Source organism: Clostridium felsineum DSM 794 (assembly GCF_002006355.2).
Taxonomy (GTDB): domain Bacteria; phylum Bacillota; class Clostridia; order Clostridiales; family Clostridiaceae; genus Clostridium_S; species Clostridium_S felsineum.
The window spans coordinates 3,460,289-3,690,974 of record NZ_CP096980.1; the positions used below are offsets into that span (position 1 = coordinate 3,460,289).

At 30.0% G+C, this 230,686-nt stretch carries 187 protein-coding genes, 2 pseudogenes and 1 riboswitch (2 of these 190 cut by a window edge); of the genes and pseudogenes, 47 read left to right on the forward strand and 142 right to left on the reverse strand.

The annotated features are described in order from the left end of the window. The 6 genes and pseudogenes from CLFE_RS16400 to CLFE_RS16425 all read right to left on the reverse strand — a co-directional run. Positions 1-1,615 carry the 5' portion of a non-ribosomal peptide synthetase gene (locus CLFE_RS16400; RefSeq protein ID WP_077895218.1) on the reverse strand. It extends 2,600 nt beyond the left edge of the window, so the window shows 1,615 of its 4,215 coding nt (coding positions 1-1,615); the start codon lies at positions 1,613-1,615; the stop codon falls past the left edge of the window. Positions 1,616-2,120: 505 nt separating this feature from the next. Next, a pseudogene (locus tag CLFE_RS16405) lies at positions 2,121-3,530 on the reverse strand (IS1182 family transposase). A gap of 172 nt (positions 3,531-3,702) precedes the next feature. Then, the gene (locus tag CLFE_RS16410; RefSeq protein WP_077895576.1) at positions 3,703-4,059 is read right to left on the reverse strand and encodes a phage holin, LLH family; all 357 of its coding nucleotides are present in this window, start codon (positions 4,057-4,059) and stop codon (positions 3,703-3,705) included. A gap of 25 nt (positions 4,060-4,084) precedes the next feature. Further along, positions 4,085-5,080 carry a GH25 family lysozyme gene (locus CLFE_RS16415; RefSeq protein ID WP_077895577.1) on the reverse strand — a complete coding sequence of 332 codons (996 nt, stop codon included), beginning with the start codon at positions 5,078-5,080 and terminating at the stop codon, positions 4,085-4,087. Between the two features lie 293 nt (positions 5,081-5,373). Further along, on the reverse strand, positions 5,374-6,984 hold the full coding sequence (locus tag CLFE_RS16420; RefSeq protein ID WP_250944600.1) for an IS1182 family transposase: 1,611 nt from the start codon (positions 6,982-6,984) through the stop codon (positions 5,374-5,376). Between the two features lie 185 nt (positions 6,985-7,169). Further along, positions 7,170-7,649 (reverse strand): hypothetical protein, encoded by a 480-nt coding sequence (locus tag CLFE_RS16425; protein ID WP_077895231.1) that lies wholly within the window; start codon positions 7,647-7,649, stop codon positions 7,170-7,172. Between the two features lie 173 nt (positions 7,650-7,822). Between CLFE_RS16425 and CLFE_RS16430 the strand changes: the two genes are divergently transcribed. Then, positions 7,823-8,053 carry a DUF3892 domain-containing protein gene (locus tag CLFE_RS16430; protein WP_077835631.1) on the forward strand — a complete coding sequence of 77 codons (231 nt, stop codon included), beginning with the start codon at positions 7,823-7,825 and terminating at the stop codon, positions 8,051-8,053. A 57-nt stretch (positions 8,054-8,110) separates the two neighbouring features. On the opposite strand, the gene CLFE_RS16435 is transcribed toward CLFE_RS16430, so the two are convergent. Beyond that, on the reverse strand, positions 8,111-8,914 hold the full coding sequence (locus CLFE_RS16435; protein WP_077895232.1) for a C1 family peptidase: 804 nt from the start codon (positions 8,912-8,914) through the stop codon (positions 8,111-8,113). Between the two features lie 273 nt (positions 8,915-9,187). Here CLFE_RS16435 and speD point away from each other — a divergent pair, with 273 nt between their 5' ends. Both speD and speE read left to right on the forward strand, forming a co-directional pair. Continuing rightward, positions 9,188-10,012, forward strand: coding sequence for an adenosylmethionine decarboxylase (gene speD / locus CLFE_RS16440; RefSeq protein ID WP_077835633.1), 825 nt, complete (start codon positions 9,188-9,190; stop codon positions 10,010-10,012). An 18-nt stretch (positions 10,013-10,030) separates the two neighbouring features. Beyond that, positions 10,031-10,891, forward strand: a complete 861-nt coding sequence (gene speE / locus CLFE_RS16445) for a polyamine aminopropyltransferase (RefSeq protein WP_077895233.1) — start codon at positions 10,031-10,033, stop codon at positions 10,889-10,891. A gap of 44 nt (positions 10,892-10,935) precedes the next feature. Here the strand turns inward: speE and CLFE_RS16450 are convergent, their stop codons facing one another. The 5 genes from CLFE_RS16450 to CLFE_RS16470 all read right to left on the reverse strand — a co-directional run bounded on the left by CLFE_RS16450 (position 10,936) and on the right by CLFE_RS16470 (position 15,547). Next, positions 10,936-11,433 (reverse strand): putative ABC transporter permease, encoded by a 498-nt coding sequence (locus tag CLFE_RS16450; RefSeq protein WP_242950912.1) that lies wholly within the window; start codon positions 11,431-11,433, stop codon positions 10,936-10,938. Between the two features lie 171 nt (positions 11,434-11,604). Continuing rightward, a complete protein-coding gene (locus tag CLFE_RS16455; RefSeq protein WP_077895234.1) occupies positions 11,605-12,957 on the reverse strand; it encodes a lysozyme in 1,353 nt (450 codons plus the stop codon). A gap of 256 nt (positions 12,958-13,213) precedes the next feature. After that, positions 13,214-13,819, reverse strand: coding sequence for a VanZ family protein (locus tag CLFE_RS16460; RefSeq protein WP_242951719.1), 606 nt, complete (start codon positions 13,817-13,819; stop codon positions 13,214-13,216). A gap of 251 nt (positions 13,820-14,070) precedes the next feature. After that, the gene (locus CLFE_RS16465; protein WP_077835637.1) at positions 14,071-14,712 is read right to left on the reverse strand and encodes an RpiB/LacA/LacB family sugar-phosphate isomerase; all 642 of its coding nucleotides are present in this window, start codon (positions 14,710-14,712) and stop codon (positions 14,071-14,073) included. A gap of 31 nt (positions 14,713-14,743) precedes the next feature. Continuing rightward, the gene (locus tag CLFE_RS16470; RefSeq protein WP_077835638.1) at positions 14,744-15,547 is read right to left on the reverse strand and encodes a gluconate 5-dehydrogenase; all 804 of its coding nucleotides are present in this window, start codon (positions 15,545-15,547) and stop codon (positions 14,744-14,746) included. Positions 15,548-15,686: 139 nt separating this feature from the next. On the opposite strand from CLFE_RS16470, the gene CLFE_RS16475 reads away from it, so the two are divergent. Then, on the forward strand, positions 15,687-16,541 hold the full coding sequence (locus tag CLFE_RS16475) for an AraC family transcriptional regulator (protein ID WP_077895235.1): 855 nt from the start codon (positions 15,687-15,689) through the stop codon (positions 16,539-16,541). A gap of 85 nt (positions 16,542-16,626) precedes the next feature. Here CLFE_RS16475 and CLFE_RS16480 read toward each other — a convergent pair whose 3' ends face one another. The 7 genes from CLFE_RS16480 to CLFE_RS16510 form a co-directional block, all read right to left on the reverse strand. After that, positions 16,627-17,115, reverse strand: a complete 489-nt coding sequence (locus CLFE_RS16480; RefSeq protein ID WP_077895236.1) for a GNAT family N-acetyltransferase — start codon at positions 17,113-17,115, stop codon at positions 16,627-16,629. A 168-nt stretch (positions 17,116-17,283) separates the two neighbouring features. Beyond that, entirely contained in the window at positions 17,284-18,756 is a 1,473-nt protein-coding gene (locus CLFE_RS16485; RefSeq protein WP_077852186.1) for an L-fucose/L-arabinose isomerase family protein, read from the reverse strand. A gap of 27 nt (positions 18,757-18,783) precedes the next feature. Beyond that, positions 18,784-19,407: a DUF4867 family protein gene (locus CLFE_RS16490; RefSeq protein ID WP_077895237.1), complete on the reverse strand. Its 624-nt coding sequence runs from the start codon at positions 19,405-19,407 to the stop codon at positions 18,784-18,786. Between the two features lie 31 nt (positions 19,408-19,438). Then, on the reverse strand, positions 19,439-20,086 hold the full coding sequence (gene fsa, locus CLFE_RS16495) for a fructose-6-phosphate aldolase (protein ID WP_077895238.1): 648 nt from the start codon (positions 20,084-20,086) through the stop codon (positions 19,439-19,441). 273 nt (positions 20,087-20,359) lie between these two features. Next, on the reverse strand, positions 20,360-21,196 hold the full coding sequence (locus CLFE_RS16500) for an MBL fold metallo-hydrolase (protein ID WP_077895239.1): 837 nt from the start codon (positions 21,194-21,196) through the stop codon (positions 20,360-20,362). A gap of 13 nt (positions 21,197-21,209) precedes the next feature. Continuing rightward, complete coding sequence (locus CLFE_RS16505) at positions 21,210-24,095, reverse strand: alpha-L-rhamnosidase (protein ID WP_077895240.1); 2,886 nt, start codon at positions 24,093-24,095, stop codon at positions 21,210-21,212. A gap of 217 nt (positions 24,096-24,312) precedes the next feature. After that, on the reverse strand, positions 24,313-25,677 hold the full coding sequence (locus CLFE_RS16510) for an MFS transporter (protein WP_077895241.1): 1,365 nt from the start codon (positions 25,675-25,677) through the stop codon (positions 24,313-24,315). Positions 25,678-25,929: 252 nt separating this feature from the next. On the opposite strand from CLFE_RS16510, the gene CLFE_RS16515 reads away from it, so the two are divergent. Further along, a complete protein-coding gene (locus CLFE_RS16515) occupies positions 25,930-26,997 on the forward strand; it encodes an AraC family transcriptional regulator (protein ID WP_077895242.1) in 1,068 nt (355 codons plus the stop codon). 62 nt (positions 26,998-27,059) lie between these two features. Here CLFE_RS16515 and CLFE_RS16520 read toward each other — a convergent pair whose 3' ends face one another. From CLFE_RS16520 to CLFE_RS16545, 5 genes are all read right to left on the reverse strand, one after another. Beyond that, complete coding sequence (locus CLFE_RS16520) at positions 27,060-28,001, reverse strand: ROK family glucokinase (protein WP_077835523.1); 942 nt, start codon at positions 27,999-28,001, stop codon at positions 27,060-27,062. A gap of 357 nt (positions 28,002-28,358) precedes the next feature. Beyond that, the gene (locus CLFE_RS16525) at positions 28,359-28,865 is read right to left on the reverse strand and encodes a DUF1097 domain-containing protein (protein ID WP_077835522.1); all 507 of its coding nucleotides are present in this window, start codon (positions 28,863-28,865) and stop codon (positions 28,359-28,361) included. Further along, the gene (locus CLFE_RS16530) at positions 28,865-29,650 is read right to left on the reverse strand and encodes a DAPG hydrolase family protein (protein WP_077895243.1); all 786 of its coding nucleotides are present in this window, start codon (positions 29,648-29,650) and stop codon (positions 28,865-28,867) included. Before CLFE_RS16530 ends, CLFE_RS16525 begins: the two co-directional genes overlap by 1 nt. A 2-nt stretch (positions 29,651-29,652) precedes the next feature. Then, complete coding sequence (locus tag CLFE_RS24395; RefSeq protein ID WP_349497221.1) at positions 29,653-32,433, reverse strand: FAD-dependent oxidoreductase; 2,781 nt, start codon at positions 32,431-32,433, stop codon at positions 29,653-29,655. Continuing rightward, entirely contained in the window at positions 32,423-34,555 is a 2,133-nt protein-coding gene (locus CLFE_RS16545) for an FAD-dependent oxidoreductase (RefSeq protein ID WP_077895244.1), read from the reverse strand. The genes CLFE_RS24395 and CLFE_RS16545 overlap by 11 nt, the downstream gene beginning before the upstream one ends. A gap of 462 nt (positions 34,556-35,017) precedes the next feature. Here CLFE_RS16545 and CLFE_RS16550 point away from each other — a divergent pair, with 462 nt between their 5' ends. The 3 genes from CLFE_RS16550 to CLFE_RS16560 all read left to right on the forward strand — a co-directional run bounded on the left by CLFE_RS16550 (position 35,018) and on the right by CLFE_RS16560 (position 37,869). Continuing rightward, positions 35,018-35,278: a hypothetical protein gene (locus tag CLFE_RS16550; RefSeq protein ID WP_077895245.1), complete on the forward strand. Its 261-nt coding sequence runs from the start codon at positions 35,018-35,020 to the stop codon at positions 35,276-35,278. A 336-nt stretch (positions 35,279-35,614) separates the two neighbouring features. Beyond that, positions 35,615-36,493 carry a carbon-nitrogen hydrolase family protein gene (locus CLFE_RS16555; protein WP_077895246.1) on the forward strand — a complete coding sequence of 293 codons (879 nt, stop codon included), beginning with the start codon at positions 35,615-35,617 and terminating at the stop codon, positions 36,491-36,493. Positions 36,494-36,618: 125 nt separating this feature from the next. Beyond that, the gene (locus tag CLFE_RS16560) at positions 36,619-37,869 is read left to right on the forward strand and encodes a PucR family transcriptional regulator (RefSeq protein WP_077895247.1); all 1,251 of its coding nucleotides are present in this window, start codon (positions 36,619-36,621) and stop codon (positions 37,867-37,869) included. A 52-nt stretch (positions 37,870-37,921) separates the two neighbouring features. Here CLFE_RS16560 and CLFE_RS16565 read toward each other — a convergent pair whose 3' ends face one another. Both CLFE_RS16565 and CLFE_RS16570 read right to left on the reverse strand, forming a co-directional pair. After that, entirely contained in the window at positions 37,922-38,086 is a 165-nt protein-coding gene (locus CLFE_RS16565; protein ID WP_169851024.1) for a hypothetical protein, read from the reverse strand. A gap of 304 nt (positions 38,087-38,390) precedes the next feature. Beyond that, entirely contained in the window at positions 38,391-39,437 is a 1,047-nt protein-coding gene (locus CLFE_RS16570; RefSeq protein ID WP_077895248.1) for a YncE family protein, read from the reverse strand. Positions 39,438-39,767: 330 nt separating this feature from the next. On the opposite strand from CLFE_RS16570, the gene CLFE_RS16575 reads away from it, so the two are divergent. After that, positions 39,768-40,862, forward strand: a complete 1,095-nt coding sequence (locus CLFE_RS16575) for an AraC family transcriptional regulator (protein WP_077895249.1) — start codon at positions 39,768-39,770, stop codon at positions 40,860-40,862. Between the two features lie 27 nt (positions 40,863-40,889). Here the strand turns inward: CLFE_RS16575 and CLFE_RS16580 are convergent, their stop codons facing one another. From CLFE_RS16580 to CLFE_RS16630, 11 genes are all read right to left on the reverse strand, one after another. Then, complete coding sequence (locus tag CLFE_RS16580) at positions 40,890-43,712, reverse strand: alpha-L-rhamnosidase (RefSeq protein ID WP_077895250.1); 2,823 nt, start codon at positions 43,710-43,712, stop codon at positions 40,890-40,892. A gap of 66 nt (positions 43,713-43,778) precedes the next feature. Further along, the gene (locus tag CLFE_RS16585; RefSeq protein ID WP_250944647.1) at positions 43,779-45,038 is read right to left on the reverse strand and encodes an MFS transporter; all 1,260 of its coding nucleotides are present in this window, start codon (positions 45,036-45,038) and stop codon (positions 43,779-43,781) included. A gap of 112 nt (positions 45,039-45,150) precedes the next feature. Then, a complete protein-coding gene (locus CLFE_RS16590; protein ID WP_077895513.1) occupies positions 45,151-46,443 on the reverse strand; it encodes a family 1 glycosylhydrolase in 1,293 nt (430 codons plus the stop codon). Positions 46,444-46,614: 171 nt separating this feature from the next. Beyond that, complete coding sequence (locus tag CLFE_RS16595; protein ID WP_077895512.1) at positions 46,615-48,264, reverse strand: glycoside hydrolase family 43 protein; 1,650 nt, start codon at positions 48,262-48,264, stop codon at positions 46,615-46,617. Between the two features lie 179 nt (positions 48,265-48,443). Then, on the reverse strand, positions 48,444-51,257 hold the full coding sequence (locus CLFE_RS16600; RefSeq protein ID WP_077895511.1) for an alpha-L-rhamnosidase: 2,814 nt from the start codon (positions 51,255-51,257) through the stop codon (positions 48,444-48,446). Positions 51,258-51,274: 17 nt separating this feature from the next. Next, positions 51,275-52,174 carry an alpha/beta hydrolase gene (locus CLFE_RS16605; protein WP_077895510.1) on the reverse strand — a complete coding sequence of 300 codons (900 nt, stop codon included), beginning with the start codon at positions 52,172-52,174 and terminating at the stop codon, positions 51,275-51,277. Between the two features lie 144 nt (positions 52,175-52,318). Continuing rightward, positions 52,319-53,791, reverse strand: coding sequence for a glycoside hydrolase family 140 protein (locus CLFE_RS16610; protein ID WP_077895509.1), 1,473 nt, complete (start codon positions 53,789-53,791; stop codon positions 52,319-52,321). A 42-nt stretch (positions 53,792-53,833) separates the two neighbouring features. Beyond that, complete coding sequence (pgmB, locus tag CLFE_RS16615; RefSeq protein ID WP_077895508.1) at positions 53,834-54,475, reverse strand: beta-phosphoglucomutase; 642 nt, start codon at positions 54,473-54,475, stop codon at positions 53,834-53,836. Further along, positions 54,476-55,747, reverse strand: a complete 1,272-nt coding sequence (locus tag CLFE_RS16620) for a glycoside hydrolase family 1 protein (protein WP_077895507.1) — start codon at positions 55,745-55,747, stop codon at positions 54,476-54,478. A 12-nt stretch (positions 55,748-55,759) separates the two neighbouring features. Beyond that, positions 55,760-57,469 carry a glycoside hydrolase family 3 protein gene (locus tag CLFE_RS16625; protein ID WP_077895506.1) on the reverse strand — a complete coding sequence of 570 codons (1,710 nt, stop codon included), beginning with the start codon at positions 57,467-57,469 and terminating at the stop codon, positions 55,760-55,762. A 94-nt stretch (positions 57,470-57,563) separates the two neighbouring features. Next, positions 57,564-58,823 carry an MFS transporter gene (locus tag CLFE_RS16630; protein ID WP_250944648.1) on the reverse strand — a complete coding sequence of 420 codons (1,260 nt, stop codon included), beginning with the start codon at positions 58,821-58,823 and terminating at the stop codon, positions 57,564-57,566. 235 nt (positions 58,824-59,058) lie between these two features. Between CLFE_RS16630 and CLFE_RS16635 the strand changes: the two genes are divergently transcribed. From CLFE_RS16635 to CLFE_RS16655, 5 genes and pseudogenes are all read left to right on the forward strand, one after another. Further along, entirely contained in the window at positions 59,059-61,524 is a 2,466-nt protein-coding gene (locus tag CLFE_RS16635; RefSeq protein WP_077894856.1) for a GH39 family glycosyl hydrolase, read from the forward strand. 51 nt (positions 61,525-61,575) lie between these two features. Then, a complete protein-coding gene (locus CLFE_RS16640; protein WP_077833225.1) occupies positions 61,576-62,049 on the forward strand; it encodes a spore coat protein in 474 nt (157 codons plus the stop codon). 119 nt (positions 62,050-62,168) lie between these two features. After that, on the forward strand, positions 62,169-62,642 hold the full coding sequence (locus tag CLFE_RS16645; RefSeq protein ID WP_077894855.1) for a metal-dependent transcriptional regulator: 474 nt from the start codon (positions 62,169-62,171) through the stop codon (positions 62,640-62,642). 43 nt (positions 62,643-62,685) lie between these two features. Beyond that, positions 62,686-62,877 (forward strand): annotated as a pseudogene (locus tag CLFE_RS16650) (IS1595 family transposase); the annotation flags it as partial. 73 nt (positions 62,878-62,950) lie between these two features. Continuing rightward, positions 62,951-63,679 carry a flavodoxin family protein gene (locus tag CLFE_RS16655; RefSeq protein ID WP_169851008.1) on the forward strand — a complete coding sequence of 243 codons (729 nt, stop codon included), beginning with the start codon at positions 62,951-62,953 and terminating at the stop codon, positions 63,677-63,679. A 128-nt stretch (positions 63,680-63,807) separates the two neighbouring features. On the opposite strand, the gene CLFE_RS16660 is transcribed toward CLFE_RS16655, so the two are convergent. Then, positions 63,808-64,629, reverse strand: a complete 822-nt coding sequence (locus tag CLFE_RS16660; RefSeq protein WP_077833221.1) for an SGNH/GDSL hydrolase family protein — start codon at positions 64,627-64,629, stop codon at positions 63,808-63,810. A gap of 292 nt (positions 64,630-64,921) precedes the next feature. On the opposite strand from CLFE_RS16660, the gene CLFE_RS16665 reads away from it, so the two are divergent. Further along, positions 64,922-65,956, forward strand: coding sequence for an HD-GYP domain-containing protein (locus CLFE_RS16665; protein ID WP_077894854.1), 1,035 nt, complete (start codon positions 64,922-64,924; stop codon positions 65,954-65,956). Between the two features lie 58 nt (positions 65,957-66,014). On the opposite strand, the gene CLFE_RS16670 is transcribed toward CLFE_RS16665, so the two are convergent. The 13 genes from CLFE_RS16670 to CLFE_RS16730 form a co-directional block, all read right to left on the reverse strand. Next, complete coding sequence (locus CLFE_RS16670) at positions 66,015-67,004, reverse strand: GH25 family lysozyme (protein WP_077894853.1); 990 nt, start codon at positions 67,002-67,004, stop codon at positions 66,015-66,017. Between the two features lie 167 nt (positions 67,005-67,171). Then, positions 67,172-68,083, reverse strand: a complete 912-nt coding sequence (locus CLFE_RS16675; RefSeq protein ID WP_077833218.1) for a ComEC/Rec2 family competence protein — start codon at positions 68,081-68,083, stop codon at positions 67,172-67,174. 313 nt (positions 68,084-68,396) lie between these two features. Then, on the reverse strand, positions 68,397-73,748 hold the full coding sequence (locus tag CLFE_RS16680; RefSeq protein WP_077894852.1) for a diguanylate cyclase: 5,352 nt from the start codon (positions 73,746-73,748) through the stop codon (positions 68,397-68,399). A 305-nt stretch (positions 73,749-74,053) separates the two neighbouring features. Continuing rightward, positions 74,054-75,070, reverse strand: coding sequence for a diaminopimelate epimerase (gene dapF, locus CLFE_RS16685; RefSeq protein ID WP_077894851.1), 1,017 nt, complete (start codon positions 75,068-75,070; stop codon positions 74,054-74,056). 41 nt (positions 75,071-75,111) lie between these two features. Further along, the gene (locus CLFE_RS16690) at positions 75,112-75,918 is read right to left on the reverse strand and encodes a ComEC/Rec2 family competence protein (protein WP_077851847.1); all 807 of its coding nucleotides are present in this window, start codon (positions 75,916-75,918) and stop codon (positions 75,112-75,114) included. A gap of 62 nt (positions 75,919-75,980) precedes the next feature. Continuing rightward, the gene (gene ymfI, locus CLFE_RS16695; protein WP_077894850.1) at positions 75,981-76,727 is read right to left on the reverse strand and encodes an elongation factor P 5-aminopentanone reductase; all 747 of its coding nucleotides are present in this window, start codon (positions 76,725-76,727) and stop codon (positions 75,981-75,983) included. Positions 76,728-76,737: 10 nt separating this feature from the next. Further along, positions 76,738-77,373: a tRNA (guanosine(46)-N7)-methyltransferase TrmB gene (trmB, locus tag CLFE_RS16700; RefSeq protein WP_077894849.1), complete on the reverse strand. Its 636-nt coding sequence runs from the start codon at positions 77,371-77,373 to the stop codon at positions 76,738-76,740. Between the two features lie 27 nt (positions 77,374-77,400). Then, entirely contained in the window at positions 77,401-78,051 is a 651-nt protein-coding gene (locus CLFE_RS16705; protein ID WP_077833212.1) for a site-2 protease family protein, read from the reverse strand. A 108-nt stretch (positions 78,052-78,159) separates the two neighbouring features. Then, positions 78,160-79,245: a hypothetical protein gene (locus CLFE_RS16710; protein WP_077894848.1), complete on the reverse strand. Its 1,086-nt coding sequence runs from the start codon at positions 79,243-79,245 to the stop codon at positions 78,160-78,162. A 16-nt stretch (positions 79,246-79,261) separates the two neighbouring features. Next, positions 79,262-80,311, reverse strand: a complete 1,050-nt coding sequence (locus tag CLFE_RS16715; protein ID WP_077833210.1) for a phosphodiester glycosidase family protein — start codon at positions 80,309-80,311, stop codon at positions 79,262-79,264. 23 nt (positions 80,312-80,334) lie between these two features. Next, positions 80,335-81,018 carry a L,D-transpeptidase gene (locus CLFE_RS16720; RefSeq protein WP_077894847.1) on the reverse strand — a complete coding sequence of 228 codons (684 nt, stop codon included), beginning with the start codon at positions 81,016-81,018 and terminating at the stop codon, positions 80,335-80,337. Between the two features lie 156 nt (positions 81,019-81,174). Beyond that, positions 81,175-82,206: a hypothetical protein gene (locus CLFE_RS16725; protein WP_077894846.1), complete on the reverse strand. Its 1,032-nt coding sequence runs from the start codon at positions 82,204-82,206 to the stop codon at positions 81,175-81,177. Positions 82,207-82,216: 10 nt separating this feature from the next. Next, a complete protein-coding gene (locus CLFE_RS16730; RefSeq protein WP_077833207.1) occupies positions 82,217-83,284 on the reverse strand; it encodes a phosphodiester glycosidase family protein in 1,068 nt (355 codons plus the stop codon). Between the two features lie 234 nt (positions 83,285-83,518). Here CLFE_RS16730 and perR point away from each other — a divergent pair, with 234 nt between their 5' ends. Further along, the gene (gene perR, locus CLFE_RS16735; protein WP_077833206.1) at positions 83,519-83,935 is read left to right on the forward strand and encodes a transcriptional regulator PerR; all 417 of its coding nucleotides are present in this window, start codon (positions 83,519-83,521) and stop codon (positions 83,933-83,935) included. 57 nt (positions 83,936-83,992) lie between these two features. After that, complete coding sequence (locus CLFE_RS16740; RefSeq protein ID WP_077894845.1) at positions 83,993-84,940, forward strand: hypothetical protein; 948 nt, start codon at positions 83,993-83,995, stop codon at positions 84,938-84,940. Positions 84,941-85,143: 203 nt separating this feature from the next. On the opposite strand, the gene yihA is transcribed toward CLFE_RS16740, so the two are convergent. The 22 genes from yihA to pyrB all read right to left on the reverse strand — a co-directional run bounded on the left by yihA (position 85,144) and on the right by pyrB (position 110,954). Continuing rightward, positions 85,144-85,734, reverse strand: coding sequence for a ribosome biogenesis GTP-binding protein YihA/YsxC (gene yihA, locus CLFE_RS16745; protein WP_077833204.1), 591 nt, complete (start codon positions 85,732-85,734; stop codon positions 85,144-85,146). Next, positions 85,724-88,060 carry an endopeptidase La gene (gene lon, locus CLFE_RS16750; protein WP_077894844.1) on the reverse strand — a complete coding sequence of 779 codons (2,337 nt, stop codon included), beginning with the start codon at positions 88,058-88,060 and terminating at the stop codon, positions 85,724-85,726. Before lon ends, yihA begins: the two co-directional genes overlap by 11 nt. Positions 88,061-88,148: 88 nt before the next feature. Continuing rightward, entirely contained in the window at positions 88,149-89,834 is a 1,686-nt protein-coding gene (lonB, locus tag CLFE_RS16755) for an ATP-dependent protease LonB (protein ID WP_077894843.1), read from the reverse strand. Positions 89,835-89,951: 117 nt separating this feature from the next. Then, positions 89,952-91,250: an ATP-dependent Clp protease ATP-binding subunit ClpX gene (gene clpX / locus CLFE_RS16760; protein ID WP_077833201.1), complete on the reverse strand. Its 1,299-nt coding sequence runs from the start codon at positions 91,248-91,250 to the stop codon at positions 89,952-89,954. A gap of 539 nt (positions 91,251-91,789) precedes the next feature. Continuing rightward, a complete protein-coding gene (gene clpP / locus CLFE_RS16765) occupies positions 91,790-92,371 on the reverse strand; it encodes an ATP-dependent Clp endopeptidase proteolytic subunit ClpP (protein ID WP_077833200.1) in 582 nt (193 codons plus the stop codon). Positions 92,372-92,589: 218 nt separating this feature from the next. After that, positions 92,590-93,885, reverse strand: coding sequence for a trigger factor (gene tig, locus CLFE_RS16770; RefSeq protein ID WP_077833199.1), 1,296 nt, complete (start codon positions 93,883-93,885; stop codon positions 92,590-92,592). 116 nt (positions 93,886-94,001) lie between these two features. Then, positions 94,002-94,784, reverse strand: a complete 783-nt coding sequence (locus CLFE_RS16775; protein WP_077894842.1) for a sugar phosphate isomerase/epimerase family protein — start codon at positions 94,782-94,784, stop codon at positions 94,002-94,004. 25 nt (positions 94,785-94,809) lie between these two features. Continuing rightward, a complete protein-coding gene (locus CLFE_RS16780; RefSeq protein WP_077833197.1) occupies positions 94,810-95,607 on the reverse strand; it encodes a hypothetical protein in 798 nt (265 codons plus the stop codon). 138 nt (positions 95,608-95,745) lie between these two features. Next, complete coding sequence (gene carB, locus CLFE_RS16785; RefSeq protein ID WP_077894841.1) at positions 95,746-98,943, reverse strand: carbamoyl-phosphate synthase (glutamine-hydrolyzing) large subunit; 3,198 nt, start codon at positions 98,941-98,943, stop codon at positions 95,746-95,748. Between the two features lie 63 nt (positions 98,944-99,006). After that, the gene (gene carA, locus CLFE_RS16790; protein ID WP_077894840.1) at positions 99,007-100,119 is read right to left on the reverse strand and encodes a glutamine-hydrolyzing carbamoyl-phosphate synthase small subunit; all 1,113 of its coding nucleotides are present in this window, start codon (positions 100,117-100,119) and stop codon (positions 99,007-99,009) included. Positions 100,120-100,755: 636 nt separating this feature from the next. Beyond that, complete coding sequence (locus CLFE_RS16795) at positions 100,756-101,538, reverse strand: GNAT family N-acetyltransferase (protein WP_077894839.1); 783 nt, start codon at positions 101,536-101,538, stop codon at positions 100,756-100,758. Between the two features lie 150 nt (positions 101,539-101,688). Beyond that, positions 101,689-102,243: a signal peptidase I gene (gene lepB / locus CLFE_RS16800; protein WP_077833193.1), complete on the reverse strand. Its 555-nt coding sequence runs from the start codon at positions 102,241-102,243 to the stop codon at positions 101,689-101,691. Positions 102,244-102,322: 79 nt separating this feature from the next. Beyond that, positions 102,323-103,027, reverse strand: coding sequence for an arginase (locus CLFE_RS16805; protein ID WP_077894838.1), 705 nt, complete (start codon positions 103,025-103,027; stop codon positions 102,323-102,325). A gap of 111 nt (positions 103,028-103,138) precedes the next feature. Then, positions 103,139-103,948 carry a DUF975 family protein gene (locus CLFE_RS16810; protein WP_077894837.1) on the reverse strand — a complete coding sequence of 270 codons (810 nt, stop codon included), beginning with the start codon at positions 103,946-103,948 and terminating at the stop codon, positions 103,139-103,141. Positions 103,949-104,031: 83 nt separating this feature from the next. Then, a complete protein-coding gene (locus CLFE_RS16815; protein WP_077894836.1) occupies positions 104,032-104,862 on the reverse strand; it encodes a DUF975 family protein in 831 nt (276 codons plus the stop codon). A gap of 40 nt (positions 104,863-104,902) precedes the next feature. Beyond that, entirely contained in the window at positions 104,903-105,718 is an 816-nt protein-coding gene (locus CLFE_RS16820; RefSeq protein WP_077894835.1) for a DUF975 family protein, read from the reverse strand. A 97-nt stretch (positions 105,719-105,815) separates the two neighbouring features. Continuing rightward, positions 105,816-106,622: a DUF975 family protein gene (locus CLFE_RS16825; protein WP_077833188.1), complete on the reverse strand. Its 807-nt coding sequence runs from the start codon at positions 106,620-106,622 to the stop codon at positions 105,816-105,818. A gap of 434 nt (positions 106,623-107,056) precedes the next feature. After that, the gene (locus CLFE_RS16830) at positions 107,057-107,959 is read right to left on the reverse strand and encodes a dihydroorotate dehydrogenase (protein WP_077894834.1); all 903 of its coding nucleotides are present in this window, start codon (positions 107,957-107,959) and stop codon (positions 107,057-107,059) included. Then, positions 107,952-108,692, reverse strand: a complete 741-nt coding sequence (locus CLFE_RS16835) for a dihydroorotate dehydrogenase electron transfer subunit (protein WP_077894833.1) — start codon at positions 108,690-108,692, stop codon at positions 107,952-107,954. Before CLFE_RS16835 ends, CLFE_RS16830 begins: the two co-directional genes overlap by 8 nt. Before the next feature lie 12 nt (positions 108,693-108,704). Continuing rightward, positions 108,705-109,571 (reverse strand): orotidine-5'-phosphate decarboxylase, encoded by an 867-nt coding sequence (gene pyrF / locus CLFE_RS16840; RefSeq protein ID WP_077894832.1) that lies wholly within the window; start codon positions 109,569-109,571, stop codon positions 108,705-108,707. A gap of 19 nt (positions 109,572-109,590) precedes the next feature. Further along, positions 109,591-110,031, reverse strand: coding sequence for an aspartate carbamoyltransferase regulatory subunit (locus CLFE_RS16845; protein WP_077833184.1), 441 nt, complete (start codon positions 110,029-110,031; stop codon positions 109,591-109,593). Beyond that, on the reverse strand, positions 110,031-110,954 hold the full coding sequence (gene pyrB / locus CLFE_RS16850; RefSeq protein ID WP_077894831.1) for an aspartate carbamoyltransferase: 924 nt from the start codon (positions 110,952-110,954) through the stop codon (positions 110,031-110,033). The genes CLFE_RS16845 and pyrB overlap by 1 nt, the downstream gene beginning before the upstream one ends. A 302-nt stretch (positions 110,955-111,256) precedes the next feature. Here pyrB and CLFE_RS16855 point away from each other — a divergent pair, with 302 nt between their 5' ends. Beyond that, the gene (locus CLFE_RS16855; protein ID WP_077833182.1) at positions 111,257-111,886 is read left to right on the forward strand and encodes a DedA family protein; all 630 of its coding nucleotides are present in this window, start codon (positions 111,257-111,259) and stop codon (positions 111,884-111,886) included. Between the two features lie 33 nt (positions 111,887-111,919). On the opposite strand, the gene CLFE_RS16860 is transcribed toward CLFE_RS16855, so the two are convergent. The 7 genes from CLFE_RS16860 to CLFE_RS16890 form a co-directional block, all read right to left on the reverse strand. Beyond that, entirely contained in the window at positions 111,920-112,669 is a 750-nt protein-coding gene (locus CLFE_RS16860; RefSeq protein ID WP_077894830.1) for an EFR1 family ferrodoxin, read from the reverse strand. Between the two features lie 129 nt (positions 112,670-112,798). Further along, positions 112,799-114,889, reverse strand: a complete 2,091-nt coding sequence (locus CLFE_RS16865; protein WP_077894829.1) for a glutamine synthetase III family protein — start codon at positions 114,887-114,889, stop codon at positions 112,799-112,801. Positions 114,890-115,395: 506 nt separating this feature from the next. Further along, positions 115,396-115,581 carry a PspC domain-containing protein gene (locus tag CLFE_RS16870; RefSeq protein ID WP_077894828.1) on the reverse strand — a complete coding sequence of 62 codons (186 nt, stop codon included), beginning with the start codon at positions 115,579-115,581 and terminating at the stop codon, positions 115,396-115,398. A 127-nt stretch (positions 115,582-115,708) separates the two neighbouring features. Continuing rightward, on the reverse strand, positions 115,709-119,143 hold the full coding sequence (locus CLFE_RS16875) for a pyruvate carboxylase (protein ID WP_077833178.1): 3,435 nt from the start codon (positions 119,141-119,143) through the stop codon (positions 115,709-115,711). Positions 119,144-119,347: 204 nt separating this feature from the next. Continuing rightward, positions 119,348-120,175, reverse strand: a complete 828-nt coding sequence (locus CLFE_RS24305) for a methyl-accepting chemotaxis protein (protein WP_284738943.1) — start codon at positions 120,173-120,175, stop codon at positions 119,348-119,350. Positions 120,176-120,361: 186 nt separating this feature from the next. Further along, positions 120,362-121,771, reverse strand: coding sequence for a cellulase family glycosylhydrolase (locus CLFE_RS16885; protein ID WP_077894827.1), 1,410 nt, complete (start codon positions 121,769-121,771; stop codon positions 120,362-120,364). Positions 121,772-122,409: 638 nt separating this feature from the next. Continuing rightward, a complete protein-coding gene (locus CLFE_RS16890; protein ID WP_077894826.1) occupies positions 122,410-122,865 on the reverse strand; it encodes a hypothetical protein in 456 nt (151 codons plus the stop codon). A gap of 204 nt (positions 122,866-123,069) precedes the next feature. On the opposite strand from CLFE_RS16890, the gene CLFE_RS16895 reads away from it, so the two are divergent. Next, positions 123,070-123,612 (forward strand): YcxB family protein, encoded by a 543-nt coding sequence (locus tag CLFE_RS16895; RefSeq protein ID WP_169851007.1) that lies wholly within the window; start codon positions 123,070-123,072, stop codon positions 123,610-123,612. A 35-nt stretch (positions 123,613-123,647) separates the two neighbouring features. Here the strand turns inward: CLFE_RS16895 and CLFE_RS16900 are convergent, their stop codons facing one another. The 4 genes from CLFE_RS16900 to CLFE_RS16915 all read right to left on the reverse strand — a co-directional run bounded on the left by CLFE_RS16900 (position 123,648) and on the right by CLFE_RS16915 (position 127,461). Then, complete coding sequence (locus CLFE_RS16900; RefSeq protein WP_077894824.1) at positions 123,648-125,792, reverse strand: glycoside hydrolase domain-containing protein; 2,145 nt, start codon at positions 125,790-125,792, stop codon at positions 123,648-123,650. 73 nt (positions 125,793-125,865) lie between these two features. Then, a complete protein-coding gene (locus tag CLFE_RS16905; RefSeq protein ID WP_077851863.1) occupies positions 125,866-126,096 on the reverse strand; it encodes a BhlA/UviB family holin-like peptide in 231 nt (76 codons plus the stop codon). Continuing rightward, positions 126,086-126,649 (reverse strand): sigma-70 family RNA polymerase sigma factor, encoded by a 564-nt coding sequence (locus CLFE_RS16910; RefSeq protein ID WP_077894823.1) that lies wholly within the window; start codon positions 126,647-126,649, stop codon positions 126,086-126,088. The genes CLFE_RS16905 and CLFE_RS16910 overlap by 11 nt, the downstream gene beginning before the upstream one ends. Positions 126,650-126,939: 290 nt before the next feature. Next, entirely contained in the window at positions 126,940-127,461 is a 522-nt protein-coding gene (locus CLFE_RS16915) for a hypothetical protein (protein WP_077894822.1), read from the reverse strand. Positions 127,462-127,754: 293 nt separating this feature from the next. Between CLFE_RS16915 and CLFE_RS16920 the strand changes: the two genes are divergently transcribed. Both CLFE_RS16920 and CLFE_RS16925 read left to right on the forward strand, forming a co-directional pair. Beyond that, positions 127,755-128,318, forward strand: coding sequence for a DUF3862 domain-containing protein (locus tag CLFE_RS16920; protein ID WP_077894821.1), 564 nt, complete (start codon positions 127,755-127,757; stop codon positions 128,316-128,318). Between the two features lie 106 nt (positions 128,319-128,424). After that, the gene (locus CLFE_RS16925; protein WP_077894820.1) at positions 128,425-128,667 is read left to right on the forward strand and encodes a helix-turn-helix domain-containing protein; all 243 of its coding nucleotides are present in this window, start codon (positions 128,425-128,427) and stop codon (positions 128,665-128,667) included. A 163-nt stretch (positions 128,668-128,830) separates the two neighbouring features. Here the strand turns inward: CLFE_RS16925 and CLFE_RS16930 are convergent, their stop codons facing one another. Beyond that, a complete protein-coding gene (locus CLFE_RS16930; RefSeq protein ID WP_169851002.1) occupies positions 128,831-130,036 on the reverse strand; it encodes an IS256 family transposase in 1,206 nt (401 codons plus the stop codon). Positions 130,037-130,144: 108 nt separating this feature from the next. Here CLFE_RS16930 and CLFE_RS16935 point away from each other — a divergent pair, with 108 nt between their 5' ends. Continuing rightward, complete coding sequence (locus CLFE_RS16935; RefSeq protein WP_250944649.1) at positions 130,145-130,549, forward strand: molybdopterin dinucleotide binding domain-containing protein; 405 nt, start codon at positions 130,145-130,147, stop codon at positions 130,547-130,549. Between the two features lie 55 nt (positions 130,550-130,604). Here CLFE_RS16935 and CLFE_RS16940 read toward each other — a convergent pair whose 3' ends face one another. The 3 genes from CLFE_RS16940 to tsaD form a co-directional block, all read right to left on the reverse strand. Then, the gene (locus tag CLFE_RS16940) at positions 130,605-132,653 is read right to left on the reverse strand and encodes an MASE3 domain-containing sensor histidine kinase (protein WP_077895432.1); all 2,049 of its coding nucleotides are present in this window, start codon (positions 132,651-132,653) and stop codon (positions 130,605-130,607) included. Positions 132,654-132,680: 27 nt separating this feature from the next. After that, on the reverse strand, positions 132,681-133,382 hold the full coding sequence (locus CLFE_RS16945; protein WP_250944651.1) for a hypothetical protein: 702 nt from the start codon (positions 133,380-133,382) through the stop codon (positions 132,681-132,683). Between the two features lie 90 nt (positions 133,383-133,472). Continuing rightward, positions 133,473-134,495, reverse strand: a complete 1,023-nt coding sequence (tsaD, locus tag CLFE_RS16950) for a tRNA (adenosine(37)-N6)-threonylcarbamoyltransferase complex transferase subunit TsaD (RefSeq protein WP_077895430.1) — start codon at positions 134,493-134,495, stop codon at positions 133,473-133,475. Between the two features lie 321 nt (positions 134,496-134,816). Between tsaD and CLFE_RS16955 the strand changes: the two genes are divergently transcribed. Then, positions 134,817-135,449, forward strand: a complete 633-nt coding sequence (locus tag CLFE_RS16955; protein ID WP_077895429.1) for a RusA family crossover junction endodeoxyribonuclease — start codon at positions 134,817-134,819, stop codon at positions 135,447-135,449. A gap of 125 nt (positions 135,450-135,574) precedes the next feature. Here CLFE_RS16955 and CLFE_RS16960 read toward each other — a convergent pair whose 3' ends face one another. Genes CLFE_RS16960 through aroF form a run of 7 tightly spaced genes read right to left on the reverse strand, consistent with a single transcriptional unit; the run spans position 135,575 to position 142,488 of the window. Next, a complete protein-coding gene (locus CLFE_RS16960; RefSeq protein WP_077832434.1) occupies positions 135,575-136,066 on the reverse strand; it encodes a shikimate kinase in 492 nt (163 codons plus the stop codon). Next, positions 136,063-137,163 carry a shikimate dehydrogenase gene (aroE, locus tag CLFE_RS16965; protein ID WP_077895428.1) on the reverse strand — a complete coding sequence of 367 codons (1,101 nt, stop codon included), beginning with the start codon at positions 137,161-137,163 and terminating at the stop codon, positions 136,063-136,065. Before aroE ends, CLFE_RS16960 begins: the two co-directional genes overlap by 4 nt. A 12-nt stretch (positions 137,164-137,175) precedes the next feature. After that, complete coding sequence (gene aroC, locus CLFE_RS16975) at positions 137,176-138,246, reverse strand: chorismate synthase (RefSeq protein ID WP_077895427.1); 1,071 nt, start codon at positions 138,244-138,246, stop codon at positions 137,176-137,178. Then, on the reverse strand, positions 138,224-139,504 hold the full coding sequence (gene aroA / locus CLFE_RS16980) for a 3-phosphoshikimate 1-carboxyvinyltransferase (protein ID WP_077895426.1): 1,281 nt from the start codon (positions 139,502-139,504) through the stop codon (positions 138,224-138,226). The genes aroC and aroA overlap by 23 nt, the downstream gene beginning before the upstream one ends. 14 nt (positions 139,505-139,518) lie before the next feature. After that, positions 139,519-140,589, reverse strand: a complete 1,071-nt coding sequence (aroB, locus tag CLFE_RS16985) for a 3-dehydroquinate synthase (RefSeq protein WP_077895425.1) — start codon at positions 140,587-140,589, stop codon at positions 139,519-139,521. Next, a complete protein-coding gene (locus CLFE_RS16990) occupies positions 140,586-141,446 on the reverse strand; it encodes a prephenate dehydrogenase (protein ID WP_077895424.1) in 861 nt (286 codons plus the stop codon). Before CLFE_RS16990 ends, aroB begins: the two co-directional genes overlap by 4 nt. Positions 141,447-141,474: 28 nt before the next feature. Beyond that, positions 141,475-142,488 carry a 3-deoxy-7-phosphoheptulonate synthase gene (aroF, locus tag CLFE_RS16995; protein ID WP_077832440.1) on the reverse strand — a complete coding sequence of 338 codons (1,014 nt, stop codon included), beginning with the start codon at positions 142,486-142,488 and terminating at the stop codon, positions 141,475-141,477. A gap of 408 nt (positions 142,489-142,896) precedes the next feature. Here aroF and CLFE_RS17000 point away from each other — a divergent pair, with 408 nt between their 5' ends. Beyond that, a complete protein-coding gene (locus CLFE_RS17000; RefSeq protein ID WP_077895423.1) occupies positions 142,897-144,045 on the forward strand; it encodes a YibE/F family protein in 1,149 nt (382 codons plus the stop codon). Further along, positions 144,042-144,803, forward strand: a complete 762-nt coding sequence (locus CLFE_RS17005; RefSeq protein ID WP_077895422.1) for a YibE/F family protein — start codon at positions 144,042-144,044, stop codon at positions 144,801-144,803. Before CLFE_RS17000 ends, CLFE_RS17005 begins: the two co-directional genes overlap by 4 nt. Before the next feature lie 42 nt (positions 144,804-144,845). Here the strand turns inward: CLFE_RS17005 and CLFE_RS17010 are convergent, their stop codons facing one another. The 3 genes from CLFE_RS17010 to CLFE_RS17020 form a co-directional block, all read right to left on the reverse strand. Further along, a complete protein-coding gene (locus tag CLFE_RS17010) occupies positions 144,846-146,663 on the reverse strand; it encodes an LTA synthase family protein (RefSeq protein ID WP_077895421.1) in 1,818 nt (605 codons plus the stop codon). Between the two features lie 137 nt (positions 146,664-146,800). Beyond that, entirely contained in the window at positions 146,801-148,519 is a 1,719-nt protein-coding gene (gene ade / locus CLFE_RS17015; RefSeq protein WP_077895420.1) for an adenine deaminase, read from the reverse strand. A 137-nt stretch (positions 148,520-148,656) separates the two neighbouring features. Next, a complete protein-coding gene (locus CLFE_RS17020) occupies positions 148,657-149,367 on the reverse strand; it encodes an ATP-binding protein (protein ID WP_077895419.1) in 711 nt (236 codons plus the stop codon). A gap of 127 nt (positions 149,368-149,494) precedes the next feature. Here CLFE_RS17020 and CLFE_RS17025 point away from each other — a divergent pair, with 127 nt between their 5' ends. Then, positions 149,495-150,184: a Crp/Fnr family transcriptional regulator gene (locus CLFE_RS17025; protein WP_077895418.1), complete on the forward strand. Its 690-nt coding sequence runs from the start codon at positions 149,495-149,497 to the stop codon at positions 150,182-150,184. Positions 150,185-150,238: 54 nt separating this feature from the next. Here CLFE_RS17025 and trhA read toward each other — a convergent pair whose 3' ends face one another. Then, positions 150,239-150,883 carry a PAQR family membrane homeostasis protein TrhA gene (trhA, locus tag CLFE_RS17030; RefSeq protein ID WP_077852078.1) on the reverse strand — a complete coding sequence of 215 codons (645 nt, stop codon included), beginning with the start codon at positions 150,881-150,883 and terminating at the stop codon, positions 150,239-150,241. Between the two features lie 195 nt (positions 150,884-151,078). Between trhA and CLFE_RS17035 the strand changes: the two genes are divergently transcribed. Then, positions 151,079-151,648 (forward strand): DUF1836 domain-containing protein, encoded by a 570-nt coding sequence (locus tag CLFE_RS17035; protein WP_077895417.1) that lies wholly within the window; start codon positions 151,079-151,081, stop codon positions 151,646-151,648. Positions 151,649-151,679: 31 nt separating this feature from the next. On the opposite strand, the gene CLFE_RS17040 is transcribed toward CLFE_RS17035, so the two are convergent. The 9 genes from CLFE_RS17040 to CLFE_RS17080 all read right to left on the reverse strand — a co-directional run bounded on the left by CLFE_RS17040 (position 151,680) and on the right by CLFE_RS17080 (position 160,277). Next, complete coding sequence (locus tag CLFE_RS17040; RefSeq protein ID WP_077832449.1) at positions 151,680-152,501, reverse strand: transporter substrate-binding domain-containing protein; 822 nt, start codon at positions 152,499-152,501, stop codon at positions 151,680-151,682. Between the two features lie 13 nt (positions 152,502-152,514). Next, positions 152,515-153,246: an amino acid ABC transporter ATP-binding protein gene (locus tag CLFE_RS17045; protein WP_077832450.1), complete on the reverse strand. Its 732-nt coding sequence runs from the start codon at positions 153,244-153,246 to the stop codon at positions 152,515-152,517. Between the two features lie 10 nt (positions 153,247-153,256). Next, positions 153,257-153,922, reverse strand: a complete 666-nt coding sequence (locus tag CLFE_RS17050) for an amino acid ABC transporter permease (protein ID WP_077832451.1) — start codon at positions 153,920-153,922, stop codon at positions 153,257-153,259. Between the two features lie 1,031 nt (positions 153,923-154,953). Then, positions 154,954-156,129 (reverse strand): SAM-dependent methyltransferase, encoded by a 1,176-nt coding sequence (locus CLFE_RS17055; protein WP_077894105.1) that lies wholly within the window; start codon positions 156,127-156,129, stop codon positions 154,954-154,956. A 16-nt stretch (positions 156,130-156,145) separates the two neighbouring features. Beyond that, positions 156,146-156,607, reverse strand: a complete 462-nt coding sequence (locus CLFE_RS17060; RefSeq protein WP_077852081.1) for a MarR family winged helix-turn-helix transcriptional regulator — start codon at positions 156,605-156,607, stop codon at positions 156,146-156,148. A gap of 185 nt (positions 156,608-156,792) precedes the next feature. Next, positions 156,793-157,707, reverse strand: coding sequence for a DMT family transporter (locus tag CLFE_RS17065; RefSeq protein ID WP_077894106.1), 915 nt, complete (start codon positions 157,705-157,707; stop codon positions 156,793-156,795). A gap of 146 nt (positions 157,708-157,853) precedes the next feature. Then, positions 157,854-158,303: a hypothetical protein gene (locus tag CLFE_RS17070; RefSeq protein WP_077894107.1), complete on the reverse strand. Its 450-nt coding sequence runs from the start codon at positions 158,301-158,303 to the stop codon at positions 157,854-157,856. Positions 158,304-158,384: 81 nt separating this feature from the next. Continuing rightward, complete coding sequence (locus CLFE_RS17075; protein WP_077894108.1) at positions 158,385-158,957, reverse strand: xanthine phosphoribosyltransferase; 573 nt, start codon at positions 158,955-158,957, stop codon at positions 158,385-158,387. A 15-nt stretch (positions 158,958-158,972) separates the two neighbouring features. Beyond that, positions 158,973-160,277 carry a uracil-xanthine permease family protein gene (locus CLFE_RS17080; RefSeq protein ID WP_077894109.1) on the reverse strand — a complete coding sequence of 435 codons (1,305 nt, stop codon included), beginning with the start codon at positions 160,275-160,277 and terminating at the stop codon, positions 158,973-158,975. A gap of 87 nt (positions 160,278-160,364) precedes the next feature. Then, positions 160,365-160,463: riboswitch (purine riboswitch) on the reverse strand. 166 nt (positions 160,464-160,629) lie between these two features. Between CLFE_RS17080 and CLFE_RS17085 the strand changes: the two genes are divergently transcribed. Beyond that, a complete protein-coding gene (locus CLFE_RS17085) occupies positions 160,630-161,697 on the forward strand; it encodes a glucosaminidase domain-containing protein (RefSeq protein WP_077894110.1) in 1,068 nt (355 codons plus the stop codon). Positions 161,698-161,707: 10 nt separating this feature from the next. Here CLFE_RS17085 and CLFE_RS17090 read toward each other — a convergent pair whose 3' ends face one another. Beyond that, positions 161,708-162,655, reverse strand: coding sequence for a DUF6263 family protein (locus tag CLFE_RS17090; RefSeq protein WP_077832464.1), 948 nt, complete (start codon positions 162,653-162,655; stop codon positions 161,708-161,710). 271 nt (positions 162,656-162,926) lie between these two features. Between CLFE_RS17090 and CLFE_RS17095 the strand changes: the two genes are divergently transcribed. Next, positions 162,927-163,853: an NAD(P)/FAD-dependent oxidoreductase gene (locus tag CLFE_RS17095; protein WP_077894111.1), complete on the forward strand. Its 927-nt coding sequence runs from the start codon at positions 162,927-162,929 to the stop codon at positions 163,851-163,853. 43 nt (positions 163,854-163,896) lie between these two features. Here CLFE_RS17095 and CLFE_RS17100 read toward each other — a convergent pair whose 3' ends face one another. From CLFE_RS17100 to CLFE_RS17150, 11 genes are all read right to left on the reverse strand, one after another. Further along, positions 163,897-164,934 carry an ABC transporter permease gene (locus CLFE_RS17100; RefSeq protein ID WP_242951657.1) on the reverse strand — a complete coding sequence of 346 codons (1,038 nt, stop codon included), beginning with the start codon at positions 164,932-164,934 and terminating at the stop codon, positions 163,897-163,899. Between the two features lie 3 nt (positions 164,935-164,937). Continuing rightward, on the reverse strand, positions 164,938-165,987 hold the full coding sequence (locus CLFE_RS17105) for an ABC transporter permease (RefSeq protein ID WP_077852089.1): 1,050 nt from the start codon (positions 165,985-165,987) through the stop codon (positions 164,938-164,940). Between the two features lie 8 nt (positions 165,988-165,995). Then, entirely contained in the window at positions 165,996-166,937 is a 942-nt protein-coding gene (locus tag CLFE_RS17110) for an ABC transporter ATP-binding protein (RefSeq protein ID WP_077894112.1), read from the reverse strand. Between the two features lie 161 nt (positions 166,938-167,098). Next, entirely contained in the window at positions 167,099-167,755 is a 657-nt protein-coding gene (locus tag CLFE_RS17115; RefSeq protein WP_077832468.1) for a response regulator transcription factor, read from the reverse strand. Further along, positions 167,748-168,926 carry a sensor histidine kinase gene (locus CLFE_RS17120; RefSeq protein ID WP_077832510.1) on the reverse strand — a complete coding sequence of 393 codons (1,179 nt, stop codon included), beginning with the start codon at positions 168,924-168,926 and terminating at the stop codon, positions 167,748-167,750. The genes CLFE_RS17115 and CLFE_RS17120 overlap by 8 nt, the downstream gene beginning before the upstream one ends. A gap of 88 nt (positions 168,927-169,014) precedes the next feature. Next, positions 169,015-169,917: a sensor histidine kinase gene (locus CLFE_RS17125; protein WP_077894113.1), complete on the reverse strand. Its 903-nt coding sequence runs from the start codon at positions 169,915-169,917 to the stop codon at positions 169,015-169,017. Positions 169,918-169,934: 17 nt separating this feature from the next. Then, a complete protein-coding gene (locus CLFE_RS17130; RefSeq protein WP_077894114.1) occupies positions 169,935-170,672 on the reverse strand; it encodes an ABC transporter permease in 738 nt (245 codons plus the stop codon). Then, complete coding sequence (locus CLFE_RS17135) at positions 170,665-171,588, reverse strand: ABC transporter ATP-binding protein (protein ID WP_077894115.1); 924 nt, start codon at positions 171,586-171,588, stop codon at positions 170,665-170,667. The genes CLFE_RS17130 and CLFE_RS17135 overlap by 8 nt, the downstream gene beginning before the upstream one ends. 70 nt (positions 171,589-171,658) lie before the next feature. Continuing rightward, positions 171,659-172,354, reverse strand: a complete 696-nt coding sequence (locus CLFE_RS17140) for a response regulator transcription factor (RefSeq protein WP_077894116.1) — start codon at positions 172,352-172,354, stop codon at positions 171,659-171,661. A 102-nt stretch (positions 172,355-172,456) separates the two neighbouring features. Beyond that, entirely contained in the window at positions 172,457-173,107 is a 651-nt protein-coding gene (locus tag CLFE_RS17145) for a DUF3298 and DUF4163 domain-containing protein (protein WP_077894117.1), read from the reverse strand. Positions 173,108-173,176: 69 nt separating this feature from the next. Then, entirely contained in the window at positions 173,177-173,767 is a 591-nt protein-coding gene (locus CLFE_RS17150) for a GNAT family N-acetyltransferase (RefSeq protein WP_077894118.1), read from the reverse strand. 126 nt (positions 173,768-173,893) lie between these two features. On the opposite strand from CLFE_RS17150, the gene glgP reads away from it, so the two are divergent. Then, entirely contained in the window at positions 173,894-175,516 is a 1,623-nt protein-coding gene (gene glgP / locus CLFE_RS17155; RefSeq protein ID WP_077894119.1) for an alpha-glucan family phosphorylase, read from the forward strand. 14 nt (positions 175,517-175,530) lie between these two features. Here glgP and CLFE_RS17160 read toward each other — a convergent pair whose 3' ends face one another. Then, positions 175,531-176,550, reverse strand: coding sequence for a LacI family DNA-binding transcriptional regulator (locus CLFE_RS17160; RefSeq protein ID WP_077832476.1), 1,020 nt, complete (start codon positions 176,548-176,550; stop codon positions 175,531-175,533). Between the two features lie 327 nt (positions 176,551-176,877). Between CLFE_RS17160 and CLFE_RS17165 the strand changes: the two genes are divergently transcribed. Beyond that, on the forward strand, positions 176,878-177,384 hold the full coding sequence (locus tag CLFE_RS17165) for a C40 family peptidase (RefSeq protein WP_077894120.1): 507 nt from the start codon (positions 176,878-176,880) through the stop codon (positions 177,382-177,384). 127 nt (positions 177,385-177,511) lie between these two features. Here CLFE_RS17165 and CLFE_RS17170 read toward each other — a convergent pair whose 3' ends face one another. Further along, the gene (locus CLFE_RS17170) at positions 177,512-179,443 is read right to left on the reverse strand and encodes an elongation factor G (protein ID WP_077894121.1); all 1,932 of its coding nucleotides are present in this window, start codon (positions 179,441-179,443) and stop codon (positions 177,512-177,514) included. Positions 179,444-179,603: 160 nt separating this feature from the next. Here CLFE_RS17170 and CLFE_RS17175 point away from each other — a divergent pair, with 160 nt between their 5' ends. After that, positions 179,604-181,286, forward strand: coding sequence for an HD-GYP domain-containing protein (locus CLFE_RS17175; RefSeq protein WP_077894122.1), 1,683 nt, complete (start codon positions 179,604-179,606; stop codon positions 181,284-181,286). 273 nt (positions 181,287-181,559) lie between these two features. Beyond that, on the forward strand, positions 181,560-182,939 hold the full coding sequence (locus CLFE_RS17180) for an APC family permease (RefSeq protein ID WP_077832480.1): 1,380 nt from the start codon (positions 181,560-181,562) through the stop codon (positions 182,937-182,939). Between the two features lie 76 nt (positions 182,940-183,015). On the opposite strand, the gene CLFE_RS17185 is transcribed toward CLFE_RS17180, so the two are convergent. Together CLFE_RS17185 and CLFE_RS17190 are read right to left on the reverse strand one after the other, a co-directional pair. Beyond that, entirely contained in the window at positions 183,016-183,783 is a 768-nt protein-coding gene (locus CLFE_RS17185; RefSeq protein ID WP_077894123.1) for a DODA-type extradiol aromatic ring-opening family dioxygenase, read from the reverse strand. Between the two features lie 33 nt (positions 183,784-183,816). Then, positions 183,817-184,443 (reverse strand): nitroreductase family protein, encoded by a 627-nt coding sequence (locus CLFE_RS17190; RefSeq protein WP_077894124.1) that lies wholly within the window; start codon positions 184,441-184,443, stop codon positions 183,817-183,819. 127 nt (positions 184,444-184,570) lie between these two features. On the opposite strand from CLFE_RS17190, the gene CLFE_RS17195 reads away from it, so the two are divergent. The 4 genes from CLFE_RS17195 to CLFE_RS17210 all read left to right on the forward strand — a co-directional run bounded on the left by CLFE_RS17195 (position 184,571) and on the right by CLFE_RS17210 (position 187,858). Beyond that, the gene (locus CLFE_RS17195) at positions 184,571-184,909 is read left to right on the forward strand and encodes a winged helix-turn-helix transcriptional regulator (RefSeq protein ID WP_349497222.1); all 339 of its coding nucleotides are present in this window, start codon (positions 184,571-184,573) and stop codon (positions 184,907-184,909) included. Positions 184,910-185,099: 190 nt separating this feature from the next. Further along, positions 185,100-185,975, forward strand: coding sequence for a YitT family protein (locus CLFE_RS17200; protein ID WP_077894126.1), 876 nt, complete (start codon positions 185,100-185,102; stop codon positions 185,973-185,975). Positions 185,976-186,007: 32 nt separating this feature from the next. Then, positions 186,008-187,378 carry an MATE family efflux transporter gene (locus CLFE_RS17205; protein ID WP_077894127.1) on the forward strand — a complete coding sequence of 457 codons (1,371 nt, stop codon included), beginning with the start codon at positions 186,008-186,010 and terminating at the stop codon, positions 187,376-187,378. Between the two features lie 321 nt (positions 187,379-187,699). Continuing rightward, positions 187,700-187,858 carry an endoglucanase gene (locus tag CLFE_RS17210; protein ID WP_077832485.1) on the forward strand — a complete coding sequence of 53 codons (159 nt, stop codon included), beginning with the start codon at positions 187,700-187,702 and terminating at the stop codon, positions 187,856-187,858. Between the two features lie 17 nt (positions 187,859-187,875). Here the strand turns inward: CLFE_RS17210 and CLFE_RS17215 are convergent, their stop codons facing one another. From CLFE_RS17215 to CLFE_RS17245, 7 genes are all read right to left on the reverse strand, one after another. Beyond that, the gene (locus CLFE_RS17215) at positions 187,876-189,654 is read right to left on the reverse strand and encodes an ABC transporter ATP-binding protein (RefSeq protein ID WP_077894128.1); all 1,779 of its coding nucleotides are present in this window, start codon (positions 189,652-189,654) and stop codon (positions 187,876-187,878) included. 93 nt (positions 189,655-189,747) lie between these two features. After that, complete coding sequence (locus CLFE_RS17220; protein WP_077832486.1) at positions 189,748-190,005, reverse strand: hypothetical protein; 258 nt, start codon at positions 190,003-190,005, stop codon at positions 189,748-189,750. A gap of 266 nt (positions 190,006-190,271) precedes the next feature. Then, positions 190,272-190,574, reverse strand: a complete 303-nt coding sequence (locus tag CLFE_RS17225; protein ID WP_077894129.1) for a hypothetical protein — start codon at positions 190,572-190,574, stop codon at positions 190,272-190,274. Between the two features lie 98 nt (positions 190,575-190,672). After that, positions 190,673-191,284, reverse strand: a complete 612-nt coding sequence (locus tag CLFE_RS17230; protein ID WP_077832488.1) for a DedA family protein — start codon at positions 191,282-191,284, stop codon at positions 190,673-190,675. After that, positions 191,281-191,643, reverse strand: a complete 363-nt coding sequence (locus tag CLFE_RS17235; RefSeq protein ID WP_077832489.1) for a hypothetical protein — start codon at positions 191,641-191,643, stop codon at positions 191,281-191,283. Before CLFE_RS17235 ends, CLFE_RS17230 begins: the two co-directional genes overlap by 4 nt. Before the next feature lie 168 nt (positions 191,644-191,811). Beyond that, on the reverse strand, positions 191,812-192,087 hold the full coding sequence (locus tag CLFE_RS17240) for a barstar family protein (RefSeq protein WP_077894130.1): 276 nt from the start codon (positions 192,085-192,087) through the stop codon (positions 191,812-191,814). Positions 192,088-192,104: 17 nt separating this feature from the next. Continuing rightward, on the reverse strand, positions 192,105-192,581 hold the full coding sequence (locus tag CLFE_RS17245) for a ribonuclease (RefSeq protein ID WP_077832491.1): 477 nt from the start codon (positions 192,579-192,581) through the stop codon (positions 192,105-192,107). Between the two features lie 394 nt (positions 192,582-192,975). Here CLFE_RS17245 and CLFE_RS17250 point away from each other — a divergent pair, with 394 nt between their 5' ends. The 5 genes from CLFE_RS17250 to CLFE_RS17270 are packed head-to-tail and all read left to right on the forward strand — an operon-like array spanning position 192,976 to position 197,264. Next, positions 192,976-193,515 carry a helix-turn-helix domain-containing protein gene (locus CLFE_RS17250; RefSeq protein ID WP_077832492.1) on the forward strand — a complete coding sequence of 180 codons (540 nt, stop codon included), beginning with the start codon at positions 192,976-192,978 and terminating at the stop codon, positions 193,513-193,515. Positions 193,516-193,545: 30 nt separating this feature from the next. Further along, positions 193,546-194,604, forward strand: a complete 1,059-nt coding sequence (potA, locus tag CLFE_RS17255) for a spermidine/putrescine ABC transporter ATP-binding protein (RefSeq protein ID WP_077894131.1) — start codon at positions 193,546-193,548, stop codon at positions 194,602-194,604. Then, entirely contained in the window at positions 194,591-195,424 is an 834-nt protein-coding gene (locus tag CLFE_RS17260) for an ABC transporter permease (protein WP_077832494.1), read from the forward strand. Before potA ends, CLFE_RS17260 begins: the two co-directional genes overlap by 14 nt. After that, a complete protein-coding gene (locus CLFE_RS17265) occupies positions 195,418-196,200 on the forward strand; it encodes an ABC transporter permease (RefSeq protein WP_077894132.1) in 783 nt (260 codons plus the stop codon). The genes CLFE_RS17260 and CLFE_RS17265 overlap by 7 nt, the downstream gene beginning before the upstream one ends. Then, the gene (locus CLFE_RS17270; RefSeq protein ID WP_077894133.1) at positions 196,197-197,264 is read left to right on the forward strand and encodes an ABC transporter substrate-binding protein; all 1,068 of its coding nucleotides are present in this window, start codon (positions 196,197-196,199) and stop codon (positions 197,262-197,264) included. Before CLFE_RS17265 ends, CLFE_RS17270 begins: the two co-directional genes overlap by 4 nt. 52 nt (positions 197,265-197,316) lie before the next feature. Here CLFE_RS17270 and CLFE_RS17275 read toward each other — a convergent pair whose 3' ends face one another. From CLFE_RS17275 to CLFE_RS17295, 5 genes are all read right to left on the reverse strand, one after another. Then, the gene (locus tag CLFE_RS17275; RefSeq protein WP_077832497.1) at positions 197,317-197,775 is read right to left on the reverse strand and encodes a NanQ anomerase/TabA/YiaL family protein; all 459 of its coding nucleotides are present in this window, start codon (positions 197,773-197,775) and stop codon (positions 197,317-197,319) included. Between the two features lie 208 nt (positions 197,776-197,983). After that, on the reverse strand, positions 197,984-199,012 hold the full coding sequence (locus tag CLFE_RS17280; protein ID WP_077894134.1) for an ABC transporter permease: 1,029 nt from the start codon (positions 199,010-199,012) through the stop codon (positions 197,984-197,986). Then, the gene (locus tag CLFE_RS17285; protein WP_077894135.1) at positions 199,012-199,758 is read right to left on the reverse strand and encodes an ABC transporter permease; all 747 of its coding nucleotides are present in this window, start codon (positions 199,756-199,758) and stop codon (positions 199,012-199,014) included. The genes CLFE_RS17280 and CLFE_RS17285 overlap by 1 nt, the downstream gene beginning before the upstream one ends. Positions 199,759-199,770: 12 nt before the next feature. After that, positions 199,771-200,508 carry an ABC transporter ATP-binding protein gene (locus tag CLFE_RS17290; RefSeq protein ID WP_077894136.1) on the reverse strand — a complete coding sequence of 246 codons (738 nt, stop codon included), beginning with the start codon at positions 200,506-200,508 and terminating at the stop codon, positions 199,771-199,773. 104 nt (positions 200,509-200,612) lie between these two features. Next, the gene (locus tag CLFE_RS17295; RefSeq protein ID WP_077894164.1) at positions 200,613-201,326 is read right to left on the reverse strand and encodes a PadR family transcriptional regulator; all 714 of its coding nucleotides are present in this window, start codon (positions 201,324-201,326) and stop codon (positions 200,613-200,615) included. A 324-nt stretch (positions 201,327-201,650) separates the two neighbouring features. On the opposite strand from CLFE_RS17295, the gene CLFE_RS17300 reads away from it, so the two are divergent. The 5 genes from CLFE_RS17300 to CLFE_RS17320 all read left to right on the forward strand — a co-directional run bounded on the left by CLFE_RS17300 (position 201,651) and on the right by CLFE_RS17320 (position 207,301). Beyond that, positions 201,651-201,992 (forward strand): hypothetical protein, encoded by a 342-nt coding sequence (locus tag CLFE_RS17300; protein WP_077851744.1) that lies wholly within the window; start codon positions 201,651-201,653, stop codon positions 201,990-201,992. A gap of 278 nt (positions 201,993-202,270) precedes the next feature. Continuing rightward, positions 202,271-203,215 carry a hypothetical protein gene (locus CLFE_RS17305; RefSeq protein WP_077894137.1) on the forward strand — a complete coding sequence of 315 codons (945 nt, stop codon included), beginning with the start codon at positions 202,271-202,273 and terminating at the stop codon, positions 203,213-203,215. Between the two features lie 306 nt (positions 203,216-203,521). Then, the gene (gene fba, locus CLFE_RS17310; protein ID WP_077894138.1) at positions 203,522-204,385 is read left to right on the forward strand and encodes a class II fructose-1,6-bisphosphate aldolase; all 864 of its coding nucleotides are present in this window, start codon (positions 203,522-203,524) and stop codon (positions 204,383-204,385) included. Between the two features lie 280 nt (positions 204,386-204,665). After that, positions 204,666-205,793, forward strand: a complete 1,128-nt coding sequence (locus CLFE_RS17315; RefSeq protein WP_077832504.1) for a glycoside hydrolase family 5 protein — start codon at positions 204,666-204,668, stop codon at positions 205,791-205,793. Positions 205,794-206,164: 371 nt separating this feature from the next. Next, a complete protein-coding gene (locus CLFE_RS17320; RefSeq protein ID WP_077851742.1) occupies positions 206,165-207,301 on the forward strand; it encodes a glycoside hydrolase family 5 protein in 1,137 nt (378 codons plus the stop codon). 29 nt (positions 207,302-207,330) lie between these two features. Here CLFE_RS17320 and CLFE_RS17325 read toward each other — a convergent pair whose 3' ends face one another. The 6 genes from CLFE_RS17325 to CLFE_RS17350 all read right to left on the reverse strand — a co-directional run. Then, positions 207,331-207,651: a thioredoxin family protein gene (locus CLFE_RS17325; RefSeq protein WP_077894139.1), complete on the reverse strand. Its 321-nt coding sequence runs from the start codon at positions 207,649-207,651 to the stop codon at positions 207,331-207,333. A 68-nt stretch (positions 207,652-207,719) separates the two neighbouring features. Then, positions 207,720-208,322, reverse strand: coding sequence for a TetR/AcrR family transcriptional regulator (locus tag CLFE_RS17330; protein ID WP_077894140.1), 603 nt, complete (start codon positions 208,320-208,322; stop codon positions 207,720-207,722). Between the two features lie 125 nt (positions 208,323-208,447). Continuing rightward, positions 208,448-209,197, reverse strand: coding sequence for a YwqG family protein (locus CLFE_RS17335; RefSeq protein ID WP_077894141.1), 750 nt, complete (start codon positions 209,195-209,197; stop codon positions 208,448-208,450). A 148-nt stretch (positions 209,198-209,345) separates the two neighbouring features. Further along, positions 209,346-210,461: a ribose-phosphate pyrophosphokinase gene (locus CLFE_RS17340; protein WP_077836214.1), complete on the reverse strand. Its 1,116-nt coding sequence runs from the start codon at positions 210,459-210,461 to the stop codon at positions 209,346-209,348. 303 nt (positions 210,462-210,764) lie between these two features. Beyond that, positions 210,765-219,380: a fibronectin type III domain-containing protein gene (locus tag CLFE_RS17345; protein WP_077894142.1), complete on the reverse strand. Its 8,616-nt coding sequence runs from the start codon at positions 219,378-219,380 to the stop codon at positions 210,765-210,767. A gap of 294 nt (positions 219,381-219,674) precedes the next feature. Continuing rightward, a protein-coding gene (locus CLFE_RS17350; protein ID WP_077894143.1) for a fibronectin type III domain-containing protein crosses the window boundary here: on the reverse strand, positions 219,675-230,686 show its 3' portion. 2,059 nt of this gene lie beyond the right edge of the window; 11,012 of the gene's 13,071 nt are visible here — the last part of the coding sequence; the start codon falls outside the window, past its right edge — the gene reads right to left on this strand; the stop codon is at positions 219,675-219,677.

Consider the following 230,686-nt stretch of genomic DNA (forward strand, 5'->3'; position numbering starts at 1 on the left):
TTATTGTTCTACTCTGAGAGTAATTTGACACAGTATTATTAAATTGGTATAACAATTTATTTTTTTCTTCTTTTGTAATTATTTCTATTTCACCTAATTTTACTTCCTGATTGTTTACTATAGAATTAAATATAGCTTTTAAATGTTCTGCCATCATCTGTATTGTAGCTTTTTTAAATAATTTACTACTATATTCAATATTAATTTCAAATTGGCCACTTTTTTTAATAACTGAGAATATTAAATCAAACTTGACTACATTACACTTATAATCATATTTTTTGATTATGAAATTACCTACATCAATGTTTTCTTCACTATCATTTATCATTGTAAACATAACATCAAATAGTGGATTTCTTCCACTATCTCTTGGTATATTTAATTTATTTACTAACTCCTCAAATTGGTAATCTTGATTTTCATATGCATTTATAGAATTCTCCCTTACTTCTGTTAAAAATTCCACATAACTTTTATCCATTGTAGGATAGTTTCTCATTGCCAAAGTATTTACAAACATGCCTATAACATTCTTAATCTGATCAATTCTTCTTCCTGCTATAGGCGTTCCTATTATTATATCTTCCTGACCAGTATATTTTGAAAGAAGTATATTAACAACCGATAAAAATACCATATACATTGTACTTCCCGTTATATAAGCTATTTTCTTTAACTTTTCTGATAATTCATTCCCTATTTCAAAACTTATAGTATTTCCTTCGAAAGTTTTAATAGAAGGTCTTTTATAATCTGTTAATAAATTAAGAACTGGTATTTCTTTTTTAAATACCTTTAGCCAATATCGTTCCTGCATTTTAATATTATCTGATTTCATTTCCTTATTCTGCCAAATACAATAATCCTTATATTGTATTGTCATTTTAGGTAGTTCCCTCTTGTTGTATAAATAACTAAATTCTTTTAATAAAATACCTACAGATATCCCATCCATTATTATATGATGAGTATTAATTAGCAACACATATTCTTTTTCTAAGATTTCTATTAGTACTACCCTTATTAATGGTGCCTTACTTAAATCAAACGGTCTTATAAATTCTTTTATTGTATCATTAACTTGATTTTTCTGTGCTTTAATATATGTAATTTCAGGAATTATATTTTTATCATTTACTATTTGCACTACCTCTCCATCAATATTCTCAAATGAAGTTCTTAAGCTTTCGTGCCTTTTTACCAATTCAATTATACTTTTATTAAAGCGTACTTTATCAATTTTTCCCTCTATTTTAACTATTATTGGTACATTATAATTAATACTGCTTCTATTCATTTGATTTAGTATAAACATTCTTTTTTCTGCTGAAGATAGTGGATAATATTCTCTTTTTTCAGTAGGCATTATAATTACACTTTCTTTTTTCTCTGCATTTCTAATATAACTTGCTATTTCCTTAATAGTAACTACTTTAAATATTTTTCTTATCGATATTTCTACATTAAATTCCTTCTTAATCATGCATTCTAGTTCTATCGCCTTTAAAGAATGTCCTCCCAAATAAAGAAAACTATCATTTATGTTTATATTTGTAACATTTAGTATTTTCTTACATATATTGATTAGTCTATTTTCAATATTATCCTCCATAAACTACCTCCTAATCAGTGTAGTGCACACTATTTAAAACCTATTTTTTCATCTATTTTAATTTAACTAGCATTATTTACAAATAAAGAGTTCTAATATTTTAGTCATTATATTATTTAAACAACAGCCAATCAAATACGGAAGGAAATTTCCAAAATTTAATAAAAGCTCCTTGAATCTTTATACTTTATTATGTAAATAATAAAACTAAATGTAATTAAATGATTTTTATTACATCTTTATTTTATATTATCATATTTCTCATTTTTTTACAATAGTTATAATACTTCTTCTTACATATAATGCCATATGCTTGTATATTTCTTACAATTGCAACTTAGTACCTGCGCTATTTTATACTTAAAATAAGAATTAATCACTAATTTCAAAAAATTCTTATTTTAAGTATAACAAAATTTTAACATTTCAATAAAACCTATATAAACTATCATATTTTTAAAATATTATTTTTAATATTTCTATAAGTAAAAAATATAACTGAAAGTTATATTTCAGGCTGTAAACAAATATGTGTTTTAAAGTATTTTTTATATATCACAAGCAAATATCTTCTTCTTCTCCAAAGCCTATTTGCTAATTTCTTTAAATTCATGCATGCAAAAGTAAGCGTGACTGCCATTTTAATTTTAGCCAAGCTTCTTAAATGAGTGAATCTCATACCATGTTTTTGTTTTGCATCTGCAAAAATACGTTCAATAGTTTCTTTTCTTCTTTTGTATACACTATTAACATACCTTTCATGTCTGAGATGTTCAGCTTCTTCCAAATAATTCTCCCATATATGTCTAGTAATAAGCTTTTGCTTATTTTTACTATTAGTACATTTCTTTATGAAAGCACAGCTTTCACAATCGTGATTATTAGATTTATATTCTTTATATCCATCTCTGTTGGTCGTTGAATATTTTAATATTTTGTTATTGGGACATATGTAACAATCATAAAATTCATCATATGCATATTCATACTTTTTAAAGAAACCTTCTTTGGTCATAGGGCGTTTATACGGCATAGATGGTAAAATACCTGAATCTAGTATTGTTTTAGCAATGCATGGATTTTTATATCCAACATCTACTGCAACAGCAACTAGTTTATCTCCAAACTTTCAATATACTTTATTATAAACATCATAAAAGCCAATACTATCATGAACATTTCCAGCAGTAACTTCAAAGCCTAGAACAAAATTGGCATCATCACATGCAGTATGAGCTAAATAAGCAAAACATTTTTCCTTTTCATTCTTATAAAACATTCCACTTTCCTTGTCGGTAGTACTTTGTACAACTTCCTTAGTCTCTATTTTTTTAGTTTTTTTTAAAGGCTTTTTACCATGTTCTTGCCTGTCCAAATCAATTTCTTTATCAAGTTTGTCTTTATATTTTTTTGCCTCAATTTCAACATTAACTCTTTTAAATTTCTTCTTATTGGCACTAGCTTTTATATGTGTTGAATCAATATAAACTTGTTCTAGTGCTAAAAAGCCCTCTTTTTCAGCAATTTCAAGAATTTTCACAAATATATTTGTGAACACATCAGTATCATTGAATCTTCTTTCATAATTTTTATTAAAGGTAGAGAAATGAGGTATTTTTTCACTCATTGAATAACCAAGAAACCATCTATAAGCTATATTAACTTGAATCTCTCTTATAGTTTGTCTCATTGAAGGTATTCCAAATAAATATTGAACAAGTACTATTTTTATAAGTACTACTGGATCAATGCTACGTCTACCAAAGTCAGAATATAATTCTGATACTTCATCATATATAAAATTAAAATCTATGGATTTATCTATTTTTCTTAATAAATGATCTTTTGGAACTAGATCCTCTAAGCTATTTAATTCAATTTGACTTCTTAATTCTTTTCCTTTTTTTGTTAACATTTTACTCATCACCATTTACTATTTTAGAATAAAAAGAAATGAGTGTCGATTTTGTCGACACTCTGAAATATAACTGAAAATTGTATTTTCAGTTATATTAGTGCCCAAATATTTAATTTACAGAAACATTTTTATATTATAAAAGTATACGAGCTTTGTTTTCACATTATTTTTACCTTAATGAATTAATTTTTAGCACAGCTGCTTTAATTACATTGTATATCTCTTCATCCGTAAGTCCTGTCTTCCCTTCTATAAGTGCTAGCACCTTAGAATTTTTCATTTCACCAGTCCAATTAAATTCCTTTCCCATTTGCTCGACTGCTTCAACTGCTTGCTTTATTATAACTATATCTTGATTATATTTATCTATTCCTATTTTTTGTTTTAATTGATTTTCTCCTAACTCTATAATATTTTTATTTTTATTATAAAATTGTTTAACATAATAAGCTATTATGGCTACAATTATATTAAATATTACTCCTAAAATTGGTATTACTATTTGATTTATTATTTGTTCTCTCATTTTTATCCCTCCAAACTTTATTTAACTAACAATTTTCATCCAATAGCTTTGACCATGTGGCTGTCCCTACTATTCCATCTGGATTAATTCCATGCTTAGCCTGCCAATTTTGAACCATTACTTTAGTTCCATTACCAAAAACTCCATCTATATTTCCTCCAACTCTGTATTGAATGTATCTTGTAGCATATTCATAATGTGCATATTGAACACCATCTGTTGGTCTATTAAATATTTCTGTAACCGCACTAACAGTTTTCTGTCCCCAAATTCCATCTACTACTAGCCCCATTGCTCTTTGAAATTCTTTTATTGCTTCCATTGTTGCCGTTCCCTCTATGCCGTCTACTGTAACTCCCTTCTTTAAAAGCGTATTAAGCTGCTGTTGAATAATTTTAACAGTGTCATCCTGTTTTTGTACCTTTACTACCTCATTTAAAATTAATCTTTTGGAATTTCCTAATAAAATACCCTCACTAAAGTTATTAACATCACATTTCCCATTTACTCCTGGTACATTTCCATCTTCTGCATATTGCCACCCTATATATTGAGTAACACTCGGTTTTTCAACTCCATATTCAGCTATCCATAAAGGTAAGCTCTTAACTCTATCATCAAATAATTCCTCATAAAAAGAACTATAAGTATAAACAGCACATTCATATCCTTTGCTCTGCATAAAATCATAAAATTGACGAACCCTTGTGCTTGTATCATTTTGTCCAGCATCACTAAATTCCTGTGCTTCAACATCAATCATATATTTCATATCAGCTTTAAAGCTACTTATCATATTAATAAAATGTTGTGCCTCCATATATGGATTATTTCTGTGTAAAAAGTGATAAAATCCTACCTTTAAACCAACTTTTTTAGCTTCATTATAAAACTCTTTCATTTTTGAATCGTTAAAAGTCAATCCCTCTGTGGCTTTTAAATACACATATTCTACTCCACTTTTCTTAACCTCTTCCCAATTTGTTATATTTGAGCCATTATAAATGTCTATACCATTCATAAGACTACCTCCTTTTATGTTTGTATGTGTAGTAATTTAAAAAGCGCTTCTTTACTACATTTTTCATAAAAACATATACCTTGATGAATTATATAAACGTAACAAATGAAATTATAATCTTTTAATAAGGTATAAAAAAGGGAGTGTCGCAAAATGATTAAAATTAATCATGAGCGATGCTCTTTTTTTGTTTAAGCTATAAAATTGCCTAATATTTTAAATACTATATTAATTATTTGAATTTCCATGAGATTTTGACGCACTAAAATAAACCTAACTATATTATTCCATAATTAGGAAATAGTTTTTAATTCGTGAAGATACTTTTGAGTTCTTTCATTTTGGATTTTTAAATGTAATTTGTTAATGTTATATCCAAAACAAAGCAAAATAAATTCAGTTTTTACACTATTTTTTCCACGTGTTAAAAATCTTTTGAATTCATAGTCGCTTTTTAAAATTCCAAACGCACCTTCAACTTGAATAGATCTGTTCATTCTCAATTTAGTTCCCAATTCAGTTTTGATATTGTTGTATGAAATTTGACGCTTTTTAATAAAAGTCTTTGAAACCTGCATTTTTCGGTTATTCTTTGCTTTTGTGCACTTTGATTTCAAAGTGCAGTTATCGCAATTTTCACATTCATAAACAGTAACCTCAGACGTATACCCACTTGCAGATTTTTTATGAATAATATATGATGGGAATAATTTTCTATTATTATGACAAATATATGTATCTGTTTTAACATCATATTTCATATTTTCACGCTTACTGATGTCGTTTTTAAAACTTCTTTTTTTCCATTTCTCATAAGTTTGAGGTTTTATATATGGTATTTGATTATTAGACTCTAAAAACAAATAGTTTTCTTCACTTTCGTAACCAGAATCTGCAATCACATTAGTATATTTATGACCAATTTTTTCTTGCATATTAGTAATCATTGGTATTAATGTTGCTATATCATTTCTATCATCAAATACTCCAACACCAGTTACATATTCACTATCAACTGCTATTTGTACATTATAGGCAGGTTTTAATTGACCATTTCTCATATGATCATCTTTCATATGCATGAAAGTTGCATCAGTATCAGTTTTAGAATAGCTATTTCTTTTTGAAAATATTTTCTTACTTAAATTATATTTTTCTTGTCTTTCTTTATATTGTGATAGTTGTTCTATCCACTTTTGAATTGCAGTTTTTCTTTTACCGATTCCATGAACAAACTCTATATTTCTTTTTTCTTTTTCAAATAAAAGCCATTGAAGAATTTTGTTTATATCATCAATCAAAGTTTCTCTCTCAATAGTGAATTTCATTAATCTTTCAAGATTAATGGTTTTAACAAGAGCAATAATTTTATCAAACATCTTACCTTCATTTTTATAAATAGCTTTCTTCCAAACAAAAGTATATCGGTTGGCATTTGCCTCAATTTTAGTACCATCGATAAATACATTTTCAAATAATAATTCTTTTTCTTTAGCTAAATAGTTAACTTGTTGATAAAATAAATCTTCAATCACTTCATTTGAAAGATATTTTTTTCGAAATCTACTTATAGTAGCGTGATCAGGTGCTTTAAAGCCTTGAAGTAGCCATTTGAAATTTATATCTCTTTTGCATGCTTTTTCTATCTTTCTACTTGAATAAATATTTTGAGAATAAGCATAAGATATTATTTTGAACATGATTTTGGGTTCAACTGCTGATTTTCTTCCTACGGAAGAATACGCCTTGTACAATTTTTTATAATTTAATCCCTCCAACAAATAGCTTAGCAAACGAACCGAATCATCTTCTGGTATTAAGTTTTCTAAATTTAATGGTAATATAAGTTGCAAATTATCATTAAATTGATTATAATTTTTTGTGTATAATTTAGTTACATTCATAATTTAATTATACAATCAATGTGAGTTCTTCGGAACTCACATTTTTTATATACAACAAAGGAGCTATTGCAAAACTATTTTTTAGTTTTGCAACAGCCCCTTTAGATTTGCTCTATTTAAATTTTTTTCTGTGCCTTCACTTAAGCACCACCTCACATAGAAACGATATATTCACCATATCTCAATTATGGGATAATTAAATCTATATCTTGCCTCATGGTATTATGGTACTTATCACTTAATGACATAGTTATTGTGTGTTTTCCTGAGGTTAAGTTATTAAATATAATTTCATAAGAAGTTGTATCTGTATCCTCCTCAGTATCATATCCCCATGTATATATATCTTTGGGATCAGTGTTCACATTTAAATCGTAATCACACAAATATTTTCCATCAACAGATATATGTACAGGACCTAATCCAGTAGTTTTTCTAATTAAAATACATGGATATTTAGTATCTAAAATTATAGGATCATAATTATTAGATTGATAATTAGCTACTCTAGTATAATCCCCATCCACACTCGATTTATACGCAGAGTTAACTCCCTGTATTTGCATAATCAAACCTACATCTGCATGAGTGGTCTTTAATGGGACAGCCGCCCCCAAAGCTATAACTAATATAAAAATTGCAAACATCATAAATTTTCTTTTCATAACAAAATTCCTCCTTTTATAATTTATAATAATATACTACCACAAAATACATTATTATGAAAAAATCTATATATTTGTTTATATTGATATATTTATTCCTACTTCATAAAATGTGAATATTACATAACTTTACTACAAATAATACTTATAAAATAATTAAAAGAGGTGTTAATATGAGTAGTAAATCCAAGATTACAAAAGTACAAAAAAATTCTCATGGAGATATAACTGCTGTAGCACTTGATAACGGAAATATATGTTCAATTGATGAAGCAATATCAATGGCAAAAAACGATTTAATAGACGGTGTAAATGTAGGCAAAGCCAAGAATGGTAGAGAATATTTAAGAAGCAATCCTAATGGCGATGAAAGTGATAATTTAGATAATAAACCAACTTTTTAAATAAATATAAAAAAATAAACTCTCTATGATAAAAATATCACCGAGAGTTTATTACTTTTATTTCAAATCAATATGCCACCAATCATGACTATATTTTTGCAAAAACTTAGCCGGTATATAAATATATCCCTTGTCTCCAAAATCCTCTCCCCAACTATTACGGGCAATAAAATATAAATTTTCGTAATTTGAAGCTTCAAAATATTTTTGTACATTTTCCTTAATTTCTTCTATAATTCCATTTTTCTTATAAAAATAGCCACATATATTTATTGCATGTCCTCCAAGTAGTTCTTCTCCTTGCTTTGGCAGTTGTACATAGCCATCATGTCCAATATCTTCAAAACTATCATATACGTCCACACCTATTAATACAGGTTTTTTAAGCACACCTACGCAATAAAGTAAATCTTTTATACTTGTTATTTTATATTTTTTTATAGCTTTATGCTTTTTAGCATCCAAGTCCATAGCTGCAGTTGGCACATCTTTAAACTTATCAATATCATATGGACACAAACTCTCTAAACAAGTTCCTACTGTTGTAGCAATCTCAGCACTTCTAGCTATTGTACTTCCATTATCATCCTGAACATCTCCATCAAGTTTTCTTTCCTCATAATAAAAATAAAGCTCTGAAAGCTTGTCTTTTATTCCCAAAAGATATTCAAGTACACTGCAAGCTGAAAATGCTGTACATGCTCCTAGCTTTCCTTGATCTTGTATGGGGGCATATTGTTTTCTTAGATCCGCGCTTGATGGAATATCTTCCTCTCTAAAAATACATTCATAAAACAGTTTTTCATTTCCTGTTACTTTAGATTTTTTTAAGTTATACTTATAAGGTAATTTCTTTCCCATAACAAAGGCATCTCCTTTTAAATTGTTTGATTATTAAGACAATTTAATTTCTAGTTATGCATTTATTTTGAAATAAGTCTATTCTTTATCATGATTTTACACCTTTTTTATCTACTTATTACCACTATGGCATTCTATATTTCACTTAACATTATATGCTTCAATTAAGCTATTATTCCTCACTATATTTTATTTATAAAAATTATACTAATATTCATCCTATAAGGATATACTAATACCGATTTATTTATTAGGAGGTATTTTTTTAATATAATGGGTGTAAATATTAACAACAAAATTAAACTTCATGGTTTTAATAATTTAACTAAAGCATTATCTTTTAATATGTACGATATATGCTATACAAGATCTGCTGAAGATAGAGAAGCATATATTTCTTACATAGATGAGCAATACAGTGCAGATAGACTTACAAAAATCCTCTCAACTGTTACTGAAATTATAGGTGCTAACATTTTGAACACCGCAAAGCAGGACTACGACCCTCAAGGTGCAAGTGTTACACTTTTGGTATGTGAGAATCCTATATTAGAAGATCACAAAGAAGCCCTAGTAAAAGAAACTCCTGGACCGCTTCCAGAAATCATACTTAATCATTTAGATAAAAGTCATATTACCGTGCATACCTATCCTGAGTATCACCCCGATGAAGGTATTTGCACCTTTAGAGCTGATATAGACGTATCTACCTGTGGAATGATATCACCTTTAAGAGCACTAAATTATTTAGTACATTCCTTTGAAGCAGATATTATGACTATGGACTATAGAGTTCGTGGTTTTACTAGAGATATTACTGGACGTAAGCTATTTATTGATCACAAAATTAATTCCATTCAGAACTATATACCAAACAACATAAAAAACAAATATAACATGATTGATGTAAATGTTTATCAAGAAAACTTATTTCATACAAAATGTAGATTAAAACAATTCGATTTGGATGACTATCTATTTGGATACACAAAAAAAGATTTATATCCAAAAGAAAAAAGAATAATAACTCATAAACTAAAAAAAGAGATGGACGAAATATTTTATGGTAAAAATTTTGATGATGTATATTACAAATAAAATAATGGAGGTAAACTTATGTTAGATCTTTGGTTTTCAGAAAGTCATGCAGACGACACAAAATTTTCAATAAGAGTAAACGAGCATTTATACACAGAAAAAACTCCTTTTCAGCAAATAGATTTTTTTAAGAGTGAAACCTTTGGAACTTTTTTTACACTTGATGGTTACATAATGATGACTGAAAAAGACGAATTTATATATCATGAGATGATTACCCATGTTCCAATGGCCGTCAATCCTAATATAAAAAGAGTTCTTATTATAGGTGGTGGTGATGGTGGAACCTCAAGAGAAATTTTAAGATACAATACTATAGAACAAGTGGATATGGTTGAAATTGACGAAAGGGTTGTACGCCTGTGTCAAAAATACCTAACTCAAACCTCACTAAAACTTGACAATGATGATAGACTTTCTATACATTTTGAAGATGGTAAAGAATTCGTTAAGAAAACAAAAAATAAAACCTATGATCTTATTCTTGTAGATTCAACTGATCCTATTGGCCCTGGAGAAGGTTTATTTACTAATGAATTTTATAAAGACTGCGAAAGAATTTTAAGTGATGACGGAATTCTAATTAATCAACATGAAAGTCCTTATTACAAGGAATACTGCCATGAAATGAAAAGAGCTCATAATAAAATAAAAGATAAATTTCCTATTGCAATGGTTTATCAATTTCACATGCCAACTTATGCTTCTGGCCACTGGCTTTTTGGCTTTGCATCAAAAAAATATCATCCTCTAAAGAATTTGCATGAAGACAGCTGGAATGCTCTTAATTTAAAAACAAAATATTATAACACAAATCTCCATAAAGGTGCTTTTGCACTTCCTAATTATGTTATTGAAGAGCTGGAAAAAGATGATTAAAAAGCTCCATCCATTTTAAACTGTGGATGGAGTTTTTTTATGTTCTATTTAAGTGTTATCAACCTTATAACATAGGAAAATAGACTTGGGGGTCTATCTTCTCCATAAAAGTAACAAGATAAAACATCATCTAGCCATATTATCAGTATAGGAAGTACATACCACCAAATACAATTTTTCAATTCAATTTGTCCCATAAAATTAAATTTATCCTTACTATAATCCCAAATATGCAAACCTAAATATAAATTAAAAAATATACCTGAAAATAACTCCATTAAAGTTATAGTTGTTCCACCAATTAAAACCTGTTTCCACATTTTTAAATTATAATACTTAGGTCTATCATTTAGCCCTCCTATAATAACTCCACAAAGTCCCCCAACTAAAAACATCCATAAGCTTGTAAAGCCCATAAGTGACATTGACTTTATTCCCTCATAGCCTACCAATTGTTGTCCATACGCTCTTGCCAGCACTTCTACATCCATGTAAATACCACCAAACACTAAAAAGTGAATTATTTTATTTTTTAAGTACACTGTTTACACCTCCTTTAATTTACTAAATATAATATGCCTACAAATACCGCACTATTACCATACCAAGTAACCTTATGTATAATTTTCTACAAAAAACTTTATTTTCCTTTAATGTATTTTTTAATAAGAAAGACTCCTTAATTAAAGAAGTCCTTCTTGAAAATAAATATTTTATATATCCTCAACATCATCCATATCAATCCATTGAAGGTGTGCATTTGCTCCATTAACTAATCCCCAATTTCCTATAACCTTATATAGAGATATTACTTTACCTGCTGGTACAATACCATTAGTTGGTATAGCAGAACATGGATTTTCTCTACAGTAAGTTCCTTCATATGCCACTGCTCTTATTTGCTTTATAACACTTAAAGGTTTTGTAGCAACCAAACTACTAATTGGAACAAACTTCTTTTCTGTATTACTTATTAAATAGTATGCATCTTCTTTAGCATATACCTGAACCAAATCACCTTTTGTAAGAGTTCCAACTGTATTTCCTGCTTCATGTGGAAATTCCTTTATATTAACACTATCTACATCCACCGCAAAATCCTGTAATAAGGGTTCAGATTTTTCATTTAGTTTATTTGTAAATGCATTTGGGTATATATCTTGCAATTGTTTATTGTTGTTCATCCATTGTAAACCATCATTTCTTCCATTTACAAGATAGTATCCATTTACATCACAATAAACAGGGCATGTACCAGTATATGGAACAGTTCCATTGCTTGGATCACAATCATCTGGATTTTCATAGCATTTTGCACCATCATAATCCATAACTCTTATTACTTTTTGAACGGATAATGGATTCTGTGCCTTTACATTTGATATTTTTACATATTGTGGATTGTTGTTATTTACAAGATACCACTCATTGCATTTGCCGTATACTTGAAGAGTATATCCTGACTCTCTTACTCCATTAGTTTCAGAATTATCATCTGGTAAGCTTTTAAATTCAGTATGTCCTGTTGTAATCATATTTGCTATTATAGCAGGTTTTCCTTTTTGGTTAATGCAAAATTGATTAGGTTGTTTTAAATCTGTAGTTGTATTACCACTGCCAAAGAACATTGCTGCTTCTGCTGCTCTTCTGTTCTTAAGACCATCTAAAGCTTTACCTCCAGCCATAACCCACATTTCAAAATCAGCTGTTATAGTATTTACGTCTCTTACTCCTGCACATATATTTCTATATAAAGTTGATTGATTTAATAATGCACTAACTCCTTCGTTGTAAGCAAAAGATACCAATGCATCAAATTGATTCTGATTTAAGTTAACTCCCTTAGAAGTTAAATCATTTTTTATTGGTTGCGCATATTTGTTATTCAATAAGTCCTCCAACATTTGACTAGCCTGAGCCTGTGTTACATATGTTAAACCTGCAATTTCATCACCAGTCATACCATATCCTATTGTTTTTACACCTACACTATCATAATAAGGTGTTGCTGAAAATCCTTCCCATTGTTCTACGAAATTTACACATTGTTTTGAAACTAAAGCCATATTAATTACTTCCTTTCATTTTTGAATTTTTTATTTATTTGCTGCAATTACTACTGTTTCTGTCCCCCTTTTGTGTAATAAAAAAGAGCTTATTTAGTAAAAGCTCTTTTTAAATTTTTAGAAACAAAAATAACCCCGAGAAAAATCTCAAGGTTGTTTTTTAATTTCTAAACTTTTGACAATACCTATTATAGCACCTTTAAATAATATAGATGTAATTAATATCTTAGCTACTTATTATATTTAACTTATAAAACTATTGAAGGAATAAAAATATGACTGGAATAACTAGATATAAATAGGGCTCTAGCCTACTAAGTAACATATCCTTAGAAGAACTTTCTACAGCTGACTTATCAATAAATTTATGAAATATTTTTTTCATTATATTAAAAATAATAAAGCCTAAAACGTTGCCTATAGTATTCATTATTATATCATCTATATCTGTGGTTCTTGCAGTAGTAAACAATTGACTAAACTCAATAAAAAAAGTAAAAAATAATCCATATAAAAATATATTTTTAAACTTTTGATATTTTGTCCACATTATTGGAATCAGAAATCCAAAGGGCATAAATAATATAATATTAAGTATGTTTGATATATCTAGTCCATCTTTTAAAGGTATTAAATTTAAATGTGGATTAAATATTCTCTCATGCTCAATTAAATGAACCTTCCATTCATATACAGAGGGTATTCCCACTAGAATTAAACAAGCTACAATATAAATCAAGAAAAAATATCCTACAAAATAATGCTGCCAGCCTCTCTTATTATTCTTCTTTAAAACAATATTTAATGCTGTTATTAAAATGAATATTAATACTGTCATAATCAGACTTATTTTAAAGTCCATGTTTTCACCTTCTTTTTACTCATTATACAATTTTATCATATTTTTATATGTATGAAAATATTTCTAATTTGTATATTGAAGAAGGTTGCAAATTCAAACTTATAAGGGTAAATGCGCGCCATTTTGATATTAATTGAAAATATAATTAATATTGTACATAACAAAAAACCTATGCTAACAAGCGTTAAAGCATAGGTTTTTTATTAAGAATCTATAGCATAAATTCTCTATAGTATTCTATTATTTATATATTATTTGCCTACTACACTTTCAACAAATTCTTTCATCTTATCGCATTTGCAATTAGCATAGAATAATTCCTTGAATTTTTCTCCGCTTATAGCACCTTTTAATAAATCTTGATCTATTGATTTTAAAACTGTTATGATATCTTTGAATGCTACTTTTCTAACTTCATCTAATATCTTCTTATTTCTTTGTTCTGGAACAACTCTTTCCTTAGGATATCCTTGTCCGCTTTCTCCCTCAAACAATTTCTCAAAGATATACTCTAAGTTTAATTCTCCACCCCAGCCAAATCCTTTAGCAAAAGGTAGTGCAATTGCATTTCCATCATTGATTTGTGCAAACATAAATGCATCAGAAGGATCTTCTACATGTCCACAAATAACTCCTGGAAAAGAATTTAAAGCAAGCATAGCGCCTTCCCCTGTGCCACAACCTGTTATTACATAATCAGCTGCTCCTGAATTTAAAAGGATAGCTGCTAAAATACCATTTTGAACGTAAGTTAATTGAGCTTTGTCGTCTCCAGTATACATTCCGTAGTTAACTACTTCATGTCCTTTTGGTTCTACTACTTTCTTTAAAGTTTCAAATATAAGCTCATTTTTTGCTGCTTGACTGTTTTCATTTATTAAAGCTATTTTCATCTTAAATTTCCCCCTACAAATAAATTATCTATTATTGTGGTTGCTTTCCAATATAAGCTAATATTCCACCATCAACATATACAACATGACCATTTACAAAGTTTGAAGCATCAGAAGCTAAGAATACAGCTGGTCCCATTAAATCTTCTGGTGTTCCCCAACGAGCTGCTGGTGTCTTCGCAACTATAAATTGATCAAATGGATGTCTTGAACCATCTGCTTGTTTTTCTCTAAGTGGTGCTGTTTGTGGAGTAGCTATATATCCAGGTCCTATACCGTTACATTGGATATTGTGCTCACCATACTCAGAACATATATTTCTTGTTAACATCTTAAGTCCACCTTTTGCAGCGGCATAAGCTGAAACTGTTTCTCTTCCAAGTTCACTCATCATAGAGCATATGTTAATTATTTTTCCGTGACCCTTTTTAATCATTCCAGGTATTACAGCTTTAGATACTATAAATGGAGCATTTAAGTCAACATCTATAACCTTTCTAAAGTCTTCTGCTTTCATTTCAAGCATTGGAATACGTTTAATTATTCCTGCATTGTTTACAAGAATATCTATTACTCCAACTTCTTCTTCTACTTTTTTAACAAAGGCATTTACTTGTTCTTCATCTGTAACATCGCATACATAACCATGTGCCTTTATTCCTTCTGCTTCATAAGCTTTTAGTCCTTTATTAACTAAATCTTGATTAATATCATTAAATACTATTGTAGCTCCTGCTGATGCATAAGACTTTGCAATAGCAAATCCAATACCATATGATGCACCTGTTACTAATGCAATTTTACCTTCCAATGAAAAATCCTTGAGTATATCCATGAAATTCTTCCTCCTTGAATGATAATAATTTTTTACAATATTAATTATACTATTATACTTTCACTATTTCTTGTTATATTTTTTTTAAAATGTTGCAAATTTTGAAGTAAAGCTTATAATAAAAATTGGAGGTGACTTAATGAAACAATTTGAATCTTGCAAAGAATCCGTTAAGGATTGTATAAAAAATAAATACTTTTCAATAGCACATCTGCATAGTGAAGAAGAAACTATGGCAATACACATACATGATTGTTATGAAATTTACTACTCTATTTCTGGTGCAAATCAATTTTTAATAGACAATAAGCTTTATGACGTTGATCCTGGAGATTTATTCGTTATAAATGAATTTGAAAGTCACTATGTTTCTCAAATAAATAATGCTACTCATGAAAGAATAGTACTTTCTATTCATCCTGACTTCTTAAAAACTTTGTCTTCTGAAAAAACAGATTTAAATTACTGTTTTAGACACCGAAGTCATGATTTTAGTCATAAAACTTCTCTTAATAAAGAACAACAAAATAGATTTATATACTTTATAAATAAAATTATAGGTACTAGTGGTTTTGGTGCTGATATGATTGAATACTCAAGCTTTGTAGAGCTTATGGTATTTTTGACTAGCCTTTTTATAAATAAAGGTGATTCTACATCAATAGTTTATAAATACAATAATCAAATTCAAGAAATCATAAAATACATAAATGATAATGTTACAAAGGATATTACTGTAAAACACCTAGCGGAGCACTTTTTTTTAAGTGAATCTTATATATGTAGAATTTTTAAATTATCCACTGGGACAACCATAAATAAATATATTATTGCCAGAAGAATATCTATGGCAAAGGCCCTTTTGTCTAATGGCTCTAGTATTAATGATGTCTATATAAATTGCGGTTTTAATGACTACAGTAACTTTTTAAAATCCTTTAAGAAGGCTGTTGGAGTATCTCCGAAAAAATATTCCACCTTTAGTACTTCATAAATTTATTTTTTCAATGTTAATTTTAAATACACATAGGGCTGTTAAAATTAACCGCCCTTAATTCTTCAATAATTAATTATCTATATCAAAACTCTAAAATCATATTATACCATTTAGCTCCACCATGTACAGATTGTGATATGCCTACATTTATGTACCCAAACTTTTCATAATAGTGAATTAGTTTTTCTTTACAGTCTAAAATTACGCCTTTGCGTCCTTCTAGCTTTGATACTTCTATCATATGCTGCATTAACTTACTAGCAATTCCTTTATTACGATACTCTGGTAATACATCTAGACCAAAAATAGTCTGATACTTTCCATCTGGCACATGTAGTGAAGCATTTTCATATAGCTTATCATATATAGCTGTTTCATTTATTATGCACCCATTAACAAATCCAACTATTTTACCCTCATTTTCTGCTACAAAGAACTTTTTTGAAAATGTATTAATTCTTTGTTCAAAAGATTTTTTTGTAGCAGCTTCTGACTTTGGAAAACATCTCAATTCAACTTCTGTTACAGCTTCTAGGTCTTCTATAGATACTTCCCTAATTTTAATATCCATTACTATAATCCCCTTTCAATAAACTATTAATGATTTTGTTATGCTTAATTTTATACTATTGAAATAATATTTTTCAAATGAAATTTTCACTTATTTAGAATTAAAAAATAGTAAAAGCTAGGCACCAAATAAAGTACCTAGCTTACCTACTAATTTATTTTAACAGTATCATTCAAAAGGATTTTCTGTTTTATAAAGCATTCCCTTAGGTCTATTAAAGCCAACTTCTTTAACTCCCAAATATCTAAACAAGTTGTACATAGCTTTTCCAAAGTGTCCAAATGCAACTGCTCCATGGTGTGGAAATCTATTTTCAACTAATACATGACGATAAAATCTTCCCATTTCAGGAATTGCAAACACTCCAATTGACCCAAAGGAGCGTGTTGCAACTGGTAAAACTTCTCCTTCTGCTACATATGCTGTTAATTCTGAATTTGCATTGCTTTGTAATCTAAAGAAGGTAATATCACCTGGAACTATGTCCCCTTCAATTGTTCCCCTTGTTATATTTGGTTCTTGATTTGGCTCTAATGCCCTTGCCATAATCTTTTGATTTCTCATAGTAGGTTTTTGTAGTTTACATGCTGCTGTATTACCACAATGGAAGCCCATGAAAGTATCTTTTAAAGTATACTTAAACTTATCTTTAATATCTTTTTCATACATATCCTTTGGTACTGTGTTATTTATATCAAGTAATGTTACAACATCTTCACTTACACAAGTTCCAATGTACTCACTTAAAGCTCCATATATATCAACCTCACAAGATACTGGAATACCTCTAGCAGTTAATCTACTGTTTACATAACAAGGAACACATCCAAATTGTGTTTGGAAGGCTGGCCAACATTTATTAGCAAATACTACATATTCTCTTGAACCTTTATGTGCTTCTGCCCAATCCAATAATGTAAGTTCATATTGTGCAAGCTTTGGCAAAATTCCTGGCATTTTGTTGCCTTCACCTAGTTCTTTCTCCATGTCTTTTACTACTTCTGGTATTCTTGCATCATTTTCATGCTCATTAAAAGAAGCAAACAAATCAAGCTCTGAGTTTTCTTCTATTTCAACACCTAAGTTATATAATTGCTTTATTGGTGCATTACAAGCTAAGAAGTCTTGGGGCCTTGGACCAAATGAAATAATTTTTAGGTTTTTAAGTCCAAGTAAAGCTTTAGCTACTGGAACGAAGTCAGAAATCATATCTGAAACTTCTTTAGCATCTCCTACTGGATACTCTGGAATGTAAGCTTTTATATTACGAAGTGCTAAATTGTAACTTGCATTTAACATTCCACAATATGCATCTCCACGTCCATCAGATAAGTTATCTCCACTTTCTTCTGATGCGGCTGCAAACATTACTGGTCCATCAAATTCCTTAGCAATTAACGTTTCTGAACTTTCAGGTCCAAAATTTCCAAGATATACAACAAGTGCATTTACTCCAGCTTCTTTAACCTCAGCTACAGCTTTTTTCATATCTATTTCATTTTCTACAGTTGTTAAACATTCGAAAATTTCTCCTTCATATGCTTCAACTACTGCTTTTCTTCTATTAGCTGATAACTCCATTGGAAAACAGTCTCTGCTTACTGCAATGATTCCTAATTTTATTTTTGGTATATTATTCATTTTTAATTCCCCCATATAATTATAATTTTATTTTACTGAAATATTTTCTCCTACTAAGCCTATAAATGCTCCATCTTTGTCTAGTCCAGAATCTTTATGTGCAATTAACCATTTATTTTTAGCAAAGAGAAGTGCATCTTCTTCTACCTTTTCAAATTTATTTTCTAAAGATAGATTTGTATCCTTTGGTAAAACTACAACACATCTAAATCCATCTTCTTTACAATTACAAGGCGCATAGTGAAGTGTTGTTGCATAAACTTCAATTATAGTGCCAGCTGGAACCTTAAAGGCTTCAATTTTAGAGGTATCATAAGAATAATCATCCTCTATATCCTTCTCTAGACCTAAAAGAAGTATAAGATCTGTCACTGCTATATTTATTTCAGAAGAGCGGTGGTACTCAACTGCATTTAACAAATAGTTGTTACCATTACAATATCCTATTTGTATTGGAAGTTCACCATACTCTCTGTCTCTTAAATCCTTTGCAATTTTTAAGTCTTCGAGCTCTTTAATTGATGGTTCATATATTACATCACCCGGTAGAGGTGTATTTTTCATTTTCTCTATTATTTCAGAGCAATCGTAATTTTTTAGAATCCTACCATATTTTTTAAATTCCTTATCCATAACAGTTCTAATTGTCATATCCTTCACTCCCCACTTAAATTTAATTAACCTATTTTCCAAATGCTTCTTGCCAATCTTTTTTGAATTTTTGTAGTCCTTCTTTTGTTAATGGATGATTTAGCATTTGCATAACTATTTTATAAGGCACTGTTGCTATATTAGCTCCTGCCTTTGCTGCTTCAATTACATGAATTGGAGTTCTTATGCTTGCTGCTATTATTTCTGTCTCTATTCCATGTATTTCAAAGATTTCAGCAATATCACGAACTAAATCCATGCCAACCATTGATATGTCATCTATTCTCCCTAAAAATGGACTTACATAAGTTGCACCTGCATTTGCAGCAAGTAAAGCTTGTGCTGCTGAAAATATTAAAGTTACATTTGTTCTAATTCCTTCTTTTTTAAGAACCTTAACAGCCTTAAGACCTTCCTTTGTCATTGGAATTTTTACAATCATATTTTTATGAATTGCTGCTATTTCGCGTCCTTCCTTTATCATGCCTTCGGAATCTTCACTAACAACTTCACCGCTTATAGGTCCATCAACTATTTCTGTAATTTCTTTTATAACCTCTTTAAAATCTCTTCCTTCTTTAGCTATCAAGGATGGATTTGTTGTAACTCCACATATTACCCCCATTTCATTTGCTTCTCTAATATGATCTACGTTTGCTGTGTCTAAAAAAAATTTCATTCTTACCATCTCCCTTAACCTTTCACAAATATGTTTATAAAACAGCTTTAATAAGCTTGTAAATCACTGGGCATTTCCTTGTAAAAACTTATTTAAGTATCCAATATACTTTTTAAACTACTTTTTAAATGTCCTTTAATAAGTCTATTTTACTGCCCTTTCCATATATAGTCAATAGGCTTGTGTAAACTTTTTCAAAAAATTTATTTTTATAATAGAACATAACGGTAATGTGTATAAATTTCTTTATAAAAACATTACCGTTATTAATTATTAAATATCTACTTTTTCTTTTGAATAAATAATATTGCCAACACCTTTATCCACACGTTTAAACTTAGAATCTATTTCTTTTGCAATATACGCTCTTTGTCCCATGAAATCAAAGGGTATATCTTCACTTTTTCCTGCTTTAATATCTTCACATAACTTAATAATGTTTTCTAATAATTCTTTAGGTGCATCTCCAGTTCCATGTGAAAGAAATATTTTATCAAACTTACCTTTTGTTTTTTCTAACAAAGCATTCATTGATTTTTCATAACTAGTTAAACCTAGTGAATTTTCATCAAATATAAAGGTGGCTTGATTCGCCGCATCTCCTGTCATTAAAATCCTTTCTTCTTTAAAAAGAATTGCTATCTGACCAGGAGTATGTCCAGCTGCCCCATAAATTTCAAGAGTTACTCCCCCAAGTTCAAATAATACGTCTTCTTTTAAATCCTTATAATTTATTGGTGACTTTGTTTTTACATAATCGCTTTCTTTTATAGCTTCAAAAGCTTCATATTGGCTTTGAATATAACCTTTACGTACCTCTAAATTATTATGTTCAATGTAAATCTGATCATCAGCATGATTCATATACACCTCATAAAAATTTGGTGCACCAGAAGCATGATCTACATGTCCATGCGTTAAAATCACTATAATCGGTTTTTTAGTAAGATTTCTTACATATTCTTTTAAATCCCCAACTCCAATTCCAGTATCTATAAGTGCTGCCCTTTCACTTCCTTCAACTAGATACATAATTTCACCTGTTAAGCCAAAAATTCTTGTAATGTTTTTTGTAATCCTTTGAGATTTAAAATAATTAACTTCTTCCATACTATTCCTCCATTTAAACTTTCGCCTTACACTTACTTAATTCTTTTGCTAACGCATCAATTTCTTTACCACTTAAAAGAGATAATGGTCCCAAAATAGGATTAGCTGTAAGTGGCCTATTCCAAGATAAATCAAGTAACTCAGGAATTTGTTTGATATTATCAAGCTGTGAACCTATATATTTACGAAGAACTGCTATCCCCTCTTCAGTTTGAAGTACATCTTTAAGTGAACTATTTATATTTAATCGAGGACAATAATCTTTTGTAGGTTTATAAATAACCTCTATTTTACCCGCCTCTACTTTTAATACTACCTTGCCATCTTTCTCTTCAATATTTAAAGGTTTTTCACCTATAATTTTAATATCTTGAAGTTTAGCATCAGGAAGAACTATCTCTGCCTCACAATTAAATGGTATTTGAAACTTGTACTTTATTTTGTAGTTTTCAACAAACTGCCAACCACTTACATATAAGCCCGATGCCGAATTATAGCTTATAAATGCATTTTTTAAATAGCCAAATGGTTGAGGTTTTATAAGTGCTTTTTTAAATCCAGGCTTATTGAAAACCGGATTTAGTCCACACACATCTCTAGCAATCCATTCTACTACTGAACCGTAGGCATAATGATTCATACTATTCATACCAGTGCTGCTAACAGAACCATATTCATTTACTGAGTTCCAACGTTCCCATATTGTAGTGGCTCCCATATCAACGCTGTAAAGCCAACTTGGAAAATCATCATTAATTAGTAATTTATAAGCTAAATTATTTGCCCCCACACTTGAGAGAGCTCTACATATATAAGGTGTTCCTACAAAGCCTGTATCTAAGTGAGTTCCCTTATTTATAATTTTAGTTTTTAATGCCTCCCCTACTCTCGTTCTCATTTCTTCAGGGACTAAATCCATAAATAAAGCTAATACATGTGCTGTTTGAGTATCAACAGAAATTTTTCCGTTTGGAGTAACATACTCCTTGCAAAAGGCTTCTTTAATCTCTCCTTGAAGTTTTCTGTAATATGCTGCATCTTCTTTTTTATCTAATGCTTCTGCAGCATCTGCCGTTAATTTTACAGAATAATAGTAATATGCACTTGCCACATAATACTGATCTGTTCCCCCATTAAACATATCTGTTGTATCAGGATTATCCAATGCAAGCCAATCTGCTATATGTGAACCTGTTTGCCATAGTCGTTTTCCTCCATCAGCATCATCCTGCCTCTTAACATAATTTACCCAATCTTTCATAGCTGCATAGTGCTTCTCTAGCATAGCTCTATCTCCAAAATATAAATAGGTTGTCCATGGAAGAATAGTTGCCACATCACTCCAAGCACAAGAACCATGACCAGTTCCTACTTCCCTTTGATTTCTTACCCTAGGAACAATTACAGGGACTGAGCCATCTATAAGCTTTTGTTCTTCCCTAAGATCTTTCATGTATTTATTATAAAACGCTGCTGTATTTGTAAAAAAGCTTGCAGTTCCAGAAAACACCTCTGTGTCACCAGTCCAGCCTAAACGCTCATCTCTTTGAGGACAATCTGTTGGAATATCAACAAAGTTACTTTTCTGTCCCCACTTTGCATTAAGAATAAGCTTATTTACCCTTTTATCAGAGGTTTTAATTTCTCCTATTTCATCCATATGTGAATAAATAGCATAAGCAGTAAAATCATCTGGATTAACTTCAATTCCTTGTACCTTTACATACCTAAAACCATAATAGGTAAAATGCGGTCTTACATGTGCCCTTTTTCCATTAGATATATATTCATATTCTGCTTTTGCACTCCTTAAATTTTCCCTATAAAAACAACCTTCTTGAAGTAATTCTCCATATTGTAATAAAACCTTAGTACCCTTAGGCGCATCTATATAAAACTCTACCCACCCCGCCATGTTTTGTCCAAAATCAATAACGGTTTCTCCCTTTGAAGTGTGAATAACTTCTTTAGGTTTAAATACTTCATGCTTTATAATTGGAGGATTTAAACGCTCTGTCATGTCTCCAAGCTTTAGTTCTACAGGTTTTACAGGAACCCAGTTAGTATCTATAAAATTTCCCTGTGACCAATTTTTTATTTCTTTGTTTGCATCGTAGTGCTCTCCGTCATAAATACTACTTTCGGAAACTGGACCTGCATGAGCCTTCCAGCTTTCATCTGTTGCTATAATTATTTTACTTCCATCCTCCTTAGTTATAACAAGTTCACACAAAAGAGCCATTCTATCTCCATAGGTATTTTCTTGTCCACCAAGTCCAAAACGACCTGAAAACCATCCTTTTCCAAGCATTGCTCCAATAGCATTATTCCCAGCCTTTATATATTTCGTTACATCGAAGGTTTGATACTGCATCCAACAATCGTAAACAAAATAACCTGGAAGAAGATATTCTTCTGAAACCTTTTCACCATTTATCTCCATCTCATAAATTCCTGCTGCTGATGCATAAACTCTAGCTGATTTTATATTGCCATCTATTACAAAATCCTTTCTAATATATGGATGAATATCTTTATCTAAATCAGGTGTTATCCAAATACCTGTCCAAGACTTATTAAGCCTTCCTGTTTCAAAAAAAGCAATTTCACTTTCTGCCTTTTCTCTATTATCACCAATAACCTTTACCTTCCAGTAATAGCGAGTACACGCCTCTAGTTTAATATCAGGTCTAAAACATAAGTTATCTATATGTTTACATTTTCCACTATTATATATTATTGATTCTGAAGAAAAACTATGGTTAGTACTAATAATAACTTCTGCATTTTCTTGCTTTTTTGCTTTCGTGTCACAAACAATCCACGAAAGGCTTAATTCACTTATATCCCATCCAATAGGATTTTTAAAATGATTAGTTCTTAATTTAACTATTTTCATAATTAACCTTCCATTTCTATTATTTAAACTTAATATGGTTTTTTAGCTCCTATATACTTTAAATTATCCTTTTATGTAAACATTTTAGCATTTTAAATATTTACACTTAATAACTGATTCAAATACATTAATTAACTTAAATAAAGATAAATATAACCAAGTACCTTTTTATTTTTAATTTTTATAATAAAAGCACTTGGTCGTATAAACTTTAACTTTATCTCTTGTGTAAATCTTCTATAATTTCATCAAATTTCTTTGCATCTAAGTTATAAAATAACATAAACACTACTGCAACTATAGAAAGTATTGAACCTGCTACATTATATAAGAAGGATATGCCTTTAACCGCCGAAGCTGATTGTGCTATATTAGGAACATATCCAATAGCCACTAAAGCAACTCCTGCTATATATCCAGCTATACCTGAAGAAGCTTTTTGGCAGAATATAAATGTTGAACTTATTATACCCTCTGTACGAATACCAAACTTCCATTGTGCATAATCAACTGTATCAGGAAGCATTCCCCATATAGATGGTAGGAATAACCCTGAACCAATTGCTGAAATAAATGTAACAATATATATCATTGTTATATTACTAAACCCAACAAAGTATTGACATGTATTCGTAACTGCTACAATAATCATTCCTAAAATTAATGTGTTTTTCTTACCTAATTTGCCTATTACAGCTGGGACTATAAGGATTGTTAACACAAGTGGAAGCATTGAGAGAAGTCCTATAGTTGGTATTAAATCCGGTCTTTTAACATCATATATTAAATAGTACATTTGAACATTATTTCTAATTGTAAAGCCTGACATAAAGAATACAAATGTACCTACTAATAACAATAAATATTTATTTCTTATCAAGCTTGGAATTGCTTCTTTTAGTTTTAATTCTTCTTGCTTTTCTACAACTATTCTTTCTCTTACCTTTAAAATCCAGAATAAAAATAATACTGCCGCAATTATACCGAATATAATCATTGTAAAGAAAAATCCTTTAGCTTGATTTTTTCCACCGAGCTTTGACACTATTGGCATCATTCCAACTGCAACTATCATCATTCCCGCCATCCCTAGAAACTGAGAATAGTTGTTAATTTTAACTCTTTCCATTGGTTCTTGAGTCATCGCTGGTTGTATTGCAGTAGAAGGTAGCGTTGTTAATGTTGTAGTTATCATAAAAAGTATATAAGTCACATAAGCATATACTACTTTAGCTGTTCCAGTAAAACCAGGTACCGTAAAACACAAAACTCCAAGTACACAAAATGGTATAAAGCCAAGCATTACCCAAGGTCTAAATTTTCCCCATTTGGTTTTTGTGCGATCGATTACATATCCCATAGTAAAGTCAACTACAGCATCCACTATTCTTGCAACCAAAAACAAAGTTCCTGCAGCTATTGCACTTATTTTAAATATATCTGTATAAAAAAACATTAAGTACATGCCCACTGCCTGCAGCACCAAATTAGCTGCAAAGGCTCCTCCGCCTACTGCTAATTTTTCACTGAATGGTATTTTTACTTTTCCATCAAATGCTTTATCTACTGCTACTGTTTTCATAAAATTTTCTTCCTTTCATCCTCTTTATTTTAACCTACAAGAAATTATAATATCGTTTTCAAACAACTGTGCTCAAGAACCTTCGAAAAGCTTTTCATGTAAACATTTTAACATGTCCTATTCTTGTATATAATAACTAATTCAAATGCATTAATTAACTAAAACAAATGTTATACAAAAAAATTTGATTTTGTTTTTTGCTTATGATAAATTAACTATTATACTTAAATTTTTATGATAAAGAGGGATATTATGAATTCTTCTAAATTAGATAACTTTTTACGTGAACATACCTTTTATGAAAAGTTTTTATTAAGCAAAGTAAATTTTAATGATACAAATTCCTTGCGTGGTTTCATAAAAAACACTAGCTTTGATGAAAATATTATGAGAAAATTTCTTATTTTTGATGCAGAATCTGTTGAGACATTTTTGTCTAATCCCACAAGACCACTTAATAATAAAACCATACTTAATATGACAGATGATATTACCTTTGTATGTCATCCTCGTTTTGTTAAAACACCAGAACATCATCACAATTATGTTGAAATGATTTATGTTTATTCAGGTGAGCTTCATCAAATAGTAAATGGTGAAAAGATTTGTATGAAAAGAGGTGAAATTTGTATATTAGATACAAATGTATTACATTCAATTGATAAGACTTCTGAAAACGATATTATTATAAATTGTATTATGAGTAAAAAATATTTAGATGATATTTTAATCAGCCGCTTGTCTCAAAATGATTTACTTTCAAGCTTCTTTATTCATGCGATCTACCAAAGTGAAGATTATAATGATTATATCCTTTTTAAATCTAGTGAATCTAAAGAAGTGCCTAAGCTAATGCAAACAATTCTTTGTGAATATTTTGATAAGCGCCTTTGTTCAAATGAAATTATAAATAGCTACATGATAATAATTCTTTGTGAGCTTCTTCGAATAATTGAAAAGCAAACAAACTCTGAAAATTATACATTACTAAAAAACACAAAAATAACAGATATAATTATCTATATACAAAATAACTGTGAAACTGCAACCTTAGCTTCTGTTGCTGAACGTTTTCATTTTCATCCTAACTATTTAAATTCAGTAATAAAAAAGTTCAAGGGAAATAACTTTACTTTTATACTACAAGAAGCCAAATTAAAAAAAGCCTGTTTTCTTTTAAAAAATTCAGACCTTCCAGTAATAGAAATCGCTAAAAATATAGGCTATGAAAATATAAGCTTTTTCTATAAAATATTCAAAAAAGTTTATGGATGTACCCCAGCTGAATATAAAAAAATAAATTTGCCTTATAAAAAATAGTCTATATCAAAAAAGATGATTTTCACTTAACGCAAAAATCATCTTCTTATCATTATAAAAATTTATATATTTAATGCCAATTTTACTCCACCATAAATTCCTGCATCATTTCCAAGCTTTGCAAGTTCGAATTTTGTGTTTTCACATGCATGAAATGCTTTTTCAATGAAGTTCTTTCTTATTACATCTATTAAAATATCTCCTGCTTTAGATACTCCACCACCTATAACAAAAACCTCTGGATCACTTACACAAGCAACGGTTGCTAGTGCATGACCTAATTTTTTTCCTAAGGCTTCAACAAGTTCACAGGCCAACTTATCTCCTTTTTTAGCAGCATCGAATATATCCTTAGACGTAACTTCACTAAGGTCTCTTAATGAAGAAGGAGTATCAACACTTTGTAAAAGTTTTTTTCCTTCCCTTACAATTCCGTTAGCCGATGCATACTGCTCAAGGCATCCAGTTTTTCCACATCCACAAACTGCTGTTTCGTTTTCCTCTACTTTGATATGTCCTATTTCTCCACCTGCACCATTTGTTCCTGCAATTATATTTCCATTTATTATGATTCCACCACCTACTCCTGTTCCAAGTGTAACCATTACAACATTTTTATATCCTTTTCCTCCGCCTTGCCACATTTCACCTAAAGCTGCTATGTTAGCATCATTACCTGCTTTTACTGGAAGGTCAATTAATTTACTTAAGGTTTCTTCTACGTTAAATACTCCCCAACCCAAATTAACACACTTTAAAACGGTTCCATCACCGGAAACAGGACCTGGTACTCCTACTCCTACCCCTATTACATCATTTCTATGAATCGTCTTTTCCTTCATTTTACCTTTTATTGCCTCTGCTATATCCTTTAAAATATGTTTACCGTTTTCATCCTTTCTAGTAGGTATTTCCCACTTATCAAGCAAGGTTCCATCAACCTTGAATAAACCCATCTTTACTGTAGTTCCTCCAATGTCTATTCCAAATCCATATGTTCTCATTTAATATTTTTCCTCCCACCTATATAATTTTAATTAGCAAATTGCTATTTGATTTTTTAAAATCTCCATGTTTATAGGAACTTTACGAAAACCAAATAGTAGATTCAATTTGAAATTTGTATATTTTCCTTCAAAGCAAACTAATTTATAATTTCATATCATATATTTCATTAATTACGTTAGCTTTTGTTTAGAAATTCAAAAAGTATGATAAACTTCTAACAATAGTATACATATCATAGAAGTCTTTATCAACTTAATTTGTAATTTTACCTATTTTTATTTTATATTAGCCTAATCTAAAAGACAGTTCTAAAATAAATCTATGTTTAGAACTGTACTCTTAATTTAAAAAATTTAATTTTTCTTTTCAAACATCTCTTCTATTAAACCTTGAACCTTATTAACCATAACACCCACATACAAAACTCCTACAAACATGGCTATACCTATTTGAATGGGAAGTGTTCCTAATTTTCCGTATCCTACAGGCGCTAGTATTGTAAGTCCTATTGCCCAACCACACAAAAGTGATGGGCAAAAAATCCACTTTGACAATGCTGATGCTATAACTACTCCAACACCACCTAAAACAAAAAGTACTATGAATAAATTCACATCACCATTAAATGGTAAACACCTCATAATAAGAAGTGCTATTACCGCCCAAAAATCTCCCATTAAAAATCCTAATGAAATTTTAACCGCATCTTGAGTTTTATTGCCATTAGTTACATATAGACCTGCACAAATCAGTGCAACTGCTCCTGTTGTAACCCCTATATGTGGTGCTATAACTGCCCAAATTGGTGGAAACACTGCTATACAAAAAGCTAAGATTAGTATTTCTTTTTTTATTTTCACTAAAAGTTATCCTTTTCCTCTTCATATAATTTAGGAAGTATCGCTGCCAAATTTGCAAACTCTTTAATGTTATGTCCAAATAATGATTTAGGGAATATTTCAGGAATTTTTTCTCCATCAGGAATTAGCTTTATAATCTTTCCAGCTTTAAGTCCATATCCCATCCAAAATCTTGACTCAAACATAATACCACCATCTACTTTTCTACATTTGTGAGTCATAACAGCTGGCGCCTTACCTTCACCTACTGCACATACCATAGTAGAGCAACCTTTTGTACCAATTTTACTCATATCGTATCCCAAATCACTAGGTTTTTTAAAACAAAGCTTTAAAGGATCTGGTCCCATACCTATATCCTCTAGTATACTGTGATTTACTCCCCAGGTTTTCTCCCTGCAAGGCACCCTTGGATCCATTACATATTCAGGCTTATCTGCTCTAGCATAGTAATGATCCTCTTTATCCCAAATTTTATAACGTAAATCACTGCCAACTGAGTGCCAACCAAACCACCAATCAAGCATATCTGGTGTAACATCCTTCATATAAGTTGAATTGGCAACATAGCCTGCACCATTTTCTAAAACACAATACCCAACTTGAAACCCAGGTACCTCTTCCTCTAAAAACAAGTTGCGATTTTCTATTTGTAAAGCTTCCTTAGAGTCTTGTATTCCACCATTCCATATATCTAATTTTTCCTTAGGAATTTCGGCTAAATCCATATAAAAATACTTTGCATAAGGTAATTTTTTCTCTTCCTCTGTAATTTTACTTCCCATAATTATCTCTCCTCTTCTTTTATAAATTCTACTGCACTTTCACTAGCCATACGTCCTGAATTAATAGCAAATCCCATACTGTTACCTGGTAAGGTGAAATTATAGCTGTCTCCATAAATTGTATTAGCATCAGTACCAGCACTGTAAAGTCCTTCTATTGGATTAAATGCCTCGTCTAATACTTCGCAATATTTATTAATACGTACTCCTCCTATTGTTCCATAAGCACCAAGATAAAACTTTCCAACTAAGTATTTTCCTTTTCCTGTTATAAGATGTAAGTATTCTTGCTTTTTATGGAACTTAGTATCTACTCCTGTTTCACACATCTCGTTATATTCTTCAATAGTCTCTTCAAGCTTTTCTGCAGCTATCCCAAGCTTTTCTGCCAGTTCTTCTATTGTTTCTGCTTCAAAATAGGCTTCATATCCCTGTTCTACTGCTTTAGCTGCTTGTTCACTAAATGAAAGAAATGCATCGGCTGGATGAACAATATCAAATATATCTGGTCCATTTTTTTTATAATGCTTCAAAACTCCTTCATCCATAATACAATAAGCATAATTTCCTGGTTGAAGTGCAAGAGCATTTCCCGTAAATGTTGTATTTCCCATTTCTCCTTCATTCATAAATCTATCTCCAAGCTGATTTATTAAAAGATTAGGTTGACGAAGTACTGCATCTAATAAAAACCAACTCAAATTATCTGGCAGCTGATAAATTGCTTCAATATTAGCCCCATATTTTACAGCTCCTGCTTCCCACATCATTCTTAAACCATCTCCTGTGATTCCTGGAACCATGAATGGAAAAAAGTCTTGTCCCATAGTTAAACCAAATTCTTTTTTTACCATTTCTTTGTTATTTCCGAAGCCTCCAGTTGCTACAATAACGGCTTTTGCTCTGGCCTCTATAAGGGTTCCGTCACTATCTTCCGCTGTAACACCACATATCCTTCCATCTTCCTTTATTAAAGATACAACTGGTGTACCTAACAATATTTCTGCTCCAAGTTCTTTTGCTCTTTCTGTCATTATTTTAGCCATTGCACTTGCAGCACGAGGTCCAATAACACCATTTTCAGGCTTAACTATATGCCAAGTTGCTTCTGATTCCTTAAAATAACGATATGCTCCAGCAAATTCAACTCCCATATCTTCTAACCACTCAATGGTATCAGCACTTTTATTAAAATATGTTTGAACTAAATCTCCATCTACACGATAATGAGTATATTTCATATGCATATCAAGAGCTTCTTTTACGCTAATATTATTAAAATTATTTCTTTGTACTTTACTATCTATTCCAAGTGGTCCCATTCCCATATTAGCGGCTCCACCTGTTGTAGTTGATTTTTCAAAAATAATAGATTTTAAATTGTTTTCTCCTGCTGTTATAGCTGCTGCAAGTCCTGCTGGTCCTCCTGCTACAATTATTATATCTGTGTCCATTTTTTTCATAATAGTTCCCTCCTTAGGTTTCTTAACCTCTGATATTACTTTACTAGCTTCATCACTATTTTTTGCAAGTGGAATATTTATCTTAACTCTATGCCTTTTTTTATTTTTTTCCTTCTTATTTACGATTTCTTCTACCTTTTTGATTCCTTTTACTTTTATTAGCTTTGTAGGTAATTTAGGTAATTTCCCGCTCACTTTAACTATAGCTTCATTTGGACATTCACTTATACATTTACCACATTTTATGCAATCAAATTCATCAATAATAGAAATATATCCTTTTTTACCTTCAATGCAAGCTTTAGGGCATATTCCCAAACATCTTCCACAACCTTTACATTTTGCAGGATCTACATACATATTAGTAAATGCTAAACACTTGCTAGTAGGACAGTTTTTTTTCTTTATGTGCGCTTCCACTTCTGTTTTAAAAACGGATAAAGCGCTTTCTGCAGGACTTCCCGCCATTATCCCTAGACTGCAATTTCCTGAAAGCTTCATTGCCGAAACTAATTCTTCTATCATTGCAATGTCTTCTTTTTTTGACCTACTCTCTACTATGTCATCAAATATAGTATTTAATTGATATAGTCCTTCACGGCAGAAAGTGCATTTTCCACAGCTTTTCTTTCTTAATGCTTTAATATACTCCATTGTTTTTTGAACAATACATTCATCCTGAAAAATAACATGAATAACACCACTTCCATAGGAAATTTCTTTTGTAATATTGTTATTTAATACATCAATTCCATAAAAATGATGATTAATCATGACTGCTTTAACCTTTGTTTTATCTACTAAATCTATTAATTTTGTACCAAATTTAACTTCCTTAGGAACATCATTATTCACAGCTAAAATTATTTGTGGCTCTATACCTGTTATTTTGTCGGAGATGGCAGCTAAAGTTTCTAAATGAAAAATAGGCTCATCTTTGTATTCTCTCACATTCACTAACTCATTTACTTGTACTTTAAGCTTAATTCCTACAGTTTTAGCATTTGCCATAAGTTCTTCTTCATTATCATTATTTTTTAATACAAGTACTGCTTCATCTACCCCAGCTATTGTAGCCAGAATAGAAAGACCTGCTATAATGCCAGCTGGATTAGTTTTGGCTAAAATACTTAGCATTCCATCAGTATCTGCATTATTAAGTGCTCCAACTACAGCTTTACAATTAGGCTTTTCTTTTATAATATCTAAAACCTTTAAGGACTTAATTCCATAATCATAAATTTCTTGAATTAAAGACATAACTTCTGCCTTTTCAAGCTTTTCTGCCTCTACAAGTGCTTTGCTATTATTAGTTATCACTTTCTTCCACCTCCATTTCTTTATTTATTGAATAATCGCTCCAAAGTCTTGGCCCTGATATATCAAATCTAAGATCGCACTGAAGACATCTTGCTGCTTCAGAACATATGTCTCCTTTAGAAATTCCTTTATCTAAACTATTAAAATTATCTTTTCTAATTTTTGCAGGTATAATAACGCTTTTAGCACGTTTTAAATGTCCAAATCCTTCTATTCTTCCTATATTTACAGTTTCTTCAGTTGTAGATGCTAAAATTTCTGAAATATCTCCATCTCCACCAAGATATATGTCAATCTCACTAGCAGCAGCTCTTCCTGATGCAATTGCCTGAATTACAGTTTTAGTTCCATACACAGCATCTCCGCAGGCATATATTCCTTCAACATTTGTCTTGGCACTTTTCCCTATTTCAACCTTAATAGAGTTTCCACGACCTAACTCCAAGCCCGCCTCTTCACTAATTAAAGTTCTTTGGCCTACTGCAAATATAACATTATCTGCATAAATAGTGTGTTCTGATCCTTCTTCTTTTTCGATCACAGCCCTACGGTTTTCATCAAAAGAAAATTTCTTAACATTACAAAAAGTAACTCCTTCTACCTTATATTTACCAACAATTTTTTCGAAAGTTTGCCCTGAATGAACAAAAATACCTTCTTCTTCTGCCTGTGTAATCTCTTCTTCATCTGCCAGCATTACCTCTTTCTTTTCTAAACAAGCTAAATGAACTTCTTCTACTCCAAGACGTTTAGCCGTTCTTGCACAATCAAATGCAACATTTCCTCCACCTAAAACAATAACGCTTCTGCCTATACCAGTGTCTTTATTCATAGATGCTTTCCTTAAAAATTCTGTATTGACTATGACTCCTTGAAGCTCGTTTCCTTCCATAGGAAGACGAACTCCATTATGTGTTCCTATAGCCATTAATACTGCATCAAAATTCTTTAATAATTCTTTAGGCATATTTACTCTAGTATTTACTTCAACCTTAACTCCAAATTCTTTAACATAAGCTACTTCTTTATCCACAACTTCACGAGGTAAACGGTAAGCTGGAATGCCATACTGCATTTGTCCTCCAATCTTCTCGTATGCTTCTTTTAAAACCACTTCATGACCTTGTTTTGCTAAATAAAAAGCTGCTGCAAGTCCAGATGGTCCTCCTCCAACTACACAAACCTTCTTTCCTGTTTTAGAAAGCTTTTTGCTGTTTTTCTTCCATAATTCATTATTAGAATGTTCTGCTGCATATCTTTTAATATCTCGAATAGCTACAGCTTCATTTACGTCATAACGTCTACATTTGCCTTCACAAGGATGCGCACACACACGACCTAAGCATTCTGGAAAAGGAAGCTTTTCATGTATTACTGCTGTAGCTTCATCAAATTTCCCTTTCTTTGCTAAACGTAAATATCTAGGAATGTCTGTATGAACTGGACAGGTTGCTTTACATGGAATCAAGCTGTCACGTTTTTCACTTGGAGAATAATTTAACATATCTCGAATAGTTCCTGTTGGACAAACTTCTGCACAGGCTCCACAAAAACGACAATCCGAATCCTTCAATAACTTGTCATGAATAGTTCCCACATAGGTTTCCATATCTTTTTTATTGTACTGAAGAACCTTCACACCTCTTAAATCCTTACAAGCACGTACACATCTTCCACATAATACACAGCGATTCATGTCATGAATTAAAAGTGGGTTTTCTTCATTTTTCTTAAAGCCTTTAACTCTTGTTCTCATTCTTGCTGCTGATACTTCCATGTACTGTATTAATGTCTGAAGCTCACATCTACCATATTTAGGACAAGTAGAGCAATCTTCTGGATGAGCTGCAAGTATTAATTCCATTGCAAGCTTTCTTAAATGATTAATCTTTTCACTTTTAGTTCGTATGTTCAAACCTTCCTCTGTTTTAAGCTTGCAGGATGTAAAAATCCCTTCTTTGCCTTCTACTTCAACTACGCATAATCTACAAGCTCCAATATCAGGTAAGTCTTTATGATGACACAAATGTGGAATGTAAATTCCATTTTGAAGCGCCGTTTCCAAAACGTTTACACCAGCTTTAACTCTGATTTTTTTTCCATCTATTATAATGTTAACCACCTTATTTATCACTTCCTCTTTTAAATATAAAAGAATATTGTTATTCCTTTAACAATATTATATATTTTTCTTCTTACAAATACTTCCTTCTAATATTGAAAAATCATGTAAAAAAAAGCCTTTATTTTGGACATTTGTCTGAATGCAAGTATATAGAAACTATTCGTAAAAACTCCTAAGTATATTCTAATAAAAAATAATAAGCTCAAATTGAGAAATAGTTTTGTATAATACAATATCACTAACTTTAAGTTCTTTTCCTCTCCTGCCTAATTTTTTATTATTTTCTTTTTGCTCCGCTTAAAATTGTTTTTCTGCATTTTCACTTTCAAAAGAATATAATTATAGGTATAGCCCTAACGTTTCTAGAAATTGCGATAAGATATAAACGGATAAAATTTAGAATTTTTAAAGTGCCACATAACATAAATTATGTGGCACTTTAGACTGCGAGGTAATAAAATGGATTTTCAAAGAATAAAAGTTAATAATTCTAAGCTATTTTGTCTTGGAAAAGATTTGATTAGAGATGAATTTATAATGTCTATTACGATATGTGAAATAGCATGGTATGAGCAATATTTTAGTATTTCAAAAGATGAATTTATGAGTATTTATGAGGAATGTATATATTTAAGTACTGCAAATCAAAGATTCTTATGTAGTGATATGATAGAAGAAAACAACTGTAAACAGCTAGAAAGATTGAAAGAAGGAAAGTAAGTATTTCGTATTATTCTTAAATTGTTCATAGATTAAAAAGGCAGTATTGCCTTTTTTATACTTATTATGTTAACTACTTTGCAGTACACGGTAACTCCTCATAAAAGACTAAATAAACTTAGCAAACAATTCAAAGTAAATGTATTGACTATATATTATGTTGGATATAGCTAAGCCAACTTTATATAATGTAATGGAAAAGGTTGGTAAAGTCCAAACATTATAAGCAACTTTGGTGATATAATAAAATAGATAAATAGTAATTTGTAGGGAAGATGTGCGTATAAATACAAGAACTATCATGATTTTTCCTGAGTTTGAAAGGTGGGTTTTACTATGAAAAATCTTAAAGTAGCCTTATTGCAGCTTATGCCTGAAGATACTTTAGACGGCAATCTACAAAAGGGATTGAAATATTGCAGAAAATGTAATGAAATGGGTGTAGATATTGCATTGTTTCCTGAAATGTGGAGCGTTGGCTATAACATTCCAGAAGATATTGATGAATTGAAAGCAAACTCTGTATTTGCTGATAGTGCATTTGTCAATTCATTTAGCAATCTTGCGAAAGATCTCAATATGGCTATCGGAATAACCTTCCTTGAAAATTATAATCCATTACCAAGAAACACCTTGTGCTTGTTTGATCGTTTTGGTAACAATGTATTTACATATGCAAAGATACACACTTGTGATTTTGGCGATGAGTGTAGAATTACTGCAGGCAATGATTTTTATGTTGCTAGGTTAGACACTGAGCAAGGCAATGTAAAAATAGGTGCAATGATTTGCTATGACAGGGAATTTCCAGAAAGTGCTAGAATCCTTATGTTAAAAGGTGCTGAGATTATTTTAGTACCAAACGCTTGCCCTATGGAGATAAACCGCATATCACAGTTGCGGGCAAGAGCCTATGAAAATATGGTTGGCATTGCAACTGTCAATTATCCAAAAGGTAACCTTGACTGCAATGGCCATTCTTCAGCGTTTGATGGAATTGCATACAAACCTTCTGGCCTTGGTTCAAGGGATATGCTTATGATAGAAGCTGGTGAACAAGAGGGAATTTATATAGCCGACTTTCCTATCGATGAAATCAGAGATTATAGAAGTCGTGAAGTACATGGCAACGCATACCGACATCCACAAAAATACAAATTACTTCTTTCTGAATGTATTGAAGAGCCATTTATTAGAAAGGATTATAGAAAATAATATAAAGAAAACAAATAATCAAAATGTAATCTCAATTACAGATGCTTATCTTTACAAATTCCAATTTAACGTAATACACTTGTTATGCTTAATTCCAATTTTCAACTATAAAAGGATGTGAACGCATGGAAATAAATGCTTATGATAAAAGACTCAATGAAATAAAAGACATTCTTTATAACTCCCTTTTAAGAAATGATGGCATAGATGCGATATTAAAATTAACTTATAAATATTTAAATAATTCTATTACTATTTGTAACTCTAGTTATTCTGTAATAGCAACCTATCCTAAACATAGCTCAACAGAGTTAATAACTAATAAAGATGGAACACTTTATTTACCCTTAGATAACTTAAAGACCATGCAGGAAGAAAAGCTTACGGATAAAATTTTTCATGCAAAAAATTCATTTTTCTTCAAATCTAAATACCTTGATTACCATATGGTATTTTGTCCAATAAGAATTAACAACTCTGTAGTTGGTTATATTTGCGTTCGTAATACGGTTAGAAATCTTTTTGATTTAGATCTTAAAATTGTAGATGTTTTATCAGGAATTTTGTCCTTAGAAATGCAAAAATGCAACTTTTATTATGGCACTTGCGAAGCTCAATTTGAATACCTTTTAATTGATCTAATAGAAAAGCCTATTGATAATGCTGAATATTCTAAAGAACTCTTTAATCAATTAGGACGTCCTCTTTACTCTAACCTTTGGTTCTTAATAATTTCAAGTACTAATAAAGATGTTCTTAATTCTTCTAAAATAAATTATTTAAAAAATCAACTTCAAATTATTTTTCCAACAGATTTAATAGCCTACTACAATCAGCATTTAACTATACTTATTAGCAAAAATTCAAATAATCCTTTTAGTGAATTAGAAGAGTATAAGTTTAAAAATTTTTTGAAGTTTAATTGTTTTACAGTATCTTTAAGTTACTGCTTTACTAATATTTCACAGCTACGTGAATATTATCTTCAAGCATATAAATTATTGAGTTCTTCAAGTATAATTAAAGCTGCTAAAAAAGAAGACAGAACTATAATTTATTATGAAAATAAAGTAACAGATGCTTTACTATCCTACTGCACAGATAAAAAATTTTTATTTGCTTCAATTCATCCAGATATTCTTTTTTTAATAGAGCACGATAAAAAATCCAAAAGTGAATTATTCCTAACCTTAAGTACATATTTAAAGCAAAACCGTAATGCAATGAAAGCCTCAAAAGAACTTCATATACACAAAAGTACATTTTTTTACCGTTTAAATAAAATTGAAGAGCTGCTTAATTTGTCCTTAGACAATTATGAACGATTATATAACTATGAACTTTCCCTTCACATTATTGATTACTTAAATATGTAAGAAGCATATAAATGAAAATAAAAAAAAGGCTCATAAGTTTTATTTTTAAAACCTATGAAGCCTTTTTTAATTCTACTTTATCAGAATCCATCTCTCTAAGCATGTTATTAAAATACATGTAATCATTTTTTGATAAATTAGGACTACTAAATATTGAGTATATCATCATTTTCTTAAAGTACTCTGAATTAAATATCTTTTTAATTGTTTCTTTCATATTCTAAATCACTCCTTAATTTCTTTTCAATATTATAATAAAATATTTCAAGCAGAAACTCAAAGCAATTTTTTACCAGATAACGTTTCATTTTATGAATTTTTTGTTAATAAAAATATTTTTCTATTGAAATCATTTTCTTAAAGATATATAATTATTTGTTTGTAAAGGAATTCATTTTCAACATGTACTATTTCATTACTGTAAGAGGTAAATCGAATTTTTTCATATATTTTAAACAAAATAATAGCTATAGTTAATGATTTATTATCACTTAAATACAGCCATTATTTTTTATCTCATTTTATTTCTTAAAGCTTATGCCATTCGGCTCTTTATCAACTGGTATTGTTGTAATTACTTTATTTTTAGAATTATCTATTATACTAACTGTCGCTTCGTACATATTGGTTACATATGAATATTTGTTATCCGGACTTAGTACTATTCCATGGGCTCCCTTCCCTGTTTGTATAGTTGCTGTAACCTTCTTACTCTCTAAATCAACCTTTGTAACAGTATTTGATGGTTTATCTTCATTACCTTGGTTAGCTACATAAACATATTTATCATTAGAATCTAAATACAGTTGAACTGGCCCAACTCCTACGGCAATCTTTTCAATTTTATCTGTAGCTAAATCTACTATTGCTACAGCGTTTTCGCTGTTAATTGTTGCAACTAAGGTTTTTCCATCCTTTGTTATTCCTGTTGTAACAGGAGTGTTACCTACCTTGATTTTTCTAATCTCCTTTTGTTCCTTTATATTCACCACGCTAACTGTATCCTCACCCATATTGGCTATATAAGCAAATTTATTGTCACTTGAAATCCTAAATCCATGAGGTCCTTTACCTACAGCTACATTAGCACGTAATTTATAAGTATTTGTATCAATTATAGACACATTATTATCCTCATTATTAGTTACTAAAACATACTTTCCATCCTGAGTAAACACTATATGTGCAGGATGTACACCTACCTCAACCTTTTTTATAAGTTTTCCTGACTCGGCATCATAAAATACTGCTGATCCATTCATACCCATGCTTCCGTGTTCTGTTTGTCCCTTTTCCATTTTAACAGGTGAGGTATAAGCCACTACCTTTCTATTTGGAGAAACTTGAACATTATGTGGAGTACCTTTGTCTTTAATTGTTTCCACCACTTTATTTGTAGATAAATCTATTTTTGATACACTCCCACTTTCATTTGCAGTATATAAATATGAAACAACATTTTTCATATTTGTGTTTTTTTTATCGGTAGTCACATTACTACAAGCTGCAAAAGTTAAAATCAAAGCTAATAAGCTTACTGCAACTCTAATGTATTTTGATTTAAACATATGCTTTCCTCCCATAAAATAAAAATTTTATTACAAGTCTATTATCTCCAACAAATTAAGAATATTGCATTAACTTAGGATTGTTATGATATTCAGTTTTCAAATTTAAATCCATCCCTAAGAAAAACTTCTTATTTGTTTACTCACCTGAAAAAAATCTATATAATTAGAGGTGAATAGAGAAACGTTTTAATTATGGATACTTGAACGTTTCTAAGTTAACTTGCTATAGAATATAAGTTGGAAACGTTTAAAATACTTCAAACACCAATGCTGTATTAAAAATTTTCATATATAATTCAAGTTTATTTTCCTTAAGGAGTGAAAAAAATGCCTGACATGTACATTACCTCTGGAATGGTTCAAGCTATTTTAACAAACTCTTATCTTGGCTCTGGAAAGAAAAGAGGCTTTAAAGAAGTTGTTATGGAAGCTTATGAAAAAAAAGACTATGTAACAACTAAACCTAATTTAGATAAATCAATGCTGTGGAGCCGTTTACCTGATAATGAATTCTATAAATTACTATATGAATTACCCATTTACATGAATCCAGTTATAACTGTTAATTCTGATACAGAAATAGAAGAATCTAATATACTTCCTAATGATAGTGATATTTTTGTTTTTAAACATTTCAACTATTTAAATGATGAAATGCATTTTCATAATTACTTTGAAATCTCTTATGTATTTAGAGGCAGCTGTGAATTTCTATTTGAAAAAGAGAAAAAAACACTTGCGGAGGGGGAATTGTGTATAATCGCACCAATGTCTTTTCACAATATTGTTGTTGAAAATACAAGTTCCATTATAATTAGCATTGCTATAAAAAAGAGTACCTTTGACAGCGCATTTTTTACACTTCTTTCTCAAGAGGATTTACTTTCACACTTTTTTAGAACCATACTTTATGAAAAAACAGAACCCAATTATATTTTATTTCATACCAATAATTCTGAAGACATTAAAATAATAATAAAGGATCTAATTATGGAAAATTATAGAGGAGATATATATTACAACAATTGCAGTATTAGCTGGGCAAATATACTTTTTTCCAATATTCTCAGAAATCATAGTGAAACAATTCAATTTTACAATTATGACATGAACACCGATTTTTCCATTATACTCCAATACATAAAGCACAATTATAGAAAGCTTTCCTTAAAATCTCTTGCTGAGCATTTTCATTACAGTGAGGCTCATCTAAGTACTATAATCAAAAAAAACTTAGGTTTAAATTTCGTAGCTTTAATAACAGAATTAAAAATGTCTGATGCAAAAAATTATCTTTCAAATACAAACTTATCCATAGAAAAAATCTCAGAATACGTTGGTTATAATTCTGTTGATCATTTTTCAAGAACCTTTAAAAAACATTATAAAAAATCACCTCAGCAGTATAGAAAATCAAAATAGTGGAGGCTTTGATTCCTCCACTATTTTTTATTCAAAAACTACTTTTATTTTTTCTAATTTTTCATCTAATTTTTCCAATAATTCACTTGATACAGGGAAAAACGGCATATTTGAGAGTTCTCTTATAGACTTATCCCCAACCTTTTCTATCATTCCCTGTGGAAGCATTATAGGCAGTGTTTCTTCTAATATTTTTTTAGTTTCTTCATTCTTTATAAGTTCCTCTAAGCTAAAATCAATATTGTAATACTTTATATAACTTATAGTCGGTTCATAACAAAATTCATAAGTGCCACTATTAAGCTCAACTACAATATTATCTCCTTTTTGAGCTCCATTTATTAATTTTTGTCCATTAACCATAACTTTATCAAACCTTGCATCTGGTAATATAACTTTAGCTTCTGCATTAAATGGAATATTAAAATAAAATTTTAATTTTCCCTCATTATCTATTTCCCATTTACTTTCATATATACCAACCGGAGACTTATAACTCATATTTACATACTTAAAGCTGCAATGTGGCTTAGGTTCTAATTTAACATATCTAAATCCAGGCTTATCTTCTATAGGATTTATTCCTGCCATATATCTATACATCCATTCCACAACAGAACCATAAGCATAGTGGTTTAAGGAATTCATATGTGTACCGCTTATTTTTCCGTCAGGAAGTACTGAATTCCAACGTTCCCACACAGTTGTAGCTCCCATTGTAACTGCATATAACCAGCTAGGGTAATCCTTATTAAGTAAAATTTTATATGCAAGATCATTACATCCACTTTTTGATAATGCTCTGCAAATATACGGTGTTCCAATAAACCCTGTTTTTAAATAATTTTTATCTAGTTTGAATCTTTCACGTAAATCTTTTACTACTCTATCCTTTTTGCCCTCTGGTACTAAATCCATATAAATAGCTAGTATATATGCGGTTTGATTTTTAAGCGCCAATCGTCCTGTGCCTGTAAAATATTCTTCTTTTATAGCCCCTTTTATTTCATCTGCTAATGCTTTATATTCTTTAAATATATCTTCTTTTTTCAATACCTTTGCGGCCTTCGCAACAATATTTGCTGAATAGTAATAATATGCTGAAGCTATAAAGCTTTCTTCCGTTCCCCCTGCAAAGCTTTCAGGGTTTTCTCCATCTAAGGCAAGCCAATCTCCTAATTGAAAACCAGTTGTCCAAAGCCTTGTGCTAAAAGAGTTATCATCTTCTCTTTTAATATAGTCTACCCAAGCCTTCATACTTTCAAATTGCTGCTCTAAAATCTTTTTATCACCATACTGAACATAAATTGTCCAAGGTATTATTGTAGCTACATCTGACCATCCACTTGAACAACTAACATTTGTTCCTGCTACTGGTACAATATTAGGCACTAATCCATTTCTATTTTCCTGCTCACGCGCTATATCATAAACATATTTATTAAAGAAAGCAAAAGTATCCATATTAAAGCTGGCAGTCCCTGAGAAAACCTGTGCATCTCCAGTCCAGCCTAAACGTTCATCCCTTTGAGGACAATCTGTTGGAACATCTAAGAAATTTCCTTTTTGTCCCCATAGAACATTTAAAAAGAATCTATTAATTAATTCATTACTAGTTTCTATATGTCCTGTTGTCTCCATGTCAGAATATATTACGCATCCTGTAAAATCATCCTTATTTATTTCTTCCTCAAATCCACTTACTTTTACATACCTAAATCCATAATATGTAAAATGTGGCCTGACAAGCTTTTCTGTACCATCAGAAATGTATTTAAACTCTGCTTTAGCACTTTGAAGATTGTCTCTATAGAAATTGCCTTCTTGAAGAATTTCACCGTACTGAAGATTTATTTCTGTACCCTTCTCAGCTCTTACTTTGAACTCAAGCCACCCAACCATATTTTGGCCTAAATCAAGAACTGTTTCACCCTTTGGAGTTTTTATTATTTCTACCGGCTTTAATTTTTCTTTTATTTTTACTGGAAGACTTAATCTTGCTTTTAATCTATCAAAGCCTAAAGCTATTTTGTTAACACCATAATCTGTTGAATCAATAAAAGTATCATCATAAACCTCTCCATCATAAATGCCACTAGCTAAAATTTTGCTCTTTCTAACTTTCCAGCTTTCATCTGATTTTATTATAAGACTTTCACCGTCTTCAAAATTGATTACTATTTCACATAAAAGTGCAAATTTATCTCCATATATGTTTTCTTTTCTGTCAAGACCAAAACGTCCCTTATACATTCCAGCTCCAAGTAAAATTTCCACTTCATTCTTCCCTAAATTTAATTCATTTGTAATATCATAGGTTTGATACTGAAGCCATTTATCATAAGCATTTAAATTTGGTGAAAGATATTCATCTCCACATTTTTTATCGTTAATGTTAATTTCATAAAAACCTAAACCACAAACATAGAAACGTGCAGATTTTATAGTCTTTTCAATATTAAATTTCTTTATTAACACTGGATGTATATCACTATCTAAGTTGGGTGTTATCCAGCTTCCTTTCCATGACTCATCTATTTTTGCTGTTTCGAAATAGGCAACTTCACTAGTTGAAATTTCTCCACTGTCAGCCCATACTGTTACTCTCCAATAATATCTAGTTCTTGGTTCTAAATCTATTGAAGGCTGAAAAGCCAGACTGTCTATTTCTTTACTTTTTCCAGAATCAAAAATCACACTATTAAACTCATCATCTTTCGATACTTCTATTCTGGCTGCAATCTGTTTTTTTGCAGTTGTTTCCGTCACTATAAAAGAAAAGCTAGGCTTTCCTAAATCAAAACCTATTGGATTTTCTATATGATTTGTTTTTAAATTAGTTATTTTCATTTTGACACCTCATTATAGTATTATTGGGATAAGCCGCACTTAAAAGTGCAGTTTATCCCACAAATTTTATTTATTATCTTTTGCTACTTCAGGAATAGGCATTACAACTAATGCTGATAATACTGAAAATACTGCAAGTACTAAGAAAAATAATGTATATCCGTCTCCACCTAGAGTTTTTACCCCTAATGTTATTAACATTGGTGCTAAAAAAGTAACAAAGGCTGAGGATAAATTTACTGTTGTATTCATTATGGCTATATGCTTTCCTGCATCCTCTTTTGATGGTAATATTCTGTTTACCATTGCATTATCTACTGCTGTATACATTCCAAAGCCAAAGTTAAAGGCAAAGTTCCCCATTATTACCCAACTTACGCTTCCTGAGAATGCAAAGGCAATCATACATATTCCTGTTATTAAGGCTGCTAACATTACAAAGGGTTTTTGTTTCTTTATTTTATCTGATATAAATCCTCCAAATATTCCTGACACAACCATTAACATTATTGATGGTGATTGATATGCCATAACCTTAAATATATCTGCTTCTCCTAAATGAAATCTTGTTATGTAGAAAAGTGTTAACATGCTTAATCCTGCATTTGTAACATTTATAAATAACTTTGTTAACAGTGCCCATGTAAATTCAGGATATTTTTTTATACTTGGATAGAAATTATCAAATAATCTTCCTTTATTTTTTTCTTCCCTATTTCCCGTATACTGTTTATCTTTTATTAAAAGTGCTGCTGATATTCCCCCAACTACTTGTATTATTAAAATAGCTAAAAGCTTTTGCTGAACAGGTACTGCGGCAAATACCCCAAGTACAGCCTGACCTATCATTACACAAGCTGGCGCTGCTGCTCCAAATAAGCCTGATACTCTTCCAAATTTTTCTGGATCTACTTGCTCTGGAACTACTGCATAACAGGATAGTGTTACTAAACCGTAAAAGAAGTTAGCTAAAATGTAACCTACAACAAGTACTGGTACATTTGGTGCATAGGTAAATGTAAGCATGGATGAGGCTCCACCTATGCTTCCTGCCACCATCCAAAATCTTCTTCTTCCAAACCTAACTTTTGTTTTATCTGCAATAACTCCACCTAAGGGACTCATTATTACTATTGCTACTCCGCTAATTCCACCTACCATACCGTATACCGCTGTAGCACTAGCATTTCCCACAAGTCTTATAATATTAAACTGTGCAAGCCCGAAGCCTAGTAATACTAATGGTGCTATTGACGTTCCTAGTCCTAAAACCGCTCCCAATAACAATCTTCCAAATTGCGTTTTTTCAAATACTCTACTTTCCATTTTTTCATCCCCCACGTATTCAAATTTTTACATATATAAATTCCACCGTGCCCTATTTAATTGTATTCGTTTTCACATTATCTAAAATTTTATATAATGCAGCAATACTACATTATATATTTTTAAAATTTATAATTGAAGGTAATTCTTTTAGGTATTTTCTTAATATTTCTTGATTATATCCATTATTTTTAGCTATTTCACCATAAAACTTACCACTATTTTTAAGTGTTCTTTCAAATGTTCTTCTATCTACCGTAGCTAAACCAAAGTTTGGATTGTAACTTCCCCATTCCCAGTTATCTAATAAGGACCAATGTGAGTAACCTATTACATCTGCTCCCATTCTTATAGCTTCATTAAGTGCTTGAAGCATCGCAGATATATACACAACCCTATATCTATCATCATTTGCTGCAATTCCATTTTCAGTAATTAATACTGGCTTATCTTTCATTCTCATCAGCATTTGTATCATAATATCTGGACAAATCTCTTCTGTATAGAACGGAGTTTCAATAGCCTTAAAATGTGTCGCTGTATAACTATCACTTCTAAAGTTTTCTCGTCTTCCGTCCATCATCTGTCTGATATATGTATTAAGTGCCCAATAATCACAAGTTCCTTTTACCTCTGGTACATATTTTGCATCCACAAAAGGTGCCGTTATTTCTCCTGTGCGTATGGCATGGAAAAAGAATTCGTTTTCAGTATAATCAATATAATCTGCCATAAGCTTATCTAATTTATCGTTATATCCACGTTTAGGCTGCTTTTCAGAGTAAGAATGTGCTGAGCTAACAGGTTTAGAAGAATATTTTTTAATAATATGATATCCTCTTCCATGATATTGCACCATATTAAGTCTTTCGGTAAGTGAATATTCAAAAGGAAGGTTTAATTCATTTAAAACAATCCAAAAATCCACATATTCTGCTACCTTTGGTACTACATACTCTAAGTATTCTTCCCAATCCTTCATATTATCTAAGGTACCAAAAGCGCCCTTTTTATGAAACCATACTGGATGAGATACATGGTGAAGTGTTAAGCATACTTTAATGCCCTCTTCCTTAAGCCTCTCTAATATAGTTAAATAGTGTTTTAACTCTTTCTCATTAAAAGTTCCTTTTTCGGGTTCTATTCTGCACCATTCTATAGACATACGATATAAATTTAGATTCATACTCTTTAATAACTTGATGTCTTCTTCATAAAGTTCATAGCTATTGCAGGCTTTCTTAGGAAACTCATAGGGCATACCTCCAAAGGCAAATTTAGGTGCTAATTCTTCACTATCATGATATGAAGAGTTATTTCCTTCTATTTGAACTCCAGCGGTTGTGGCTCCCCATAAGAATTCTTTTGGGAATTTTATCTCTGGATATTGAAATATATCTAACAATTACTCCACTCCTCTCCTCTTTATGTAAACATTTTAACACAGAAAAAAACATGAATACATGTATTAATTTTACTAAAATCCGACTTTTTTTTAGATAAGTATGTTTAATAAAAAAAGAATTGCCATAAGAACTATATGATTCTCATGGCAATTCTTTAATAATTACATATTTTATTTTCCTTCATAATCAAACCAATCGAAATCAGCATGATTACAACTAGCTTCTCCATTGCTACTTGCAAATAAACCTATACAGGTTCCTATAAAACCACCTGCTAATTCCCAGCTCAATATTCTCCCATCTACATTTTCAGCTAAAAGCTTCATTTCATCTAATGAAGAACCATAATAAAAATTATATTCCTGACCAATAGCTGTTACCTTTAAATACAGTACATCTGCTTCAAAAACTTTACTATTAATTGTGCATTCAATATTCTTCCCCTCATAATCTATTACATAATTTTCCTTGCATTCTCTCTTGCAGCTAACTAAACGTACAACCTTATGTCCATTTTCCATTGAATATTCAAGCCTAAATTGATGATTATTATTTTGAATTAATGCAATTCCTGCTGTCTCCTTATCATTTTCAGGGGTAAATTCCATTTTAGTTAGAACTTCAAAATTAATATGCTGCTGACGCCTTGCTAAGAAACTAGGACTTTCTTCAGCATACTTTTTATAATTATTATCACCTTTAGTTTCCACTACATCAAGTATTCTCATGGGTTTAAGCTTTAACCTAAGAAAACCTGGCCTCTCTTTCAAACTCCAAAATTTTTCTTTAGGTGTACGGAGACTATTCCATTTATAATCTAAAACCTCTTTATCGAAATCATCACGAATTTCCTCTTGCCCTTTATCTGATCTTGGTAAGTTTGGAAATGGATATTCAAATTCCACTTTTCCTGTTCCAGGGCTCACTATAGGCCATCCATCCTCCCAAACCACTGGTACTAAAAAGGTTTCACGACCAAGATTCTTATAGTATCCACCATAAGGTCTAGATCCTAAAAGAACCATGTACCAATCACCATTTTGAGTTTTAACCAAATCAGCATGTCCTGTATTTGAAATAGGATAGTCTTTTCCAAGATGTCGGTGGGTTAAGATTGGATTACCTGGATTTCCTTCATAAGGTCCAGATATATTTTTACTTCTAGCAACAGTAATTGCGTGGTACTGCTCTGTTCCACCTTCTGAAATAACTAAATAGTACATTCCATTAATTTTATATATATGAGGTCCTTCTGGACATTTTACATCCTTTAAAGCTCCTCTCCAGATAGTGCTGCTTTCCCCTTTAAGCTGCATTTTATCTAAATCAATTTCTTGAAGCCAAATTTCTGAATCTCCAAAAAATCTTGGGTTTTCAGTTTCTCTACATCCTGTATAATAGACTTTTCCATCCTCATCAAAGAATAATGATGGATCAATACCAGGTGCATTTTCAATAAAGTATGGCTCTGACCATGGACCTTTAGGATCATTTGCAGTTACAATAAAATTTCCTCTATTATCAACATTAGTAGTTATAACATAAAATACACCCTCATGATACCTTATAGTAGGAGCAAATATTCCACCAGAATAGTATGCGCCATCTAATTTAAGCTGAGATTCCCTGTCTAATACATGTCCAATTTGTTCCCAATTAACAAGATCTGCGCTTTGAAATATAGGTATTCCAGGGAAAAAAGCAAAACTAGAATTAACCATATAATAAATTTCCCCTACCCTGCATATTGATGGATCAGGATAAAACCCTGGTAGAATAGGATTTTTAAAATTCTTATTATCCAATACGTCTGTAAACATTTACAATACACCCCCAAATATTTTTCCAATTAATTATGATTATAGCATTTTCTTTATACTACAACTACACATTTTTACTTTTTTATAAATTTACACTAATTTTATGTATTACATATGTACAATATTACAAAAGAGTTGCTTACAGAATCTTTTTTCTATAAACAACTCTATAAAAACTACTATTGTTCTATGTCTATTTTAATATTACTTATTCTTTTGTCTACTCTATTCATTTCCTCGTCAGTTACATTAAAAAACGGTAAATGAGCTAATTCTGGCATAGCTTTATCACCAAGATTATTTACCATATCCTCTGATATAGGCATTTTCACTTCCTCAGAAATTATCCTTCTAACTTCCTGATTTACACATAATTCCTTTAAATTCATATTTATATTGTAATACCTTATATATGATTTTATTGGCATATATTTAACTTCATACGTTCCACTTACTAATTTTTGTATATTTATTTTAGTTTCCTTTAATAGCTTACCGTTAACATATACCTTATCTAAATCTGCGTCTGGTAGTATTAGTTCTGCCTCACAATTAAATGGTATTACAAACTTAAATTCTAAACTTCCATCCTCTTTAATCTCCCAACTGCTTTTATACAAACCAGAAGGAGAATTAAAGCTTGCCTTTGCGTACTTAAAACGATAATCTGGCATTGGAGCTAATTTAATATTTTTAAAACCAGGCTTTTTTACAGTTGGATTTATACCACACATATTTCTATACATCCATTCTGCTATAGAACCGTATGCATAATGATTTAAGGAATTCATTCCCGTTCCACTTATCTTGCCATCTGGAAGTACCGAGTCCCAACGCTCCCATATAGTTGTAGCCCCCATGGTAACTGGATATAACCAACTAGGATATTTCTTATTTAATAAAAGCTTATATGCCATTTCATTGTAACCATTTTCTGATAGAACTCTGCATATATATGGACTTCCTACGAAGCCAGTTTTTAGATATCCCTTATCCTGCGATATTCTATCATTTAAATCTTTAGCAACTCTTTTTCTATGGTTTTCTAGCACTAAATCCATAAATAGTGCAACTATATACGCTGTTTGATTTTTTAAAGCCAAACGTCCATTTTTACTGAAATACTCATCTACAATTGCTTCTCGTATTTCATTTGATAATGTCTCATATTCTTTAGCTAATTCCTCTTTACCTATTACCCTAGCTGCTTTTGATACTATACTTGAAGAATAACAGTAATAAGCTGAAGCTATAAAGCTTTCTTCTGTTCCTCCTGTTGGCATACTAGGATCTTCACCATCTAGAGCAAGCCAATCTCCAAAATGAAAGCCCGTAGTCCAAAGTCTTTTTGATCCCGAAGCCTCATCCTCCCTTTTAATATAATCTACCCAAGCTTTCATACTAGGAAATTGCTGCTCTAGTATAGCTTTATCTCCGTAATAGAGATATACATTCCAAGGTATAATGGTAGCGGCATCAGCCCAAGCACTAGAGCCTCCACCTTCCATACCTACTGCTGGAACAACCATTGGCACCATTCCATTTCTATCTTCTTGCTCACGTAAAAGATCATAAGAGTATTTATTGAAAAATGCATAGGAATCCATATTAAACAAAGCAGTGCCTGAAAATACCTGTGCATCCCCAGTCCACCCCATTCTTTCATCTCTTTGAGGACAATCTGTTGGAGTATCTACAAAGTTTCCCTTCTGACCCCACATAGCATTTAGAAATAATTTGTTTACCAAAGCATTACTAGTTTCAATATGCCCTGTAACCTCCATATCTGAATACAACACGCAGCCTGTAAAATCCTCTAAGTTAATTTCTTCACCAAATCCAGAAAGCTTAACATATCTAAAACCATAAAAAGTAAAGTGCGGCCTTATAATTTTTTCGTCCCCATTTGATATGTATATATGTTCTGCCCTTGCCTCACGCAAATTATCACGATAAAAATCACCCTCTTGAAGTATTTCTCCAAATTGTAATTTTACTTTTTCTCCACTTTTAACATTTACCTTAAATCTTATAAAACCAACCATGTTCTGTCCCATGTCTAGAACAGTTTCACCTTTTGGTGTTTTTATAATTTCAATTGGTTTTATCTCTTCCTTTATAACAACCGGCAAACTAAGTCTTTCTTTAAGTCGCTCTAGTCCTAAATTAATTTTCTTTACTTTATAGTACTTTTCATCCTCTAAGGTTTCGTCATAAATTTCGCCATCATAAATACTGCTAAAAACTATCTTGCTTTTTTTCGCTTTAAAGCTTTCATCTGAAATTATTGTATCCGAAGTTCCATCTTCATATTGCACTACAATTTCTGCAATAAGTGAAAGTTTATCTCCATATATTTCTGACTTTCCACCTTCAAAGCCAAAACGCCCTTTATACCATCCATCTCCAAGTATCGTTTCTATTCTATTATCACCAAGCCTAATTAAATGTGTAATATCATAGGTTTGATATTGAAGCCACTTATTATAAGCATTATAGTTAGGTGTTAAGTATTCATCATTTGCTTTTTCTCCATTTATACTTAACTCGTATAAGCCTAAACCACATACATATGCTCTTGCACTTATAACCTTCTTTTTAACTGAAAAGTCTTTAATTAAAATCGGATTTATTTTATTATCTAAATCTGCTGTTATCCACTTTGCAAGCCATGCTTCCTTTAGCTTTGCAGTTTCAAAAAAAGCTGTGTTTTCAGCAGTCTCTCCATTGTCTGCCCACACTTTAACCTTCCAAAAATACCTAGTACGCGGCTTAAGTTCAAAATTAAGCTCATATCCAAGACTATCTATGTTTTCACACTTGCCACTATCAAAAACCATTTCATTAAAATTTTCATCTAATGCTACCTTTATTTGTGCTGCTTCCTGTTTTATAGCATTCGTATCTGTAACCACAAAAGAAACCTTAGGCTTGCCTAAATAAAAACCTATTGGATTTTCTATATGATTTGTTTTCATTCTTGTTATCTTCATTCGTGACACCTCTTGCCTTAATGTTTTTTTATAAATTCCACTGCCATATGAAACCAAGCACTACAGTGAGGATTAATATGTGTCTTTTCACCAGCAGTGGTTTCATCACATAAGGATAACCCGTGTGGACCATCTTCAAAAATATGCAGCTCATATGGGATTTTATTTTTAGTTAATTTTGTTGCTAATCTCAAAGAATTTTCTACGTATACCAATCCATCATTTGCTGTATGCCATATGAATATTGGTGGTGTGTTTTTAGATACATAGTTTACAGGACTAAGTTTCTTTAATTCTTCATCTGTTGGCTCTACTTTACCAAATACAGCCTTATTTGAAATTTCAAAAAGACCTCTAAGCATTTTATCAGAACTTTCTTCTAACTTTTCCTTCATAACTTCATAGTCTAATAGTGGATATCCTAAGATAATTGAATTACATTTAAACATTTCACTTTCAACTTGAAACTTATCTCTTAGTAAATCATCCTTCCAATGAACCCCCATACTTGCAGCTAAATGAGCTCCTGCTGAAAAACCACATAAGTATATTTTTTCAGTATCAACAAACCAACTTTCTGCATTTTCTTTAATTGTAATCATAGCCTTAGCCAAATCAAATAGAGGTGCTGGATATGTTGATTTTTCATTGGGCTTTGGTAGATTATTAAAGTCACTTATCCATTCAGTAAAATATGTGTTATATCTAAGTACAAATGTATGGTATCCTTCTGCTGCAAATCTCATTGCAACTGGTTCTGCTTCTCTATCTGAAGTTCCAAGATAAGCTCCACCAGGACAAATTATTATAGCTGGTTTCTTTTTATTTGCTTGAAATTCCATAGAATTTTCTAGTATATACCCTTCTACTTTTACGTAATCATTATGTTCCCAAAGTTTAATATTTTTTATTAACATATGAAACATCCCCTAACCTTTTCACTATGTTTACCTTTACATTCTGTTATAACAATAGTATAACTTGATAGTACTATTTATTTTAATATCCTTATTTGTTTATTTTTTATCCTTATATGCAAATTCTTTGAGCCTTAAATTATGTTACCACGCAGGAAATACTTTCCTAACCTCAGGTGGTATAGGCATTTCTCCATAAAATTGTGCTTTACCAGGTATTGTTGAATCATTATCTTTATTTTCTATTATGCATATCCAATCCTGTTTATATCCACAAGTAGGTGTTACTATTTTTCCATTAAAAACCCTAGGCAAGCTTATCGGATTTTCTAAAATTATGTTTTCTTGTGAATAACATTTTCCATCTCGTGGATTAAACCACCACATTTGTAAATTATCCTTTTTGAACTTACTTAAATTTATCGTTTCTTCTCCACCAGACGGAAAATAAATACAAGTAAACCTTCCATTAGTCTCTATGCAGGCTTGAATATGTTCATCTATGATATCCTCAGACTTTTTACTCTGTTCTATCAGTATTTCTTGAGCTGGTATACATTGACTTAAATCTCTAGATTCTAAAAAATCACGTAATATTTTAATTTGCCATGCACCTGGATGATCTAAAGCTTCAAACCAAGAGTACTTTCTTAAACTATCTTTTTCTTTATCCGAAATCATACACCACACAGATGCATGACCATAAGTATGACCAAAAGAACCTGCAAATAAACTCCAGTACGCTCTTTTTCTTATAATACATTCATCATGAAAATCACTGGGCTTTGCTGGCCAAGTTGTTGGCATTTTTTCGTATGCCGGCTCTCCATCAAAAACTGGCATATACTTTTCTCTACAATACTCAGCCTTAACTAACTCATAATTTTTAGGTGTTACTCCATGTCCTGATTGAATAGTTATAAAAGATATCCACGTATCATCATCTGTCCAGTAAGACATGGTAGAACACTTTCCAGTTTCTGCTTCATGACATGGGTGGTATGTAATAAGTAGTTCTTTCCAAGCATCACTGTTTTTATTGTATTTTAAGTTCTTATCAAGAACACCTTTTGCAATACCTTCAGCCATATTTCTCCAAACTTTTTTGTAATCTACTTCAAGATGAATAGGCTGCCTATCACCACCAAGACACCAAATTATGTTTTTTCTATTTTTGTATCTATTACCAATCCACTTTCCATATTCATAAGCATTTTGTTCTGTAATAATTTTTTCTGAAAACTCACCCATCCAATTATGCCCTACAACAAGTTCCCCCCATACTGGAAGTAATAATACGTAAAAACCATACTCTTCTGCTTTATCTAATATCCAGTCTAAATACTGAAAATACTTTTCATTTGGGGTATCTAAACTATTATTTAATAATGCTTTTTCTCCAACCGGATTTCTCATCTCTCTATCTTGTTCCGGATCAAGTGCCACAATCTGAAGTACTGTAAAACCTTGTGATTTTCTTTTTTGCATTAAATATTCTACATCATCCCATTTTAATCTTTGAGCTATTGTCCAGTCTGTATCGGCCAACCAAATAAATGGCTTATTATTTTGATTTACTAAATATCTTTTGTTTTTCGAAATTCTTAATTTATCCATATTCATCATCCTATTCTTATTTATTCATGTAAAAAATTGTAACTATATGATTTCTTTAATATCCACATAGGACAAGTCCTTAAATCTGTAGCTAGCTTTTTTATTATTAGAAGCATACCCAACAGCTAAAACCTTCATTCCACCATTAAGTGCCGCCTCAACTCCCGCATCTGCATCTTCTACAACTAAGCACTCTTCTTTATTTATTCCTAATTTCTTTGCTGCTAGTAAAAACACTTCAGGATCTGGTTTGCTGTTTTTTATCTCATTACCATCAGCAACTGCATCAAAATATTTTTCCATTCCTATCTTCTCTAAAATTGTAGGTGTATTTTTACTGGAAGAACCAATAGCTATTTTTATTCCCTCTTCTTTTAAGATTTCTAGTACTTTATTAACTCCTTTTAATATATCTGTTGGCTTTAATTCATTTAACAATTCTCTATATATAGAATTCTTCTTTTCTGCTAAGTGAATCTTCTCCTCGCTAGTATACTTTTTTTGAGACTTCTCTAAAATTATTTCAAGACTCTCCATTCTACTAACCCCTCGAAGTCTTTCATTTATAGTTCTATCAAAATATATTCCTTCACCATCAGCCATAGCCTTCCATGCTCTATAATGATACTCATCTGTTGAAACTATAACTCCATCCAAATCAAAAATAACCGCTTTAATGCTCATTTAATTCACCTCATCTAATCCATTATTTTTGGAGATTTTACCTAAAACTCTTGCACTTTCTTTTACTATTCTTTCCTGTGTTTTTCTATTTACTCCAATAACACCAAAATTCATGCTGTAACCAAAAGTCCACTCATAATTATCAAAGGTGCTCCAATAAATATATCCTTTAACATTTATGCCTTCTTCTATACAAGCCTCAACTCCTTTTACCGCCCTTTTAATAAACTCTATGCGTCTTTCATCATTATTAGTAGCAATTCCATTTTCTGTGACTATAATTGGTATACTTAAATCCTTGCCTACTTTTCTTATGGCTCCTTTTAAGCCTTCAGGATAAAATTCATAACCTGCTCCTGTTACTTCTATATCCTTACCTAAAGGGATTTGACCATCTTCTCCATATACTTCTCTTGTATAGTTTTGAATACCGAAAAAATCATCTTTCTTAATTGCATCTAAATATTGTTTGAAATACTTTTGCCAAGCTTCTTTTGCTTTTTCTTCTCCACCTTTAACAAACTGAACATCTGGAAGCGCTAGTGATAATCCTACCTTAGTATTGGGATTAATTCTTTTTATTGCTCTCTTTGCCTTTAAATGAGCATCCTTAATAATTTTAATAGAAGCTTCATCAGATGCCATATGAAAGGTAAAATAATTTTCTATATCCGCACCACATGCTTTTGCTGCAGATTCTCTCCACCCTGGTGCTGTCCAGGATTTAGCTTCTACCCCAACTGGTGGTATGAAATTAAAATTAACAAATAGCTCATGAAGCATTATAGGAAGATTAACTTCATTCATAGTTAATGCATAAGGAATTAATTCTCCAAGCTCCTTAAAAACCACCTCACAATATCTAGCAAATTTATCTGCTGTGTTAGGATTAGACCACCCACCTATTCTCATTAACCAACGTGGAGAGGTAAAGTGATGCATAGTTACCATTGGAATTATTCTATTATTTATACAACAATTTAAAACATCTCTATAATGTTCAATTTCTGATTTAGAATAACATCCTTCTTCTGGCTCTATTCTTGCCCATTCAATTGAAAACCTGTATACTTTTAATCCTAAACTCGCCATAAGCTTAATATCTTCTCTATAAAGTCTATAATGAGCTACTGCATCTCCTGATTTTTCTTTATAAGGTGAACCCTCTGAATATTCTTCTGCCCAGACATCAGAATTTATATTATTTCCCTCTACTTGATGAGCTGAGGTTGCTGTGCCCCATAAAAAATCTTTTGCAAATATCTTTTTCATATCTAATTCCCCCTAAAATCTAGTTCCCCATACATTACAAAATGGATCTACTGGACTTATTCCTTTAAATTCTGATTTTCCTGTAATCTTTTCAATTACTGCATCTAATACATATTCACTAGAAGAATAGGCATTTATAAAGGTTTTTATCATTGGAACATCTAATAAATGATATGGGTTTGCCATAGATATAAACATGGTTGGAATATCACGAACAAACCATGGAGCATTTGCTGCCATTAGGTGTATCCAATCTATTCTTACTGTAGTTTGATTACTTGCGGTTTCTATATTAGCCACATAAAGTGCTAGATCATACTTAGCTTTTAATTCTTCAATTCCACCTTCAAAGACTTCTCTAAAATCTAATCTTTTATTATCAAAAATATCTACTTCAAAGCCGGCATTTTCTAACTTTTCTTTCACCTTATAACTTACTTTTTCTCCTTCCTTAAAGCCACCATCATCAGTATCACCTAATACATATAATCTGATTCTTTTGTACTTTTCTTTTGTTATAGGTAACAGCTTTTGTGTATCTTTAACTAGGGTAACTGATTTATCCGCACATTCTTTTGCCCACACTTCATGCTCCTGGCATTTTAAAACCTTTAATTCCTTTTCATCAAAGACTAAAGTATTTTCTTTCTTTTGTTTATGTAACCCTAATGCTGCCTTTGTAGCTAGAATTCTTAACACTGCTTCATCTACTCTTTCCAGTGTTAAAATATTATTTTCTATTCCCTTCAGCATGAATTTAAAATCTTCTTCAACATTTTTATTGAATAAAAACACATCACAACCAGAAGCTATTGCTTTAGGAACTGCCACTTCTCTTTTTTCAGCTACATTAAATCCAATCATTGCTGTTGCATCTGTAGCAATAAGTCCATTAAATCCTAATTTTTCACGAAGCAAATCATTTAACAATTCCTTTGATAATGTAGCTGGCATTATTTCTTCATCCTTTAAGGCAGGATTCAACTTTTTGCTATAGCTTGGCAGCATAATATGTCCAGCCATTACGGTTTGAGCTCCGGCTTCTATCATTTCTTTATACACCATTCCATAAGTTTTATCCCATTCTTCTACAGACAAAGAATTTACAGAACTTAAAATATGTTGGTCTCTTTCATCCACACCATCTCCAGGAAAATGCTTTATAGAAACAGCTACACCAGCTTCGTTCATACCCTTCATACAATTCTTGGCCATTTTAACTACTCTTTTAGGATCACTTCCATAGGTTCTTACGTTAGTAATAGGGTTTCTGAAATTCATGTCTATATCAACTATTGGTGCAAAAGCCCAATTACAGCCTACAGCTCTTCCTTCTCTTCCTGCCACCAAGCCTAATTTATATGCCATTTTTTCATCATCTGTAGCTGCAACCTGCATCTGCTTACCAAAATAAGTCCCATCAACTGCTATCCCATTTCCTCCGGCTTCAAGGTTTGCCGCAAGAAGAAGTGGAATTTTTGAATTATCTTGAAGTACCTTATGAGTTCTTCTTATATCTTCTCCTTTTCCTGGTCTATACATCATTCCACCAGGCTTTATTTTATTGACAAATGCCTTTAACTCTTCCTCATCATCTGTAATTCCAACTGGGCAAAATAATTGTCCAACTTTTTCTTTTAGATTCATTGACTTTAATGTATTATAAATCCAGCTAATATCTTCTTCCTTTAAATAAAATGGGTTAGCTTTTAAATTAATCATTTTTAATCATCCTTCCGTATAGTTAGCTTGTAAATAAGTATTAGGGATAAACCACAATTAAAGTAAATTTACCCCAAAACTGCATCATTAAATTTTATTCATTATCCTTTACTACTTCAGGAATAGGCATTACAACTAATGCTGATAATACTGAAAATACTGCAAGTACTAAGAAAAATAATGTATATCCGTCTCCACCTAGAGTTTTAACTCCTAATGTTATTAACATTGGTGCTAAAAAAGTAACAAAGGCTGAGGATAAATTTACTGTTGTATTCATTATGGCTATATGCTTTCCTGCATCCTCTTTTGATGGTAATATTCTGTTTACCATTGCATTATCTACTGCTGTATACATTCCAAAGCCAAAGTTAAAAGCAAAGTTCCCCATTATTACCCAACTTACGCTTCCTGAGAATGCAAAGGCAATCATACATATTCCTGTTATTAAGGCTGCTAACATTACAAAAGGTTTTTGTTTCTTTATTTTATCCGATATAAATCCTCCAAATATTCCTGACACAACCATTAACATTATTGATGGTGATTGATATGCCATAACCTTAAATATATCTGCTTCTCCTAAATGAAATCTTGTTATGTAGAAAAGTGTTAACATGCTTAATCCTGCATTTGTAACATTTATAAATAACTTTGTTAACAGTGCCCATGTAAATTCAGGATATTTTTTTATACTTGGATAGAAATTATCAAATAATCTTCCTTTATTTTTTTCTTCCTTATTTCCCGTATACTGTTTATCTTTTATTAAAAGTGCTGCTGATATTCCCCCAACTACTTGTATTATTAAAATAGCTAAAAGCTTTTGCTGAACAGGTACTGCGGCAAATACCCCAAGTACAGCCTGACCTATCATTACACAAGCTGGCGCTGCTGCTCCAAATAAGCCTGATACTCTTCCAAATCTTTCTGGATCTACTTGCTCTGGAACTACTGCATAACAGGATAGTGTTACTAAACCGTAAAAGAAGTTAGCTAAAATATAACCTACAACAAGTACTGGTACATTTGGTGCATAGGTAAATGTAAGCATGGATAAGGCTCCACCTATACTTCCTGCCACCATCCAAAATCTTCTTCTTCCAAACCTAACTTTTGTTTTATCTGCAATAACTCCACCTAAGGGACTCATTATTACTATTGCTACTCCGCTAATTCCACCTACCATACCGTATACCGCTGTAGCACTAGTATTTCCCACAAGTCTTATAATATTAAACTGTGCAAGCCCGAAGCCTAGTAATACTAACGGTGCTATTGATGTTCCTAGTCCTAAAACCGCTCCCAATAACAATCTTCCAAATGGCGTTTTTTCAAATACTTTACTTTCCATTTTTTCATCCCCCTAAAATTTATGATAACCTTTACTTATGTGTAAATGTTATCATAAATTTTATTAAACAAAATACCATAATTAAAAAAATTCAGTATCATTTTTTATATTTTTTTGTCATATATTTTTTATTAGTTTAAAAAATAGGACTTTTTTTTATTTTTTAGTGTTATAATGAGACTATGATAACCTTTACTTAAAAATATTCACTTTATTGTCGTGGAGGTATTAAAAAATGAGCTTTGAAATAGTTAACTATAATGAAAATCTTCCGTTTAAAATATGTATAACAAACTCTAAAAACCATGATTATCATTGGCATAAAGAAATAGAATTAATCCTACTACTCAAAGGAAAAATAACCTACGAAATTAAAAATACAAAACACGAAGTTTTAGAGAAAGATATCTTTTTAGCAAACAGTCTTGATGTTCATTCAATTGCTTCTAATTGCGAAAGTATTATTTTGTTATTCCAAATTGACCCAACCTTTTTTGATAAATACTATTCAGGTTTTTCAAAATTATATTTCGAATTTAATGATACTTTAAATAATGTCAATACCGAACTCTACTATAAAGTGCGTTCAAATTTAGCGAAGATTATGTTTTCATTAATAAAACAAGATACCGCCTATAAATTATCTGCTATAAATCTAGCTATAAATACTATTCTTATAATTCTTAAAAGTTTTAGTTCTAAACCTAGAGAAGAAAATAGTTATTCACTTTTAAATGAGAGAGTTTTTGAAATACTAAACTTTATAGATAAAAACTACAATAGCGATATTAGTCTTAATTCTATTTCTAAAAAGATCCTTATAAGTCCTCAGTATATTTCTAAAATATTCAAAAACAGCTTAGGTATAAATTTCATAGATTATATTCATAAGCTTAGAATCAAAAAATCTTTAACTGATCTTTTGAATACAAATAAGAGTATTTTGGATATTTCTTTAGAACATGGATTTAATGATCATAAAGCATATAATAGAGTTTTTAAAAAAGAGTTTAATATGAGTCCTACTGACTATAGGAAAGATTTTTTACTTAATATTTCTGAAAATAATTTGAGTGACAATTATGATGAAACAAACAAAAATTTTAAATATTTATATAAATTTATAGATAAAAATGCTGCGACTTCCTCTACTTTTTACAACTCTCGCAGCCATATTAATATAAATGTAGATTTTACAATAGCAAAAAAAACAAAGTATAAAAAGTATTGGAAAATAACCTCCATTGGTAGAGCTGCCCTTTGCCTGAGGCATGAAATCAGAAAACAAATTACTCTTGCTCAAAGGGATATAGGATACGAATTCATAAGATTTCATGGTATTTTTTCTGATGAAATGCTAGTCTATAAAGAAAATTCTAAAGGAGAACCAATATATAATTGGAATTACATAGATGAGATATTTGATTTCTTTTACGAGGTAAAGCTTAAGCCATTTATAGAAATAGGCTTTATGCCTTTGGCTCTCGCAAGTAAAAAACAGTATGCTGCTTTTTTTTGGCAAGCTAATGTAAGCTATCCTAAATCAATTGATAAGTGGAAAGCTCTTGTTAGTGCGTTTATAAAGCACTGTATTGAAAGGTATAGTATATCAGAGGTTTCAAAATGGTACTTTGATATATGGACCGGACCTGATTTTGAAAACGCTTTTTGGTTTGAGGGAAAAGATAAGTTTTTTAAATTTTACAAAGAAACCTATTTTTCAATAAAAAATGTTTCTCCTAATTTAAAAGTAGGAAGCCCCGGAATTCTTCCTAATAAAAATTCAAATTGGTTTAAGGATTTTTTATTTTATTGTAATGATAATCAAATACTCTTAGATTTTATTTCTTGCCATATTTATGCGACTACAGACCCTAAAAATATAGAAATTCCAAAGCAAGTATTAAATTTAGCAAACACAAGCTACACTCTTTCTGATGAAAATTTTCTTGAAACTGCAGTGGCTTTTATAAAAAATACTATAAAAAATAATACCTCTAATAATCCAAGTTTAATTGTAACCGAATGGAACTTAAGTCCGTACACAAGGGATTACACCAGAGATACATGCTTTTTAAGTTCCTATATAATATTTAACCTTCTAAAGAATTTAGGAAACATAGATGCTATAACCTTTTGGACTTTAAGCGATATAGTTGAGGAAGGAACAACTGATAATAGACTTTTTCATGGTGGTTTAGGTCTTTTCACTTATAATGGATTAAAGAAACCATCCTATAATGCCTTTTTTCTCCTTAATAAATTAGGTGATAATTTGATTCAGTTAGGCGATAACTATATAGTTACTTCAAAAAGTAATGATCTTCAAGTTATTATATATAATTTCACATACTTTGATGAACTATTTAGAACTGGAGACAAATCTTTATTATCTTACCATGAAAGATATAATATATTTAAGGCTTCACAAGAAAAAGAAGTTAACTTGGCATTAAATTTAAACAGTGGAAATTACAGAATAAAGCGCTCTAGCTTAAATATGAATTTTGGTTCAATATTTGATGCATGGATAAAAATGGGTGCTCCTGAAGAAATCCATTCAGATGTTTACAATTTTCTAAAATCAAGAGAGGCGCCAAGTATAAATATATCTACCGAAAACGTAAAAAACACGTTAATACTAAATGATTCTATTCCTATACATGGGATACTTCTAATTGAAATTCATAAATTAGACTAATGGAATAAAAACTAAAACGCTACGCAAACTAGAATTTGGAGGTGTTTTATTTTGAATATAACATTAAGTCAAAAAGAAAGAAGCTTACTAGAAGACGCTAAGAGCCATGAAGAGGCTTGTATTAAAAAATATGATACTTATGCAGGCATGGCTAATGATCCACAGTTAAAACAAATATTTACTGTGCATAGTCAATCTGAAAGAACTCATCTAAACAGTATAAATACGCTTTTGAGTGGCACAATTCCTCAAATGAACGGACAAAATCAAAATTCTAATCAAAACATGAATTTTAACAATACATCCAATACACAAAATATACAATCTAATTTTTCTGATAAAGATTTATGCTCTGACATACTTATGACTGAAAAATATGTTTCAGGAACATATGATACTGCAATTTTTGAATTTAGAGATACTAATGTCCGTGATGTATTGAATCACATACAAAAGGAAGAACAAAAACACGGTGAAGCCATATTTAAATATATGGAAAGTAAAAATTTATACACAGTGCAGTAATACTTAAATAAAGGCATATCACTTTGATATGCTTTTATTTTAATATTTCTTATCTGTTGAATTATTTTCACTATATAATCATATACTTAATTATTAACTAGTCTACAAGGTGGGATACTATGTCTAAAAATGAATTTTTTACATTCACCGAATATATGAAGAAGGATGTAAATCTTTTATCTCCTTCAGCAGAGGACTACATGGAAATGATATATAGACTTTCTATAAAAACAGGCTTTACAAGAGTTAATAATTTAGCTTCAGCATTAAATGTACAACCACCCTCTGTAACAAAAATGTTACACAAACTATCACATTTAAAATTAATAAAATATGAAAAATACGGAGTAATTATGCTTGAGGAAAGCGGCTTGAATTTAGGAAAATCTCTTTTGAATCGACATAATACCGTTGAAAGGTTTCTCAAATTATTAAATATAAGTGATGGTATTCTAGATGAAACCGAAAAAATTGAACATACTATCAATGCAGAAATCTTATGTGGAATGAGTGATTTAGTTGATTTTTTCACAACATATCCTAACTATTTAAAAAAATTCAACAACTTTAGAGAATCCAAATCCTCTATTTAAAAAACATCTATGTTTTAAATCAGTGTTTAAAATAGATATTCTATTAAGGAAGAGTGCTAAAATTGTAGAAATTAATATAGCAACAAGTTTCTTTTTGAGACATAAAATTCTTGATTGTATAAGCACATTTTTAGGCAAGGGATACGTTGATGGTGTTATTGAAGCAGATGAAGTATTCTTTGCTGAAAGTTTTAAAAGTACAAAACCTTCTAATATGTCAGGACGCTCTCATAAAAGATTTAAGCATAAGTAAGACTATAGCATATAAATTATACAAACTTATTTTATGTGTACTGGGGGATATTGATTTGAGAAAAAGAATTCTAATTATTAACAGTAGTTTTAGAAAAAAAAATACATATAATGTTTTACTGCAAATTGGACAAATATTGAAAAGAAATAATTTTGATTTTGAAGTGATTAATCTATTCGATTACAAAATTGAAAATTGTTTAGGATGTAGAAAATGTGTAACAGATGGAGAATGCTATTTAAAAGATGATATGAATTATTTGATGAAAAAGATGATAGATAGTAGTGGTATAATTTTAAGCTCCCCTATATATATGGGTACTATAAGTGGTAAATTAAAAACAATGGTTGATAGAACATGTATGTGGTATCATAGACCAGAACTTGCAGGCAAACCAACTCTCTTTGTAGCAACTACCGATGCAACAGGAATAAAAGAAACAAAAAAATGCTTTAAAAACATCGCAGTTGAATGGGGAACTCAAAGGGCTGGATTTATTGCAAGGTCATCTAGAAATATTACATCTCCTGTGCAAGAAAGAGAATTAAGTCAATTTATTAAATTGCTTAATGATAAAAAAAGTTACTATAAACCATCATTAATAGAAATAAATATATTTCAGGTACAAAAGGTATTGGCACTTAAAACCAATGAACGGAACAAATTATTTTGGCATGATAGGGGATGGCTTGACAAAGTTTATTATTATGATTGCAAAATGAACCTTATGAAGAAAATATTTTCAAAAATAATTTTTAGACTATTATATAAGGTTATGAATTAGTAGTAAATATGTAATAAAATTATGTTTACCTTTTAGTACTAAAAACCTATCCTGCCATCCATCATTTACTATATATTAATTCAATTTGATAAAAATTTCTAAGCTTTTAGAACTTAGAAATTTTTCACCTATTTATTTTTTTCATACAATATTGGTTGAAGTTTTTCATAAACTGCATTAGCAATAGAATTCATTCCCTTATCGTTAGGATTAAAATCATCACTCACACCATAGTAATCCCTATTTCCCTCAGGTCCCATATTAGTTTTATCCGTCCATATTGGTTTTAAATCTAGCACAGGTATTTTTCTATTTTGTCCTACTCTATTAATTACCTCATCATATTTTTCACCATAATTAACATTCCAAGTTGTCATTAAAATTATAGTTGGTGTACGCTTCACCTTAATTGTGAGATCATCTATTAAGGTATTTAACTCATTTTCAAAAATATTTGTAGATATATTGTTGTTAATATTAGAATCATTAGTTCCATATTCTATAGTTACAATATCTGGAGCATAACTATTTATTTCGTTAATATTATTAATTGCATCTGAAATAACTGCACCTCTCTTACCCATATTATTTTGCTGAACTTGAAATCCCATATTCGCTGTAACTCGTGCGCCTATTTTATTTACATAAAAGTTATCTTGAGATGAGGCAGAATATCCTGCAGTAACACTATCTCCTATGGCTATGTACTTGAGAGTCTTCCCCCTTCCAATATTTTTCATATCTTGCTCTTTATTTCGTTTTACTTGAATTTTATTACTTTTTTCTTTTCCTAATTGCTTTTTTTCATAAGCATAAGCAATTTTTTCATTATCCTTTTCTCTTTTGCTATCCTTTATCACACCACTAACTATTACACCTACTGTAATAATTAAAAGCAAAAATGCTATAATAGTTGCTTTTTTATCAGTTTTGTATCCACCATTACTCATTAGCTTCCTCCAGTAATATTAATAATTTCACAAATAAATAATAGCTTATTTCTAGAAACTTTTCAACATAAAATGTATGCTATGTAATTTACAAACATATATACCTTGTTTTTTTGTGGTACTTTTTTACATTATTTTTGAATTAAAAATTAAATAGAAATAAAAAAAATAGCAAACAAAATCTAAATTATATAACTAAAGTATATAGACTTATTTTTTTACAACGATAATATATACATAAGTGTTATATATTACTAGTAACATTTATTATTTCTAAGGGGTGAGAGATTATATGTCAAGAGAAAAGAAACTACTTACAATTGATGAATTAATTCCCGGTATGATATCTGCAAATGACATAATGTTTGAGGGAAAACCATTATTAACAGAAGGTTCAGAAATAACTGAAACATCTATAAAAAAACTAAAAGGAACTTATATAATAGATAAATTAGAAGCCTATGTAGAAAAAGGAGAAAGTTCAAAAAAATCCGAAACTATAAATGAACTTCAAACTTCATTTAATGAGTTTTCATCTAATTTAGAAGATATTTTTGCAAACATTGATAACTTAAAAAATAATGGTATTGACAGTTTAAGAGAGTTTTCTCAAAAGGTTCAAGGTGAGTTTGAGTCCACAGGTCTAGTTATCAAAAATGTTATTTTTTATGGAAGTCAGAATAATATCTATAGACATAGTGTTAATGTAGCTGCTATAAGCTTTATAATTGGAAAATGGCTTGGTATAAGTGAAAATGATATAAACTTATTAACTTATGCTTCACTTCTTCACGACTTTGGAAAAACTAGATTAGACAGCAACATAATGAATAAGGGAGATAACTTAACAACTGAAGAATATGCAATATATAAAACACATCCTGTTATAGCATACCATCTTATAAAAGAAATTCCTAACATTGACAATTCTGTAGGCCTTGGAGTCTTAATGCATCATGAGCAAATTGATGGTTCAGGCTATCCTCTAGGTATTAAAGATGATAAAATTCATAAATTTGCAAAAATTATAGCTATTGCTGATGCTTTTGATAAAGTAAACTCTAATAAAGAAAATGGTCCATTCGATGGTTTAAAGGCTATTAAGGATTTAAGCTTAGGAAAATTAGACTGTCCTTATTGTAATATGTTTTTAAACCATACGCTAAATTATTATATGGGAGAAACAGTACTTTTAAACGATAATAGATCCTGCAAAATTATAAAACTTGATATAGAGGATTTAACAAAACCTCTTCTTCTTGATGACAACGGATTTTTAGATTTAAAATCTGATTCAAGCTTATATGTAAAATCTTTAGTAATCTAAAAATAAGCAGCTCAAACTTTGAGCTGCTTAAAAATATTTTTGGAGTTTATAATACTAACTAAGAATTTTCGTTCAACAATTTATTCCAAGTATCATTTCCTACAATACCATCAGTATTTAATCCGTGATTTGCTTGCCACTTTTTAACATTATCTTCAGTTCCACTTCCAAAAACACCGTCTACACTTCCCCCAACTCTATATTGAATATACCTTGTAGCATATTCATAGTGGGGATATTTAACTCCATCTGTTGGTTTTGAAAAAATTTCTGTAACTGCTGCTACAGTTTTAGGTCCCCAAATTCCATCCTGAGCTAACCCCATGGTTCTTTGAAATTCTTTTATAGCTGCTGTAGTACTGCTTCCATTTATTCCATCTACCACAAGACCCTTTTTCAAAAGTGTATTTAATTGCTGTTGTATTATTTTAACAGTATCTGAAGCTGAAATTGAAGGCGCGACAAAATTCCCACCGCGATTTGATGAATTCATAAAAATTCCATCATTAAATTCATTTAAATCCACACTTCCATTTACTCCATTAACAGAACCATTTTCTGAATACTGAAAACCGACATAAACTGTTGATATATTAGGTCTAATCACTCCATACTCAGCTATCCATAGTGGTATATCCTTAACCGTACTATTTAAATTATTTTTATAGAAGCTAGTGTACGTATAAATACAGGATTCTAAACCTTGTGACTTTAAATAATCCGAAAACTGTTTTACATTGGAACTTATCTGATTAGTTGTTTGCCCTAAAGCAGCTTCTACATCAATTGCTAATTTGCAATCATAACTCAAGCCAGACAGTGCAGATAAGAAATTCTGTGCTTCACGTATAGGGTCATTAGCCCTTAAAAAGTGGTAAAATCCAACTTTAAGTCCTGCATTTTTAGCTCCATTATAGTACTTTCTGACAGTTGAATCAGTATACGTTACCCCTTCTGTAGCCTTTATATATACTATCTCAACTCCACTTGCCTTAACCTTTGAAAAATCAATACTTCCTTGTCCAGAATAAATATCAATGCCCTTCAAAATAATTCCTCCCAACTTAATATAGCCTTAATGAATTAATTAAGGCTATATTAATCATTTATAACTAATATTGAAGATTTAATTTTCTCTATTGATTATAATATGAATATTAACATAATTTGGACACAACTATTATAAGGTTAAGAGCTTAATAAACTAATTAATAATTACCTGACACCTGTTTTATAATCTCCAGGACTACAATTGAATTTCAAATTTTTACCGTCACTAGCACATATAACTGTGCCATTCTCATCTGTTCTATATAAAGGCAAATTTCTTGCTTTAAGCTTTTCAACTGTTTCCTTGTGAGGATGGCCATAATCATTATTTTGGCCGCAGCTTATAACCGCATATTTAGGACTCACATAATCTAAGAATTCATTTGTAGATGAAGTTCTACTACCATGATGTGCTATTTTCAAAACATCACATTTAAGATCATACCCTTTGTTTATCATATCTCTTTCATTTGAACCTTGAGTATCCCCTGTGAATAAAAATTTGTTTTGACCATATGTTACTTTTACAATTATAGAATAAGTATTAAGGTCTCCTCTAGTTGGATTAATTGGGCCATATACATTGCAATCTGCTTTTCCAAGTTTAAAGTTTTCTTCTTCTGGTTCATTTGCTTTTAAGCCTTTATCCTTCATTGCATAAATTAAATCTCTAAATGTTTTTGTATTTGTACTAACATTATTCATATAAATATTGTCAACTATAAAATTCTTTATAACTTTATCTGCTCCCCCTATATGATCCTCATGAGGATGGGTTAATACCATATAGTTTATTTCTTTTATTCTTTGATCTTTTAAATAATTTACAAGCGCGTTCTGTGATTCATTAGTACCGGTATCAATTAACATATTTTTATTTCCATCTTGAATTAGTATACTATCTCCCTGACCAACATCTATATAGTGAACTTTAAACTCATAATTTAATAAAGCTTCACTACTTCCTTTAGTGTGTCTACTAAATGTACTAGTATCTTTAGAACATCCCGTAAAAATTACTAAAACACAAATTAAAATAGCAAGATACTTTTTTAATGTGATTTTTAATAGATTCATTAATTTTCCTCCATAACTAACCAAAAACAAATTTTTTTTAATTTTTTAGTCAAAAAAGTAAAATTCAATATTTACATTTAACAAATAAAGAAGTATAATATAATTGCAGTTAGAAATACATTTTAATAAATTACCTAAAAAGTAACTTTATTCACTTTACATTCTATTATTTTTATAGGTTGATATTGAGAAAATATTTATGAGAGGTATTTTTAATAATTACCTATAATTTTAACTTTATAGTCAATTTCCCCTCGATTTTTATACAAAAGCACTGAAAGGATTTATCCAATCAGTGCTTTTGTATATTACTTTAAAACAAAGCTGCTACAATATTAGAAATAGCACTAGCAAAGTTAAATTCTTCAAAGTTAAATTCTTTTATTTTTGCAGGCACCTTAAAATAAAGTATTCCATTAATTATTCCTTTATTAATTAATGGAATAACCATTATAGAATCCCAATCTGGCATACCTGTAGTTTCATCAAACCCACTAATATTATCCCAATCTATCATATATACTCCTATTTTCTTTTCTAAAACCTCTCTCACAATTTTATCATTAATATAAGTTTTTTTAATAAAATCAGACTTGAATATTTTTCTTGTATACACGTTAGAAACCTTTTTATCCTTTAATAATATAATGGTGCAATAGGTGGCTTCAAAAAATTCAACTAATCTTCCCAATGCATTGAATATTTTCTCTTCAGTACTAATGCTACTTTTTAACATCTCTATAAATTCAACTGTAACCAGTACATTTCTAGAATCCTTAACGGGATTACCAGTAACTATACCTGTTATTTTATTTGTAGCCCTAGCTTTGTAATTAAACCTTTCATTCCAAATAACACATTTATTTCTACCCGTGTTTTTAGCTATATAAAGTGCCTTATCAACTTTTTCAAATATTTCTTCTTTACTTATTGCCATATCTGGATAAGCTACTAAACCTATACTTATAGTAACACTTCTTTTATTTCCAAGTATTTTAGCTTTATCTATCCTTCGTCTTATTTTATCTGCCACTTCATATGCCTTTAAAACATTATGATTAGGCAATATAACTATAAATTCCTCTCCTCCATAACGTGCACAAACAGATTTTTCTTCAATATTGTTCATAACTATTTTACTTACTTCCTTCAAAACTAAGTCACCTGTACCATGTCCAAATTTGTCATTTATAGCTTTGAAGTTATCAAGATCATACATAAGTACAGTAAATTCTTTAATAAAATTTCTATTTTCATCAAGCAGATCATCCATATAAATCTCTAAATGTCTTCTTGTCATAGTTCCAGTAAGCACATCTATTGTAGAACTCATCTTCAATCTATATTTATCTACATTCAAACTTATAAGTCCATTAAACTCTATACACTTATTAATAGCATTAACATTAAAATTGTTTAATATCTTATCAGATTCTATATACAATATACCTGTTATTTCTTTATTATTTCTTTTATTTAAATTTGATAATACAGTATACACCGGAATACAAATTACAGCTTTTATACTCTCTTCTAACTCCATGTTTGGCTTAAGACCAACTCTTTTTATAAATATAGGATTTCTCTTGCTACTTACATTATAAATTATAGTATTTTCTTTAATTATGTTATTATCTACAAAATTTTGATTGTGTGTAAAAACTACTGTATCTTCGGTCTGTGTTGGCATTACAATAAAATAAATTTTTTTCGCAATAAGACTATACTTTAAATATTTAAGTATATTTTGTATATTAATAACTGACGATTCAACTTGATTTCTCATAACATTTATTCTACTATTCACTTTCCTAGGTATGAATGAAAAATAATACTTTTTTAGATCTTTTTTTAACTGCTTTGTATAAAATAATTTTTTCAAATCTGTATTCTCGTAAAATTTTTCAATACCTTCTTTACTAAGTATGCCTTCAACACTTTTCTCATCAACTATTTTTTGTCCCATATAATTGTTTATAATATCTATATATTCTCTCAAATCATTTTTTATTTTATAGCACCTAACAAAATTTTCCTTATACTTATCTGGCACCTTCAAATAATAGTTCCACATAAAATCTATATATTCAAAACAGTAATTAATAGCCCTAATATAGCTTCCACTTTTAAGATAATAATTGCAAATATTAACATATAGGAATTTAGATATTTTTATATCATTTTCGCATTTTCTAAGAGTATTTATTGCATATTTAAGCATTTCCTCATTTGACAAATTTAGTGTTCTTATTATTCCAATACAATCTCTTACTAATTTATTTTTAATATTGCACCTACTTAACATTATATATATATCATTAAACATTTCTAAATCTTTTTTCCAATATACTATTATTGCAATTTGTACTATTATAACAATGCTATTAACATTTTTATTTGTAAAATCCATTCCACTTAAGGCTTTTCGAAATGTAGTTATAGCGGTTTCATTTGAATCAATTAAGTAATCAATATAATATCCTACTACCTCATCAATTTTTTTAATATTTTGCGCTCCACATTTATCTTTAAATTCCTTCATGTATTCTTTAGCTTTTTCAGGCATTCCCATTTTCAAATATATTTCTACCGCAGCTGAGTAATATACTCCCATGAGATCTAAATAATTTTTTAAATCATCTATTCTTGTTGACGCCTTAAGAAAATACTCATATGCTTCTTCTATATCATACATTACCAAGCATACTTTACATAATCTACAATAACAATATAACTCTATATATTTATCATTGATTTTTTCAGAAAGTCCAAGAACATTTTCAAATCCATTATAAGCTTCTTTATAACTTCCTTGTTTAAAATCCAAAGTTGCTATTTGAGATAAGGATAACAATTTAAAATGTGAATAGTTAAAGTGGGTTGCTATTTGAAACACCCTAAAAAGATAATTTTTGCACTGCAAATATTCCTCATAGTAATTTCCGTATATATAAGCTATATTATTTAAAGAATCTAGTACATATGGCAGATTATCCTTAAGATATCTTTTATCAGAACACATCTTAGAATATTTTTCTGCCTGCTTCATATCTCCTTTTTCTATATAAGAATTACTCAATACATAATACGCATAGAACTTAACATCTTCCATATCATGAGTACACTTATCTATTACATTATTGCAAATAGAAATAGCCCTTTCAAATTCCTTAGTGAGATAGAAATTAAAGGCTTCTTCAGTATAAATTAAAAGTTCTAACTCTAAGTTATACCAATTCCTTAAAAGTTCTTCCTGCCTATATATATATATCCTGCTTTCTTTCAATTGAGAATTATTTTGTAACATCCTAACTAAACGCTTTAATACTTGAAATTGAATTTCATATTCTTTTCTTTCATGCAAAAGCTTTTCTGATAATTTATAATATTCTTGTGCCTCCCTATCTTTTTCATCTAAAAATAATAAATCTCCTAAAATAATTAATAGTTTAATTCCACTTAAAGTTGTATTATTTCTAATAGTTTTTACTAACTTTTTTATCTTGCTTACAACTTCTCTTTTGTTTTTAATATAAATAGGATACTGATATTTATTCAAATAATACTCTATAATCTTTTTCACATTAAGTGACTTTTCAAAATGAAAAAGTATTTCTTCTTTATACTTGCTTGGGTTAGATTTCTCTAATACTTCCGCTGCTCTTTCGTTAATACTACTTTTATATTCTTCATCCATTCTATCTGTAAGTGCAGCTTTAATTGTCTTATTAGCAATAGCATAATATGTGTCTGAATCCTCCTCGATTGCCTCTATTATGCCTCTTTTAAGTAATTTTCTTATTATTTCTTCTATGTTTTCTCCATCATATTCTTTAAAAAACATTTTTATAGTTTCTAATTTCAAGCCTATGTTAAAGATACACATAGCATTAACTATTTCTAATTCAAATCCACACATATCATTTATCTGATTTTGTATATTCTTTACAAGGGAACTATGTATGGGAATTTCATTAATTTTATCATATGATGTCACCCACAGACCATTATCCTTACTTACATATATATATTTTCTTACATAAAGTCCTTTTAATACTTCAATTATAAAACCTGGATTTCCTTTAGTTTTTTCAAAAATTTTTTTTGAAAAATCTCTTGGGAGAATACTAGTACCTAATACCTCTTTTATAAGTTCATTGGTACTAACAAAATTTAGTTCATTTAGAATTATATCTGTAAAATTAACCTTAAAAGAACTAATAAACTGCCCTACATCATTATTTGTATATATAATTTCATCTAAATAAGAAAACATAAACACTATATTCTTGGTATTTCTTACTTTTTCATAGAAATATTTTATAAAATCTGTACTAAGCTCATCCACTTTATCAACATTATCTACTATTATAACTAGCCTTTTTTTACTAGCCATAACATTCATAAAATTTATACACTTATCAAATAAATCTATTTTTTCTTCCTCTGTAGTAATATTTTTACTATCCTTAAGTTTAGTAATTATCTTTTTTCCTATCTCTCTCTCATAACTTTTAATTATTCTAGTATCATAACTGGTAAGAATTTGCTTTAATATTTCATCAAAAATATTTCTTGTTATATTGTCTCTGTTCCCAAAGCTACAATACACATTATCCATATTAAATTTAAAAAAGTACCTAATTTCTTTTAAGAATCTTGTTTTCCCAATACCACTTTTGCCATGTACAATAAATAAATTGGACTTATTTACTACGTTCTTAAATATGCTGCATAAATTAAGAACCTTATTTATTGGACCATCTCTCCCAACTATTTTCACATTATAATTTAATTTTTCAAACGCTTTTACATCATAGATGTTATATCTTCTTGAAAACACAATATTTATATCCTCAACAATAGCTTTTATATTGGTATATCTTTCACTCGTATTACAAATCATTTTGTTTATAATTGGTATTATTTTCATTTCAAATTCTTTATGTGGATTTTTGATTGTAACAGCTTTATTTACATTATGTTGTAATTCTAAGGAATTATTTATCTTAGTATTACTTGAAAATTTACTCTTACATAATTCAAATAGCAATATACCCAAATCACGTATTTCATTCGATACAATCTCACTATACTTTTCGCCATAATCTAATTTAAAATCAAATTGAAACCATTCTCTTTTACCTGCGTAATTTTCCTTAATTTTTTCCAGTTCAGATGAAATTAAATCATTAAGCTTTATATTAACTTTACCATTTTGACGTTTAACATATATATTTTTAGAATTTATGTTTCGATATGCATAACCGCTATTATTCAAATACTGAATAGCAATGCATATCTGAACAAATATATCTATAATATCATTTTCTTCTAAATTATCCATTATTTCTACAAGTCTATTACTTTCTTTACATATTTCACATGTATAGTACCATCTCTTATCATCTTCTGTTTTGTTATCTATAGTACTTATAACATTCAGACTATACAACTTATATATGTAATTTTCATTTAAATTTACTAAATTTATAAATTCATTTTTAATATGATTTTTCGTGTTATTTGGAATATTTCTTAATTCAATTATGTTAAGTTTTAAATTAGAATCATTTCTTAAAATATCGGTAACCTCAAAGGACGAGAATATTTGCTTTTTATCTATTGTATTTATTATCCTATATCTATTATTAATAATATTCATAAGCTCACTTCCAATACAATTATAACTATTTTTAAAACTCACTTTATATATTATACTTGTTTGCAAGTTTAAATGATAGTTATTTTTCCTTTTATCCCATTTTCTTCTTGTAATTATTCAAAAATTACAGGTGTAAAATATAAATTTTCTACCTGTAATTAGATTCTATATATATAATAAATAAAATACTAACATTAACTTATAAGATATTCCTAAAAAAGAAGTTTGACCATAGAATTTTTTATAAAAACAATTTAATAGTATTTTATATTATACATACCAAAATATAATTTTTACAATATACCCTATATTATTTTTCTAGTATATTGAAAAAATTCTTCATAAGCATTAGCTTCACTTTCAAATTTACTTTCATCAATTGTAAATTGATCTATCCTACCTCCATCAAGTTCCATAGTACCTTCAAATACAAAAGTTGCATTACCAATAAATTCAACCCAATAATCTTCATCACTATTATGAACAATTGTTTTTATAGCACCACCATCATTGTATACATTTATTATTTTATCAAATTTAACCTTTTCACTTATACAACTCACTATACTTGATGCAGTCATTGCCGTTCCACAAGATTTAGTTAAACCAACTCCCCTTTCATATGTTTTAACATATATATTATTACCCTCAATAACTCTTACAAAACTTACATTAACACCTTGAGGTAGAACCTCTTTTGTAGCATTGGCTTTTTCCCCAAGTTCTACTAACTTATCAGTATCTATTGAAGATACTATAGATACTAAATGTGGATTCGTTATACTAACTGCAGTAAAATCAAATTCATTAGATAATTGTGGTATTTTATCAAACAATAATTTTTCTTTTGTATAATTTAGAGGAAGGGAATTCACATTAAGTGAAACAGATTTTATATCTATTTTAACTGTTTTTACACCTTCATATATATCATCCTGTGCATTTACCCAATACCTAGCCTTCAAAGTTTCAATTTCTACTTTTTCTTTTTTTAACATTTCAATAACGTATCTTCCAACACATCTGAGTCCATTACCACACATTTCAGCCTCAGAACCATCTGCATTAAAAATTCTCATTTTAGCATCACATATATTACTTTTCTGAACAAATAAAATTCCATCTCCACCAATAAACTTTGCTCTATTACAAGCCTGAATAGCTATAGATCTTCTTATTTCATCATTAAAATTATAGTTATTATTATATTCATCAATTAAAATAAAATCATTGCCTGTACCATGACACTTTAATATATTTATTTCCACTATTAATGCATCCTTTCTAAACTTATTTCCAAATAAATTGTATTTACTAACAATTATATCATTAAAATTGTACTATACAATAATTAATCTCATATTTAGTCCTTATCACTAATATCAGAAATTATTTTAAGTGATATATATCCACTAGAATCATAACTTATTTTAATCTTATGATCATATATGTTGTTTCCATGAATATTTTTATCGTATGAATCTAAATTAGCACATCCTTTAACATTTTTAGGAAGCTTAAAGGTTAATGTATTACCTTCTTCTGTCTTTTCATTTTCTACCTCCATATCAAATAAGTTTTGCTTTTCCTCCATGACCTTTGGTAACATACTACTCTTTTTTACATCATTTACTGCTTTAACTCCTTCTAATATTTCTTTGTCCAAATTCGTTTTTTCAATAGATTCATCTGCATATTGAATATTATCTATATTATATCTTCCTACAACATCCAAAATATTATTTGCTGATTTATATGCTGATGAGGTAAGTATAAGCATATCTATTTTTTTTATATCATGAGTTGCAAATACATTAAATATATTATTTTTATCATTACTTTGTGATAAAACCGAAGGTACATCTATTAATATATTTTTATTATTATACTGTATTACTATACTTTGACCATTTTCCAGACTATATAAATTAAGCGTTTTACCTTTATTTACTACTGTTTTCGTACTGACCGTTCTATTCTTGTTATATACAGCTTCTGAGTAATTTTTTACAGGTATTTCAATAAAGCTTACTACTATTGTTACAATAGCAACTATTATCAAAGACCAATTTATATAACCAATTTTTCTTTTTATTATTTTTCTTACTATACATATAATGGTAACTAAAAACAACAACAGCAAACCAAAAAACAAAAAAAATATTGTCAAATTAACACCTTCTTCCAATGTTCATATTGGTATTATTGACAATATTTATATTATGTATTCAATTAAAGCATACCACCATCTACTGTTATAACTTGAGATGTTATATATGAAGCTTGTTCGCTAGCTAAAAACACAACTGCTTTAGCTATCTCTGGCGTTTCTCCAAACCTACACATTGGTATCTCGCTTTCCAAGGAATTTCTTTCTTCTTTTGAAAAGCATTGATTCATTTTTGTATCTATAACTCCTGGTGAAATAGCATTAACCCTAATACCAGATGGTGCCAATTCCTTTCCTAATGCTTTTGTAAAGGAATTAACGGCTCCTTTAGCTGCAGAGTACAACACTTCGCAAGATGCACCAACATTGCCCCATATAGAAGATATGTTTATTATGCCTCCTGTTTTTCTTTCCAGCATATATTTAACTGCTAAACTAGTACAATTAAAAACACCTCTAAAATCACTATCCATGACTTCATTATAATCTTCTTCTCCCATATCCATAAACAGACCTATTTTAGATATACCTGCATTATTAACAAGTAAATCTATTTTTCCAAATTTATCAATTATAAACTGGAACATCTTTTTAACATCATTGTATGAAGTTATATCACATTTATAAACCTCAGCTATTCCACCCGTATCTCTAATAGTCCTCAAAGTATCCATAGCACCGCTTTCATCAGTTTTATAATTTATAATAATTTCAACTCCATTTTTAGCCATTTCCTCGGCAATACTTCTACCTATACCTCTTGATGCTCCTGTTATAAGTGCCACCTTACCTATTAAATCTTTAAACATAAACTCACCTTTACTTTAACTTTGCAATTAAAAATTTTATATTTATGCCTAATTTTAAAAACTTAGATTCATATTCTGTTACTATATTTTTATCGAAACCACTTTTGTGTAAATCGTAAGTCATAAATTCTATTTCAAAACCACATTCCTTAAAATAATCCAAGGATTCAACAAATAATTCATCATCATCTGTTTTAAACCATATTTGGCTATTGGGCTTCAAAAATCCCTTATATTTTGTTAAGAATCTTGTATGTGTTAACCTTCTTTTTTTATGTCTGTCCTTAGGCCATGGGTTACAAAAATTTATATATATTCTTCCTATTTCATCTTTATCAAAAACTTCATTTATAAATGCTATTTGAAGTGGTGATATTCTAATGTTCTCCACTTCACTCTCTGTTATCTTTTTAAGTGCAATGGCAATTACTTCATCTTTCAAATCTATTGCAACATAATTTTTTTCAGGATTTTTCTGTGCTATATTAGTTACAAAATCTCCTCTTCCACATCCTAATTCAAGATAAATTTCATTATTATTATTAAATGCTTCTTTCCATCTACCCTTATATTCTCTAGGTTCCACAATGCACAATGGATTTTCCTCCATATAAGGTCGTGCCCACCACTTTTTTCTAAGTCTCATTTTTTTCCTCCTATGCTTAAGCTGTAATTATATAAATGTTCCTATCTTCATAAACAGACTCATAATCATATCTGAAGGCTTATCTAGAATAAAACCAATTATGGACTGAGTTCCTGCTCCTGTTGGGATAAACGGCATTATAAGTGCAAGAAATATAGGAAGCTGATATCTATACAATGAGTCATTTATTTTTCTAGGAAATAAATCTCTTAAAACATGAAAACCATCAAATCCTGGTATTGGAATTAAATTAAATAATGCAAGTATACAATTTAATGCTACTACTTCTTTAACTATTAGCATTACTATAGCTGCAACTAAATTGTTAGGCAAAGATTTCAAGCATATCCCATATATAATGGCAAAAACAAAAGCTACAATTAAGTTTGCTACTGGTCCTGCTATAGAAACTTTTAGATCATCCTTATAATAGTTTTTATAAGCAGCTGGATTAGTCTGTACTGGTTTTGCATAACCAAGTCCACATATCATTACTGCTAAAAAACCAATTGGATCTATGTGAGAAATTGGATCTAACGTAAGTCTCCCTTGAAATCTAGGTGTCTTATCTCCTAACTTATCTGCTATAAAAGCATGTGCATATTCATGAAAAGTAAAGGCAATGAGTATTGCAGGTAGCATTAATAGTCTATTAATAAGAAAAGACCTAATATCCATAAACATCCCTCCAAAATAAAAATTGAAAGGACTTAACATCCCTTCATTTATTACTAACTATAAAATTTATAAGTTCCCATGTAATTTGAGAACTTATAAATTAAATTTTTATTTTATTGGTGTTTCAATAAGCTTGTTATTATCTAAATCCCTGCTTATTATTCCACCACTTTCTGAATCTCCGTACATAGTTACATACATATTATTAAAAGAAACAACTCTACTATTGTTATTTTTAGCATTTAGAATTTCACCCTTCAGATGATCTACTATATATATATCTCCAAGATCAGAAACATATACATATTTTCTATCAATAGGTTCTTTTAATGATATCTTATTCCAATTAGCTGTAAAAGTAGAATCTTCACTTTTAGACTTACTATTTAAGCTAGCCGTATAAATTTCCGTTATTTTATCATTTACAATATTTCCGATATATACATTTCCCTGAGAATCTACATTAAGAAGTTTAGGATTACTTACTCCTGGAATATCTAAATTTTGAGTACTATCCGAAGTCGCCATTACTATCTTATTACTTTCTAAATCTTCTAATACAACTTTATCCTCTGCTTTAAATACATAATAGTCACCGACTTTTGTAATGCCAATTGGCATTTTAACATTTTCACCTGAAATATCAAGTCTATCAATATATAAATTTCCACTTACTGCTTGCTCTTTTAGGTACATTATAGTATTTAAATCATTAGATTGAAGCCCAATAATACTAGAACTACTTCTAGTAAGTTTGTATGTTATCGCATTATTATTAAAATCTAATGCTTGCTGCGACTCACCTGTGGAAGGATCATACTTATATACCTTTATTCCATTTTCTACTTTTTCAATAAGAACAAGTACATCTTCTGAAACACGCCATTTTGCATAAGCATCTGAAAAATCACAATTAAGCTTTACCGTTTTATCTTCTCCAGTACCCATTTTAACAACATGCAGTGTACTATTTGATGTATATGACACATATTTGCCTGTAGCTGATACCTGAATACCATCAGCATCTTGTGGAACTGAAATGGATAGTGTCTTCTTCTTTTCCTCAGATTTAATTATTTTATAAGATACCTTCGTTATATTTTTAAACATATATTTATTCATATAATAAAGTATGCCACTTTGAACAACCACAGAGATAATTATCCATATAATTACGTTTCTTAACTTTTTCATCCTATTAATCCTCCCACTATTTAGGCTCAACATAAATTATATCAGGTACCGCTCTTTCACCCGTTGCATTGGAAGGATTATTTATTATCTCACCGTTGTAATACATAGCTGTAGAACCTCCACCATCAAGACATGCCGCATTTACTGCTCCTAGCTTATGCATTAAAAGCTGAACATCCGCAACCGTTGCTCCTAACTTAACACCTTGTCGTCCATCTATAACCATAAATATTATACTTTTATCTGATCTTTGCCCTATTGCTGTTCTTGGCTGCGTTCCTGAAACCCCAAACGCTTGCATAGTATTCTTTCCATTCTTAATTATATACGGTTCTGTTATAACAGCTTCTCTAATATTACTTTTAATAAGTTGATTAGGGGAATATGTCCCTCCAACCTGTAGACTTCCACTTTTATCTATAGATAAAACATGATCTTGAGCCTCTGGCGCTACTTGGTCCCAAGTACTATTATCTTTAGGGAATACTATTTGTCCATTAGCCATAACAAAACCTGTTGGAATTGCACCCACACCACCACTTTGCTTATTATTATTAGGTGATGTATCATGAAAATATCCACCATTTATTGCTGCTACAGCTTTATATCTTTTTGCCATTTGTCTAGTTGTTTCACCAACATATCCTATTTGTGATGAATATCCTACTTTAACTCTACTTGGATCTTTAATTATTAATACATTTGCAGTAAACTTTCCATCACCATCAAGTTGCATCCTTGTTATATCACTATCAGTTTTAATGTTTATAACATCATTCTTTGTTTGCTTAGTTGTTGTTTCACTCTTATTTGATTCTTGTAATATTTGTTGTATTTTAGCATCACTAAAAAACCATTTTGCCATATATTTATGCGCACCTGTCCCCATAAGAGTACTTATTATTGTATTTCTTACATTAGTAAAAGGGCCATATAAAGAATATGGAACAACAGTAATACCGGTAAATACAATTTCAAATATTAAAAAAAGAATTATGGTTTTAACTATGCTCTTTTTTTTCTTGTTATTTGCTTTTTTATCGGACTTATGACTTTTTCTGCTCATTGATATCCCTTTCCAACATCAGTTTATTTTATATTCACCAAAGTTCCTTTTGGTATATTATCATATATCCATTTTGCATCAGTTATTGCAAGTCTTACGCAGCCATGTGAAGCTTTATTTCCTAGTTTACTTGCCTCAGCTGGTTCTAAATTTTGATTTTTATCAAAAGGGACACTATGGAAAAGATAATTTCCCATAAACTGAACCCAGTAATACGCACCTTCCTGATACTTTCTACTATAAAAAGAATAACCTCTTTCCTTTATTGTATATTGTCCTTTTGGTGTATCATATCCATCCATACCAGATGAACAAACAAAAGAATTAACCAATCTATTCTTAGCATCTAAAACGTTAACTTTTTGTTTTTCTAAATCCACATCCATTCTAAGCGGTTTCTCAGCCTGATTTAAATCAATAAAAGCTGCACTATTCCCATCCCCTACTTGTTTATTAGGTGGTACTACAGCATTTTTAGTTTCAGCTGATTTCTTCTTTTTAACTTTTTTCACGTTATTTTTAATAACTGTCTTTTTTGATATATCTCCTACTATGTATTTGCTTACACTATAAATCCCCAATACAATTAAAATTACTACTACAAAACTTGATAGTATATAAACAAACCTTCTATTTTTCTTTTTAATCAAATCATCATTTAAAGTTTCATCTTTTTTATCTTCTTCATTATAATTATCATAAATCAAAAGTATCTACGCTCCTCGTGATATATATTACCAATATTACATATATCTTTCAGTGTATGTTTCTTTATTATCCAACATAGTATACAATATATATTATCTTTAAAATTATATTAAGTCAATATGATACCTTTTTATTTACAAATTATACATACAAAACTAATCTATTTTTTGTACTACTAATTTAGAGCCATTTATTGATGCTATTCTATTATTGAATAGACCTATATACTCACCTTTATATTGGTATTTTGTATTACTTTTTAAGTTTATTAACCTAGAAGATGTGGCATCTACTGCATAAACATTTCCATTAGATGAAACAAATACGTTTTTGTAATCATAATTAGAATCTAAGTTGATAGCCTTAAATTTTTCTCCACTTGTTGTAACTTCCCCATAATATATCTTATTTATTTTATCGGTTTTAGAAGAAACGTACACATTATTATTATCATCAACTCCTAAAAAGGTCAATGCTGAATTTCCATCTACCACTATATTACTCTTAATTTTAGTAGATCTTACTCTTCCATTAGACGTATCTTCATATATTAAGTTATCCTCTCTTGACGTTACATTAAATCTTCCTATTTGGCTGCTTACAGTTCTAACTGACGAGAGTTCCTCATTTACATCTAATCTATACATTCTTGATCCAGCTTGTGAAGATACTTTTATATACATTACTCCAGTTAAAATTGACATTCTAATTCCTACGTCTAAATTTCCTCTTGGCGACGATATTACATTAGCTTTACCATTTGTATAGTCTTTTACTTCTTCCTTATACTTTGATTCAGCATTATATGAGAAAAATCTTATCTGCCCAGATACATTTTCTGCTATTATCATTCTGTTTGTATCTGGTACCCATCTATAAGCAAGGCATTTTACACCACCGTTAAAGCTCAAAGAAAGTTGTTTTCCTGTATTAGTATCAAACACCTTAACAATACCATTTTCTGAGTATGCCGTAAAAGTTCCGTCATCAGATAAAGTTACATTCTCAGCTGAAGAAGGAATATTGACATTAGGCTTTATCTCCGGTTCTTTATAAAAATTACTGTCCTGAGTTATCTTAATATTATTTTCCTCTCCAAAATAAAATTTATCAAGATAAATATATAGAGATAGCTGAACAATTAAAGATATAGAAGCCCATACAATAAATTTTTTTGACGCTCTCATTTTTTCACCCCTAGTGTTTTACAATTATTGCTGTTGCTACAGTTCTTTCTCCAAACTTATCACAAGGATTATTTATTACATGTCCATTGTAATACATTGTAGTAGATGCTCCACCATCTAAATTCACAGCATTATATGCCTGTTCTTTAAGCATTATTGTTTGTATGTCTTTTATAGTAGCTCCCATTTGAAGTCCCTGTCTTCCATCTATCGTTAAGAGTATAATTGTTCCGTCTTTTCTTTGTCCTATGGCTGTTCTTGGCTGTGCTCCTTGACTATCTATAGAATTTCCAAATGAATCTCTTGTTTCAGGAACTCCATTAACTATAAGCGTTGGTCCAAAGTTTATAGCCTCAACTACATTATCATTTAAAAGTTCCCTAATGCTGTGGTCTCCAACTACCAAAACACCATTTTTAGTAATAGCTGCCGTTCCCTTCTGAGTAGCAATCATATCAGGATTCTTAGGATATACAACTTTACCATCACTAATTATTATTCCCGTTGGTAGCGCACCTGTACCAGTCCAAACAACCTTTGAACCTGAACTATTTTCTTGAAATCCACCACCATTTACCGCTGCTATTGCATTATTATGTTTAGCTATTTGACTAGTAGTTTCTCCTTCTACTCCAAGCTTTGACGTATATCCTATCTTAACTTTAGTAGGATCATGTATTATAAGCACACGTCCACTAAATTTATTTCCATTAATTGTAGCAGTATCTATTTTCCCATTATGATTAGATGTATTTATGTCATTTAAGTTCTGATTTTGATTTCCGCCTGATGCTGGAGTAGTACCTGCACCTCTAATTTTAGCAATTTGTGCATCTGAAAGAAACAGAGTTGCTAAGTATTGATGTGTAAATGATGACATAGCTGTACCTACTATTATTTTCTTCAAATTATCAAAAGGTCCATAATAGACTATCCATGGTGCTGTTCCCACACTAAATAGAATCTCAAACATTAAAAAATATATAAAAAGTTTGACTTTCGAATTCTTTTTACGTTTTACTTTCCTTCTATTTGTATTTCCTCTGTTATTTTTAGACGTTTTACCATTAGAGTTCATATATTTCTCCCTTCCTCATTTAAATTGAGAAATAAGCATTAGTTGCAAATATACAAATTGCCTAAATCTAAGCATAGCTTATATTATACAACATTTTTTAAAATTTTCACAGTTAATTTTGTAAAGTTTATGAAAACTAGACCTTAAAAAATTTGTTTTTTGACAAAGGATAATTTTTATTATATAATATAAATAATTAATTAATATACGTTTTTTAAAGCAAGGATGGTGAACATGAACGATATATCTTCAATATTTAAAGAGAAAAAATTGAAATTAACTCCACAGAGAATAGCTGTTTACAAATATTTAAAATCAACACACCAACATCCATCTGCTGAAACAATTTATAAAGCACTTCAATCAGATTATCCAACTATGAGTTTAGCAACAGTATATAAAGCACTCAAAACTCTAGCTGAGGTACATTTGATTCAAGAATTGAATGTAGGTGAAGGTAATTTTAGATACGACGCTAATTCCCTATCTCATCCCCACATACAGTGCTTATCTTGTGGTAAAGTAGATGATATTATGGGTATAACTTTTGATAACCTTAATAACGAAGTTGCTTCTCATACAGATTATGATGTTATTTCAAACAAATTATATTTCTATGGAACTTGTAAAGACTGTAAAGATAAACTGTAATAATTGAAAACATTCCGCATATATAATAAACATAACAATATGTGCGGGGTGTGTTTTATGAAATTTAAAATTATCTTTTTCAAATTAAAACATATATATTATATAATTTTAGCGTTTGTTTTTGTAGTTCTTTTTGCAATTTTTTTAATTTCAAAAAAATCAGCCGAGACCTTTAATATTTTTACTAAAAATAAAGTTATCAATAATTACGATGTTACTGGTGATGGATCTAAAGATAACATTTACATAAAAATAAATAATAATAGGTACTCTCTAGAGGTTAAATCGAAAAACAAAACCTACCAACTAACTCCTAGTCCTACTCTTAATAGTTTAGGAAACTATACTAATTATTCACCCCTCAAATTAATTTTAACAGATGTATCTAGAGACAATATAACTGAAATTTTTACTCAAAGCTCAGAAGACAATACTCATTTACAACACTTATTTATTTGGGATAAAAATAAATTCAAGGATATATTTCATACCACTAATAATATAATAGGCTTTATAGATATTCATAACAACAAAACTCCAAAAATAATTTCTACAAATTTCAACAATGATTCACTAGACTTTTCCAACTATATATTAATTAAAGATAAGATAAAACCTTACTATGCAAACTATCCATCAAATTTTATTGGTAAAGACACAATCGCAGCTTTCATAAAATACATACAAACACTTTCATATTATGGTAATTCAAAACCTAATAGTTTATTTCATGAATCAGGAAAGATTGCTTGTTCTTCTGTAATTGATAAATTAGCTAGCGAAAATAGGAAATATGTTTTTCAAGATGGATCTTTTTCTGATAGTGATTACAATAAAAATGGTGAAATATCCGATGTAAAGTGGGTTTTAAATTTTAAATCTACTTCAAATCTAATAAATGAAGACTGCAAAAATACTTCCATAAAATTATTTTTAAAAAGTATAGGCGATTCAAAATCTCAATTTTACTTTAAGATATACTCAATAAATATACTTTCAAATTAGAAATACTATAACTAAAAAATGGGACCGCAGTTTGGCGATCCCAAGGGGGATGGGGGGTTTAGCATAAAACAAAAGCTTAAGCCCTTATCTTATACTAAATGGAGAAATATTTCTCCACTTACATTTTATATACTACCCAATTTTATCTATTATATTCATTTATTACGAATATTTTCAATATATATAATAAAAAACGCTGTCAACTATATACAATTTATTCCAGAACAAATATTATCAATAAGTTCCTCTCTTCCTTGCTTTGTGGCTGATGAAAAGAAATAAAACTCATCGTCGTTATCTAAATTTAAAGTTTCCTTTATTATTTTTTCATTTTTTACCTTTTCACTTCTTTTTATTTTATCACTTTTAGTTGCTATTACTATACATTTATATTTGTAATATTTAATCCAATTATACATTGTAATATCATCTTTAGTAGGTTTATGCCTTGAATCCACAAGAAGTATAACCTTCTTTAATTGATTTCTTCCTACTAAATAATTTTCTATAGTTTCAGACCACTTTTCAAGTTCTTTTTTAGAAACTTTGGCATAACCATAACCTGGCAAATCCACAAAATAGAATGTACCGTTTATCATAAAGAAATTGACAAGCCTTGTTTTACCTGGAGTTCCGCTCACTTTAACTAATTTTCTTCTATTAGTCAGTGCATTTATTAAGGATGATTTTCCAACATTTGATCTACCAACAAAAGCCACTTCATCTTTTCCATCTATAGGAAATTGTTTTTTCCACGCTGCTGAAATTATAAATTCAGCTTGTTTAATTATCATTATTAATACCACCAATCAATGCATTTTCTAGTACAGTGTCTACTTCTTCTGCAAGTATAAATTTTATTTTTCCTCTTATTGCTTTAGGAACTTTATTTATATCCTTCTCATTTTGCTTAGGTAATATAATGGTGTCCACTCCTGCTCTATATGCCGCTAAAGTTTTTTCCTTAAGACCACCTATTGCAAGAACTCTACCCGTAAGTGTTATCTCTCCTGTCATAGCTACATTATGTCTAACTTTTTTATTACTAAGTGAGGAAACCATTGCTGTTATCATAGTTACTCCTGCAGATGGCCCATCTTTTGGTACAGCACCTTCCGGAACATGAACATGAATATCTTTGTCCTTATAAAATTCTTCATTTATTCCATACTTACTAAAATTAGCTCTTATATAACTATATCCTGCCTGAGCTGATTCCTTCATTACGTCTCCTAGCTGTCCTGTAAGTTGAAGTTTTCCGTTACCTGGCATAATAACTGCTTCAACTGGAAGGGTATCGCCACCATAAGCTGTCCATGCCATTCCTGTTACAACTCCAATTTTATCTTCTTTGTCTATTTTATCAGCTAAAAAAACGTCTTCTCCTAAGTATTTTTTAACTGTTCGAGAACTTATAGCTACCGATTTCTTGTCTTTCTCCACCATATCAGTCATAGATTTTCTAATAATAGCCGCTATTTTTCTTTCAAGACTTCTTACTCCTGATTCTCTCGTATAATTTTCAATTATATAATATATGGATGAATCCATAAAGCTAATTTTATTTTCTTCAGGTAAACTGTGCTCTTTTAACTGTTTAGGTATTAAATACTCTTTAGCAATATGAAATTTTTCTTCATACGTATATCCTGAAACCTCTATTATCTCCATTCTATCCATAAGTGGTCTTGGTATTGTTTCAAGTGTATTTGCAGTAGTAACAAACATAACATCTGACAAATCGAAATCCAATTCCAAGTAATTATCTCTAAACTTACTATTTTGAGCAGCATCAAGAACCTCTAATAGAGCATCTGCTGATTCTCCCTTATAACTCGAACTCATTTTATCTATTTCATCTAATAACATAAGGGGATTATTAGATTTTGCCTGTTTCATTCCATAAATTATTCTTCCTGGAATAGCACCTACATAAGTCCTTCTATGTCCTCTTATTTCTGCTTCATCATTTATTCCGCCAAGAGATATTCTTACAAAATTCCTATTAACAGCATTTGCTATAGATTTTGCTATAGAAGATTTTCCTACTCCTGGTGGCCCAACTAAACATAGTATTGGTCCTTTTAAGCTTTTACTCATTTTTTTCACTGCAAGATATTCTATTATTCTATCTTTAACATCTGAAAGTCCATAATGTTCATTATTTAATGTTTCTCTTGCTCTTTTTATATCAAGATTATCCTTGGTTTTTTCTTTCCAAGGAAGTGAAATAATCCAATCCAAATATGTTTTTATACCCGCTCCTTCTGGAGAATATGATCCTGCATTTTCAAGTTTTTTCAATTCATATAATGCTTTTTCTTTTACTTCCTTTGTAAGCTTACTCTTTTTTATTTTTTGTGTGTACTGTTTTATTTCCAGCTTTTCTTCATCATCTTCTCCAAGCTGATCCTGCATAACTTTTATTTGTTCTCTAAGATAGTATTCTCTTTGAGATTTATCTATCTTTTCCTTAACCTTAACCCCTATGTTTCTTTCTAATTCCAATATTTGAAGTTCATCTTTAAGTACTTCTAAAACACTTTGAAGCCTTTCTATTTCATCAATATTATCTAGCACTTCCTGCTTTTGCTCTTGTTTAATAATAAGATAAGAACTAACTATATCTGCAAATTTACCAGGCTCCTTTATGTCTTTCAAAAAATCAACTGCATCTTTTGTAACAGCTCCTGAAAGTTTTACATATTTTGCAAATTCCTTAGTTATAAGCCTCATCAATGCTTTAGCTTCATACTCTTCATAATTAACTTCATCTTTAAACTCTAAAATTTCAACTTCAACAAACGAATCATGTTCTAAATACTTATTTATTTTACCACGATTAATTCCTTCTACTAAAACTCTTACCGCATCACCAGGAAGTCTAAGTATTTGTTTTATACTACAAACTGTTCCTACAGAATTTATATCATCTTCATCTGGCTCTTCTACCTTTGCATCTTTTTGTGCTGATAAAAATATTTGTTGATCATTTACCATAGCCTTCTCTAAAGCTTCAATAGATTTATCTCTACCAACATCAAAATGTACTACCATATACGGAAATACTACAAGTCCTCTTAGAGGAATTAAAGGAAGAACTTTATTCTCCTGTTTCATATTTCTCCCCTACCTTTCAATAATGTATAGCTAGTCTAATATATTATACTATAAAATAACATTTTTTCAACTTTTAAAAGTTTTATTCTTACATATTTATGCCATCCGCAGTTAACACATGCTTTGTATTTTGCTTACTTAATTCTACCTCTTTATCATCAAATTCCTTTTCGACTAGAACACACTTTAGAATTTCATGAATATTTTTAACACCAATTACTTTTATATTTTCATACTTATTAAAGGACTCATTCCAATTCTCATATGGTATTATGACTAATTCTGCTCCAGCTTTAGATGCTGCCATTACCTTAGATGTTACCCCACCAACCGGCTTTACCATTCCGTTTAAGGTTATTTCTCCTGTCATTGCTACTCTACTTTTAATAGCTCTACCCTTTAATGCACTAAAAAGAGCGCATGCAATACTTACACCTGCTGATGGTCCATCTACTGCATATCCGCCTTGAAAATCTATATGAACATCATAATTTCTTATGTTAACTTGAAACACATTTTCAATCATTGAAATTGCATTTTGTGCTGATGACATTATGCTGCTTTTCTTTTTTATTTTTTTATTATAACTATCAATTTCCTCTTCCTCAATTACACCTGTTATCTTCAAGTCACCTTTTAAATTATTTACTTTTACTGCTGTAGCTTCAACATCCATTACTATACCATTATCAATTCCAAATACACCCAATCCATTAACGCATCCAATTCTAGATATATCACTTAATTTCTTATACGACCTTAAAGAATATCTTCCATTTTCCGCAACCCATAGTATATCTTCTGCTTCTATTCTTCCTCTATTTTCATTTATTACAATACCACAAGCTAATTGAATCAAATTAATAGCATCTCTTCCATTTGATGCATACATTCCTATAATATCCAATGCCTTAGGCTCTATATTTACACTTATGTTTTTCGCTGCATTTTTAGCCACAATTTTTATTTCTTCTGAATCTAACGATTTAAAAAATATTTCAATGCATCTAGATCTTATAGCTGGATTAATTTCTTCTGGACTTTTAGTTGTAGCACCTATCAATCTAAAATCAGCCGGAAATCCCTCTTCAAATACTTCTCTTATGTATTCAGGCATATTTTCACTTGATGAATTATAATAAGCGCTATCAAAAAAAACTTTTCTATCTTCCATAACCTTTAAAAGTTTATTCATTTCTATTGGGTTAAGTTCACCTATTTCATCTATAAACAATACTCCACCGTGTGCTTTTGATACTGCCCCCATTTTAGGCTGAGGTATTCCTGCATTTCCAAACTTACCAGCACCTTGATAAATAGGATCATGTACAGAACCTATTAACGGATCAGCAATTCCTCTTTCATCAAATCTCAAAGTAGTTGCATCTATTTCAACAAATTTTGATTTATCATTAAACGGAGAATATGCGCATGTCTTAGCATATTCAAGTGCAAGTCTTGCTGCCGCAGTCTTTCCTACACCTGGAGGTCCGTAAATTATTACATGCTGTGGATTAGGTCCACATATAGATGCTTTTAAAGTTTTTATACCATTTGCCTGCCCAACTATCTCTTCAAAGGTTTTAGGTCTACTTTCTTCACATAATGGTATTGATAGTTTTATTTTTTTCATGTCATTTAATTTTTCTAATTCCTTTTTATTTTCCCTATCAATACTGATTTTATTAAACTGTTGATTTTTTAATGCATAAAAAAAATACACCCCTATGATAATATTAAAAATAATCTCTACTAAAATAATTATATTATACATAAACAACCTCCATTCAAGATATGATAACAGTTATTTTCTATAATAGTATTATGTGATATTTTAATTTTAATATACAAAGAAAAAAATCGAATAGATTAAATCCATTCGATTTTTTTCTTAAGCGCTCTCTATATCTTTTTTGGTTTTTGCTTTTTCCTTTTTTTTAGTAGCTTCTATTGATTTTGTTCCTTCTTCTAAAACTAATTCAGGTTGTTTTGTATTTATAGTATTTTCTGTAACTATAACCTTTTTGATATCCTCTCTAGACGGAATATCAAACATTATATCCTTCATTATGTCTTCAACAATAGCTCTAAGTCCTCTAGCTCCTGTACTTCTTGATATTGCTTCTGCTGCGATTGCTTCAAGCGCACCATCTTTAAATTCAAGATCCACATTATCCATCTGAAGCAACTTTTTATACTGTTTAATAAGAGCATTTTTAGGTTCTGATAACACTTTAACAAGTGCTGGTTTATCAAGTGAATTAAGAGTTACTATTATAGGAAGTCTTCCTATAAATTCAGGTATTAAACCGAATTTCAAAAGATCTCCCGGCATTATTTTTTGAAGAATAGCTCCTATATCTTTTTGTTTCTTTGATTCAATAGACGCACCAAATCCTATTGTGCTTACTCTTGTTCTGTTTTCAATAATCTTATCTATTCCATCAAAAGCTCCACCACAAATAAATAATATATTAGTTGTATTTATTTGTATAAATTCTTGATGTGGATGTTTTCTTCCACCTTGAGGTGGAACGGACGCAACTGTACCCTCAAGTATCTTAAGAAGAGCCTGCTGAACACCTTCTCCTGATACATCTCTTGTTATTGAAGGGTTTTCTGATTTTCTTGCTATTTTATCAATTTCATCGATATATATTATTCCCTTTTCTGCTCTCTCAATGTCATAATCTGCATTTTGTATAAGCTTCAAAAGTATATTTTCAACATCCTCACCAACATATCCTGCTTCAGTTAATGTAGTAGCATCTGCTATAGCAAATGGAACATTCAAAAACTTAGCCAATGTTTGTGCAAGAAATGTTTTTCCACAACCTGTAGGTCCAAGTAAAAGTATATTACTTTTTTGAAGTTCTATATCGTCACTGCTTGATAAATTTGTATTTATTCTCTTATAATGATTATATACAGAAACAGACAATGATTTTTTAGCATCCTCTTGACCTACAACATATTGATCTAAATAATCTTTAATTTCTGTAGGTTTAGGTAAACTACCAACATTTATTTGAGGAGTTTCTTCAAATTCGTCTGCAATAATTTCAGAACATAATTCTATACATTCATCACAAATATACACTCCTGGTCCTGCAATCAATCTCTTTACTTGATCTTGACTCTTCCCACAAAATGAACAACGTAATTGTTTTTTATTATCATATTTTGCCATTTGAACACCTCACTTAAAAGGTTATTTTATACAAATTTTAAAATAAATCTGTTATTTAATTTTCGTAAAACCGCACAAACATAGAAATTTCACGAAATCAAATAACGATTTACTAACTAAAATTATATAATACGCTTATTGCATATAAATTTTGCCTTTGCTGCCTAAATATTTTATAACTTATCTCATAGAGTTATCTATATATTATATCCAATAAATCTCTATGTACTTTTTATAAAATGTAACCAATAAAATTATTACAATAGTGAAATCAATAAATTATACCTTAGTTTATTCCCAAAGTATATTAATTTATTCAACTAAATAAAGAATTCATATCCTATATGACCATTTTTTCTGGTATAAAATCACTATTGTAATCATTGCTTTTTAATAGTAACTCTATAATCAATGAAAGCATGGTGTTCACCTTACAAAACATTGGCTAACAATAAAACCTATGAATTCACTTTTTACAAACTCTATTCTTTGGGACATTTTATATACAATTAAATACTGTATCTTAAAAAGATTTCTTCTTAGTGTTTAGTTATAACTTCGTCTATCAAACCATATTCTTTAGCTTCATTAGCACTAAGGAAATGATCTCTATCAGTATCTTTTTCTATAACTTCGATAGGTTTTCCTGTTCTTTCACTGTATATAGAATTCAACTTTTTCTTAATCTCAAGTATTCTTTGAGCATGTATTCCTATATCAGTTGCCTGACCTTTAAAACCGCCTAGAGGCTGGTGTATCATTATTTCACTATTAGGAAGAGCAAATCTCTTACCAGGAGCTCCTGCTGTAAGTAAAAATGATCCCATTGATGCAGCCATTCCTATACATATTGTTGATACATCTGGTTTTACATACTGCATTGTATCATAAATAGCCATTCCGGATGTTATAGAGCCTCCTGGACTATTTATATAAAGATATATATCTTTATCAGGATCTTCACTCTCTAAAAATAGTAATTGTGCCACAACTAAACTTGCAGTAGTGTCATTTACTTCTTCACCTAAAAATATTACTCTATCCTTTAAAAGTCTAGAATATATATCGTAAGATCTTTCCCCTCTACTAGTCTGTTCAATTACATAAGGAACTAAACTCATTAAAATTCCCTCCTCAATATTTATATTTTTAATATACAATGTTACTTATCAATACTTCACATTTTATAAAATTGCCAAATCTGAGTATTTAGCCAAAATATTTTTTAAATGTATTATTAATATTTTAACATTATATGTTTAAAGTTAATTGCTGAATTTAATTCAACAATTAACTTCTATTATATATTATTATATATTTAACATTTTTTAAACATTTGTTATTCTACAACTTTTGCACTTTGAACTAGTAAATCTATTACTTTACCATTAACTACATCTTGCACTAAAATACTTCTTTGTGCATTTAATATTAAATCTGCCATTTTATCTAAATCTTTACTTGCATACTGTGCAGCCATTTCTTTAGCTTTTTCTTTTAATTCTTCTTCTGTTGCTTCTACTTTTTCAACTTCTGATATTTTTTCCATAACTAGTTTTGTTCTAACTCTTTTATCAGCTGTTTCTTTCATGTAATCTCTTACTTTTTCTTCTGAACTATTTGTGTATTCATAGTAAGATTTAAGATCAAGTCCTTGATATTTTAATCTGTTTTCTAATTCCTTAAGCATTTGATCTGTTTCATCTTTAACCATAACTTCTGGAATATCGATTTTAGCATTTTCTACTGCTGCATCAACAACTTTGTCTTCAAACTCAACTTTAGCTTTTTCTTCATTAGTTTTTTCCATTTTACTTCTTATATCTGCTTTTACTTCATCTAAAGTATCAAATTCTGAAACTTCTTTTGCAAATTCATCATCTAAAGTTGGAAGTTCTTTTATCTTTATGTCTTTTATTGTAACTTCAAACTTAGCTGGTTTTCCATTTAATTCTTCTTTGCCGTATTCTTCTGGGAACTTAACATTTACATCTTTGCTTTCACCCTTTTTTAGACCTACTAATTGATCTTCAAAGTTATCTATGAAAGTTCCACTTCCTATTTCTAATGAATAATCTGTTCCCTCTCCGCCTTCAAAAGCAACATCGTCTACATATCCCTTAAAGTCAATGATAGCGATATCTCCTTTTTCTACTAATTCACCATCTTCTTTTAATTCTATTCTAGCATTTTTTTGTTGCATTGCTTTAAGTTCATTTTCAACATCTTCATCTGTTACAGGATATTCTACTTTACTTACTTCAACACCCTTGTAATTTCCAAGCTCAACTTCAGGTTTTACTGTAACTTCTGCTGTATATACAAAATCTTTTCCTTCTTCTACAGTTACTATATCTATTTTTGGATAAGCAACTGGTTGAATTTCATTTTCCTTAATTACTTCTGGATATGTATCATCTATGCAAAAATTAACAGCATCTTCATAGAAAACTCCTACTCCATAATAACTCTTTATAATATTAAGCGGAGCCTTTCCTTTTCTAAAACCTGGTATATTAAATTTTTGGCGGTTCTTATTGTACGCTTTTATCACAGCTTCATTAAATTTGTTCTCTTCTACAGTTATCTCAAATTTAACTACATTTTTCTCTAATTTTTCCATTTTACTATTCATTATGAATATTCCTCCTACTCAAGTACCTATTAGCCTATATATTATAACATACTTAATTAATTATTTACAATTTAATTTTAACTTATATTTATATATTATAACATAAAGTTGTGGCTTTATAGAAATTTTTCTAATTTTTTTTTGCAGTCGCTTATTTCATTATAGGAAAAAAAATTATTCCTGTAAACTTCTATTATTAAATTTCCTTTATAATTTACACTCTTAAGTTCATCCAGTATCTCATTATAATTAACTTTGCCATTAAAAGGTAGTAAACACACGTGCTCTTCATCTCTATCATTTATATGAAAATTAACAAGTCTTTCTCCCATTATTTTTATATAATCTTTAGGTTCTTTATTTGCCTTATAAGCTTGCTTAATATCAAATGTAAAAAAAAGATTATCTATATCCTTATCCTTTATAAAACTCAAATAATCAAGATCACTAGACATACACCAGGATACATTTTCTTGTGCAAGTTTTATATTATTCTCACCAGCAATATATGCAAGTTTCTCATATACGTCTACAACTAATTTTTTATTTACACTTTTAAAATCTTTATACTTCATACCATGAAAGGTATAGCATTTAGCTCCAAGCTTATTTCCAGTTTTACATATCTTTTCAAAAGAGCCAATCATCTCATCACGTCTTCTTTTATACTGATCAAATAAAAAAGGTTCAAAAAGAGATGATAATGCATGAACTGAATTTATATTTAGTCCCAGTTCGTTTTTACTCTTTAAAAGTTTATCTATAAAATTATCTTCACACTCTAAAAAACTGTTTATAAATATTTCTGAGGTATTAAATCCAAGTCTTTTTATTATTTCTAAAGTATCCTCTGTATTTACTTCTGGATAAAAAACCGCAGAAGATAGACCTATCTCCATTTACAAATCATCCTTTTTATATTGATTAATTTGAAGTCGTGCCATCAGCTTTCATATATGTTGTATTTCCATCTACAACTATTTCTATTCCTTTATCAGTAAGTCCATTTATTTTAATGTCATTTCCAGTAACATTAGTATTTACATAAGACTTATCAATAATATTAAATTTCCATACATACTTATTCTGTCTGTTATCAAACCACGGAAGTTGGCTTATATATACTACAGTATTATCATCCACAAATTTTGGTGATCCTATCCATATATATCCGGGAGTGCTACTTAAAATTGCATCCTTATTAAATGCAGTTCCACCACCTGATGTATATGATTTATAGGTTATATCTTGTACTGAAGCATTTGAGTCAATAAAAAACATATTTTGTGTATCTTTTTCATAAATAACTACATTTTTGTTTGATGGACTTATAGTATATTCCCCATTTAATCCATTCAAATCAACTGATTTTACAACCTTATCATTATTATTTTCTCCATAAACCACTGAAATTTGTTTTCCATCTGGTAAATTAACTTGAAGAGCTTTATCTTGTGTTTTATCCTTATTGTTTTTAGAAGAAGTTTTTTTACTGTCCTTAACTACTGTTCCACCGCTTTTCTTATTAGAAGTTTTATTACTTTCACTACTGGATGTACTTGCCTTAGGAAATTTTATATTCTTCAGATTAGCTTTTGCACCTAACCAAATTATAACAAAAACTACTGCACATATTATGAGAAAGATGCTGATATTTCTTCTTTGTTTCCTTTTTCTTTGTTGTTTTTCATAATCACTACTAAAAATACTTGGCTTAGCCATCTTACAACCTCCTTAAAAACATCTATTTTTAATTATACCTCATAACAGACCATTTTAATAATTTTTTTTTAACTGTAATAAATTAAAAAAGCTTGAACAACATGAAGTTTTCAAGCTTTTTCACACAATGCCTTTAATTTATTTAAAATACTCTTTCATTGCTCTATATTCTACTTTTGATTCTTCTTTTTTAACCTCTATTGCTGTAAGAAAAGCTTTAGCTGTATCTATACAAGTAAAGGCTCCTACTTTATATTCTGCTGCCTTTCTTCTTATACTAAATCCTCTAGTTCCAACTGTATTTCCTTTAGTCGGTGAATTTATTATAAGATTTACTTTACCATCACCTATTGCTTTCATTAATTCATCAGTACGAAGAACTTTACATTCTATACCTTTTTTCTCTAAAAATTTGCCTGTTCCTAAAGATGTATATATATTATATCCAAATTCCATATACTTTTTAATTATAGGTACACTTTCTTCTTTATCAACATCTTTTATAGATACATAAAGATTACCACCCTCTTTAGGAACCTCTATTCCAGCAGCTTTAAAGCCTTTATAAATTGCTATATTAAAGTCTTTATCAATCCCCATTACTTCTCCTGTAGATCTCATTTCAGGTCCGAGATAAATATCTACATTTGCAAGCTTCTCATTAGAGAATACTGGTACCTTAACAGCATATAATTCATTATCCTTCTTCAAATCAGTTCCATATCCAAGGTCTTTTAATTTTTTACCAGTTAAAATTTCAACAGCTAGCTTAACCATTGGAACCCCTGTTACCTTACTTAATATAGGTACTGTTCTAGAGGCTCTAGGATTAACCTCTATTACATATACATTCTTACCATCATAAACATATTGTATATTCATAAGACCTTTTACTTTAAGTGCTTTTGCTAGACTCTTAGTATATTCAACAAGTTTATCAACAACCTTTCCAGGAAGTGTATGGTATGGGTACATTGTTATACTATCCCCTGAATGTACTCCAGTTCTCTCTATATGTTCCATTATTCCAGGGATAAGTATATCCTCTCCATCTGCAATTGTATCAACTTCTATTTCAGTTCCTTTTATATATTTATCAATTAAAACTGGATGCTCAGTTGAGAGTGTTACAGCTTCTGTCATATATTTTTGAAGGGAAGGCTTATCATAAACCACCTGCATAGCTCTTCCTCCTATAACATATGAAGGTCTTACTATTACAGGATATCCTATTTTTTCAACAGCTTCATAAGCTTCCTCCATACTTGTTACTGCCATTCCTTTTGCTTGTGGAATATTAAGCTTCTTTAAAAGTTCACTGAATTTTTCTCTATCCTCTGCTAAATCTATTGATTCAAAGGAGGTTCCAAGTATTTTAACTCCCTTTTTATACAGTTTATCAGCTAAATTTATTGCAGTCTGACCTCCAAATTGAACTATTACACCCTCTGGTTTTTCCTTTTCTATTATATTCATTACATTATCAATATATAATGATTCAAAATAAAGTTTATCTGCCGTATCAAAATCTGTACTTACTGTTTCAGGATTATTGTTAATTATTATAGACTTATATCCAGCTTCTTTTATTGCCCACACACCATGTACACAACAGTAATCGAATTCTATTCCTTGACCTATTCTTATAGGACCAGAACCTATTACAACTATTTTCTTATCATCAGTAATTTCATTCTCATCTTCGGCTTCATAAGAAGAATAATAGTATGGTGTTTCAGCTTCAAACTCTCCACTACAAGTATCAACCATTTTAAATACTGGTTTAACATTATTCTTATTTAATAAATCATCTATATATTTTTCATCTACTTTAGACACTCTTGATATTTCTTTAATTGTAAAACCCATCTTTTTAGCTTCAATTATGGTATTATCTTTATCTTTATTCTCTTTATCTTGGAGAGTTTTCTCCATGTCTATTATTCTATTTATTCCATTTAAATACCAATTATCTATCTGTGTTACTTCATGAATTTTACTTACTTCTACACCGCGTCTAAAAGCCTCAGCTATTGCAAATATTCTTTCATCATCTTGTTTTTTTATCTTTTCGAGCAGTTCTCTAACTGTAGTATATTCAAACTTTTCAAGTCTAAGTCCTGTCATTTTTCCTTCAAGAGAAGTTACTGCTTTTAATATGGCACTTTCAAAGTTTCTATCAATAGCCATTACCTCTCCTGTTGCTTTCATTTGAGTACCAAGGTGTCTTTCAGCTGTGTTGAATTTATCAAATGGCCATTTAGGTATCTTTACAACAACATAATCTAAAGCTGGTTCAAAACATGCACTTGAATTTTTGGTAACATAATTTTTAAGCTCATCTAAACTATATCCAATAGCTATTTTAGCTGCTATTTTAGCTATTGGGTATCCAGCTGCCTTAGATGCAAGTGCACTTGAACGGCTAACTCTTGGATTAACCTCAATAACTATGTATTTATCGCTTTTAGGATCAAGCGCAAATTGTATATTACATCCGCCTTCTATTTTAAGATTTCTTATTATTTTAAGAGCTGAACGTCTTAACATATGATATTCTTTATCTGTAAGGGTTTGTGATGGGGCTGTAACTATACTATCTCCTGTATGAACACCAACAGGGTCTAGATTTTCCATATTACATACTATTATGCAGTTATCTTTAGCATCACGCATAACCTCATATTCAAGTTCCTTCCAACCTGCAACACTCTGTTCTAAAAGTATTTGACCTATAGGACTTAATTTTATACCTCTGTCGCAAATTTCTTTAAGTTCATCCATTGTTGAGGCTATACCACCACCAGTACCTCCTAGTGTAAATGCTGGCCTTATTATTACTGGAAGTCCGAACTTATTCACAAATTCAATACACTCCTCTAAATGAGTTGCTATTATACTCTTAGGAATAGGTTCATCTATTTCTTCCATAAGGTTTTTAAATTCTTCTCTATCCTCAGCTTTTTTTATAGCAGTACTATTTATACCAAGAAGTTTAACTTCATATTTATCAAGAACACCATTTTCTTTCAAATTCATAGTTAAATTAAGCGCTGTTTGGCCTCCAAATCCGGCTAAAATTCCGTCTGGCCTTTCTTTAGCTATTATTTTTTCCACAGTATCCTCTGTTAAAGGCTCTATATAAACCTTATCTGCTATATGTGAATCTGTCATTATTGTTGCAGGATTACTGTTTACAAGTACTGTTTCGATTCCCTCTTCTCTTACCGCCTTACAAGCTTGTGTTCCTGAATAATCAAATTCAGCCGCCTGACCTATTATTATTGGACCTGATCCTATTATCAATACTTTCTTAATTGTCTTATCTAATGGCATAATTATCCTCCCTCAGTCTCTTAAATTAATCGCAATAAATTTATTTTTCATATCACTAATTCTTTAAAACACATTCTCTAAATGTTTTTCACTCTTAACACTAACATTTGCTTCTTCATCCATAAGCTTAATAAATTTATCAAATAAATATGTTGTATCTGTTGGACCTGGTGCGCCTTCTGGATGAAATTGCACTGAGAATAGCGGTAACTTTTTATGTTTCATTCCCTCTACAGTACCATCATTTAAGTTTTTATGTGTTATTAGCATATCTTTTTTAAGTACACTTTCTTCCTCTACTGCATATCCATGATTTTGTGCTGTTATATAAGCTTTATCTCTTTCTATATCATATATTCCGTGATTTCCACCTCTATGACCATATTTTAATTTATAAGTGTTTCCACCCACTGCAAGTGCTATTATTTGATGTCCTAAACATATTCCGAACATAGGACGCTTACCTATAAGGTTTTTAACATTTTCAATAGCTTCTGGTATAGATTTAGGATCTCCTGGGCCGTTGCTTAAAAATATTCCATCTGGATTTATATTTAAAACTTTTTTATAATCAGTATCATATGGGAATATAGTTATATCACAGTTTCTTGCCTTTAAGTTTTCAATAATGTCATTTTTCATCCCAAAATCCATTATCGCTACCTTATGACCACTTCCAGCAATATGAACTATTTCTTTTGTACTAACTGTTTTAACATAATCATCTACTATTAAAGACGCTTCCATCATATTTTTTAATTCTTCAACTTCAAAATTCCCATTTGCTATTATACATTTCATGGTACCATAACTTCTTATCTTTTTTGTTATACTTCTTGTATCTACTCCAAAAACCCCAACTACTCCCATATTTTTCAGCATCTTATCTATATCTATTTTACTTGTATAATTTGATGGATTCTTATCTATATTTTTAACAACAAATCCTTTTGCATACACACATTTTGATTGATTTACAAAATCATTCACTCCATAGTTTCCTATTAAAGGATATGTCATATTTACTATTTGTCCTGCATAAGAAGGATCTGTTAATATTTCTTGATATCCAGTCATTGAAGTGTTAAATACAATTTCTCCAATTTCACTTCCCTCTTTTCCAAATCCTGTTCCATAAAAAACTGTTCCATCTTCTAAATATATTACGCCTTTCATCAAACAATCCACCTCTTCTTTATTTTAAACTTATCGGCACTATTTATTAATATACATATTTTTTTATATTTATACATACATTATCTCATACTTTATCGTACTGTCAATGCCTATTTGTGCTCTTTTTTACTTTACTTCAAGAATTTATTTATGCACTCTTTTCTTATATTTATGCAGGTTCCCTTACAAAAAAAGCCTTCTATCCTTAAGACAGAAGGCTTTTAATAACTAAAACTCCAACTTATAAACTGCATCATAAATATATACTTACCCCTTTTGTGGTTAAATATACATCAAATAAATTTTCTCAGAAAAAATAAAAAGCCTTTTGCCAGACGCAAAAGACTATAATACTCTCTATAAAACAAAATTTTTAATCCTTCTTAGCCTCTCTGGACCAATCATTAAAGGTATATTCAGTTTTTAATTTACTTTAATATATATTATCACTATTCATATATTCTGTCAATAGCATTACTATAACTTTTTCATACTACCAAAATGATACGTTCTAATTATTAACTGACCGTATAATAACTTTATACCTAAATAAATGAATATTTAAAGTTGCTAACTAATGCAGTAACAAATTTTTAAATTTTCAGTGCTTATACTAATCCTATTAACTCTTAATAATTAGAATTCGCAAACTATAATTCTATGATCAGCTATAAATCCTGATTTTTCTAAGGTCTTTTTAGATGCACTATTTTTCACATCACAACAAGCCATTGGAATTAAATTTTTAATATAACAATGCTCTTTTAACTTAACAATAATATAAGTCCCCATTCCCTTTTCACGATATTTTTCAACCACATGCATACCTATATCGCCATATTTTTCTCCATGTGTTTTAATTATTCTAAATTCTCCAATCCCAAGCAAGTTGTCATTATCATACAATACAAATAACTGATTATTATCTATTAAATCATCATAATATCCTTCAAAAGCTGGAGCACATTTACTTTTAATTTCATCTATATCTTGCTTTTGAGCTAGCCTAAAAGATAACTTTGAAAAACTATTTAATTCATATCGTACTTTTTCATTATCTGTAAAAATATACGAATCTACAGCTATATTTTTCTGATAGTCAAGACATAATGCCATAAATTTCGGTTCTTTTGTAGAAACTGCCGCTTTTTCAACTATCTCACTCTTAATAATATATTTAAAAATCTCTTCTCCCCTCACGTAATATTCTTTAGAAACATAAAACTGTACTAACATTTTACGTGAATTTACACAAAAGTGTCCTCCAGCTATACCATCGTACAAAATTTCATAACATTTTGAATTGGCTACTTCGACATTCTGCCAAAAACCATCTATTGGAGTTTCTAAACCCTCAATATATTTATTTTTTAGTTTATTTGCTACTCCCTTATCTTCAACTTCTATAATTTCAATCATCTAATTTATCTCCAATTTTAATAAATTTATTTTTCTAAAATCAAAGCTCCCGAAGTCTTATGAATACTAGGCTTCGGGAGCTTATTTACCTGATTTTACTACAACGCTCAAGATATACGTTATTTCTATCTATACATTTCAATAGTGTTACTAGAACTTTTTCATACTACTAAAAGGATATGCTCTAAATATTACATGACCATATAAGGACTTAAGTGATACTGGCCCTATGTATCTACTATCTTTACTGACCGGCCTATTATCTCCAAGAACAAAAATGTCACCTGCTGGTACTTTATACTTTGTATTTTCAGCTAAAAAATCCCCGCCTTGAGTATAAGTATTAGCTGCAAGGTAGTCTTCCTTTATTGCTGTTCCATTTACATATACTTTTCCATCCTTTATTTCAATTACATCTCCTGCTAAACCTATAACTCTTTTTATATAAATATTATTTTCAGCATCACCAGAATAAAATGTAACTATTTCTCCTCTTTTTATAGAATGAGTATATAAGCTTAATTTTTCTACAAATATAACATCCTTATCCTTAAAAGTAGGCATCATTGAAGGTCCGTCAACATTTGCCCTAGCAAATACAAACGTCCTAAAAATCATAGCAATAGCTAATGCTATAACTAACAGTATTGCATACTCCTTTATATTTTGCCCCAAGGTTTTACTCTCCTGCTTTTCTTTTCCCATCATTTTACCTCCATATTTGTGCAAACACAATTATAATGTTATTTTTCTACAAGGATTATTTTTTCTATGTAATATCCCTCTAAGAATAATATAAATAATCTAACCTGTCAGATAATCTTATATCCTTAGGCGCCCACTGCCTTAAAGAACAATACTTTTTTACTATTTTTCTTCCTGATTTCTTTACAAAATTATAAAAACTATTATCAAGCCAAGGTGGTGTCCACATACCTGATCTGCATACATGTATTGCATAAATATTAACATTATCTTTTATATCAGAAAAACCATGATATCTAAGAGAAAACTTATCATTTATTTCCCTAAATATATCCTTATTTTCATAAGTATACGGACTATATATTATCGATGCTCCTTTAATTAAACCATCACCTAGAAGTTTTCCAAGCCAATTAGAACAATTAACCTCAAATAATAGCGATTGAATCCCCTCGTAGCCAAGATCTGAGTGAGCATCTACATTAATTACATACTTACAGTTATTTTCTTTAGCTATTTTATATGACCATTTATGCGAATCAGTCACATATATTTTTGCATCTTTTTTCACATAAAAAGCTTTATTTATCTTTTCCCAAAAACCATTTATTATTTTACCCACTTTAACTTCATTAACTATATTTCTGCCAACACTATTGTATTTAAAGTATCTCTTATACCATAGAGCTTGTACGTTTTTGCTGTTCTCTAAATACGAACCACACCACTCCCTCTTTATGGGAATAAAATAATCCCAGTCAATACTTAGAAGTATATTATTCATAAGTTGAATCACCTCTATAAATAATTATACTACAAAATACAAGCAATAGTATGAAAAAAAAGTAACAAATTCCATAAATCATATATTAGAAAACACCTTAAGTTATAAAGCTTAATTCTGTATTGATTTTAAAGTGTTATAAAAGCTAGCATTTGCTGCTTCACCATAAACCAAAACCAATATACCAACTGCAATTGTTGCTACAAGCAGTATTACTCCAATCAACATCATTACTGCAAAATTAGATGTGTCTTTAAGCATAGCTATAACTATCCCTCCAATAAGGCTTGGAGTAAAACTCAAAATCCACCATCCGATAAAGGAAATATGAAGACAAAACAACCTCCACTTATTGCCTTCCATCATCCTTTTACTTTCTCTTAATGCTTCATATCCACCAATATTAGGACTGTCAGCTAATATATAATAACTCATAGAATATCTATACATCGCTATCATAGCTGGTATTAAAAGTAGAATAATTGCAATATAGAATACACAAAGAATTATTATTATTTTAAAAGGATCTGTCCCCTTTAAGATTTCTACATTTCCTTCTACTAAATAATATACACCTATAAAAAATGCACTTACAGCGGGTACTATTGCTATAAGCGACCATAAGAATGTAAATATTATTATAAGCACTTGAAGAACTAATGATGGAATAAAATTTTTGAACCCACTAAAAAGATCATTTATTTTTATTTTTTCTTCTCTTGAAACTTTAAGAAAACAAGATTTAAAACCTAGTACTAAAGCTCCACTAATTATTATTTGTATAGGGTAACCAACATAAGGTATTGCATATGAAAGGCATATTAGAGTAAATATAATTATAATTAAGATCATTTTAACCCAATTTCCTTTAAGTTGTTGCCTAGATATCTTTCTAAATTCCTTACTGCTTTTAAATTCCATAAACTCCTCCTAATTATAATAAGGTTTAAATATTAAAGAAAATACTGTGATTAAATTAAACTATCACAGTATTTTTACAATAATTAAATTAAATTTTTTTCTTCTTCTACGCCTGTTAGCTCTAAATAAAAATTAGCTGCTGCTGTCTCCATATATGGTCTAATAAATAAATGGCTTATTCCTAATAGTATATAAGATATTATTATAAATATTATACCTGCTATAATTTGTCCATCTTGTCTTGAAAGAGCAGCTATAACTATCCATGTACAGCTCATAATAACAGGAACTGAACTTAATAAATTCCAGCCTATAAAGCTTAATTGAAGTATAAATAATCTAAGTTTATTTCCCTTCATCATTTTTTTACTCTCTACTATAGCCTCGTAAGATCCCATTTCTGGGTGATCATTTAATATATAATATGCCATGGAATATCTGTATGCTGCTATTATCGCTGGTATTAATAAAACAATTAATAAAAGATAGGCTAGTAACATTTTTCCTACAACACTTGCACCATAATTATAATCATAAACAGTATTATTGCCTATCATAACTATAATAATTATAAATGGTATTATTCCTATAAGCGCCCATAAAAAAGTAAATATTCCAATCAGTAATTGAAGTAATAGTGAAGATCCAAAATTTTTAAATCCACTAAAGAGATCTTCAATTTGAAATTTCTCTCCTCGTGCAACTTTTACAAAACATGACTTAAACCCTAATGTTAATGCTCCACCTATTATAAGACGTATTATTGTAGGTCCAACATAAGGTATCATAAATACACATGATACAATTCCAAATACAAAAATAAGTAGTGCTGCAGCTCCCCAATTACCTTTAAGCTGCTCTCTGGCCATTTTCCTAAATTCGCTGCTGTTTTTAGTGATTCGCTTTTGTTCCATAAATCTCCTCCTAATAATATTAGATTTAAATTATATAATTTTATTCTTGCTTATCATTTTTCAACTCTATATAAAAATTAGCTGTAGCTGTATGCATATATGGTGTAATAAATAAAGAAGCAATCATTATTATTATATATGCTATAACTTTCCACAAAAGTATAACTCCCTCAGAAGTAATACCTGTTACATTGTTTATTCTAGCATAGTACTCAACTGCCATAAGTGGTAAAGCACATAATATATTTAATGCAAGAAAAGTTAACTGCAAGTAAAATAACTTCAATTTATTGCCATCCATCATCTTTTTACTCTCAACTATAGCCTCATAAGCACCAATATTAGGGTGATCACTTAACAAATAGTAAGCCATAGAATATCTATATACTGCTACTATTGTAGGTATTAAAAGAACACCAAGAATAATAAAAAATACTAAAACTTTAATTCCAGTATTTGAATGACTAGAATATAAGCTAAACTCAGAGCCAAACATTACCAAAAACAAAATAATAGCTGGTATTATAGCTATCAAACTCCATAAAGCAGTAAATATCCCCATCAATAAATGAACTAAAAATGAAGAGCCAAAATTTTCAAATCCACTAAATAAATTGTCAATTTTCAATTCTTCTTCTCTGGCGAGCTTTAAAAAATATGCGGTAAGACCAAGTAGCAATGCCCCTCCTATTACAAATCGTCCTATAGCTCCAAAAAACGGTATTAAATTAAATACAAAAAGTATAGCTGAATATATAAATACAACTAATGCCGCTTTTCCCCATTTTCCTTTAAGCTGCTGTCTAGCCATTTGCTTAAACTCTCCGCTGCTTTTAAAATTCTTCCTTTGTTCCATTAAAGTCCTCCTGATTTAAAGTTATTATAATAAAAATACTGTGAAGCTTATTTTGACATCACAGTATTTTCTTAGCCTTTCATTATCTAGCTAATTTCTATTCTTCATGTCCACTTTTTAAATCTATATAAAAATTAGCCATAGCTGTTTGCATATATGAAAGAACAAACATTGAACTAATTATTCTAGTCAATCCTAAAACAAATTTAAAAATAAAATTATTCGAATCATGTATTCCAAAAACTTTGGAACATATTAACAAGACTATTAATACCGGAATATAACTCAATATTCCCCATCCTATAAAACTTATTTGTAAATAAAATAACTTTAATTTATTACCCTTCATTATTTTCTTGCTTTCGACTATAGCTCCGTAGGCTCCTATATCTGGACAATCACTTAACACATAATAAGCCATAGAATATCTATATGCAGCTATTATTGCAGGTATTAGCAAAATAATAAAAACAACAAATAATCCAAAAACTTTAATTATATAATTGTCTTCATAATTATATATACTCTCACCAGTGCCAAACATAAGAAAATATAAAATCAAAGAAGGTATTATAGTTATAAGACTCCATAAGAAAATAAATAGCCCCTCAAGAAAATAAAGTAAAAATGAGGATCCAAGCTTTTTAAAACCACTAAACAAATAATCAATTTCTAATTTTTCTTCTCTAGCAAGCCTTAAAAAGAAAGTGGTAATTCCTAAAAGTAATGCTCCACCAAATACAAATAGCGCTATTGAACCAATAATCGGTATAAAACTCAATATAAAAAATATAAAAAAATATACAAATACCACTAAGTATGCTATTTTAGAATTTGCTTCAAGTTGCTGTCTTGACAGCTTTTTAATCTCTTTTATTGTCATACTTTTTTTCTTTTGTTCCATTAAAATCCTCCTACTAATAATTACTCAATCTCGTGACCGTAGGAAATTTTTATGCTTTTTTTAATATATTTTAAATTCCTATTATATATTATAATATTCTTCGTATATTTTCAATATGTTTTATTACGTCTTTTGCCAAAAATTTTTACATTAATTGCAGCATGCGAAAGCAAATGCTATTTACTACAATTTTTTCCACGCCAGTGCAATGCTATTTTTATCCCCTCTTTAAATGTCGTACTATATTATCGAGCACATGTTTTATATTATTTATATATATTCTTATATCTTTAAAAATACTTGTAATTATCCATCCTCCAATTATTTGAAGGGTATAAAATTAAAATACTGTGCAGCCTATTATAACTTCACAGTATTTTAAACTTTTTATACTATAATCTTTAATTTTTACATTTATTCTTTATATCAAAATACTATAATATTCCACGTATATTTTTAATATGTTCTATTCCTTCTTGCTGCAAAAATTTTTCTATTCCTTCTATTATATCAAGACAAACATCAGGTTTTATAAAGTTTGCTGTACCAACCTGAATGGCTGTTGCTCCTGCCATTATAAATTCTATAGCATCCTCTGCCGTGTATATCCCCCCCATACCAACAACTGGCACAGTAACATTTTTACACACCTCATACACCATTCTTAACGCTATTGGTTTTATAGCTCTTCCTGAGACTCCTGCACTAATATTATTGAACACAGGCTTTTTCTTTTTTATATCTATGGCCATACCTTTAAAAGTATTTACAAGAGATATAGCATCTGCACCTGCTTTTTCACATTTCACAGCCATATCAACAATATCTTCAGCATTAGGTGATAATTTTACCATAAGAGGTTTTGATGTAACACTTCTTACCTCTGAAACAACTTTATATGCAACTTCAGATTTTATACCAAAAGCCATACCTCCATGTTTTACATTAGGACAAGATATGTTAAGCTCTATCATTTCGGCATTTGTATTCTCTAAAAGTTTCATCCCATTTATGTAGTCTTCCTCACAGCTTCCGCCCAAATTAACAATAGCCACTGTATCAAAATTATTCATTTTAGGAAGCTCATTTTTTATAAATTCTTTAACTCCTGGATTTTGAAGTCCAACACTGTTCATCATGCCACCTGTAACTTCAAAAACTCTTTCCCCTGCATTACCTTCTTTAGGATTAAAAGTGAGACCTTTTGAACATATACCGCCAAGCTTTGAAACATCAAAATATTCATTATATTCTTCCCCAAATCCAAAAGTACCAGAAGCAGCAATAACAGGATTTTTAAAATTTATTCCGCACATATTAACATTAATATTACTCATTTAATATCAACTCACTTCCTAAAAATACTGGGCCCTCTTTACAGGTTCTTTTTCTTCCACTTTTAGTTTTACAAGTACAAACAAGACATGCTCCTATTCCACATGCCATCTTTTTTTCCATAGAAATGTACACCGGAACATTTTTTTCTTCACACATTCTAACAACTTTGTACATCATTATTTCAGGTCCGCAGCACAAAACATAGTCGTATTCTTCTGGTTTAAAATTATCTGTTACATATCCTTTATGTCCAATACTTCCATCTTCTGTGGATAACTCTAACTTATTAACATATTTTTCCACATTATCCACAATCGTACTTTTAGTTCTAAAACCAGCATAAAAATCAACTGTAGAATTTTTTAAAGTTTTAGCTAAATATAACATAGGTGCTGTACCTATACCGCCACAAATTATAGCCACTTTTCCGCTTATAATTTCAGTATCAAAACCGTTGCCTAAGGGTCCAGTTATTTTTATTTCATCACCGTTTTTTAATTTAGATAATATTTCAGTTCCGCGTCCTACTACAGAATACAAAAATGATATTTTTTCATCATCTACATCATGTATACTTATCGGTCTAGAAAGTGTTGGTTCTATATCCCATGCTCTTAAAAGGTAAAACTGCCCAGGCTTAACTTCAAATTTTCCCTTTATACTGAGTTTATATATTCCCTCTTCTACTTTTACATTTTCATACACTTTTTCTACAGTATATTTTTCTTTCATGAATTTCCCCCCTTAAGCTTCCAAACTTTTTCTTATAGCATCTCTCATGTCTATTGCAGCTTCTCTAGCACATTGATCAAATATTTTTGCTCCATTCTCTATTTTCTTATATGCAAGTAGTATACCTCTTGAAGAATTTACAACTCCACCATTTCCTTCTCTTAAATAAAGGCTTACTTCTTTTGCTGTACCACCCTGAGCTCCATAACCTGGTATTAAGAAAAACATATTTTTAAATTTATTTCTTATTTCAATTCCTTCTTCAACATGAGTACATCCTACAACTGCTCCTATTGATGAATATCCACTATTTCCTATTACCTTCTTACCTAAATCATATATTTTTTCTCCTACCTCATCATATACAGTACTGCCTCTTTCTGTTTTAATATACTGAATATCATATGCACCTTTATTAGAAGTTCTAAGAAGAATAAAAACGCCCTTCTCCTTTTTTTCAAGGTATGGCATATATGGCTCTATTCCATCTAACCCCATATAAGGATTTAAAGTAACAAAATCTGATTCAAAATCGCCTTCAAAATGTGCTTTTGCATACATTTCTGCCGTTTTTGCTATATCGCCTCTTTTTATATCTGCAATTATAACAGCCTTTTTTTCTCTCAAATATTCGAGAGTTCTTTTGTAGGCTAAAAGTCCCTTTAATCCATAAGCTTCATAATACGCTATTTGCACCTTATAACATGAAACCACATCAAATGTTGAATCTATTATCTTCTTATTAAAACCAAATATAGCATCTTCTATATTCACAAATTTCTTACTAAATTCCTCTGGCAGGTATGTAAAATCTGTATCTAGTCCAAGACAAACATGACCATTCTTGTTTACACTATCAAATAATCTATCTATAATCATATCTTTTCCCCACTTTAAATTAAATTTCTAAATCCTTTATTCCTTTGTATATTTCATCACAATATTCACACTTGTATTCACCTTTTTTTTCATCTACAAGTTTAAACTTATGAGTAACATATCCTTCAACTGAAGTTACACATCTAGGATTACGACATCTTATAATATTCTTAACTTCTTTAGGCAACTTTAGCTGTATCTTTTGCTTTATTTTTTCATCTTCGATTATATTTACAGTTATATTTGGATCTAAAAAACCAAGTACTGCAAGGTCCAAATCCATTAAATTTTCTATTTTTATCATGTCTTTGGCCTTATTTTTTTTACTTACTGCATTCATTATAAGAGCTGTTGGGAATTCTGCTTCACCAAGCTTTAAATAATTGTATATCTTTATTCCATGTCCTGCTTTTATGTGATCTATAACTATACCATTTTTTATACTATTAATTGTAAGCATTATAACACCCCCATTAACTTTGCCATAAGAGCCATTCTAACATACATTCCATTTTTAGCTTGTTTGAAATAATATGCTCTCTTATCATTATCCACTTCGTATGAAATCTCATTAACTCTAGGGAGCGGATGAAGTATTATCATATCATCCTTTGCACTTTTCAATTTATTTTCATTTAGTATATAGCTATCTTTAAGTCTTATATAATCTTCTTCATTGAAAAATCTTTCTTTTTGTACTCTAGTCATATAAAGTACATCTAACTCATCTATTACATCTTCAATTCTTTTAGCTTCTTTATATTCCACATTATTTTTATCAAGTATTTCCTTTTTTATGTATTCAGGAACTTTAAGCTCATCCGGAGAAATCAAAATTATTTTATTGTTATCATATCTAAACATTGCTTTTATAAGAGAATGGACTGTTCTTCCAAATTTCAAATCTCCACACATACCTATTGTTAAATTTGAAAGTCTTTTCTTTGTTCTTCTCATAGTTAAAAGATCTGTTAAGGTTTGAGTTGGATGTTGATGTCCACCATCACCTGCATTTATTACTGGAATTGTTGAATACATTGAAGCAACCTTTGGCGCACCCTCCTTTGGGTGTCTCATTGCTGCAATGTCTGCATAACAAGAAACTATTCTTATTGTATCTGCAATAGTTTCACCTTTTGACACAGAACTCGAATTTGGTTCTGAGAAACCAACAACTTGACCTCCAAGCCTTAACATTGCTGTTTCAAAACTAAACCTTGTTCTTGTACTAGGTTCATAAAATAGAGTGGCAAGTATCTTTCCTTCTGCTGCATGCATATATTCCTTTGGATTTGCTATTATATCATCTGCAAGCTTAAATATTTCTTCCAGTTCCTCCACAGTAAAATCCATTGGATCAATTAAACTTCTACCTTTTAACATAGTTAAACCCCCTTCTTAGTTTCTCCGAACTAAATTTAAAGGTAATTTTTACAAAACAAAAAACCTTCCTCACTTAAAGGAAGGTATAATACACCTATTACTAGTTTCCAGTACCTTCCTGGCCTCACAGGACCATAATTAAAGGTTATTTTATTCTGTGCCTATATTAACACTTTGGTTTTTATTTGTCAATACAGCTTACCTTTAAAAATGTAGTTTACAATAATTTAATTTTAGTATAACCCATTATATGATATAATTTTAATATATTTTAAATAAAAATATCGAAAGTAGTGATAATATTGGTTGAACACATTATCGACATTATAATTATTCTATTAGGAAAATTAGGCTACACCGGAACATTCTTTGGGATGTTATTTGAAAGTGCTTGTATACCAATTCCAAGTGAAGTAGTACTTCCTTTTGGAGGATTTTTAAGTTCAAGCAGTGCACCGGCTGGACAAAAATTAAACTTAATTTTAGTAGTTATATTTGCAACTATAGGCGGAACAGTAGGATCTATTCTAGCTTATGCTATAGGAGCTAAGGGCGGACGAATTCTCGTTTATAAATATGCCTCAAAACTTCACCTATCAAAAGAAAAAATACAAAAAAGTGAAGCTGTTTTTGATAAATATGGAGACAAAATAATCTTTTTATCAAGACTTTTACCTATAATAAGAACTTTCATTTCACTCCCTGCTGGAATTGCAAAGATGAATTTTTTCAAGTTTACCTTTTATACTTTTATAGGTTCTGCTATTTGGAGTACTATTTTAGTTTATGCTGGATTTGTTATGGGCAAAAATTGGGTTACTATTCGCTCTTATTTTCATATAGCAGACTATTTAATAGCTGGGATTATAATTATATTCATATTGTATAGAATTGTAGTATACATAAAGAAGAAGAAGAAAAAAACAATATAAAATAATGGTGCTTAAAAAAAGCACCATTATTTTTTACATTTGATTAAAATGCTTATTATTATACAAAAATGCATTTACAGGACACTTATGTACACATCTTAAACAAGAAATACATTTATCTTTAAATTTTATATTTTCCTGAAAAATTATATTGTTTGTTGGACACTCTTTTTCACATTTTTTACACTTTGTACACCTAGTATAATCAACTGTCAGCTTTTTTCTTGCCCACCTATTAAAATGCCTTAATGCAATGGGATATACGGCTTTAGATATAGTTGTTATTATATATGATTGCTTTTCTATATAACCTTCATCCTTTAAAAATTTATTAACTATATTTCGAACCTCAAGAATTGCCTCTTCTTTCATTTCTTTTTTTCTTTGTTCAGGTGTTTCTTTGAAAAAGCTATTAAAATAATAATTATTCGGCATAGGTATAGATCTTACAACCATTACATCGTACCCTTTACTCGAAAGCATTTTTGTAACCTGTCTTCCGCCATACCCAATATATGCTGCTTGGACTGATAATACAATACACCTTTTATTATCTACTATTGGCGCATTCTTCTTAAGCCAATTAGTAAATATTTCAGGGAAAACATACACATGTATAACTGAAGCAAAAACATAAAAATCATAGTCCTTAGATACTGTGTTATCTTTTGAAATATCTATCTTATCACATTCTATATTTTTCTCCCCAAACTCTTTAACTACTAAATTCACTACATTAAGAGTATTTCCTGTACCTGAAAAATAAATAATTGCACCTTTCATAAAATCCTCCATTATAATATATTTCTTATACTTTTATATATTATCATAATTTTTTCAAATAAAAAGTCACCCTAGAATAATTAAACTATTTTAGGGTGACTATATATGAATTTACAAGTTTAGGATTGTCTACACATTAAATAATAAATCTGAATAAGTTGGGAAAGGCCATGCTTTCTTATCAACTAATACTTCAAGAGCATCTGCTGCTTCTCTTAAATCTGACATTTTTTCGAATACATCAAATTTATAAGCATAAGCTTGATCATAAGCATCAGTAGTAGCTGCTGCCTTTTCAGTTGATGCTTTTAATTCACGAAGAGAAATATTTAGCTTAGCTGTAAGTCCTGAAATTTTAGTTATAAGTTCACTTTCAGTTGTAACATCTGCTGATGGAACTGCTGCCTTTATAGCATTCAATGAATTTGCTAACTCAGCTGTATATTTTATAACTGCTGGTACAATTTTCTTTGAAGCCATGTCTATCATTGTCAATGCTTCTATATTTATAGCTTTTGCATAATTTTCAAGAGCAACTTCATAACGTGATTCCAATTCTTCCTTAGTTAAAATTCCGAATTTCTCAAATACAGAAACATTTTTATCTGCTATTAATGCTTTTGTTGCTTCTACAGTTGTTTTTATATTTGGAAGACCTCTTTTTTCTGCTTCTTCAACCCATGCATCAGCGTATCCATTTCCATTAAATACAACCTTTTTGTGCTCTTTAACTATCTCTGTAAGAATTTTTTCAACTTCTGCATCTACATTACTTGCCTTTTCAAGTCTATCTGCTATTTCAGATAAAACATCTGCTACTATTGCATTTAGAACAGTATTAGGTTCTGCTACAGATTTTGAAGAAGGCGGCATTCTAAATTCAAACTTATTTCCTGTAAATGCAAATGGTGATGTTCTATTTCTATCAGTTGCATCCTTCTCTACAGTTGGAATTGTTGAAATAGCTAAATCTAATTTTGAATTTCCCTTAGTGCTTGTCGCAGATCCTTTTTCTAATTGTTCAAGGATATCTTCAAGTTGATCCCCAACAAATACTGATATTATTGCTGGTGGCGCTTCATTTGCACCTAAACGATGATCATTTCCTGCATTTGAAGCAGAAAATCTAAGTAAATCAGAATATTTATCAACAGCTTTTATAGTTGCTGTGAAGAATAATAGAAATTGTTTATTACTGTGAGGTGTATCAGTTGGATCAAGCAAATTAAGTCCATCATCTGTACCCATTGACCAGTTATTGTGTTTTCCAGAACCATTAATTCCTGCAAATGGTTTTTCATGAAGTAAGCAAACAAGACCATGTCTTAATGCAATTTTCTTTAAAACTTCCATTACAAGTTGGTTATTATCTGTTGCTAAATTTCCACTTGTATATATAGTAGCAATTTCATGTTGAGCTGGAGCAACTTCATTGTGCTTTGTTTTAGCTGTTATTCCAAGTGCCCATAACTCTTTATCAACATCTTTCATGAAAGCTGATACTCTCTCTTTAAGAACACCAAAATAGTGATCATCTAATTCTTGTCCCTTTGGAGATGGTGCTCCAAATAATGTTCTTCCTGTAAATATAAGATCTTCTCTTTCATCATAAGATTTTTTGTCAACTATAAAATACTCCTGCTCAGGTCCAACATTAGGGAAAACTTTTTGGGAAGTAGTATTACCAAGACATCTTAAAACACGTATAGCCTCTTTTGATAAAGCATCAACAGAACGAAGAAGAGGTCCTTTTGTATCTAATACTTCTCCTGTATATGAACAAAATACTGTAGGAATGCAAAGTGTATTATCTTTTACAAACGCTGGTGAAGTACAATCCCATATAGTGTATCCTCTAGCGCTGCAAGTAGCTCTAAGTCCTCCTGAAGGGAAAGAAGATGCATCTGGTTCTCCTTTGATTAATTCTTTACCTGAGAACTTAAGGATTACTTTTCCTGGACCTTCTGGGTCTATGAAAGCATCATGTTTTTCTGCAGTTAAACCTGTCAATGGTTGGAACCAATGAGTGAAGTGTGTAGCTCCTTTTTCTATTGCCCATTCTTTCATTACTTTTGCTATTTCATCAGCAATGGACACATCTAATGGCTCACCTTTATCTATAGTATTCTTTAAAGCTTTATATGTTGGTTTTGTAAGACGTTCCTTCATAACAGCATCATTAAATACATTTTCACCAAACATCTTGTCTATTCTTTCCATTTTTAATCCCCTTTCAAATCTTATGTACTATGTATTTCGTTTTTTCCTAACAATAATATTATAATAATGCAATTATCAAAAATATGCAACATAAAATAGAATTTTTTTAATTTTATTTGCTTATTGTTTACTATTTATTTTATGAAAACGTTTGCTATTTTTTTATATCAATTTTTAAAATGTAATTTGTAATTTTTTTCATATTAATATGATAATTAATAATATTTATTTTTGATAATTTAAAAAATAAGATATCTATTTTTTGATAAATATCAATAGTTTTTTAGGGACTGATTTTTCTCAATATTCAAAATTTTATTTATATATTAATTAAATTCTTAAGACAACAGCGTTTATTACTATTTCAACTAAAAATAAAAAAAGCGTTTTATAAATCTTATATATTTTTTCTAATACCATTCTATTCTATACCCGAATATTTTGATAAAATTATTTATCTATTTAGAAAAATATATAAATTTCAAACGCTTTATCTTCTATAAATTTTAATATAAATCATTTGGCATTACTATTGCACATATTATATATGCTAATATTCCTGTACCAAAAACAAATACAAGTATCAACCACAAAATCCTTACTATGGTAGGATCTATATCAAGATATTCTCCTATTCCTCCACATACACCACAAATTTTCTTGTTCCTAGACAAACATAGCTTTTTATTCATATAAATTAGTCCCCCATAAAATAAATTCTTAAAACTTTTCAATTATAATCTATGATTTAAATCAAGCAATTTTACAATATATACAAAAAGCAATTAGTTACTAATTGCTTTTTGTATATTAATTATTTTAATCCAATCTAACTAACAGCTGTCCAGACTGTACTTGATCTCCTTCTTTAACTAAAACACTACTTATAGTTCCATCCTCACTAGCTGATACGTTGGTTTCCATTTTCATGGCCTCTATTATCATGAAGCTTTCACCTTTTTTTATTTTATCACCAGGTTTAACAAATACCTTAATTACGTTTCCAGGGATACTTGCTCCTACCTCTTTTTTATTGTCAGCGTCTGCCATAACCACTTCTTCAATTGCCTCAGCCTTAACACTGCTTATCTTATCTTTAATCTTAATTTCTCTCCTGTTACCGTTTATTTCAAATACTACTGTTCTATTTCCGTACTTATCAATTTTACCCACATGCAAAAGCTGAACTACTAAAGTCTTTCCTTCTGCTATTTCAAGCTCAGATATTTCTCCCTCGGAAAGACCATGGAAAAATACATCACTACCTATCTTACTTAAGTCACCGTATTCATTCTTGTACTTTAAATAACCCTCAAATACATCAGGATATAAAGCATAACTTATAACGTCTTTATCTGTAGGTTGAATTTTATCTTTTTCCTTAAGATGAATTCTTATTTTCTCAAAATCTTCATCTGGTAAAAGTTCTCCTGGTCTACCTGTAATAGCTTCTTGATCTTTAAGAACAATTCTTTGAAGCTCTTTTGGGAATCCACCCTTAGGCTGACCCATCATTCCCTTAAAATACGAAACTACAGAATCAGGGAATGGCATACTTTTACCTTTTTCAAGAATATTTTTAGGTGTCAATTCATTTTGAACCATAAATATAGCCAAATCTCCTACCATTTTAGAAGAAGGTGTAACCTTTACTATATCTCCTAGCATAATGTTTACTTCTCTATACATTTCTTTAACTTGCTCAAATCTATGTCCTAATCCAAAACTTTCAACTTGAGGTTTTAAATTTGAATACTGTCCACCTGGTATTTCATACTTATATATTTCAGCTGAGACTGCCTTAAGTCCAGATTCAAATTGATTATATACAGGTCTAACTGCACTCCAATAATCAGATATTTTTTGAAGATCACCTATACTCATTTTTGTGTCCCTGTCTGTATTCTTAAGTGCCGCAACCACTGAATTAAGTGCCGGCTGACTTGTTAAACCAGACATACTGTTAAATGCAGTATCAGCTATATCAACACCTGCATGTGCAGCCATTAATACCGTTGCTACACCATTTCCAGTTGTATCATGCGTATGCAAATGAATAGGAATTGATATTTCATTTTTAAGTGCCCTTATAAGTTTAAGAGCCGCATAAGGTTTAAGAAGCGCTGACATATCCTTTATTCCAAGAATGTGTGCTCCTGATTTTTCTATTTCCTTTGCAAGATTCACATAATAATTAAGGGTATATTTATCTCTATTTGTATCAAGTATATCACCTGTATAACACATACAAGCTTCTGCTACCTTACCTTGATTCAACACTTCATATATAGCAACTTCCATTCCTTTTAACCAGTTCAACGAGTCAAATATTCTAAATACATCTATTCCAGAATTACTCGACTGCTTTATAAATTCCTTTATAACATTATCAGGATAATTTTTATATCCTACTGCATTGGCTCCCCTTAAAAGCATTTGAAATAATACATTAGGCACTCTCTTTCTAAGTCTCTCTAATCTCTCCCATGGGGATTCCTTCAAAAATCTATATGCAGTATCAAAAGTTGCTCCTCCCCACATTTCCATTGAAAATAAATCCTTTGCTAGTACTGATTGAGCCCTTGCTATCTTAACCATGTCAACTGTTCTAAGTCTAGTTGCCATTAGCGACTGATGTGCATCTCTCATTGTTGTATCTGTAAGAAGCAATTTATCTTGATCTTTTATCCATTCAACAAGTCCTTTAGGTCCCTTTTCATCAAGTATTTGTTTAGTTCCTCTTAAAGGTTCCTTAACTTCGTACTTAGGTACTGTAGGAACATCAAATTCAATCTTACTAGCATGAGATTCATTTACAATTTTTTCTCCCAAAAATTTAAGAACTCTAAGCTCTGTATCTATCCTAGGTGTTATTTCAAAAAGTTCAGGATTATTTGCTATAAAATTTGTATCACATAATCCTTTTTTAAACGTTTCATGATTTAATACATTTATAAGAAAATCTACATTAGTTTTTACACCCGATATATATGTTTCCTTTATAGCACGTATTGCCTTTCTTATAGCATCCTCAAAGGTTCTAGACCATGAAGTAGATTTAACAAGTAGGCTATCGAAATACGGACTTATTACAGCACCTGTAAATCCATTTCCTCCATCAAGTCTTATTCCAAAACCAGAGCCTGTTCTGTAAACATCAATTCTACCAGTATCCGGTGCAAAGCTATTTGATGGATCCTCTGTTGTTATTCTACATTGTATGGCACATCCGTTTACATGTATATCTTCTTGACTATTGATACCAATCTCTGGCGAATTAAGCTTATATCCCTCTGCTATTAATATTTGACTTTGTACTATATCTATACCTGTAACCATTTCAGTTATAGTATGTTCAACCTGCACTCTAGGGTTCATTTCTATAAAGTAATGATTTCCGTGCTTATCTAGTAAAAATTCCAATGTTCCTGCATTTCTATACCCTATTGATCTTGCAATTTTAAGTGCATCTTCACAAATTTCAAGTCTCTTTTCTTCAGAAATAGCTACAGCTGGTGTTATTTCTATAACTTTTTGATGTCTTCTTTGAACTGAACAATCTCTTTCATATAAATGAACAATATTGCCATATTTATCTCCAAGTATTTGAACTTCAATATGCTTTGGTCCTTCAAGATACTTTTCTATAAATATATCCTCTATTCCAAAAGCTTTTTTAGCTTCACTTTTCGCACTTTTACATGCAGCTATTAAATCTTCCTCTTTTTCAACTATTCTCATGCCTCTTCCGCCGCCACCTGCTGCTGCTTTAACCATAACAGGATATCCGCAGCTCTTAGCGAATTTTATGGCTTCTTCTTCTGTCTCTATTGGTTTTTCAACTCCAGGTATAGTTTTTACACCTGCTTCTTTAGCTGCTAACTTTGAGTTTATTTTATCTCCAAGTTTATCCATCATGTCTCCAGTTGGACCTATAAATTCTATACCTGCTTCAGCACATCTCCTTGAGAACTCTGAGTTTTCAGATAAGAATCCATATCCTGGATGTATAGCGTCTACCCCTTTTTTTAACGCTAAATTAATGATTTCATCAATATTTAAATATGCATCTACCGGACCTTTATTTTGTCCTATAAGATAAGATTCGTCAGCCTTTGTTCTAAATAACGCCAATTTATCTTCTTCTGAATATATAGCAACAGTTCTTATACCAAGTTCGTGGCAAGCTCTAAAAATTCTTATTGCTATTTCTCCTCTATTTGCCACCAATACTCTTTTAAATTTTTTAACCACTGTTTTGCCCCCTTGTTAAAAATAAATTTGTATATGATTAATTATATATAAGCGTCAAAATTATTTCAAATAAATTTTCACTTTAATAACATATTATTTTATTTTTCTATTATATATATCAAAAAACAAAATAAGCTATCTTATATAAAAAATTATCATCTCAGAATAATTTTTTATATAAATAGCTTACCAACTTTATGTATTTTAATCCTCTTTTGAAAGCTTAACTAGATCCGTAGCCCTATTCGCAATAATATCAATAGTTTTAGATATTTCATTTGTAGAGGTATACTGACTATTAGAAATTTGCTTTACCTCTTTAACATCCTTAAGCACTTCACTGACAGTCTTATTAATTTTCATTAGAGCCCTAGATACCTCTTCTGATGTTTCTTTACTCTGAGACGCAAGTTTTCTCATTTCTTCAGCAACAACAGAAAATCCTCTTCCATCATTTCCAGCTCTTGCAGCTTCTATTGCTGCATTTAACCCAAGTAAATTTGATTGAGCAGCAATTCCTTGAATTAATTCAATTGCCTTTTTTCCTTCAAGTACACTTTGTTCCGCTGCTGTGGCACTACTTCCAATAGCAGCTACCATACCATCTAATTCTTTAGCACCTGCTGCAATCTCTTGTATAGATGCATTGGTCTCTTCAATTGATGCTGTAAGTTCCTCTGATGCACCTTCTATTTCACTTAATTTTTCAACACTTTGTACTATACTACAAAATCCTACAACATTACCATTATCACCTATAATAGGGCTAACTACAGATTTAACTGTAATTTTTCCAATTTTTTTAGGAATAACTTTAACCACAGCTGCTCTTTTCCTCAATACTTCATCCAATAATTCCTTATGTCCTAATTCTACCATAGAGTCGCCAATATTATATGGAATTTTAGTCTTATCACCTTGAAGAATTGCAAGATAGTTATTCCTATCCGATATAGCTATTGCTATGTCTTGCCCTAAATAAGCTTTAAATAAAGGCAATATTTTTATTAACTCTTCTAAAGTTTCATCCATTATTAATTTCCCCCTCATATCCACTTTTATTTTACCACCACTTTGTATTATACCATATTATATTATTTTTTTGTACATTTTTACATTTTTTTTAATACAAGTATCCTCTTACATTTTACATCAGTAACAAAAATTCCTAGACAGCTTTTAGCCATTTAGGAATTTCCAAACCACATATTATTATGCTTATTGTAAAGCTACTTTACCCTCTATATATTGTCTCAAAAGCATAAGATCTCTGCCATTTATAGTTCCATCTTTATTTAGGTCTGCTTCCTTTGTATCTATAGTTACATTCTTACCTGCTATATATTGAGTTAATATCATAACATCTCTTCCGTTTACTACACCATCATTATTTACATCCCCTGATAGCACACCGGTACCCATAACACTCATTATGGCATCAACAATCTCTTGTTGGGTTATAGTACATTTAGCTCTATCAAATATTCCACATCCATGAACTCCATTAGCTCCATTATCCCAGTACACAGGTACACAACTATATTTTTTTGCTGCCGTGCATACTGCTTTTGCAAATGCTGCACGGTATACATTATTATTAGGATCTACGTTTGATTTATCTGTTGCAGAATATTCACCAATTACAACAGGATAACCTTGAGCAACAAATTTATCATACATAGCTTTAAATTGTGAATCCAAATAATCTTCTTGTCCCCAAGTTGATTTCTTTGAACTATCAGCAGCATCTTTTCCCCACTGAGTTATTAGACTAGATTCATCTCCGCAGAAATCCCAAGGTGAATAGTAGTGAACTGATATCATAATTCTTTTTTCTGAACTTGGAATATCAGTTGATTTATAGTTATCTGTTGGAAGCTCAAAGCCATAATCTCCAGCTGTATAGTCAATATTAGTATTCCAACCAGGAATCAAAAGCCATCTTGAAGCATTATTCCCACCTGTCTGTCTAACTGTATCAACAAATATTTGATTATAAGCATTTATATTGTTATAGTATGTTCTATTAGGTGATGAATAGTTTCCATCAAATTCTTCATTCATTGACTCAAAAATAACATGTTCATCATAGTTTTCAAAAGTACTTGCAATTTGCTTCCAAACCTTTTGATATTTGTCTCTAATAGTTGTTTGATCACTAGAATCACAAAATAGCCATGCTCCCGGAATTGTATGATAACCATCACTATGCATATTAATTATGGTATACAAACCTTCACTATTGGCATAATCAACTACTTCTTTTATTCTAGCTAACCATGTTGGATCAACAGTATAGTTTGGTGCACTCCCTATCTTGCTTAAATAACCTACAGGAATACGAATAGTTTTAAAACCTGCTTTCTTTACCTCTTGAATAAGAGCTTTTGTTATTACAGGATTTCCCCAATTAGTTTCACCTGGTGTCTGATTAAGGATAGCTTCTAATTGATTTCCTAAGTTCCATCCAGCACCCATTGATGTAACAATTTGATTGTTATTTAATTGATTAAATTTAGCTGATGTAGTAGTATCTGCATGAACTGAACTTTTGAACCCCAAACTTGCTGTCATTAACATTGCAATTGTAGTTGCACAAAAACACTTAAAAAACTTACCCTTTGACATAAAATTATCCCTCCCTGTCATAATTTCAAATGTACCATTTAAAAAAATCTTCCAATTATAATGATATAATAATTTACTTTATTAAGTAAAATTCTCTATTATATGAAAATAGCTTAAATTAAAAATATATTTTTTACATATCACATTTTTTTATTATGATTCCTTGCCTTATAGAGTATTGCTTATAATTATTAGTAAATATATAAATTTATTTATCATCAACTCAACATTCTTTATCTATTATTTGATTTGCACTTACTAAAAAAGGCTGATGCGTTTAAATGCATCAGCCAAAGTTATATCACTCTAAAAAGCTCCTCCAGTAAAATATGTTTTTAAGCCATAGGATTTATCTATATTATATAAATAAAAAAAGGCTGATATAAATATCAACCTTACGTAATGCCTTTATTTAGTTATATTTTGGTGCACCCAGAGGGAATCGAACCCCCGACCTTCAGATTCGATGCAATGACTTTTATAAATTTTCATATCTTTTATAGAATGGCTTTATATAAGGTTTTGTAACATATAAGCTTTTACAGGTTTTTATACTTATTTAAAACTTATGTGGGAAAAGTGTGGGAAAAATATTATAAGCTCCAACTTTCTATTTTTAGTTGGAGCTTATATTTAATCTAAAGTAAACTTTTTATCTCATCAATAAAATTTTCAATATTATTATCAGAATACATTCCATGATTTATATGTTTCAATTCTCTTGTCAACTCACATAGAAAATATACATTCTCATAATGTAATCCCTTTCCTATTTCATATGTAAAATATCTAATATCATTTTCTTTATTAAATCCTATACCTATATATAAAGCTTCTCTCTCTTCTTTTGCTTCTGGTACTTTTATTATAATAAGGGATTTAGTCTTATTTATATTCAAATTATCAATTTCAAGACTTGGAGAATCACTTCTTATAAAACTTTTTTCTAGCTCTATATTTTTCCATGATTCCTTTAAACTTTTAACAAATTCCTTTTTATCTTCTAAAACTCTTTTTATAATTACATCCCCAAACTTAAACAAAGAATTTGGTAAAAACTCATGTGAAAATTTATAATATTCTTCCCTGTACATTATCTTCAGCACCCCTCTTATTTTACCTCAAACATACGTTCTGATTTAATTTTATACTTTAATAAGAGTGGTGTCAATAATAAGCATATCAATGAATTTATTGACACATATGTATTTGGTTGATAGTATAGTATTATATAAACAAATATAAAATTTTATATTCTAAATAACATTTATTATATGTATTTTGAAAGGAGAATTGCTATGGAAATAAATTACCAAATTTCAAAAGAAGAATTGATAAACTTTCATATTTCACATTTTAGAGAAACAAAAATTTACAAAAAAGCAATGACTAAACAATTTATACTAGTAACACTTATTATAATTTTAACAACTATACTTTTCCAAAAGTTATACTTATTTGCACTTTTAATACTCTTATGTGTTGTTTTATCATTATCAAGAAAAAAAAGACTATCTTTTTTACTTAGAAAAAAATTAAATAAAGTTTTTTTATCTACTAAATATACTGATTATTTTAAAAGTACTAAAATAACTTTAACTGAAAATGGCTTACACGTAGAAACTAATCTTTCTGAAAAAGACTACAAATGGCAAACTATAAAAATAATCAGTTTAATAGATAATTATATTTTTATTATAACCGCATCTAACGACGAATTTCTAATTCCAAGTAATTCATTTAAAGACAACAATGATAAAGACAAATTTTTGAACGCATTAACTAAAAATACCAATTTAGCGATAAGTTATAAATATCCTATTGATACTAAATACCAATAGAATATTTAGTATCAATAGAATATACTTAACTACAGTTATTTAGTAGAGTAATAAATGAAAGCTATTGCCCAACTTATTGCTGCACCTACTTCTTCAAATACTGCAAAAGCAGATGTAACAATGGCTGTGACAATACCAGCTACAGCATCAGCCTCTGCTGTAATAATCACTAACGCTACTATACCTATCACAATTAAAGGCAATAATACTGGATGTTCTTCTGAAAATGCCTTAACTTCACTTAAAGCACTTTCAGCTGCTTGAACTATTGAAGCACCTGTATCACTTATATCCCATGACAATTCAATATTCAAATCTTCTGTTATTTTTACTGTCTGTTTAGTGCCTATTTCTGTACTTATTTCTGCTTCTGTTTCTGTTTCAATTGTTATTGTTAGTGAATTTCTTGTACAAGCAGCTTCAATTGATAATTCAGTATTGTTATTTATTTTAGCTAATAACGTTGACAATTCAACTGCACCATTTGATCCTAGCCCTGCTGAAATAGTTTCAAATGCTGTTTGGAATGTAGCCTCTTCAAATTTTCCATTTTTAAACTTTATTTTGTTAGAATCACTTCCCATGGTTTTTCCAAGTGAATACTCTAATTCAGCTTTAACAACAGGTGAATTTATTAATGTTATTGGATCACCTGCTATATCAAATGTTACTCCAAAAAACTTAGCTAACCCAGAATTATTTGCTGCCGCTACTAAATCACTCTGTATATTAGTATTAACTCTACTAACCCCTGTATCTCTTCCAGAATATACATCTGTATCAATTGATATCTGACCTGCACCACTACCAATTGTAATAGTATTTATTTGATCAAATGACCAATCAGATGGAATTTTAAAACCTAAATTTCCGCTAAAACCACTTGACATATCGCACACAAAACTATGAGTAGAAAGTCCAGCGGCAGCTACACGACTACAAACATTTCGAGGTCCATAAATTCCTACTGAATAATTTGTTCCATTGTTGGAAAGTGTATAGTTGATAGCCTGAAAATATGGAATAATAGAATTTGTAATATCTGTATCTAACGCATCATAATCAACAGCAAAATATATTGTAGTACCATCATTAAAGCCAAGTCTTAATGCTGCATCACTAGCTAAACTAGCATCAATTGATCCTTGCATTGATGAGAAGTAAAGAGCATTAGCTCCATATTCAAATATTGGTAGTAGTTTCAAACCACTTGAGAAAATGGTTTGCAATTCTGATGATGTCATTGCATATTTACCAGTAAGATATCTTCCAACTATTTGATATCCATTTGCTTTGAGTGTTGCTGCTTTTTCAGATGTTATTGTTGTTGAGCAATCGCAAACTGAACATTTTCTGTTCTTATCTCCATAACTTACTAAAAGTGATGCCCATGTTTGAGGTCCTGCATAACCATCTGCTGATAAGCCTACAAAAGATTGAAAATTTGCTACCGCATTTTTAACACCATTACCATATAATCCATCAAATCCATTTGGATTATATCCATTACAATATAATGCATACTGCAGCAATAAAACGAATCTTTTTGTAGCTCTACTTCCTGGAATTGTTGGACATGCATTCTTTGTATTATCTCCCCAAAAACCATCAGTTGAGAGACCTTCTTCATGTTGAAGTGCCTTTATTAATGCTACATTAGTAGATCTTGAGTATACTCCATCAGAAGGTATCAAACCAATTATACTACTATAATCACGATTAAGATTTTGTTGTATAGTTCTGATATTTGAGTCTCCTCCAGAAATTAGTACATACGGATCTGTATTTAATATTGCTTTAAAAATCATAGGTGTTGTTATTCCATCTTGATTTGTTAGTCCAGCATCAGATTGGAATTTTTCAATAGCATACATAACAGTACTATCATATACACCACTAAGACTACCTGCATTATACCCCTTACAATATAAAGCACCGTGAAGAATATATACTTCATTTTTAGTACCACTTGTACTTGACAATATTGGACATGCTGACATTGTAGCTGGTCCAAAAACTCCATCTGGCGATGAAATTCCAATTTCAATCTGAAGAGCTTTTATTAATGCTGCTACAGTTGTACCACCTGTTATACCATCCTCTTTTATTGCACTATAATTTGAATTGCCCCCGTAAGTCGTATTTAACCATTTTTGAACTTCTAAAACCGCTTGATCCATAAAATATTACCTCTTTTCTAATTTTTTATTTACATATAATACAGAGAAATTTCTCCTTACAATGTAAACCTCATTATATTATTTTTTTTATATTTTCTTTTAGTTCATTAATATCTTTTTTTATATTTTCTAATGTTTTAAATTCTTTTGTAAGTGTAAAAATGATCTTTTCGTAGTTTTTTTCTCTTAGTTCTTGTCTTATATCCCTTTTTTCTTGTGCTTTTATAATATAAAATATTAAAGCTATAGAAAGACTTGCCCAAATACCTTGTGATGCTGCCAATTTCAACAAACTATTTTCCAATAAAATCAACTCCATCATTTAATAACATTTCCTTTAAACTTTTTAAAGCTCTGAGTTTCGTCCTATTTATAGCTTGTCTAGATACTTTTAAATTTTTCGCTATTTGATCTTCTGATAAATCAAGAAAATATATGCTAATTATAATATATCGTTGATATGCTGAAATTTTATTTAATAGCTCCTTAAGTATGATTCGATTATTTATAAATTCTGATGTATCTACATTATCGTTTTCTAACATTGTATTTAAGTATAATCCAGTTTCATTATCAGATAACTTTATTAATTTTTTCAATAATTTTACATACAAATGCTTCATTGAAATGTTTATATATCCAACTATATATTTCTCCTCATCAAACTTAATACTTTTATCAACAGGCATATCTCCTATAATTTCCATGAATCCTATTATCAAATCTTCTCTTGCATCATCATATGATAACTTATTGCTGTATTTTTTAATCAAAGGCATAAATTTTTGTATCATCAGCAACATACAATCTTTATCTCCATTTTTTGATTGTATAATTATATTTTTCAAACTATCCAACCTAATACCCCCTTTTTTGTTATTAATATATAAAAAGACAAATAAAGGGATATTAGCAATCCTATTTAGTTAAATATATGATAAAATTAGTTTTTTAATTTTATATTAAACATTTATTCGCCTAAAACAAATATTTAATTATATTTTAAGCATAATTTAACTTCTACAATTCACACACATTATATATAAAATTAAAAAAGATGATCTCTGCTTAACACAGAAATCATCTTTTTAATTACAACTACTTTATTTTAATACTAAAAGTTACATTAATATAATAAAATTTATTTTTACCAATTTCCCCTAACTAAAGGTCTATCATCACGAACAGCTCCTGCTATTCCAGTATCAACATACCCTATGTTATTTGGTGCATAACAAAAACCATTTGTAAAAAATGCATATACTCTTAGCCTATCTGTATGACCGGGCATTGCATCACATCCAATATTAGCATCACAATATACTCGATTTCCTTCATGCAAGTTTATTGCTGCAACTCCGTTAGCTGCATACAATGTAGTGTCACCAGTTATTGTATAAATAAGGCTATTATTATCTCCAGTAAACAATGGTCTTTCATGCCAATAAGCAAAATCATATTCTCCTACTCCCTTTTTTATATCAGCGTAGCCTCTTACCCATCCATTATGTCCCCTAAAATCAATAATATGTCCTGAAGTACCATAATTATAATCATAACCTATATCAACAAAATTCTCACCATAATTTAAAGTTCCAACCTCGACATGACTGTCATGACTTTCATATACTGATAATCCCATTACACCTGTATAAATTGAAAATTGCATTAACAAAACACTCCTTCATTTATAATTTTTATAAGTAATCTAGTGTATTTTAATCCTGCATACTAACCACATCACCATCTTTCTTGATTTTTTATTGTTAATAAACTATATTACATCATATAAAAAGAATAAATCACATAAATTGTAAACCCTTGATTTTATAATTTTAACAACGTAAAAAACATCAAATATTATGTTCAAGTAAAAATACATTGAAATAAAAGATCTAATATGGTATCATATTGTAAATATATTATATTCAATGAAATATATAGAAAAAGGGGGTTACTATTATGAAAAAGAGAATAATTATAATTTTATTTTTTGTACTTATTATTTTATGTTCATTTTTGTATTTTACATTTAAACCAAATACAAATAATAATAATAGCAAAAAACCTAAAATAAATCATACTCAATCTAAGACTAAAAAGTACACCTTAACTCAATTTATGAAAATAAGAGATGGCATGAATTACAATGAAGTAAAATCTATTTTAGGAAGCAATGGTAAAGACCTTGGAGCACATTATCCTTCACAATCTTATGAATGGTCAAATGACACGCAAAATAATATTTGGGTAGAGTTTCATAACGGAAAAATACTTCAAAAACAACATAGTCTTAAAAATACTAACATGGACGCAAAAGTAACTCAAAATGATTTTAATAAAATTACAATTGGTATGACATATAATAATGTAGTAAAGATTTTAGGACAAGGCGAACTTTTTATAGAACGTTATGATAGTAGTCATGGACAATCCTATGCATGGATTAATCATGATGGCAGTGTTCTTAGTGTCGTATTTCAAAATGGAAAAGTTACAGGAAAAAGTAATAAAGGTTTGAATTAATTATAATGTAAACTCAACTCTCTCTATGATGAATATCATCATAGATTTTTTTAATTAACCACAAAAATTTTATTTATAATTTATCTTTCTTAAAGGAGTACTAATATTGATTAATGAGTTTTTAAAATTAGAAACTGAAACTTTCGGAGAATACATAAAAAGAATAAGACTACTAAGAGGCTATTCTCAACGTGAACTTGCGACCTTAAGCTCTTTGAGTAGCGGTACAATTTATAGAATTGAGAATGGAGAAAACTACCCAGAATCATATATCGTAATTAATTTAGCTGAAGCTTTAAAACTGGATAAAGATACTTTATTAGTTGAAGCTGGATACATTAATATATAAAATTGGAGAGTGTAAAATTCTTTCTGTAAAATAACTTTCTATGGTAAGTTTTAAAAGACAAGATTGTCAAAAGTGACTTTCTATCTTGTTTTAAATATACATTCTAAAAATATGTATGTCAAGAACGCCTTTAAAAACAGGCGTTTTTGGCATATTAAGCTTTTTATTCAGTAAGTCGTCCTTCATACATAATGGATAATTCACCGTACACTTTACCCCAATTTCTTAGTGGCAAACGCCATTTTTTTGTAGCTTCAAAAGTAGCAAGGTATAAAGCTTTTAAAAGTGATGTATCGCTTGGAAATACAGTTCTTTGTCTATTTAATCTACGATATGTGCTGTTGAGACTTTCGATTGCATTTGTAGTATAAATAACTTTTCTTACATCAGCAGAGAACTTAAAAATAGGGCTAATAGCATCCCAATTTGATTTCCAGCTTTTCATTGAGTTAGGATAATGTTTTTCCCATTTTCCAGTGATTTCTTCTAATTGCTTATATGCAATTTCCTCAGAAGGTGCATGATATATAGTTTTTAAATCTTTTGCAAATTCTTTTTTATCTTTATCAGAAACATACTTTAATGTATTTCTTACTTGATGAACTATACAACGTTGATATTCAGTATTTGGAAAAGCTACTGATATAGATTCCTTTATCCCTGTAAGACCATCTGCACAAAGGATAAGGATATCTTGAACACCTCTATTTTTTAATTCATTGAGAGCACTAAGCCAATATTTACTGCTTTCATTTTCTCCAATATTTATAGAAAGTACTTCTTTTCTGCCTTCATTATTTATACCAAGAATAATGTAAGCTGCAAGCTTACGTATAACGTTATTTTCCCTTACGGAAAAATGAACTGCATCAATGAAAACAATTGGATATACTGTAGATAAAGGTCTATGTTGCCATGCTTCTATTTCAGGAAGAAGTTTATTGGTTATATTTGAAACCATTCCTTCACTAACTTCAAACCCATATATATCTTCAATTTGTTCTGAAATTTGTCTGGTACTTAATCCTTTAGCATACATAGAAATAATTTTTTCTTCTATACCAGAAATATCTTTCTGGTGTTTTTGTACTATTTTAGGTTCAAAAGAACTTTCTCTATCCTGTGGTACATCTATATTCATCTCACCATATTTGCTTCGAATTCTTTTTTGTTTTTTCCCATTTCTTGAGTTTGTAGTTTCGGCTCGTTCATATGGTTCATAGCCTAAATGCTCGTCCATTTCACCTTCAAGCATAGATTGAATAGTTCCACCTAATAGATCTTTTAAAGCTTCCTGAATATCCTCAGCTGACTGAATATCATACTCGTCTATAAGAGCTGATATAATATTTCTTTTTCCTTCATTCATTGGTTTTACCTTATAAATATCTTTTTTTCTTGCCATAATAAAAGGCCTCCTATGATTTTATTTTACCATAGAAAGCCTTATTATTTTTATTTACAGACTTTTCTTCACATGCTCTTCGAGTCGGTAAAGGATAATCCCCTGCCAACTACAAAGGAATTTCCTTACATACTAAATACAGGTAGAGGCAGTACAGGACAATGGCATACTCAAACTCGCACAAGAGAAATACCAACTGTTAATAAATTTGCTATCAAAGAAGCACATATATATATTAATACCAAATTAGCAAAAGTGCATAATATTAAAGAAGATGAGCTAATTAGAGTATATTCTATAAACGGAAATTTTTCTGATTTTAAAGCTAAAATTACTGATAATGTTAAATATGATGAACTTTATGCACCTATACACTATTTAGAGTGTAATAATTTAACACCATCTTTATATGACACTTACTCTAAAGAACCTTCATACAAAACTACTCCAATAAATATAAAAAAAATTAAAGCATGAAAATATTATTTATATTAAAAAGCTGTGGTACTTTTTTAGAACCACAGCTTCTTTATTAAAGATCAGAAAATTCTACATTTATTTTTTGTTTTTGATTAAATTTATTATTTTCTATTATATTTTCATTATCATCTTCTACTTGCATAGCAGGAAGATCAATTATAAACTCACTTCCAAGATTTACCTTGCTCTCAACTCTTACTTTACCGCCATGCATTTCCACTAAAGATTTTACAATAGAAAGCCCTATCCCGCTTCCTTCCTTTTCTCTAGTTAAGGTCTTATTAACCTGTATAAATCTTTGAAATATCCTATCTTTCATATCCTTAGGAATTCCAATTCCATTATCTTTAACTCTTATCTCTACACTATCCTTATTATCATAAACATTCACTTTTATTTTACCACCTTGCGGAGTAAATTTAACAGCATTAGATAATAAATTTAACATTATTCTCTCTATCTTGTCTGGATCTACTGCCATGAACTTTTCTTCTACATCTGTATCAAATACTATATCTATTCCTTTACTTTTAACAAATTCTATCACCGACATTGTTATATCCTCTATTACACTCACAATTTCTACGTTTTTAAGTTCAATATTAAAATAACCAGCATCTATTTTAGTTATATCAATTAAATTATCAATGATTTTTGTTAGCCTATATACATTTTGATTCATTACCTTAAGATATTTTTTTAAACTTTCTTTATTACCATTCTCCATATTTAATTTAATAAGTTGCATTGAAGACGTTAATATATTAAGCGGTGTTCTCAATTCATGTGATAAATTAGAAAAAAATTCTTTTCTTACTTTATCATAGTAGAGCGTCTCTTTTAATTTTTTTTCATTAGCTTCATTTTTCTTCTTTTCCGTTAAGTCTCTAAATATAGTTAAAAAGGTCCCTTCCTCATGGGAAAAAGTAGCTGTTGCAGCTTCAACAAACTTTTCCTTTCCACTAGATGTTATAACCTTCTCTTCAATAAAGTCACAAGGAAATCCTGTAACCTTAATTTTATTAATTCTTGATTCCATTAACTTTTTATAATCATCATGCACAAGCTCCTCTATATTTTTGCCAATAATATCCTTGACCTCTTTGACCTCTAACAATTTTCTTGCCATATTATTTACAAATGTGCATTTACCATTTTCATGAATAAGTATAGAGTCCGGCATTATTTGAAGTATTTGCATATATCTTTTAGAATTTATTGATAAAATTTTACTTACAGATTCTTTTATCTCATTCTCTCTTGCAAGTCTTTTATTTACTTTCTCAAGCTGAACATTCTTATTATTAAGCTCTTCATTAACTTCTTTAATTTTAGAATATATATCTTTATACGGATTTAAAACTGATTTAATTATAATCTCTCTATGAATTATATATACAGCTAATATTTTAAAAATTATATTTACATATAGAATTACATTGTTAAAATCACCATATTCTACAAAAGCGATTGATATGGCTCTAAAAATAGAACTTATCATAAATATACAGACAACATTATCCATAATTCTCTTTTTTCTATATAAAAATAAAATAAATGACATAACAAAACAAATAACACAAACTATTTTTGTTATTTGCACAAATCTAACCATATGGATTTCTTTTAAATATGTATCAAAAAATTTATAATCATATGTTACTAAGCTTAAGAAGACAGAAACTATACCATAACATATAACGGAATATTTTGATTTTATCTTTTTTCTTAAACATGTACTTAAGTATAGAAAGGAAAAAGCATCTACACAAACTCCTAACACTATTATCTTATAAACATACTGTAAGTCTTCTTTTTTATATAATACATTAAAGCTTGCACTAAAATCGAAAATTGCCATAAACATATATGCTATACCAATTGTTAAAACTAGTATATTTTTAGTATATTTATAATTACTAATTGCATTTACAAATATATTTAATGCAAGCATAGCTATTATAACTTCTATAAAGAAATATAACAGCACATAATTTACCTTTCCTACAAAATTACAAGCAACAGTTATTACACCTATTAAAACCAAATTATTTACAACAAAATTCTCATCTCTTAATTTATTCTTTATTATACTAAACACATTAAAATTCCCCTTTTTTATAGGAAATCAGCTGCATAACATTTTAAGCTTTGTCTTAAGTGATGTTATATCCATTTTAAATAATATATTAACTTCTATGGTAAATGATTTTATAAGTTCATTATATTCCTTCATATATGGATAATCTTTAAGAGCACTGCACTGCATAACTTCAAGATGTTTATTTATTCTAACCTCATAATCAAGTAACTTATCTATTTGACAATAATAATCAAATAATTGTTGAAGTTCATCACATGTAAGCTTAGAGGATATACTACTGAAAGCCTCAATCCAATTTTTCAATATAGTAACGCTACTTATTTTTATAAAATTAAATCTCTTATTTTTGAACAATCTACTAGTTCTTTCTATGTCAGCTTTTATAATCCTAGAATAACTTCTTATATGTTCATTATCTTGCAATATTCTTACTTTATTTTTATACCATATGGAACCAAATATAGCTATAAATAGACCCATTATTATGCCTAATAGTGTAAATTCGAATCCCATTTTTCCAAAGATTTTAGCATTACTTCCATTATCACTTATTAAAAAAATGACAATTCCAATTACTAGAACAGAAAAAACTATTAAAGATACAATAAAAAATATATTTTTATATATATACTTACTAATATTATGTTTGTTATTTTTGGGACTTCTCCCTTCTTTACTAGCATTTCTCGTATATACCTCTGAAACCATAAAACCCACACCTTTCATATTAACTTATGCGGTTTCTTCATAAATGTAAATATATTACATTTATATTGTAGTATATTCTTCCCAAAAATACAACCATTTTTTTACAATTTATCTTTCTCCCAGTTTTAAATTAGGTATAGCATTTAAATCAAGCGGTGCAATATTTCCTTTTTTAAACTCAAAATATGCAGCACTTCCAATCATTGCAGCATTATCTGTACATAGTATTGGTTCTGGAAATAAAATTTCTATTCCATTTTCTTTTCCACTTTTTATCATTCTTTTTCTTAAAAAACTATTGGAAGCCACACCACCAGCAATAGCTATTCTACTAATCTTTTTTATTTTACAAGCTTTGATTGTGTTATCAACTAAAACATCAACAACATTTTTTTGAAATGATGCAGCAACATCCGCTCTATTTATTTCTTTTTCCTGCATATTCATAGTATTTAAATAATTTAGCACTGCTGATTTTACTCCACTAAATGAAAAATCTAAAGAGTTATCATGAAATTTAGCCCTAGGAAATTCAATTGCATTTTCATCTCCACTTTTCGCCATTTCTTGTATTTTAGGACCTCCTGGATATCCAAGTCCTATTGCTCTTGCAATCTTGTCAAATGCTTCTCCTGCCGCATCATCCCTTGTCTGTCCTAAAACTTCAAATTCACCATAATCCTTCATATATACTATAAAAGTATGACCCCCTGATACTACTAAACACGCAAATGGTGGTTTCAAATCTGGATATTGTATAAAATTAGCACTTATGTGTCCTTCTATGTGATTTACACCTATAAGAGGTTTATTTATTGAATATGCAAGTCCTTTTGCATATTGAAGTCCTACAAGAAGTGCTCCTACAAGTCCCGGACCATATGTAACACCTACCGCATCAATATCATTAAGTTCTATACCTGCTTCCTCTATTGCATCCTTAACAACTAATGCTATATTTTCAATATGTTTTCTTGATGCTATCTCAGGAACAACTCCTCCAAACTTTTTATGTATATCTATTTGTGATGATATAACATTTGACAGTACTTTTCTTCCATTTACAACAACTGCTGCTGCTGTTTCATCACAACTACTTTCTATTGCAAGTATTTTAATGTCTTTACTCATTTAATTCTCCTCCAACTCTTTATATTTAAGTTAAGAACCTATATTTTTTATATACTAAAAATATAAGTCTTAAAACATAACTTATTGTATTATATCCTTTATATAAAAAATATAATAAGATACCTAATTCTACGTATACTATTTTATCATATAGATATACAATTTCAAATCAATCACAAATATACTTTTTTAATCTCACTTCATTATCTTGTATCTATCTTTTGAACATATGTTTGTGTTATAATATATAGAGTATTTATCACATAAATTTAAACATTAACTTTATTTACAAAACCAAAATATAAAATAAAGGGAGTAATTATGAAAAATTCTTATGCAAAAGTAATTGTTTCTGGTTCACCTATATCTAAATCAAACTTTAAATTATCCAATATGAATGGACGGGCTATATTACCCTATAATTCTGGTAAATATTATGATAGATATGCTATTTATGAAGAAACTATAGCTTATGAAGCACGCTCACAAAACCCCAAAACTTTAATATGTGAATCAGTAATTGCGGTTTTAAAGGTATTCTATAAAAGCGAAAAAAGGCATCCTGATACAAATAATATAACAAAGAGTATATTTGATGGCATCGAAAAAAGCGGTCTTATAGTAAATGATGCTCAAGTAACCAAAATAATTATTGAAGAATATTATGATTTAAATAATCCTAGATTCGAACTTGAACTTTTTGCTGAAAGCAAGTTCAAAATCCAATATTCTATTCTCAAAAAAGAAGAAGAAGATGAACCAAAAAACTATGATCCACCTTCAAATAAGAAAAGACTTGTTAATCAAAACCAAAACACAAAAGTAAAAAAATCTTCTTCAAATGATACAATTATTTGTAGTATATGTGGTAAAAAAGTCACTAATGATAATATAATCTGGGCTAATAAAGGAACTACTGCCTTATGTAAAAATTGTCTAAAAAAATCATTTTAAATGACAAAATTCCATTTGTATATTACACACTAGTGCAGTACATTATTTTCGTGCCATTGTGTGTATATGATATAAAAACATTATAATTACATATTCTTTTGCAATTTACTTTAAAAGAAAACCTACTATATTTCTTTAACATACTTTTTTATATTAAGAACAACTTCATCTATGGTACTTTCATTCAAAACACTATAATCAGCATATTTCGTATATAAATTATATCTTTCATCATAAAGCTTGAAAATTTTGTTTTTCCCTTCTTTTAAAAGAGGTCTTCCATCGATATTAATGTCTCCTATTATTTTCTCAGGCGGCCTATTTATAAATATTATTTTTCCTGTTTTCTTTAGATTTATCATATTTTTTTCACGTACTACTGCTCCACCACCCGTAGCTATAACAACATTATCTTTTAAGCTAAGTTCTTTAAGTGCTTCTATTTCTAAATTTCTAAATACATCTTCTCCGTTTTTAAAAATGTCAGGAATTCTCATATTGTTTTTAGCTTCTATATACTCGTCAGCATCATAAAATTTCATATCCATTTCTTTTGATAGTATACTGCCAATTGTACTTTTTCCGCATCCTGGCATACCTATAAGCACTAAATTCATGATTTAATTTTCGCCTCCAATTCATCATATATTTCGTCCACTATATCTTCACCTATAGAAATATCATTCCATATTTCCTGTGATGCTACAGCTTGACTAACTAACATATAAAGACCGTTTACAGCTTTAATACCACTGTTATTTGCATATTTTAAAAATAAGGTTTCAATTGGGTTGTATATTAAATCTACAGCTGAAGAGAACTTCGAAACAACTTCTTTACTAACTGGTGATGCATCAATTTTAGGATACATACCTACAGGTGTACAATTTATAATAACATCACCATTTATATTTAAAAGCTCATGATAACTTATAATGCATTCATCATAATCCTTAGATGCTCGCTGAACATTTCTACTAACTATATATATTTTCCTAGCAAGATTATCCTTTAAATACTGTACTACAGCTTTTGCTGCTCCTCCACTACCTAAAACAACACAAACTTTATCTTTTATTTCAACCTTAAACTTTTTAAGCATTTCGCCGAATCCAATATAATCTGTATTAAATCCACTCATACCATTTTGTGAAAATCTAATAGTATTTACAGCTCCTATTTTTCTAGCTTCATCTGAAATATCATTAAGATCCTCCATAATATCTACTTTATAAGGTATAGTTACATTAAGCCCACCACAATTTATTACTTTAAACGTCTCTAATGCTCCCTTTACTTTTTTTTCTGGAAGTTCAAACAAATTATAAATTCCATTAAGTGAAGCTTTTTTCATAATAAGTTTATGTATATATGGTGAATAACTATGTCCAAGCTTTCCACCTATAAGTCCATATATTGATGTGGATAAATTATCATTTTGTTTACTATATATCTGCTTTTTCTCGAGTTTTTTACTCAATTGCATTAGATTAATGTAGAACTCTTCAAGTACTTCTGAATATCTATCATCCTTCAGGTACTTTATATTTTTTTCTATAACATTTTTTTCTCTTTTACTATCTATTATTGGTACGTTATTTTCTTTCTTGTATTCAGCTACCTTTATAACTAATTTCATTCTTTCTTCAAAAAGTTCTGTTATATTTTTATCTACCCTATCGATTTCTTTTCTTATTTCTTCAAGTTCCTTCATAAAATTACCACCTTAAATAATATCTAATATTGATAGTGCAGCTGCTGCTTCAACAACAGGCACAGCCCTTAAAACTATACAAGGATCATGTCTTCCTTTTATACTTATTTCCTCATTTTCCATAGTCCTCATATTTATAGTGTTTTGAGCTTTATAAATGGATGCTGTAGGCTTAACTGCAACTCTAAACACAAGAGGCATTCCACTAGTTATTCCACCTAAAATACCACCATTATTATTCGAATAAGTTTTAACTTCTCCGCCTTCTGTATAAAAATTATCGTTAGCTTCTGAACCCATCATATTAGTTATATTAAAGCCTTCTCCAAATTCAACTCCTTTTACTGCTGGAATAGAAAATAACATATGACTTAATACACTTTCACAAGAATCAAAGAAAGGATCTCCTTTTCCTGCTGGAATGTTCAATGCACAACACTCTATTATGCCTCCAACCGAATCTAAATTATTTTTAGCATCTAATATAGTTTCTTTCATCTCTTCCCCCTTTTTATCATCCATTACAGGGAATTCCTTTTTTGTTAATGCTATAAGCATCTCTCTATCTATATTTACCTTATCAAAATATTCTTCTTTTTTATTCTTTATACTAAGAATATGACTTCCAATAACAACATTTTTTTTCATTAAAATTTGCTTTGCAATAGCACCTGCAAATACCAATGGTGCTGTAAGTCTACCTGAAAAATGTCCTCCACCCCTATAATCATTGAAACCATTGTACTTAACAAAACCAGTATAATCCGCATGAGAAGGTCTCGCAAAATCTTTTATATTTGAATAATCCTTTGAATGTTGGTTTCCATTCCATATAAAAGCACACAGTGGAGTTCCTGTAGTTTTCCCTTCGAAGAATCCGCTTACTATTTCAAAATTGTCCTTCTCATTTCTTTGAGTTGAATACTTTGTTCTTCCCGGTGCTCTTCTTTCCATTTCACCATTTATAAAATCAAGATTAAGTTCTACTCCGGGTTCAATACCATTTATTACGATTCCAATAGCTTTTCCGTGTGATTCACCAAAAATGGATAACTTAATTTTATTCCCCCACACTCCACTCATCTATATCTCCTCCTAACTTCTTAAAATCACTCCAAAATTGTGGATACGACTTAGCTACACATTCGCTTCCTCTAATAGTAACACTGCCTTCACATTTTAAAGCTGCAACTGCAAGTGCCATAGCTATCCTATGATCATTCCAACTTTCTACTTCTCCACCTTTTAGTTTATCTTTTCCATTAATTACAAGTCCATCTTCTAACTCAATAACATCTGCTCCAAGTTTATTTAATTCTGTGGCCATAGCCTTAAGTCTATCCGATTCTTTTATTCTAAGCCTTGCTGCATTTATTATTTTGGTAGTACCTAAGCTTAAGGCTCCAATTACAGATAAAATGGGAACTAAATCAGGGCACTGTGATGCATCTATAACAATTCCATGAGTTTGAGACTTCTTTGCTGTAAAATTTCTTTCATCTAATCTTCCACCCATTTTTTTCAATATGTCAACTATGGCCTTATCACCTTGTAGTGAATCAGAGTTCAAATTCTGACAATTTATATCTCCATTTAGAATTCCTGCAGTAAGCCAAAATGCTGCCTGGGAAAAATCACCTTCTACCTTATAATTTGTACCTTTACATTTTTGATTTCCCTTTATATAAAAACTTTTATAATCATTATTTTCTATTTTTACACCAAATCTACTTAGCATATCAATTGTCATATCTACATATCCAACAGATTCCAAATCAGTAGTTATGTTAATAACTGAATCACCATCTAAAAAAGGAAGTGAAAACATGAGTCCACTTATGAATTGAGAACTTATATTTCCAGGAAGCTTGAAAATGCCAGCGCTTAACTTCCCATCTATCTCAAGAGGAAGCACTTTACCCTCTGGATGAGAGTACTTAATTTCCTTTTCATCAAAAATATTGAAATAGGAATCTAAAGGCCTGTAGGCTAATTTACCCTGACCTGTAAATACAGCATTCTTTTTTTCAATAAGTGATATTGGAATTAGAAATCTTACTGTAGAACCTGATTCACTACAATCTACAAATACTTTTTCCTTATTAGCTACTTTTTGTTTTTTTATTTTAAGTGTTGAATTATCAACTTCTATTATTAAAGCCCCCAATTTACTCATTCCACTGCATGTAGCCTTTATATCTTTAGAATAATTTACATTTTCTATAATACTCTCTTCCTCTGAAAGAGATGCACATATTATAGCTCTATGCCCCAAGCTTTTCGATGAAGGTATTTTTATATTGCCCTTTAGTTCACATGGCCTTATCTTAACACAATTCAAAATTCATGCCCCTTTCAAACTACACGTAAATACTTACAAGCTTCTTTATTATCTACTTTCTTTATAAAACAATTTCCTATTTCCTTTATAAGAATTAAATTTATAAAGCTTCCCCTGCTCTTTTTATCCAATGATGCTATTTCATAAATCTTTTCATTTTCAATTTGACTTACAACATGCGGTAATTCGTATTTCTTAATTACATTCTTTAATCTTTCACTTGTTCCTTCTTTAGTAATCCCCATTTTTTCGCTATTTTTACTTATTGCATACATTCCATATGCTACACATTCACCATGCGTAAATTTTTCATAATTAAAAAACTCTTCTACTGCATGACCTATTGTGTGTCCGAAATTCAATATCATTCTTTCGCCATTATCTTTTTCATCATTTTCAACTACTTGTTTTTTTATTGTGCAACAAGTATGTATCACGTACTCTATATTCTCCATAAGTTCATCATCATCTTTGTATTTTTCTAAGTTCTCAAATAGCACTCCATCTCTTATAGCACCATATTTTATAACTTCGCCCATTCCATCATGAAGAAATTTCTTCTCTAAGGTTTCTAAAAAAAGTGGATCTATAAATACCGCTTTAGGTTGATAAAAATTTCCCACTAAGTTTTTTCCAACTTCTAAATCAACAGCTACCTTACCACCTATACTGCTATCTATTTGTGCTAAAAGTGAAGTTGGAATTTGAATATAAGAAATTCCTCTTAAAAAAGTTGCCGCTGCAAAACCACCAAGATCACCTACAACTCCACCACCAAGGGTAACTATTAGATCACTTCTTGTAATTTTGAATTTTGCAAGTTTTAAATACACCTCATTTAGTGTGTTTATATTTTTACTCTTTTCACCTGCTTTTATAACTATTTTAAATACATTGTACCCACTTTTTTTTATGTTATCACAGATTTTATCACCATAAAATCCATTTACATTATCATCTGTTATTAACACTATTTTTTCCCCAGAATAAATGTTTGAAATTCTATCTCCAATTGAATTCATTATTCCCTTTTCAATAAAAATGCTATAGCTATTCTCTCCAAGATTCATATTTAAAGTTTTCAAATTATTTCCTCCTTTTTAGAAGCAGCTTCTTTTAAAAACTTTTTAATATCATTAATATCTTCTTTTTCTATATAATTTCGTATCTTAGTCATGTTTTTCTGAAAATCATCTATACATTTAATAATATTTTTTTTATTTCTTATAAAAAGCTGACACCATAAATCTGAATTTATAGCAGCTACTCTCGTTGTATCTCTAAAACTTCCGCCAATAAAGTATTTTATATCCTCACAATTACTTAAATTCATAAGTGAGACAGCCATTATATGCGGAAGCTGACTTGTAAATGCTATTATTTCATCATGCTTTTCAGGGGTTACTTCAACTATAGATTTAAAACCAATGCTTTTTATAAATTTTCTCATAAAATCTGTAGTTTCTTTCTTATTTTTTGCTGTAGGTGTTAATATATAATTTGCATCTTCAAATATCTCTTTAGATGCATTTAGAAATCCGCTTACTTCTTTACCTGCCATAGGGTGGCCTCCTATAAATTCAGCCTTATCTCCCAAAATACTCTGTATATATTTTATGTTATGTTCCTTTATTCCAAGAGTATCTGTTATAATTGCACCTTTTTTAAAATTATTCAAATTACTTCTAATAAAGTTTAAAAGTGCTTCTGGATATATGGCAATTACCACAACATCAGATTTTTCAAGTGGAATCTGTGCATTTTCTATACTATATCCATCATCAATTATATTCATTTCAGCTGCCTTTTTAAGAGTATTCTTATCTACATCTATTCCCCATATGTGTCCCTTATTTTTTTCTTTAAAGGCCTTAGCATAAGATCCTCCTATAAGTCCAAGCCCTACAATAGTTAAATTAATATTAAAATCTCCATCCTCCATTTAAACTTACCCCCAGCTAAAATATTTTCTATACTTCTTTTCCTTCTATTTCTGCAATTGCTCTAACCTTTTTCATAACTTCATCGAACTTGTCTGGTTTTATTGATTGTTGTCCATCACTTTTAGCATTTGCTGGATCATTGTGAACTTCTATCATAAGTCCATCTGCTCCAACTGCCACAGCTGCTTTAGCTAAAGGTTCAACCATCCACCACATTCCTGCAGCATGACTAGGATCAATAATTATCGGTAGATGACTTAATTTTTTTATTGCTGGTACGACACTTAAATCCAGTGTATTTCTAGTGTAAGTTTCAAATGTTCTTATTCCTCTTTCACATAAGACAACATTTTCATTTCCCTCTGACATTATGTACTCAGCCGCCATAAGAAACTCTTCAATTGTTGCACTTAAACCTCTTTTTAAAAGTATTGTCTTTTTTGTTTTTCCAAGTTCCTTAAGAAGAGTGAAGTTTTGCATATTTCTTGCTCCTACTTGTATAACATCAACATCTTCTACAAATCTATCAATAAAATCTGTACTCATGATTTCTGTTACTATAGGAAGTCCTGTCTCTTTTTTTGCAATTTTAAGAAGTTCTAAACCTTCTAGTTCTAAACCTTGAAAACTGTAAGGTGAAGTTCTTGGCTTAAAAGCTCCGCCTCTTAAGAAATTTGCACCACTTTGTTTTACTCTAGTAGCAATTTCAATTATCTGTTCTTCACTTTCTACAGAACAAGGTCCTGCTATAACTGCAAGTCTTTTCCCGCCTATTTTATTTCCTTCTATATCCACAATAGTGTCCTGTGGATGAAAATGCCTTCCAGCCTTTTTGTATGGTTCTTGAACTCTCACAACTTTATCAACATTTTCATTTGCCTGAATTCTCTCAAAATTCACTCTACTTGTATCCCCCACTACACCAACAACAATATAGTCCTTACCTTGTGATACTGTTGTTTGACAACCTTCGCTTTCTACCTCTTTTTTGATTTTTTCGATTACTGACTTTTCAGTATTTTGTTTAAAAATTATAACCATTTTATAATAGCCCCTTTCAATTTTTGGTTTTTTTATAAAAAAAATAAGGCTCATATGAGCCTTATTATTTAAACAATCGTTGATATTCTTATCTATCTCGGTGCCCTAAACCTGTGCACCTCTCAAATTGTAAAACTCATTAGAAGGAAAATTTATTATTTTTTTGTATACAAAAAAGCTAACGCTACTAAAGTAATAATAGCCTAAGCTGAACCAATAATAATTTTTAGTTGTATTTCCCTTTCTAATATTATCCATCTTTACACACTCCATAAATTTAATTTGATGTTGTAATTATATATCACTTGTAAAGCATGTGTCAATAGTAATTTTATTTATCTTGTATTTATTCTTTGTAAATATGATATTATTATATATGAAATACTTAAGAATAAGGAGATATGCTCTATGTTGTTTCAAAAAAAGCTATTTTTTTCAAACTCAAATAATCACAAAAAAAACATAATTATGTTTATAATTTTGCTACTGTTATTAATTATTGGTATATACTTTGTAAATTCAAATGAAGACACATATAAAAAAAGCATCGCTAAAATAATATATGTAACTAATAAAAATTCAAAAACGGAGACCTCAACTGGTAAATATGAACCTATAAAAAATCAATATATAACTGCAATTATTTTAAACGGAAAATATTCCGGAAAAAAAATAAATTTACAAAATGCAGTTTCATATTCTGAGGTAAATGACATAAATCTAAGAGTAAATGATGAAGTATTTATATCTTATTCCGAGAATACTCAAAACAAACCCACTTCTTTTAAAATACTTGAGTTAAAGCGTGATAAATACATATTCTACATAGCTTTTATTTTCATATTACTTATGATCATTATATCCGGAAAAATAGGCATACGCTCTTTAGGTAGTGTATTAATCAACATAGTAATTTTCTATGCAATAATTGAACTTTTCTTACATAATTTTAGTCTTGTATTTATATTTTTATTTTCACTACTAATTTTTACTTTTTCGTCTTTATTTATGGTATCGGGTATAAATAAAAAATCAATTTCAGCAATAGTTTCTACCATAATTGGAACTACTATAACTATTTTAATAGCCTTAATATCAATAAAGTTAAATAATTCAAATGGCGTTCGTTTTGAAGAAATGGAATTTTTAACTCATCCACCCGAAAAAATGTTCTATATAGAGCTTCTAATCGGTACTCTAGGAGCTGTTATGGATATAGCTATTTCAATTTCATCCTCCATAAATGAACTATATACTAAAAATCCAAATATAGAAAAAAAATCTCTTATAAAATCAGGATTAGAAATAGGAAAAGATATTATGGGAACTATGTCAAACACAATGTTATTTGCCTACATTAGTGGAAGTATTCCTTTCATAATACTACTTCTTAGGAATCAAACACCACTTTATAACATAATAAATGAAAATTTATCTCTTGAGATAATAAGAGCTCTCACAGGTAGCATAGGAATTGTACTTAGTATACCAATTTCCATATTCATATCTATAGTACTATTAAACAACAAAAAGATAGGAGAGTTTATAAAATCATGAATGTTCCATTTTTATTACTAATTATTCTTTTTATTTTGATGCTTTTAGTTGGTGGAAAAAGAGGTTTAAAATCGTTTTTCACTCTTATTTTGAACTTTTTAATTATGATAATTCTTTTAATTTTAATAGGTGCAAAATTTGATCCTTTAAATGTAACTATAATTGGTTGCATAATCATAACACTTACTACTTTGTTTTTTATTAATAGTATTAATTTAAAGACCGTATCTTCCCTAATCTCCGTTATTATAGTAGTTATTGGCACTTTAATTTTAACTTACTATTTAAGTAACAGATCCCAAATTCAAGGCTTTGGAAAAGAGCAAGCTGAGTCCTTAGGTTATCTTTCTACATATGTTCAGTTGAACTTTTCTAAAATAGTATCTTGTCAAATACTATTAGGTCTCCTTGGCGCTATAATAGATGTGTCTATATCAATATCTTCATCATTACAGGAACTATATTCAAACAATCCTTCACATACTAAAAATGAATTATTTAAATCTGGCATTAATATCGGTAAAGATATACTTGGAACTATGACCAACACACTCCTTTTCGCTTATATAGGTGGATTTATGACTCTATCTATATATTTCGGTGAAATTCATTATTCTTTTTACGACATAATCAACACCAAAGTATTTTGCTCAGAAGTATTTCAAAGTTTTTGCAGCGGTATAGGAATAATCCTGATAATACCTGTAACCTCTTTTATAGCTTCCAGACTTTTATTTCATAAAAAAGCTAATATATAAAAAAATCCTATTCATGAGTTAAATTCATGAATAGGATTTTTTCTATTTTTTCACACCATAATATTGTCCTTGTATAATATCATCACTTACATTAAATGAGCCCGAAAGATGTTTTTTATCCTCCAAAGATGGATTACCTAAAATTTTTCCGTTAGTTAAAAGATCATAATCCTTTTTAGTATTTAGAAGATTTCTCCCCATAACAGTATCCATATAATACTTCTTATCAACTCCCATAGTATATAGAATTGTAGGCATTAAATCTATTTGTCCTCCTGTTACAGTCTTTTCTTCTCCCTGCATCTTACCGTCTCCATCATATATTATAAGAGGTATTTTCATTTCATCATTTATCATCCAATTCTTAACTCCCGACATTTTAGGAATTTCACTTTGAAAATACTTATGTATACCTGTATGATCTCCATAAATTACAACTACGGTATTTTGAAGTACTCCTGCCTTCTTTAAATTATCTAAAAAGATACCAATTTGCTTATCGGTGTAGTGAATACACTGCATATATCCACCCATTTCTGTACTATCAAAAGCATTATCAAGTTTAAGCTCTCTATACTTAGTTGGCAAAACAAATGGTGTATGGTTAGTGAGGGTAACAACAAAATCATAAAAAGGTTTCTTCTCACTTACTATCATAGGTTCAAGTTGCTTTAAATAGGCACCATCGGATATGCCTAAATTTATTTTTTCATATTCATTAAAATGTGAGGAATCTATAGTTTTATCAAAGCCCCCCATTGCACTTAATGCTGGCATCCAATTCCAATACATTGCTTTATCAGGATGTATTGCCATAGAGTAATACCCGTATTTACCCATCACATCAGGAAGAGAGTTATACTTATTATCTGGAAATCTAAAAAATGTACTACCTCTTCTAACAGGATACAATGAGGTATTGGTCATTAAATCAGCATCAGAGCTAACTCCTAAGTTTACATTTTCGTGATAATTTGAAAAATATATGCTATTATTAAGCAACTTATTTAAATTAGGAGTAACTTCTTGTCCATTTATTTTCTGATTTATTACAAAGTTTTCAAGAGATTCTACCTGTATTACCAACAAATTTTTTCCCTTAAACATACCTTTATACTTATTATCCGGTAAATTTTCTTTATTATTTTTATACCAACTAGATATTTTAGCCTTTTCTCCCTTACTTAGCGCAAGTGGCTTTAAATCACTAAAAAAATCCATACTATCATATACATGATATCCTATAGGAGATATTCTTTTCATTGTATATATTGGATTCCATCTAGAACCTACCCAATAACTATATGTATAATTGTGAAATATTTTTATTGAAGTTGGAATATACAATATAGCAACTATCATAAAAATACCAAAAAGCTTTACATTTCTTTTGCAACTCTTATATGTATTTTTGGAAAATATGTACACCACCGTAATAACTATCAAATCAATTATAAACATTACATCTTCTTTGTGAACCATGGCAAATATACTGTCTTGAAGGTTGTCCAAATTTGTTGTTTCTTTAAGTAAATGCAGTGATAAAAATGAATTAAAACCTCTATAATACCAAAGATCACCCAAAAGAATTATAGACATAATTAAATTTAAAACTATTAAGGATGCACCTCTTGACCTATTCTTAAATAAAAATGCTATAGACAAATACCCAAGCGTAAATATAATAAAAATAGCATAGGAAGCTATATTGAAAAAACCATTGAATGCCTCTATAGCGCCCGCATTAGTTATAGTTATAAAACCAATAAATATAGAAAACTTTGCAATCAAAATAACAAAAGTTACTATAAAAAACACATCGAATTTCGTACTTTTAATCTTATTTAAAAATTTATCCATATGTTTATCCTTCCTACATAAATTATTACATACTAAATGCAGCTACTTAAAGCTGCATTTAAAAAATCTAATATTTATTCTCAATATAGCATAGCATATTTTTTTACTAATATGAATATGTTTTATTAAAAATAACATTATATATTTAAAAATTTAAAGTTAAGCACATCAAATACTCCTCTATCTGTGATTCTTATTTCAGGAAGAACTGGTAGTGCTAAAAACGCAAGTGTCATAAATGGCTCAACGTCTTTGTTTACACCTAATATTTCATGACATACAGCTATCATTTTCCCAACCTTTTCCGCTACATATTCCATTGATTTACTTGACATTAATCCCGCTATTTCAAGTTCAAGTGTATCTATTATTTTTCCATCAAGGCTTACTGTTATTCCTCCACCAACTCTTTCTAATTCATTCACAGCCTTCATCATATCTTCATCGTTACTTCCTAGTACTATTATATTATGTGAATCATGGGCCACCGTTGATGCTATAGCTCCCATTTTTAATCCAAAGTTCTCTACAAGTCCTAAACCTATCCTTCCAGATTTCTTATGTCTTTCTATTACTGCAATTTTATTTATTCCTTCATTAAGCTCGCATTTAAATTCGCCATTATCTGTATTTATTTTTCTTTCTATATTTTTAGTTCCTATACTGTTACTACTTACAGAAATGATATTTGAAAATTCCTTATTTAATTTTAATCTAAAATCATCCATGGTTACTTTCTTTATATTTACTGTATTAATAACTTTACTTATATCTATTTTTTTCCCAATCTCCATCAAAATTTGGTTATTATTAAATACGATTTTCCCATCTTTTATTACCATATCTACTTTAACATTTTTCAAATCTTCTAAAATAACTAAATCAGCTTTATATGAAGGTGCAATTGCCCCAACTCTATCAAGTTTATAACATTCAGCCGCATTAAGTGTAGCCATTCTAATAGCAGCTATTGCATCAATTCCGTTATCTATGGCCCTTCTAACACAATTATCCATATGTCCAACTTTTAAAATATCATCTGGATGCCTATCATCCGCACAAAACATTATTCTTCTCTCATTTTTAGAATTAACTCCTTTTATAAGAGTCTCTAAATTTTTAGCCGCAGAGCCTTCTCTAATTGCTATATACATTCCATTTCTTATTTTCTCATTCATTTCTTCTAAATCACTACATTCATGATCAGTTTTTATCCCTGATATACTATAGGCATTTAATTCATTTCCTTTAATTGTAGGAGCATGCCCATCCACTATTTTATTATAGTTTTGAGCAAGACATAATTTATCCATTACTTCCTTATCTCTATTAATTACTCCTGGATAATTCATCATTTCACCAAGTCCAAGTACCCTTTTATCTTCTATTAATTCTTTAAAATCTTCAGCTCTAAGAATTGCTCCCGAAGTCTCAAAATTTGTGGCAGGAACACAAGATGAAAGCATAAAAAATACATTTAAAGGTATGTCCTCTGTTTCCTCCATCATATATTTTATACCGTTTATTCCACATACATTTGCTATTTCATGTGGATCAACAATTGTTGTAGTAGTTCCTCTTGATATAACAGCTCTTGCAAACTCTTTAGGAGAAACCATTGATGATTCTATATGTACATGTGAATCTATAAAACCTGGAGCTACATATTTGCCCTTCAAATCAATTTCAGTTTTACCTATGTAATTTCCCATCCCTATTATAATATCACCATCTACAGCTAAATCCCCGTGTACTACCTCATTTGAAAATACATTCACTACATTACAATTTTTAAGTACCAACGCAACTTCCTTTATTCCCACTGCTTTTTCTATTTTTTCATTAATAAAATACATATAAATCACCTTTAACAATTTATTTTTATATATAAGGATATTATAATTTGTATTTTTTTTCAATGGAAATTACTAACTTTGCACATAAAAAAATTGGGTATTACAATAATTGCAACACCAACATATTTATTTTAATTTTATTTCAATTCACCATTAGTTCCTATAATAACCTCTTTATACGGTACTATAACCTGAGCTTCAAGCATTGCATTTTTAACCGCTGAAACTATTCCACCGCAACAAGGTACTTCCATTCTAACAACTGTTATACTTTTAATATCGTTTTTCTCTATAATTTCTTTTAACTTATCTTTGTAATACATAACATCATCAAGTTTAGGACATCCAATTACTGTTATATGATTTTTTATAAATTCATTATGAAAATCTCCATAAGCATATGCTGTACAATCTGCTGCCACTAAAAGATCAGCATTCTTTAAGTATGGCGCCTGCGTATTTATAAGATTCAACTGTACAGGCCACTGCATCAATTCAGATGAAACCTTTACCTTTTCCTTAACCTTAATTTCTACTTTTTTAGGTGCTCTTTCTATTTTTTTTGCCATAGAACCTGGACATCCACATGGTATTTTATCTTTTATTTCTTTTTCAGCAATTCTTCTTTGAACAGCTTCTTCATCATATTCCTTACTTTCTCTTTCTATTATAGTTATAGCATCTACTGGACAGTGTGGAAGACAATCTCCTAAGCCATCACAATATTCGTCTGATACAAGTTCAGCTTTACCATTCACTATCTCTATTGCATTTTCATGGCAAGCTTCACTACAAAGTCCACATCCATTGCATTTTTCTTTATCTATATTTACTATTTTTCTTTTCATTCTTATCCTCCCAATAATATAAAGTTCCGTTAACAAAAATAACTTGTCTTTATGTATAAATTATATTAAAATTATATCAAAATATCAGTAACATATGTTACAAACTAAAAATTATATGGAGATAATTATGGAAAAAAAATTTTTAAATATATTACAACACTGCATCTTATTTTCAAAAATAGATAGTTTAAAAATCGATAATTTATTTTCTTCTATAAATTATTCAATCAAAGAATATGATAAGGATGAAACTATTGCAATTGAAGGAGATCTATGCAATAAAATAGGAATTGTATTAAATGGCGCTGTTGAAATACAAAAAATTTACGAATCTGGTAAAAGCTTAACTATAGCAACTCTTATGGAAGGGAAAATTTTTGGTGAAGCAATAATATTTTCTACTAAAACCACCTATCCTTCTACTATAATGGCTTGTACAAAAGCAATTATTCTCTTCATTCCAAAAGATTCCATAATGCACTTGTGCAGTACAAACTCTCTTTTTCTTAATGGCTTTATGTCACTTTTATCTAATAAAATACTCATGTTAAATAAGAGATTAAAAAATATGTCCTACCATACTATAAGAGAAAAACTATCAAATTATATACTTGAAGAACATGAAGCTCAAAAGAATTTAACCTTTAAAATGAACAAATCAAAAAAACAATTGTCTGAAATGCTTGGTATTCCAAGACCTTCTCTATCTAGAGAATTTATAAAATTACGCGAAGAAGGCATTATAGATTTTGATAGAAATTCAATAACAATATTAGACATTACGGCTTTGAAAAGTATTTTAGAAAATGCAGAATAATTTATAAAAAAACTGGGACTTATAAAAGATTCATTTTATAAGTCCCAATTCTTATTATATAACATAATTGTATATCATAATAAAATGGAACAAGCTACCTGCCATTACAAACAAATGAAATATTTCATGAAATCCAAAATATTTTGCATTTCTTACTGGCCACTTTAAACCATATATTATTCCTCCCATACTGTAGACAATTCCTCCTAATACCATAAATACTATACCCGGTACAGCCATAATCTTACTTATAGGAGCAAATGCAAATACAACAATCCATCCCATAGCTATATAAAACAATGTATAAAGCCATCTAGGCGCATTAAACCAAACAAGCTTTAATACTATACCTAAAATAGCTACACCCCATATTAAGTACAATATTGTATTCCCAAGTTTTCCTCTTAATGTTATTAAGCATATAGGAGTATATGTTCCTGCAATAAGAACAAATATCATCATATGATCTACTTTTCTTAAAAACATATTTACCTTTTTAGATACATTTACTAAATGGTACACTGCACTGGCTGAATATAAAAAAATCAGACTTATTCCAAAGATTATAGATGCAACAATACTAACTGTGTTGCTTATAATTAAAGAATGACGAAGCATAAACAATAGTGCAACTATAGATAAAATAGCTCCTAACAAATGTGTTATTCCGCTTACTGGATCTTTTAATTTAGAAAACATAACAATCACCTTCTAATAAAAAATTACAACATAGTTTTCAAAACTACGTATCATTATACTTATATAATACGATATATGTTTTTATATTGCAATATAAATTTAAAAACTATATATTTTATATTTTCCCCTTATTCTTATAATAAATTCATATTGTTACATAAAAAACATTGCTATATAATATAAAAAGGTGATGATATGAACAATGAAATTTTAGAATTAGCTAAACAAGTACTTAATTATAGCGCGATACAAAATCATGAAATTCCTGATATAGACTTATACATGGATCAGGTTACATCTTTTATGGATAATAAATTAAAAGCATTTAAAAGAACTGAAGGGGATATTGTTTTAACAAAAACTATGATAAATAATTACACAAAAAATAAATTATTAACTCCCCCTGTCAAAAAGAAATACAGTAAAGACAACTTAATAATGTTAATATTTATCTATCATTTAAAACAAACTCTTTCAATCGGTGATATAGGCGATCTTTTATCCTTCATGTTAAATACAGATGATAATATGGACATTGAGAAGTTATATGATAAGTTTTTACGTCTACAAAAATCTTCTTCTGATTCATTTATTAAAGATTTAAAAGAGAAGTTAAATTTTATAGATGAACCTAAAAACAACACTGAAAATGAAAAGCTCTTTTTACTTGCTATAGATTTAATTTTAAGTGCCAATATGCAAAAAAGAATGGCTGAAAAATTAATTGACTCTTATTTCAAAAATATTGACCATAAAAAAAAATAACTATGATGCATAAGTGCACCATAGTTATTTTTTACTCCTGTGTATTTGAAGTTATATCTGCTCCAAACCATTTTTCTGATATCTTTTTTAATGTTCCATCTTTTCTCATAGCTTTTAAGGTCTTATTTATTTTATCTATCTTTTGCTTATTTGAATCATTTTTAAGGAAAGGATACGCATTTTCCATCTTTTCAACAGGTTTTCCTGCAAGTACAAGATCATATTTAGAGTTTTTAATAGTATCCATTATAGCTAGTTTATCTTCTATAAGAGCATCAGCTCTTCCTATATTAACCTCTGAAAATATTGAATTATAATCGCTGTATTGCTTTATATTAACCTTGCCGCCCTTTGCATTATACTTTTCTATAGCTTTATAGAAATTCATTCCAGATTCAACTGCAACATTTTTTCCATTTAAATCTTTTAATGATTGTACTGAATTATTTCCTTTCTTAACTGCAAGCTGAACTCCTGAATAAACATATGTATCTGAAAAATAATATTTTCCTTTTCTCTCATCTGTTACTGTAACTTGGTGTGCTACTGTATCTATCTTACCTGAATCAAGCATTCCTATTAGTCCATTCCAGTTTGCTATTACATACTTAACCTTCCAATTGTTTCTCTTGGCTATCTCATTAAAAATATCAATTTCAAGACCTTTAACCTTATCCTGACTTTCACCCTGATCTATAAATGCAAATGGTCTATAATCAGTAGATGTACCTACCTTTATAACATTTTTATCACTACTGTCATTACTATTTGAAGTAGCACTTTGTGTGCATCCTGTAAATAGTCCTAAAGTCATTAATGCTGCCATAGATAATGTAATTATTCTCTTCTTCATTTTTTATTTCCCCCTAGTGTAATTTTTTTATAAATTGATTTACTCTTTTATTATCAGATTTTTCGAATACCTCTTCTGGAGTTCCACATTGGATTATATTGCCTCCATCAAGAAAAACTACTTTATCTGCTATTTCTCTTGCGAAATTCATTTCATGTGTTACTATTATCATTGTCATGTGTCTACTAGCAATATTCTTTATTACATCTAAAACCTCAGAAACCCATTCTGGATCTAGCGCTGAAGTAGGTTCATCAAATAAAATGACTTCAGGCTTTAATACCATAGCTCTTGCTATACCTATTCTTTGCTGTTGTCCACCTGAAAGCCTTGATGGATAACTATCTGCTTTATCCAAAAGTCCTACCTGTTTAAGTGCCTCCAAGCTTATCTTTTCAGCCTCAGCTTTAGGCATTTTTTTTACAATTTTAAGAGCTTCCATAACATTTTGAACCGCTGTTTTATTTTTAAATAAATTATAATTCTGAAATACCATAGAGCTCTTTTTTCTTAAATTATATACTTGATCTTTACTTATATTTTCAAAATTAACCTTAAACTCTCCAATACTCAAAGTTCCACTATCAGGAGTCTCAAGATAATTCAAACATCTAAGAAGTGTTGATTTACCAGTTCCGGAAGGTCCGATAACAGCTACTATTTCTCCATCTTTAATGTCTAAACTTATTCCTTTTATAACTTCATTTTCTCCATATTTTTTATGAAGATTTTCAATTTTAATCATACGTTCACCCCTAATATGCTCTTGATATTCTTTTCTCAATGATTCTTTGGATAAAGTTAAATATTTCAACTGTAACCCAATATATTATTGCTAAAGAAAGATAGCTTTCCATTAGCTTAAAACTTGAAGCTGCATTAGCTTGGGCTCTAGCTAAAATTTCTGTTAATCCTAGTACAAAAGCTAAGGATGAGCTTTTTAGTAAATCCACAAATTGATTTCCAATTCCAGGTACTGCAACCTTAAGTGCTTGAGGATAAATTATTCTAATAAATGCCTGAAATTTAGTCATACCAACTGATAATGCTGCTTCCATTTGGCCCTTTTCAACAGAATCTATAGCTCCTCTTATTATTTCAGCCATATATGCAGAACCACATAAACTAAGCCCAAAAATCATAGCTTCAAGTGGTGTGACGCTTTTTAATGGTTTTATTAACTGAGGAAGTCCATAATAAAAAACAAATAACTGAACTAAAAGTGGTGTACCCCTAAAAAACGAAATATAAACTCCTATAACCTGTGATATTCCCTTTATTTTTAACATTTTTATGGGTGCAAGAATAGTTGCTATAACCAGTCCTATTATTGTTGAAACCACAGCCATAAATAAAGTGTAATGAATATACTTTAATAAGTCCGGAAATGAATTCAAAAAATATTTAATGTCAAAATTCATCTTGTATTCCCCCTAATTTCATATTTATTTAGTAGGTTTTAATTAATTACCTACCAAACTTATATGTTTAATACAATAAACATTGTAACCTTATATTCATTAAATGTCAATAAGTATCATGCTTAAAATACTTAACATTGCTGCTTTAAAATATTCCTACCCAAGAGGTTCGACCCTAGAATCTTTTAATGACTCAATGTTTTAGTATTTTTGCTTTATACACGTCATGCTTAAAATACTTAACATTGCGGCTTTAATATATTCCTACCCAAGACGTTCGACCCTGGAATCTTTTAATGACTCAATGTTTTAGTATTTTTGCTTTATACACGTATCATGCTTAAAATACTTAACATTGCGGCTTTAATATATTCCTACCCAAGACGTTCGACCCTGGAATCTTTTAATGACTCAATGTTTTAGTATTTTTGCTTTATACACGTATCATGCTTAAAATACTTAACATTGCGGCTTTAATATATTCCTACCCAAGACGTTCGACCCTGGAATCTTTTAATGACTCAATGTTTTAGTATTTTTGCTTTATACACGTATCATGCTTAAAATACTTAACATTGCGGCTTTAATATATTCCTACCCAAGACGTTCGACCCTGGAATCTTTTAATGACTCAATGTTTTAGTATTTTTGCTTTATACACGTATCATGCTTAAAATACTTAACATTGCGGCTTTAATATATTCCTACTCAAGAGGTTCGACCCTAGAATCTTTTAATGGCTCAATGTTTTAGTATTTTTGCTTTATACACGTATCATGCTTAAAATACTTAACATTGCGGCTTTAATATATTCCTACTCAAGAGGTTCGACCCTAGAATCTTTTAATGGCTCAATGTTTTAGTATTTTTGCTTTATACACGTATCATGCTTAAAATACTTAACATTGCGGCTTTAATATATTCCTAGTTAAAAAGTAGGAATATATTAAAAGCTTCCTAAAACAAAACTCAACTTGTCTACTGTGTACAAGTTGAGTTTTATTCTAGAAAGCTTATGTATTCATATATTCCTATTTATACATATATTCTCTAGTCCATGATATCTCATCGTTTATATCTTTTGTGAATACAAATTGATGTATATCTATATTTCCACTATTAAAAGATGCCGCACATGCATTAAGATACATTCTCCACATTCTTATGAAAGGCTCATCTTTTATTTTCTTTACTTCGTCCATAGCATTTTCAAAGTTTACTGCCCAATGCTCTAAAGTTCTTCCGTAATGTCTTCTAAGACTTTCAGCATCTACTAGATAAAAATCTTGTTCTGCAATGTTATCTACTAATTCTCTAACCGCAGGAACATATCCACCTGGGAATATATAATTATTTATCCAAGTGTTTGTACCACCTTTTTTAACTCCTGTTATACAGTGAAGAAGTGAAATTCCACCTTTATTGAGAAGCTTATTAACAGTTTCAAAATACTCAGGAATATTTTCTTTGCCTACATGCTCTATCATTCCAACACTTACTACTCTATCAAAGGTTCTATTTTTTATTTCTCTATAATCCTCAAGTATTACATCAACTCTTCCTTCTAGACCTTCATTTTTAATTCTTTCTTTAACAACCTTAAATTGCTCTTCACTTAATGTAACACCAAGTGCTTTAACTCCATATTCTTTTGCAGCTGTTGTTATAAGTTCTCCCCAACCACATCCTATATCAAGTAAAGTAATATCTTTCTTTAATGATAATTTCTTTAATATATGTTCTACTTTATTTTTTTGTGCTTGTTCTAAAGTATCATCAGGTGATTTAAAATATCCACAAGAATATGTCATTGTTTTATCAAGCCATAACTTATAAAAATCATTACCTATATCATAGTGAAATTTTATATCCTTCTTACTTTTTTTAATTGAATTAGGGATTATTTTAATTAATTTAGCGTATTTCTCGCCATTTCTCATAAAACTTTCTTTATTGTTATATAGGGATTGTATAACATCTTCGATACTACCTTCAATATCAAATTTTCCTTCCATGTATCCTTCACCAAATGCCATAGATGGGTCTCTTATTATATCTGCTTTTGATATTGGTTCATTAAAAATTATTTTAAATTTGCTATCACCTTGTCCATATTTTTCTGTTTCACCATCCCAGAACTTAATTTCACATGCATCGGAAAAAAGTCCTTTAAATAAGGTTTTGTAAAATATTTTATTAGTATCCATTACTTACCTCCCGGTATTAAAATTTACTTTGCTCATTTATTTTATTTAATAGTATTGCCATATTATTGAGTGTTTGAATGAGTAAATCTAAATCCCCTTTACTTAAATGCCCCAATTTCTCACCAAAAGAATTATTTAAATCCTGTCTGCATCTATTTACTGTGTTTTCTCCTTTATCTGTAAGCGATATATATATTATTCTTCTATCTTTATCATCATTCAACCTATATGCCAAATCACTTTTCACTAAACAATCAACCCATGATGTAACATTAGGTTTATGAGCACAAAGAACTTTACCCAAATCAGTAATTGTAATTTTTTTATGATTTTCTAATGCAAATAAAACTTTTATACTAGAATTTGATAACTTATATTCAGAAAAAGCATTTTCTACTAATCCTAACATTGTCTTTGCAAATACTGGCATTACAGAAAACACGTCATTTATAATGTCATCAATTTGTTTATCGCTCATTGTAAATACTCCTAATTTGATTATATTTTATAACTATTATATATAATAACAATTTTTTTGTCAATTTTCGTACTATCTGTATTATTAGATTTAACTAATTTATTCCATATAAAAAATAAGACTTACGAGAAACTTTAATCTCATAAACCTTATACTATATTCTATAAAATATATAAATATTACTTTTATTTTTTTGTTGTTGATAAAATTATGGTAGTTAATATTATAAAAATACTACCTACCCACTCTAAAATACTAAAATGAATACCCAAAAATACCAAAGATAAAATTGCTGCTGACAACGGTTCAAACGCTCCTAGTATACTTGCCTCTGTAGGTTTTATAATCTTTATACTCTCCATATAAAGCCAAAATGGAATGAGTGTACCTATGATTATCACAATAACCACAGATGAAACAGACATCAGGCTTACTTTTCCCGAAAAATTAAAAGGATTATGTACAAATGACATTAGAATACCACCTATAATCATTCCCCAACCTGCAACTAAATTTGATCCCCATTTAGCTAATATTCTTCTTGGCTGAAGAGTATTAAACGCTGCTGCAACTGCTGAAATAATCCCCCAAAAAAGCGTCATTTTAGAAATATTTATAGCTTTTATATCACCTTTTGTAATTATAAAAAACGTACCAATTAGAGCAAGAATAATAGCTAAAATTTCATATATACTTGGCCACTTTTTTAAGTGTAGTATTAAATATAAAGTAATTATAACGGGTGATAAATATTGTAATATTGTTGCTGTCGCTGCATTACTGTATTTAATAGTAACAAAATATGTATATTGAACCGCAAGCATTCCTCCAAAACCAAAAATAATAAAACTAAAAGCATCATGTTTATTTTTAAATACTCTAAATATATTTTTTTTAGTTTTAACCTGTGTAATTGCTAATAAAAAACCTCCAGCTATTAATAACCTAACTACTACAAGCCACTCAGGACTAAATCCTCCCTCTTGAAATAAAAACTGTGCAGCTATACCTGATACTCCCCATAAAGTTGAAGCTGATATAGCAAATATAAATCCTTTCTTTCTTAAATAATTATCTTTTAAATTTTCTTCCTTTGTCATATAAATTTTACACACCTTTTTATAAATTCATAAACTACATAAAATTATGTATGCATTATAGTAAATTAAACTGCATACATAATTGATTTCCTACACTATATATCCTATCACAGCTATAATTTCTATTCAACAATGTTATATTATACTTACTTTGGACCTTCAATAGCTGCTGAATTACTATGACCAAGCTCATTAACTGCATTTTTTATTGCTGCATCTATTAGCTGTTTTTTACTATCATCTACATCTATATTAAGCTCTTTAAGAACATTTAAAACAACACTTTTTGCAACCGCTTCTCTATCACACTTATCTATTTCTCCTGCATGATATAGCTGTTCTGCATCTCCAACAGCTATTTCTGCCCATTTTTCAACTATTTGTAAAATATTCACCACGTTATTATTGGGCATCAAAGTTTTTACAATATTTAAAATATCCCCCGAAGAATCGACTACTTTTTTAGTTTGATCTAGTAAATCCTGCACTTTTATTCCTTTTCTTTTTAGTACAGGAAATATTATAAGCATTACTATAATTACACCTACTAATGCTCCTACAATACCCGACCATGTTACCAATTCAATATTCTCCATAAGAATCCCCCCCTCAAAACATAATATTCTTTCAAAATAAAAAAAGTGCAATTTTTAATTTGCACTTTTGGGGAAAAATAATTATATAATGAACTCTATTAAATTTTTTTCTAGTTTTTTTATTCTGGCAAGAGAATAAACATCATATCCCTTTTCTTCAAGGGACTTTCTCCCCTTTTGGAAGGACTTTTCAATTACAATACCTATTCCTGAAACTTTAGCACCTGCACCTTCTACTAAACGAACAGCTCCTAAAGATGCTTCTCCATTTGCCAAAAAATCATCAATAATAAGTATTTTATCCTCTTCACATATGTATTTTTTTAAAAGCGTAAGTTCATAATCTGCTCCTTTGGTAAATGAGTGTACTGTAGTTTGATATACATCTTCACTCATGGTATTTGGCTTTTGCTTTTTTAGAATAACCATAGGTATGTCCATTTGCATTGCTGTCATTACGGCTGGTGCAATACCCGAACTCTCAATTGTAAATATTTTCGTTATTCCTCTGCCCGAAAAATACTCTCTAAAATACGTACCAATCTCATACATAAGCTTCGGATCAACCTTATGATTTAAAAACGAATCAACCTTTAGCACATTTTCATTAATTGCTCTGCCTTCTTCTAATATTCTTTCACGTAATTTCTTCATAATACTACACTCCTTCTATTTTTCCTTTAATATTAAGTTCAATATAAGTGCTGCTATCGTTCCCGTTGAAATTCCTGAAGAAAAAATCATCTTTAAACTTTCAGGTAAACCTGATAATATTTCTGGTCTAAATGTAACTCCAAGTCCGAGTCCTATTGAAGTAGCTATTATAAGTATATTTCTATTATTTAAATTCACATGACTTAATGTTTGTATACCAGCTGCTGCAACAGTTCCAAACATTACTATTCCAACACCACCAAGTACTGGTTGTGGCATAACATTAATAACCCCAGAAAACTTAGGAACTAAACCTAAAATTATTAAAATTATTCCTGCTACTAGTGTAACATATCTACTTGCAACCTTAGTAAGTGGAATCAAACCTACATTTTGACTAAAAGAAGTATTTGGCATAGCTCCAAACATTCCGGCTAAAATACTTCCGATACCATCAGAAAGTACACCTTTTGAAATTCTTGTATCGTCATCTATATCTGATATCTCGTTTATGGCCCTAAGATTTCCTACCGTACTTATTACTGAAACAAAATAAGCAGGTATAAAAGGAAGAAGTGCACTTAAGTTAAATTTAACACCATATTGAAATACCGCTGGAACACTAATAACTTTAAGACCAGCTATTGTAGAAAAATCCACCATTCCGAGTGGTATACATATAATATATCCTACTACCATTCCAATTAAAATTGATGCACTACTGACAAGTCCTTTACCATAATGATTTATAAGTAATGTTACAATCATTACTATTAAAGCAATTGTAATATTTTGAAGGGACCCATAATTTTTAGCACCAGAGCCTCCAGCTGCCCAATCTATAGATACTGGTAAAAGTGTAAGTCCAATAAGACATACAACTATTCCTGTCACTACCTTTGGGAATAACTTCATTATGTGTTTTATAAAAAAACTTAAAATAACAACTATAATTGCTCCAAGTATTGTTGCACCAAAAATTCCTGCAAGTCCAAATTTTTTTCCAACGACCGCAGCTGGTGCAACAAAAGTTATATCTGTACCCATTATACACGCTACTCGTGCTCCCACAGAGTATACTCCCTTTGATTGTATAAAAGTAGCTACTCCAGCCATTAATATTGCCGCACTCAAAAGTGCTGTTGAGGTTTCAGCATTAAGCTTTAAAGAAGATGCTACTATTATTGGTACTACAATAATGCCTCCAAAAGCTGCAAATATATGCTGAAAAGCAAGCAGTATTCTAGAAATTAACTTTGGCTTGTCCTCAACTCCATACATTAGTTCAACTTGTGCTTCTTTTTTAATCTTTTCTTCCATATTTAGTATCTCCTATTTTATAAAATTGTATATATAAAAAAATACCTCAAAAAATGAGGTATTTTAGATAAACTATATAATTTGCTTATACAATTAATAATACCTCGTAGTCTGCTATTTACGGCAGCAGGTAGAAACTTCCGGACCATATTACCGGTGTATACGAGAATTCCTTACGTATTTTTCATATAAAGATTATAACATATTAAGACTACATTTACAGTTATTTTTTATTTTCAACTTGTAAATTATATACGTTTATGTAACAATTATTATTATAAGTATATTTAAGTCGATAAGTTGTATTCTTATAATTTATAATTCGTAGACTAGGATTGGAGTTTCTTTCATTATGGAATCTTTAGTAAAAGAACTTGAAAACACAGAAGTACTTTCAAAAAAAGATATAATTACACTTAAAAGCTATATCCACAAAAAATATAATAACTTTTCAAATAATGAAAGAGCAAAAATTCTATCAAATACAATACATCAAATCCTTGATAAAAGCATAAAGGGTTTAAAAATTGATTATTATAATGCTATAAAAAATGACCTTATAAAATCATTAATAACTTCTACCAGTGAATCTTCTATAAAGCTAATTGATATTTTAAATAAATACCTATCACTTCAAGATAGTTCTTACGAGTATTCTGAAGACGTTTTAAATTGGGTTACTAATCATGTAAATACGGAATTTTCAAAGTCTGAGCTTAATGCTGCCTTCAATTTGAATTTTCCAGTTGAACCCCAAAGTAAACTAGAAACTCAAAGTCACTATGAATCAACAGCCATAGTTAATGCCCCAGAAACTTTACATAAAAACATTATTGCACTAATTTTCTCAATTATGATTTTTATAGTTATATCACTATCAATATTTATAATTAAATATAATCCTATAATTTCCAAGACCCAAAACATAAGTAAAAATAAATCAAGCACCAATTCTAAAGTCATTAATAAAACTATAACTGATGATTTCTCAAAGCTTCCATCGGATTTTAAATATAAATCTATAAACACCAATAATCTTAGACATTACTTAAATACTAAAAATTCTTTATTAGCCTTTGAACCCTACTTTTCTAAAATAATAAAAGTATGTAAAAACTACAACTTAAATCCTCTACTTCTATTTGCAATAACTGGTCAAGAGCAGGCTTTTGTACCAATAGATGCTCCAAAAGCAAAACAAATAGCCAACAATCCCTTCAATGTATACCACAGTTGGAAGGAGTATAATACAAGCATCGAAGATTCAACAAAAATAGCAGCTAAAACTATAATAAATGAATGCAGCAATTTACCCCAAAATACTGACCCATTCCATTGGCTAAATAAAAGCTATGCTGAAGATCCAAGTTGGGGGGCTGGTGTGGAAAGCCTTTTTAAAGAACTTCAAAAAAACAATTAAAAAATAGTACCTATCTTGGTACTATTTTATAAGTTATATCTTCTGTAAAATTTATCGGAGATTGTATATCCTGTAATATTCCAACTTCTTCATCCTTCATATAAGTGATTGTTCCAGTAACATTATACTTAGTTTGACTTTCCTTAATCAAACCATTTTTTTTATCCACACTAATATTTCCGCTACCTTTACCATTTAAGTCGATCTTGGTCTTTGCTCCATTTAAATCTACCTGTTCATCTTCCTTTTTATTTGCTATATTGTCATTTTCAACTATATAAAGCGAATCATCATTTTCTTTTTTAAGCTTATATTTACTTGAAACATCTAAACTAATACTATTATTTAACTTTGATTTTCTGTGCCATGTATCACCTTTTTTCACACTGTTTTCATTCATGTAATTCATAGCATCCTCTATATAATTTTCAACAGAAGCATCACTAAAATTATCTATTAGATTATTTCTAAGCAGTTCTTTTTCTTCTTTATTTAACGATTTATTATAATCTACAAGATTTACAACATTATTAGCACCTTTTATATTTAAAACTTTACCATTTTTATTAAGCTTAACTGTGTAATTCTTTCCGATTATAGATTTATATATACTATCCCTTGGATCTTTACGTCCCCTTTTTGAATCATAATCAATACTTCCAGCTGAGGTACTATAATTAACTTTTATGGATTTATATTGATAAGATAAAGTAGTATTTCCATCTGAATCTATGTCTCTAACACTAATTGTTATATACATGTCTTCCTTATCTTCCACTCCCATATTTTTACCAACTACTCTAATATTAAGCTTTGAGTTATTTGTGTAATGTATTTTATAATTACTACCTTTTTTTAAATTTAGCTGCAATACATTATTATCACTACTTTTACATGACGCTAACACCAAAACACTAAGTACTGTGTATAGTATTATAATTGTCTTTTTTATATTCATTTTTTTCTCCCCTTACAAATAAGCAAAATTATAATGTCAAAATTTATATCCAATAATAGTATAAACAAAAACATTTCATGTTTCTACAAAATCATATTATTTTTTTTCAATTTGTAGTAAATAACTATACTATAACGCTAACTTGATTTACAATCACAAAAATGTTATAGTAAATATACTGATAATAGTTATTGTTTAATATTAACTATTACATTTATAAAAGAAAAGAGGTGGATTTAGTGAGCTTTTATATTCTCACTAAAAATAATATATGAAGAAAGAAAAAATTTTAGATCTTGTTGTAATAGGCGCCGGACCTGCTGGCCTCACAGCTGGTATATATTCCTCTAGAGCTAAATTAAATTTTATAATTCTTGAAAACGAGTTAGTTGGAGGACAAATAAGAGAAACTCCATCTATAGAGAACTTTCCCGGTTTTGCTTCAATTTCTGGTGCTGAACTTGCTGATAAAATGCAAGAGCATGCTGAAGCCTCTGGTGCTGTAATAGATGAATTTGATAATATACTTTCTGTAAAATTTGCAAATGAAGAAAAAATAATTGAAACTAACAATGTAATATATAAACCTAAGTCTGTAATAATTGCAACTGGTGCCAAAAGTAAACCTCTTCCTGTTCCCGAAGAAAAAAAGCTTCGTGGTCGTGGAATTCATTATTGTGAACTATGTGATGGTGCAATGTATGACGGAAAAGATATTGTTGTAGTTGGCGGTGGTAATTCGGCGGTGGATGCAGCTATATTTTTAACCAAATATGCCAAAACTCTTACTGTAGTACATCGTTCTGAAAAATTAAGAGCAGAAGCTAAAAGTCAAGAAGAACTTTTAAAGCATGCTAATGTAAAGCTTATGTTTAATACACAAATAGAGCATGTTGATGGTGAAAACTCCATAGAAAATATTGTACTAAAAGACTCTAAATCAGGTGAAAAAACAAATCTAAAAGCAGATGCAATTTTTGTTTATATAGGTACCACACCTAAAACCGAACTCTTCAAAGATTATTTAGATTTAACTACACTTGGACATATAAAGACAAATGAAAACTTAGAAACAAATATAAGAGGAGTTTTTGCTGCTGGTGATGTTCGTGAAAAGGAAATTCGTCAGCTAACAACTGCTGTAAATGATGGCTCTATAGCTGCTCTTATGGCTGAAAAATATATTAGAAATTCATAAAAATTAGGCTGTACTTAATTTTTTATTTCTTAAGTACAGCCGTTTACTCATTTTCAGAAAAATTTTGGTACCCAAATCCTCCTGCTGTAAACAAAACCAATGCCATAAGTAAAACTACAATAACATTAGGAAATACCTTAGCTTTTTCTACACTATCCATTATCCAATAAAAAGGGGTTAATTTCTTAAGCTTAATAATATTAGAATTTACAGCATCATCCCCTATAATATTTATATACATCATCACTAAAGCTAGTATTGACGACATTGTAGATGCTACCTTATCATTTTTCACTATTCTTGAACCTACTATAACAACACCTATGCATACAATACTACTTAGTGCTATATTTAGGATAATAACTTCTGTATTTTCAATTTTATATCTATATATTATAGAGCTTATTAAAAACGAAGCTGTATATAATAAAGTTTGAGTAATAAACATTGCTAAATACATTGCCCATACTATAACATATGTCTTATTTCTGGTAACCGAAAGTCTTTCGAGCACACCATCTTTTTTCAATTTAATTAAATCTATACTAAAATTCATAGAAAATAGCATCATACAATAGATAATTAAAAAGGCAATTCCTTTACTACTGAATATAGATTCTTCATATTCTTTATATTTTAAAATTACTCTACTTTTATTGTTTTCTCCCTTAACCATCTTCTTTATTTTATTTTTCATTTCATTTTCAAAGATCTCATTACCACTGGATTTATCCATTCTATATGCAATTATCTTTGGTACCTTACCACCCTTTATATTAATTGTAAAATCTTTTTCAATTTCATATATTACTGAATATTTATTCCTTTTAAGCTCATTAATTGCTACTTCCCTTTTATTAAATACCTTCTTTACATTTAAATATCTTACTAACTCACTACTACTTTTTCCCTTATCTAAATTTACTATTGCAGTACCTTCATCGTCAGTATTAATAATATTTGAACTAAAAAAAGTTACAGAACCAATTAATACTATAGGTACTATAAGCATGGAAGCTATATATTTAAAATTCTTTAAGTATCTTCTGCAATTTGCTAACACTATTACAAAAAAGTTCACCTTTTATTCCTCCCAGGATATTTTAATCTTAGCTAAAGATATTATATACAGTGCAAGAGAAACGAAAAACATAATAATTAGATTTCTTTCAATATAACTTAAAGAATTATACATAATTATATCTTTATATGCATCTGAAACAAACTTTAAAGGCTCAAATTTCACAAGGCTTGTAAGAACTGCATCTGATTTAACTTTAGGAATAAATCCTCCACCAAGTAAAGTCTCTATTAAAAGTAATGTAGTAAGAATTACAGTTGATAAATTCTTTTTAAAGAATACACTAAAAAATCCTGAGGCTGATGCTATCATTAAACTTTGAGCTAATAATATCACAATTAAATTTATAAAGTTAACATTAAAAAAGGCAAGTTTAGCTATCATAAAAGCAAGTACATATATAATTCCAGTACCAATACCATATATAAAATATATTAAAACATAATAATTAAATAGATTAATTTTAGTTAGTGGCATAGATATCATTCTTTTGAACATACCATTTTGCTTTTCTAAATCATAGGCTTTAGAACAGTTCATAATAATAATTATTATTATATATGTCACAATAGATGCTGCTTCTTCTTCATAAATTGACATTTCATTTTTATTTTTTATAATCTCATCTCTAATAATTTCATAATTAAAATTCTCTTTATTTTTAAGCTCCTCACCATAACTTTCAATAACACTTTTTATAAGTTTTTCGTTGTGTTCAGAAACATGTCTTTTCTCTTGTACTTGTACCTCAATAGGACTCTTACTATTTCCTCTTTTTAGAGTTATAATATAATCTCCTTTTTTAGTCACATTAAAAAGCTTTTTATTATCTTCTCTATTAAAGAACTTCCTGAAATCCTGAGCTGCATTACCATTATCCTTATCTATTATAGTAATATCTATTTTATTTTCATCTGCTGTATAAAGCATTTTAGAATAATGACCCGTTACAAAGCATATCGAAAGAGGAAAAATAACATACATTAAAATAATTTGCTTCCAATTTAAAAATAATCCTTTAATAGTCAACATACTAATAATTCTAGCTTTCATTTATCCACCTAATCCCTTAACTTTTTTCCCGTAAGAGAAAGAAATACTTCTTCTAGTGAAGCTTCATTCTTTTTAAAATCAATTATTTTTTTATTTTCCTCTACAACTTTATCTAACAAATCTTTAATTTGAAACTTCCATTCATCAACTAAAATTTTTATTACATCGTCTTCTAAGAATACATTTCTTACACCTTCTATTTTTTGTAAGCTTAAAATAAATCTATCATCAAAGCTATCCACTTTAAGCTGCACTGTACCATTCATATTTGAAAGCGTTTTTATCTCATGTTTAGACCCTCTAGCAACCTCTTTTCCTGAATCTAAAATAAATATATCCTTACAAATCAATTCAACTTCCTCCATATAATGCGATGTATAAATAATAGTTGTGTTTTGTTCTTTATTAACCTTTCTTATGTATTCAAAAATGCAATTTCGAGATTGTGGATCTACTCCTACTGTTGGCTCATCCATTATGAGAATTTCCGGATTATGTATTATAGCTATTGCTAAATTAAGTCTTCTTTTCATTCCACCAGAAAACTTTTTTACCTTATCATTTTTTCTTTCACTTAATCCTGTAACCTCTAGTACTTCATCAATTCTCTGTCTTAATTTTTTCCCATGAAGGCCATAAAATGCTCCAAAATACATAAGATTATCCAATGCAGAAAAAGTCTCCATTAAAGCTAATTCTTGTGGCACAAGACCTATTAATTTTTTTGCCTCTACAGGTTCTTTTAAAATGGAGTGTCCATAAAGCTTAATATCTCCACTATTAGGTGTTAAAAGCCCCGTCATTATATTTATAAGTGTTGATTTTCCAGCTCCATTAGGTCCTATAAAGCCAAAAATATCTCCCTTTTTCACCTCAAAGGAGATATTGTCAAGAACTAATTTATCATTAAATCTCTTTGTGATATTACAAACTTTAATTACATTATCCAAAAAATCACTTCCCTTAGAAAGTATATATCGCAGTAAATTCTTACATTATAAAATATTCCTACTAAAAAAGTTATACCTTAGAATCCTTTATAAATCAGAATACATTAGAATTTTATAACTTATATATATTTTATAATTATAATTTATTTTTTTAAAGTTACTTAAGTCACGATATTGTTTTTAAACGCAAATATTGTTACTTGTGTTCTATCCCTTAAATTTAACTTAGAGAAAATAATACTAATATTATTCTTTATAGTACCTTCTGAAAGAAAAAGCTTTTCCGATATTTCTTTATTTGACAGACCACTAGCAATTTCTCTTATTATACTTATTTCTTTATCACTTAAATCGTATTTAAGCTTAACCTCATCTAGCGCTTGCTCCCTATTATATTCACCATTTTCACTTAATATTTTAGAGGCCACCTCTGGATTAATTACTACATTTCCTTTAAAACATGCCTTTATTCCTTCATAAATAAGTTCATAATCACTGTCTTTTAATATATAGCCCGATGCCCCATATTTAAGCGCCTCATGAATATATTTAACATCATTAAAGGTAGTTAAAATAAGTATTTTTATATTTTGAAGTTCTTTTTTTATTAACTTAGTTCCTAAAACGCCATCACATTTAGGCATTCTTATATCCATTAAAACCACATCCGGTTTACTTTCTCTACAAACCTTAAGTGCCTCCTCACCATTTGCCGCAGTGCCTATAACTTTTATATCCTCATAGGTTTCAAGTATTATTTTTAACCCATCTACCACAAGCCTTTCATCATCAACAATTAAAACCTTGATATCATTCATTATTTTTCCCTCCAGAATATGCTTTAAGCTTTTCTTTTTTAGCTAATTCCACTTTTACAGTAAATCCTTCTTTAGGTGCACTTTTATACTCAAAATAGCCTCCGATTTCTCGTACTCTTTCTCTCATACTCTTCATTCCAATTCCTTCAGCAATATTTTCACAACCTTGTCCATTATCTTTCAAGGTAACAACTACATTTTGTTCTGTAAAAGCCATTATTATATCTACTCTAGAAGCTTTTCCATGCCTTGCACTGTTAGATAAAAATTCTTGAACTATTCTATATATGACAAAGGATTGGTCTGAATTTAAAGACCATTTTTCTTTTGTAAAAGCTAATCTAACATCTATGTTTGCCATTTTCTTGAAGTTACTTATAAGTTCTTCTATGCTAATTATACCTTCATATTTTTCAAACTCCTTAGGCTTTATAGCTCTTACAGCACCTCTTACTTCATCAAGACTCGTTTGAGTAAATTTTCTTAAATTTTTTGTAAGTATTTCCGCTTTTTCTGGTGATTTTTTTATTATTTTTTCTATTGCTCCAAGCTGAATAACCATTGTTGATAATGAATGTCCTACACTATCGTGTATTTCCCGAGAAATTCTGTTTCTTTCTCTTAAGAGTGTAAGCTCTTCCACAGAAGAAGCATACATTTCTAAATCTCTATTTGCTTTTTTTAATTTTTCTTCCGATATTCTTAACCTATCATAAAGATCTTGAGCTTCAATCTTCTTTTCATTTTCATACCTTGTAAAATATAGTACCACTATTACAATAACAGAAACGCTTAAATTCATTATTTTATAATTTAAACTATAGTTTAGTGAAAAATATACGCCAATTAAAACTATTATAATATTAAAGGGAGTTGCTAACCTCTTTTTAAACATCACATTAGCATCTATAGCCAATAATATTAAATATGTAAATAGATATCCTGCTGTCCATAAGTTAAACAAAATTACAAATACTACTTCTAAAATAAAAGATAAAATTTGATAACTATTTTTATTTAATGAAAACTCTCTTAATTGATTATTTGTTATGAAGACAAGCATTAAAATAATAATTTTTGAATCAAAATTTTTCCCTTCTATAAGAATACCAAACACCATAAAAAACATGATAAGATACCTTATAAACATAAATAACTTCTTTTTTTCCATATTTCCTCCAAGCTTTTTATCTACCATATATAATACCATAGAAAGCTTTTAGTCGATACTCCTAACAGTTTGTAATCACAAGATTTAATTACACCTTTAATTTTTTAAATTTAATATTAACAGCAATTATATCATCTGTTATATGTGCGTTTATCTCTCCACCCATTTTTTCTGTGAGTTCCTTTGCAATAGAAAGGCCTAAACCTGTACCCTTGCCACTTCTAGTTTTATCCGCCATAAAAAATCTATTAAAAATATTTTCACTTGTACAATCTTCTAAATTCAAAGAATTATTCTCTACTTCTAAAAGTAAAAAATCACCCTCACATTTAAGCTCTATATTTATGTAATCATTAGAATATTTAATTGCATTGGTAATTAAATTATCTATTACCCTTTCTATTGCCCTTTTATCTGCTGCTATGAAAATATTCTCACTTATGTTGCATTTAGGTTCTATGCCTCTATTTTGAAAATCAACATATCTTGAAAACATTACTTCTTGAACCATTCTAGCTATATTAATTTTTTCCAAACTCAACTTAAAATCAAAAGAATCAATCAACGATAGACTATAAAAATCATTTAAAAGTATTTCTAACGTTGTCGATCTTTTTTCTATAATTTCTATATATTCTCTTCTTTTACTTTCTTCTAAACTCTCATCTTTTAAGAAATTGATATATCCTTTTATTGCTGTAAGTGGTGTTCGAAGATCATGTGACATGTCAGCTATTGCTCCTCTAAGCTTATTTTCAGATTTTTTCTTATCCGCCTCACATATTCTCCTAGCCTCCAACGTTTTATTTATGGCTTTACAAAGTTCTTCAATTTGCTCATTAACTAAACTCATCTTTAAATTTTCATTTTTAGAATTTTCATTAATAGCTTTAAGTTTATTTGTTATTAGCTTAAGTTCCCTGCTAATTAAATAATTCCTTATAATTAAAACTACTAAAAGAATTACGCAAATAGACACTATAAATATCATTTTATCATCCTTTTACTCTATTTTATATCAACTTTTCTTAATGCCAATGTACTTAAAGTAACACAAACTATTAAAGTTACTAAACATATAAAAATCAATTGAAAAATAGTTCCACTGCTTAATTTTCCATCAGCAAATCTATTTGGTATATCAAAGATTGTTTTACTGTAATAATATTTAACAGTATCATTATTAAGTGACATTGCTGTTCCAAATCTATTAGCTATATCCATTAAATAAAATATGACTATTACTGCCCCAACATTTTTTGTGACAAAAGAAAGTAGAATTCCAATACTACCTATTGCACAATACATAAGGATCATAACTATTGATAACTGAAATATATAAACTAAGCTATACTGTCCACCATAACTATTTGTGATAGTATTTATAACAAGCGTACATATTGGGAAAATAAAGCTTATTATTGCTACTCCAACACAAAATACTATTGCTTTAGAAAGTACAATATTTATTCTTCTGTGACCTGAAGTAATCAAATTTTTTACATATCCCGATTGAAATTCCTTAGTAACAAAATAAGAAAATGCTCCAATAAGCAATGTATTAATTAAAAACTCCTGCAAAGGAAATGACTGCAAAAACATACTTTCTCCAGTTTTCTTTAGAAGATAATTTGCTTTAAGCGGAATTAAAACGCATAAACTCTGTAAAAACATAAGTCCTACAAGAATATAAAAAAACTTAGAATGCTTTAATTTATAAAACTCAACTTTTAAAAGATTATACATTGATATTCCCCCTAACTAACTTTGAATAGTACTCCTCAAGACTATCTCCCTTTAATGTGATTTCCTCCACCAAACTCCCATTTTTAAGAAGAGCTGATGAAACTCTAGCTGGTTCATCTAAATATTCATACAGCTTTATAATATTACTCGGCATAACTTCGTAATTCTGAGTTTTTAATATATTTTCTATATTAAAACACGCTTTTGCTGAATTATCTGTTCTTATGTATAAAAACTTTTGACACTTTTCTTCTAATTGCTTTGAACTTAATTGTTCTATTAATTTTCCTTTATGAATTATTCCATAAACATTTGCAAATTGATATAACTCGCTTAATATATGACTTGATATTAAAATAGTAACTCCAAATTCCTTATTCAATTTATTTAAAAGTTCTCTTATTTCAATTATACTAGTAGGATCAAGTCCATTAATAGGCTCATCTAAAATCAAAAATTCAGGTTCTCCAATAAGTGCCATAGCTATTCCTAATTTTTGCTTCATCCCCATAGAAAGTTTATTAACTGTTTTTTTCCTTTGATCATAAAGATCAACCATTTTAAGTACCTTGTCTACAGATTCTTTTCCTGGAATTCCTTTTTGAATTCTATTAATTTCTAGATTTTCGTATACTGTACTATAATTATAAACTGCTGGAGTTTCTATAAGGCATCCCATCCTACTTCTTACATCTTCGACTTTTCTACTATTCTTTTCACTAAAAAGCTCTATTTCACCACTACTTTTAATTATTAAACCTGATATTAGTTTCATAAATGTAGTTTTCCCTGCTCCATTTTGTCCTATAAATCCGTATATATCTCCTTTTCTAATTGTTATGTTTACATTATCAAGTACTTTTATATCTTTATATTTTTTCGTTAAATTAACGGTTTTTAATACTGTGTCTTTCATAAAATCACTCCTTATGTTCAATAATAAAATACATTACATAAGAGAAGTTAAAGCAATTCTTAAGAAATCCTTAAATCTTAAGTTTATATCCCATTCCCCAAATTGTTTCTATGTATTCTTCTTCTGGATTAGCCTTTAAAAGCTTATTTCTCAAATTACTGATATGTACGTTTAAGGTATTATCGTCCCCCATATAATCATCCTCCCACACACTTTCAAATAGATTAGCTTTTGAAAATATCTTTTTTTGATTTAATAATAAGACCTCAAGAATCTTAAATTCTCTGTTAGTAAGTATTATTTTGTGTCCACTTACTGAAACATCCTTTGCTTCTCTGTCTAATAGTATATCTTTAAACGCTATATTTTTACTTAATATATTATCTCTTTCAAATTTCATATACCTTCTTAAATTAGAATATATTCTCGCATAGGTTTCCTCTATATCAAAGGGTTTAGTGATATAATCATCTGCACCCATCTCAAGTACTTTAATCTTTGTATCCTTCGAAAGCTTTGCAGAAATTACAATAATAGGTATAGCACTTATCTCTCTTACCTTTTTTAAAAGCTCCTCACCATTCATACCAGGTAGCATTAGATCTAAAAGCATTAGCTGAAATTCTTTAGCTTTAATATGCAATAATGCTTCTGTACCGGAATAAGCTTGTACAACATTATAGTCTTTTTTCTCAAGCATAGTCTTAAGCATATTATTTATATCATTATCATCCTCAACTACAATAACATTTATATTTTGTTCCATAAAATCCTCCTTATTTACAATTGTTTCACCTTAATTATACATTGTTATTTATTATTTTTTAATAGAAATATAAAAAGAGTCAAATCTTTGACTCTTTCTCAATTAAATAAGCTTATTTATCGGACTCATAGGCCATAGTAGCGGTTTTATTTCTGTATATGGTATTGGAATTTTAAATATACCGTAATAATAAGGTGTATATTCGTAAACTTGGTAATAAAGTACAAGTTTATCCTCGGTCAAATAAAATTCTTGATTATTCGTAACACCCTGATATTCATTTATAAGCTGAATGTTATTATCTTTAATATATTTTTCAGCTATTCTTGTAAGGTATCCTAGATAGTCCATTTTAGAGTTAAATAAATCACTAAAGCTATAAACCTTAGCAGTCTCAGTATTTACAGTTAGTGCTGAATACACTGTGAGACCATGTGCTGCCATATTTACATAAGTATAGATGCTAAATAGAATACTTAAAATATAATTCTTATTAACCATAGTTTCATAAACACCTAATACTTCATTAAAATCCACCATTTCTGGCAAAAGTACTTGTTTTTTAAAAAGTTCACTTACTGTATTTATTATTTCACTATTTAGTTTATCTTTTACTTTTTTATCCTGCTTTGTAATTATAACTGGATATGCTATGCTAAATTTTTGTGGACTAAGTTTCTGATCTTCTAAATCTGCTGCACCATTTACAGCTCTATTTTTATCATCTGAAAAATACGGATAAATATAATACATACCTATACCCTCTATGAATAATTCTATCCTTAAATATATTATTAAATTTAAGGATATATTCTAATTTTTTTATTTAATCATAGAAATACCTGTATTAATTATACTTTTAAATCCATTTGTTTCTTTAACTTCATTTGCTTTTAATATTTTATGTGGACTATTAGAGTTCTCTTCTATGATTTTTTCAAACACATCAACATCATGCCATTTTTCAAATTTATATCCTGATTTATGATATGTACCCGAAAGTTTAAAACCAAAATATTCATGAAAGCTTTTACTTCTTAAATTTGATGCTGTAACTAACGCATACATATTACAATATCCTTGAAGTTTTAATATTTCTATTAGAGTATAATAAAGAGCTTTTCCTATTCCCCTCTTCTGGTATCTATCATCAACATATATGGATAAATCTACTGCCCAATCATATGCAGCTCTTTCATTAAAGGTTGAAGCATACGAATATCCTACAATTTTATCATCAATTTCACATACAAGATAAATATATTTCTTAGATATACCTATAACTTTATCCTTAAAGCTTTCAATACTTGGTACCTCATAATCAAAGGTTATAGCTGTGTTTTCTATAAATGGCTTGTATATATTTAAAATTTCTTTAATGTCGCAATCTCTCACTATTCTTATATTTTTCACTATAGCTTCACATCCCCTTTAAAATAAAAATTAATTTACTGTTATAATATCATACTTTAATTGTAATAATATTATATATTCTCTAATTATACTATTAAAGTATATGTTAAAAAAGGATGTGTTAACATGTCAAATAAATCAACCTTACCAACAGTGGCCTACTTTTCTATGGAATACGCTATTGATGTTTCCATGAGAACATATGCAGGAGGTCTTGGTATACTTGCTGGCGATTACTTAAAAGGTGCTAAAGATTATAACTATCCATTAATCGGTATAGGAATAAAGTGGAAACAAGGCTACACTGATCAATTCGTTGACAAAGACAATAAAGTTTATGATTCTTATAAAAACTATGATTACAACCATTTAAAGGACACAAAGGTTAAAGTAAAAGTTAAAATATATGATCAAGATGTAACTTGTAAAGTATGGCTTTTGGAAAAATTCAACACGGCTCCTCTATATCTCCTTGATACGGATTTGCCAGAAAACGACAATAGATGGATCACAGCTAATCTATATGGAGGTTTTGAAGATTCAAGACTTGCACAAGAAATTGTTTTAGGTATTGGAGGAATAAAGGCATTAAGAGCTCTAAATATAAAAGTAGATATTTATCATTTTAATGAAGGTCACGCTCTTTTTGCTGGTTTCGAATTAATACGTGAAAAAATGGAAACTGGTCTTTCTTTTAATGAAGCCGTAAAAAAGTCTCGAGAAGAAATTGTTTTCACAACTCATACTCCAATTATTGAAGGTAACGAATCTCACTCTATTATGAGAATGCTAAGCATCGGAGCAAACAATGGTTTTACAATAGAGGAGCTTGCTAGTCTTGGTGGTGTTCCTTTTAACATGACCGTTGGTGCCCTAAGACTTTCCAAGATTTCAAATGCAGTTGCTCAATTACACAAGGAAACCGCAAATGATATGTGGAAAAACATAAAAAATAGATCAAACATAATAGGCATAACAAATGCAATTCATATAAAAACCTGGGTTGATCCTGATATGATTAAAGCAGCTGAAGATTTTAATAAAACAGAATTGTGGAACAATCACATAAAAAACAAGAAAAAACTAATGGCTTTTGTAAAAGAACGTACAGGGGTTCAGCTTAAAGAAGATTCTCTTTTGATAGGTTTTTCAAGACGTGCTGCGCCTTACAAAAGAAGTAATTTAATATTTAAAAATAGCAACATCATTGATCCTCTTTTAAATGAAGGAAAGATCCAAATAGTATTTTCTGGTAAGGCCCACCCGCTTGATGATACTGGTAAACATATTATTGAAGAACTTGTTTCTTTCTCGAAAAAATACCCAAACTCTGTAGTATTTCTTCAAAATTATGATATGGAAATCGGAAGAATACTTACTCAAGGCTCTGATGTATGGCTAAATAATCCTAGAAGACCTTTGGAAGCCAGCGGAACTTCTGGAATGAAAGCTGCTATGAACGGTGTACTAAATTTAAGTATTCTTGATGGTTGGTGGCCTGAAGCCTGTAAGGATGGAATAAACGGTTGGCAATTTGGTGATGGAATGGAATCTGATGATACTGAATTTATTGATAAACATGATTCAGATGCCTTATATGAAGTACTTACACATAAGGTTATACCTACCTTTTATTCTGATAGAGACAAATGGATTTCAATGATGAAAGAAAGTATATTATCCACAAAAGATTATTTCTCAGTAAAAAGAATGCTTGAAGAATACTATTCTAAAATGTATGAAAAATAAATTCAAAATGGTGCTTATACAGCACCATTTTGAAGCTTTATAGATTTCCTCTCTTTAAGAAATGTATCTATTATAAAATGATTTTGCTGAATTCCCTTATTACTTACACTATCAATAAGCAATTTCGCTGCATAATACCCTAACTTCTCAGCGTTTATATCCACTGATGCAAGTGGTGGATTTTGGTATTCAGCTAGTGGAATATTATTAAATCCAATTACAGATACTCCCTTCTCCTCTATGTCGTTTAGACATTTCAAAACTCCAAATGCCAATAAATCATCTGTTGTTACTACTACTGATGGAGTTTTAACTTCTAGTATTTTTTTCATTGCTTCATATCCATCTTCTTCATTAAAGCTTTTTTGTTCGATTATAATATTTTCATCAATTTCTCTGCCGTGCACTGCCAAAGCTCTTTTATAACCATCAAGTCTATCTCTTGACATATTCATTTCCTTAGCTGCCCCAATAAACGCTATAGAGTCAGCTCCTCTTCTAATAAGATTATCAACAAGAGTATACATAGCCTTAAAATTATCATTATCAACCCACATAACACCAGTAGAGTCTTCCGGTCTTCCAACAACAACAAAGGGATATTTAAGGTCCTTTAAAAAGTTTATACACTTATCGTTTTCTCTTGCTGTTAAAAGTATGATACCATCTAACATTTTACTTTGAACATACTTTTTTATAACAGATACCTCTTCCTCCTCACTACTTCCGAAGTCATACATTATGTAGTATTCACTCTCATGGGCACATAAACTTATTCCCCTCATAGTCTTCACAAAAAATGGATTTTTAAATAAACACTTAGCTTCGTTAGGCACTATTAGTCCAAGTATTTTAGTAGAATTATTGGCTAAACTCCTAGCTATAGCATTAGTGTGATAATCTAATTTTTTAATAGCTTTGCGAACCCTATCTTTAGTCTTATCACTTATTTTATCACTATCATTTAGCACCCTAGATACTGTTGAAGGTGACACCTTTGCAAGTCTCGCAACATCTCTTATAGTAGCTGCCATTACATCACATCCTTTTTGTTATTACAATATGCACGAACTAGCAACCGCTTTAATATATTAAATAGTCTATATTATTACGCATTTATTGTCAATTTTGTTTTTATTTTCACAAATGTACTATTTAGTTATATATTCAAAAATATACAAGATAACAGTTAATCTATGTAAAAATAATTATGCTAATTTTTTATTTTAAAAATGCTTATGATTTAATACAAAATATTTTTTAATTAAACAATTCCATAAAATATATTGCATATTTTTTCATAATATGCAACAATATATACATATTAGCATATATTATAATAAAACTTAGGAGGTATTATTATGAAAAAATTTAAATCCAAAAAATTAGTAGCATTTATGATTGCATTGTTTTGTATGTTAGATTTTCTAGGTGTAGGCTTTAATAAAAATGTACAAGCTGCTACAACAGGACAGTCAATTGTAAGCTATGCCAAAGGTCATCTTGGAGACTACTATATTTGGGGAGCATCCGGTCCAAATACTTTTGATTGTTCAGGTTTTACCAGTTATGTGTACAAGCATTTTGGATATAACATCCCACGTACATCAAAAGCACAATCCACTGCAGGAAAATATGTGTCAAAAGCAAATTTAAAACCTGGTGATTTAGTATTCTTTTACAAACCTGTTTCTCATGTTGGTATATATATTGGTAATGGAGAATTTATAAATGCCGGTGGAGGAGATAGTTCTTGTACTAGCATAGCAATAGCAAAAAAACGAAATGCAAAAGTAAAAATAAATACTTTAAGCAGCGGTTACTATAGTCTTCACTACAATACAGCGAGAAGAATAATTAACAATTAATAATACTACATATTATTAAGATTACTATAAATTTATAGTATTAAAAAACAAGCTAAAAGGCGGCTATTAAAAAACTAACTGTTAGTTTTTTAATAGCCACCTTAAATGGTGACAAGTCACCATTTAACTATTTTAAAGAATGCATGAAATTAACAACTTCACTTCCCTTAACTTCATAAGCTTGACCTTTTGAACAAAATATTGATGTAGAAGTATATTCTATATCATCATATTTATTATAGTTTACACTACTAATAACCTCTTCGGAATTATGACACTTCTCATATCCACTAAAAGCTAAACTTATTTTTCCCCTGCCTTTTGTAAATGAAGCTAAAGCTGAAGGATAATCCATAAATTCTACCACAGGACCCTTACCTTTTATAATACACGTATCACCTTTCATCTGGGGCTCATAGAACTCACCACTCATTTTATTAATATCTGAAATTACCCTTCCAATTTCACCTATATTAACTTCTATTCTAAAATCATAAAATGGCTCTAAGAGAATATTATCTGTACTTTCAAGACCTTGTCTTAAAGCTCTTAAAGTCGCTTCTCTAAAATCTCCTCCACTAGTATGTTTAATATGGTGTCTTCCATCTATTAAAATTATATTTATGTCTGTAACTGAAGCACCTATTAAAATTCCATGGTGTTCTCTTTCAAATATATGTGTTTTTACAAGATTTTGCTCTCCTATTGTAAGACTTTCTGTTTTGCACTTACTTTTAAAGGTTATACCACTATTTAGTGGTGCCGGCTCTAATTCAAGACATACTTCAGCATAATGTCTTAAAGGTTCAAAATGACCATACCCATTAGCTTTTTTAGTTATGGTTTCCTTATATAAAACTTCACAGGCTCCAAAGTCTACTTTCAACTTAAATCTTTCCATAACAATTGTTTTTAGAATTTCTAATTCTATTTTACCCATTACATGTATCTCAAGACTTTTAAGTTTTTCGTTCCATAATACATTTAAAGACGGTTCTTCCTCTTCCAAAATTTTAAAATATTCAAAAACCTCATTGCTATTAAGTTTTTCGTCAAATATAACTTTTGATTTTAAGGTTGGAATCATATTATATTTGATATTTTCTACATTGTTACCAATAAAATCTCCAACCTTAACCTCCTTAATACCTATAGCTGCAAATATTTCACCTGCTTCAGCCAAACCTGCTGTTGTGTATTTATTTCCGTTATAAAATCTTATTTCATTTATCTTATTTGATTGATTTTTAATAATAACCTCCTGCTTAACCTTAAGACTGCCCTTAAGTGCTTTTATATGAATTATCTTATTTCTAGTTTCATCATATCTTATCTTATATACTAAACCCACAAATTTTTCAACTGCATTGTATTCAGTATATGTTAAATTGTGTAATCCATCTAAAAATACTTCTATTCCAGAATCCTCTAATGCAGACCCCATAAAGCAAGGAAATATCTTACTTTTCTTTATTAATTTTTTCATTGAATTAAACCATAACTCTTTTTCATAACCAGAAGTTAAATATGCTTCACATACATCATCATCTTTTTCAGCAATAAATTCAATTACCTCTTCTGATAATTCACCTTCACTAATACAAAAAATATTTTCCGTAAAATTATCTTTAATTTCTTTAATTACATTTTCTTTATTTGCATTAACTCTATCCATTTTATTTATAAAAAATATTGTGGGGATATTGTGTTTTCTAAGAATTGTCCATATATTTTCAGTTTGACTTTGAACTCCATCAACACCACTTATTATAAGTACCGCATAATCCATAACTTCAATAGCTCTTTCCATCTCTGGTGAAAAATCCATATGGCCTGGTGTATCCACCAAAAAATATTTTGAATCTTTAAATTCAAAAACAGCTTGTTCCGAAAATACAGTTATTCCTCTTTCTTTTTCAACTGAACTATTATCTAAAAAAGAATCTTTATGATCCACTCTTCCACGTTTTCTTATACTTTTAGTATGATATAAAATTTGTTCTGCTAAGGTAGTCTTACCAGCATCAACATGAGCTAACAATCCTATTGTCTTATTCATAATACACCTCAAAATATTTTGATAATTTTTTATAAAAACCTCAATTTAATTTTGCAATAAAAGTTAATTTTATGGTAACATATAATTAACATATTCTTCAATTTTTGTAATTTTATACACTGTGATTATTTTTTACCACTTGATATTAAGGAGTGATACTTTGATTAACTTTTATGAATATAAGTCAAATAATCTAGACGTTTATAGCGACATCGATAAATGCTTAAAAAAGCTATGCACCATAATGGATTACCAGATTATAGGCTTAATAAATTTCCCAAACCACAAAAAAATCCTTTATTCCGAAAAAATGTTTATCCAATTCAAAAATAAATATAAAAAATCCAAAAAATATATTATAAAAGAATTTACTTCATTAAAAAATTATGCTATTACTTTATTTTTAAAGAATAAACAAGTTCTATTATATAGCAAAGACTCCTCATACGCTACTCTTATACCTGAAGCAAAATCCGAAATATATATTCCTTTGCTTTGGGAGGATAGTACAGTAAAAGGTGCAATCTATCTATGTAAAATAAATGCATCAGATGAAAAACTAGATCTTCTTAATCTAGAAAAAACAAGAGTAAAAAATGTTATTGATGATATTAGTAGATTATATAAAACAATGTATTTAATAGATGAAAAAAATCGTTCTCTTTTTAGTATTATAAATACTTTTTCTGAAATAACACGAGAAAAAGATTTTTTTATGCTTTTACACCCTTATCATGTTGCCAACTTTTCAAAAGAAATAGCTATAAGAATGGAACTACCACAGGATCTTATAGAAAAAGCTTATCTAGCTGGAATTCTCCACGATATTGGCAAAATATATATACCTGAAGCCATATTAAATAAAAAGGGTCCTCTAAATAACAAGGAATTTGAAATAATAAAAGGTCATAGCACCTACAGCTATAATTTAATAAAAAATATGACAGGACTAGATGAAATAGCTAATATATCAAAATACCATCATGAAAATTATAACGGTACTGGATACCCTGATAACTTAAAAGGTGAAGATATACCACTTATAAGTAGAATAATAAAAGTAGCTGATTCTGTTGACGCTATGTTATCACCTAGAAGCTATAAAAAATCCAAAGATATAAATTATGTGATTTCTGAAATTAGAAAATATAAAGGAACAATTTATGATCCTAAAGTTGCCGATAGCATGTTAGACATATTAATTGGCCGCTTAAAACCTTCTGAAACCACACATTTAAATACTATCAATTGGAGTACCCTCACTATAACTACAGAAAAGGAAATCCACTCCATAGAGGGTTCACTTGTAAAATATAAAATGGGATACATTTTTAAAACTGATAAATTTAATTTTATAAAAACCATTGATAAAAGCACCATATTAAGCAGTAATATTTATATAAGTGAAAGTACAAACGAAATTATTGAGTACAATGTAAAAATAGTATACTTTAATGAAAATGAGGTGATTCTATCAAATTTCGAATATGTAGTTTATGAAGATTCCTTTAATATATTTTGGGATTTAAAAGCTCAACTTCAGCTTGACTCATATAATACTCATAACGTTGAAATATGCAAAATTGGTGGTAGTAATCTAATGTTCTATATATCTATTAATTCCATCAAATATTATAAGAAAGATAAAATTATTAATTTGAAGATTTTTTTTGAAGACGATACCATTATCGATATATCAGGTAAAATATTGCAGCACTTTAACGTTGGGGAATTTACTTATTATGACTTTGCTTATGTAAACATACTTAGCAAAAGCAAGGATGAAATTTTCAAACAACTTTTTAGACATCAAATACAACTTAGAAATTCATATAAAGATTAAAATATAAACAAACTCTCTCCTTAATGAATATATAACCCCTTATATAAAGCTTAAAACTATAGATTAAAGTATAGTTTTAAGCTTTATTCTTATTTACTTAAAACAAAGATTTTCCTTATTTTTGTCCATTTTGGATATACTATATTTTTTAAAGATGTGTTAAATTATATATAAGTTTTTTATTAAATTAATAATTTAAGTAACGTTATATTGTTTTTTATTCAAAAAATAATGTAGTCTTTTAAAAAACACATTTTAGAGGAGGTATTCAAAATGGCAAATTTAAAAAAAGATAATTTAAGTATAATCGAAACTATAGCACTTTCTGTTGCAATTATCGCTCCCACTGCTGCAATGTCTGTAAATGTCTCACTTATGGCTGAAACTGCTTCTTTTTCAGCACCTCTCATATTTTTTATATCAATGATTGTAGTTGGACTTGTATCTTACTCTGTTATTAAATTTAATCATTATTTTTCAAGTGCAGGTTCATTATATACATTCACACAAAAAGCATTAGGTAATAGATTTGGTTTTTTAACCGGCTGGGCACTGCTACTTGCATACATAATGCTAGCCGCAGGCTGCTGTGCTGAATTAGGTGCCTTCTTCAGTAAATTTTTAAATTACTTTGGTATACAAATAGGCTGGTTTCCTCTTGCCGCAATCTTTTCAATAGGTATAATATTCCTTGGTATTATGGATGCTAAGCTAAGCACAAGAATTATGCTTACTTTAGAAGGTTTATCTATTTTTCTAATTCTTATTTTATCTGTTGTTATTCTTTTTAAAGTTGGATCTACCAAAGGTTTAAGCTCCATGCCTTTTAAAACAAATGGAAATAGCTTTTCTACTTTAGCAAGTACTTCTGTATTAGCATTTTTATCTTTTATAGGTTTTGAAAGTGCTTCTAGTCTTGGTGAAGAAACAAGAAATCCGAAAAAATTCATCCCCCTTGCTATAGGAAGTGCTGTATTTGTTACTGGTATATTTTATTTACTATCCAGCTACAGCCAGGTTATAGGCTTTGGGCTTGATGCAAAAGGACTTAAAGCTTTATCTTCCTCATCCTTACCTTTAACTGACTTATCTACAAAATATATATCCAGAACTTTCGGAATTTTTTTACTTTTTTCAGCTTCACTTTCTTGTTTTTCTTGTTCACTTGGTTCTGTATGCGCTGGTTCTAGAATATTATTTTCAATGAGTAAAGATGGGATACTTACAAAAAAATTATCAATACTTCATAAAAAACATAACACACCTTATGTTGGAATAATATTAATTACTATTGTAGCATTAGTACTTCAAGCTATATTATTTAATAAAGATGGAATTGAAGCCTTTAATTATTTAGCTACTATAGGTTCACTTGCAATAATAGTATCCTATATATTTACAAGCATTGGTGCAATAGTATTCTTTAAAAGAACAAAAGAAATTAATAATTTAAGTATAGTTATGCCTATACTTTCTATAATCACATTATTGTATGTATTATATGCAAATATTTATCCTATTCCAGCTTTTCCAACAAACATATTCCCTTATATAGTATTAGCATGGTTAATACTTGGCTTTATTATAAATGAAAAATTAACTAGAATCGCTAAAGGTATTGTACTTGACATAAGCAGCGAAAGTGTACATTAGTAAATTTCAAAAAAAGTAGTCTATATTATACTAAAACTTACTATAGGCTACTTTAACTTTATACTTATATTATTTTTTAAAATTCCATACATACATAACTTAAATTACCATAGTCATATTTTCTACTTAATACCTTTAAATCTTTGTTTAGTCCAGCAACTCCAAGAATTATAAAAAGTGGTACTATGTGTTCTTCTCTTGGTACTGCTATTTCTGCATTTGGTGCTAATTTTCTATAATAAAATAATGACTTTAAATCTTTTTGTTCTACTTTATTAATAATCCAATCATCGAATTCTACTGCCCATGTATCTGGTGTTGTTTTCTCCCATTTTATTTTTGCTAAATTATGAACAGTTGCACCACTGCCAACTACAAGTATATCCTGACTACTTAGTTCTTTTATTGCATTTCCAATATCGTACTGTTTATCCATAGCCAAGTATGGGTTTACAGAAATCTGAACTACAGGTACATCTGCTTTAGGAAACATTAATTTTAAAATACTCCAAGTTCCATGATCAAGTCCCCTATTATAATCAAATTCGCTATCAATATTGTTACTATCAAACATATCCTTTATCTTTTCTGCTATAACTTTAGAACCTTTTGCTGGATAATTTATAGTATAAAGTTTATCCTCAAATCCATAAAAATCATGAATAGTTGTATACTGGTCATCTCTATTACTTATAGTAGTTATTTTATTTTCAAAATGGGCTGTAAATACCACAATTACCTTAGGATTAACTTCCTTACCAACCTTTTTTAAACATTTAGTATATTCATTATCCTGCAATACCAATTCTGGCGAACCATGACATATAAACATAGGTGAAATCATAATTAAGCCTCCTATTATATAATTTTTACATGTTTAAAATTCATTAAATTTAACAAACTCATTTATAGGCTTTCTATATCCCCTAAATCTTTTATTTTTAGTATCTTCTTTACCCATAGTTATTAACATTGTTATTTGATATCTTTCAGGGATATTAAGGGCTTTGTGCATTTTTTCATTATCAAAGCCTATCATTGGACATGTATCCCAGCCTTTAGATTTGGCAATAAGCATAAACATCATTGCCGAAATAGAAGCATTTCTTATAGCTTCATCATGTTTAAACTCTTCACCTCTACCTTCATAAAGGTTTTTTATATCATTTAAAATATTCTCATATTCAACTTTTGAAATCATTTTTAAATCAACCATACCAGAATATAATTTATCTGAATCCTTATACGCTTCTTTATCACCAAGTACTAATATTGCTGCTGAAGCTGTATGAACCTTGTATTGGTTAAAAGCTGCCTTTCTTACCTCTTCCTTTTTATCTTTGTCTGTTATAACTAAATAATTTGCATGCTGTATATTAAAGCAGGAAGGGGCCAGCTTAAGTAATTCAAATATTTCAATAAAATCCTTCTTAGGAACTTCTACACCCTCCAAAAAGTTATTCGCAGAACGTCTCTCTTCAATAAGTTTCTCAAAATCAACCATATTATATACCTCCAATTTACAATTAATACAATAATACCTTTAACTTATTTATATCAAATAATTTTTAAATACCAACTTACTTTATGTAACTATAATATAATAACCTACTTACTTTTGTCAAGTAAATATGATAAAATTATTACTGGAGGTGATAGTATTGGATACATTTAAATTATGCCCTCATTTCGAAGCTGCTTTTGAAATACTTGGCAAACGATGGAATGGACTCATTGTACATTCTCTATTAAATGGTGCCAAAAGATTTTCTGATATTCAAGAAATAATTCCAAGTTTAAGCGCCCGTATGTTAACTGAAAGATTTAAGGAATTAGAAAAACAAGGTATTATAGTTAGACGTGTTTATCCTGAAACACCTGTTAGAATAGAATATGAACTCACTGAAAAAGGACTAGAGCTTAAAAGTGTCATGGAAGAAATTCAAAAATGGGCAGAGAAATGGACCTAGCATATTATAAAGTTTCTAAAACCAGTTTAAAATTAGTTTTAGAAACTTTATCTATTTTTGGCACATTACTTTTAATTGACAATTTTAAAATTAGACTGTAAGTTATATATAGTGTGTACTTTGAATTTAGCCACTTTAAAGTAGTAATATGCAACTTGAATTATACTAAAATTTTTAAGGAGGAAGTTACTTGTCAACAATATCTAACATAAGAAAAAGTAAAAAATTTAATTTTTTAATTCAGAACTCATTAATAATTATAGGAAGCTTAATAACTGCTTTAGGTTTTAATTTATTTCTAGGTCCAAGTAAAATAGCTTCTGGTGGAATGGTTGGAATATCAATTTTAATAAACCAATTATTTCACATAGAACCTGCTATAACTCAATGGATAGGAAACATTCCTCTTTTCTTTTTAGGTTTGTTCTTTTTAGGTAAAAAATTCACCTTAAACTCCGCACTTGGAACAATTATTTTACCACTATTTATATTCCTAACTAAAAACATTCCTTCTGTGACTTCAAATGCATTATTAGCCTCCATATATGGTGGTGTTCTTGCAGGAATAGGTCTTGGTTTAGTTTTTAAAGGCAACGGTTCAACTGGAGGTACATCAATACTAGCAGCAATTTTAAACAAATTTGCAGGAATATCAATCGGTAACTCCCAAGCCATTATAGATGCTGCGGTTATAATAGCTTCTGGTTTTATATTAAATCCTGAAAAGGCACTATACGCAATTTTATCATTATTTATAACAGGAAAAGTTATAGATATAGTACAGCTTGGTTTTAAAAGTTCTATGGTTGCTTTTGTAATCTCAGATAAAACTGAAGATATTAGACAAAGTGTATTGGAAGAACTTAATCGTGGAATCACAAAATTATCTGGCTGCGGTGGATACACTGATGAAGAAAAAACAGTACTTATGGTGGTAATGGAACATACTGAAGTTAATAAATTCAAAAAACTTGTAAACGAAAAAGATGAACATGCTTTCGTGATAATAAGTAACACACATGAAGTACTTGGTCAGGGCTTTAATTTAAGTAAAATTAGCAAATAGATAATTTGTACCCTGACTTTGGAGGGGGTTAAATGAACTTACTACAACTGTTTAATGACAAGAAATTTTTTAAATCGGCAGCCAAGCTAGCTATTCCAATAATTATTCAAAATTTTATATTGTCGTCACTTAACTTGGTAGATAATATAATTATTGGTGGCCTTGGCGAAACAGCTATAGCTGGTGTTGGTCTTGCAAACCAATATTTTTTTCTTTTAGATTTAGCACTTTTTGGTACATGCAGCGGTGCTTCTATTTTCACTGCACAGTATTGGGGTAAAAGAGATACTAAAAATATAAAAAGAGTTCTCGGTATCTGTTTAATTGCTACTATAGTTTTATCAGGAATTTTCACTCTAGGTGCATTGATATTCCCAAAAACCATAATAGGCTTTTTTTCAGCAGATAAAAATGTAATATCTTTAGGTGCAAACTATCTTAGAATAATATGCTTAAGCTACATAGTAACAGGTATTTCCTTTGCATATTCAATTATTCTAAGAACTGTTGGAGAAGTTAAGATTCCTATGTTTGTAAGTGGTACAGCCTTAGCTATAAATACATTTTTGAATTTTTCTTTAGTTTATGGTATAGGTTCTTTCAAAGGTATTGGTGTATACGGTTCTGCTATAGCAACACTAATTGCACGCTTTATAGAGTTTTTTTTAATGCTTTTTGCAATTTACAAATTAAAGCTTCCTATAGCTGCAAAATTACATGAATTGGTAGATCTATCCTTCACTTTTGTAAAGAAATTTTTCAAAGTGGCCATTCCCGTTATACTTAATGAAAGTATGTGGGGATTAGGTGTTACAGCTTATGCTGCTGTTTATGCCCACATGGGAACTGCTGTTATTGCTGCAACAAATATTACTTCAACTATAGATAGATTATCTATGGTAATATTCTTTGGTTTTGGAAATGCTGCTGCAATAATGATTGGAAATAAAATTGGTGAAAAGGATGAAAAAACTGCATTTTTATATGCAAAACGTTTTATAATTTTAAGCCCTGTTATTGGAATTTTTATGGGTATAATACTTTATACAACCTCACCTGCTATTTTATATGCTTATAATGTAAGTAGTACTGTTCATATGTATTCTAAAGAAATTCTTCATATTATAGGTATGTTTCTTTGGATCAAGATATTTAACTATACAAATGTGGTTGGAATTTTAAGAAGTGGTGGAGATACAAAATTCTGCCTTATGCTTGATATGGGTGGTATGTGGCTTGTAGGCGTACCTTTTGTAGCACTTACCGGATTATATTTCCACTTACCAATAGGAATTGTTTACTACTTTGTTTTTATGGAGGAGTTTGTAAAACTTTTAGTTGGTATTCCTAGACTTGTTTCCAAGAAGTGGATTAACAATCTGGTTTCAAAACCAAACAGTTAAGTAATATAGAAAAAATATAAGTGATATGTTATCCTCACTTATATTTTTTATTTTATTTAAAGTATTATTTATATGCATTTGACCTAACTTTATTCATATTAAAAATTTAAAATCACAAAAAAAGCAATTTCAATTTTAAATTTATCAAAAAACACCCTAGTAAATTTATTTTTTGTTAAAGCTTTAATGTTTAGTTTTACCATATATGATGTAATTTATCATATTAATTGTTGTATTTGCAATTTTTTATTTATTTCATAAAACATGATGACTTTTTTCCTTCATTTATGTATAATAATAAATGAAGGGAGTTGGTTAATTATGTCTATGTTTTTATTAATAATTTTATTATTTTTAGTATTAGGATTATTACCTAGTGACGTTTTAACTGTGCATACAATTCCTAAAGAATTCGAAAATTATCCAGAAATATCTCAAATGAAATTTTATGATAAATATATGATAAAAAAAGGCGTTTAATCGCCTTTTTTTATTACTTATAGCTTTGTACTTAAATCCTTATAGAACTGACCTTTCCTTGAAACAAGCTCTTCATAAGTTCCTTCTTCAACGCACTTACCACCTTTTAATACTACAATATGATCTGCATTCTTTATCGTAGAAAGCCTATGAGCTACAATAAAGGTAGTATGATCCTTAATAAGATTGTTAATTGCCTTTTGAACCATAAATTCTGATACATTATCAAGTGCAGAGGTTGCTTCATCTAAAATTATTATATTAGGCTCTCTTATAATGGCTCTAGCTATAGCTATTCTCTGCTTTTGCCCTCCTGACATATTGTGTCCACGTTCTTTAATTATTGTTTCTATTCCCTTTGGCATTCTCTTTATTACATTTTCCAAATTAGCATACTCTATTACTTTTTGTAATTTTTCCTCACTTACATTTGAAAGGCCATAGGTTATATTATCTTTTATACTTCCTGAAAATAGCATAGTATTTTGAGGAACTACAGCTATTTTCTCCCGATAGCTTCTAAGATCTATTTTATTTATATCAATACCATCTACAACTATACTTCCACTTGTAACTTTATTAAATCCAATAATAAGATTAAGTAAGGTTGTTTTTCCTGCACCTGACTCTCCTACAAATGCAACTGTCTCACCTTTTTTTACATTAAGGTTAAACTCCTTTAAAATTGGCTTAGTACTGTCCTTGTATTTAAATCCAACATTTCTAAAAGAGAACTCACCATATACATCTTTAAGCTTTTTCTTTCCTTTATTATTTTCAATATCATTAACAAGTATAATTTCACCAACTGAATTTATGGATTCTATGCCTTTTACAATTATTGGGTATACATTTATCACACTAGATACTTGACCTATTATAGTTCCAAGATATCCTTGATACAAAACCACTTCTCCTACAGTTATGCTATTCTTATAGGCTAAAAATCCAGTAAATCCAAGAAAAATAACCTGAAAAAGTTGAAAAAACACCCACCCTGATGCCCCTAAAAGTGCCGTTGTCATATCGAGATGATATCCTTTTCTTCTAATGCTCTCAAATCTTTTATCAATTTTCTTTATTTCAACCTCTTCTAAAGCATGCGCTCTAGTTATTGGCACCATATCAACCATTTCTGCCACATCTGCAGACATATTTTCTATTTCCTTACGAAATTCTGTATTAGTTCTTTTTACATTTTTTCCAAAGAGAAGCATAATAGCTACTGATATCGGCATTACAATTATAAAAATTATTGCCATTATCCAATTTTTACTGAAGGTTACCACCAAAGCTACAATAATATTGAATATAACTGGAAAGACGGTTGTACATATTTGTAAGGATAAAGTTTGTATAGCTTCTACATCTCTTAGAATCTTTGACTGAAGTTTTCCAGATTTAAGTTCCTTATGATATGAAATAGACAATATCTGAAGTTTACGTACAAGATTACTTCTAAGCTTTTCCTCAACCTCTCTTATAGGCTTACTTAAATACTTTATATGAAGCATTTCTGTAATTATATTTTGTGCTACAGAAACAGCTGCAATAATAACATTTATCCAAAGTTCATTCACATTATACTTTTTAGGATAACTTGCAATGTTGATTATATTTGCAGTAACAATTGGTAAAATCCAGGTTGGAGAATGTTTTAGTATAAAAAATATTGTTGATAAAATTAGTTTACTCCAATTACCTTTATACATATATAATAAAATCTTAAGTGGCTTACCTTTACCTAATTTATAACTTTTCAAAAGAGCTTGAAAGCTTCTATTATTTCCTTCCATATTAACTCCTAATAAAACTTATTAATTATGTATTATAAAAACGGGAATTTTTTATTTGGCACCAAATGTAAATAAAAAATTCCCTATCTTGGTTTATTCTATTTTGTCACCCTCTATATTCTTTATAATAGCTACTTGGCTAGGTAAATCTCCTATTTCAATCTTTATTTCTGTGCCTGCATCTATTAGCTTTTGATTGTAGTTTTTAAGATACTCTGATAGATTATCCTCATTTACCATGCTTTCTTCATTGACAATCACTGACATTTTGCTTACCTTTGAAATATTGCCACGTTTGCAGCATTCCGTAAGTCCATCTGATATTTTACTTAGTAGTGTAACATCCTGCACACTTCATACCCCCACTTTAACTTTATATATAATTTATATAATAAAATTCAAAGTAATATTACTTATAACAACAAAAAAACAGTTGGTATCTTCGGGGGGTGATTCCAACTGTTTTATAATAAAAACTTGTTATTTATTAGCCTAAATTTATAATAACATTTAATTATTAATACACTATATATAATTTATTAACGGTTTGTGAAACTATTAACTTATGTAACCAACTGAAATTTCAATTATTATATTAATTTTAATAACTATGTACATCATTTCTTAATTGCAATAACCTCATATACATGCCAGTGTTTATTAATCACTTTGCCATTTTTATTTACACATTCCCCATCATATTGTCTTTCTTTAATTTCTACTATAGTATAACTATTAAATAGCGCCTCTATTTCATCTCTTCTATGAAAAGTTATATCTGCCTGCATTTGATACCAGTCATCTTTAATACCAAAAAAGGTACCTGCAAAAAAAAACACCTTTATTGGATGCTTGTTCAATATTACTCTAAAATCTATTAAACTTATTTGGTTTACAAAATGGCAAACTAAAACTTGCATATATCATATCACTTAAGGGTAACTTAATATTTGTATTTGTAAAATCTGCTTTCACTATTTTTAATTTTTCTTTAACCTCTTTACTTAATTTTCATCTCCTAATTTTGTTTCTTGCTCTTAACAAGTTTAAAAAACATATAAGCTCCAAGCAAAAAAATCCCAACAAAAAAAGCTATTTGGCTAAATTGAGATACAACTGGTACAATGCTCTCCCATGAATTACCGAAATAATATCCAAGCCCCACATAAATCCCTGTCCAAAATAGTTCACCAAAAAGTGCAACCACTGAAAATATGATTATATTATAGTTAACAATACCTGCCGCCGCATTTACAAAAGGTGACATAGGTGCTATCAAAAATCTTGTAAAAAATACTGCTCCTTTGCCGTGTCTTTCTAAATAATTGTGAGCTTTAGCTAATTTAGGATTAAAGTAATTTTCAAGTTTAGGGAATTTTTTTAGCATTTTATGCCCTGTTGCTTTCCAGAAAAAATAGCCTAAGCAATCCCCTATCCAAATAGTAAGCCATACCTCTAAAAAGGTACCTGCTATATTAAACTGACCTGTATACGCAAAAGCTCCTGAGGCTATAGCTATAAGTGTAGCTCCATCAGGAATCCCAATTCCTTGAAGTAATAATATGGTACTTAAAATAAGCACATTATACTGTCTAAAATACTGTATTAGTAGCTGCATTAAACTATTCATAATTTTTCATCCCGTCTATCACCATATTTTTTTATTATCTCCATTAAACTATCCCTTACCTCAGTTTTAGTTTTCTTATGCTTTTTAAGCAAATCCTTTATAGGGATATTCTCATCACCCTTTGAATTCTTAATTCTTAATATTTTAAAGATTTCACCTTCACTGACCTTATATCTTTTAGATAAATCTCTTACTGTAAGCCATTTGTATACTCCCATATCTCCTACTTCTCTGTTTTCTATAGTTGGCTTTTTAAGGCTTTTAAAATCTTTATGTATATTCATAGTTCTATTCACTATCAAAGCCCCTGTTATAATCATTATCATCAAAAGCACACCTGCTTTTTCATCCCTATTCATAAACTCCTCCATTTGTTTTTTACTATAGGTTTTAAATTGAAATATTTAACCCATATAATTATACTATTATCCTATTAAAATATTATTAATATAAACTAACTAAAATATAAACTTATTTTCAATTAAAATAAAGTGGTAAGAAAATTAATCATACCACTTTATCTCTGATTATTGAATTTTAACCTTAAATTCACCCTTAAAGTGCTCTTCTACCCTTGATAAAAGTTCTACTGTCATATCAGCATATTCACCAAGGTTTTCTTTACTATCCTTAAAATTCTTCCAAACTATTTCTAATGGCATCTTAGTATCTACCGTTAGACAATCCCAAAGAGCATCTAAATTTTTACCATAGTATTCCGGAAAATTCAATTCCCTTTTTAATATAAGATGTAGAGTTTGTTTATCTTTAATATCTCTTCCATCAATAATAACTGTCTTCATTTGTATCACCTTTAGGTTTAATAATATCTTGTGAAAGTTTCATAGTGATCTGATGTTCCATAGATAAGTCCATCATTTGAATATAATAATCTATCTGCGCCTCTATGTCCACCATTATAGTTTATATCGCACTCATGCCATACTCTTCCTCTTTTATAAGGTAACACTCTTTCAGAATTAGTGAATATGTCTCCTCCTATACTCTTCCCTGGAGCGTAGTCCCACAAATCTTCACCTGGTCTCCAACCAAGATCGCTAGCTTCTTCTTTTGTAATATAATTGTCTGGTAATGTTCCATTTTCATGTATGTAATCTGCAACACCTTGGAAGTCATTAATTACATCTTCATCATAATTATATTGTGTTTTTTGATAAGTAGCTTGTCTAACTGAATTTACTGTTTTTGCACTTACATTTGCTACATTATTAAAAAAAGCACCAAAAACCATGAATACAAGAGTTAAACAAATAGCAGCCAAATTTTTCTTTTTCATTTTTACACCTCTTTATATTTTTTTCCTAGTAATTAAGATCCTAAAGTTAACGTTATCTTTATTTCCCTAAAAACATTGTATTATATGTTTTTATACATTTCATTCAGTAAATTCAAATATATTCCACGAGGTAAATGTTATCATTTATATTTTTCTCTATTTTTTTCAAGTTTTTGCATTATTTCTCCATTTTAGTTAATTATTTTATTTACATTATCTAACTTGTACTACTCTAAAAAGTCAAGTTAAAATTACATTAATTATAGGAATTTTTACATAAGCTTATTGATTTATTTAAAATTTCCTGTATAATTATTTATTGTCGAGTTTAGTATATATAAACTTCAAGTTTACATATACTATAAAAAACTATTATATTTTACATAGGTGATTTATGGATATCGGAGAAAAAATAAAACGACTTAGGATTGAAAAGCAATTAACTCAAGAAGAACTTGCTAATCGATGTGAGCTATCGAAGGGTTTTATATCTCAAATAGAGAGAAATTTAACCTCACCTTCCATAGCAACTCTGACTGATATCCTCGATACTTTAGGCACAAATCTACCTGATTTTTTCAAAGAGGATAGTCAGGAAAAAATAGTATTTAAAAAGGATGATATGGGCGAAACCTCAGATGATGAACTAAAATATAACCTTATGTGGCTTGTTTCCAATTCTCAAAAAGACTCCATGGAGCCGGTTATGTTAACTCTTTATGAGAACGGTTGTTACCTTGAAGATGAACCTCATGAAGGCGAAGAATTTGGTTATGTATTAAAAGGTACTATATATCTAAAGCTTGGTAACAAAAAATTCAAAGTAAAAAGTGGTGAAAGTTTTTACTTTAAACCAAACGTAAATCATCAAATTTTAAACGCTGGTAAAAAAACAGCTAACCTCATTTGGATAAGTACTCCACCATCCTTTTAACATTTATAAAAAGAGGTGTTAATTTTAACTATGGAAAAAGACATACTTATTGAACTTAAAAACGTTTCAAAAAAATACGGCGATAATTATGTAATTAAAGATTTAAACCTATTTGTTAGAAGAAATGAATTTCTTACATTTTTAGGTCCAAGCGGATGCGGTAAAACAACAACCTTAAATATGATTGCTGGTTTTGAAACCCCTGATGAAGGAAACATAATATTTGAAGACAGTAATATAAATATTGTTCCCCCTCACAAGAGGCAAATAAATACTGTATTTCAAAAATATGCTCTTTTTTCACACATGAACGTATATGAAAACGTAGCTTTTGGCCTTAAAATAAAAAAGCTTCCTAAAAAGCAAATACAAGAAGAGGTATCTAAAATGCTATCTTTAGTAGATTTAAAAGGCTATGAAAAAAGATCTACTGATTCTTTAAGTGGCGGTCAACAGCAAAGAGTAGCCATTGCGCGTGCACTAGTAAATAGACCAAAACTCCTTCTTCTAGATGAACCTCTTGGTGCTCTTGACTTAAAGCTTAGAAAGGAAATGCAGCTTGAGCTTAAGAATATACAGCAAAAGCTCGGTATAACTTTTGTATTTGTAACACATGATCAAGAAGAGGCTCTCACTATGTCTGATACTATTGTGGTATTAAACAAAGGTAAGATTCAACAAATAGGTAGCCCGGAAGATATATACAACGAACCTAAAAACAGATTTGTAGCTAATTTTATAGGTGTAAGTAATATTTTAAACGGAGTTATGCTTAGCGATTACAAGGTTAATTTTGAAAATAAGGATTTTGAGTGTGTAGATAAAGGTTTTAGTAAAAATGAAAATGTTGATATTGTAATTAGACCTGAAGATATAAAAATTGTATCAAAAGAAGAAGGACACCTCTGTGGAGAGGTTATTTCTGCTGTTTTCAGGGGAGTTCATTATGAAATTAAGGTTGAAATAAATGATACTACATGGATAATTCATAACACTAAACATGTTAAAGTTGGAGATACTATTGGTATAAATATTCTTCCCGATGATATACACATTATGAGAAAGGCAGATTCTAATGAAGAGGAATAGACGCTCCATTTCTCATTACCCTTATATATTATGGAGCATAATATTTATAGTAATACCAATTTTTTTAATAGTATATTTCAGCCTTATATCAAGTGATCAAAGTTTTACAATAAACAACTATAAAAAATTATTTAATTCTACCTATATGCTCGTATTTTTTAACTCAATTAAGCTAGCACTTATATCCACTATCATATGCTTCTTTTTAGGATATCCTATAGCTTATATAATTTCAAAAGCAAGTACTAAGATAAGAAATATACTTATGCTTTTTCTTATAATACCAATGTGGATGAATTTTCTTCTAAGAACCTATGCTTGGATGTCTATACTTGGTAAAAACGGAATACTAAGCACTATAATTTCTTTTTTAGGCTTTAAACCTTTGGATATACTATACACAGATGCTGCAGTAATCCTTGGAATGGTATACAATTTCCTTCCTTTTATGATTATTCCTATATACACTGTGTTAATTAAAATAGACAAAGATGTTTTAAAAGCCGCTTCTGATTTAGGTGCTAATAGATTTGTTATATTTAAAAGAATAATTTTTCCTTTGAGTATACCCGGTGTTATGTCTGGTGTTACTATGGTTTTCATGCCTGCTGTATCAACCTTTGTTATATCAAAGCTTCTAGGCGGCGGTCAATTTATGCTCATAGGAAATTTAATAGAATCTCAATTTACAACTGTTGGAGATTGGTATTTTGGATCAGCTATATCAATTTTGATGATGATCATAATTCTTATTTCTATGACTGTACTTTCAAAATTTGATAAGAAGAGTAACTTAACAGGAGGTGGCCGTCTATGGTAGGAAAATGGCTAAAAAGATTATACCTAACATTAACTTATATATTTTTGTACGCTCCAATAGTATTTTTAATGGTATTTTCTTTTAATTCCGAAAAGTTTTCATCACACTGGGGACATTTTTCATTAACCTGGTACAAAGCCTTGCTCCAAGATGATAGGATTTTGACAGCGCTTTACTACACAGTACTTGTTGCTATAATATCTTCTGTTGTAGCCACAATTTTTGGAACCATCAGTGCTATAGGCATAAGTAAAATGTCACCTATACCGAAAAAGATATTACTAAACATAAATAACATACCGGTTTTAAATCCAGATATAGTAATGGCAGTATCCTTAATGACCTTATTTATATTTTTTAAGGTTCCTTTTGGACTTTTAACCTTAGTTATAGCTCACATTGCATTTTCTGTTCCGTATGTAATACTATCTGTTCTTCCAAAGCTAACTCAGCTTCCTACTGACATTGTGAAAGCTGCTTTAGACCTTGGCGCAACACCTAGTTATGCTATGAGAAAAATAATACTTCCTCAAATAAAATCCGGAATTTTTGCAGGTTTTCTATTTGCCTTTACAATGTCCATAGATGATTTCGTAATAAGCTTCTTCAATACTGGAAATGATGTTACAAATCTTTCTATAGAAATATATTCTATGGCACGTCGTGGAATAACACCTGAAATAAATGCATTATCAACCTTAATGTTTGTAACTATTCTAATATTATTACTATTAGCTAACGGAAAAAGTATTATATCTAAGGGGGAAAAGAAATGAAAAGTGTAAAAAGAATTATAGCCCTTGCAGCAACAGTTTTAATAGCTTGCTCTTCTCTAACTGCCTGCAATTTAAAACCAGGAGGTTCTAGTAAAGAAACCATAACTGTTTTTAATTGGGGTGAATATATTGATAAAAATATTATTAAGGATTTCACTGCCAAAACAGGTATAAAAGTAAATTACGAAACTTTTTCAACTAATGAAGAAATGTACGAAAAAGTTAAATCAGGAACTAATAGCTACGACCTTATTTGTCCTTCTGATTACATGACAGACAGAATGATTAAAGAAAATTTAGTTCAAAAAATTGATTTTAAAGCTTTACCTAACTATTCTAATATAGATAACAAATATAAAAATTTAGCCTTTGATCCAAAGAATGAATACTCTGTACCTTATATGTGGGGAACAATAGGTATAATATATGATAAAACTCAAATAAAAGATAAACTAGAAAGCTGGAACGACCTATGGAATACTAAGTATAAAGGAAAAATATACATGTCCGATGATATGAGAAATTCTTTAGGTGTTTCTCTTAAAAGACTTGGTTATTCTATGAATTCAAAAAATAAAGAGGAAGTCGCTAAAGCTGCAAGTGAACTTATAAAGCAAAAGAATGAAGTAAATCCTGTATATGTTGGCGATGAAATAAAGGATGACATGAGAAACGGTGAAAAGCCAATTGGAGTTATTTACTCTGGCGATGCTGCCGTACTTATGAATGAAAATCCAGGTAAATATGAGTTTGTAATTCCTAAGGAAGGAACAAATTTATGGTTTGACAGTTGGGTTATACCTAAAAATGCAAAGAATAAAGCAGCCGCTGAAAAGTTCTTAAATTATTTACTTGATGCAAAGGTAAATAAAAAGAATGTTGACTTTATAGGTTATGGAACCCCAAACAAAAAAACTTTTGATCTTTTAAGTGATAAGGTTAAAAATAATAAAGCTTCCTATCCCGATGATAGTTCTCTAAAGAATGCTGAAATATTTGCAGACTTAGGAGATTCCAAAAAGCTTTATAACGATGCCTGGGTAAATGTAACTGCAAAAAAATAATATTTAAGAAGGACAGAAGATGCTAAATTTCTGTCCTTTAATTTTAACACAATTATGCTATTTTTATTTTAACAACTACCTTTTTTATTTGGCTAGTTTTATCTAAAGTACAGCCTGGCTTATGAGCATCCTTAGGAAAAAATATACAAAAATAATCTTCATCTAAATTTATTTTTGAAGAAAATGTACCATCCTTATAAAAAGCTACATCCTTCTCCTTTGAATAAGCTTCTTCTACAGTTAAATTTTCTATTGGTGACCAAGCTATAAACTCTTGTCCTTTAGAAATATATTGAATATCTATGTATTTTTCATGTGATTCAAATCTTTTTTCAGCTTCATTTTGTGTTACATAGCTTTGAACTGATGCATAAATATTATCTCCATCAATTTCATATTTTCCATCGGAAAGCTTTTGTATATCATTATCTTTTAAAAACTCAAAAGCCTTTTTTAGTCTACTGTTCACGTTAACATATAAATCCGCATTTTCTAACTTATCAACTATCATTTTAATCCTTCTTTACTTTTTTATTTTTCACTTACATATTTTTAATAAATTTACTTTAATTATAGCCTACCTTCTCTATTCCTTCAAGAGCAGCTATATAACTCTCAAGTACTATTTGCCTTGGTATATTTATATGAAATCCATTAATTCTAAAAGCTAATCAATCAAGCCCCAAGACGCTTGATTGATCAGTATAAGGTTTAAACTATTACTTAAATTCTACTTTTTTAAATTTATTAACTATAAAAGCCAACAAAGAAAATATAATGGAAAATATGACAAGAACTATCATAGGATTAATAGAATTGTACGCTTCACCTTGAATATAATGCACGGACTTTATTATCCACCTATTAGGTGTTATTTCACTAAGCGTTTTAAGCAATTTGGGCATTTTACTATAACTTATAAAAGTTCCACCTATAAGTGATAATATAATACTTATAGCAGCTGAAAACATATTTGCATGTAACTCTTTATTAAATATTAGAACTATCAAGGTTGCTAAAGTAGTAATAACAAGTGTAAATACAATTGCATAAAGAAGCATTTGGGAAAGTGAAATGCCTATAGAACCCCCACAAATACTTATAATGCAGCTTGCTAAAAATATCTGAGCATAACTAAAAACATAATTATATATTACATTGCCAAGTATATAATTAAATTTACTTCTTGGAGAATACATAAACCTATAGAATGTATTTTCCTCTCTGTCTCTTATTATAACTGCTTCATTAATAACTGATGTAATTAAAAGCACTGTAAACAAAAATGCTATTATTCTTTCTGCCTCAGACAGTCCCCCTATTTGTTCATTTTTCATTATATTTTCCATGTTTAAAGGCTTATTTGTCGAAGCATAAGCTTTTATTAATTTTTTTATATCTTCACCTGTCTTTTTATTTTTAATACTGTAAACCTCAACATTATTAGAATTGTCTTTTAATTTAACTACAGCGTCATATTTTCCCATAATTACATCTGTCTTATAAAGTGTTCCTTGAACTATTTTAATATCAACGTTCTTAGTCCTCTTCAAAAGCCTTATTATTCTATTATTTTCATTTGAGCCTTTAATGCTTACTCCAATATTTAATGAAGGAGTAGTTACATAATTAACTGTCATAGCTAAAATTATTGCTACTATTGGCACAAACAAATTTATGAAGAATTTTTTCTTATTACAATATACTCTTTTAAAGTTACAAATGCATATTAGTATTACAGTTCTCATTATAAAAATACCTCCTTCTTAAATGAAAATACTGCTGCAACAGAAAATATTATACCTATTAATAAAGTAACTAAAATGCAATAAGTTAAAATAGTTTCATTCCTATCATATATAGCTGATATAATCCCTTTATTTATCCACATAAGAGGAGAAATATAGCTTACTTTTTCAAATATATTTCCAAAGGAACCTACTGGAAAAAAGCATCCTCCTAATACTGCAAATATTGCTATAGGTATACTTAAAATACCTTGAAGTATACTAAATTCTTTTATCCTTATCCCAAAATATATTCCTATTGCTGATGCCATCAAATTTTCAGTAAAAAATATTAAGAGTACCTTCGGTATACTATTTTCAAAATTAATGCCTAATAAAAACATTCCAGATACTAAAAGCAAAGCATTTAAAATCCATAAAACTATGCTGCAAGATATTATTTTAGACAAAACTATTGAAAAGCTATCTATTGGTGCAATCAAAAATCTATATGAAGTTTTGCTTAAATTTTCATCCTTAGCCGCATATGCCGTGGTAATAATATTACTAAAAATAAAAAACGGCATTAGCACAATAAAATAGTAATGCTTTGAGGTAAAACTTCTATCCCCTTTAAAATAATTTGATGTTAAGTATGAAAGCAGTCCTATAATAATTATTGGATATACAACGTTGTATATTATTACAAAAGAATCTTTCAATCTCTTTTTAAAGCTATAAATAAGTAATACTAAAAATCCCTTCATGTTTTTTCCTCCTTAATCCCTTAACGCTTTTCCTGTAAGGTTCAAAAATATTTCTTCTAAACTATCTTTTTTATATTTTTCTTTTACAGCTTCTTTTGTTCCATCTTCTATAATTTCACCCTCATTCATAATTATTATTTTATTACATACACTCTCAACCTCTTCCATATAGTGTGAAGTATAAATTATTGTAGTGCCCATTTTATTTAATTTTTTAACTGTTTCTAGAATATTATTTCTTGATTGAGGGTCTATCCCTACTGTTGGTTCATCCATAATTAAGAGTTTGGGTTTGTGTGCTATAGCACATGCTATATTAAGTCTTCTCTTCATTCCTCCGGAGAACTTTGACGGAAAATCATTTTTTCTTTTTAACAAACCAACAAATTCAAGTGCTTCTTCCACATTTTCCTTAAGTTTTCTACCTTTAATACCATAAAGACTACAGAAGAATTTCACATTATCATAGGCTGTAAGATCAGAGAAAACAGCTATCTCTTGAGGCACAACACCTAAATTTGCTTTAAAAGAATTTTTATTTTTATTAATGTCTTTTTCTAAGAAAAAAATACTTCCACCATCACAATCAATTACTGTAGATATTATATTTATACTTGTACTTTTACCAGCACCATTAGGTCCTAAAAATCCTAATATATCTCCTTCTTCAATCATGAAACTAATGCCTTTTACAGCCCTTCTTTCTCCATATTCTTTTTCAAGTCCACTTACTTTTAAAATACAACTCATTAATATTCCTCCAATACTTTGTTTTTAATATACAACGTTGGATATGTGAATATTTTTTAAGGAAATTTCTTAAGCTATCAACTAGAAATCTCCATAAAAAATCTCTATTTATTTTTCAAAAGGCTGATAAGCGTAGTTATCTTTTCTTCAAGATTCGTAGGATTCTTTATTATCTCCTCTGTCAATTTAGTAACATCCTTTACAGTTTTATCCTTAGAATTAAACTCTACATCTTCTAACTCTCCAAAATCAACTTTACTTATAAGCTTTTCTATACCATTAGAAAATATAATTATATCATCTAATTCTTCAATAAGCATTCTATGCCAACTAATCTGATATTCTAAATTACATATAACCGCATCAAAATGAAGTATTTCAACCTTAAGTGTATCCTTCATTACTTTAAGCTTTTTAGAATCTTCCCACCACTTTTTTCTTTCCTCAAGAGTTTTTATGTGTTTTTCTATAAGTCCTATTATCTCTTCTTTCTTTAGTCTGTTAAACATTAAATAAATAGTAAACTTTTCAGATTCAACACTATCAATTGGTTTTAAAATCTCTTTTCTTAAAATTCTCTTTAACTCCTCTATACCTGAACCATTTATTGCATACACCTTTCTTACCCTTGCCCCTGTTCTTTCTTCTCTAAGGGTAAATATGAAGCCCTGCTCTTCAAGCTTACTTAATGCATAATATATAGAACCAGATTTTATCTTAGCCCACTGATCCATTCCATTTATTTCTATAAATCTCTGTATATCGTAACCGTGCGTTGGTCTAACGCTTAAAATATATAAAACTAGTGCTCTAACCATAACTTTCTCCTTTTTATCCAACGTTGAATATATTCTTATATTATACCCAATGTTGGCTAATGTCAATATTACTCTCCAATATAATACACCCCCACTTAAAAATTAATTCTTGTTATGTTATATCACTTTGTACTTCTATTTTCTAATATGTAATCCTAACATAATAAACTTATAATTTTACTTTAATATCCTTACACAAAGTTTACATAAAAATAAAACTTAAGAATTTTGAATACCTATAACATAGTTAGTAAATTTCTCATATACTATATAGACATTCTATTAACTATACTAGTTATAAAATTATCCTTGTAGGTGATATAAATGTTATTTGTTATTAAGTTCACAAATATTGGACAAGGCTATCAAACCTGGGAATTAGGCTGTAATCCAATATTTTGGGTGGATAATACCTTGAATGCCAGTAAAATAAGCTTTGTCATTAAATCCAACTGTTATGAGGCTTTTTGGTTTAATAGAGCTATAAATTATATGATTCCCATTAAAGTTATTAGTAAAAACTCAACTGCTTCTATCAGCTTAGCTTACAATTTAAATACCAACCATTGGAGTTTAGATTCTAAAAAAATCAAACCTAGTAGCTTTATTTTAAGCAGTTTTTCTTCAAGTGACGTACCTGTTATAGATATATCATGTAATGTATAGTTTAATTATATTAGAATACTTCCTTATTATTTAAGGGAGTATTTTTTATAATCAATCCCCTTCTCTTTCATACTCTAGGTTAAATTAAAGAATATCCATATAAAATTTTTTAACACCTCTATGTTACTAACAAATATTACATAATATATCAAAAACAATTCTCCCTTTAATATATAAGTTGAAAATCAAGGCACATGTGTTATAATTGTTATGGCATTTTTAGATATTTTTAATTTTATTAAAATAAACGCAGAATATTTTAAAGTAAGGAGTATTATATGAAGAATATTAAATGTTCAAAATTAAATCTACAATCAATATTAAAGAAGGTAATTATTCCATCATTCCTATTAGTTATTTTACTGACAGGTTGCACTTTAAACTCAAAATCCACAAAATCATCTGTAACCTTCTCCCCATCTCGTAAGTTCTACTCAGATGATAAGGTTGTATCTATTAATTATAATCCTGATCAATGGCAAGAGGGTACTAACAGAGGTCAAAATGCAATTGCTTTAAAGAAAAATGGCACAAAAACTTTAGTAGGTGGATTAAAATGTAATAAATATTCAGAGAGTTTAACAGAAACTGAGTATATTAACTCACTTGAGAACACATACAGAAAAAATTCTATTGAGGGAAGTACTTCAACTAGCTATATAAAAATAGATGACAAAAAATATGCTGTAGTTCATAGTAGAATTAAGGACGGCGATTCAATTATAGATGCTGATACATTAGTAGTTGTAAATGGCAATTACCAATATGAATTTAAATTTGAGGCTGAAGATGATAGTTATAAACAATACAATTATAAAGATTTCATTATTAACACCTTTAAAACCCTTAAAATATACAAAAAAGCTTCTTCAAAAACTGATACTAATAATAGCGACATAAATGAAAAAGATTTGCCTGGTTCTTGGGGACTTAAAAATAACGATGGAAGTACGGACAAAAGACTAGTCCTTAACAATGACTGTTCTTTTAAAATTTATAAAGAAAATGCTGACGATAGAAATGTTATTACTGGAACCTTTTTTTATTCTAATAATGGAATTATAACTTTTAAACTAGCAAAAGTTATAAATGATGGACAAGAAGTACCTATAGCTTCAGGTAAGACCATTAAGTTTCAGGTTACATACCTTAAAGGCAATACTATACATTTAATTAATCTTTCATCTTCTCATTCTTATTCATACGTTAGATTAGATAACTAAAAAACCTGTATCCTAATTTCTTTATTTTATTAATAATTTTTAGTTTATAGTCAATACTATATATGATATTTATAAAAGAATATGTAATTTGTTAATTTTTTATTTATAGTATAGCTATTATATTCGAATTTAAACGATAATTATGTAGAATTTTATGAAACTTATTCTATTTAGCACAGTATTATAATTTTTATCTGAAAATTTTTGTTTTCTTTTTAACAATTTTAGATTATAATAACTTTAGAAAGAGAAATTGTTTCAAATATTATTTTCTCTAAAAAATATTTATTTTTGGAGGTAAAGTTTATGTTAGTATCAGCAAAAGAAATGGTAGATAAGGCTAGAGAAGGAAAATATGCTGTTGGTCAATTCAATATCAACAATTTAGAGTGGACTAAAGCAGTATTATTAACTGCAGAGGAAAACAAATCTCCTGTTATTTTAGGAGTATCTGAAGGTGCAGGAAAATATATGGGTGGATATCACGCTGTAGTTGGAATGGTTAATGGATTAATTCAAGATTTAAATATAACAGTTCCAGTTGCATTACACTTAGATCATGGTAGCTATGAAGGTGCTTTTAAGGTAATCGAAGCTGGATTTTCTTCAGTAATGTTCGATGGTTCCCACTATGATATAGCTGAAAATATAGAAAAAACAAAAGAAGTTATAAAGGCTGCTAATGCAAAAGGAATTTCTGTTGAAGCAGAAGTTGGTGCAATTGGTGGTGAAGAAGACGGAGTTGTTGGTGGCGGTGAAGTTGCTGATCCTGCTGAATGTAAGAGAATTGCTGATTTAGGAGTTGACATCCTTGCAGCTGGAATTGGAAACATTCATGGTGTTTATCCTAAAAATTGGGCTGGATTAAGATTCGATGTATTAGAAAGCATAAAAAATTCAGTAGGAGATATGCCTCTTGTTTTACACGGTGGTACTGGAATTCCTGATGATATGATAGCAAAAGCTATATCTCTTGGAGTTGCAAAAATCAATGTTAATACTGAATGTCAATTAGTATTCGCAGATGCTACTCGTAAATACATTGAAGCAGGAAAAGATAAGCAAGGAAAAGGCTTTGACCCTCGTAAATTATTAGCTCCTGGTTTTGAAGCAATAAAAGCTAAAGTAAAAGAAAAAATGGTTCTATTCGGTTCAGTAAACAGAGCTTAATTCTTTTAAAAACAGCCATAGCATATGGCTGTTTTTTTATGCTAATCTTTCGTAAACATCATTTCTTACTAATAAGATTAATTTTCTTATCATAATCGTAGTATTTTTTCAAAAAACTATTCTTTTACGGTGATATCTCTTTTATTTATGTCTTTTTAGACTTACATGACCTTATAAATTAGTAACTATATATATACATATACAAAAATATACAGTATAATAACAATGTAAAAGGTAAAAAAATATTATTACTTTCATTGAGAACTAAGGAGGTTTACACATGTTAAAAACTTTATTTTCAAAGGCAAAAATTTCACTTCTAACATTGGCTTTTCTAGGTACATCTTTTTCTACTATTAATGTATCTGCTGCCACTACTAATTCAAAACCAAAATTAAACGATATGTCAGCACAACAAGTTGTGGATGATATGAAGGTTGGTTGGAATTTAGGTAATACTTTAGACGCCTCTCCTGATGAAACAAGTTGGGGAAATCCTAAAACAACACAAGCTATGATTGACCAAATTAAAAAAGCTGGTTTTAATACTGTAAGAATTCCTGTATCTTGGGCAAGTCATATAGGTGCAGGTCCTAAATACAATATTGATAAAGCATGGCTTAACAGAGTTCAAGACGTCGTTGATTATGCTATTAAAGATGATATGTATGTTATATTAAATACTCATCATGAAACTTCTTGGGTTGTACCAACTTATGCTAAAGAAGCTGCATCAACAGATGAACTTACAAAAGTTTGGACTCAAATAGCAACTCGTTTTAGAAACTATAATAATCGTTTGATTTTAGAAACTTTAAACGAACCAAGAGTAGTGGGATCTCCTGAAGAATGGAGCGGTGGAACTCCTGAAACTCGTGATGTAATTAATCATTTTAATTTAGCTGCTGTAAATGCTATAAGAAATACAGGTTCAAAAAATGCAACTAGATTTATTATGGTTCCAACTAATGGCGCTTCTACAGCAACTGCTGCCATGAATGATTTAAAAATACCAAATAACGATAAAAGAGTGATAGTATCACTTCACGCATACTCACCTTATTTCTTTGCAATGGATACTGATGCTAACGGAATCTCCACTTGGGGTAGTCAAGCTGACAAAGATGAGCTCGATGGAGAATTTGATGCTATTTACAACAAATTTGTAAAGAACGGTCAAGCTGTAGTAATGGGTGAATTCGGTTCAATAAATAAAAATAACGAAGCTTCAAGAGTAGCACATGCAAATTACTATGTTTCAGCCGCAAGAAAAAGAGGAATAACTCCTATATGGTGGGATAATGGCCCTTCTAAAGCAGGCGCAGACTCTTTCGGTATATTCGATAGAAATAATCTTACATGGGTATTCCCTGATATAGCAAAAGCATTAGTTAGTGGTGCTAAGTAACATTAATTTTAAGTAAGGAGAATAAAAAAATATTCTCCTTACTTTTTTATATATAATTAATAATAGAACTTCCTAATTACAGGTATTGTAGTCCTATTTTTTCTTTATTTTGTTGAATATTTAATATATATTTTTATTTGTCAATAAATGTTTTTAACATTTTAAGCTGATTTTCGTTTTATATAATTATTAATATTATCATTATTGTATTTTTCTTTTTCTTTCTTTTTGTAACTCCATTTTTCTTTATAATGTATCACATTTAATATATATCACATATACAAATTCAAGAATATACAGTATAATAATATCTGTAAAAATAATAGCAAAAGCTTAACATTGCTATTATTTTGATGTAAGGAGGTACAATATTGTTTAAAAAATTATTTTCGAAAATTTTAATTCTATTTTTGATATTGGCTTTTATTTGGTTATTTTTAATACGTAACCTTAATCCATCCATATCTAACCCCTCAACTGATAAAAAAGTTAGTAATGACAAATTATCATCTCTACAGCTTGTTAAAGATATGAAAGTTGGTTGGAATCTAGGTAATACTCTAGACTCACCTAATAACGAAACTGATTGGGGTAATCCTAAAACTTCAAAAGAAATGATTGATAAAGTAAAACAAGCCGGCTTTAACACTGTGAGAATCCCTGTAAGTTGGTGTAATCATTTAGGCCCAGCTCCAGATTATAACATAGATACAACTTGGCTTGACCGAATACAAGAGGTTGTTGACTACGCTATGGATAATCACATGTATGTTATCATAAATCTTCATAAGGAAGAATCTTGGCTCATACCAACTTATGCTAAAGAAGCTGATGCAACTAACAAACTTACAAAAATATGGTCTCAAATTTCGAATCGTTTCAAAAATTACAATAATTCTTTAATATTTGAAGTAATGAATGAGCCTAGATTGGTAGGAAGTCCTGTAGAATGGTCTGGCGGAACTGATGAAGCTTTAGATGTAGTTAACAAATTTAACTTAGCTGCTGTAAACACTATAAGAAAATCTGGTTCAAAGAATTCATCTAGATTTCTAATGATACCAACTTATGCCGCATCAACAGACAGTGCATCTATTAATGCTTTAAAAATTCCAAACAATGATAAAAAAATTCTAATATCAGTTCATGCCTATTTACCTTATAACTTTGCTATGAACATCAATGGAACCTCTACTTGGGGGAGCAAAGAAGACAAAAGAGAATTAGATTCAACACTAAACACTCTTTATAATAAATTTGTAAAAAAAGGTCATGGTGTAGTAATTGGAGAATTTGGTTCTGTAAATAAAAACAATGAAACTTCAAGAATAGCTCTTGCAAAATACTATGTTACTGGAGCTAAAAAAAGAAATATAGCTACTATATGGTGGGATAATGGCTTCTCCAACGCCTGGGAAAAGGACAGTTACGGTTTATTTGATAGAAATACGCTTAAATGGAAATTTCCTAAACTATTACACACATTAATTGACTCTGCTAAAGAATAAGAAGGACGAAAGTCCTTCTTATTCTTTAATTATATGTATTTATAATAATTAGATAATACCTCTTCAATTTCTCTAAAGTTTATATATCTAGATTGCTCAACAACTACAGTTCCTTTCATAAACACTACAATTTCAGGCACTGTAAACATTTTAAAATCATTAGGTACTGCAGGTAAGTTACCAGTGTCAACTTTGGCTGATGACATTTTATTATACTTTTCACTTACACTTTCAATTAAAGAATCTAATTCACGACATATACCATTATCCTCGGTTTTAAAATATATAAGTACAAGTTCGTTACTTTGTATGTAGTTCTTTATTTCTTTTATGGATTCTAATTTATCCATAACTTGTCTCACCTCATTTGTCAAAATGATTATATACTCCGTTAGAGTCAATCTCTCTTTATTTATTATTAAATTTCTCTAACCTCCAGCTTACCTATTATATTACCATAAAAAATTTCTAACAAATCACTGATAAGCTTTCTTACCTCTCTTTTATTTCTCTTCTCTTTTAACACTATTGCTATATCCTCAACAAAATTATATGATAGAATCTTTATTATAAAATTATCTTCAATTGCCTTTTTATACATTGAAAGCTGATATTCAAAACTTATAGTTACAGTACGTGTAATAAATTCTATGAAAATCTTTTTACAGTTTTCATACTTAGAACCCTTGCTGCTATTCAAAAGTACTGCTAGTTCATTACGATTTTCTTCAAATATTTTTATAACTTCTTCCGAAAGACTGTAGAATATTTCTTGCATTTTTTCATTTACTTCTACTTCAAAAAATCTATTTACATATTGTATAAGCCTGCTGTACACAGGTTCTACGATTGTTTCATACAAATCCTCCTTACTTTTAAAGTATTTATAAAAATTGCCAATAGAGGTTTCTGCATTTTTCACTATAGTTCTTATAGACGTATCTTTATAACCTGATTTTAAAAATTCCTTTAACGCCTCATCTACTATCTTGTTTCTCATTTCTTCTTTTAAATATTGCATTAGAAAACCTCCGTTCTCTTTTAAAGTTTACTTCAATTCCATTTTATTGTCAATAATGTTACTTTCACCATAATACTTTTATTTAAATCAAAATAAAATCCTCTTCTAGAGGATTTTACTAAGTTTTAACAGCAATCCCATGTATAGTATACTTTAGAGAAATCACATTTCTTCAAATCCTCAGAAGCTATAAAAAAATTTGCCACTCCAGAATCTCCAAACATAATTCCACATTCGTCATCCATATCTAGTTGAAGTAAGAGTGTATCATATTTTTTATCATTTCTTGGATCACCTTGAGTAAAGCCAGGATATCCTCCTACTCTACTCCCATAGCCATCAAATACCTCATAACTTTCTTTTTCTTGAACTTCTGTAAACTTTATTCCTTCAAATACTTTATTAAAGCTATTATCGTGAGCAGATACTGGCATACTTCGTACTGTAAAAATCATTTTCCCCTCATACTCATATGGAGGATAAAATTCTTCATCTTCCTTTATTACCGGTACATCCTTTACCAAATTTTCATAGCATTTATTTACCTTTTCAATATATCTAACAACAAAACCATCTTCTTCATACAATCCGTATACATCGTCCCTTTTAACATAAAACTGTAAAATTCCTTCACTTGGAAAATCTTCGATACCACGAATCTCTTCAAAGTTAATTTGAGCTAAAAAAAAGTATGGTACTCCATCTTTATCTTTAGGGTATTGCTGTGTATTCTCTATATATGGCATCCCACCTAATTTACTTTCCCAAGGAAGCGTCTCTTCCCTTTTGTATGTAATTTCATTTGATATCTTTATAGTCTTTAGTATTCTATCTTCAAATTCCTTAAATAACTCTGGAATCTCAATTTTATTCATATGTTTGTTCTCCTTCTGATTTACTAAACTTATTACAACTTTTACAATAACAATACAACATTCAATTATATTATATATTATTAATATTTCAATGTGAAATAAAAAAATGAGTTTCTAATAAAAATTTAGAAACTCATTTTTAGGTTTGCTACTTTTTCTTGTTATTTAGTAATTCATGAAGTACATATGTAGCATCCATAAATTTAGCTATTGATTCATCTTTATTAAGCCTATGAATTATCCTAGATATAAGCTCAGACATATCAACTTTTCTAAACCATTCAGTTTTTTCAAGTTCCGGTGGTATATAAGTTAAATTAGTTGAATAAACTCTTGATATTATATTATCATCATAATATTTTTGGAATTTGTCTAAACCTTCTGTAAAGAATGCAAAAGTAGTAGCAACATAAATATTTCTTGCTTTTCTTGCTTTAAGTTCTTTTGCTATATCTAGAACAGATTCTCCTGAAGCTATCATATCATCAACAATTAAAACATCTTGATTTTCAACATCTCTTCCCATATATTCATGTTTAACTATAGGATTTTTACCATTTACAATAGTTGAATGGTCTCTTCTCTTATAAAATAATCCAACATCTACCCCTAAAACACTTGCATAATATATAGCTCTATCCATAGCACCGGTATCAGGACTTATAACAAGCATCTTATCCTTATTAGTTTCTATATCTTTTTCTTCTGTAATAATTGTTTTCACTATATCATATGTGGGATAAAGATTTTCAAATGACATTAATGGGATTGCATTTTGTACATTAGGATCATGCGCATCAAATGTAAGAACTTCTTGAACTCCTAATCTTTCTAACTCTTGAAGTGCTAAAGCACAATCTAAGGATTCCCTACCCTTTCTTCTATGCTGCCTTGATTCGTATAAAAGTGGCATTATAACTGTTATTCTTCTTGCTTTTCCTCTTATAGCAGATACAGTTCTTTTGATATCCTGAAAATGTTCGTCTGGACCTTTGTGATTTTCTATTCCAAACATATTATATGTACAACTATAATTTCCTACATCACAAAGTATATAAATATCTTTTCCTCTTACAGATTCTGATAATTTAACTTTACCCTCTCCATTAGAAAAACGTATTTCTTCAGTAGGTATCAAAAAAGTTTCTTCTGATTCTCTTTTAGCCTTAATACGATTATCAATTTTTTCGCCTATTCCCTTGCAGCTTTCTAGTGCAACTATACCAAGTTCACCATTCCTATAGTTAAAATCTTGATTGTTCATTTTCATCCTCCAAAACTTTTATATTCCTTAATTAATTCTAGGTATTCAATCAAATTATGTCAATAGTTATTCATTTGCAATTAAATATTTATAATATTTACAAAATTCGCCCAACTTCTTTAACATATGCTTAATTACTGTACTAGCTTACAATTCAATATGTTTAAAATTATTAATTTATATGTAGTATTTTGTAAACTCAATAACTATTTTATACTTAAAATTCATCAAAATGAGGTTTCAAATTTGCTTAACACTTATTTCCAGCAAATTTGAAACCTTTATTGCTTGATGATTTTTACATTAATGTGTTATATGTTGTGATATTATTTTTAAGTCTTCATTATCAACCTTGTCATCACCATTAACATCTGGAGTATAACTTCCCCATTTACTAGGATCAGTTCCTACAAGTCTTGAAGCTATTGCTTCATCATCTACTGTCACTTTACCATCTCCATTAACATCACCTGTTACAATTTGAAAATCCTGTCCTGAACATGTTGCCTCATATATTTTATCATTTCCATCGCCAACTATTGCATCAGTTACTGTTATTTTTCCTTGTTGTACATCTTGATTAACCTTAAATGTTAGCTTTATTATATTTAACTGTCCACTAATGTTGTTCTCTTGTCCATTACTTCCACCTATAATTTGAATTTGCCCATCATTCATATTTTCCTCATCTGAGATTCCAAACTTATCATTATTAGTGGCTTCTGTACTAACAAGTTTAAATGCTTTTGTATCATATTGAATACATATATCTTCACTGCTAATATCGTTACAATTTTTCATCATAACATATACAACAAGTGTTGAACCTGAAGAAATTGTAGTTTTATCACTTTGAATACTAATTGCTATTGGTAATAATAGAGTATTTGTGCTCAAGTTACTCCATATCCCCGTACCAGCTGTGGTTAATGCTCTAACTCTATAGTTATGACTTGTTCCTGCCGTTAAACCAGAAACCACATAGCTTGTTCCTGTTATTCCTGTTGTTACTGTACCATCTACTTCTATATCATAACTTATTGCTCCTGCTACTGCTGTCCAAGCAATTGTCATAGATGAAGTATCAACTGTTGAAGTCACATTTGTTACAACACTTAAAGTAGTTTTAGTTACTATATCACTCCATACCCCTACTCCTGCTGCTGTTGTTACTCTTACTCTGTAAGTATGATCTGTTCCTGGTGCAAGTCCTGTTATCACGTAATTTGTTCCTGCTATTCCTGTTATTACTTTGCCATCTACTTCTACATCATAACTTATTGCTCCTGCTACTGCTGTCCATCCTACTGTTAATGATGTACTATCTGGTGTTGATACTATACCTCCAACTACGCTTAAGGTTGTTTTAGTTACTATATCACTCCATACTCCTACTCCTGCTGCTGTTATTACTCTTACTCTGTAAGTATGATCTGTTCCTGGTGTAAGTCCTGTTATCACGTAATTTGTTCCTGCTATTCCTGTTATTACTTTCCCATCTACTTCTACATCGTAACTTATTGCTCCTGCTACTGCTGTCCATCCTACTGTTAGTGATGTACTATCTGGTGTTGATACTATACCTCCAACTACACTTAAGGTTGTTTTAGTTACTATATCACTCCATACTCCTACTCCTGCTGCTGTTATTACTCTTACTCTGTAGGTATGATCTGTTCCTGGTGTAAGTCCTGTTATCACGTAATTTGTCCCTGCTATTCCTGTTATTACTTTCCCATCTACTTCTACATCATAACTTATTGCTCCTGCTACTGCTGTCCATCCTACTGTTAATGATGTACTATCTGGTGTTGATACTATACCTCCAACTACACTTAAGGTTGTTTGGCTTATAACTTCACTCCATACTCCTACACCATCTACTGTTATTGGCCTTATTCTATAACTAACTGCTATTCCTGGTTGAAGCCCTGTTATCTCATAACTTGTTCCCGTTATTCCACTTATTACTTTTCCATCTATTTCTATATCATAGCCTGTAGCACCTGCAACTCCTTGCCAACTTACATTAACTGATGTATCTGTTGGTACTGCTGTAATATTACCTTGAGTTATTACATCTAGTGTAGTTTTAACTATAGGACTACTCCAATCACCTACACCACCTTCTGTTGTTGGTCTTATTCTATAAGTATGCGTTACTCCTGGCTGTAAATTAGTTGCTACATAACTTGTAATATTTCCAACACTTACTATAGTTCCATCTACTTCTACATCATAACCTGCAGCACCTGCAATTCCTTGCCAAGATAGATTTACAGATGTACCTGTTACTATTGCTGCAACACCATTTGAAGGTATAATATTCAAATCTGCCTTAACTATAGGATTACTCCAATCACCTATACCATTACTAGTATTAACTCTTACTTTATAGGTATAAGTTGTTCCTGGTGTAAGTCCTGTAATTACATAATTTGTTCCTGTTATTCCTGAAATTATAGTTCCATTTACTTCTATATCGTAACTTGCTGCTCCAGAGGCTGCTGTCCAACTTACTGTCATTGAATTATTATTTAAAACAGCTGTTACATTATTTACAACACCTATAGTTGTTTCAGTTACCAATTGACTCCAATCACTTATTCCCGCAGATGTGACTACTCTAACTTTGTAAGAATAATCTGTTCCTGGTGTAAGTCCTGTAATTACATAACTATTACTTGTTATTCCTGTAATTACTTTGCCATCTACTTCTATATCATAACTTATTGCTCCAACTACTGCTGCCCAACTTGCAGTTATCGATGTACTGGATACACTTGATGTTACGTTGCTTACAATTGTTATAGTTGTTCCTGTTGTAAGTGTTGTCCATTCTCCTATTCCTGCTGCTGTTACTACCCTCACTCTATAAGAATGATCTGTTCCTGGAGTTAAACCTGTTATTACATAGCTTGTATTGGTTATTCCTGCGATTACTTTACCATCTACTTCTATATCATAACTTGTTGCTCCAGCTACTGCTGTCCAATTTACTGTCATTGAAGTACTTGTAACTGTTGATGTTACATTCGTTATTATACTTAAAGTCGATTGAGTTACTAATTTGTTCCAATCACTTGTTCCTTCTGAAAATATTACTCTTACTCTATAAGTATGATCTGTTCCTGCTGTTAAACCTGTAATTATATAATTTGTTCCTGTTACCCCTGTGATTACCTTGCCATCTACTTCTACATCATAACTTACTGCTCCAGTTACTGCTGCCCAATTTAATGTTATTGATGTGCTTGTAACTGCTGTTGTTACATTTCCTACAACATTTAATGTAGATTTTGTTGTTATCTCATTCCAATCTCCTACTCCTGCTGCTGTTATTACTCTTATTCTGTAGCTATGACTTGTTCCTGGATTTAAATCCTTGATTACATAACTCGTTCCTGTTATTCCCGTGATTGACTTTCCATCTACCTCTACATCATAACTTACTGCCCCAACTGCTGCTGTCCAATTTAACGTTATTGATGTACTACTTGCTACCGTTGTTACATTTCCTATCATACTTACCGTAGTAGCAGTTGTAAGTTCTGTCCAATCTCCTGTTCCTGCTGCTGTTATTACTCTTACTCTGTAAGTATGATCTGTTCCTGCTGTTAAATCTGATATTACATAACTCGTACTTGTTATACCTGTAATTACCTTGCCATCTACTTCTACATCATAACTTACTGCTCCAGTTACTGCTGCCCAATTTACGGTTATTGATGTACTTCCTGCTGCTGTTGTTACATTACTTACGATACTCAAGGTTGATTGTGTTACTAATGCAGTCCAATCTCCCACTCCGGCACTTATATCAGCTCTAACTCTATAAGAATATGCTGTTCCTGGTGTCAAGCCTGTAATAGTGTATTTTGTGTCTGTTATTCCCGTGATAACTTTACCATCTATTTCTATATCGTATCCTGTTGCTCCAGCTACTTTATCCCAGCTAACTGTTATTGATGTACTGGATGAAATTGATGTTACGTTACTTACCACATCTAATGTCACTTTACTATATAAGTCAGTCCATTCTCCTGTTCCCGCTGCTGTTATTACTCTTACTCTATAAGTATGCTTTGTTCCAACTGTCAAATCTGATATTACATAGCTTGTACTTGTTATCCCTGTGATTACCTTGCCGTCTACTTCTATATCGTAACTTATTGCTCCAGCTACTGCTGCCCAGCTTGCTGTTATTGATGTACTGGCTGCTACTGCTGTTACATTTGTTACTACACTCAAAGTAGATTTAGTTGTTAATTCATTCCAATCGCTTGTTCCTTCTGAAAATACTGCCCTAACTCTATAACTGTGACTTGTTCCTGGTGTTAAGCCTGCGATTTCATAGCTTGTTCCTGTTATTCCTGTGATTACTTTTCCATCTACCTCTATATCATATCCTGTTGCTCCAGTTACTGCTGCCCAATTTACGGTTATAGTTGTACTCCCTGCTACTGATGTCACTCCTGTTACTATACTTAAAGTAGATTTAGTTGTTAAATCCGTCCACACTCCTACTCCTGCTGTTGTTATTACTCTTACTCTATAAGTATGATCTGTTCCAGCCGTTAAACCTTCTATTACATAGCTTGTTCCTGTTATTCCTGTGATTACTTTTCCATCTACTTCTACATCATAACTTACTGCTCCTTCTACTTTGTCCCAGTTTACTGTTATTGATGTACTGGCTGCAATTGACGTTACATTGCTTACCACACTTAAGGTTGTCTCACTTTCAACTTCACTCCATTCACCTGCTCCTGCTGCACTAATTGCTCTAATCCTATAGGCATGAGTTGTTCCTGGCGTTAACCCTGTGATTCCGTAGTTTGTACCTGTTATCCCTGTAATTACTTTGCCATCTACTTCTATATCATATCCTGTTGCTCCAGCTACTGCTGTCCAATTTACTGTTATAGATGTGCTATCGACTGTAGCCGTTATATTGCTCACCACGCTCAAAGTAACTTTAGTTGTTAAATCCGTCCAATCTCCTACTCCTGCTGAAGTTGTTACTCTAACTCTATAAGTATGGCTTGTTCCTGCTGTTAGACCTGTTATTTCATAGCTTGTACCTGTTATCCCTGTAATTATTTTGCCATCTACCTCTATATCATAACTCGTAGACCCATCTACTTTATCCCAATTAACTGTTATTGACGTGCTGCTAACTACTGATGTCACTCCTGTTACTACACTTAAAGTAGATTTAGTTGTTAAACCTGTCCAATCTCCTATACCAGCTAAAGTTGTTACTCTAACCCTATAGGTATGACTTGTTCCGGCTGTTAATCCTGTTATTTCATAGCTTGTACCTGTTATCCCTGTGATTACCTTGCCATCCACTTCTATGTCATAGCTTACTGCTGCGTCTACCTTATCCCAACTTACATTTATTGAATTACTTGTTACTGTTGCTTGAACATTTGTCACTACACTTAATGTAGTTTTTGTTGCAAGTTCTGTCCATTCTCCCACGCCTGCTGCTGTTATTACTCTTACTCTATAACTATGTACTGTTCCTGCTTCTAAACCTGAGATTATATAGTTTGTTCCTGTTATGCCTGTAATTACTTTACCATCCACTTCTATGTCATAACTCACCGCTCCGTCTATTTTATCCCAACTTACATTTATTGAATTACTTGTTACTGTTGAAATTACATTAGTTACTACACTTAAAGTTACTTTAGTAGTTAAATCTGTCCAATCTCCTGTACCTGCTGCTGTTGTAACTCTAACCCTATAGCTGTGACTTGTTCCAGGAGTCAAACCTGTTATTTCATAACCTGTACTTGTTAGCCCTGTAATTACTTTTCCATCTACTTCTATATCATAACTAGTGGCTCCATCTACCTTATCCCAACTTACATTTATTGAATTACTTGTTACTGTTGAAGTTACATTCACTACTGTACTTAAGGTTGTAACACTAGTTAGCTCACTAAAATCTCCTACTCCATCCATAAATTCTGCCCTTACTCTATATGTATGGGTAGTTCCTGGTGTTAAACCTGTTATCTCATAGTTTGTACTTGTTATTCCTGTGACTAACTTTCCGTCTACCTCCACATCATAGCTTACCGCTCCACTTATAGCATCCCAATTCAGTTTTATAGAAGTACTTGTAACTGAATTTTTAATTCCTGTTACTAAATTCAAAGTGGTTTTACTTGAAAGTATACTCCAATCACCTGTTCCTGCTGTTGTTATTGCTCTAACCCTATAAGTATGACTTGTTCCTGGAAGTAATCCTTTAACCTCATAATTTGTATCTGTTAATCCTATAATTAAATTACCATCCACTTCTACTTCATAACTCGTAGCTCCATTAACTGCATCCCAAGTTAGTTTTAGTGATGTACTTGTTACGGTTGCATTAACATTACTTACCACACTTAAGGTTGATTGGCTTACAGCTTGACTCCAATCACTTGCCATATTAGATGTCTTTGCTCTTACTCTAAAAGTATGGTTTGTACCAGCTGTTAAGCCTGTACAATTATAGCTTGTATTATTCCCCGCATCTATTACTTTGCCATCTATTTCTATATCATATCCTACTGCTCCTAATGATTCATTCCAAGTTATTTTCATAGATGTACTGGTTATATCACTAACATTTAATCCATCAGGTATTTCAACAGGAAAATTAGGTTTAGGCAACTTTGTTAAATATGGATATTGCGTATCTTTACTCCATGTTGATGTAAAGTCCCAATTTGAATAAGTTTCCTTATTATATAAATCTTTAGTATCCTTTGCCTCGCCACTAGGATTTTTAATACCTGAGATTCTACTATCAAAATAACCATTTGTTACTGTTGTAGATGTACCAGAAATTCCTCCTACATTTGTTCCTGTACCAATTGTTTTAGCTGCTGAATAACTACTTGTAATGGTTGTATTTCCATTTCCAAGTATTCCTCCTACATAAGAATTTCCTGATATTGTTCCTAAACTAAAACAATCCTTCACAGTTCCTGAACTAGAATTCCCAAGTATTCCTCCTACATTATTGGCTCCTGTTATTGTACCTGAGAAATATACTTCAGAGATATCTCCTTGAAAAGATCCTACAATACCTCCTATATTACTACTTTTTGCATTTACATTTCCTAGTACATAACAATCTTTTATTGTACCTGTAAGACTTCCAACAAGTCCACCCACACTGTCACCTTTTCCAATGACATTAATGTTAGAATAAGAATTTGTTATAGTTACATTACTTCCAATTCCTATTAATCCTCCAGTGCACCCAGAACCCGATACAGTTCCATCTATAACTGAACAATTATCAATAGTACTTCCACCATAAACATTTGATGCTAATGCTCCTGTATAACTACCATCTGAAATATTTACATTTTTTATGTTTAGATTTTTTATTGTTCCACCTTTAACGCATCCAAATAATCCATTTGTATAGTCACCAGAAAAATTTTCAATAGAATGTCCATTGCCATCAAAAATCCCTGTGAAAGGTACTGCACTATTACTACCAATAGCTGTCCAATCAATGTTAGCTATATCAATGTCATTTGCCAATTTGTAGCTTGCACCAACTTCATACTTTATATTTTGAAGTTGTTTAGTATTGCTTATTATATAAGGATCATCAGTTGTACCTTTTCCAGAAGCAACTTCTCCTGTAGGTGCAGCTTCCACTTCATCAGGCTTCTTAACAGCTTTTAAATATGGATAAGATGTTCCTTCATCAATTGCCCATATACCTGATAAATCCCAATCCTTAAAGGTACTCGACATTTTCATAGCCGTAGATAGTTTACTTATATCATATACACTTTGAGGTGCATACTTACTAGCTACACCGTCGTAGTAGCTACTAATTATTGTTGTATTGGTTCCTGATAATCCTCCACTGCCCGTTCCTGTTACAATTATTCTTCCCGATGAGTAGCAATTTTGTATGGTAGCATTAGAACTTCCACCTTCTGTTCCAGCATTATATCCTTGTAATCCACCTACATAATTTCTTCCCTTAACTACTCCTAGATTAAAGCTGTCCTTTATAACATTATCTGAACTTGAATATCCAACAATTCCTCCTACGTCATCTCCAGCAGCTGCAACACCACCAGTATCATAACATTGGTCAATTTGTCCATGAAGCCATCCGGCTAATCCACCTACATAGCTTCCATTGGAACTAACATCGCTAGTTGTATACGATTTAGATATGTCTCCTTCTTCCTTACCAACAAGACTTCCTGTATAATTACCACTTTGACCTATTACCTCTGCAGTTACATAACAACTAGTGATATTTCCTGTAAGATTACCTGCAATTCCACCTGCATTATCACCTTTTGCTGTTACACTAACTGAAGAATAAGAATTACTAATGCTTAGTCCACTTGCTTCACCTACTAAACCACCAGTATTTCCACTTCCAGTAACACTTCCCTCAGCTGAACAATTATCAATAATACTTGTTCCTGATATGCTACCAGCTATAGCTCCTGTGTAATTCTGACCATTAATGTTTACACCCTTTATGCTTAGGTTCTTTATTGTTCCATTATTCACATAACCAAACAATGAGTTCCCATCAACATTAACCTTTGTAATTGAAAGATTTGTTATAACATGTCCGCCTCCATCAAAGCTCCCACTAAACTGAGCCGTACTATTCCCTATTGGTGTCCATTCAACATTACCAAGATCAATATCACAACCTAATTTATAATTTGCAGATAAATTACTGCTAATCTCTTGCAGTTGCGCTTTGGATGTTACTACATAAGGATCATTTAAAGCTCCTGTTCCTGTTCCGGAGAAAGCGTATATCTTATTAGAACCAATAATTTCAATAAAAATAGTTCCAAACAATAACGTTATAAAAAACAAAAAGACTTTATATTCTTTTAGTTTTTTACTCTCCAATAATTTCTCACCTCACTTAAAATCTCTTATATTTTTTGTAGAATAGTTGTTATATCCTCCTTCCTCATTTTTATAGATAAATAATATAAGTAAAATTTTTATTACATTTATTTGTATTTTTTCATTATTTTTTATTATTTATCTAATTTTAATTTTAGTTGTAATTTAAAGTATTGTAAAGAAATTATTACTATTGAATTTATCATCTATACAATATACTAAAATAACAAAAAAACTGCTCTAAAAATGAATATATCTCATCTTTAGAACAGCTTTTTGTTTACTTATTTTTATTTACTTCTGCTTATTTCTACTAGCTATCATTGCTTTAGCTACATATTGTCTATCCAGGTCGTCTACTTTTCCATCTCCGTTTACGTCTGGGTTATAATTTCCCCATTTATCTTTTGTTGTTCCTATAAGTCTTGATACTATATTGACATCTAGCATATCTATTTTTCCGTCTCCATTTACATCACAATTTATTATGCTAAAATTTTGACCTGAGCACGCTGCTGTATAGTTTTTACCATCTTTATCTGAAATACTACCTTGAGTTACACTAATTGCTCCATTTCCGGATGCATTTTTAGCTTTAAATGTAAGTTTAAATAATTTACTGTCAGAATTCAATGCACTATCTCCTGTAGTTCCACCTAAAATTCTCACAGAACCTGCTGTAGAATCATCTGCATAATAAACTTGGTTTACATTTGAATCTACTGGTTCTGCACTAACGTAGGTAAATAAATTTGAATCATACTGTACAGTTATATCCTCTGAAATTATATTCACTACATTTTTCATGTCTACAATTACTGTAAAAGTATCTCCTGCCATTAAATTATTATTGTCTGCTTCAACACTCAAGTTAGGCGCTGGCAATAATTTTCCTGTAACAACATCGTTCCAATCTCCAAATACACTTGATATTTTAGCTCTTATTCTAAAATTGTATGTGGTATTAGCATCTCCTTTAATTGTATATGTTGTACTATTTCCATTGTCTATTACATTACCGTTTATCTCAACATCATAGCCTGTTGCTCCATCTACTGCATCCCATTTTAATTCTATTGAACTATATGTTGCTTGTACTGTTGTATTTTTTACTTTATCGATTGCCTGCGTACTTCCGTTAATTACGTCACTCCACTGTCCTATTGTATCTTCTGATTTAGCTCTTATTCTGAAAGTATGACTTGATCCTATAGCTAATCCATCTACTTTATAGCTTGTATTATTTCCATTATCTAACACCTTACCATCTACTTCAATATCATACCCTGTTGCTCCTTCTATTGCCTTCCAAGCTAATTCTATTGAAGTATGTGTTGTAGTTGTAGTTACATCTGTTGGAGTTATTACTGCCAAGGTTGTTTTGTTTATTAAATCACTCCACTCACCAACTGTATTGCTTGCCTTTGCTCTTACTCTAAAAGTATGCTTTGTTCCTGGATTAAGACCATCCACTTCATAAGCTGTACTATTTCCATTATCTATTGTTTTTCCATCAATCTCTACATCATAGCCATCTGCTCCATTTACTGTATTCCAAGTATATTTAATAGAAGATGCACTCACTGTTGCATTGATATTATTGGGAGTTATAACCGCTAAAGTTGTTTTATCTATTTCATCACTCCATTGTCCTATTGTATCTAAAGTCTTAGCCCTTAATCTAAACTTATGGTCAGTACCACTTGTTAAACCATCTGCTTCATATACTGTGCTATTTCCATTGTCTATTACATTACCATCAAATTCAACATCATAACCTGTTGCTCCTATTATTGCCTGCCATGTTAATCTTATAGTTGTATCATTCACTGAAGAAGTTACTGAATCCTTTGATATCACACCTAAAGTTGTCTTATGTGTCATATCACTCCAGTCACCAAAAGCATCACTAGTTTTTTCTCTTATTCTAAAGGTATGTGTTGTTCCTGCTGTCAAACCATCAGCTTCATAGGTTGTACTGTTTCCATTATCTATTACTTTTCCATCAAATTCTACATCATAGCCAGATATACCATTAACTGCATTCCAAGTATATTTTATTGTTGTATTTGTTACTAAAGCTGTTACATTATCTAATGATATTACACCTAAAGTTGTTTTTGTTACATTTTCACTCCACTCACCAATTGAATCAGATGTTTTTGCTCTTACTCTAAAGGTATGTGTTGTTCCTATATTTAAGCCAGTAAGTTCATATGAAGTACTGTTTCCATTGTCTACTACTTTTCCGTCTACCTCCACATCATAACCTGTTGCTCCTTTAACTCCTAACCAACTCAATTTTATTGAACTATCTGTTGAAGCTACTGTTATATCACTTGAGGAAAGCTTAGATAAAATAGTTCTTGAAATTGGCATGCTCCAATCTCCAGCTCCATTATCTATCTTTGCTCTTATTCTGAAGGTATGCGTTACACCTTCCTCTACATTTGTGAATTCATATGAAGTATTGTTTCCATTGTCTACTACTGTGCCATCTACCTCTACATCATAGCCTGTTGCTCCATCTACTTTGTTCCAATTAAGTTTTATTGATGATGAAGTAGTTTCTACTGTAACATCCTTAATTGCAATTATTGATAATGTAGCTTTGTTTATTGGTACGCTCCATTCTCCTGTACCTTCTCCGGTTTTTGCTCTTATTCTAAAAACATGATTTGTTCCTGGAGTTAAATTATTAACTTGATAGTTTGTATTGCTTCCTGCATCTACTACTGTACCATCTACCTCTACATCATAACCTGTTGCTCCCGTAACTGCTCCCCAATTTAAACTTATTGTTGTTCCTGTTGCTGTTGCTGAAACATTACTTGCTGCTACTACTGCTAGTGTGGTTTTAGTTACAGTTTCGCTCCATTCTCCAACGCCTAAAGATGTCTTACCTCTTATTCTATAATGATGAGTTACTCCTGTTTCTAAATTATCAGCTTCATAAACAGTACTATTTCCATTGTCTATTATTTTACCATCTACTTCTATATCGTAACCTGTTGCTCCATTAATTGCTGTCCAACTTAATTTTACTGATGTATCTGTTACTAATGATGTTATATCTTTCTCTTTTAGTGTATCTAATGTTGTCTTTAATATTTTATCACTGAACTCCCCAACACCTGATGCCGTTTTAGGTCTTATTCTATATGTGTGGGTTATTCCTGGATTGAGTCCATCAGCTTCATAAACAGTACTATTTCCATTGTCTACTATTTTACCATCTACTTCTACATCATAGCCTGTTGCTCCATCTACTGCTGTCCATTCAAGTTTAACTGATGTACCTGTTACCTCTGATGCTACAGTACTAATGTCTATTACTGATAGTGTTGTTTTTACTATTTTATCACTGAAATCTCCTATTGTATCTGCTGTTTTAGGTCTTATTCTGTAGGTATGAGTTATTCCCACATCAAGTCCTGTGGCTATATAAACAGTACTACTTCCATTGTCAATTACTTTACCATCTACTTCTACATCATAACCTGTTGCTCCTGCTACTGCTGTCCAACTTAGTTTTACTGATGTACCGGTTACTACTTCCGACACATTGTCTGTACTTATAGCTCCTAATGCTGTTCTATTAATAATAGTACTCCAATCTCCACAACCATTATCTGTTTTAGCTCTTATTCTAAATACATGTGTGCTTCCTACTGTCAAGTTAGTCATTTCATATGAGGTACTATTACCATTATCTATTGTCTTACCATCTACTTCTATGTCATAACCTGTTGCTCCTGTAACTCCTGCCCAATTTAATTTTATTGATGTTCCTGTTACTATTGTAGTTACATCACTTTCCTTAACCACTGCTAAGGTTGTTTTTGTTATTTTATCGCTAAAGTTTCCTATTGTATCTGCTGTTTTAGGTCTTACTCTGTAAGTATGAGTTATACCTGACTCTAAACCATCAGCCTCATATGAAGTATTGTTTCCATTATCAATTATTTGTCCATCTACTTCTACATCATAGCCTGTTGCTCCTATAACTGGAGTCCAACTTAATTTTACTGATGTATCTGTAGCAGAAGCTGTTATATCATTTACTGATATTGTTGATAAAACAGTTTTAGTTATAAAATCTCCAAATTCTCCTACTCCACTATCTGATTTTGCTCTCACTCTAAATTTCAAGACTGATCCAGATACTAGATTTTCTGCAGTATAAGTAGTGTTACTACCTACATCAATTACTTGTCCATTCACTTCTATATCATAGCCTGTTGCTCCTGTAACTGCTGTCCAATTTATCTGAACTGATGTATCTGTAACATTAGTCTTTATACTGTCTGTAGAAATTTTATCTAACGCTACTTTAGTTATTGGGTCACTAAAATCTCCAACTCCAGAAGCTGTCTTTGGTCTTATTCTATAAGTATGTGCTGTTCCTGCTTTTAAGTTGTCAGCTTCATATACTAGACTATTTCCATTATCGATTGTTTGCCCATCTATTTCTACATCATAGCCTGTTGCTCCTGTAACTGCTGCCCAACTTAACTTTATTGATGTTCCTGTTACTGTTGTAGTTACACCTGTTATTGAATCTAGCGTTGTTTTTGTAATGTCACCACTCCATTGTCCTATTGTATCTGCATTTTTTGCTCTTACTTTATATACATGGGTTATTCCTGCTTGTAAACCTGATGCTGAATAGGTTGTACTATTTCCATTGTCAATTACTTTACCATCTACTTCTACATCATATCCTGTTGCTCCATTAACTCCTGCCCATGTCAAGTTTACTGATGTACCTGTAACAACTGCTTTTATGCTGTCACTTGATATTATTCCTAAAGTAGTTTTAAAAATAGGTACACTCCAAATTGCAGTTCCACTTGCTGATCTTGCTCTTATTCTAAATTCACAAGTAGTTCCTGCTATTAATTTAGATAATTGATAACTAGTACTACTGCCATTATCAATTATTTGTCCATTTACCTCTATATCATAGCCTGTTGCTCCATTAACTGCTGCCCAACTTAAATTTATTGTGCTATCTGTAACTACTGCTGTTACATCACTAGAAGCTATTGAACATAAAATAGTTCTTGTTATACTATCACTAAATTGTCCTACAGTATCTTGTGATTTTGCTCTTATTCTATAAGTGTGTGTTGAACCATTATCTAAATTTTGTGCTGTATAAACCGTGCTATTTCCATTGTCGATTGTTTGTCCATCTATTTCTACATCATATCCTGTTGCTCCTGTAATAGCTGTCCAACTTAAACTTATCGCTCCATTTGAAACAACTACATTTACATCATTTGGTGTTAATACTGATAATGCTGTTTTACTTATTTTATCACTGAAGTTTCCTACTGTATCTGCTGTTTTTGGTCTTATTCTATAAACATGAGTTGTTCCTAGCTGTAAATTTTTCACTGTATAGCTTGTATTGTTTCCATTATCAATTACTTGTCCATCTATTTCTACATCATAGCCCGTTGCTCCTGTTATTGCTGTCCAACTTAAATTCATTGAAGTTCCTGTTACTGCTATATTTACATCCTTAACCAAAATTGTATCTAAAGCTGTTTTGGTAGTTGTGGCACTCCAATCTCCTACTCCATCTGCTGTTATTACTCTTACTCTAAAGGTATGAGTTGTTCCTGCCACTAAATCCTTTGCTTCATAGCTAGTCATTGTTCCATTCTCTACTACTTTTCCATCCACTTCTATTTCATAACCTGTTGCTCCTGGTACAGCTAACCATGAAACATCTATAGTTTTTCCTGTTACACTTGAAGTTACATTTCCTACTTCGCCTGGAGTTGTTTTAGTCTGAAGATCACTCCATTCACCATTACCATTATCTGTTCTTATTCTTACCCTATAGCTGTGACTTGTTCCTGGTGTTAAACCATCAATTTCATAGCTAGTATTGTTTCCTGCATCTATTATATTTCCATCTACTTCTATATCATAACCTGTGGCTCCTGTAACTGCTGCCCAGCTTAATTTTATAGTAGTACTTGTTACTATTGCCGCTACATTTCCTAAATCATTTGGTGTACTTTGTGTGATTAAATCTGTCCAAGCTCCTACTCCATCCTTTGTTCTTAGTCTAACTCTAAAAGTATGACTTGTACCTGGAGTTAAATTTCTTGCTGTATAAGTTATGTCTGTACCATTATCTATAACTTTTCCATCTACTTCTATATCATAGCCTGCTACTCCACGTATTGGATTCCACTGCAATCTTATGCTGGTACCTGTTGTTTTAACAACTTGAAAACCATCTACAGTTTTTGTCTGATCTCCTGAACCTGGAAATAGCGGTATTGATAATCTTTTAAGGTATGGATAAGCTTTATCAATGCCCCAAGTAAATACAAAATCCCAACCTAAATAGGTTGCCTGACTTTGCAAATCGGCGGTAACTTTTGCTTGATCAGTAGGTGTTTTTATTCCTGCTGCTGTAGTATCAAAATAACTTTTTACTATTGTAGCTGCTGATGATGCTGTAATTCCTCCTACATTTGCTCCTGTTGCTGTTACTTTTCCAGCTGCGTAACAATTAGTTATTTTAGCACTTCCATTTCCTTGTATTCCACCTATATAATTTGTTCCACTTACATCGCCTATATTAAAACTATCTTGAATTGTACTTGAACTTGAATTTCCTACTAATCCTCCTATGTTGTTTACTCCTTTAATAGTTCCTGTGGAGTAAGCTTGTGATATTTGTCCTTGTAGTACTCCTGCAAGTCCTCCTACATTATTAGCTGCATTGGAAGTTACATTACCATTAGAATATGAACCTGTTATATTTCCTGTTATGCTTCCAACAAGTCCTCCTACATTATTACCATCTGATACTACATCTCCAATTGTATAGCAATTAGTTATATTTCCTGAAAGACTTCCAGTTAGTCCTCCTACATTGTCATTTTTTCCTGTTACTGTTACTGTTGAAGATGAATTACTTATATTTAAACCAGTTCCATAACCAACTAATCCTCCTACATAATTTCCTCCTGAAACAGTACCATCTATTGCTAAACATCCATCAATTGTGCTTGTTCCTGATGCATTTGCTACTAAGGCTGCTGCATAATCTCCGCCTAATATGTTAGTATTTTTCATAACAACAGCTCTTATAGTTGCACCTTTAATATATCCAAATAAAGCATTTACATTAACTCCTGGGTTATCCATAGAAAGATTCTTTATGGAGTATCCATCTCCATCAAAGCTTCCTATAAACTGTGCTGAGCTATTTCCTATTGGTGTCCAATTTACTCCTGTAAGATCAATATCCCCGCCAAGCTTGTAATATGCTCCTAAATCATACTTCATATTTTCTAATTGTTCTACTGTTGTTATAATATATGGATCGTCCTTAGTTCCTTTTCCAACTGAACTATTTTGAGAAATTACATTTACAGAGTTTGGTCTAGTTACATTTTTAAGATAAGGATAAGATTTTCCTTCATCTATTCCCCAGGTATTAATAAATTCCCAATTTTTAAAGGTTTCTTGCCATTCCATTTCTGAAGTAATCCTACTTATGTCATTCGAATTTTGTGGAACATATCCACTTGCCATTCCATCATAATAACTGCTGGTTATAGTTGCTGAGCTTCCTGTAAGTCCACCTACATAACTTCCAGTTGCTATTATCTTTCCAGTAGAATAGCAATAATTTATATTAGAACTTGAATATACATATCCTTCTATTCCTCCAACATAAGAGTTTCCTGTTACTTTAGCCATGTTAAAGCTATTTTTTATTGTACCTGAATACATATATCCAACAAGTCCACCTACACAGTTTCCTGTAGAAGTTGTACTCCCCTGTACTAATATTGAAGTAACACTACCTGTTGCATAAGATTGATCAATTGTTCCATTAATCCATCCTATAATTCCTCCAACATCTTCTCCGTTAGCTGTTACATTATTAGTTGTATAACACTTTGAAATATTTCCTGTTATTTCTCCTACTAGTCCTCCTGTATATCTTCCTGCTTTAGATACTACATCACCAGTAGCATATGAGTTAACTATACTTCCTGTAAGGTTTCCTACTAAACCTCCTGCATTGTCACCATTTACTACTTCACCATTCAAACCAATTCCATCTACAATTGTAACCTTAACAGCTGAATTAGAATTGCTTATATTAAGTCCACTAGCTAATCCAACTAAACCTCCAGTATTTCCGTATGCAGTAATAGTTCCATCTGCTGAACAGTTATCAATTGTGCTTGTTCCTGTTACCACTCCTGCTATAGCACCAGTATCATTTCTACCTATAATATTTACGTTTGATAGTTTCAAATTTTTTATAGTTCCATTATTTACATAGCCAAACAATCCAGTTACATCTGTTCCAAGTCTGTTGGTAGTGAGATTTTCTATAGTATATCCATTTCCATCAAAGGTTCCTGTAAACTCCACATTGCTGTTAATTCCTATTGGTGTCCAATTTATTCCTTTAAGGTCTATATTTGAACCAAGCTTATAGTATGCTGATGGATCACATTGTATGTTTTCAAGCTGCTGAATTGTTGTTATTATATATGGGTCATTAGCTGTTCCTTTTCCTCCTGCAACCTCTCCTGCTGGAACTCCATTTTCTACTGCATCAGGTTTTGGCATATCCTTTAGGTACGGATATGATTTTCCTTCATCTATTGCCCAAGTATTTACAAACTCCCACTTAAGAAAATTACCTTGCTGCTTCATTGATGAGGTTATCTTGCTCACATCATCAGCTGTTTGAGGTGTGTATCCACTTGCTATTGCATCATAGTAGCTGCTGTTTATTGTTACTGATGCAGTATTTCCTGTTAATCCACCTACATAACTTCCAGTAGCTATTATTTTTCCAGTTGAATAACAATAATTCATAGTTACATTTCCTGAGCCTTGTATTCCACCTACATAATTCACTCCAGTTACACTAGCTAAATTAAAGCTATTATTTATTGTTACTGAAGAAGTTACTCCTGCAAGTGCTCCTACATAGCTTCCAGTTGTTGTTACACTTCCAGTTGTATAACACTTATCAATTGTTCCAGAGCTTATATTTCCTGCAAGTGCTCCTACATAGTTTCCAGTTGCATTAGCATTATTTCCAATAGCATTAACATTATTAGTTGTATAACATTTTGTAATATTTCCTGTAATAGCACCTACAAGTCCTCCTATATTGTTACCATTTTTAGAAGTTACATCTCCTGTTGCAAAGCTACTTGTTATCTTTCCTGTAAGGTTTCCTATTAATCCACCTACATTATCACCATTTATTCCATCGCCGTTTACTATCTTTACAGTTACTGAAGAATTAGCATTATTTATTGTTAAACTAGTTGCTGATCCAATTAAGCCTCCAGTATTTCCGTAAGCTGTTATTGTTCCAGATGCTGAGCAATTATCTATTGTACTTTCTCCTACTGAATTTCCAACTAGTGCACCTGTATTATTTCCACCTATGATATTTACACTATCTAGTTTTAAATTCTTTATAGTTGCTCCATTTAAATATCCAAATAAACCTGTTGCAGCATTATTACCTAATTTATTCATAGAAAGATTCTTTATTGAATGTCCATTTCCATCGAATACTCCTGTAAATGGAACAATAGTGTTAATTCCTATTGGTATCCAATTTACTCCTGTTAAATCTATGTCATTTGCAAGTTTATAATGTCCTTTAAGATCATTTGTCATATTCTGAAGCTGCTGTGCTGTACTTATTATATACGGATCATCTGCCGTTCCTTTTCCTCCTGCAACTTCTCCTGTTGGAAGTCCTTTTGTAACTCCTGTTGGTTTTTGCAAAAGCTGAAGATATGGATAAGAAGTAAGTTCATCTATCCTCCAAGTATTTATGAAATCCCACCCTGTATAATTTCCTTGCTGCTTCATTGATGTAGTAATCCTTCCTACATCTACTGCATTTAGGGGTGAAAATCCACTAGAAATGGCATCATAATAACTATTACTTATTATAGTGTCTGTACCTGATAAGCCTCCAACAGCTCCTTGTGCTGTTATCTTTCCTGACGAATAACAATTTTGTATTGTTGCATCACCATACCAATGACCACTCCCATAATAATCTCCAACACCTCTTATGCATCCTTGATCATATCCTTGAATTCCACCTATATAATTTCTTCCTTGAACTGACTTTAAATTAAAACTGTTTTGTAATATATTAGGATTAGAAACATTGTAAGCAGTATACGAATATCCTACTAAGCCTCCTACAATATCCAAGCCAGTTATACTTCCTGCTGTATATGACTGATTCACATCACCCTGAAGATACCCTACTAAGCCTCCTACATAAGAGTCTTGAGCTGTAATATTATTAGAAACAGAACTTTTTGTTATATTTCCTGTTAGAACTCCAACTAAACCTCCTACATAATTTCCTGCTTTAGAAGTTATATCTCCTGTAACACTACATCCTGTTATATTACCACCAAGATCGCCTACTATTCCTCCAAGCCTATTACCCGATGCTGAACCTTTACTATCTCCATTTACTGTGGCACTAACCGAGCAATTGCTTATATTAGTTGCAGCAACTCCCTGTCCTATTAATCCTCCTGTAAAAGTATATCCTGTAACCGCTCCACTAACTGAGCAATTATCTATGGTACTACTTGTACTGTAAGCTGCTAAAGTTCCTGTATAATTACCTCCAATAATATTTACATTATCAAGTTTAAGATTTTTTATTGTTGCTCTACTTAAATAGTTAAATAGACCTGTATAATTTATTCCTAGTCTATTCATAGATAGATTTTTTATTGAGTAACCTGCTCCATCTAAAGTTCCTGTAAATGGCTGATCACTGCTATTTCCCAAAGCTATCCAATTAACTCCTGATAAATCTATATCATTACTAAGTCTATAGCTTGCGCTTAATTGATACTTTATATTTTCAAGCTGCTCTACAGTACTTATTATATAAGGGTCATCCTGTGTTCCATTACCTTTAAGTACCTCTCCATTATTTAGTCCATTAGGTTTTTTTACATTTTTCAAGTATGGATAAGATGTCCCTTCATCAATTGCCCAAGTATTTATAAATTCCCAGTCTATAAACTTGTTTCTATGTTTCATGCTTGATGTTATCATACTACTGATATCCCCAGCATTTTGAGGGGCATATCCACTTGTTATTCCATCATAATAGCTATTAGTTATTCCAGTATTAACACCTGTTAGTCCACCTAAACTTGAACTTCCAGATATTTTTCCCACAGAATAACAATCTACTATACTTGCAATTCCATTTCCTTGAATTCCTCCAACACATGATG

Coding starts and splice junctions, on each gene's coding strand:
- CLFE_RS17050 (WP_077832451.1), bottom strand. CDS start 153,922: ATGAATTTTGACATTAAATATTTTTTGAATTCATTTCCGGACTTATTA.
- CLFE_RS16900 (WP_077894824.1), bottom strand. CDS start 125,792: ATGGATCAAGCGGTTTTAGAAGTTCAAAAATGGTTAAATACGACTTAC.
- CLFE_RS17335 (WP_077894141.1), bottom strand. CDS start 209,197: ATGAATAAAATTGAGATTCCAGAGTTATTTAAGGAATTTGAAGATAGA.
- pyrB (WP_077894831.1), bottom strand. CDS start 110,954: ATGTTAAAAGGTAGAAGTTTAATTGATCCAATGGATTTTACTGTGGAG.
- CLFE_RS17305 (WP_077894137.1), top strand. CDS start 202,271: ATGAAGAATATTAAATGTTCAAAATTAAATCTACAATCAATATTAAAG.
- CLFE_RS17025 (WP_077895418.1), top strand. CDS start 149,495: ATGGAAAAAAAATTTTTAAATATATTACAACACTGCATCTTATTTTCA.
- CLFE_RS16505 (WP_077895240.1), bottom strand. CDS start 24,095: ATGAAAATAGTTAAATTAAGAACTAATCATTTTAAAAATCCTATTGGA.
- CLFE_RS17080 (WP_077894109.1), bottom strand. CDS start 160,277: ATGGAAGAAAAGATTAAAAAAGAAGCACAAGTTGAACTAATGTATGGA.
- CLFE_RS17115 (WP_077832468.1), bottom strand. CDS start 167,755: ATGAATGATATCAAGGTTTTAATTGTTGATGATGAAAGGCTTGTGGTA.
- CLFE_RS17215 (WP_077894128.1), bottom strand. CDS start 189,654: ATGGAAGGAAATAATAGAAGCTTTCAAGCTCTTTTGAAAAGTTATAAA.
- CLFE_RS16815 (WP_077894836.1), bottom strand. CDS start 104,862: ATGGAACAAAAGCGAATCACTAAAAACAGCAGCGAATTTAGGAAAATG.
- CLFE_RS16510 (WP_077895241.1), bottom strand. CDS start 25,677: ATGAAAACAGTAGCAGTAGATAAAGCATTTGATGGAAAAGTAAAAATA.
- CLFE_RS16530 (WP_077895243.1), bottom strand. CDS start 29,650: ATGGGAAGTAAAATTACAGAGGAAGAGAAAAAATTACCTTATGCAAAG.
- CLFE_RS16455 (WP_077895234.1), bottom strand. CDS start 12,957: ATGGCTTTAGTTTCAAAACAATGTGTAAATTTCGTAGAACAATGGGAA.
- CLFE_RS16795 (WP_077894839.1), bottom strand. CDS start 101,538: ATGATTGAAATTATAGAAGTTGAAGATAAGGGAGTAGCAAATAAACTA.
- CLFE_RS17330 (WP_077894140.1), bottom strand. CDS start 208,322: ATGCAATATTTAAAAGAAGAAATGAGAAACAAGATAGTAGATGAGGCG.
- CLFE_RS16515 (WP_077895242.1), top strand. CDS start 25,930: ATGAATTCTTCTAAATTAGATAACTTTTTACGTGAACATACCTTTTAT.
- clpX (WP_077833201.1), bottom strand. CDS start 91,250: ATGGCAAAATATGATAATAAAAAACAATTACGTTGTTCATTTTGTGGG.
- CLFE_RS16740 (WP_077894845.1), top strand. CDS start 83,993: ATGAAATTTAAAATTATCTTTTTCAAATTAAAACATATATATTATATA.
- CLFE_RS17065 (WP_077894106.1), bottom strand. CDS start 157,707: ATGACAAAGGAAGAAAATTTAAAAGATAATTATTTAAGAAAGAAAGGA.
- CLFE_RS16485 (WP_077852186.1), bottom strand. CDS start 18,756: ATGAATAATATACCAAAAATAAAATTAGGAATCATTGCAGTAAGCAGA.
- glgP (WP_077894119.1), top strand. CDS start 173,894: ATGTCAAATAAATCAACCTTACCAACAGTGGCCTACTTTTCTATGGAA.
- CLFE_RS17130 (WP_077894114.1), bottom strand. CDS start 170,672: ATGTATAATCTTTTAAAAGTTGAGTTTTATAAATTAAAGCATTCTAAG.
- CLFE_RS16630 (WP_250944648.1), bottom strand. CDS start 58,823: ATGGAAAGTAAAGTATTTGAAAAAACGCCATTTGGAAGATTGTTATTG.
- CLFE_RS17165 (WP_077894120.1), top strand. CDS start 176,878: ATGAAAAAATTTAAATCCAAAAAATTAGTAGCATTTATGATTGCATTG.
- CLFE_RS17340 (WP_077836214.1), bottom strand. CDS start 210,461: ATGAACAATCAAGATTTTAACTATAGGAATGGTGAACTTGGTATAGTT.
- CLFE_RS17160 (WP_077832476.1), bottom strand. CDS start 176,550: ATGGCAGCTACTATAAGAGATGTTGCGAGACTTGCAAAGGTGTCACCT.
- CLFE_RS16805 (WP_077894838.1), bottom strand. CDS start 103,027: ATGAATAATATACTTCTAAGTATTGACTGGGATTATTTTATTCCCATA.
- CLFE_RS16935 (WP_250944649.1), top strand. CDS start 130,145: ATGCTCTTCGAGTCGGTAAAGGATAATCCCCTGCCAACTACAAAGGAA.
- CLFE_RS16595 (WP_077895512.1), bottom strand. CDS start 48,264: ATGTTTACAGACGTATTGGATAATAAGAATTTTAAAAATCCTATTCTA.
- CLFE_RS17280 (WP_077894134.1), bottom strand. CDS start 199,012: ATGAGAACTGTAATACTAATATGCATTTGTAACTTTAAAAGAGTATAT.
- CLFE_RS17010 (WP_077895421.1), bottom strand. CDS start 146,663: ATGGATAAATTTTTAAATAAGATTAAAAGTACGAAATTCGATGTGTTT.
- trhA (WP_077852078.1), bottom strand. CDS start 150,883: ATGTTTTCTAAATTAAAAGATCCAGTAAGCGGAATAACACATTTGTTA.
- CLFE_RS16470 (WP_077835638.1), bottom strand. CDS start 15,547: ATGGATATACTCAAGGATTTTTCATTGGAAGGTAAAATTGCATTAGTA.
- CLFE_RS16945 (WP_250944651.1), bottom strand. CDS start 133,382: ATGAAAGGTGTGGGTTTTATGGTTTCAGAGGTATATACGAGAAATGCT.
- CLFE_RS16705 (WP_077833212.1), bottom strand. CDS start 78,051: ATGGATATTAGGTCTTTTCTTATTAATAGACTATTAATGCTACCTGCA.
- CLFE_RS16620 (WP_077895507.1), bottom strand. CDS start 55,747: ATGAAAAAGATATTTGCAAAAGATTTTTTATGGGGCACAGCAACCTCA.
- CLFE_RS17045 (WP_077832450.1), bottom strand. CDS start 153,246: ATGATTAAAATTGAAAATCTTCATAAAAAATATGGAGAAAATGAAGTT.
- CLFE_RS17145 (WP_077894117.1), bottom strand. CDS start 173,107: ATGTATTATATTTATCCGTATTTTTCAGATGATAAAAATAGAGCTGTA.
- pyrF (WP_077894832.1), bottom strand. CDS start 109,571: ATGATTATAGATAGATTATTTGATAGTGTAAACAAGAATGGTCATGTT.
- CLFE_RS16460 (WP_242951719.1), bottom strand. CDS start 13,819: ATGGACTTTAAAATAAGTCTGATTATGACAGTATTAATATTCATTTTA.
- CLFE_RS16645 (WP_077894855.1), top strand. CDS start 62,169: ATGTCTAAAAATGAATTTTTTACATTCACCGAATATATGAAGAAGGAT.
- CLFE_RS16780 (WP_077833197.1), bottom strand. CDS start 95,607: ATGGCTAAGCCAAGTATTTTTAGTAGTGATTATGAAAAACAACAAAGA.
- CLFE_RS16635 (WP_077894856.1), top strand. CDS start 59,059: ATGAGCTTTGAAATAGTTAACTATAATGAAAATCTTCCGTTTAAAATA.
- CLFE_RS16425 (WP_077895231.1), bottom strand. CDS start 7,649: ATGAAAAGAAAATTTATGATGTTTGCAATTTTTATATTAGTTATAGCT.
- CLFE_RS16560 (WP_077895247.1), top strand. CDS start 36,619: ATGGAAATAAATGCTTATGATAAAAGACTCAATGAAATAAAAGACATT.
- CLFE_RS16835 (WP_077894833.1), bottom strand. CDS start 108,692: ATGAAAGAAAAATATACTGTAGAAAAAGTGTATGAAAATGTAAAAGTA.
- CLFE_RS16410 (WP_077895576.1), bottom strand. CDS start 4,059: ATGAGAGAACAAATAATAAATCAAATAGTAATACCAATTTTAGGAGTA.
- CLFE_RS16420 (WP_250944600.1), bottom strand. CDS start 6,984: ATGAATGTAACTAAATTATACACAAAAAATTATAATCAATTTAATGAT.
- CLFE_RS17125 (WP_077894113.1), bottom strand. CDS start 169,917: ATGATATTTATAGTGTCTATTTGCGTAATTCTTTTAGTAGTTTTAATT.
- CLFE_RS17260 (WP_077832494.1), top strand. CDS start 194,591: ATGAAGAGGAATAGACGCTCCATTTCTCATTACCCTTATATATTATGG.
- CLFE_RS16730 (WP_077833207.1), bottom strand. CDS start 83,284: ATGAACTCTAATGGTAAAACGTCTAAAAATAACAGAGGAAATACAAAT.
- CLFE_RS17290 (WP_077894136.1), bottom strand. CDS start 200,508: ATGAGTTGTATTTTAAAAGTAAGTGGACTTGAAAAAGAATATGGAGAA.
- aroC (WP_077895427.1), bottom strand. CDS start 138,246: ATGAGTGGAGTGTGGGGGAATAAAATTAAGTTATCCATTTTTGGTGAA.
- CLFE_RS16870 (WP_077894828.1), bottom strand. CDS start 115,581: ATGAATAAAAAGCTATGTTTGTCTAGGAACAAGAAAATTTGTGGTGTA.
- speD (WP_077835633.1), top strand. CDS start 9,188: ATGGGTGTAAATATTAACAACAAAATTAAACTTCATGGTTTTAATAAT.
- CLFE_RS16675 (WP_077833218.1), bottom strand. CDS start 68,083: ATGAATCTATTAAAAATCACATTAAAAAAGTATCTTGCTATTTTAATT.
- CLFE_RS17230 (WP_077832488.1), bottom strand. CDS start 191,284: ATGAATAGTTTAATGCAGCTACTAATACAGTATTTTAGACAGTATAAT.
- CLFE_RS16550 (WP_077895245.1), top strand. CDS start 35,018: ATGGATTTTCAAAGAATAAAAGTTAATAATTCTAAGCTATTTTGTCTT.
- CLFE_RS17020 (WP_077895419.1), bottom strand. CDS start 149,367: ATGAAAAGAAAAATAGTAAATATAGATAAAGAAAAATGCAATGGATGT.
- tsaD (WP_077895430.1), bottom strand. CDS start 134,495: ATGAGTAAAGACATTAAAATACTTGCAATAGAAAGTAGTTGTGATGAA.
- aroE (WP_077895428.1), bottom strand. CDS start 137,163: ATGAAGGAACTTGAAGAAATAAGAAAAGAAATCGATAGGGTAGATAAA.
- CLFE_RS16955 (WP_077895429.1), top strand. CDS start 134,817: ATGAAAAATTCTTATGCAAAAGTAATTGTTTCTGGTTCACCTATATCT.
- CLFE_RS17235 (WP_077832489.1), bottom strand. CDS start 191,643: ATGAATAGGGATGAAAAAGCAGGTGTGCTTTTGATGATAATGATTATA.
- fba (WP_077894138.1), top strand. CDS start 203,522: ATGTTAGTATCAGCAAAAGAAATGGTAGATAAGGCTAGAGAAGGAAAA.
- CLFE_RS17210 (WP_077832485.1), top strand. CDS start 187,700: ATGTCTATGTTTTTATTAATAATTTTATTATTTTTAGTATTAGGATTA.
- CLFE_RS16810 (WP_077894837.1), bottom strand. CDS start 103,948: ATGGAATTTAAAAGCAGTAAGGAATTTAGAAAGATATCTAGGCAACAA.
- CLFE_RS16480 (WP_077895236.1), bottom strand. CDS start 17,115: ATGGATATTAAAATTAGGGAAGTATCTATAGAAGACCTAGAAGCTGTA.
- CLFE_RS17120 (WP_077832510.1), bottom strand. CDS start 168,926: ATGGAAAAAAAGAAGTTATTTATGTTTATAAGGTATCTTATCATGTTT.
- CLFE_RS17180 (WP_077832480.1), top strand. CDS start 181,560: ATGGCAAATTTAAAAAAAGATAATTTAAGTATAATCGAAACTATAGCA.
- CLFE_RS16725 (WP_077894846.1), bottom strand. CDS start 82,206: ATGAGAGCGTCAAAAAAATTTATTGTATGGGCTTCTATATCTTTAATT.
- CLFE_RS17035 (WP_077895417.1), top strand. CDS start 151,079: ATGAACAATGAAATTTTAGAATTAGCTAAACAAGTACTTAATTATAGC.
- CLFE_RS16715 (WP_077833210.1), bottom strand. CDS start 80,311: ATGAGCAGAAAAAGTCATAAGTCCGATAAAAAAGCAAATAACAAGAAA.
- CLFE_RS17225 (WP_077894129.1), bottom strand. CDS start 190,574: ATGCAAGTTTTAGTTTGCCATTTTGTAAACCAAATAAGTTTAATAGAT.
- ymfI (WP_077894850.1), bottom strand. CDS start 76,727: ATGTTTAAAGATTTAATAGGTAAGGTGGCACTTATAACAGGAGCATCA.
- CLFE_RS16555 (WP_077895246.1), top strand. CDS start 35,615: ATGAAAAATCTTAAAGTAGCCTTATTGCAGCTTATGCCTGAAGATACT.
- CLFE_RS16895 (WP_169851007.1), top strand. CDS start 123,070: ATGGAAATAAATTACCAAATTTCAAAAGAAGAATTGATAAACTTTCAT.
- CLFE_RS16565 (WP_169851024.1), bottom strand. CDS start 38,086: ATGAAAGAAACAATTAAAAAGATATTTAATTCAGAGTACTTTAAGAAA.
- carB (WP_077894841.1), bottom strand. CDS start 98,943: ATGCCATTAGATAAGACAATTAAGAAAGTATTGATAATAGGATCAGGT.
- CLFE_RS16890 (WP_077894826.1), bottom strand. CDS start 122,865: ATGTACAGGGAAGAATATTATAAATTTTCACATGAGTTTTTACCAAAT.
- CLFE_RS17190 (WP_077894124.1), bottom strand. CDS start 184,443: ATGGTTGATTTTGAGAAACTTATTGAAGAGAGACGTTCTGCGAATAAC.
- CLFE_RS17140 (WP_077894116.1), bottom strand. CDS start 172,354: ATGGAACAAAATATAAATGTTATTGTAGTTGAGGATGATAATGATATA.
- clpP (WP_077833200.1), bottom strand. CDS start 92,371: ATGAGTTTAGTTCCTTATGTAATTGAACAGACTAGTAGAGGGGAAAGA.
- CLFE_RS17285 (WP_077894135.1), bottom strand. CDS start 199,758: ATGAAGGGATTTTTAGTATTACTTATTTATAGCTTTAAAAAGAGATTG.
- CLFE_RS17095 (WP_077894111.1), top strand. CDS start 162,927: ATGAAGAAAGAAAAAATTTTAGATCTTGTTGTAATAGGCGCCGGACCT.
- CLFE_RS16585 (WP_250944647.1), bottom strand. CDS start 45,038: ATGGAAAGTAGAGTATTTGAAAAAACGCAATTTGGAAGATTGTTATTG.
- yihA (WP_077833204.1), bottom strand. CDS start 85,734: ATGATAATTAAACAAGCTGAATTTATAATTTCAGCAGCGTGGAAAAAA.
- speE (WP_077895233.1), top strand. CDS start 10,031: ATGTTAGATCTTTGGTTTTCAGAAAGTCATGCAGACGACACAAAATTT.
- CLFE_RS17060 (WP_077852081.1), bottom strand. CDS start 156,607: ATGAGCGATAAACAAATTGATGACATTATAAATGACGTGTTTTCTGTA.
- CLFE_RS16960 (WP_077832434.1), bottom strand. CDS start 136,066: ATGAATTTAGTGCTTATAGGTATGCCAGGATGCGGAAAAAGTACAATT.
- CLFE_RS17270 (WP_077894133.1), top strand. CDS start 196,197: ATGAAAAGTGTAAAAAGAATTATAGCCCTTGCAGCAACAGTTTTAATA.
- CLFE_RS17170 (WP_077894121.1), bottom strand. CDS start 179,443: ATGAATAAGACAATAGGATTGTTAGCTCATGTTGATGCTGGTAAGACT.
- CLFE_RS16885 (WP_077894827.1), bottom strand. CDS start 121,771: ATGTCAAAGGGTAAGTTTTTTAAGTGTTTTTGTGCAACTACAATTGCA.
- CLFE_RS16580 (WP_077895250.1), bottom strand. CDS start 43,712: ATGAAAATAACTAATTTAAAAACAAATCATATAGAAAATCCAATAGGT.
- CLFE_RS16915 (WP_077894822.1), bottom strand. CDS start 127,461: ATGCAATTTTCAATTTATACAGGTGTAATGGGATTATCAGTATATGAA.
- CLFE_RS16490 (WP_077895237.1), bottom strand. CDS start 19,407: ATGACAATTAGAACTGTTATGGATAAGGAATTTAAAAAATATGGTAGG.
- CLFE_RS16920 (WP_077894821.1), top strand. CDS start 127,755: ATGAAAAAGAGAATAATTATAATTTTATTTTTTGTACTTATTATTTTA.
- CLFE_RS17135 (WP_077894115.1), bottom strand. CDS start 171,588: ATGAAAGACACAGTATTAAAAACCGTTAATTTAACGAAAAAATATAAA.
- carA (WP_077894840.1), bottom strand. CDS start 100,119: ATGAAAGGCGTAATATATTTAGAAGATGGAACAGTTTTTTATGGAACA.
- CLFE_RS16825 (WP_077833188.1), bottom strand. CDS start 106,622: ATGGAACAAAAGAAAAAAAGTATGACAATAAAAGAGATTAAAAAGCTG.
- CLFE_RS16435 (WP_077895232.1), bottom strand. CDS start 8,914: ATGGGAAAGAAATTACCTTATAAGTATAACTTAAAAAAATCTAAAGTA.
- CLFE_RS17205 (WP_077894127.1), top strand. CDS start 186,008: ATGAACTTACTACAACTGTTTAATGACAAGAAATTTTTTAAATCGGCA.
- CLFE_RS16605 (WP_077895510.1), bottom strand. CDS start 52,174: ATGTTAATAAAAAATATTAAACTTTGGGAACATAATGATTACGTAAAA.
- CLFE_RS16860 (WP_077894830.1), bottom strand. CDS start 112,669: ATGAAAGGTGCAATTATTTATTTTTCAGGTACAGGAAATACTCTTAAT.
- CLFE_RS16625 (WP_077895506.1), bottom strand. CDS start 57,469: ATGATTAATTTAAAAGCTAACCCATTTTATTTAAAGGAAGAAGATATT.
- CLFE_RS17275 (WP_077832497.1), bottom strand. CDS start 197,775: ATGATAGTTGATAAGTTAGAAAATGCGGATTTATATGTTAACGTGAAC.
- aroF (WP_077832440.1), bottom strand. CDS start 142,488: ATGGTTATAATTTTTAAACAAAATACTGAAAAGTCAGTAATCGAAAAA.
- CLFE_RS17055 (WP_077894105.1), bottom strand. CDS start 156,129: ATGGATACTAATAAAATATTTTACAAAACCTTATTTAAAGGACTTTTT.
- CLFE_RS17185 (WP_077894123.1), bottom strand. CDS start 183,783: ATGATTTCACCTATGTTTATATGTCATGGTTCGCCAGAATTGGTATTG.
- lepB (WP_077833193.1), bottom strand. CDS start 102,243: ATGGGAAAAGAAAAGCAGGAGAGTAAAACCTTGGGGCAAAATATAAAG.
- trmB (WP_077894849.1), bottom strand. CDS start 77,373: ATGAGACTTAGAAAAAAGTGGTGGGCACGACCTTATATGGAGGAAAAT.
- CLFE_RS16820 (WP_077894835.1), bottom strand. CDS start 105,718: ATGGAACAAAGGAAGAATTTTAAAAGCAGCGGAGAGTTTAAGCAAATG.
- CLFE_RS17090 (WP_077832464.1), bottom strand. CDS start 162,655: ATGAATATAAAAAAGACAATTATAATACTATACACAGTACTTAGTGTT.
- CLFE_RS16845 (WP_077833184.1), bottom strand. CDS start 110,031: ATGCTTACAATTAATAGTATAAAAAATGGTATAGTTATAGATCACATA.
- CLFE_RS16415 (WP_077895577.1), bottom strand. CDS start 5,080: ATGAATGGTATAGACATTTATAATGGCTCAAATATAACAAATTGGGAA.
- lon (WP_077894844.1), bottom strand. CDS start 88,060: ATGAAACAGGAGAATAAAGTTCTTCCTTTAATTCCTCTAAGAGGACTT.
- CLFE_RS16570 (WP_077895248.1), bottom strand. CDS start 39,437: ATGTTTAAATCAAAATACATTAGAGTTGCAGTAAGCTTATTAGCTTTG.
- CLFE_RS16610 (WP_077895509.1), bottom strand. CDS start 53,791: ATGGATAAATTAAGAATTTCGAAAAACAAAAGATATTTAGTAAATCAA.
- CLFE_RS16775 (WP_077894842.1), bottom strand. CDS start 94,784: ATGGAGATAGGTCTATCTTCTGCGGTTTTTTATCCAGAAGTAAATACA.
- CLFE_RS16465 (WP_077835637.1), bottom strand. CDS start 14,712: ATGAAAATAGCTTTAATAAATGAAAACAGTCAAGCAGCAAAAAATGAG.
- CLFE_RS17325 (WP_077894139.1), bottom strand. CDS start 207,651: ATGGATAAATTAGAATCCATAAAAGAAATAAAGAACTACATACAAAGT.
- CLFE_RS16710 (WP_077894848.1), bottom strand. CDS start 79,245: ATGAAAAAGTTAAGAAACGTAATTATATGGATAATTATCTCTGTGGTT.
- CLFE_RS16990 (WP_077895424.1), bottom strand. CDS start 141,446: ATGGAGGATGGAGATTTTAATATTAATTTAACTATTGTAGGGCTTGGA.
- tig (WP_077833199.1), bottom strand. CDS start 93,885: ATGAATAGTAAAATGGAAAAATTAGAGAAAAATGTAGTTAAATTTGAG.
- CLFE_RS16430 (WP_077835631.1), top strand. CDS start 7,823: ATGAGTAGTAAATCCAAGATTACAAAAGTACAAAAAAATTCTCATGGA.
- CLFE_RS16600 (WP_077895511.1), bottom strand. CDS start 51,257: ATGAAGATAACAAGAATGAAAACAAATCATATAGAAAATCCAATAGGT.
- CLFE_RS16830 (WP_077894834.1), bottom strand. CDS start 107,959: ATGAGTAATATTAATGTTAATATGTGCGGAATAAATTTTAAAAATCCT.
- pgmB (WP_077895508.1), bottom strand. CDS start 54,475: ATGAGCATTAAAGCGGTTATTTTTGATTTGGATGGAGTTATAGTTTCA.
- ade (WP_077895420.1), bottom strand. CDS start 148,519: ATGTATTTTATTAATGAAAAAATAGAAAAAGCAGTGGGAATAAAGGAA.
- CLFE_RS17315 (WP_077832504.1), top strand. CDS start 204,666: ATGTTAAAAACTTTATTTTCAAAGGCAAAAATTTCACTTCTAACATTG.
- CLFE_RS17005 (WP_077895422.1), top strand. CDS start 144,042: ATGAATGTTCCATTTTTATTACTAATTATTCTTTTTATTTTGATGCTT.
- CLFE_RS17000 (WP_077895423.1), top strand. CDS start 142,897: ATGTTGTTTCAAAAAAAGCTATTTTTTTCAAACTCAAATAATCACAAA.
- CLFE_RS17195 (WP_349497222.1), top strand. CDS start 184,571: ATGATAAAATTATTACTGGAGGTGATAGTATTGGATACATTTAAATTA.
- CLFE_RS16575 (WP_077895249.1), top strand. CDS start 39,768: ATGCCTGACATGTACATTACCTCTGGAATGGTTCAAGCTATTTTAACA.
- CLFE_RS17075 (WP_077894108.1), bottom strand. CDS start 158,957: ATGAAGAAATTACGTGAAAGAATATTAGAAGAAGGCAGAGCAATTAAT.
- CLFE_RS16520 (WP_077835523.1), bottom strand. CDS start 28,001: ATGAGAACATATGGATTTGGAATAGACATTGGAGGAACTACAGTAAAG.
- CLFE_RS16865 (WP_077894829.1), bottom strand. CDS start 114,889: ATGGAAAGAATAGACAAGATGTTTGGTGAAAATGTATTTAATGATGCT.
- CLFE_RS17300 (WP_077851744.1), top strand. CDS start 201,651: ATGTTATTTGTTATTAAGTTCACAAATATTGGACAAGGCTATCAAACC.
- potA (WP_077894131.1), top strand. CDS start 193,546: ATGGAAAAAGACATACTTATTGAACTTAAAAACGTTTCAAAAAAATAC.
- CLFE_RS17250 (WP_077832492.1), top strand. CDS start 192,976: ATGGATATCGGAGAAAAAATAAAACGACTTAGGATTGAAAAGCAATTA.
- CLFE_RS16680 (WP_077894852.1), bottom strand. CDS start 73,748: ATGAATATTATTAATAATAGATATAGGATAATAAATACAATAGATAAA.
- CLFE_RS17105 (WP_077852089.1), bottom strand. CDS start 165,987: ATGAAAGCTAGAATTATTAGTATGTTGACTATTAAAGGATTATTTTTA.
- CLFE_RS17240 (WP_077894130.1), bottom strand. CDS start 192,087: ATGAAGACAGTTATTATTGATGGAAGAGATATTAAAGATAAACAAACT.
- lonB (WP_077894843.1), bottom strand. CDS start 89,834: ATGTATAATATAATTATTTTAGTAGAGATTATTTTTAATATTATCATA.
- CLFE_RS17265 (WP_077894132.1), top strand. CDS start 195,418: ATGGTAGGAAAATGGCTAAAAAGATTATACCTAACATTAACTTATATA.
- CLFE_RS16500 (WP_077895239.1), bottom strand. CDS start 21,196: ATGGAAGAAGTTAATTATTTTAAATCTCAAAGGATTACAAAAAACATT.
- CLFE_RS16475 (WP_077895235.1), top strand. CDS start 15,687: ATGAAACAATTTGAATCTTGCAAAGAATCCGTTAAGGATTGTATAAAA.
- CLFE_RS17295 (WP_077894164.1), bottom strand. CDS start 201,326: ATGGTTAGAGCACTAGTTTTATATATTTTAAGCGTTAGACCAACGCAC.
- CLFE_RS17040 (WP_077832449.1), bottom strand. CDS start 152,501: ATGAAGAAGAGAATAATTACATTATCTATGGCAGCATTAATGACTTTA.
- CLFE_RS16930 (WP_169851002.1), bottom strand. CDS start 130,036: ATGAATGAAGGAAAAAGAAATATTATATCAGCTCTTATAGACGAGTAT.
- CLFE_RS16660 (WP_077833221.1), bottom strand. CDS start 64,629: ATGAGTAATGGTGGATACAAAACTGATAAAAAAGCAACTATTATAGCA.
- CLFE_RS17085 (WP_077894110.1), top strand. CDS start 160,630: ATGGAATCTTTAGTAAAAGAACTTGAAAACACAGAAGTACTTTCAAAA.
- fsa (WP_077895238.1), bottom strand. CDS start 20,086: ATGAAATTTTTTTTAGACACAGCAAACGTAGATCATATTAGAGAAGCA.
- CLFE_RS24305 (WP_284738943.1), bottom strand. CDS start 120,175: ATGGATGAAACTTTAGAAGAGTTAATAAAAATATTGCCTTTATTTAAA.
- perR (WP_077833206.1), top strand. CDS start 83,519: ATGAACGATATATCTTCAATATTTAAAGAGAAAAAATTGAAATTAACT.
- CLFE_RS17245 (WP_077832491.1), bottom strand. CDS start 192,581: ATGAAAAAGAAAAATTTGGCTGCTATTTGTTTAACTCTTGTATTCATG.
- CLFE_RS17070 (WP_077894107.1), bottom strand. CDS start 158,303: ATGGAGAATATTGAATTGGTAACATGGTCGGGTATTGTAGGAGCATTA.
- CLFE_RS16665 (WP_077894854.1), top strand. CDS start 64,922: ATGTCAAGAGAAAAGAAACTACTTACAATTGATGAATTAATTCCCGGT.